Genomic DNA, 228,253 nt, shown 5'->3' with positions numbered 1-228,253 from the left:
CGGAGCGCCTCCGGCATCGACATTCCCTGGGCGATTCCGGCGGCGATCCCGGCGCTCATCGAATCGCCTGCGCCGTGATGGTCGACCATCTGTAGACCCGGGGTGACGATCTCCAGCACGTCTCCGTCGACCAACGCCAGGGCGGGGTCTCCCGCTCGGGAGATCACAACCACCTCGGCACCGTCGTCGTGCATCTTTCGCATCGCATCGATCAGGTGCTTCGGGTCCTCGGACTCGGCTCCGCCGTCGGCAATGAGGTCCTCGTGGCTGACCTTGAGCACCGTGAGGCCGCCGGCGAGGGCGGCCAGCATCGTCGGTCCGGACAGGTCGGCGACCACCGGGACCTCGAGTGCGCGCAGGTCGGCACACAGCCGCTCGTACACCTCCGCAGGCACGATGTTGTCGGCGTGCGGACCGCCGAGAATTGCCACGTCGCTGCGGGCACCGGTGGCCAGTGCCGCGCCGAACAGGTCGTCGAGCGCGTGCCTGGCCAGCGGCGGCGGATCGACCGTGGCCAGTACCTCGCGCTCCCCGCTGCGACGATCGTGCACGTAGGAGCCGCTTTCCTGGCCGATGTCGACGGAGACGACGGAGATGCCCTCGCTCTCGACGATGCCCCGCAATACGGCACCGATCTCGCCGCCGAACACCCCGGCGAGAGTGACGTCGAGACCGAGCACCGACGCCATCCTGGCGATCCAGTGACCCTGACCGCCCGCGTGCACGTGCAGTTCGGTACTGCCGTTGGGGGCAGCGTCGAGGGTCACCGTCAGTAGTGGGGACGGCGCGAAGACGAGCGCGCTCGGTGCGCGAGAGGAGGTGGACATCGTGAGCGAATGCCCGATATGTCAGGTCCGAAACAGCTACAACTCGAAAACGTGGACTCAGAATCGACGACGCAGGCGCATCCCGATGGGGCGTCCGTCGGGGTCGACGAACAACCGGTAGGCGAGTGCGGCAAGTCGCTGCTGCCAGACGGGCGGCACCGTGATCTCGTGCATTCGCAGTCGGCCGACGGGCCGGGGCTTCGCGGACGGGTTGCGGTGCCAGTTGTCCAGGGCCGTCGCGCTCGCCGAGACCACGTCGAAGAACTGCTGCGGGTCGACGAGGTCGGCGTCGTCGCCGTCGGCCCGCCCGAGGTGTTCGCGGATCAGTTCGAGTCTCAGGTTGCGCGCGTGGGTTCTGGCACCGTCGCCGAGGCCTGCTGGGTCGAGCGGTGCCCGATCGTCGCGCTGCTCGTCGACGATGGCCGCGGTCAGCTCCGAATCATGGGTCCAGGAGCGGCGATTGAAGTTGTCCGACCCCACTGCCGCCCACACGTCGTCGATGATGCAGACCTTCGAGTGCACGTATACCGGTATGCCACGGTCGTTTTCGATGTCGAGTACCAGCACGCGGTCACCGCCGGCCGCGCGGATGACCCCGAGCGCCGCCGAGTGTCCCAGCAGCGCAGAAGGAATGGTCAAGTTGCTGTCGTCGTCGAGGTGCTTGGGGACCACCACCACCAGCCGCAGGTTCGGCTTGCGGCGCAGTGCCGCGGCGAACACGCGCGCGACGTCGACGGACCACAGATATTGGTCCTCGATGTAGATCAGCTCGGTGGCACGGTCGAGGGCTTTGGCGTACGCACGGGCCGCGCTGCGCTCGCCTCTCGTCGCGAACGGGTAGGCGGGGCGTCGACGCGGGTAGGTACGCAGCAGCTGAACCGAGCACGTGCCCTGCGGCTCCGGGGCGGCGGCAGCGGGTGGCAACTCCGACGGTTCACGCGTGACTCCGCGCAGGAAATCGGGAATGGCGTGCCACGGTAGACGCGAGAGCGCCGCGGGATCTTCCCACCGTTCGCGGAAGACGTCCTCCACATCCCGGACTGCGGGCCCCTCGATCTGCACCTGCACGTCGTGCCACGCCGGAATCTCGCCGTACTCGGGCGGGAAGGGGCGCGAGACGGGATCGCCGAAGTGATCGGCGTCGTCGCGTCGAGCACGGGCAAGATCGATACCGCCCACGAAAGCGACGTCGGGCAGATCTTTCCTGCCGTACCGCACGACCACGAACTTCTGATGGTGGCTTCCGGTCACCAGCACGCGCTGGTCCAGAATGACCTCGCCGCCCGCCTCCTCCAGCCGCAGCGCGAGCTTGCGGTTCTTCGGACCGGTGAATCCGAGGGTCTCCATGTGGGAGCGCCACACCATGCCCTTGACGACGCCACCGCGGTGCGCGACGGCGGCCAGCGCATCCTCGACGGTCACGCCGTCGTCGGTGAGCAGCTGCTCCGGGTCCCCGCGCCAATCGGTGAAGAGCACCAGATCGTCGCGCTCGGTCTGCTCGAGGGCCCGTGCGAGTGCCGCGAAGTAAGTCTTGCCGTGCACGAGGTTCTCGACGCGATTGCCCTCGGTCCAGGCCGAAATTCGGGTGTCGTCGTTGCCTCGCTCGGGCGCGGTCAGGAACCATGGGTGCCCCGGATCGAAACTGCGCTCGGGAGCTGTCAGAGCAGAGGTGGACCGACCGAATTTCTCGGCAACTCCGTCTACGACGCGCCGGATGCGCTGCACTATCACGATGGCATTGTTCCACCCGGTTTGAAGGCCACAGTGGGCGGGCACCCCGGCGATATGACTCAGGTACCCAACGTCACGCTCAGAAACGGCAAGCAGATTCCCCAGCTCGGTTTCGGCGTCTTTCAGATCGACGCCGACGAGACCGCGAAGGCCGTCGAAACGGCGCTCGAGATCGGCTACCGACACATCGACACCGCGCAGATGTACGGCAACGAGAAGCAGGTCGGCGAGGGCATTCGTAACTCCGGCATCGACCGCGAATCGGTGTTCGTCACCAGCAAGCTCAACAACGGTTTCCACCGGCCCGACGACGCGCGCTCGGCGTTCGACAAGACGCTCAGCGACCTCGGGACCGACTACGTCGATCTCTTCCTCATCCACTGGCCGCTGCCCACCCGGTACGACGGCGACTTCGTCTCCACGTGGAAGACGTTGGAGGAGTTCGCGGCCGACGGCCGGGCCCGCAACATCGGCGTCTCGAACTTCCAGCCCGCTCACCTCGATCGCCTCGCCGAAGAGACCGAGACGGTCCCCGCGGTGAACCAGATCGAGGTGCACCCGTACTTCGTCAACCACGACGTGTGGGCCTACGGCCGCGAACATGCCATCCCCACCGAGGCGTGGTCGCCGATCGCTCAGGGCAACGTTCTCGACGACGCGGAACTGAAGCGAATCGCCGACGCCGCAGGCAAATCCGTCGCACAGGTGGTGCTGCGCTGGCACATTCAGCGTGGCAACATCATTTTCCCGAAGTCGGTGACTCCGGAGCGCGTGAAGGCCAACTTCGACATCTTCGACTTCGAGCTGAGCTCGGCCGACGTCGATGCGATCACTGCACTCGACAAGGGCGAGGAAGGCCGGAACGGTCCGAATCCGGACACGTTCGACATGATTCCAGACTAGAACGTAACACTGTGGGCCCGAACGTCTTCGGACGTTCGGGCCCACAGTGCTGTTCGAACGGCTGTCAGTGCTTCAGGGTTGATCCGGTGGCGGCGATGACCTGTTCGGTGGTCACGCCAGGTGCCAGTTCCACGAGCTCGAGCGTGCCGTCGCCGACGACATCGATGACGGCCAGGTTTGTGATGATGCGGTCGACGACGCCCTGGCCGGTCAGCGGCAGGGTGCACGCGTCGAGGATCTTCGGATTGCCGTCGCGGTCTGTGTGTTCCATGACCACGATGACGCGTCGAGCCCCGTGCACCAGGTCCATCGCGCCGCCCATGCCCTTGACCATCTTGCCGGGGACCATCCAGTTGGCGAGGTCGCCGTTTCGGGAGACCTGCATGCCGCCGAGAACGGCTGTGTCGATGTGGCCGCCTCGGATCATGCCGAAGCTCAGCGACGAATCGAAGTACGACGCACCGGGATTGACGGTGACGGTCTCCTTTCCGGCATTGATGAGGTTGGCGTCGACCTCGTCCTCGGTGGGGTAGGGGCCGGTGCCGAGGATGCCGTTCTCCGAATGCAGAGTGACGTTCACCTCGTCGGTGAGGTAGCCCGGGATCAGCGTCGGCAAGCCGATGCCGAGGTTGACGTATTCGCCGTCGACCATCTCGGCCGCCGCACGCTCGGCCATCCGGTCTCGGGTCCATCCTGCGGTCATGCTCGAACTCCTGAACTGACGGTGCGCTTTTCGATGCGCTTGTCCTGTGGACCGGTATGTACGACACGTTGGACGAACACCCCGGGAAGATGCACCTGGGCCGGGTCGATTTCGCCGGGCTCGACGAGTTTCTCCACCTGAGCGATGGTGATCCTGCCCGCCATCGCTGCCAGCGGATTGAAGTTCATCGCTGTCTTGTCGAAAACGAGATTGCCTGCGGTGTCGCCGATCTCGGCGTGCACGAGAGCGAAGTCGGCGTTGATCGCCTCCTCTAGCACGTAGCGTTTGTTGCCGAACACCCGTGTTTCCTTGGGTGGTGACTCGATCGAGACGGAACCGTCGACGTTGTAGCGCCACGGCATTCCGCCGTCGGCGATGGGGCTGCCGACCCCGGCGGGGGTGAAGAAAGCGGGTATGCCGGTGCCACCGGCGCGGAGACGTTCGGCGAGCGTGCCCTGCGGTGTCAGCTCCACTTCGAGTTCGCCGGCGAGGTACTGCCGGGCGAACTCCTTGTTCTCGCCGACGTACGACGCAGTGACGCGGCGAATACGTCCGGCTGCCAACAGGATTCCCAATCCGTAGCCGTCGATGCCGCAGTTGTTGGAGAACACCTCCAATTCGTCCGCGTCGGTGTCAGCGATGGCCTCGATGAGGGCATCGGGGATGCCGCACAGGCCGAAGCCGCCGACCGCGATGGTCGCTCCTCTACCGATGTCCGCCACCGCGTCGGCTGCGGAGTCGTAGGTCTTTCCTGTCACGTGAACTCCTGATGTGTTCGTTGAGCAAACGATGGGTCCAGTGAACTCGACCAGCGGGCAACGTGGCTGGTTTGAGAAATTTTGCTCGATTGTCGAACATGAAGTGCGTTGGCGTTCACTCAGCGGACGTACAGTGGTGCGGTGACCGTACTCGATGCCAACGCAGGCGTCATCGCCAAAGTGTGTGCTCTGCTGCGTGCCGCCAGTGCGGCGGAGGCGGCCGGTACCTCGACCACCGAGTTGGCGAGGTCTGCTGGCGTTGCGCGCCCGACGGCGCATCGGCTGTTGACGGAACTGGCCGACGAAGGATTCGTCGACCGCGATACGGCGACCGGACGGTGGGCACTGGGACCGGAAATCTATCTCCTCGGTTCCATGGCCGCATTGCGCTACGACGTCACCGATCAGGCCCGAGATATCGTGCAGGACTTGGCAATGCGGAGCGGCGAGAGCGCGTTCCTGTCCGCGCGTCGAGGTGGCGAGACGGTGTGTCTGCTTCGGGTGGAGGGCAGCTTCCCGCTACGGTCGCATGTGCTGTACGAGGGCATCCGACTACCGCTGGGTGTGGCCTCCGCAGGCTTGGCCGTTCTCGCTCATCTCCCGGACCGCGAGGTCGACGACTACCTCGACGGAGTCGATCTGGTGCCCGAGTGGGGAGCCGATCATTCGGAAACGGCCATTCGCCACCGGATCGAGCTGACGCGGTCCTCGGGCTACGCCGTCAACCCGGCGTTGCTCGTGGAAGGCAGCTGGGGACTGGGAGCAGCGGTGTTCGACCGCGGCCGCAGGCCGGCATGGGCGTTGAGTCTGACCGGTGTGGAAACGAGGTTTCGAGAGGACAGACGTCGGGAGTTGGGAAAGATGCTGCTCGACGCCGCGCATCGGCTCACCCTGCAGGTGGGCACCCGTCCCGATCCGATCTAGCCGTCCAGTTCTTCGAGAATGTCTGCGGCATCCTGGCTTCCGGCGGCTGCCAGCCGCTGCAGTTCGTCGCGGTCCTCGCGCTCTCCGGCGCGTTCGACGAGCATGTCGACGGCGTCGCTGTTGCCGGCTGCGGCAAGTGAACGCAGGTCGTCGACGGTGCCCTGCTCCACCAATTCGTCGATCGCGTCCTGGTCACCGCCCGCAGCCCGTGCACGTAGCGCGGTCAGGTCGGATGGCGTGCGTTCGGTCATGTTCGGAGTCTAGGTCGCCGGTGCGAGGCGAGGAACGATCCTGACGTACGCGATCATGCCGATCAGCTCCACCAACGTCTGCGTAACCACGACCACTGCGGCGAGGGAAAGAGCCGGCGGCAGCGCGAGCGCGAGAGGCAGCACCACCAGCGAGTTCCGGGTCGCCCCGGAGAAGATCAAAGCCCGGGTCGCGGGCACGTCCTGGCGGGTGATCCGAGACGTCGCGAGTCCGACGACGGCCATGACGACCAGAAACGCGACGAAGATCGGCACTGCTGCGATCAGCTGAGATGCCTCGCTGCGGACTGCGTCGACCTGAGATGCGACGACGACTGCGAGGGTCGCCATCATGATCGGCACCATCGCCGCTGCCATGGCGTCCATGATGCGAGTGCCGAGGCGTGTGCGTCGTGCCAACCACTGCGTTGCCGCAGCCGATGTCAGTGGCAGCGCGATCAGTAGGACGAACGCCTCGACGAACGGTGCGACGTCGATGATCTTCACCAGGTCGGGTCCGACGAACAACCAGAGATACAGCGGCAAGAACGCGATCTGCAGCAGCATCAGCAACGGAGCAGCGGCGAGAAGTCGTTCCGATGCCGCCCCGGCCAACCCGCTGAAAACGATGACGTAGTCGATGCACGGAGCCAACAGCACCAGAAGTATCCCGACGAGCACCGCTTCGTTACTCGCAACGAACCGGGTCAGTGCGAACACGACGATCGGAACGAGCACGAAATTGAGCACCACGACGCTGAGCAAGAAATTCGTGTCGCGCAGCGATACACCGATGGCGGAGAACGGAACTGCGAGGAACGTCGCGTAGAGCAAGACGATCAGCACCGGATTGATGGCGATTTCGAATGCGGGAGCCGATGCCGGTGCCGCCAACCCGACAACAACTCCGACGGCCAACGCCAATAGGTACAGCGGGATCTGGAACTTCTCCAGCCACGCCACTGCCGAACCGGTCACGTGGTACTCGTCGGTGAAGTGTAGAGGGTGGGCACGTACCGAGGATAGGCGTTGTCGAGTATTCGGGGGATGTGGCTCGGGTGCGCGATCATCGCCGCGTCGGTCCGACGACCTGGGGTTCGACGGGTCCGGCGTTCTTGTCGGTGGGTCGGGATACTCTTCTTGCAGTTCGAACATGCGTTCTTGTTTCGATTCACTGGGGGGTGAAGAGATGGCGATACCGACAGTCTCGTTGGATGCGTTGACCGCCGCTGCGCGAGAAGAGAATCGGCTGGCGGCTCGCAAGATTTCCGCGTGCTACTACGTCCATCGGAGCTGGATCACTCTCGACACCAAGCACAAGCACTACAGCCGGTATGGGCGCACCGAGATGGCGGTGGCGTTGGGGTGTTCGGCGACGGTCGCCGAGGCGTATGTCTCGGTCGGGGTCGCCCTGCACACTCGACTGCCGCTGGTGAAGAAGGCATTCGAGGCTGGGGAGATCGACCTCCCGCGAGTGAGGGTGGTGTGCCGGATCCTCGACAACCTCTCCGACGACATCGTGAAGTCGGTCGAGGACGAGATCGTCGAAGCAGCCCGACGGTCGTCACCGGGGCCGCTGGAGAAGGAGATCTGGGACATTCTGCTGCGGGTGGCACCGGAGGAAGCGGCAGCGTTGCGGGAGTTCGCGAAGAAGTTCCGCAATGTTTCCTACGCACCAGCTGGGGAATTGGCCCGGATCCGAGCAGAATTGACCGCCCCCGAAGCCGCGGCCGCATGGCAGCTCCTGGAGGAAATGGCCGACACGCTCTGCTCGAAAGACCCACGCGGAAAACAGGATCGGCTGTGTGACGCCTTCATGGCGCGGATGCACGGTGAACCCCGGCTGGTATGCCTGTGTCAACGAGCGGACTGCCCGAAGAAAGATGCAGAGCTGCCGGATCGTCGGGTGCCGTTGACGATGGTCGCCGTCGATATCGCGACGCTGATCGGACTGCTGGCGAACCCGGCGTACCTGGCCGGGCACGGATCCATCGATCCTGATCTGGCGCGGGAGTTGGCGCGCAACAGTCACTGGCAGATCCTGCTCACCGAGGCGGTGACCCTCGCCGAGACACTCGGACTGGCAGTGCAGAACCCGGAAACCGGGGAATGGGAACAACGCTCGGCAGAAACAACAGCCGACCCGAGTGCGACAGAGCCTGACGCGACACAACCCAACGCGGAACCGAATGCAGCGAAACCGGATACGCGAGTAACACGGACGGATACTGGCACTGGCACTGGCACTGGCACTGGCACTGGCACTGGCACCGGCACCGGCGCGGGCAGCGCAACGAACACAGCAGCGCCACTACCGTCGATACCGCCACCTTCGGTACCGCCACCGTCGCTACCGGACCCAGGACCGCATCCCGGCGCAGGGCCGGGCCGGGGTTCGGGTTCGGTTGCAGCAGAATCGCATTCGACGCCAGACCCGACACCGCCTGAGCCGACCGAATACGACGAGACCCAGCACCGGCAACGACGTCGGAGTGCCTTGGCGTCCTCTGCAGCCCTGTTCTGTACTCACACACCCGTCGGCAGGGGCACACGGCACAGCTCTGCCCTCGATCTATCCTCGGCGTTCCGCCCCAACAACCCGACGCTGCGCCCCGCAGGCTGTACCGCACAGCGGACTTCCTCCGGCATTTACCTCGGCAATGCATCCCTTGCCGCAGCTCTGGAAGCCGCCATCGCCGCCGACCCCACTCTCGGCAAGTCCGTCGGGCGCGACCCCCTCACCGACCGAGCCCTGATCTACCGACCCGACGCCCTCACCACCGCCGCCGTACGACTACGCGACCGCCACTGCCGCTTCCCCGGCTGCCACAGACCTGCCGAACGCTGCCAACTCGACCACATCATTGCCTTCGATCACGCCAATCCCCTCGGCGGCGGCTGGACGACGGTCAACAACCTCCAATGCCTCTGCGAATACCACCACAGCGTCAAGACCGCCGGCTATTGGAAAGCGGTCATGCTCCCCGGTGGTGCCATCCTATGGACCTCCACCTCGAAGACCACCCGAATCACCCTGCCCGCCAACGGAACAGCCGTACCCATCATCGGGAACGACCTCCGGCCGTACATACCCACCAAACCCAAACGATCCGGCATCGTCGCCTACCCCGACCCACCGGACAACCCGACACCGACACCGCAGCCGGAGCCGAACGACGAGGAAGACGACACAGCACCACCGTTCTAGGCGCGTGCCCAAAACGATGGTGCCGGTGCGAGATGACGTGGTGGAGCTGTAAGCGCTAGACCAGGTTCCGAATGTGGTCGCGCGTGAATTCGATGCGCTCGTCGACGCGGCCGTCGCCGACCTTGTTCACCCACTCCGGATCGGAGAGCAGCGCCCGTCCGACGGCCACCAGATCGAACTCGCCGTCCTGGAACTGACCGGCCAACGCGTCCAATCCCGTCACACCGGAGGCCGCGTCCTCCGACCATGCCGAGGTGAACACCGAATCGAGGCCCACGGAGCCGACAGTGATGGTCGGAACGCCGGTGAGCTTGCGCGTCCAACCGGCCAGACCGAGCTTGCCGTCCACTCCGTCCAGTTCGGGGAATGCCGGATCCCAGTGCCGACGAGTCGAAGCATGCAGTACGTCCACGCCTGCTTCGACCAGCGGCGTGAGGACGCGATCGAGTTCGGCCGGGTTCTCTGCGAGTCGAGCGTCGAAGTGGTTGCTCTTCCACTGCGAGAAGCGGTAGACGATCGCGAAGTCCTCACCCACCGCGGCGCGGATCGCAGCGACAACCTGTGCGGGGAAGCGGGTGCGGGCCTCCAGAGATCCGCCGAATTCGTCGTCACGCACATTGGTTGTTGCCCAGAGGAATTCGTCGAGAAGGTAACCGTGAGCACCGTGCAGTTCCAGGCCGTCGAAGCCGGTGTTCTTCGCGTTGACGGCAGCCTGAACCCAGTGCGAGGTCAGTTCGTCGAGATCGGCGTCGGTGAAGGCGCGACCGACCGAGGAGCCGTCGAGAGCGATGCCGGACGGGCTGACGGTGGTGACGTCGGGGAACAGGCGTGGCTCGGTGCCGCGCTCGACTCCCAGGTGCCACAGCTGCGGGATGATCGCGCTGCCCTCGGCGTGGACTGCATCGACGACGCCCTTCCATCCGTCGAGGCTGGCGTCGCCGTAGATCCTCGGTACGCGGGTGTGCGGTCCTGCGGCGGGGTCGGGGATATACGTGCCCTCGGTGATGATGAGGCCGGTGCCGCCTGCTGCCCGTTTGCGGTAGTACTCCGCCACGTCCGGGCCGGGGATGCCGTCGGGCGAGAACGCCCTCGTCATCGGCGCCATGGCGAAGCGGTTGCGCAGCTTCAGCGACTTGACCTCGAACGGCTCGAAGAGTCCAGCGGTGGACAGGTGCGGTGTTGTCGTTGCAGTTTCGGTCACGCCTGCGCACAACCTGGCCGGAGTCCGAGCTATTCCCCCTCCCTGACTGTTAGCGTCGAAACATTATGAGCCAGTCGCCGCTGATATCAGCTTCCGAATTGCACGGTCTGTTCGAGATGGGTCGCGGCCCAGTGGTCCTGGACATTCGGTGGACCCTTCAAAACGGTAGCGACAGAGCAGGTTACGAGGCGGGGCACATCCCGACCGCGCAATTCGTCGACCTCGGTACGGAACTGGCGGCACCGCCAGACGATCGTGGTCGCCATCCGCTGCCCGACGCGGATACGTTCGTTGCGGCGATGCGAGGAGCCGGAGTCGGCGACGATTCCGCAGTGGTGGTCTACGACGCGGGCCCGGCAACTGCGGCTGCGCGGGCCTGGTGGTTGCTCCGCTACTTCGGCCACCGGGATGTGCGCGTCCTCGACGGCGGGTTCGCGCGATGGGTCGACGAGGGCTATTCCGTCGGCACCGAGCCCTCGATCGTGGCGGCCGGATCGTTCACGGCGCGGCCGCCGCTGGCCCGGGTCCTCGAAGTCGGGGACGTGCTCGACTTCGCACGCGAGAACGTCCTGCTCGACGCCCGCGCACCCGAGCGATTCCGCGGCGAGGTCGAGCCAGTCGATCCTGTGGCCGGCCACATCCCCGGGGCGGTCAACAGGCCGACGACCGACAATGTCGATTCCGACGGGCGCTTCCTGCCCCCGGAGGTACTCGATGGCGCATTCGGTGGACTCGTACCGAAGGGTAAGGACGTCGCCGTCTACTGCGGCTCGGGCGTGACCGCCGCGCATCAGGTTCTCGCACTGGAGTTGGCAGGCATCGACGCGGCGTTGTATCCCGGCTCGTGGTCGGGTTGGATCGCCGATCCGACGCGGCCGAGGGCATGACACACCGGCGCTGAGCTGGCAGTTCATTCAACCAGGGTTGAACTTGAATCTGACTTCAACTATACCTGGGGAATGAAGGTTGCAGGCAAGGTCGCCATCGTCACCGGAGGTGGTGGCGGAATCGGCGGAGCCATCGCCGCCAGACTCACCGAACACGGAGCCCGCGTCGTCGTCTCCGATGTGGACGAGTCCACGGCCCGATCCGTGGTCGACGCCATCGAGCGGGACCGGCCGGGCACAGCCGTCGCTGCCGCGGCCGACGCGTCGGACATAGGGGATATCGAGCGGCTGATCGCGGTCGCCGAAGAGTCGTTCGGTCCGGTCGATCTGTATTTCGCCAACGCCGGCATCAGCGGTGCCCCCGGGCTCGACGCCAGCGAACAGGACTGGGACCTGTCTTTCGACGTCAACGTGCGCGCACACATCCGCGCTGCGCAGCTGTTGGTGCCGGGTTGGCTCGAACGTGGTGAGGGCTACTTCGTCAGTACGGCCTCCGCAGCCGGCTTGCTCACCCAGATCGGTTCCGCCACATACGCGACGACCAAGCATGCTGCGGTGGGGTTCGCCGAGTGGCTCAACGTCACCTACGGCAATCGAGGCATTCGCGTCAGCTGCCTGTGCCCGATGGGCGTCAACACCAAATTGCTCTACGAAGGCCGCGAATCGGGAGATGCCTTGGGAGCGGCCGCAACTGCCGCGGTACTGAGCGCGGGTGCTGTGCTCGAGCCGCTCGACGTCGCCGACGTGGTGCTCGACGCGATGGACCGGGGGCAGTTCCTGATCCTGCCCCACGAGAACGTACTGGACATGTACCGCAACAAAGGTGCCGATTACGACCGGTGGTTGCGCGGCATGCGCCGCTACCAGGACAGCTTGCTCGACAACCAACAGGGGAACTGAACGTGGCATTTTTCGAGACCAGCGACCGCGCAAAGAAGTACGAGTCGGATCTGTTGGAGTTCATGGACTCTCACGTCTATCCGGCGGAGGCGGTGTACGAGCAACAGATGCTCGAAGCCGGTGACCCGCACTTCCATCCCCCGATTCTCGAGGACCTGAAGAAGGAAGCGCGCTCGCGTGGACTGTGGAATCTGTTCCATCCGCACCCCGAGTGGGGCCCCGGCCTGACCAACCTCGAATACGCTCCGCTGGCCGAGATCATGGGCCGCAGCCTGCTCGCCCCCGAGGCATGCAACTGCAACGCACCCGACACGGGCAACATGGAGGTGTTCACCCTCTTCGGTACCGACGAGCACAAAGAGAAGTACCTGAAGCCGTTGCTGGACGGTAAGATTCGTTCGGCCTTCGCGATGACCGAGCCCGACGTCGCCAGTTCCGATGCCACCAACATCGCAATGAAGATGGACCGCGACGGCGACGACTTCATCCTGAACGGGCGCAAATGGTGGACGTCGAACGCGATGCACAAGAACTGCAAGGTTCTGATCGTCATGGGCAAGACCGATCCCGAGGCAGCAACGCACCGGCAGCAGTCGATGCTCGTCGTGCCCATCGATGCGCCCGGCGTCACCGTGCTGCGCAACCTGCCCGTCTTCGGCTACGTCGACCGAGAGGGCCACGCCGAGGTTCTCTTCGAGGACGTGCGGGTGCCGGCGAAGGACGTGCTGAAGGGGCCGGGTGAGGGATTCGCCATCAGTCAGGCTCGGCTGGGGCCCGGCCGTATCCATCACGCGATGCGGACCATCGGTGTTGCGGAACGGGCGCTCGAATTACTTTGTCGCCGTGCGGTTTCACGGGTGACCTTCGGCAAGCCGGTCGCCATGCGTGCGAACATCCAGGACTGGATCGCCGAGGCGCGCATCGAGATCGAGAAGACGCGGCTGCTCACGTTCAAGGCCGCGTACCTGATGGACACCGTCGGAAACAAGGAAGCGCGCACCGAGATCGCAGCGATCAAGGTTGCTGCGCCCGAGATGGCGCTGAAGATCATCGACCGCGCCATTCAGGTGCACGGCGGAGGCGGAGTCAGCAACGACTTCCCGCTGGCGATGATGTACGCACACGTGCGGACGCTGCGGCTCGCCGACGGTCCCGACGAGGTACACAAGATGTCCATCGCGAAGATGGAGCTGCGCAAGTACATGTGAACGTAGCTCACCTCAGGAAGGCAAGGCTGTGCTAATTTCTGCCGATGACAAGGACCTTCCTGGGGTGCGCCTTTGCCGTCGCCACGGCCCTGACGCTGGCATCGTGCAGCAGCAACACCGCTGACGACGCCGGCTCCGACACCCGCAGCGTCACCGTCGACACACTCGCCGGACCCACGCAGATCACGGGAACGCCACAGCGCATCGTCGCATTCGGGCAGCAGTGGGTGGACGCGCTGCTCGAATTCGACGTGCAACCCGTCGGGTATGTCTCCGCCGGATCGAACGGCGACGAACGCGGGCTCTACCCCTGGCAGTCCGCAGTGGATACGGATGCCCAGATGCTCGACTCGGCCGCCGTCGATCAGATGGGGGCTTCGGTGCCGACCGAGCAGATCGCGGCGCTACAGCCCGACCTGATCCTGCTGTCGGGGATACCGTCGATAGAGCCGTACAAGAGCTTGTCCGACGTCGCGCCCACGATATTTCCGAAGGCGGAGAAGGTCGAGACGTGGGAATCGCAGATCGAGACGCTCGGGCGGGTGCTCGATCGCGAGGACGATGCACAGAGCATCATCGGCGAGGGGCATGCCGTCACCGATGGCATCCGTCAGCAGTACCCGGAGCTCGACGGTAAGTCGGCTGTGTTGTCGCAGTTCGTTTTCGACAGTCAGCAGCTTGCGGTCGTCGCCGACCCGGAGGACGGTGCCGCGAAGGTCTTCGACAGCATCGGACTCGACGTCCCGCTGGATTTGGTGAACTCGCCCGACATCTCTCACGGCCGGATCGTGCTGAGCCCCGAACGGCTGGACGTTCTCACCGCAGACCTCGTGGTCATTCTCCCCAACGGCGGCACGCGCGAAGACCTCGAACAACTTCCGGGGTTCACCAGCCTGCCCGCGGCGACCGGCGGCGGAGTTGCCGTCGTCGACTACGCGACGGTGGTGGGATTCAATACACCATCGAAAGCGTCGGTCAAGTTCTCGCTGAACAAGATTCGTCCGCAGCTCGAGGCTGTGGGTACCTAACTCTCGGGTGACCAGGACGGGTCGCGTCCGATGAAGGCCATCAACCTGTCCTGGGCGGATGCGTTGTCGTCGACGTCGACGGCGGGGCCGAACTGCCCGCTCTCGCGGAGCACGCGGTCCATCGGTTTCATGGCGATCAGCGCTGCGGCGCAACGCTCTTCGCCGAGATCGGGTTCGCGTCCCAGGGCTTTGGCCAAGTCCCAGGTGTGCATCCACACATCGGCGGTATAGAACCGGTCGATCGCGTCTTCGACCGGCATGTCGCCGATGTGCGGATTGCTCAGGATGCGGCCTGCGGGGGCGTCGAGGATGGCTTGGATGTCGGCGACGTGTCGCGCCCACGCGGCGGCAGGATCGCGCGCCACGTCGAGTTCGGTGAGCTCGACACCCTCGACACCGCCGAGGAAACCCCGTGACCAACCGACGAGGTGTTCGACGACACCCAGCGCGTTCCACTCCGGTACCGGACTGGGCCGAGACCACGCGTCCCCGGAAACGGATTCGACCAACGCCGTGAACGCGGCGGCGTCCCGTGCATGCTGTGCAGCCGGTCCCGTCAACAGTGCATCGAGTTTCTCGTAGCCCTCCCTGACTCCGACATCCATTCCGCTGGAGAGCATCCCGTCTCGGGTTGCGAAGTCGGACAGCACACTCAGCACCCTCAATCGCGTGCCGCCGTCGTCGCGGGCCTCGAAAGCCATTGTCTCGAGGGCGACCGAATCCGGATAGGCTTCGTAGGTGAAGGTCCACACGATCCGCTCGTTCGCGCGAACCTCGTGGAAGCTGCCGAAGAACGACGCGATCTCTTCGCCGTCGCGGTCGTTCGCGAACGACCATGCACCGCCGGTTCGCGCGTCCCACGCGATGATTCGCGTCGTCACCGACCGTGGGCCCACCCACTGCCGATACAGATCGGGGTCGACGTGTGCGCGGAACACCTGCTCGGGCGACGCGTCGAATTGCCGGATGATCTCGATTGTGGGTACTTTGTCGTCCGCTACTATCTCGGTTTCGTGCTCGGTCATGACACGTCCTTCTGAGAGTCGTCTTGTGTTACAACGTGATCCAGCAGGTCGTCGAGTCGGCGGTAGCGCTGCTCGGCCTCCTGGCGATAACGCTCGATCCACTTCGCCATAAGGCCGAACACCTCCGCATCCAAGTGCACCGGTCTGCGCTGGGCGTCTTTGCTGCGCGTCACCAGCCCGGCGTCCTCGAGCACCTTCACGTGCTTGGAGACTGCCTGCAGACTCATGTCGTACGGCTCGGCCAGTTCGCTGACGTTGGCGTCGGCACCCGCAAGCCGAGCAACCATGTCACGCCGAGTGGGGTCCGCCAACGCTGCAAAGGTTCGATTGAGCTGCTCGATACGGTCGTCCATGGTCACCCACCTCCTCGAATACAGCCAAGATATGCCCCTCGAGCTGTGTAGTCAACCAATTGGTTTATAAAGGATGATTCGGTGCCCTACGCTCGACTCATGAGCTTGGGTGACGATGTGGTGTCCGATCTTGTATCTCTCGACCCGGGTCATCCGGTGCGTGTGGCGGTCGATGGGGTGACGGCATCGGGAAAGTCGACGTGTGCTCGGTGGCTGGCCGAAGCCGTTGTGGCGCAGGGTCGATCTGCCTTGCATGTCACCATGGACGGCTTTCATCACCGGCGAGCCCATCGGTATCGGCAGGGTCGAGCATCTGCTGCGGGCTACTACGAAGACGCATACGACTTCGGGGCGCTGATTTCCCATGTGTTGGATCCTCTTGGGCCGAACGGGAGTGGGTGTATTCGGCGTCGAGTGATCGATCTGGCGTCTGACGAATTGGTCGAGGACGCCCCTGAGTACGTTCCCTCGGATGCAATTCTCGTCGTCGATGGAACGTTCTTGCATCGGCCACCGCTACCGGACTATTGGGATTACTCGATCTTCGTCGACACGCCCTTCGATGTCGCGAGGTTGCGCGGAATTGCGCGTGACGCCGATGCGCTGGGTGGTGCACAAGCGGCCGGCGACGCGTTCGATCAGCGCTATCACGCTGCTTGCCGGATCTACTTGCGCGAGGTGGGACCTCGTGAAAAAGCAACGCGAGTGATCCCCGGGATTGACAGCCTGTTGTCAAAAGCGAATGATTGACAGTATCCTGTCAATCGACGTGAGGACCGTTCCGTGATCACCGTTGCGCTGTATGCCACCGACACCATGGCCGATTGGGAGTACGGCTACCTCATCGCCGGGCTCGCGATGGCCCGCGAGCAGAATCCCGACGCCAACCGGTTGCTCGTCGCATCGGACTCGGGGGAGGCGGTGACGACGATGGGCGGCCTGAGGATTACCCCCGACGTTGCGTTGGCCGATCTTCCGTCCGTCGACGCGCTGATTCTGCCCGGTGCCGGCACGTGGGAATCCGCCAACGATGCAGCTTTGGAGTTGGCCGCCGAACTCGTGGCAGCGGGCACCCCGGTCGCAGCAATCTGCGGGGCAACCTACGGGCTTGCTCGGACCGGCCTGCTCGACGGCCGGCCACATACCTCGAATGCCGCCGAATTCCTCACTCAGGCTGCGAAATACCGCGGAGCGGAGCATTACCGTGAGGAGAAGGCAGTGTCCGACGGCACCGTCATCACCGCGGGAGCGACCGCACCGATCGAGTTCGCCAAGCTGGTGTTCGAGCGCCTGGACGTGTTCCCGCAGCCCATCATCGACGCTTGGTACGGGCTCTACACGACGGGGGAGCGCAGATTCTACGACCAGCTGACGGGCGCATGAGCCGACGAACGCCGGAGGGGGACGCGCTCACCGAGGTGGTCCTGCCGGTCTTCGAGCTCAACGGCGAATTCCTCGCTGCCGCACAGGACATCACCGAACCGACAGGATTGACGCCGGCCTGGTGGCAGGTTCTCGGGGCCACTCTCGACGAGCCGCTCTCGGTGGCCGATATAGCGCGACGCGTCGGTCTGGGTTTGGCGCGGCAAAGTGTGCAACGAACCGCAAACCTGTTGGTGGACAAGGGCTGGGCCGTCTACATCGAGAATCCGAACCACAAGCGAGCGAAGCTCCTCGAGCCCACCCCGAAGGGACGCGAGACCGTAGCCGCTCTGCGAGATGCTCAACACGCGTGGTCGGACGCGGTGGGCGCCGCGGTGGGTGAGGACGAATTGCGTGCTTTTGCACAGACTTTGGAGAAGATTGTTGCGGCATCCCGCGCCTACCGTGGTGGCCGTGCATAATTCGGGGATGTCAGCGCTCGCGATCGTTGTTTCCGGACTCCTGGCCGGTTTGCTCTCGCAATCCGACGGGGTCGATATCTTCGGCGACACCAGCGTCGGGGGTGTGGTGTTCTCCAGCGGCGGAGGGGGAGTCGCCGTAGCAGTGATTCTGGCGTCGGGTCTGGCTATGCTCGTCCGTCGGCGCAGTATTCTGGCCGGCCTGTCCATCGCTGCGGCCATTGGCGCCGGGGTGACGGCACTGATGATGCCCTCCGACCTCGCCGAGGTGGTGGCAGGCGGAGTTCTGTTGGGATGCACTGCAGTACGGGCGAACGGTGTACGAGCTCGGCAAGCACTGTCGATCGGGTCGTTCCTCGTCGGACTACTCAGTGCAGGCGCGGTCGAGGCCTTGCAGCATCCGAGTATCCCGCGTCGCTACGCCGACTACCTCACCGAATCCGATATCGGCCCACCGGTGGTCGTTCCGGTGCTGTGCGTGCTCGTCGTAATTGCAGTGGCCTCGGCAGCTCTTGTCGACCGCAGCGACGACCATGCGCCACCGGAACGGAGCATCCGACCGATCGGGGCGATACTACTGATCTCGATCGGTGGCTTGCTGCTCAATATGTTGTTCGTGCAGATGCTGTTTCGAGCTGAAGACGGCTTCGGTGGAAGCTGGTACTTCGGCCTTGTCGTCGTACCAGTGTTGTTCGGTGCTGCCGCTCTGCTACCGGGTCGCGGAGGCATTCTTGTGCTCGCCGGGACAGCCGTGTTGCTCACCTCGACCACCACCGCTGGGGTGGGCATCGATGTGTCGGACGGTATCTGGGTGCTCGGGCTCGTGGCAATCACGGCAGTTGCGGTGACAGTGGGCGCGGCACTCGGGCTGCGCTGGGGTCGACCGATCTTCGGCTTCGCGACCCTGGCGGTGGTGTGTACGACCGCGCTGTTCGAGCGCCCCCCGTGGGACAACGTGCACTACGCGGCAAGTCTGGTGATCTTCCCGGCCGCTGCGGCCTACCTGTACGTGGCGTGCACGCCGGCTACTCCCACTCCCTCGCCCCCCACGCCCTTGACCATCGGCCTCGCGGTACCGGTGGCGATCACGGTGCCGATGGTCGTCACCTACGGTTGGACTGCGTACACGCCGCTCACATCCGCCCTCCACCACTCGACGTGGCCCAGTGCCGAGCTGTGGCTCTCGACGGGCGCGGCAGTGGCGACGGTGATCCTCGCAGGCGTCGGGACGCGGTTCCTCGGTCGTCGGCCACTTGTGAATTGAACACCGGAGTACCGTTTTCTTACATGGCTTACAGATACCTCGGAAACAGTGGACTGAAGATTTCGGAGATCACCTACGGCAATTGGTTGACCCATGGTTCGCAGGTGGAGAACGACATCGCGACCCAGTGCGTGCGTGCGGCTCTCGATGCAGGCATCACCACATTCGATACCGCCGATGTCTACGCCAACGGGGCTGCGGAAACGGTCCTCGGTGACGCATTGAAGGGCGAGCGCCGCGAATCGCTGGAGATCTTCACCAAGGTCTACTTCCCCGTCGGACCCAAGGGTCCCAACGACACCGGACTCTCACGCAAACACATCTTCGAAGGCATCGATGCCTCGCTGCGTCGCCTCGGTACCGACTACGTCGATCTCTACCAGGCCCACCGCTACGACGTCGAGACCCCGCTCGAAGAGACCATCGCCGCGTTCGGCGACGTCGTCCGTCAGGGCAAGGCCCTCTACATCGGCGTCTCGGAGTGGACGGCCGATCAGCTCCGCGCCGGCCAGGAACTGGCACGGCAGAACGGGTTCTCGATCATCTCGAACCAGCCGCAGTACTCGGCCCTGTGGCGCGTCATCGAGGATCAGGTGATCCCGACGTCCAAGGAACTGGGCATCTCGCAGATCGTCTGGTCACCCATCGCTCAGGGAGTGCTCACCGGCAAGTACCTACCCGGACAACCGCTGCCCGACGGCTCGCGCGCCAAGGACGACAAGGGCGGCGACAAGATGATCGCGCGCTACCTCGACGATCAGACGCTCACCCGGGTGCAGGCACTCAAGCCGATCGCCGACGATCTCGGAATCACCATGGCGCAGTTGGCCGTTGCCTGGGTTCTGGCCAACGACAACATTTCCGCCGCGCTGGTCGGGGCATCGCGTCCCGAGCAGATCGCCGAGAACATCAAGGCGTCCGAGGTCATCCTGGACGCGGATGTACTCGCCAAGATCGACGAAGCCCTCGGCGATTCGGTCGAGCGCGATGCGGGTAAGACCGGCTCCCCGGAAGCCCGGTTGGTCTAGAAATTCGTCGCCCGGTCCATGTTTGACGGGGCGGAGCTGCGGTACTCGGCGTTAATGTGGACCATGCGCTCACCACTCCGTAATCGCAGCACCGCCCCGGCTCCCGCATCCCCAGCCCGGGTGGTGGTGGTCGGCGGCGGGTTCGGCGGCTTCTACGCACTGCGCAAGATGCAGAAGCTGTTGGGCCCGGACCGCGCCTCGTTCACCCTGGTTGCGCCCAATGACTACCTGCTCTACAGTCCGCTGCTGCCCGAGGTAGCAACCGGCGTGCTGGATCCGCGGGACATCGCAGTGTCGACACGACAGACGTTGCGGCGCACCAAGTTGGTGCTGGGACACGTCACGTCCGTCGACTTCGAGAATCGACGCGTTCGTGTCGCCGGCCCCGACGGTGATTCGGAACTGGCCTGGGACAAGCTGATTCTGGCCCCGGGTTCGGTGACGAGGCAGTTCGACATCCCCGGTGTCGCCGAGCACGCGCACGGTCTCAAGACCCTGAGCGAAGCGGTGTTCATTCGCAACCACGTGTTGAAGCAGTTGGATGCAGCCGACGAACTGCCCGACACGCCGGAGGGCCGCGCCGAACGCAAGGAACGGCTCACCGTCGTCGCTGTGGGAGCCGGCTATACGGGCACCGAATTCGTTGCGCAGATGCAGAATTGGATTCGCGGTATCGCTACCCGGTGGGCGACGGTCGACCCGTCGGACATTCGGTGGTTGCTCATCGACCTCGCGCCGGCGGTGCTGCCGGAACTGGGCGAGCGACTCGGCAAGGAAGCAATGGAAGTCCTCGCTGCTCGCGGCGTCGAGGTGCGTCTCGGGGTGTCGGTGGAATCGGCCACGGCGAACGCGGTGACGCTGACGGACGGCGACGTCGTACCGACACGCACCCTGGTGTGGGGAGCGGGCGTGGCTGCGAGCCCCCTCATCGCGCAACTCGATTTGCCGACCGAAAAGGGCCGGCTTGTGGTCAACCCCGACCTCACGGTCCCCGGCGTGGACGACGTCTGGGCCATCGGTGACGCGGCCGCGGTGCCCGATATCGCCGCCGACCCGTCGAAGCCGACGCCGCCCACCGCGCAGCACGCGCAGCGGCAGGGCACAGCGGTCGCCAAGAACGTCGCCGCGTCCCTCGGTGTCGGTACTGCTCGACCGTACCGACACAAGGATCTGGGACTGGTCGCCGACCTGGGCGGATTCGACGGTGTGGCAAAGCCTTTGGGCGTGCCCCTCACCGGAGCCGTCGCGAAGTTCGTCGCCCGCGGTTATCACCTCTATGCCCTGCCCACCGCCTCCGCCCGGGTGCGCGTGGCCACCGATTGGCTGTACTCGACGGTGCTGTCCACCCGCGTGGTCAACCTCGATCAGGTGCGCTCCGAGGATGCGTTGATCGCCAAGGCGCAGGGGACCGGCGTGTACGACTAGACAGCCATGTGCGCGAAAACTCGTAGCCCACTACGAGTTTCCGCGCACGACCGTCACCGAAGGTGATGCACCTCCTGCAGCCCGTAGACCGGGGTGTCGATGCCCTCGTAACGCGCCTTGATCTGCAGCGCCAGGTACAGCGAATAGTGGCGTGACTGATGCAGATTGCCGCCGTGGAACCAGAAGTTCTCCTGCTGCGTCGGCTTCCACATGTTCCGCTGTTCGCCCTCCCACGGACCGGGATCCTTGGTGGTGTCCGAGCCCAGGCCCCAGCACTTGCCCACCTTGTCGGCGGTCTCCTGGTCGATGAGATCGGCGACCCAGCCGTTCATCGAGCCGTAGCCGGTGGCGTAGACGATGAGGTCCGCCGGCAGTTCGATCCCGTCCTCGAGTACGACGCCGGTCTTGCTGATCCGCTCCACCTGCCCGGCAACGAGTTTGATCTTGCCGTCCGCGACGAGCTCGGATGCGCCGACGTCGATGTAGTAACCCGAGCCGCGGCGCAGGTACTTCATGAACAGGCCGGAACCGTCGTCACCGAAATCGTGCTGGAAGCCCGCCTTCTCGAGGCGATCGTAGAAGTCCTTGTCCTGCTCTGCGATCTGCTGATACACCGGGATCTGGAACTCGTGCATGATCCGGTACGGCAGCGACGCGAACGTGAGATCGGCTTTGGCCGTGGTCATTCCGGACTCCACCGCGCGCTCCGAGTAGAGATCGCCGAGAGCGATCTCGCACAACGAGTCCGACTTGACGATGTGCGTGGACGAGCGCTGCAGCATCGTGACGTCGACGCCCGTCTCGTACAGCGCCTTGCAGATGTCGTGCGCCGAGTTGTTGGAACCGACGACCACCACACGCTTGCCGACGTAAGCGTCGGGACCGGGGTGTTCGCTGGAATGGTGCTGCTCGCCCTCGAACTCGTCCATGCCGGGGAAGTTCGGCACGTTCTTCTTGCCCGACATTCCGGTGGCCATCACCAACTGCTTGGGCCGCAGGATCACTTCCTCGCCGTCGCGGTCGACGACGACGGTCCACTCCTTCGCGGTCTCGTCGTAGGTCGCGGACTTCGCGGTCGTCTTGCTCCAGTACGGAACCTCCATGACCTTGGTGTACATCTCGAGCCAGTCGCCGATCTTGTCCTTCGGCGCGAACACCGGCCAGTTCGGCGGGAACGGCAGGTAGGGCAGATGGTCGTACCAGACCGGGTCGTGCAGGCACAGTGACTTGTATCGGCCACGCCACTGATCTCCGGGGCGCTCGGCACGGTCGACGACGATCGCCGGGACGCCGAGTTGACGGAACCGAGCACCGAGGGCGATGCCGCCCTGCCCGCCGCCGACGACGAGGACGTACGGCTGCACGCTGTAGCCGAGCTCCTTCTCCTCCATCTCCTTCTTCTCGGCCCAGTTCTGGGTGTCGGCATTCGAGCCGTGCACGGCACCCTTGATTCGGGACTTGCCCTGCCGCTCCTCGTATCCCTTGAGTTCTTGCATCGTCGTCAGCAGCGTCCACGCCACGTCGTCACCGGTCTCGGCGTCCGTCGTCAAACGCAGATGTCCCTTGCCGCGGCTCGTCGCCGTCTCGAATGCGATCCACGCCGAGACGACGCCGTCTGCTTCGTCGGGGGTCTCGGTGGTGTGAAATCCCGTCGGGTCGGTATCGGCGAGCCTCTCGCCCAGCATGTCGGCGACGCCGTCCCGGCCCTCGACCGTCTTGAGGTTCCAGGTGAACGTGACGAGATCGCGCCAGAAGCTGCTGACGGCGAACATGCCGGCAACACGAGGAATGTCCCGGGCGACCAGGGCGTCCTCGAACGTCGACAGCCAGGTGTCGACCCGTTCCTGAGGACTGCGCGTGCGGTTGATCTCGATCGGCTCGATGGTCTGGGTCATGAAAACTCCTCGTGCGACAGTGCGGTGCGTTGTGTGACCCAGCACACTCTTCGAACGCGGCTGGGTCGAGAGTTGCAGTGGGTTGCAGAGGCTCACGCCGGCGAGAGCTTGTTCAACCCCAACGACTGGAATCCGACGACGTAGATCAACGTCCACAGCACCAGCCAGTCGACGAAGCCGAGAGCGTTGCCGGAGATCCCGGCCGCGACGACGGGTTCGTGGAGCACGTGCTCGGCAAGAACGTAGTAGTACGCCAGGAACGTGCCGATGGCCGGCGCGAAAGTCAGTACTGCGCGTCCCGCCGCCGGGAAGCGATTACCGAAGCCGTTCGCCCAAAAGATCATCCAGAATGCCCAGCAGACTCCGATCTGTGCCGGGAACTGGTTGATCACCGTTCCGAGTTCTGCGGTGGCTTCCGAGCCGACGAGTAGCTTCGCGAGCGGAACCATCAGGAAGTAGATCGCCGTGCCGAGCACCGCGTTGCCGACGGTGGCCGCCAGTGCGGTCCGTCCGCCGCCGCCGGCCAATTTCCAGGGCCAGTTGTCCAGGGTCTGGCCGGTCAGGATCACCGAGACGACGATCGAGTAGAACCAGCCGAGTGCGGTGTCCACGGACATCAGGGGATCGGTGGCCGAGAGCGAGACCGACGGCAGTCCGAACACGAAGTACAACGCGAGGGTCGGGACGGCGACGAATGCGATCTCGCACAGCCCGATCAGCGGTTGCTTCATGCGCAGCACGGTCCACGGCCAGTGCTGCCAGTTGAGGACCACCATGACCCAGGTGCCGAATCCGAACAGCACGAACAGCGCTCCGGCGAAGTAGCCGAGCCCGCCGTCACGAGAACCGGCGAAATCCGGGTACAACGCCCCGAGGCCGCTGCCGAGGATCCAGGTGACGGCAACGGCGAACACCGCCGTCGAAGTCAGGATCGCGAGCCCGCGCATCGGTTGCTTCAGAGAGTCGAATCCGGCGAATTCACAATCGAATCCGATGAACACGATGAAGAGAATGGCCCAGAACAGCGCGGCGTTGAACGGCAGCGGATAGAAGTTCCAGGGACTGGTGGTGGGATCGGCGAGCACATACCAGGTCGCCAGCGACACGGCCGTGACCACGGCGAGGTTGGCCAGTCCGAATACGAGCCAGTTGCCCTGTGCTGACGCCGTTTTCGGCTCGTCGAGGGGTCGGTCTGCGGTTGCGGTCATGGGGGTCTCTTCTCGGTGGGTCGACAGGGTCGCCGTCACTATGAGCTGAATCACAGCCCACCGTCAGGGTTGCGGGAGGTTGCAGTGCGGCCGATTCGATGCAACGCACTGCAACCCTGTCGAAAGTGGTCGTCGTCACATAAACCTGTGTGCATCCAATTCAGTCAGGAGTGAGAACCGATGCGTGCAGCTGTGTATTACGGCCCGAACAAGGTGGAGATCACCGACGTACCCGAGCCGAATCCCGGTGCGGGGCAGGTCAAGGTCAAGGTCGGGTTCAACGGAATCTGCGGAACCGACCTACACGAGTACTACGCCGGCCCCATCTTCATCCCCACCTCGCCGCATCCGCTGACCGGCCAGGAAATGCCCCTGGTGCTCGGACACGAGTTCTCGGGCACGGTCACCGAGCTCGGCACGGGTGTCACCGGCATCTCGGTCGGCGATCGCGTTGCCATCGAACCGCTCTACCGCTGTGGACACTGCGGACCCTGCCGGGCAGGTAACTACAACATCTGCGCGCAGATCGGCTTCCACGGACTGATGTCCGACGGCGGAATGGCCGAATACACCGTGGTCCCCACGGACATGATTCACGCCCTGCCCGACAACGTCTCCCTCGAACTCGGTGCCCTCGTCGAACCGATGTCGGTCGCCTATCATGCTGCGACACTTGGTGATCCGAAGCCCGAGGACACCGCGATGGTGTTCGGAGCCGGCCCCATCGGCATCGGCCTGTGGTTCGCGTTGCGCGGCAAGGGACTCGACAACGTCTACGTCGTCGAACCGTCGCCGACGCGTCGCGCCTCGATCGAAGCGCTCGGTGCCAAGACCCTCGACCCGACGTCAGTGGACGTGCCCGCCTTCATCGCCGATCTGACCGACGGCAACGGGGCCGACGCCATCTACGACGCGGCCGGTGTGCAACCGGCCGTCGAGACCGCGCTGGGCTGCATCGGTGCTCGCAAACCGCTCGTCAGCGTCGCGATCTACGAAAAGCCGCTCACCACACCGCTGCAGAAGCTCGTCATGAACGAATCCCGCATCCAGGGATCGCTCTGCTACACCTCCGCCGACTACGAGGCCGTCATCGATCTGATGAGCCAGGGCCACTACGACACGACGGGCTGGGTGGACAAGATCACGCTCGACGGCGTCATCGACGACGGATTCGAGGCGCTGCACGCAGGCACCAAGATGAAAGTTCTGGTCGACCCCTCGACGGGTGTACCCGCATGAGCGCGGTGCTGGTGACAGGGGCCGGTCAGGGCATCGGACGGGCGATCGCGTTGCGGTTGGCCAACGACGGGCACGACATCGCGTTGGTCGACCTGGCCGAGGACAAGATCGCCGGCGTGGCCGACGAGGTGCGTCGAACAGGCTCGAAGGCAACGACATTCGTCGCCGACGTCAGTGATCGCGATCAAGTGTTCGCGGCCGTCGAACATACCCATAAAGCGCTCGGCGGCTTCGACGTCATCGTCAACAATGCCGGAATCGCACAGGTCGCGCCGCTCGACGACGTCCGCCCGGAAGACACGAAGAAGATCTGGGCCGTCAACGTCGACGGTGTGCTCTGGGGAATTCAAGCTGCGGCAGCCACATTCAAGGCGCTCGGCCAGAAGGGCAAGATCATCAACGCTTCCTCGATCGCAGGCCACGACGGGTTCGCGATGCTCGGGGTCTACAGCGCAACGAAATTCGCGGTCCGGGCATTGACCCAGGCTGCGGCCAAGGAGTACGCCTCGGACGGCATCACCGTCAACGCGTACTGCCCCGGCGTTGTCGGCACCGACATGTGGGTGACCATCGACAAGCGCTTCGCCGAGCTGACCGGTGCCGCCGAGGGGGAGACCTACGACAAGTTCGTCGGCGGTATCGCTCTCGGTCGGGCGCAGACTCCCGAGGACGTCGCCGCGTTCGTCTCGTATCTCGCCGGACCCGACTCGGATTACATGACCGGACAGGCACCGTTGATCGATGGTGGTTTGGTCTACCGGTGACCCCGCATGAATCCGCTTTGTGAGCTGGAGCACAATTGACAGCGATGACGCAGTCGACAGGCCCTGAACCTGCGCTGGCGGCCGGCGAAGACCCGCGCCGCTACGCGCAGATTCTCACTGCCGTGTACGACGCGACCATGACCGGCGGGAAGTCTCCCGCGCGTCCCCGCGAGGTCATCGGTGACTCCTGGCGGCGGTTGCAGACCCTCGGTATCGACCCGGAACTGGGCAATCCTGCCGAGAGACAGATGGACGCGTCCGAGCTCGAGTTCAGTCGACGGGAATCGGGGTTGTTCGACATTCTGGACGACCTCGCCCGTGGCCTGGAATCGGTGGTGCAGGACGGCGACAACATTCTCGTCGTCGCCGATCGGAACGGTCGAGTGCTGTGGCGCAGCGGATCGACGTCGGTGCTCGACCGCGCCGACGGTCTCGGGTTCGTCGAAGGGGCCAACTGGGCCGAGGACTCGGTGGGCACCAATGCCATCGGGACAGCATTGGTCTCACGCCGCGCTGTGCAGATCTTCTCGGCCGAACACTATGTGCGCAGCCATCATTCGTGGACCTGCGCCGGAGCGCCCATTCGTGATCCGCGTACCGGCCAGGTGCTCGGCGCCATCGACGTCAGCGGGCCGGCCAAGACGGTGCACCCCACCACCATCGCCCTGGTCGACGCCGTGGCGAGGTTGGCGGAATCGCAGCTGCGCGAGATTCACCGAACCACCTTGGATCGACTGCGTTCGGTGGCCGCACCGATGCTGGCGCGCCTGCAGTCCCCGGCGCTGGCCGTCGACGCGAACGGGTGGGTCGCGGCCGTCGAATCGGTGGCACTGCGCAATCGCATCCTGCTGCCCGAGGACCTCGCGACGGGACGCTTCTGGCTGCCGAGCCTCGGGGTGTGCGACTTCGAACCCCTGCCCGGTGGATGGCTGGTGCGACCCACTTCTCATGGTCGTTCCGCCGGCTCCACTCCTGGCGACTCGGCGGACTCGTTCGTCGCGGAGTCCGGTAACACGACGACGATTCGCATCGACCTGCGCGATTCGCAGAGGCCTCGTATGGAGGTGCGCAGCGAGGTGGGGGAGTGGACCCACGAGCCGACGCCCCGGCACGCCGAGATTCTGTACCTGCTGGCCATCCACCGGCAGGGACGCACCGCGTCGCAGATGGCTGCCGACCTCTTCGGCGACGACGGCCGCGCGATCACCGTGCGGGCCGAGATGTCCCGCCTGCGCAAGCACCTCGCCGGCATCATCTCCACCCAGCCCTACCGGCTGGACGAGTCGGCGACGGTCGACGTGATCACGCCGGCGGACATGAACAGGCTGCTACCGCATTCGTCGGCCCCCGCTATCCGGGCCGCACGGGGCTGAGCCGTAGCGCAGAATCGGGGAATGAACCGCCTCGCCCGCATCCTCGACGCGTCGGATCCCGGGCAGTTACGGCTGCGCGGTGCCTCGGCGACGACGCTGACGGTGTTGCTCGCAATGGTGGTCCTGCTGCTCGGTACTCGCGCCATCGGCCAGCCGGTGACCGTGGCGATGCTCGGCACCGTGGTGGCGATGCAGGCGTCGGCGTCGGTCAAGGACAAAGACCAGCACAGCAGGCTCGTCACCACCGCCCTGATGGTGCTGCCCGCCTCGGCGGCAGTGACGGTCGCGGCGCTGCTCTCGCGGCTCGGCGCGGTAGCCGACGTCGGATTCATCGCGGTGTTGTTCGCGGCCGTATGGGTGCGCAGATTCGGACCCCGTGGCACCGCGCTCGGCATGGTCGCGTTCATCTCGTACTTCTTCGCGTTGTTCCTTCAGGCGACCCCGGGGCAAGTGCCGATGCTGATCGCGGCGATCGTCGGCGGAGTGCTCATCGCTCTGTTCGTACGGGCGGTGGTCTTTCCGGACCGACCGATCGTGGAGGTGCGGCGGCTGCTGTACGCCATGCGAGCGGTATCGGAATCGGTACTCGCGGCGGCATCGGCGCGTGAGGACCGTGATCTGGAACTGTTGCGGCGCAGGCTCGATCGGCTCGGAAACACCGCCCTGATGATCGACGACTGGCTCGACCGTCACGACGCGGGACAACTGCTCAGCGTGACGAGTACCGATCTGTCGCTTCGTGTGTTCGACGCCCAGATCGCCACCGAACAACTCGTCAGCTCACTGTGGGCTCTCGATCCGGCCAAGCCGTGGCCGACCGCACTGGGGCAAGCGACCACCGCACTGGGATCGTGCCTGCAGAACGCCCCGTCCGCCGAGCAACTCAAGGCCGCCCGACGGTTGGCCGCCACGGCGGCCGAGCGCGCCGACCCGTCGACCCCCGCCGGTATCGCGACGGTGTCCGCGCAACGAGCGGTGCAGGCACACATCGCCATTCATCACATCACCACCAATGCGGTGGCTGTCACGTCGAGCCCTCGACAGGCTGCTGTCGAGCCGGCGGACAAGGACGAGCCTGCCGGCCTGAACCCCAGCACCAAGGCGGCAATCCAGGTTGCTGTCGCGACCAGCGCGGCAACGGTATTGGGGGAGCTGGTCTCACCGGATCGTTGGTACTGGGCCGTGCTGACGGCGTTCCTGGTGTTCACCGGGGCGTCGACGCGCGGCGAGATTTTGACCAGAGCCGGCCAACGCATCCTCGGCACAATGGCGGGAGTGCTTGCGGGAGTGGTGATCGCGGCACTCGTCGGCAACCACCAATCCGTTCAGCTGGTGCTCATCGTCGTCTGTGTCTTCTTCGCGTTCTACCTGGTGACCGTCGCGTATGCGTTGCTGTCGTTCTTCGTGACCATTCTGCTCGCGATGCTCTACGGGCTGCTCGGCACGTTCAGCATCGAGGTTCTCGAGCTACGGATCATCGAGACTGCAGTCGGCGGAGCCGTCGGTATTGCGTCCGCCTACTTCATCTTCTCGACCGGAACACGAAAGACATTGGTGGACAAAGTCGATACGTATCTCGACCAACTGGACGCCCTGATCGACGCCAGCGTCGAATCGGTGATCACCCCAGGAAACGCCACCGACCTCGTGGCGTCGACGCGCACGCTCGACAACGCGCTGAAGGAGGTCGTGACGGCGGGGAAGCCGCTCGTGCTCGGGCCGACGACCCGCAGCCGGCGAGGGGCGAAGCGATTACTGCGGGTGCTGACCGTCAGCGGCCGATCCGCCCACGCACTCGCGCGAGCCGGAGTGCTGGCGTCGCGTGCCGAACCGGAGTCGGCACCCTCGGCCGATACGGCCCACGCCCTTCGCGACGCCGCGGCGCTGGTGCGGGACACCGCTCGGCAGGTCGAGGCAGCGATCGCGGGCAAGCGGGTGGATCAACCCGAGAAAGTCACCGACACAACGGTGTTGGACGTATTGCTCACCAGCGCGAACTCGCCTGGCCCGGTGCGGGTCGCGGTGCGGGCGCTGAACATCATGAATCGGACGCTCGCGGACGTCTTGACCCGGGCTTGACCTTCACACGGTGACAAGGTCTTGGCTGACGGCCATGGTCGACTCACTTAGGCACCAGAACTCTTCTGTGCGGCTTCGGGCCGCGCTCGACATCGGAATATCGAACGAGCCAGAATCCCTCGACGCACTGTTCGAGCGCTGCGCCGTCGAACCGGATTTTCAGGTGCGAGAGATGTTGACGTGGGCGCTGATTCGTCTCCCCGCAGCATCGACGGTGCCCAGGCTGATGCACGAAGTGCGTGCCGGCGGCGCGCAGGCTCGCAGTCAGGCGTTGCACACGTTGTCGAAGGTCAAGGACCGGGCGGCCTGGCCGGTGATCACCGAGACGCTCATCTCCGACTCCGACGACGAGGTGGCCCGAAGCGCGTGGCGGGCGGCGGTCGTCCTGGTCCCCGACGGCAGCGAGCAGTGGTTGGCGACGACGCTGTCCACTCAGCTGGGGCGCGGCGGGCGGGAAATGCAGCGCAGCCTCAGCCGCGCACTGGTGGAACTCGGGTCGGTGATCGAGCCGATGGTGCGCGAGGCCGCGTCGAGCAAGGATGTTGCTGTTCGCGCGCACGCGTTGGCGACGGAGTCGCTGCTCCGAGACCCCGACAGCGGATTTGCACTGTTCGAGGCCCAGCGCGTCGATGCACTTGGCGCAGCCGACCCGACGGGGTGAGATAGGCAGATGTTGATCGGTGAGGTGGCGCGGCGGTCCGGGGTCAGCGCGCGCATGCTTCGGCACTACGACCGGCTCGGGCTCGTGCAGCCGACCTCGCGGACTGGCACCGGATACCGCGAGTATTCCCCGGCCGACGTTCGTCGTCTGTTTCACGTCGAATCCCTGCGATCGCTCGGGTTGTCCCTGCACGACGTCGGACGCGCGCTGGACGATCCGAGTTTCGCGGCGACGGGACTCGTCGACGAGCTGGCTACCCGAGCCGAAGAGCGCATCGCGCGAGATAGCGAGCTACTGACACGTTTGCGCCGCATCGGAAGCGCCCGACCGGAGGACTGGGAGGACGTCCTCGGTGTCATTGGCATGCTCGGAGACCTGGACTCGGTGAGCGCGGGGAAGCGACAGTCGGCAGCGTTGTCCTCCGTCGGGGATCGCCCCATCCCGGCCGAGGCTCTGGCCGAGGCGGTGCTGCGCGAGCCCGCCACCAACGTCGCCGGCGCGCTGCGATGGGCACTCGCGCAGACCGGGAGCGACGCCGTCTCGGCGCTGCGGGAGGGCCTCGACTCACCGGATCCCGAGGTGCGTCGCCGCGCCGTCGATACCGTCGTCGAGATTCCGCATCCCGACGCCACCGAGGTGCTGCGGGAGGCGCTGGGCCACGAGGACGGGCAGATCAGACGCGTCGCGGCGCTGGAACTGGGTGCCCGAGGAATCGTCGACGCGATTGCGGTGCTGATCGAGATGGTCCACGAGGGTACGAACGATGTGGACGCGGCAGACGTGCTCGGTGAGCTCGGCTACGAAGACTCTACGGTCGCGGACCTCATGGGCGGGCCGAAAGAGGTCGCGGCACGACTACGGGTGACCCAGGCGCTGGCCAGCATTCCGGGTCCGGCGGCGGCGCAGGCTCTGCGCGAGCTGACTCAGGATGAGGACCGCTCGATCGCGCTGACGGCGACGTACCTCCTGGACCGGCGAGAACTCGCCGCTTCGGTACCGTCGACGTCATGAAGGCACTCGGATTGCTCGCGGCACTGTCGATCACATTGGCCGCGACTGCCTGCTCCACCTCGACCACCCCGGCCGCACCCGCCGAGCCCGCTGCCGAGAACCAGGTGACCGTCGCCGACCGGATGTTCACGCCGCAGTCTCTGACGATCACCGCGGGCGAGACCGTGACCTGGGTGTTCGCCGACCGCGCGATGGCACACAACGTCGTCGCCGACGACAAGTCGTTCCGCAGCGAACTGATGCAGTCGGGGCAGTTCACCCACACCTTCGACACCGCGGGCACCTACACCTACCACTGCACCCCGCACCCCGACATGACCGCGACGATCATCGTCGAACCGTGATGGACTGCTAGTCATGGCAACCCGGACGCGCTGCATCGCCGCTCCTCTCGGCGTCGGCCTGGCCGCAGTCGGCGGTGCTGTGCTGCTGCACATCCGCGATCCCCGAACCTCGACGTACCTGCCGTGCCCCTTCCACGCCCTCACCGGACTGTGGTGCCCAGGATGCGGAGCGACCAGGGCTTTCGGCGACCTCACTCGCGGAGACATCGCGGCTGCCGCGTCGAGCAACGTCGTGGCGGTGCTGCTCGGTGTCGTCGCGATCGGTGTCTGGGCCGCGTGGCTGCGAGCACGATGGACGCAGACGCCACTGACGCTGCCTCGTCCCAATCGCCCGACCGTCGTCGTCGGGGTTGCCCTATTGGTCTTGTTCACCGTGGTGCGCAACACTGCGTGGGGCACCGCCCTCGCCCCGACCTGACATCCCTAGGAGGCTGCTGTGCTGCTGCAAATCTTCTCGATCATCGTGCTGCTGGGCGTGCTCATCGCGCTCATCCCCACGGCCCGACGCGTGTTCAAGAAGGGTGACGACGAATGAGCGACTCACTGCGAGATCGGGTGCGAGCGAAACTGCTCGCCCAGATCGCCGACGACGGAGGCACGGCAGCCGAGCAGGCCGAGGGGGACGACCCACGCCTGAACGCACTGCGCAACGACCTCGAAGCACTGGACGCAGCCCCCGACGGAGACCCGGTGATCGACGACATCGCCGCCAGACACTGGGTGCCCTGACCGCTGTCTCCCTCGCGACTCCCCTCGGGGAGTCAATGTGACATGTGGTGGCCTTTTCGACGGTCAATGTCACGTTGAGTGGACCGTCGGGATAGGTCGAGTTGGGTGGACTGCTGAGGCGCATCTAGTATCTATGTTGTGTCCGAGACGAGATCCGCCGCCGATACGGCGTATCTGACTGTCAAGGAGCTCGTCATTTCGGGGGAACTTCCTGGTGGTGAGCTCGTCAGTGAAGGGGAGATCGCGACGCGGCTCGAGATCAGCCGCACACCGGTCCGCGAGGCGTTCCTTCGCCTCCAGGTCGAGGGATGGATGCGCCTCTATCCCAAGCGGGGGGCGCTGGTCGTCCCCATCGCGGTGGGTGAGGCGGAGAGCGTCGTCGACGCGAGGCGATTGGTCGAGGCCGGCAGTGTTCGCGCCTTCGTCGGCGATGCGGATGCCCGCGCACGAGTGGTCGAGGCGCTACGCGACAACCTGCGAATCCAGGACAAGCTCGCAGTCGACGGCACCGCAGCGGAGTTCAGTGCCGCCGACGCAGATTTCCATCGCACCGTCGTCCGCGCCGGCAACAACCCGTTGCTCGACGCGTTCTACGACGGACTTCGCGAGCGACAGCGGCGGATGACCGCGGCATCCCTGACCCGTGATCCGGGTCAGATCTCCCGCATCGTCGACGACCATCGCAGACTCGCCGACCTGATCGAAGCCGGGGACGCAGACGAATTCGAGCGAGCCGTCGAACAACACATGCTCAGGGTGCACGGCTTGCGCACAGACAGAGGGGGAACACGATGACCGAGGCCATGATCGACGACGACGTCCGACAGGCGACGGCCAGACGCTGGCTGTTGGTTGCCGTCGGCATGTTCGCCGTCGCCTGGGGCGGCAACGAATTCACACCGCTTTTGGTGATGTATCGACTCGACCACGGCTTCTCTGCCGTGGTGGTCGACACGTTCCTGTTCGCGTACGTTCTGGGCATCATTCCGGCAATGCTGATCTGTGGTCCGTTGTCCGATCGACTCGGCCGACGCCCGATCATGTTGCCCGCGCCCGCAATTGCCGCGGCCGGGTCCATTCTGATCGCCCTCGGACCCGACAACGCCTACATGCTCTTCGGCGGGCGGGTGCTCAGCGGCATCGCGCTCGGAATCGGTATGGCCGTCGGCGGTAGCTGGGTCAAGGAACTTTCCAGTCGCGACGCCACCGCCAAGCCCGGTGCCGGAGCGCGCCGCGCCGCGATGTCGTTGACGGCGGGCTTCGCCCTGGGAGCCGGCGTCGCCGGTGTGCTGGCGCAGTGGGCACCCTGGCCGACGCACCTCGCGTACAGCGTGCACGTGCTGATCTGCATCGCCGCGTTCGTCGGAATGCTGTCGGTCCCCGAGACACGCAGCGCCGCAGCATCATCGGGAAGGAAGAGCCTCGTCGACGATCTCAGAATTCCGTCTGCGTCGCATCGACGCTTCCTGTTCGTCGTGTTGCCCTTGGCCCCATGGGTTTTCGGTGCGGCCAGCGTCGCCTATGCGGTGCTGCCGTCTCTGATGGCCGACGCGTTGGCCGACGAGCCCGGTGGCGGTTACCCCGTCGCCCTGTCCGCTGCGATGGCGGTGATCGCCCTCGGTTCCGGGTTCGCGATCCAGGCTGTCGGGCGTCGGATCGACACACCCGCCAATGCCCGCGGCGCTTTGGTTGCGCTGTCTCTGTTGGTGGTCGGTATGGCTGTCGCGGCGTGGGCAGCGTCGGTGCTCACCATCGCCGCGGCATTGATCGCGGCAGCGGTTCTCGGGTGCGGATACGGCATGGCGCTGGTTTCGGGTCTGCAAGAGGTGCAACGCATTGCGGGCCCCGACGATCTCGCCGGCCTCACCGCTGTGTTCTATTCGCTGACGTATCTCGGCTTTGCGGTGCCCGCTGTGCTGTCGGCGCTGACCGAGACCTGGCCAGGGGTGGTCACGTATCCGATCATCTTCGGATTCGGCGCGGTGATGGCGGCACTGTGTGGCCTGGTGGTGCGATCGAAAACGTCCGCTCACCTGCCCTAGGGTCGTGCGCGTTGTGCGTACCTGGAGGGACGCACAACGCGCACGAGGGAGGGCAGGTGCTCATCCCGTTTGGTCCGACCCAGCTCGGGGTAGCCCTCAGCGCATGAATACGAACGGACGTGCTCCCGCCCGTCGGCGTCGTCGTGTCGGCTCCGATTCGATTATCGCTGCATGTGCGGCTCTTGCTACCGTCGGCGCTCTGGCCGGCTGCTCGAACGACCCGGTCATCGCTCAAGATACCGGCGCAGCAGAGGAGGCCGGCAGTATCGAGTTGCAAAGCGTCACCGTGCAAGCAGAGCTCACCGGTGCCACGCCCGACAGTTCCGCCTCGGCGTACGGCAACGCGAACCTGGAGTTCACAGCGGTGAACACTGCCGGGACAGGGACGGATCGCTTACTTGGAATAACTTCTTCCGCGGCGTCTGCGGTGACTATCGACGCCACCGCCGACCAACTCGTTATCGAACCCGCGACGTCTATCGCGGCCGGCCAACCGGTGGAAAACCTGGATGGTGGAGACGACGGAACCGACCAGCCGTTCACCGTGACTCTCGAGTTGACCGACGGAGAACTCGCGCCGGGAACTTCGATTCCTGTGACCTTCGAGTTCGAGCGCGCCGGTTCTCTGTCTGTGGACGCCCCCTTCGATGTGTACGAGCCAGGAGAGCTGAGCGACACGGCACGGCCGCTACCTCCTGAGGTCACCCCCGCGCCGTGACGCACGCCGGTCGGAACCGAGCGGATCGCTGCGAGTCGGCCGGTTCGGCCCTAGGATCAGCGCCATCATGTTGCAGTCCTCGCGCACGGTCCCGGCGTATCGGGTGCCCCCGACAGCTTTGGTAGCTGCTGCCACGGTCTGGAATCGACGCGAAGCGTACTGGTTTCTCGTCGCGGTGATCGTGCCTGCCGCATGCTGGTCGAGGTATCCCGCGCTGGTGCCGTACATGTTCGCGATCGTTCTGTTCGGGGCTCTGGTGTTTCGCTACCGACGGATCGCCTCGTGGGTGTCGATGCTGCGCTGGGGAGTGATCGCACACGTCGAGACCGTGGACACGGCACTGCGCGGCGATCGCAACCTCCGACTCGCACACGCCACCGGGTGGAACATCCAACGGCGTTGGTACACAGGACCATTGACGGAATCTACGGTGCGCTATCGAGCGGGGGATGCGCGCGGGCACCTGTTCGTTCGGGGACTGCCGTTCACCACCGGTGTGGTGCTCGCGCACTCGAAACAACCGGCTTCAGCGATGGTCATCAGCGACTTCCCCTGCGATCTGCAACTGGACGGCAAGGGGCGCTGGGCGGCAACGTTCCCGCAAGGATTCTGGCGACAGGCATCTGCGACGGTCGCGCTGTACGGCTACGCCGTGGCAGGCCTCGCGGTCTCGCTCGGGTATAGCTGACGGCAATCGGCTCCCCAGACTTGGAAATATGCCTCTGATCGGAGGCGCATTTCCGAAACCGGGGAGCCGATTCGAGCGCCGGATCTACGGCAACGACGGCAATTGCGTATCCACAAGCCATGCGTCCCACAGGGTTCGGGGGCAACCGAAGCGAGAGGCGAGGTCGGTGAAGTCGGCGGTCGCCACGGTGGAGTAGCGGTATTTGGAGGTCCATTCCTGGATCAGGCCGAAGAATCGTTCGTCGCCGATGGTGCGTCGCAGTGCGTGCAAGGCCAGCGCGCCCCGCTTGTAGACGCGGTCGTCGAAGATGCGGGCGGGCCCGGGATCGGTGAGCTGCAGATCCATCGCGAGCCCTCGCTGAATGGTGTGAGCTCGCTTGGCCTTGTCGTGAGCCGTTGCGCCGCCGGAGTTCTCGGCCCAGATCCATTCCGAGTAGCAGGCGAATCCTTCGTGCAGCCAGATGTCTGCCCACTTGCCGAGGGTGAGGGAATTGCCGAACCATTGGTGCGCCAATTCGTGCGCAACCAGGCGCTCGTAGTACCGGGAACCCGAACAGTGGTTGGCACCGAAGATGGACAGGCCCTGCGCCTCGACCGGGATTTCGAGATCGTCGTCGGTCACCACCACGGTGTACGCCGCGAAAGGGTAAGGGCCGTAGAGCCGTACGAAGGTATCCATCATCTGCGGTTGACGGCCGAAGTCGTGATCGAACTGCGCTCGTAGTCGCGGGGGCGTGATCGCGTTCATCGGCACCGGTCCCGGGCTGACGACGCGATGCTCGTACGGCCCGATCTGGATGGTCGCGAGATAGCTGGCCATCGGCTCGGGCTGCTCGTACACCCACGTGGTCCGGCTGGCCCGGGTTTGTTTGCGTACCAACGTGCCGTTGGCCACCGCGTAGTACGGCGAGTCGGTGGTGATGGCGATGCCGTAGCTGGCTTTGGACACCGGATGGTCGTCACACGGGAACCACGACGCGGCACCGTTCGGCTGACTCGCGACGATCGATCCCTCGGTGAGCTCCTCCCAGCCGACCTCACCCCAGAAACCGTTGATGGGCTTGGGTGTTCCGCCGTACGCCACCGTGACCACCAGTGCCGCTCCGGACGCGATGGGCTTGGCGGGAGTGATCTTCAGCTTGCCCCGCTGGTGGCTGAACTTCACCGAACGTGACCCGTTGACCGACACCTTCGACACGTTCATCGCCGGGCCGAGATCCAACGCGAATTTCGACACCGTCGCCGTGGTGACCGCGGTGATCTTCGCCTTGCCCGTCAATCGGTTGCTCTCGACCTTGTACTCGAGGTCGAGTTCGTAGCGCGAGACGCGATAGCCGCGATTGCCGTTCTGCGGAAGATACGTATCGATCGGATTGTCACTGGAGTCGACGTCGAACACCGGTGCCACGAGCCTGTCCGGCATTGAAGATCACCCCTCGTTTCGGTCGTCGCGAATCCGCGGAAAGGGATCACCCTTGGCCCACGGCGCGATCGGATTGCCCTGCCAACGAGTATGCGCGGGAACCGTATCGCCGCGCATCACCAGAGAGGCAGGCCCCACCGTCGCACCATCACCTATACCCGATGCAGGCAAAGCGACACAGTGCGGTCCCAGGGTTGCGCCTCTGCCGAGATCGACGGTGTCCATGGACATGATCCGATCATGGAACAGGTGCGTCTGAACAACGCACCCTCGGTTCACCGTCGCACCGTCGGCCAACGTCACGAGGTCTGCCTCGGGGAGCCAGTACGTCTCGCACCACACACCTCGACCGATGTCCGCCCCGAGCCACCGCAGCCACATGTTGAGCACCGCGGTGCCCTCGGCAGCGCGCGCGAACCACGGTGCGGCGACGGTCTCGACGAACGTGTCGGCCACCTCGTTGCGCCAGACGAACGAACTCCACAGCGGATGATCGGTCTTGCCGATCCGGCCGACCCACAGCCACTTCGCGGCCGCCGACAGAGCTGCAGCCACGAAGCCGGCGACGAGCAACACGACACCGCTGAGCGCGGCAGCGAGCCAGTAGCCGATCGAGTCGGCAATCGCGGTCAGTCCGAACAACACGCCGAGCCCGATACCGAACGTCACGACGACGGGAATCAGCCGGCACGTCTCTACGAGTGAACGGGCGATCTTCAACTTCCGAGGCGGGTCGAACGTGCGCGATGAGTCGGCGCTGCCTGCCGCGCGGCGCAACCGGACCGGTGGACTACCGAGCCATGACGAGCCCGACTTCGCCTTGTCCGGAGTTGCCGACAGCACCGCAACGAGACCGTTCTTCGGGACGGTCCGCCCCGGTCCCGTCATGCCGGAGTTTCCGAGAAACGCCCGCTTGCCCACCTTGGCGTCGCCCAGGTGCATCCAGCCGCCGCCGAGTTCGTAGCTCGCGACCATGGTGTCGTCGGCGAGGAACGCGCCGTCGGCGACCGTGGTGAACTTGGGAATCATCAGCACTGTCGACGCCTCGACGTCCTTGCCGATCTTCGCGCCCAGCAACCGGAGCCAATGCGGTGTCAGCAGCGACGCGTAGAGCGGGAACAGGAAGGTGCGCGCCGAATCCATCAGGCGTTCGGTGGCCCACACCTGCCAGCCGATGCGGCTGCGCACGGGGTGGTAGCCGCCGACTAGACCGATGCCGAGCAACCGCACCGCGACGACGGTGATCAGCGCGAACACCGCCAGCGACACCAGAGTGGCGACGGGCAGCATCACCAAGCCGCGCTCGAAGGCCCCCAGCACGGAGTCCGCGGTGTGAATCCACCAGCCCATCAGCACCAGGCTGACGCCGATGGAGAACAGGGCCATGCCGGAGAGGAACAGCGACGCGACGCCGTAGGCGAACACCCACTTGGTGGCGCGCGGCGGGGTCTCCGCCGGCCACGGATGATCGGCCTTGCCCACTTTCTGTGCGGGCGAGCCGGACCACATCTGGCCGGCCTTGACTCGTCCGACGACGGCGGAGCCGGCCGTCACGACCGCGTTCTTGCCGACCTTGGTGCCGGGCAGCAGCGTGGAGCGGGCACCGACAGTGGCACCCGCACCGATCTCGATGCCGCCGATGTAGACGAGGTCGCCGTCGATCCAATGACCGGACAGGTCGACCTCGGGTTCGATGGAGCAGCCGTCGCCGAGTTCGAGCATGCCGGTCACGGGCGGCAGGGTGTGCAGGTCGACGCCCTTACCGATCTTCGAGCCGAGAGCGCGCGCGTAATAGACCATCCACGGTGCGCCCGACAGGTTGGACGCGCCACTGGCATCGGTCAATCTCGTTGCTGCCCACAGCCTTATGTGCATGCTGCCGCCGCGTCGATATGCGCCGGGTTTCAACCCCGCCAGCAGTAGTCGCGAGCCGATCACCGAGATGGCCATGCGCCCGACCGGGGTGATGAACAGGACGAACGCGAGAAGAATCCACCACCACGACAGCGTCGGAGCCCACGGCACGTCGTCGAACCATGCCATGACGTTGAACAGCAGGCCGAGCCAGGTGACCCACTGCAACCCGGTCAGCGTCGTCAACGGCACGGTCGCCAGAATCTGCGCCCACTGCGCGGTGCGGGACGTCGGTGCCACGTCGCGGGGGATTGCCTCCACGACAGGCTTCAGGTCGTCCAGATACTGTGCCAGAGAACCCAACCGCGGGTGATCGTAGAGCTGCGCGACGGTGATCTCGGGGAACCGCTCGCGCAGTGCCGTCACCAGCTGCGCGGCCGACAGTGATCCGCCACCGTTGGCGAAGAAGTCGGCGTTCTCGTCGTTGACCTGAGCGCCGAGGATGTTGGTCCACAACTCGGCCACCCACCCCGCGGTACCTCCGAGCGCCGACGCGCCCGCCATGCCGGGCAGCGGCCACGGGAGCGCATTGCGGTCGACCTTGCCCGAGGTACGTGTGGGCATCTCGTCGACCAGCGCGAGCCGCGGTACGAGCGCCGACGGCAACTGCTCGGCCAACAAGGCGCGCGCGGCCTCCAGGTCGAAGTCGGGATTGGTACTGGCGAGATATCCCACCAGAACCGAGTTGCCCGCAGCGGTCTTGCGGACTGCCGCGGCCGCGCCGCCGACGCCCGGAAGTGCTTGCAGCGCATTGTCTATCTCGCCCAGCTCGATGCGTCGCCCGCCGAGCTTGACCTGGTCGTCGGCGCGGCCCTGGAACAGCAGTCCTTCGAGCTCGAGCTTCACCAGATCGCCGCTGCGATACGCCCGGTCCCACCCGAGAGACGGCATGGGCGCGTACTTCTCGGCGTCCTTGGCCGGATCGAGATACCGGGCGAGGCCGACGCCGCCGATGACGAGCTCGCCCACTTCGCCGACCGCCACCGGAGTGCCCGAGGCGTCGACGACCGCCAGATCCCAACCGTCCAGCGGTAATCCGATGCGGACCGGACCTTTACCGTCCATGATGGACGCGCACGCGACGACCGTCGCCTCGGTGGGGCCGTAGGTGTTCCAGACTTCCCGGCCTTCGACGGCCAGCCGCTCGGCCAGCTCTGGGGGGCATGCTTCGCCGCCGAAGATCAACAGCCGCACCGCTTCCAGTGCCACGGCGGGCCACAGTGACGCCAGCGTAGGCACCGTCGAGACGACGCTGATGTCTCGGGAGACGAGCCACGGACCGAGGTCGAAGCCGGACCGCACCAGAGAGCGCGGGGCGGGTACCAGGCAGGCACCGTGCCGCCACGCCAGCCACATCTCCTCGCAGGAGGCGTCGAACGCGACCGACAGGCCGGCGAGCACTCGGTCTCCTGGTCCCAGCGGATCTTTCTGCAGGAACATCCGAGCCTCGGCGTCGACGAATGCCGCGGCGTTACGGTGGCTGACTGCAACACCTTTGGGGGTTCCGGTCGAACCCGAGGTGAAGATCACCCACGCGTCGTCCTCGGGTGTGGGCAGCTCGGGCACCGGAGTACCGGCACCCAGTTCGGGCGCATTCTGTTTCGGCGCGGTGCCGGCAGCGATTCCGCCCGCAGTGACGATGGCCGTCACCTGCGCCTCACCGAAGACCAATTCGGCGCGCTCTTCCGGATCGTCGGCGTCGACGGGTACGTACGCAGCCCCGACGTCGAGGATCGACAGAATCGCGACATAGAGCGAGAAGGACCCCGACGGCATCCTGATGCCGACGCGGTCACCGCGCCGGACACCGGCGTCGGCGAGCCACTGGGCACCCTCGGCGATGTCGTCCAGCAGTTCGGCGTAGCTGACCGACACCGTCCCGTCGTCGATCGCGGGTGCATCCGGGAAGCGATCGGCGGTCTCTTGTAGTACGTCGATCAGTGTGCGGGCCGGCGGGGCAAGGGGCGAGCGGAGAAACGCGGCCGGAGCAGGTGCGATATCCGTGCTCGAACCCGGCAGATCGTTCTCTTGGTGCACAGGCAACCGGGTGTCCTTCTCGTTCGTTGGCAGATGACTCTTGTGGTGCTGAGGAAAAGCAGCGCCGTTGGTTATCTCACGTTCTGTTTGCCAGCAGGTGAACGAGCGCGCCTTCCCACCGCGGAAATCCTACTGCTGTGTCGGGACGTTCCCCGGCTTGACAAAACCGTGGCGGGTTTGCCAGTGTCTTGACCACGGTCACGAGTACCAGCATCGAGCCCCGGCTTGCTGGTCGGCAACCCTCCTTCGCGGTGGGGTGCTCCGGGTGACGACCAGGCTGACGCCGAACAATCGGTGCGGCAAGCGCGGACTCGTTCACGACTATCTTCCGTTGCGGGTCCCTCGAACGTGAGGGCTTGATCTGTCATGACGTCTGTACTTTCCCGTCCCTGCACTCCTTTTGCCCCTGTTTCCGGCACGGAGTTGCAGGTTCCGTTGGTTCACGGCGGCACGTGCACCTACGCCAACTTCGATTACGCGGCCAGCGCGCCTGCGCTGTCCGCAGTGACCGATCGGATCGCGGAGTTGCTGCCGTTCTATTCGAGCGTGCACCGCGGGGCCGGCTACGCGTCTCGGGTGTGCACCGCGGCGTACGAGAAGGCGCGTGAGACCGTGGCTGGATTCGTTGGTGCACAGCCGAATTCAGTGGTCGTGTTCACACGCAACACCACCGATTCGCTCAATCTGTTGGCCGCGTGCGTGCCAGGGGATACCGTGGTGCTCGATATCGAACACCACGCCAACCTCCTGCCGTGGCGTAATCGCCGAGTGGTGGTCGCAGCATCGACGCTGGCGGAGACGCTCTCCCGGCTCGACGCCGAACTGGCTGCGAAACCTGCTGCGCTACTGGCCATCACGGGTGCATCGAACGTCACCGGCGAAGTGCTCCCCATCGAGCAACTGGCCGATCTCGCGCATCGCCACGGTGCCCGGATCGTCGTCGACGGCGCACAGCTCGTTCCGCACCGTCGAGTGGACATCGCCGCACTCGGTGTGGACTATCTGGCGTTCTCCGGTCACAAGCTCTACGCTCCGTTCGGCGCGGGTGTGCTTGTGGGAAGCCGTGATTGGCTCGACGCGGGCGAGCCCCACCTGGCCGGCGGCGGTGCCGTGCGCAGTGTGACGATCGAGCACACCGACTGGGCTCCCGCGCCGCAGCGTCACGAGGCGGGAACGCCCAACGTGCTCGGAGTCGCCGCGCTGGCGGCGGCGTGCGAGGCCATCGCGTCGTTCGACGAGGATGCCGCGACGACGCACGAGCGGGAATTGTCCACCCGATTGCGGGACGGGTTGGCCGCACTGAAGGGTGTCGAACTGCTGCAGGTGTGGGCCGACGCGCCCGACGTCGTCGGCACCGTCACCTTCACCGTCGCCGGCCACGACCCCGGTGAAGTGGCGGCGTACCTGTCGGCCGAACACGGCATCGGAGTGCGCGACGGAAAGTTCTGCGCCCACCCGCTGCTGCGCCGGCTGGGTCACGCCGACGGTGCCGTGCGGGCCAGTATCGGTCTCGGCAGTTCCTCGGCCGACGTGGACCGACTCGTCGACGCCGTGGCAGCGTTCGTCGAGTCCGGGCCGACGTGGGATTACGCCGAAGAAGCCGGGTGGTGGAACCCCGTACCGGACCCTCGTCCCTTCCCCGCCCTGGCCGACGGGGCCGCCGGGGTTGGATCCCCGTGCAGCCCCACAGGCAGTTAGCATGGCGTCATGACCGTGAGTGTCGTGTCGCGTGGCAATCGCCACTGGTGCAACAGGTATGTCGATCTGTGCCGCACTGCGTCCGGGTCGTGTTCGAGTTCGGCTCCGCTCCGACCGCATGCGCATCCCGACCGACGAATCAGGACCACCACTCATGTCGCACAATCACACCCGCATAGCCATCGAATCCGCTGACGTCTGGACCGAGCTGACCGTCGGGCCCGAGGTGAACACCGTCAGAATCGTTGCCTCGGACCTGCGGGAAGCTCAGCAGCAACGCGCCCGGTTGCACGCGGAAGCCGTCGACCGCGGTGAATCGGCCGACAATCTCGCGGTCTTCCTCGATCTCGAGATCTACATCGCTGCCGACGCCAGGACGGCCCGTCGGGAATTCGCCGCACTCGACGCGCCGGCAAGCCCGTCGTCCATCCGCTACGTCGGTACCCCGTCGGGACTGGCGAGTTTGATCTCCGACGTCACCGCGGCCGACGTCGCCGACGGCGTGACGCTGCAGGTACACGGCGAGATCGAGCGGCAGTCGACGTTCCTGGCCGCGGGAGTGTTGCCGCTCCTCGAATCGCGCGGCACCCGCCTCGCCACCGACGTCGTCGACGCGATCCTCGGCGCACCCCGAATTGCCCCGACCCTTGCTTCCTAGGTCGATCGAGCTCAGGTGACGTCGATCGCCAGACCTGCGGTGATGCGCAGCAACTCGGTGTACGACGAGCGGAAGATCGTGTCGATGTGCCCGGCCGCGGCCCACAGTTCGGGGTGGGCCGCAAGGTCCTGATCGACGAACGTATCCAAATTCGTCGGATGGCCCACCGGAGCGATTCCCCCGATCGGCTGGCCGGTGGCGTGCTTGGCGGTACGCAGATCGGCCCGGGCGAGCGTGCCGCCGAGACGCTCACCGGTGTGCTCGAGATGAACATTGTGAGCCCCGGACACCAGCAGCAACACCGGCTCGTCGTCGAGCAGAAACACCATCGACTTCACGATCGCACCCACCTCGACGCCCAACGCAGCTGCGGCATCGGCGGCGGTGTGGGTGCCCTCGGGACTGTTCACCACCACCCCGTGATGACCACGAGAAATCAGGGTGTCGGCAACATGGGCTGCATTCGGATGAAGTAGCCGGGACATGCCCCAACCCTATTGCCACACGACCGTTTACGCAGACAGCTTGCCCAACTGGGTCATTCCGCAGGCTCCACTCCCGCGAGGTCACCGAACAATCTCAATCGCGCCATTCCCCCGTCGGGGAAGATGTCCATTCGCACCTCCGACACCGGGGCGTCGTGGTCGAGGACGAAGCGATGCCGAGTGTCGGGCTGCAGTGTCGTTCGCGGCAGCAGTTCGATCCAGTCGCCGTCGCCCAGTCGCCCTTGCAGGGACGCGGCGCCGGGGGCGTTGCCCAGGAAGCAACTGGTGTCCAGCTCGGCCAGCCGGATTCGGCCCGTGCCGGCGAGCTGCACCTGCACCCAGTCGTTGGCGTCGTTGCGTCGACGCGAGGTTTCCCAGCCTTCGCCCATCGAGCGCGGCGGGCCGGGGAACAGCAGATTGTTGGGGGAGCTGTAGAACATGTTGGAGCAGGCCGAGACGTATGCGCCGTTCTCGAGCGCGGCCAGGTCGACGGGCCCGACGGCGAGGAACTTCGGGTCCGGGACGCCGCGTCCCAGTACTCGCAGCCGAGCGACGCCGCCGTCCGGGTAGATGGACAGCTTGACGTGCGTCCACCGGGCGTCGGACGCGACCTCGAATCGGTTCTCGCTGTCGCCGTCGACGGCACTACGGGCGACGATGGTCGTCCATTCCGTCTCGTACAGCTCGGTCGGTGACGGGAATCCGGTCACCTCGGCGGCCTCGATCGAAACTTCCGGCGGATAGTTGCCGGTGAACCAGGACGTATCGACGATGACGGCCGACACGATGCCGGCAGCTCCGAGTCGCACGATCGCCTCGTCGTAGCCGGCCTCGCGTCGGCGCCGCGTCTCCCACCCGTCGTAGATCTGCCCCTTGTGCCCGAACGTCGCGGTCGAGTAGTCGGCTTTGCCCGGTGTGATCAGATTTTCCTTCTCGGCGAACGTCTCGTCGTTCGCCCACACCACTGCGCCACCGAGTGTGCGGACAGCGAGATCGGGCATCGGCAGAGGGAAGGTGGCAGTCATGGGATGCCACTTTACTGGCTCGGCATCGATTCACCGGCGCTGCGACGACGGCGCAGAACCGCTGCCGCAGCCATCAGCAGCACGCCGGTCAGGATGTAGAGGCCCAGTCCGAGTGCCGGCTGCCCGACCCCCGCACCCGAGAAGTACACGATGCTGCGCACTCCTTCGGTGCCGATGCCCGGGGTGATCCACCGGCCGATCGACGCGTACACATGCGGCAGTACGTTGGCCCCGAAAGCGCCTCCAGCGCTGGGGTTTCCGAGGATGACGAACAGCACGATCGCCGCCGGTACCGCAGCCACTCCGATCAGGGCTCGCAGACCCATCGTGAACAGCCCGGTGGCGAAGACGACCCCGGTGCCCAGCACGGTGAGCGGAAACCAGTGTCCGGCAAAGGTTCCGAGTACGTGGGTGGTCAGCAGTGCTCCCAGTGCGCCCGAGGCAATCGAGTACGCGGCGAGAATGCCGACGTGGACACAGGTTTCGCGTCGGGTCTTCGGTGCCCCGATGAGCAGGCCGAAGGCGGCCGCGAGGAGGTAGCCGCCGACGACCCAGCCCACCGACAGGTAGAAGCCGGACAATCCTCGGTTGTCGTGCACACCGACCGGGATCTCGTCGCGCACCACGAATTGGCGCCCCTGAGCGGCATCGACCTCGGTGAAGATCGATTCGAGGGCGGTCGCTACAGAGCTGCCGGCAGCGCTCGCGGTGATCAGTGTGTCGGTGCCGCTCGAGCCGACGACGTAGGCACCGAGGATGTCCCGATCGCGGAGCAGGGTGCGAACCTCGGCGGTGTCCGCTGCCGTACGCGCGTCGAGCGGCGCACCGTCGATGGCGTCGAGGCGGTCGGCGGTCTGCTGGTCCAGGCCGGCGGGAAGCCCGGCCTCGGTCACCACGGCGATCGGAATCGCGTGGGGAGTCGGCTGATGGAACGCCGACACGTAGCTGAGGATGAAGCCGAGTTGCAGCACCAGCACTGCGGCGGCGAATAGTGACATCTTGCGCATGAAAAGTGCTCCTGAACATGTCGAGACTCGAAGACCTTGTCGATACCCGAGGTATTCAATACTCTAGGTATCGTGAATGCCGAGCAGCAAGAAGAGTGGCGATCGACACAGCCACAGCGCAGGCCGCAGCGCACCGATGTGCGAGAACGACTGCTCGCCGCAGCGGCCGACGAGTTCACCGAGCGCGGATACGCGGCGGCCAAGCTCACCGACATTGCCGATCGGGCCGGCTTCACGAAGGGGGCCGTGTACTCCAACTTCGATTCCAAGCAAGGGCTGTTCGCCGAACTGCTGGCACAGCGCTCACTCGACCTCGCCGCCCGAGTACTCGCTCACGTGTCCGACCTGGACCCACAGGCGGCTGCGGGAGCCGGCGGCGGCGAAATCGCGTCCTGGGTGGTCGCCGAGCCGCGGTGGCCACTACTGACCGTCGAATTCGGGATTCTCGCGGGCCGTGACCCGGTGATTGCCGAGCGCTACCGCACCGACCGTCGTGCCCTCCGCTCCGAGCTCGAACGACTCATCGCCGATCGAGCGGTGCAGTGGGGTGTGGGGGAGGCGTTCGATGCTCGACGCCTCGCGATGTCCTTGGCTGCGTTGATCTCCGGATTGGCCGTGGAACATTCGGTGGATCCGGAGGAGATCGACCGGTCCGTCATCGCCGATGCCGTGTCGGAACTGTTCGCCGGAGCGATAGCCAGAGCACAGCTCGATTGAGGGCTGCGCTACCGGGTACTCCGGGTTCATGACTGCTCAGAATCCAGAACCCGATGAGACTGCCGGCCTCGAAGCGGGCGGTAGCGTGGCGCCGGGCGATACTCCTCCAGCCGAGACAGCAGTCGGTGGGCCCAACCACGAACCGCCGCAGCGCAGTCGCGTGATGCCGATCGTCGTCATCGTTCTGGTGGCATTGTTGGCAATCGTGATCGCCGGTGGCCTGATCGGCCGAGTCGTCGGCCTCTTCGGCTGACCTCGCGGTATCAGTACGGCGGCCAGCCGCCTTCGGGACCCAACAGTCGGCCGAGGCGACGGTGATCGATCTCGACCAACTCCCTGCGCATGACCAGCCGTTCGGTCGGTTCGTCGTTGTCGAGTCGATGGCCGAGCTCCATCAGCACGTCCCTGGGTTCGAAACCGTCGGGAGTCATCATCAGGTTCGAGACGTACCGCCAGCCGAATTTCGACTCGTACGCGCGCGCTGCGGTGCCCAGGGCGCTACGTGATTCTGCGTCCATGGTCGTGCACATCTTGTTCGGCTCGGGCAGCGTCGCGGCCAAGGCGTCGATGACGTTGTCGGACAACTCGTTCAGCTCGGCGGCCGCCGCGGTGAACAACTCGTCCCGCGACCGGTACGGGCGGCCGTCGGCGAGACGTGAGGCCCAGGCAACCGAGCAACAGCACTCGTAGAGCGCGTGTACCGCCTTGCGACGCGGCAGATCGTTGAATGTCTCGAGACCCAACCCCTGATGCATCAACATGCATGAATGATGGGGGACCGCAGTCGGCCATTGCCATAGCTGAGCAGGCTCTTAGCGCAGACGTTACTCGGCGTAACACGCCCTGTGGGTACTGCTGCGTCTGCCGCTAGGCTCGCAGCATGACCGAACGGAACTGGACCGCATTCTCTGTGGAGATCGCAGACCACATCGCGCACGTGACACTTCTCGGGCCGAACAAGGGCAACGCCATGGGCCCTGATTTCTGGAGCGAATGCCCAGAACTGTTCGCCCGACTCGATGCCGATCCAGAGGTACGGGCCGTGGTTCTCGCGGGCTCCGGAAGGAACTTCACCTACGGTCTCGACCTGCCGGCCATGGCCGGAACGTTCGGGCCGCTGATGGCCGACCAAGCACTCGCCGGACCCAGGACCACGTTCCACGACACCATCAAGACGATGCAGAAGGCCGTCAACGCCGTGGCGGACTGCCGCAAGCCCGTCGTCGCCGCAGTGCAGGGTTGGTGCATCGGTGGCGGCGTCGACCTCATCACCGCCGCCGACGTGCGGTACGCCAGCGCCGACGCGAAGTTCAGCGTCCGCGAGGTGCGTGTCGCGATCGTCGCCGACATGGGATCTCTCGCTCGACTCCCCGCGATCATCGGCGACGGCCACATGCGTGAGCTCGCGTTGACCGGCAAGGACATCGACGCGGCGCGCGCCGAGAAGATCGGCCTGGTCAACGACGTGTTCGAGGACCACGATGCCGTCCTCGCGGCCGCCCGCGAGTGCGCCGCGGCCATTGCTGCGAACCCGCCCCTGGTGGTGCAGGGCATCAAGACCGTCCTCGACCATTCCCGGTCGGCGAGCGTCGACGACTCGCTGAGATTCGTTGCGGCCTGGAACGCGGCTTTCCTCGCCTCACACGATCTCACCGAGGCCATCACCTCGGTATTCGAGAAGCGTCCGGCCCAATTCACCGGTAGCTGACGTGGTCGAATACGCCGAAGAGCTGGGTACACAGCTGGTTCGGCTGCAGCGGATTCGGGAGCGCAACATCGCGCAGATCTCGTCCTCGGGCGGCGTCGACGGTGCCGCCTACGTATGCCTGTTCCGCCTGCTGCGCGACGGACCGATGCGGTCCAGCGAGCTCGCCGCGATGGTCAACTCGGACCCGTCCACGGTCAGCAGGCAGGTAGGCCAGCTGGTCGAGCGAGGACATGTCGCTCGGGTACCCGACGAACGTGACGGGCGGGCATTCGTTCTGGCCGTCACCCCGTCCGGCGAGGAAGCTGCAGCCGCCATCCAGCAACGCCGCACCGAGAACCTCGGACGAGTCATCGAAGGATGGGCCGAGGAGGATCGCGCGAAGCTGGTCGGACTTCTGGACCGATTCTTGACCGATTACGAGACCATCAGACCGGACCTGCCCACTCAACGCCCGGGTAACGTCTGAGCCTCGGACTCCGAGAACTCGGTGCCGACGGTCGAGTCGTTTCGTACGCTCGAGCCCTGCCTCGACGGCCGGGGCGCGACGCCGTCGTACCCGGATGCTCGGACTGCTCGGAACGGACGGAGGGGATGCGATGCCAACCGATCACGACCTACCCTCCCCGTCGTCCGAGATCGGACCCCGATCGGGCTCGATCCGGCTCGAGCGTCGCGTGGCCAGGGGTATCGCAGTGCTCGTCCCGTCGTTCGGCGTGATCGGCGCGATCATCATGCTGTCGGACGACGGTCCGGTGGGCACGACAGCCGTGCTGATCTGCACGATCGTGCTGCTCTCCACCCTGCCGGTGGGAGCGTGGTGGTGGTTACGGTCGGTGGACGCCTCGCACATGCCCGGATGGTTCGTGATCTATGCGGACGTGGGGGTGTCGGGGCTACTGCTGACCTTTGCGGATCGGGACCTGGCTCTGTACGGGGCTGCCCTGTTCTCGGTGATCGGCACCTACATCGCGTACTTCTCCCGCCGCAACGTACTGAAATTTCACACGGCGTTCGTCAACGCTGTCATTCTGCTGCTCGCGGTTCTGGCCGTCCTCGAACGCCCGGACGACCCGGCCTCGATCGTCGCGCGCGCTCTCGTCACGGTGCTCGTGGTCAACTCGGTGCTCGCCTTTCGCGCCGTCATCCAACGCCAGCTCGACCTCGCCAACACCGACTCTCTGACGGGCCTGCTCAATCGGCGCGGTCTGGAACTGCGGCTCGAGCGGATGCTGGGCAGATTGGCCGACACTGAATCCGTGGCGTTGATGGTGGTCGATCTGGACCAGTTCAAGCGGGTCAACGACACCTTCGGCCACGCGATGGGTGACCGGGTTCTTCGCCGGACAGCGCGGCGGCTGAGCGCTGTCACCGGTAGACGTCCGTGCGTGGCGCGGACCGGAGGTGAAGAGTTCACGATTGCCGTTCCGGTCGACGCCGACTCCGCGAAACACCTGGCCGACGACATTCGCGAGGCGGTGCACGATCCAGGCGACGACGTGCCGGTGACGGTCAGCATCGGGGTCGCGATACTCGATGCCGGCCAGTGGCGGTCGGCCGATTCGTCCTACGAGTCGGCCGAGTTGATGCACAACGGACTGCTCGACGCCGACGCAGCGATGTACGAGTCGAAACACGCGGGTGGAAACAAAGCAACGGTGTACACCGGCACCTGACATGCCGATGTACACCGTTGGTCGTTCCCGGGAAACGTTCTGGGGAGAACGATTCGAACCGTCAGCGCAGAGCGCTCTTCGAAGTGTCAGCGCAGAGCGCTCTTCGGGTCGTTCCACAGCTGGTCGGTGAAATCCTCCAACGCGACGAGCACGATGGTGTCCTCGGTGCGCCTGAGAATCGACTTGCTGGCCCGCACCTGAACGATGTCGCCGGTCTTGTCGGTCATCCGCCATAGGGAGTCCGCACGGGTGGCGACGGTGGTCAGGAACATCTCCGCGACGTTCACGCCCTCCGGAGCTCGATCCGGGAAGATGTCGTGCAGGTGGAAGTCCTCTCGTTCTGTCCGGTCGAGTCCGAACAGATCGTCGAAGGCTTCGTTCGCGAACACGATGGCACCGGTGGGATCGACAGCCAGAATCGGTACCGGGATCCGGTCGAGAACGACGGTCACCGGCAGATCGGGGAACTGGGTCGGGTCCGATATCGGCCGCGACTCCAGATTGCGCCGATCACCGGCGGTGCCGTTGGAAGTGCTGTCGGTCATACGTCTCCCCAAACTGTGGTTCGTCGGCACACGGCCGAAACGAGGTGTTGTGATGCCGAAAGGATCAGTGACCCGGATTGTCCGTCAAACGCTTGAAGGACGCAGCGATTTCGGCCTCGGCTTCTGCGCGACCCACCCAGTCTGCACCGGTGACGTGCTTGTTGGGTTCGAGATCCTTGTAATGGACGAAGAAATGCTTGATCGCGTCGAGCTCGAAGGTCGAGACGTCGCTCAGATCCTGGATGTGATCCCAGCGGGTGTCGCCGGCCGGCACACACAGCACCTTGTCGTCGCCGCCTGCTTCGTCGACCATCTTGAACATGGCCACCGGGCGGGCCTCGACGATGACACCGGGGTACACCGACTCGGGCAGCAGCACCAGCGCGTCGAGCGGATCGCCGTCCTCGCCCAGGGTGTTCTCGATGAAGCCGTAGTCGGCCGGATACGCCATCGCGGTGTAGAGGTAGCGGTCGAGGCGAACACGTCCGGTGACGTGGTCGACCTCGTACTTGTTGCGCTGCCCCTTGGGGATCTCGATGGTGACGTCGAACGACACGTGCAGTCCTCACTGTCTTGGTTCGAGCCCGAGCGGGCTCGAGTGGTTTGCGAATGTCTCTATGGTGGCGGCGCAAGGCTACCGGACCCGAGGATACTGTTGACTCGATGATCATGGGTACGACCACGGCAATGACGGAGGAACGGTGGCGGGGCTGACACGGCGATTCCTCGGTCCCATGGCGGGGCGCAGACGCAGGAAGAAGCGGTTGATCCTCACGCTGTGCGCGGTGTTCGTCGTGGTCCTTGCCGTCACGACCGCCGCTCTGGTGCTGCCCAGGGTCTCCGAGAGTGCCGACGCCGCGATCGCACCCCCACCCGAGACGGTGCTGCCGAACCCGTCGATCACCGCGTTCCCCGACTCCGCCCCGGTGCCGAGCGCAGCCGGTCTCGCGGGCGCGTTGGCACCCGTGGTGGACGACGCCGCGCTCGGCACCTTCACCGGAACCGTGGCCGACGCGCAGACCGGCCAGATCCTGTGGTCGCAGAATCCCGACACACCCATGACTCCCGCATCGACGACCAAGGTGCTCACGGCAGCGGCCGCGATGCTCGCGCTTCCGTCCGACCACCGCGTCGCGACCCGGGTGGTCCAGGGCAGCGGTGAGGGCAACATCGTGCTGATCGCCGGCGGCGACCCCACGCTCACCGCCCTGCCGGTGGGTACGACCGGGTTCTATCCGGGAGCGGCACGCATCGACGACCTGGTGGAGCAGATCCGCCGCAGCGGAACCGCAGTGCGCAGCATCAGCGTCGACACGTCCATCTACTCCGGCGACACGATGGCCCAGGGCTGGTTCCCGGCCGACATCGCCGCCGGATCCATCACCCCGATCGAACCGATCATGCTCGACGGCGGCCGCTCGAACCCCCTCGTCGACGAATCGCCGCGCAGCACCACGCCCGCCCTCGATGCCGGCCGCGCCCTCGCCGCGGGACTCGGCGTCGACCCCGCTGCGGTGACGACGGGCAAGGCGACGGAGGGTGCCGATCAGATCGCATCGGTGCAGTCGGCCCCGTTGCGGGATCGGCTGCAGCAGATGATCTATCGGTCCGACAACGTGCTGGCCGAAGCGGTGGGCCGAGAACTCTCGCTCGAGATGAACACGGCGGCAAGCTTTTCCGGGGCGGTGGCGTCCATCGGCCAGACCCTGTTCTCGGCCGGCTTCGACATGGCGGGTCTGGCGTTGCAGGACGCGAGCGGACTGTCGGTCGACGGCAGGATTCCCGCCCGCCTGCTCGATCAGGTGCTGACGTCGGCAGCCGGGAGCGGCCAACCGGCACTGCGGCCCATGCTCGACTACCTACCGGTCGCCGGTGCCACCGGAACGCTGTCCGATCGGTACGCCTCGGGTGATCGTACCGGTGCCGGCTGGGTTCGTGCGAAGACCGGAACTCTCTCCGCTGCAAGCGCTTTGGCGGGATACGTCGTCGACGTCGACGGCCGGATCCTGACGTTCGCCCTGATGTCCAACGACCGGCCACCCGATGTCAGTCGACCCGCCCTCGATGCCGTCGCATCGACCCTGAGAATGTGTGGTTGCCGATGAGCACCGAAACAGCAACCGCCGACGACAACGACGCCACGTCCGGGTTCGCCGGCGCAGTCGACTGGGCGGTGGCCGCGAAGGCCGGAGCGAGATTGGCCCGCCCGGGGCCGGCCACCTCGCGATACACCGCCGCCGCAGCCGTGGACGAGCTTGCCGCAGCATCCATTCGGGCCGAGGGGCCGGTACGGGAGACGACAGGCCTGGCAGACGGTCTGCCGGTGCCCGACGCCCAGGTGGTCGATCGAGCAGGATGGATCGCAGCGGCGGCTGCGTCGATGAAGCACCTCACCGGGGACGAGAACGAGGCACCTCCGACCGGTCTGCTCGGTGGCAAGCCCGCCGGGTTGCAGGCCGGTGCCATGCTCGCGTTCCTGTCCAGTGCCATTCTGGGACAGTACGATCCGTTCACCGGTGAGAGCGGCACCCTGCTGCTGGTCGCACCCAACGTGATCGCCGTCGAACGTGCACTTCGCGTCTCACCCAGTGATTTTCGGCTCTGGGTATGCCTGCACGAGGTGACCCACCGAGTGCAGTTCTCCTCCGCGCCGTGGCTCGGGCAGTACATGCGGGACAACGTCGGATTGCTCTCCGACGGCACCGACGAGCCGATGTCCGATGTCCTCACTCGGCTGAGCGGCGCTCTGAAGGCCAGGAAGAATCCCGGCGGATCCGCCGAGGACGCCGGCATCATCGGTCTGCTCCGCGCGACCCAGCCCGAGCCGCAGCGGCAGGCGATCGACCGTCTCCTCGTTCTCGGAACACTGCTCGAAGGTCACGCCGACCACGTCATGGACGCCGTCGGACCGGCCGTCGTGCCGTCGGTGGTGCAGATCCGCCGCGCGTTCGATCGGCGACGCCAACGCAAGGTCAACCCCGTCCAACGCGTCGTGCGCACGCTGCTCGGGATGGACGCGAAGATGGCGCAATACGTACGCGGCAAGGCATTCGTCGATCACGTCGTCGGCTCGGTGGGAATGGAACGCTTCAACACGGTGTGGACCGGGCCGGACACTCTGCCGTTGCTGTCGGAGATCGAGGACCCGGATGCGTGGGTCGCGCGAGTCCTTGGCTGAGCCTGCGAAACGACCCATGCTGCCCGAGTCTCCGGCGTTGCTGGAGGTTCGGCGTGCAGTGCGGGGTTGGTTGGCGGCGCATCCCGGCCCGGTAGCGGTGGCGCTGTCCGGTGGCGCGGATTCTTTGGCGCTCACTGCGGCGACGGCAGCCGAGGCTTCGAACGTGACGGCGCTGATCGTCGATCATGGGCTGCAGGCGGGATCGGCCGAGGTGGCTGCCGTTGCCGCCGAGCGTGCCCGGTTGCTGGGCGTCGACGACGCCCGAGTGCTGACAGTGACCGTGGCCGGTTCGGGCGGGATGGAAGCTGCCGCTCGCCGAGCCCGATACGACGCGTTGGACGCCGCGCGCGGTGATGCCTCGGTGCTGGTGGCGCACACTCTCGACGACCAGGCCGAGACGGTGCTGTTAGGCCTCGGTCGGGGCTCGGGGCCTCGGTCCATCGCCGGAATGGCAGCGTTCGACGACCTGTGGGGTCGGCCGCTCCTCGGGGTGCGACGCGCTGTGACGCGGGCCGCGTGCGCAGAGCTGGGGCTCGAACCGTTCGAGGATCCGCACAACACCGATCCCGACTTCACCCGGGTGCGACTACGCCACGAGGTGCTGCCGTTGCTCGAGGACGTGCTCGGTGGGGGCGTCGCTCCGGCTCTGGCCCGCACGGCCGAGCAGCTGCAGGAGGACGGCCGGGCGCTCGACGCCATCGCCGCGGCCGTCGTCGATCCGAACACGCGCGAGCTGGACGTCTCGGCGATCGAATCGTCCGACCCTGCGATCCGCCGCCGAGTGGTGCGCCGCTGGCTCCTCGGCCGGGGTGTGACGTCGTTGTCGGACCGTCAGATCCGCGCTGTCGATGCGCTCGTCGTGCGCTGGACCGGGCAGGGCGGAGTTGCGCTGCCTGGGGGAACGCCGGAGGCGAGGTTGGTGTGCTCGCGTCGGCATGGCAGGCTGAGCGTCGGCCTGGAGAACGAATGAAGGGAAACCCCGTGTACGAGGGCGACATCGAATCGGTTCTCATTTCCGAGGAACAGATCAAAACACGGACCGCGGAACTCGCAGAGGAAATTGCCAAGCGGTATCCCGAGGGTGCTCCCGAAGGCGACTTGCTGCTGGTCGGCGTTCTCAAGGGCGCGATCATGTTCATGACCGACTTCGCGCGGGCCCTGCCCATCCCGGCGCAGCTCGAGTTCATGGCGGTGAGCTCCTACGGCTCGTCGACGTCGTCCTCCGGCGTCGTCCGGATTCTCAAGGACCTCGACCGCGACATCACCGGACGCCACGTGCTGATCGTCGAGGACATCATCGACTCCGGTCTGACGCTGAGCTGGCTCAAGCGCAACCTGGCGACCCGGTCGCCCGCCTCGCTGTCGGTGGTGACGTTGCTGCGTAAGCCCGACGCGATCAAGGTCGACGTCGAGGTCGCGAACGTGGGCTTCGACATCCCCAACGAGTTCGTCGTCGGCTACGGCCTCGATTACAACGAGCGATACCGCGATCTGCCGTACATCGGTCTGCTGGACCCGAAGGTGTACAGCTGATCCGAGTTCTTTCGGTTCCGCCCGTGTCGCTGCGGTGGACCGTCCGTCAATGGACCATTGCCGCGCCGAGACGTATGCAATGGTCCATCGATCCGGATAGTGTGCGGCGATACACGGGGAACTGCCGGGGGAGTGCAGTCGTTGGAGGGGAAGAAGCGTCGACGCCGACAGGCGCGTGGACGCAGAGCGCCAGGTAAGAGCGAGTCCGATGTCCGAGTCTCGCGGTAGCCTGGAGTATCCGGCGGGCAGGGAGCAGCCAGCGCGCGGGAGCGGACTGAAAGGACACGGCCGAGTCGGCTGAAGCTGTATGAATCGGAAGACAGTAATACGAAATCTCGCCATCGTTTTCGGCATTCTGTTGGTGATCTATGCCTTCAGCTACTTCGGTAACGACACGCGGAACTGGACGTCGGTCGACACCTCGGTGGCGATCGCCCAGCTCGACGACCGCAATGTCGAGTCCGCGCAGATCGACGACCGTGAGCAGCAGATTCGGCTGACCCTCAAAGAGGCCTCCGACGCCACGGAGAACGAGAAGCAGATCATCGCGAAGTATCCGGACTCGGCGTCCGAGCAGATCTTCGACAAGGTCGACTCGCAGGGCTTGAACAGCTACAACACCACCGTCACCCAGGAGAGCTGGTTCAGCTCGTTCCTGCTGCTCATCCTCCCGATGGTGTTGATCCTCGGCGTGATCATCTTCGTGATGAGCCGTATGCAGGGTGGCGGCCGCGGCGGTGTCATGGGCTTCGGCAAATCCAAGGCCAAGCAGCTGACCAAGGACATGCCGAAGACCACGTTCGCCGATGTCGCGGGCGCGGACGAGGCCGTCGAAGAGCTCTACGAAATCAAGGACTTCCTGCAGAACCCGGCGCGCTACCAGGCCCTCGGTGCCAAGATTCCGCGCGGCGTCCTGCTGTACGGCCCTCCCGGAACCGGCAAGACGCTGCTGGCGCGCGCCGTCGCAGGCGAGGCGGGCGTCCCGTTCTTCACCATCTCCGGCTCCGACTTCGTCGAGATGTTCGTCGGCGTCGGTGCATCCCGCGTGCGCGACCTGTTCGAGCAGGCCAAGCAGAACAGCCCCTGCATCATCTTCGTCGACGAGATCGACGCCGTCGGCCGCCAGCGCGGCGCAGGCATGGGCGGCGGACACGACGAGCGCGAGCAGACGCTCAACCAGCTGCTCGTCGAAATGGACGGCTTCGGTGAGCGCACCGGCGTCATCCTCATCGCCGCCACCAACCGTCCCGACATCCTCGACCCGGCCCTGCTGCGTCCGGGCCGCTTCGACCGTCAGATCCCGGTCGGCGCCCCCGACCTGGCCGGCCGTCGAGCGATCCTGAAGGTGCACTCGGCCGGCAAGCCCGTCGCGCAGGATGCCGACCTCGAAGGTCTGGCCAAGCGAACCGTCGGAATGTCGGGTGCAGACCTGGCCAACGTCATCAACGAAGCGGCACTGCTCACCGCTCGTGAGAACGGCACCGTCATCACCGAGGCGTCGCTCGAAGAATCCGTCGACCGCGTCGTCGGTGGTCCGCGCCGCAAGAGCCGCATCATCAGCGAGCACGAGCGCAAGATCACCGCGTACCACGAGGGTGGCCACACTCTCGCGGCATGGGCGATGCCCGACATCGAGCCCGTGTACAAGGTGACCATCCTCGCGCGCGGTCGCACCGGCGGTCACGCGATGACGGTCCCGGAGGACGACAAGGGCCTGATGACGAGGTCGGAGATGATCGCGCGCCTGGTGATGGCCATGGGTGGACGCGCCGCGGAAGAGCTCGTGTTCCACGAGCCGACCACCGGAGCGTCCTCGGACATCGACCAGGCCACCAAGATCGCCCGCGCGATGGTCACCGAGTACGGCATGAGCAGCAAGCTCGGTGCCGTCCGCTACGGACAGGAACAGGGCGACCCGTTCCTCGGTCGTTCGATGGGACAGCAGTCCGACTTCTCGCACGAGGTCGCCCGCGAAATCGACGAGGAGGTGCGCAAGCTCATCGAAGCCGCGCACACCGAGGCGTGGGCCATCCTCAACGAGTACCGCGACCTGCTCGACACCCTTGCCTCCGAGCTGCTCGAACGTGAGACGCTGACCCGCAAGGACCTCGAGAAGATCTTCCACAGCGTCACCAAGCGCCCGCGCATCACGCTGTTCAACGACTTCGGTGACCGTAAGCCGTCGGACAAGCCGCCGGTCAAGACACCTCGCGAGCTCGCAGCCGAGCGCGGCGAGCCGTGGCCTCCGGTGCCACCGGCACCGAAACAGCTTCCACCGCAACAGTTTCCGCAGCCCAGCTACGCCGGGTCGCCGCAGCTGACCAAGGGTGGGCAGCAGAACGGCAGCAACGGTTACAACGGCGCACCGGGCACCGGCGAGCTCGGACCGAACACGGGTTCCGGTCGACGTAGCGCGCCTGCCCCCGGCGACTACAACGGCGGTAGCAACAACGGCGGCGGCTACAACGGGGCTACCAACGGTGGCGGCTACAACGGCGCTACCAACGGCGGTCCTGCCAACGGAAGCTACGGCGGGCCGACCACAGGCGGCGGATACTCCGAGGGCTATCGCCGGCCCGAGCCCCGATCGGGTCCCAATGGTTCGGGCCCCGATTACGGCGCTCCCGCCGGCTGGTCGGCACCCGGCTGGCCGCCGCGCGATCAGCCACAGGTGCCGCGCTACCAAGGCCCGTCCACGCCGCCGGCTCAGTACCAGCCTCCGAGTGAGCAGGACTCGGATCAGGGCTACCGTCAGCATCCGACGTATCAGCAGCCGCAGTCCTACCAGCCGCCCCAGCCGCAGCAGTCGTACGACCCGCAGCAGCCGCAGCAGTCGTATCAGCCGCCGCAGTACCAGCCGGATCCGTTCCGGCCGGACGCCGGGGAGCACGGTCGTACGTCCCGGCACGAGCCTCCCTACGGCGAGAATTCCGAGGGCGCGCCGGAGTCGACTCCCACATGGGAGGTTCCGGAAAGCTCGCACAACTACCCGCTTCCCGGAGACGATCGACCCGCTCATGGTTCGTCGGAGGAGTCGCAACAGGGTGAGCACGGCGACCGTCACGGAAACGACGACGGCGACGCCGGCCCACGCACCCAACGGTGGGAAGGACCGGGCGGCTCACACCGCTAGTCCGATCATTAGGCTTACTGGGTCGACCGTCGCGGTCGACCCAGTAAGTCGTTTCGAACCCGTGCTGTTGTTCGTAGGCGAGCCGTTCACACCGAGCAGCACGCCCGCCCAGCTGCCACATTCGCGGAGCCCAACCGGAGGTACGTTCTCGTGTCAGTCAACAGGACCGACGAGTCGACAGGCGACTCGGCAGAAGTCCCAGCAGCCGTGCAATCCGCCGTGCCGCAGCAGGGAATCACGGAGCCGGTGGCCTACGCCACGGGCGCAGTGTTCGACCAGCCCCGCGCGGAGGCTGCGGTACGCGAGTTGCTCATCGCCGTCGGTGAGGATCCCGACCGCCCGGGCCTGCTCGATACCCCGGCTCGTGTCGCCCGGTCCTACCGAGAGATCTTCGCCGGCCTCTACACCGATCCGGACACCGCGCTGAACACGACCTTCGACGAAGGCCATCAAGAACTGGTTCTGGTTCGCGACATCCCCATGTACTCCACGTGCGAGCACCACCTGGTCTCGTTCCACGGCGTCGCCCACGTGGGATACATCCCCGGCAAGAGCGGCAAGGTGACCGGTCTGTCGAAGCTGGCCCGCGTGGTGGACATGTACGCCAAGCGTCCCCAGGTGCAGGAGCGGTTGACCAGCCAGATCGCCGACGCGTTGATGCGCAAGCTCGACCCACGCGGTGCGATCGTCGTGATCGAGGCCGAGCACCTGTGCATGGCGATGCGCGGTATCCGCAAGCCCGGTGCCAGCACCACCACCTCTGCGGTCCGGGGTCTGCTGCAGTCCAGCGCGGCATCGCGTTCGGAAGCCTTGGACCTGATCCTCCGGAAATGACGGTTCCGGTCCGATCACGATGATTCTCGCGCGCTCCGTTCCCGCTGCACCCATCGTCATGGGCGTTCTCAACGTGACGGCCGATTCGTTCTCCGACGGCGGTCGCTACCTCGACGTCGACGCGGCCGTCGAACACGGTCTGGCGATGCATCGGCTGGGAGTCGACATCGTCGACGTCGGCGGGGAGTCCACGCGCCCCGGGGCGGACCGCGTCGACCCGTCGGTCGAGGTGCAGCGCGTCGTACCGGTCATCTCGGCGTTGGCCGCCGAAGGCGTGAGCACCAGCGTCGACACGATGCGCGCACACGTCGCCGCTGCGGCGATCGAGGCCGGGGTGTCGATCGTCAACGACGTCTCGGGCGGTCGAGCCGACCCCGCGATGGCCGGCGTGGTCGCGCAAGGCGGGCTGCCGTGGATCCTGATGCACTGGCGGGCCGCCGACTCGACGTTCCGGCACACCGGTCCGGCCGATCACTACGACGACGTGGTCGCCGACGTTCGCCGTGAACTGCTCGAGCAGGTCGACCACGCAGTGAGCGCCGGGGTCGACGCGTCGCGGATCGTGCTGGACCCGGGCCTCGGATTCGCCAAGAACGCAGAGCACAACTGGCAGCTGCTGCGCGGACTGCCCACCCTGGTGGAATCCGGTTTCCCGGTTCTGGTGGGTGCGTCCCGCAAACGTTTTCTGGGCTCGCTCCTCGCCGAACCCGACGGTTCACCGCGTCCACCGGACGGCCGGGAGATCGCGACGGCCGTCGTCTCTGCTCTCGCCGTCGCCGGCGGCGCGTGGGGAGTGCGGGTGCACGACGTCCGGTCGTCACTCGACGCGGTGGCCGTCGTGCGGGCATGGCAGGGTGGTCGCGCATGAGCGAGATCAACAGTGCCGCTGCAGGGACTCGTCGCGGCGACCGCATCGAATTGCGCGGGCTGACCGTCCGCGGCAATCACGGGGTCTTCGACTTCGAGAAGCGAGACGGCCAGGACTTCGTCGTCGACATCACCGTCTGGATGGATCTCTCGCCCGCGGCCGAGACCGACGATCTGACTCGGACGCTGCATTACGGCGAACTGGCCGAACATGCCGCGGCGGTCGTAGCGGGCCCGTCCCGGGACCTGATCGAGACGGTCTCCGCCGAGATCGCCGAGGTGGTGCTCGGTTACGACTCCCGAGTCGACGCGGTGGAGGTGGTGCTGCACAAGCCGTCGGCTCCCATTCCCCTGACGTTCGGCGACGTTGCCGTGGTGGCCTATCGGGAGCGAAAGTGAGCCGTGCAGTGCTGTCGATCGGCAGCAACATCGGCGACTCGATGACCCACTTGCGTTCTGTCGCAACGGAATTGGGTTCGCGCGTGGTGGCGTGCTCGGCAGTGCATCGATCTGCTCCGTGGGGCGGCGTCGAGCAACAGGACTTCCTCAACGCGATCGTGGTGGCCGAGGACGAGGACTACGGCCCGTGGGACTGGTTGCGTCTGGGGCAGCAACTCGAGGAGGCAGCGGACCGTGTTCGAGTGCAGCGTTGGGGACCGCGCAGCCTCGACGTCGACGTGATCGTGTGCGACGACGTCATCAGTGAGGATCCGCGCCTGATTCTTCCCCATCCCCGTGCGCACGAGCGCGCGTTCGTGCTGCTGCCGTGGCTGGACGTCGAGCCCGACGCCACTCTTCGGGTCGGCGGGGTGTACGTGCCGATCTCCGAGCTGCTCGAGCGACTGAGTGCCGACGAGCGAGCGGGAGTCGTCCGTCTCGACGGCGACGGTGATCGACTGTGGTGACCAATCCCACCAAGATCTGGGATGTCTTGGGTTTGTTTCTGATCGCCGCAGTGGGCACGTGGCTGCTGGTGCGGGTTTTCTACGGTTCGTTTCCGCCGATCCCGGTGTACGCCGGAGCGTCGCTGTATCTGGTCGCGGTGGTGGAAGTGGTGACCGCGGTGATCGTCCGCAATCGCATCGCCGAGCATCGAGTGGGTACCGGTCTGCACGACCTGCATCCGTTGACGGTCTTCCGGGCGCTGGTGTTGGCGAAGGCGTCGCTGCTGGTGGGAACCGCTCTGGTGGGGGTGTGCGTCGGCTTCCTGGTGTACGTATTGCCACGAGCGGCAACGGTGCGAGCGGCGTCCGCGGACCGAGCCGGAGCGATCGTGGCCCTCGTCGCGGGCCTGGCCGTCGTCGCCGCCGCGGTGTGGCTCGAGCAGTGCTGCCGCACCCCGGACGATCGGGACGACGAGCGCTCCCGATAACGTATCCGTCCCTCGATCGTTACCTTCGTTGTGTACGTGATCGGTCGGGGATGACCAGATGCGACCGACAGGCCGGTTACCCTTGAGAACATGACAGATCAGACTCGCGCCAAGAAGGGACGCCGAAAGCGGCGTAGTGCGAGCCAGCTGTTCCTCGCGGCGCTCGTCGTGTTCGGCATCGTCGCCAGTGTGCTGTTGTTGTTCAGCGAAAGCGTTCAGTGGATGCGCGTCGGGGTGCTCTCGGCGCTATGGGCCGCGGTGATCGGTGCGTTCGCGATGACGAAGTACCGCAGGGAAGCGGCCGCGGATCAGACCAAGGCCAAGGACTTACAAACCGTCTACGAACTGCAACTCGCCCGCGAGATCTCGGCCCGACGCGAATACGAGATGAGCGTCGAAGCCCGGGTGCGCAACGAGACGCGGTTGGAATCGGACGAGGTCGCCGCGCTGCGTAACGAACTGGCCGCGCTGCGCCAGAACCTGCAGGTGCTGTTCGAGGGCAACTTGCCGACCGAACGGGTCGCACTGCGCGCCGAGGCGATGCGGATGCAGGAACTCGGTGGCCGCGGATACGACAGTTATCAGCCCGCACCGTCCGGGTTGTACGTACGGGGTGGCGGCAACGGCAACGGACCCGCAGGCCCCGGCTTCAACGGCGTGGGTACGCCCTACGACGAGCCGGTCACCGCCGAGACGTCGGTGGTCTACCCCGAGGATCCCGACGAAATGCCCCGCGCGACGGCGGCACCGGACCCCGATTCCCGGTACGCACAGGACGCGTCTGCCGAGCAGGGTTCTGCACCGGAGGGTTCCGACGACGTCACCGACGCCGGGCAGAACGACCGCACCGAGCCGCCGGCCGCGCAGTCACGCCCCTACGGGGCACCGAGGCCGGCCGGGCGGGTGAGCCCGCCCACCTCGCCGTTCACCGCATACAACTTCGAGCAGACGCGTCGACCCGCGGCCGAATCCGAACCGGCCGAATCAGCAGCAGTCGAGGACGCCGAACCTGTCGAGGAGGCACAGGCTCAGCAGGCCCCCGAGCCCGAATCGGCCGAAGAAGAGGCCACGTACCCGGAGTCTCGCCGCTCGCTGCGAGATTCGGCCGATGCGTTCTTCGCAGCCGACCGCGTCGACGACACGCCTGCCGAGGAGACGGCGGATGCACCGCGACGCGGACGCAGGCGCGCCGAATCCCCCGAGGAGGCGTCCGGCGCGCACTCCAACGGCCGTTCCGTCGCCGAGATCATGGCCGGGCTGGCAGGCGGCGATTCGGCCGACACGACGACCACCGACGCCGGCACGCGTCGCCGTCGCCGTCGCGCAGACTGAGAACCAGATCACACCGGTTTCCCATGGCACGTTCGGTGCCGCTGTCGCTATTGTTCCCTGCAGGACGTCTGGTACCCGCCGAGCGGGACTGGAACGAACGAGAGGAAAATTTCGGTGACCTCATCAGGGTTCACTGGTGGTCTGTCTCCGGCTCGCTTGACCGTGGGTGTCGTCTCCGCCGGTCGGGTCGGTACGGCTTTCGGTGAGGCGCTCGAACGCGTCGGACACGTTGTCGTCGGTGCCGCCGCGGTATCGGACGCATCCATCGCGCGAGTACGTGATCGATTGCCCGAGTCGCAGATTCTGCCTGTCGACGAGGTTGCCCGTCGCGCCGAACTGCTGATTCTGGCGGTGCCGGACTACGAACTGGCCTCGATCGTCGCCGGTCTCGCCGCGACCGGGGCGGTCGCGCCGGGCAAGTTGGTGGCGCACACCTCCGGCGCGAACGGCGTCGCGGTACTGGAGCCGTTGGCTGCCCTTGGCGCGGTTCCGTTGGCAATACATCCGGCCATGACATTCAGCGGCGGACTCGAGGACACCGACCGGATGACGGCCGCGTGCTTCGGCATCACCGCGGGCGACGAGATCGGTTATGCGGTAGCCCAAGCCCTCGTCCTCGAGATCGGCGGCGAGCCGGTGCACGTGCCCGAGAGCAACCGGGCGCTCTACCACGCGGCGCTGGCTCACGGCAGCAATCACCTCGTGACGTTGGTGGTCGACGCGGTCGAGGCACTGCGAGTTGCGTTGGCCGGTCCGGGTTTTCCTGGATCCGATGCCGAACGTGGTGTGCCCGAGCGCGTTCTGGCTCCTCTGCTCGAAGCTGCACTGGACAATGCGCTGCGCAACGGACAATCCGCACTGACCGGCCCGGTGGCCCGAGGCGATACCGCGGCTGTGGGCAAACACCTCGAAGTGCTCGAGGCCGTCGATCCACGGATCGCCGCCGGGTACCGTGCGCTGTCGCTGCGGTCCGCCCAACGTATCGGTGCCGCAGCCGATCTGATCGAGATTCTGGAAGGAAAGCGATGACCCTCGCGGGCAGCTACACGAAGGGGCAGTTGACGGTTCATCACGATCCCGCGGTGATCACGTCGGTGTCCAAGGCCCTACGTGGCGTCGGCAAGCAGGTCGCTCTGGTGCCGACCATGGGCGCATTGCATGCCGGCCACCTGCAGTTGGTGCGCCAGGCGAAGCTCACCGGCGCGGTCGTGATCGTGTCGATCTTCGTCAATCCTCTGCAGTTCGGCGTGGGGGAGGACCTCGACGCCTATCCGCGGACCCTCGACACCGATGTCGAACTGCTCCGCGGTGAGGGAGTGGAATTGGTATTCGCGCCGTCCGCGTCGGACATGTACCCGTCCGGGCCGCGCACCACGGTCCATCCCGGTCCGCTCGGTAGTGAACTCGAAGGTGCCAGCAGACCAACGCATTTCGCGGGAATGCTCACCGTCGTGGCCAAGCTGCTGCAGATAGCCGCTCCGCATCGGGCGTACTTCGGGGAGAAGGACTACCAGCAGCTGACGCTGATCCGGCAGATGGTGCGAGACCTGAACTTCGACGTCGCGGTCATCGGAGTCCCGACGGTTCGCGAGCAGGACGGTCTGGCGTTGTCCTCGCGCAACAGGTATCTCGATGCCGAACAGCGTGACGCTGCAATGGCGTTGTCCGCTGCACTCGTGGCCGGGGCGCACGCTGCGGCCGGCGGAGTCGAGGCCATCATCGCCACCGCGCGTGCCGTCCTCGACGAGGCACCACTGGTGCAGGTCGACTATCTGGAGGTGCGCGACCCGCATCTCGGCCCGGCTCCCGAACGTGGGGACGGAAGACTGCTCGTGGCGGCCAAGGTGGGCACCACGAGATTGATCGACAACGTCGGTGTCGCAGTCGGCACCGGTTTCTTGGAGTACCCGGACGATCCGAAAAGTGGAGAGTGACACGATGTTTCGTACCATGATGAAGTCCAAGATCCATCGCGCCACCGTCACGCACGCAGACCTGCACTACGTGGGCTCGGTGACCGTCGATCAGGAGCTGATGGAAGCAGCCGATCTGCTCGAAGGCGAGCAGGTCACCATCGTCGACATCGACAACGGTGCGCGGCTGGAGACCTACGTGATCACCGGTGAGCGGGGCAGTGGTGTGATCGGAATCAATGGGGCCGCAGCGCATCTGGTGAACCCGGGTGACCTGGTCATCCTGATCGCCTACGGGGTCATGAACGAGCAGGAGGTTGCCGACTACGCACCCCGGGTGGTGTTCGTCGACGACAAGAACCGGCCGGTCGAGCTCGGCAGCGACCCGGCTCATGCGCCCGCCGGTTCGGGTCTGATCACGCCGCGCGATCTGCGGGCCGACTCCGTGCTGGTCTGACTCGATGCTTCTCGCAATCGATGTACGCAACACCAGCACGGTGGTCGGGCTCTTCACCGGCACCGGGGATCACTCGAAACTGCTGCGCGACTGGCGTATTCGCACCGATCCCCATGTGACGGCCGACGAGCTGGCGTTCATGTTGCGGGGGTTGTTGGGCGAACAGGCCGAGCAGATCACCGGGGTGACGGCTCTGTCCACGGTGCCGTCCGTGCTGCGCGAGATGCGGACGATGCTCGTGCGCTACTGGGATCACGTGGTGCACGTGGTGGTCGAACCCGGTGTGCGGACCGGGGTTCCGCTGCTGGTCGACAATCCCAAAGAGGTCGGGGCCGATCGCATCGTCAATACCCTTGCCGCACATGATCTGTACGACTCGGCGTGCATCGTGGTGGATTTCGGCACCACCACGTGTGTCGACGTCGTCTCGGCCAAGGGCGAGTTCCTCGGCGGAGCGATCGCGCCCGGTCTCGAAATTTCGGCGTCGGCCATGTCGACTCGCACCGCGACGCTGCGTGAGGTCGAGATGGTGCGGCCGCGATCGGTGCTGGGCAAGAACACCGTCGAGTGCATCCAAGCGGGCACCATCTTCGGTTTCGCCGGCCTGGTGGACGGGCTCGTCGGACGCATCAGACGTGAGGTGCCGGAGGTCAAAGGTACCGGCGTCGCGGTCATCGGTACCGGAGACATCGCTGCGCTGATCCTGCCCGAGTCGACGACCATCGAGCATCATGAACCCGACCTGACGCTGGAGGGTCTGCGACTGGTCTACGAACGCAACATGGCAAAGCGGCGGCCACGCTGAGTGTTTCGGTGAAGCGGGGTAGCGCGTCGGGCGTTCGTGTGTCAGAATCGTCGGCGTGATGACGTGCATGGCCACCCAGGAGTGTTGTCGAGGCTGACCGCTGCCTCGTTCGTTACACACCCCTGGAGTAGAGCTTCATGCTTTCCACACCTGTATTTTCTGCACCCTCCCGACCCCGATCGACCTCGCGGTCGGTCTCGACATTGCCGACTCGGCTGCGTCCTCCCGACCTGCTTCGGATCACCGATCAAGGCGCGGCGGACGTCCTCGAAGGTCGCTTCGACCACCTGCTTCCCGGCGGTGGATTGTGGCCTACCGACGAGCGATGGGCCACTCGCCTGCACTCCGACGACGATCTCGACGTCTGGTTGATCAGCTGGGTTCCCGAGCGATCCACCGAACTGCACGATCACGCCGGATCGCTCGGTGCATTGACCGTCCTGAGTGGTTCTTTGCTCGAATACCGTTGGGCGGGAACCGAACTGAAGGAACGTCATCTCGACGCGGGAGATCAGGCAGCCTTTCCGCTGGGATGGGTGCACGACGTGATGCACGATCCGGCGTCGAACACGACCGGGCCCACCCTCAGCGTGCACGCCTACTCACCGCCGCTGACGGCGATGTCGTACTACGAAGTGACCGAGCGCGCCACGCTGCGCCGTACCCGCAGTGAGCTCACCGCCGAACCCGAGAAGGCCACGAGATGACCATCGTCGAAATGCTCGAATCCGCTCGCGAGACCATCGATCGCATGACCGTCTTCGAGCTCCGTGACGCTGTCGACCGCGGCGCGGTCGTCGTCGACATTCGCCCGCAGGCGCAGCGCGCAGTCGAGGGCACCCTGCCCGGTGCGTTGGCCATCGAACGCAACGTCCTGGAATGGCGTCTCGATCCCACCAGTGACGCGCGGCTGGCGATCGCCACCGACCACGACGTCGAGTGGATCGTCATCTGCTCCGAGGGCTACACCTCCTCGCTCGCGGCCGCGTCGCTCAAGCTGCTGGGTCTGCACAAGGCCACCGATCTGGTCGGCGGCTATCAGGCACTGAAGTCGGCCGGGCTGCTAGGGGTGTTGACGCAGGCCAAGCACTGCGTTCGCGAGGCCGAGGCCGTCGCAGCGCACTGATCGTCCCGACAGTCTCGGACTGTAAAGTGTGTGCGCGTGAGTGATACAGCTTCTACCCAGCCGGCCGACGACACCCCGGAGCAGCTACGGATTCGTCGCGCCAAGCGCGCTGCGTTGCTCGAGCGCGGGGTCGAGGCGTATCCGGTGTCGGTTCCGCGGACCCATTCGCTGCTCGAGATCCGCACCCAGTTTCCCGAGCTCGACGCCGACACGACGACCGGCCTGATCGTCGGGGTCGTCGGCCGCGTGATCTTCGTCCGTAACACCGGCAAGCTGTGCTTCGCCACCCTGCAGGAGGGCGACGGCACCCAGCTCCAAGCCATGATCAGCCTGGCAGGTGTCGGCGAGGACGCCCTCGCAGCGTGGAAGGCCGACGTCGACCTGGGCGACTTCGTGTTCGTGCACGGCGAGGTCATCAGCTCCCGTCGCGGTGAGCTCTCGGTGATGGCCGACGCATGGCAGATCGCGTCGAAGTCGTTGCGGCCCTTGCCCGTCGCGCACAAGGAACTCAGCGAAGAGACGCGTATTCGGCAGCGCTACCTGGATCTGATCACGCGTCCGGAGGCCCGAGAGACTGCCCGCAAGCGCATCGCCGTCGTTCGTGAACTGCGTAACGCACTCGAGCGTCGCGGCTTCCTCGAGGTCGAGACCCCGATGCTGCAGACGCTGCACGGCGGTGCCGCGGCCCGGCCGTTCGTCACCCATTCCAATGCGATGGACACGGATCTGTACCTGCGCATCGCGCCGGAGCTGTTCCTCAAGCGCTGCGTCGTCGGCGGCATCGAGAAGGTCTTCGAGATCAACCGCAACTTCCGCAACGAAGGTGCCGACTCCTCCCACTCGCCGGAGTTCGCGATGCTCGAGACCTACGAGGCCTACGGCACGTACGACGACTCGGCGAAGATGACGCGGGAACTCGTCCAGGAAGTGGCGGTGGCCGCACTCGGATCCACCGTGGTCACCCTGCCCGACGGCACCTCCTACGATCTCGGCGGCGAATGGACGACGCTCGAGATGTACCCGTCGTTGTCGGAGTCGCTCGGATTCGACGTCACCCCCGACACCACCGTCGACGAACTGCTCGCGATCGCCGACAAGGTCGGGCTGGAAGTCCCCCGCAAGGACGGCGTCCCGATCTACGGCCACGGCAAGCTCGTCGAGGAACTCTGGGAACACCAGGTGGGCGACGCGTTGACCGAACCGACGTTCGTCCGTGATTTCCCCGTCGAGACGTCGCCGTTGACGCGTCAGCACCGCAGCAAGCCGGGCGTCACCGAGAAGTGGGATCTCTACGTTCGTGGATTCGAGCTGGCGACCGGCTACTCGGAGCTGATCGACCCGATCATCCAGCGCGAGCGCTTCGAGGACCAGGCGCGTCAGGCTGCCGCAGGCGACGACGAGGCGATGGTGCTCGACGAGGACTTCCTCGCGGCCATGGAACAGGGAATGCCGCCGACCACCGGAACCGGTATGGGAATCGACCGTCTGCTGATGGCACTGACCGGCCTCGGCATCCGCGAAACGATCCTGTTTCCGATCGTCAAGCCGTCGCAGGCCTGATCGGAGGCCAGAAAGCTGTTCGCCAGCAGCGGACAGCGATCGGGAAACGTTTTGCAAAGTGCCTGCGTTATGAACAGTAAGCACACGAGGCGGTCCGTCTCGTTGCCGGAGACGCAGTATTTCAGGGGTGGAGGGTCGGCGTTCGTCGCGTCGGCCAACTACAGTGAGACACAGTCTTACCTTCGAATGCACAAGCGACCGAGTGTTCAGGACACTGCGGCGCTGGAAGAACTGGTGGGCGAGCTACCACCCACCGAGAAGTGAGGGAGAGCGATGTTCGAGAGGTTCACCGATCGCGCGCGGCGTGTTGTCGTCCTGGCTCAAGAAGAAGCCCGGATGCTCAACCACAACTACATCGGCACGGAGCACATTCTGCTGGGCCTCATCCACGAGGGTGAAGGTGTTGCAGCAAAGTCTCTCGAGTCGCTGGGCATCTCCCTCGAAGGAGTTCGCAGCCAGGTAGAGGAAATCATCGGCCAGGGCCAGCAGGCTCCGTCCGGTCACATTCCGTTCACTCCGCGCGCCAAGAAAGTACTCGAGCTCAGCCTGCGTGAAGCACTGCAGCTCGGCCACAACTACATCGGCACCGAGCACATCCTGCTCGGCCTGATCCGCGAAGGCGAAGGCGTCGCAGCTCAGGTTCTGGTCAAGCTCGGAGCCGACCTCAACCGCGTGCGTCAGCAGGTCATTCAGCTGCTGTCGGGCTACCAGGGCAAGGAGCCGTCCGAGAGCGGCAGCGGCCGCGGCGAGGCGGGCACCCCGTCGACGTCACTGGTTCTCGACCAGTTCGGACGCAACCTCACCCAGGCCGCGCTCGAAGGCAAGCTCGACCCGGTCATCGGTCGCGCGAAGGAAATCGAGCGCGTCATGCAGGTGCTGTCGCGTCGTACCAAGAACAACCCTGTTCTCATCGGCGAGCCCGGTGTCGGTAAGACCGCAGTCGTCGAAGGCCTGGCTCAGGCCATCGTCAACGGCGAGGTTCCCGAGACGCTCAAGGACAAGCAGCTCTACACCCTCGACCTCGGCTCGCTCGTGGCCGGCAGCCGTTACCGCGGTGACTTCGAGGAGCGCCTGAAGAAGGTGCTCAAGGAGATCAACACCCGCGGCGACATCATCCTGTTCATCGACGAGCTGCACACGCTCGTCGGCGCAGGTGCAGCCGAAGGTGCCATCGACGCAGCATCGATCCTCAAGCCGAAGCTGGCTCGTGGCGAACTGCAGACCATCGGTGCCACCACGCTCGACGAGTACCGCAAGTACATCGAGAAGGACGCCGCTCTCGAGCGTCGTTTCCAGCCCGTCCAGGTCGGCGAGCCGACCGTCGAGCACACGATCGAGATCCTCAAGGGTCTGCGCGATCGCTACGAGGCACACCACCGCGTCTCGATCACCGACGGTGCACTCGTCGCTGCCGCCACTCTGGCCGACCGGTACATCAACGATCGGTTCTTGCCCGACAAGGCGATCGACCTCATCGACGAGGCGGGCGCGCGGATGCGCATCCGCCGGATGACCGCGCCGCCAGACCTGCGTGAGTTCGACGACAAGATCGCCGACGCACGCCGGGAGAAGGAATCGGCCATCGACGCACAGGACTTCGAGAAGGCTGCGAACCTGCGCGACAAGGAGAAGACCCTCGTCGGTCAGCGTGCCGAGCGGGAGAAGCAGTGGCGTTCCGGTGACCTCGACGTCATCGCCGAGGTCGACGACGAGCAGATCGCCGAGGTTCTGGGCAACTGGACCGGCATCCCCGTCTTCAAGCTCACCGAGGAGGAGACCACCCGTCTGCTCCGCATGGAAGACGAGCTGCACAAGCGGATCATCGGCCAGGTCGAGGCAGTCAAGGCCGTCTCCAAGGCGATCCGTCGTACCCGTGCAGGTCTGAAGGACCCGAAGCGCCCGTCGGGCTCGTTCATCTTCGCCGGCCCGTCCGGTGTCGGTAAGACCGAGCTGTCGAAAGCTCTCGCGAACTTCCTGTTCGGCGAGGACGACGCGCTGATCCAGATCGACATGGGCGAGTTCCACGACCGCTTCACGGCCTCGCGTCTGTTCGGTGCTCCTCCCGGATACGTCGGCTACGAAGAGGGTGGCCAGCTCACCGAGAAGGTCCGCCGCAAGCCGTTCTCCGTCGTGCTGTTCGACGAGATCGAGAAGGCACACCAGGAGATCTACAACACCCTCCTGCAGGTGCTCGAAGACGGCCGTCTCACCGACGGCCAGGGACGCACGGTCGACTTCAAGAACACCGTGCTGATCTTCACCTCGAACCTCGGTACCTCGGACATCTCGAAGGCAGTCGGCCTCGGCTTCTCCTCGGGCGAAGGCACCGGATCGAACTACGAGCGGATGAAGCTCAAGGTCAACGACGAGCTGAAGAAGCATTTCCGCCCCGAGTTCCTGAACCGCATCGACGACATCGTCGTGTTCCACCAGCTCACCAAGGACGAGATCATCCAGATGGTCGATCTCATGCTCAACCGAGTCGAAGGTGCGCTCAAGAACAAGGACATGGCGATCGAGGTCACTGAGAAGGCGAAGTCTCTGCTCGCCAAGCGCGGATTCGACCCCGTCCTGGGTGCGCGGCCACTGCGTCGCACCATCCAGCGCGAGATCGAGGACCAGTTGTCGGAGAAGATCCTCTTCGGCGAGATCGAAGCCGGCCAGATCATCCTGGTCGACGTCGAGAACTGGGACGGCGAAGGCGCAGGCGAGGACGCGAAGTTCACGTTCCGCGGTGAGAAGAAAGCCATCATCGTCCCCGACGAGGTTCCGGTCGATCTGGCCAAGGCCGCCGGAGACAGCGACAGCGAGTAAGTTCCACCAGTTCCAACACAACGGGCGATCCTCTTCGGAGGGTCGCCCGTTGTCGTATGTCCACAAGCCAACCAACACCCGCCCCCCGCCCCCGTTCGCGTCAATGGACCCCTGCAGCGCTCAGACGCATGCAATGGTTCATTCACGCAGATCACCTCCGTGGGTGAATGGGCCGTTGCACCGTTCAGACGTGTGTGCAGGGGTCCATTGACGGAGGGTGCGAACAGCGAGAGCAACGGCGATGACGGCAAGTTCCGACAGCACGAGCCAGAACAGCACTGTCACGTCGGGAGCCCAACGGCCCAGGGTGGAGATGGGTACACCGGTGAGCGTCGGTGTCGCGAAGTACAGCACTCCTCCGGCAGCAACAGCGATGAGGACGTGCGCAGGTGCCCACCGGCCGGGCGCGGTTTGCCGGCGAAGCAGAATGCGGATCGCGCACACGGCGAGCAGCACGGCGACAGCGGTCGAGCCGATCAACAGCATGGCGTACAGGCCCGGGCCGGTGCTGCGGGGCTCGTCGAATCCGAGTCGAGTGAGAACCAGTGCGCGGGCCGCCGAGGCCAACTGTTCGGCTTCGAGTTCGCCGTATCGGTTGGTCGCGAACACTACGGCCATGTGGCGGTCCGGGATGAGCGCGACGTGGGTGAAGTAGCCGGGAACGGCCCCCGAGTGCCAGCGCATCTCGGTACCGTCGGGCAGGGTTTCGACGTACCAGCCGAATCCATAGGACAGTCCCGACCCCGTGGGCACCGCATCTCGACCGGTCGACGCCACAGTGGTGAGTTGGCTCGATGCGTAGCGTGAGAGTTCGTCGATGGATCCGGCGAGGTAGCCGTAGCCCAACCCGGCGTTGTCGATTCCGGTGTCGATGCGTCGAGGGAAGGTGAAGAACGGGACGTGACCGGGTGGCACTGCTTCGCTGGTGTGCACACCGGTTTCACGGGCGACGACGTCGGCGAACGGTTCGTCGGTGATTCTCTCGACGATTGCTTGCAGCAGTAGATAGTCGAGGCTGGAGTAGCGGAACGAACCCGGGTCGTCGGGTGTGAGCCGCAGGGTGGGCACCACGTCGAGGGCTCGTTCTGTTCTTCCCCACACGTCCAACGCGGTGACGTCGTGGGGTAGCCCGCCGGTGTGGTGGATCAGGTCTGCAACGGTGACGTCGGCCGAGATGATCGAATTCGATTCGGGCAAAACGTCTTCGACGAGATCGGTCAGGTCGAGATGGTGCTGGGCCACGAGCGCCTGCACCGTTGCTGCCGTCACCGATTTCGATACCGAACCCCACACGAAGGGTGTGCCGTCGTCGATCGGGGAACCGTTTCCGTCCATCCCGACCGCCACGTCCTCGGTGACCTCGCCTTCGGAGACGACGCGAAGCGCCACTCCGGGCAGACCCAACACGTCGGCGACGTGCTCGACGTCCGACCGGGCGTCGGTGTCGGGTGGAACAGGAGAGATCGAGGTAAGGATGGCTGCCACGGTCAACAGGGTGTGCACGATGCGCATGAATGGGCGTCCCTCGGTCGGCGAACTGCGTTGCCGCACGAGTGAATCAAGGAACTCCCCGCGATCGCCTCGGTGAAGACCCTGATTTCGGTGCTGAGATCAGGCGTCGCTTTCGTGAACGAGGTCCGCGATCCAGGGCAATATGTCGGCGTATGCGGCCAGGGCTCCGGGTGCATGGTTCGCGCCGGTTATCGGGACGACCGGAAAGTCGTATTCGCGGTAGGTGACGTCGGCACCGAGTTCCCGCCAACGTTCGAGCAGAGTGCGGGACTGCTCGATCGGTACGACGTCGTCGGCGACGCCGTGCGACAGGTAGACCGGCATGCTCGGTGCGATTCGGCCGACGGTGTTCGCGTCGATCACCTGCGAAACACCAGGGTCGTCGAGGTGGGCGGTTAGTGGGCGTCCGTCGCGGGTCAGAGCTCTTGTGTCGATAGCGTCGTTCGCTGCGCGGTCGGTACTGCACCAGTTCTGCGCGGCGTCCAGCAGTGCGGTGCCGTCGGCGTCGAACACGCTTCGGATGTCGTCGGCACGTTCGGGGTAGGCATTGATCATGCCGTCGACCGCGAACAGGACGGCGCTGCCGAGTGTGGTGCCGTCGAGGGGCTCGATGTTGAGCGTCGGATCTGCCGGTGGCGCACCGACATAGGCGCCGACGATGTTGAGCTCGGGGGCATACCCATTGGCGAGTTCGGCCGCCGAGGCCGAGGCGAACCCACCCTCCGAGTACCCGTACAGCACCAACGGCGCGTCATCGTCGGCGGTTCTCGCTACGTCGAGCAACGCATGTGCCGAGGCCAGGCGGTTCAGGTATGTGTGCCCGCCCGGAGTGCCGAGTCCCTGGTAGTCGGTCGCTACGACGCGATAGCCGGCCAGCAGTAGCGGCAGGATGGCGGGGGACGACCCGACGGTACCGAGTACCGCCGATCCGGCGCAGCGATCGGCCATCCCGGATGTGCCGGGCGCGTAGGCGATCACCGGTCGCGGTCCGGGACCGGGCCACGGCGCGGTGGGGGTCATCGTGTACCCGGAGACGGTCATTGGTTCGCCGTGCGTATCGGTGGAGGTGTACAGGATTCGTTCGATGTCGAAGCCGAGTCCGAAACCTTTGGGCGAGTTCATCGGTCGTACTCGCACCACATCGCCGGGCGAATGTCCCGTCGATTCCACCGGCAGGTCGTAGAAGTCCGACAGGGGATCGGCGACGACGGGTGCCGACAGGGTGACACCCCAGACGAGCGCCGCTGCCACGATCATCGCTGTTCGCCGAAAACAACTGGTGGCTCGCTCGTTCGTCATCTCGAGATCTCCGCACTCGATGGCCCGGTCACCCCGCCGACGTTAGCCTGAGTATCGGCCCTATGAAGGGTCGACGACGAAAGGACTCGGTTCGATGCCAACACGTACCTCACGCACCGCATGGAATGGAACTCTCGAACAAGGTTCCGGCCAGGTGGAGCTGTCCAGTTCTGGTGCAGCGACGTTCGACGTGTCGTTTCCCAAGCGTGCCGCCGAGAACGCCGACGGCACCACCAGCCCGGAGGAACTGATCGCAGCGGCTCATTCGAGCTGTTACGCGATGCAATTGTCGGCGCTGATCGCCGAAGCAGGCGGTACTCCGCAGAGTCTCGAAGTCACCGCTGATGTCTCGCTCGGCCCGGATCAGCCCGGTTTCAAGCTCACCGGTATCAAATTGACCGTCCGCGGCGAGGTGGACGGTCTCGACGCCGACGGGTTTGCGAAGGCAGCGCAGGCAGCGAAAGAGACCTGCCCGGTCAGCAAGGCTCTCACCGGTGTCGAGATCACGCTGGACGCCGCGCTCGAAGGCTGATCGAACGGATCACCCGATGTGAGACTGGCGAACAGTCGTCAGGTTTGAAATAGTTCGTGAATCGACCCATCCACGGATGGTTCGGTGCCGAATCGAGGTCAAGCATCGGGTTAGATCGGCTGTTGCATACCTTCGGGGAATGTAACGACCAGCCTAGGAAGGATGTGCCCACCATGTTGTGGACGCGCTTCCTAGGCCTGGGTGCCCTCGCAGTCGCAGCGCATGCGGCAGCCCCGCAGGGATTACCCCGCGACATCGTCTATGCAATCGTGGTCCTGGCCACAATGGCGGCATTCGTCTATCGGTACCTGCGCGAGAACGGTCCGGATCGGCGCACATGGAAGTACATGGCCCTCGGTGTCGGCTGCTGGGGCGTGGGCGACGGCCTGGTGGCCTTGATGCAATACGGGGGCGGTCGGGTCTCGACCTTCTCGGCCGCAGACGTGCTGTTTCTGGCCGGGTACGTGATCATCGCTGTGGGATTTGCGCGTGCGGCCGACGAGAACGGGCTCGTTTTCGGTCTGGAAGAGCTCCTCGAATGTCTGGTGGTCGCGGTGGGCGTCGGTCTGGCCGCGTGGATGTTCGTCGTTCCCGGCGACTGGACGGGGTCGCTGGCCTCGATGCTCTCGTTCCTGCCTGCGACCGTCTACCTGACCATCGACGCGTTCTTGCTCACTCTCATCGGCAGTCTCTATCTGTTGACGCGTTCGACCGGAATCCCGGTCGTGGCTGCCACCATCGGCACAGTGCTTCTCACCGTGTCCGACTTCGCCACCTACTCTCGGCTCGACGATGTCGAGCTCTACCGCTCGCTGATCCCGAACACGCTGTGGCTGGCGGCCTACGTGTGCTTCGGAGTCGTTGCGCTGTTCGTGCCGGAGCGGGCGGTCGCACGCATCGAGCGGCCCAGTCCGTTCAGGTTCGGGCGAGCACGATTCGTCGGTCTGGGTCTCGCGGTTGCCGTCACCCCGGCGGCCATGGCCGTGCAACTGGCTCGCGGAGTGCCCGTCGCGCAGTGGGGTTGGGTGATCGTGCTGTCCTCTGCGTTGGTCATATCCCTGGTCGGCGGCAGGATGGCCTGCTTCCTCGGAACGCTGCGCAGGCAGGCTTCGGTGCTCGAGAACGTGGCACGAACGGATGCCGTCACGGGACTGGGGAACCGCAGGCTGCTTCGGGAGCGGCTCGACACGATGCTCGCCACGCGCGGCGAATCGGACGTCTTCACGCTCGTGGTCGACATCGACCGTTTCGCTCAGATCAACGAGACGTTCGGTTACAGCGTGGGCGACAGCGTGCTCCGCGAGATCGGCCATCGCCTCGTCGCCTCGGTGCGGTCCGACGATCTGGTGGGACGGCTGGGAGGCGATCAGTTCGTCGTGGCGATGCGTCGGCTCCCGGGCCGGACCGATATTTTCGACATGGCTCATCGGCTCCAATTCGCGGTCAGCAGAACGATGTTCGTGCACGACATCAACGTCGCCCTCGACGCGGCGGTAGGGATAGCGGCGTTCGAGGAGTGTTCGGGGGCGTCCGAGACGAACGGCGTCGACGGCGAGGCGATGTTGCAGCGAGCTCATGTGGCGTTGACGTCCGCGAAGGCAGGCCATGCTCGCATCGGTCTGTACGAGCCCGACATGGACCGAAACCGACACGATCAGATGCGACTGTTGGGCGAGCTCGACACGGCGATCCGTGACCATCAGCTCCGGGTGTTCTTCCAGCCGTGTCTCGATCTCGAGTCGGGCAGCGTCGACCGGGTCGAGGCTCTGCTGCGGTGGCTGCACCCTCGCGAGGGACTGATCGGGCCGTCGACGTTTCTCCCCGATGCCGAGCGCACCGGCATGTTGCCCGCCATCACCGCGCTGGTACTGGACGAGGCACTCGCGCAGTGCAGCGCACTACGACGGCGAGGCATCACTCTGTCTGTCTCGGTGAACCTTTCGGTTCGGAATCTTCTCGACGAGACACTCACCGAACAGGTCGCCGCGGCACTGGCGAAACACTCCGTACCGGCGCACGCCCTGGAGTTCGAGGTCACCGAAACGACAGCCATGACCGACCCGGTGCGATCGGTGGCTGCGTTGACCTCGTTGCGCAGCCTGGGGGTGACTCTGGCCATCGACGATTACGGGACCGGCTACAGCTCGCTGGCGTACCTGCAGACCCTGCCGGTGCAGACCCTCAAGATCGACCGCTCGTTCGTCTCGAAGATGAACTCCGACGACACCGACGCGTCCATCGTTCGCTCGACCATCGACCTGGCCCGCAGTCTGGGTGTGCGAATCATGGCCGAGGGCGTCGAGGATGCAGGCACCCTCGACGCCCTTCGTCGGCTGGGTTGCGATGCGGCACAAGGCTTTTACCTCGGTCGCCCGATGCCTGCCGAGCTGTTGTTCGACGCCGTGCACAAACTCGATTCCGATACGCCCACCAGACTGGAGTGGGAGCTCGCCCGTCAGCCCATCTGACGGGCGAACTGCGTCGTCACGAGGTGGCGGGCACGTCCAGCACGACCTCGAACTCCAGCAGTGACGCGCCCGACGCGACCGGCTTGCTCTCGCCGGAACCGGCGTGCGCCTGCCGTGACGGGCCACCGGACCAGGCCTGGAACGACTCCTCGTCCTCCCACTGGGTGACGACGAAATAGCGTGTCTCGCCCTTGACCGGACGGAGCAACTGGAACCCGAGGAAACCGGGCGAACCGTCGACCGTTCCGGCACGCGCGGCGAAGCGCTTCTCGAGCTCGGGGCCTGCGCCCTCGGGTACGTCGATCGCGTTGATCTTCACAATGGCCATTCTCGGGAGACTACCCCGCCGATATGCTCGGCGGTGATGCTCTACGACGAGGGTGGATCCGGCCGTTCGATACTGCTGCTGCACGGGCTGATGGGCAGTGCGGCGACGTGGCGACGCCAGATTCCGTGGCTCCGAGAATTCGGGCGGGTGCACACCTACGACGCCCCGGGCCACCGTCGGCCTCCGCCGCCCGAACTGACGACCGAGGCGTTCGTGGACGACCTGATCGAGCACCTCGAAACGGTGGGTCCCAGTGTGCTGGTCGGTCATTCGATGGGAGCGCTGCACGGCTGGTGTGCGGCTGCGCGGCGACCCGATCTGGTCACCGCGCTCGTCATCGAAGACATCGCGCCGGACTTTCGCGGTCGAACGGCGGACGGCTGGGCGGCGATGATCCGGGCGTGGCCGCAACCGTTCCCGGACGCCGACGCGGTACGCGCCTTCTTCGGAGATGTTGCCGGACAGTACTTTCTGGATTCGTTCGAGCTCAGCGACGACGGCTGGCGACTGCACGGTGACGTCGATACGTTCGAGGCCATTTCGCAGGAGTGGGGGACGCGGCACTTCTGGAACGAATGGGATGCCGTCCGTGCTCCGGTTCTGTTGATCGAAGGTGAGCACACCATCACGCCTGCCGGACAGATGAGCCGAATGCACTCGGCCAAGCCCGGATCGGTGTACGTCCGAGTCGAGGGTGCGGCGCATCTCGTTCACGACGAAGCCCCGGAGCGGTATCGCGACGCCGTCGAGGGGTTCCTGCGCACACTAGGATCATCCGAATGCCGCTCGCACAGCTCAACGGAATCGACCTGAACTACGACGTCACCGGTGACGGACCGCTCGTGGTTCTGGTGATGGGAACGGGAAGCCCGGGCCGCGTCTGGCGAACCCATCAGGTTCCCGCGCTGGTGAAGAGTGGATATCGCGTGGTCACATTCGACAATCGCGGTATCGCACCGTCGTCCGAGTGTGCGCGCGGGATGACGCTCGACGACCTGGTCGAAGACACCGCCGCCTTGATCGAACATCTCGGCGGCGGAAAGGCGCGCGTCGTCGGCACGTCGATGGGCGCACGCGTCACCCAGGAATTGGCGTTGGCGCGGCCGGATCTGGTGTCGCACGCAGTGATGATGGCCACCTACGGCAAAAACACCACAATGCGTCAGCAGTTGACGAAGGGTGAGAAAGACCTGTTCGACGCCGGAGTCGAACTTCCGGCCTCGTACCGGGCGGCGATGACTGCGATGCAGAACTTCTCGCCCAAGACTTTGGCCGACGAGGCAGCGATCGGCGACTGGCTGGCGGTGCTCGAATACTCCGGCGGCAAGAAGACGGCCGGTATGCGGGCGCAGATCGGACTCGAAATGCGTGCCGGCACAGACAGATTGATAGCGTATCGCCGAATTTCGGCCAAGTCGCTCGTCGTCGGATTTGCCGACGACCGGCTCATTCCGGTGCAGCAGTGCCGCGAAGTGGCTGCGGCGATACCCGGTGCGCGCTACGTCGAAATCGCCGATACGGGCCACTTCGGCTACCTCGAACGACCCGACGCGGTCAATGCGACTCTGGTGGAGTTTCTGGCGTCCTAGCTGTCCGAACCCTCACCGGCCAGCGCGAACAAGCCCGATTCGGTCTGCTCGATCAAGCCGTCGGTCAACAGTGAGTCCAACGCGCGGTCACGCTGGGTTGGGTCGGTGGGCCAGACGATGTCGAGCTGAGCCCGCTCCACCGGCCCCGTGCTCTCTCGCAGGACCGACATCAGTTTACCGCGTACCTGTCGATCGGTTCCGGCGAACTTCTGCACCTTCTTCGCCGGGCCGGTGTGCGCAGGCCGCCCGGCCTCGATCCAGGCGCACTCGGGAAGTGGGCAAAGCAGGCACGCCGGATTCTTTGCGGTGCAGATGAGCGCACCGAGCTCCATCAACGCCGCCGAATACCGGGCGGCGCGGGGCACGCTCTTCGGAAGCAGTTGTTCGACGTCGGCCAAATCCCTTGCCGTCGAGGGATTTCCAGGCTCGGCGTTGCCGTGCAACGCACGCGCGACGACGCGTCGAACATTGGTGTCCACCACCGGAACTCGCTGGCCGTACGCGAAAGTCGCCACCGCCCTGGCCGTATAGGCCCCGATGCCGGGCAGGCCGAGCAAGGTATCGACGTCCTGCGGAACCTCGTCGCCGTAGTCCTCGGCGAGCACCCGAGAACACTCGTGCAGACGCAATGCGCGACGCGGGTACCCCAGCTTCCCCCACGCCCGCAGCACCTCGGCCTGCGACGACGCGGCCATCGCCGAGGGGACCGGCCACCGCTGCACCCACTGCTCCCAGATGGGAGCCACCCGCACGACGGGCGTCTGCTGCAGCATGATCTCGCTCATCAGGATCTGCCATGCGGTCACTCCCGGACGACGCCACGGCAGGTCGCGTCCGTCGGTATCGAACCATCCGAGCAGGGCCTCGGGATCGATCGGCAACTGTGCGCCCTTCTTCTCGTGTCTGTGACGGGTACCAACAGTAGTGAACCCGACTCGCCGGTAGCCCGCTGCGCGTGCACCCGACTCGCCGGTAACCCGCTGCGCGTGCACAATGAGAGCTATGCCTGCTTCGAATCCGATCGCTGCCTGGAAGTCACTCAAGGAAGGCAACCAACGGTTCGTCTCCGGAGAGGTCCTGCATCCGTCGCAGGGGATCGAGGACCGCGCCCGGCTCGAGAGCGCTCAGCACCCCGGGGCCATCCTGTTCGGCTGCGCCGACTCGCGCGTCGCCGCCGAGATCATCTTCGATCAGGGCCTCGGCGACATGTTCGTCGTTCGCACCGCCGGCCACGTCGTCGATTCCGCTGTTCTGGGCTCCATCGAGTACGGCGTCGCGGTGCTCAATGCTCCGCTGATCGTCGTGCTCGGACACGACCACTGCGGTGCCGTCCAGGCGACCGTCGACGCACTCGAGAGCGGTGACGTGCCCGGCGGCTACATCCGCGACGTCGTCGAGCGCGTCACCCCGTCGGTGCTCTCGGCCCGACGCGACGGCCACGAAGCCGTCGACGAGTTCGAGGCGCGCCACGTCCAGGAAACCGGCAACCTGCTGATGCAGCGTTCGCGCATCGTCGCCGAGAAGGTCGAAGCCGGCGAGCTGGCGATCGTCGGACTCACGTACCAGCTGTCCAAGGGGCGTGCGCAGCTTCGCGAGGTCATCGGCGACATCGGCGAACAGCCCGCCTGAACGGTCGAGCAGCCCGCCTGAACGGTCGAACAGCCCGCCTGACGGTCCGGCAGCCCCCGAAAGCCCGTTCGCCGGTGCGACACGCCGCGTGGGCTCAGGGATAGCCAGGCTTCGGCCGCATACGGTTGATTCGTGTTGGAACCGACCGGGCCATTGCCTCCCGAAATCTATTGGCGACGCCGCGCACTCGCCATCGGTGCGGCCGTTGTCGTCCTCGGCTTGATCGTGTGGTTCATCGCCTCGCTCAGCGGTCGTTCCGACGACCCCGAGGCCGCTCCGGCCGGGGTCGCAGCTCCGGCGACCACGTCCGCCCTGCCGTCGCCCAGCTCGTCTGCCACGCCCGGTGGTTCGGGTGGCTCCGGTAGTTCGGGTGAGGGATCGGGCGGTTCCGGTGGGTCCGGTGGTTCGGGCGGCGGTACCGACTCCGCGGCCGGCGGTGGCACGACAACAGCAACGACCAGTGGTGCGCCCGCTCCGGCGATCGCCAACCAGTGCCCGGATCAGTCCCTCGCGATCAAGGTGACGCCCGAGAAGGCCACCTATCGCCTCGGCGAAGAGCCCGTGTTCACCGTCGTGATCACCAACATCGGGTCGGCGGAGTGCCAGCGCGACGTCGGTGCCGGGTTGCAGCAGGCGCTCGTCTACACGCTCGACAACCAGCGCATCTGGTCCAACATCGACTGCTTCCCGAACGCTGCGTCGGATCTGCGAACCTTCAAGCCCGGTGAGCAGGCCGGCTTCACGGTGAAGTGGTCGGGCACCAACTCGGTTCCCGGTTGCGGTGAAGAGCGCGTCCCGGTCGGCGTCGGTGCATACCAGGCCATCGCACAGCTGGGCGAACTCAAGAGCGTGCCGGAACCGTTCAACATCACCGGCTGAGTACGGTCGAATCTCATGACCACCCCGACAGCGCTTGCCCGAGCGGCCTACACGACGCTCGAACCCTTCCATGTGACCGCGTACTTCAATCCGGAACTCGGATCTGCGTACGAGGACACCGGACTCGACGGACATGCCTGGTACGTGGGCGCACGGGCCGCGCCGATGGGTCCGTGCGCGCCCAGCGTCGTCGCGGCTGCGTTCTACAACTTCAACCCGGTGTTGATCGAGCAGGCGTGGCCGGCCGCTGTGGCCGTCGGTCTGGATGCGGTGTCCGATCGTCGGTGGGCACTGCTCGACTCCGTCCTCGGCGCAGCATTGGGTTCCTTGGCCTCCGAGCCCGATCTCGCGACCATCGCGGAGCGGTTGCGCAGCATCGGCGACGCGGCGTCCTTCGCCGGCCGTCCTCTCGCAGCAGCATGGCATTCCACCGAACGACCCGACGTGCCTCATCTCGCCCTGTGGCATTCGATCACCGTGCTGCGTGAATGGCGGGGCGACGGCCACCTCGCCGCGTTGATCGACGCGGAACTCGACCCCGCGGAAGCAGCGGTGTTCCACGAAGCCGTCCGCCCGACACCGCAGCCCGGGCGCCGAGCACTCGGCAAGCGCATCACACAGCTGACGCGACAGTGGTCCGAGACCGAATGGGATTCGGCTGCAGAACGACTCGCCGTCCGGGGACTGCTCACCACTTCTGCCGAGGGGGAGACGTTGACCGAGGCCGGTACCGTTCTCGATCGGCACATCGAGGATCGCACCGACGCCATGGCTTCGGCAGTGTGGAAGACCGTTCCGGATGCGGAGCAGCTGATCACGAGCGCACGGCCCTACGTGAAAGCCGTGATCGACGCTGGTTTCCTCCCGGGGACCAAGAAGCGGTAGGGGTTACCGGTTCTCCCAGTGGTCCCGGGTCACGGTCGTAGCGCTTCCTAGTCGTAGGGCCCGGAGATCGAGGCCTCTGCCAAGCGGGACAGTCCCTCACGAATGTGCCTGGCCCACAGGCCGCCGATGCCGTCGACCGACTGCAGATCGGCGGCGGTTGCGGCCAGCAGGCCCTGCAAAGTGCCGAATGCGCCCACGAGTCGGTGAATCTGGCTGAACTGCAACCGCGGCACTCGCGTCAGTACGCGATAACCGCGCGGGCTCATCGGGGTGTCCAACGCTTCGATGGTCGCGGGATAACCGAATGCCCGGGACAGAGTCGTCAGGTCCAACAGGTCGACATCGGTCAGCTTGTCCAGCGCCGCGAGCGCTTTCTCCACGCCGGTGGTGCTCGACGGTTCGTTGCCGGCGAGATAGTCGCGCACGATCAGTTGACGATCGATGTCGTTGTCGCCCAACAACTCTTCGAGTTGGAGAGCGAGCTGACGGCCGTCGGTGCCGAGTTCGAGGACGTTCTGCTCGATTTCCACCGACACCCGTCGCACCATCTCGAGGCGCTGGGCGACGGTCAACGCGTCGCGCAGGGTCACGAAATCTTCGATCTCCACGACCGAGAGTTGACGGGTGTTCTCGTCGAGCCGGGCCTTGTATCGCTCGAGCGTGGCGACGGCCTGATTGGCGCGCGAGAGGATGGTGGCTGAGCCCTCGACGACGTGCCTGATGCCGCTGATGTAGACACTGACGATGCTCATCGACTGGCTCACGGAGACAACGGGATACCCGGTCTGCATCGCGGTTCGCTCGGCCGCGCGGTGTCGGGTGCCGGATTCGACGGTAGGAATCTTGTGGTCGGGGACGAGCTGAACATTGGCCCGAACGATGCGCTGCCCGTCGGTCGAAAGCACTACTGCGCCATCCATTTTCGACAGCTCGCGCAGTCGTGTCGGCGCGAATTCGACATCGAGCTCGAACCCGCCGTCGCAGATGGCCTCGACCTCTTCGTCGTAGCCCAGGACGATCAATCCGCCGGTGCGGCCGCGCAGGATTCGTTCGAGACCGTCCCGGAGGGCGGTGCCCGGTGCCAGTCGAGCGATGGTCTCGCGTAACGCCGGGGACTGCGCGGCGCCTTCCATGGCCAACCCCCTCGTGTCGTAACGGCATGCGGCAGATCTGGAGCTCGTGCCCAACAAAGACTAACGCGCCGCCGAATGCGGGCCACGCCGTTGCACACGGGCAGCGCCGTAAAGGGTACCGCCCGGTGTCATACCGGCCGCATACGCGTGTACGTCAGGGCCTCACCGACGTTGGTGACGGTTTTGACCTTGATGCCGGGCGGGATGGGGCCCGCGTCCTCGGGGACAATGGCGTAGTTGAACCCCAGTCTGGCTGCCTCGGCGAGGCGGCGCCCGAGCCCGGCAACGCGTCGTACCTCGCCGGCGAGCCCCACTTCCCCCAGAATCACCATTCCTGCGGGCAACGGTTGATCACGCACCGCCGACGCCACCGCAGCCGCCAGAGCCAAATCTGCGGATGGCTCACTCGTGCGCATCCCGCCGACCGTCGCGGCATAGACCTCGGCCTTGGACACCTTCACCCCGCACCGGCGTTCCAGGACGGCCAGAATCATCGCGACACGGGCGTGATCGAGTCCGCTGACCGCGCGTCGCGGTGACGGCATCGCGGTGTCGACGATCAGTGCCTGCAACTCGGCCAGCAGCGGCCGCTTGCCGTCCATCGTGACGGTGACGGCGGTTCCGGGGACGGCGTCGTTGCGGTGATGCAGGAACAGCCCGGACGGGTCACTGATGCCGACGATTCCGGTCTCCCGCAGTTCGAAGCAGCCCACCTCGTCCGAGGCGCCGAACCGGTTCTTGACGCCGCGAATCATGCGCAGCGTGGAGTGCTTGTCGCCCTCGAAGTTGAGGACCACGTCGACGAGGTGTTCGAGCGAGCGCGGGCCTGCCACCGCGCCTTCCTTCGTCACGTGCCCCACGAGCAGAACGGCGACTCCGGTGGTCTTGGCCAGCGTGGTCAACGCACTGGTGATGGCGCGGACCTGAGTGACACCGCCGATGACGCCGTCGACGTCGGCGGCCAGCATCGTCTGCACCGAATCGACGATCAACAGGCTGGGCTTGACCTGTTCGACGTGTCCGAACACGGTTGCCAGATCGGACTCGGCGGCGAGAAAGACGCGCTCGTGCACCGCGCCGGTACGGTCCGCTCGCAGCCGAACCTGCCCTGCCGATTCCTCACCGGTGACGTAGAGCGCGCGGCGATCGGGAGCCGAACGCGCCCACCGATGCACCACCTCGAGCAGCAGCGTCGACTTGCCGACGCCCGGCTCACCGGCCAGCAGAACGACCGAACCGGGGACCAGACCGCCGCCGAGGACACGATCGAACTCGTCGATGCCGGTGGTGTTCGCCTGCGAGGTTGCGCTGCTGATGGTCGTCAGTGCAGCTGCAGGCGTCGTCGGGATCATGGCACCGCCGCCCGAGCGGAGCGCCGATGCACCTGCGCGCGACGTGAGCGGTGCCGCGGTGGCCTGGACCTCGTCCATCGAGCCCCAGTCGCCGCATTCGGGACACCGGCCGACCCACTTGGAGACCGAATGATGACACGCGGAGCAGCGGTAGCTCGACTTCAGTTTGACCACGTCGGAAGCCTAACGATGGGCACCGACAGGTCCGGTGACCTCGTACGGCGGGGTCAGTGCCCGCCGCTGTGCTCGGAGACTGCCTCTTCGGAGCGCTCGAGTTCGTGACCGGCGTCGACGGGCACGTTGACGACAATGTCGCCGGCGTTCGCGAACTGGAAGGTGACCGGCAGGGTCAGGCCCGGGCGCACATTCTCGCTGATGTCGGCCATCTCGACCTTGATGAGCTGGATCGGAAGCAGCGGATCGTCCAGCTGAGTGTCGGCGGGCGATCCGGCACCGAGCGCGGTCAGCGGAGCGATCTCGGTGCTGCCCGGTTCTGCCTCGTCGACGATGGTGACCTGAGCCTCGGGAGAAGAGATCCCGGTCAGCTCGTCCGCAACGGCGGGGTTGGCGTTGATGGCCGTGAAGCCGAGCTCGACGGTGCCGCCGGGCTCGATGCTGTACTCCTCGGAGTTGGGGTACACCACGTGAACGTTGCGAAGCTGGATATCCCCGACGTCGGCGGAATTGCCGTTGACCGCCGCGACCTGAGTGGCCGTCTGCGAAATCTGACCTGCGCCGCAGGCCGTGAGTGCGAGGGTGCCACCAGCGAGAAGCGCGAGGGCGGCGGCCGTTCTGCGATGGCGGCCAAGCGGTGTCGCAGCGTCGATTGCAGTCACTTCGGTCGTCCTCCATGTGGTGCCGGGCCGGCTCGGTCCATCTCGTCCACTAGGCAGAGTAGTAGTTCTCGTCCACCGGCCGCTCGTGGGGTCCGCCACTGCTCACGATGCGCCAGGTAGGGCAGCCTTCCGCAAGGAACGGGGGTGTTACGACCGCGGCCGAAATGTGGCCCCGGATACACGTCGAACCGTCTGTGTCAACCCCTGATTCGGCAGCGCTGTGCCCCTGACCTGCGCCGTTGATATTGGGCGTGGTATTCTGGGTAAATCGAAAGGGGCACTTGTCACATGATTTTCAAGGTCGGAGACACCGTCGTTTACCCCCATCACGGAGCGGCGCTGATCGAAGCGATAGAGACACGCACCATCAAGGGTGAACCGAGAGAGTACTTGGTTCTCAAGGTCGCGCAAGGCGACCTCACCGTTCGAGTCCCCGCGGACAATGCCGAGTACGTCGGCGTTCGCGATGTCGTCGGGCAAGAAGGCCTCGACAAAGTCTTTCAGGTGCTGCGCGCACCGCACACCGAAGAGCCCACCAACTGGTCGCGTCGCTACAAGGCCAACTTGGAGAAGCTGGCTTCCGGTGACGTGAACAAGGTGGCAGAGGTCGTTCGCGATCTCTGGCGTCGCGAACAGGATCGTGGATTGTCGGCAGGCGAGAAGCGGATGCTCGCCAAGGCGCGTCAGATCCTCGTCGGCGAGTTGGCACTGGCCGAGGGAACCGACCAGGCCAAGGCCGACACCATGCTCGACGAAGTTCTCGCCACCGCTTCGTAGCGTGTGCAGCTTCGCAGAATGAGCAGCTTCGTAGCGTGAACGGTACCGCCGGCGACGTTGTCGCCCTGGTACCCGCAGCAGGTAAAGGCCTTCGGCTCGGACACGACGAGCCGAAGGCTTTCGTCTGTCTGGGTACCGACTCTCTTCTCACGCGGTCCGTAGACGGACTGCGTGCCTCGGGTGCCGTCGACCGCATCGTCGTCATCGTGCCCGTCGATCTGCTCGACGCGGCCCGCGGGCTCGTCGGCGACGACGTCATCGTCGTGGCAGGCGGCCGCGAACGCACCGATTCGGTGCGCGCCGGTCTCGCCGTCGTCGGAGACGCTTCCGTCGTACTGGTACACGACGCCGCTCGCGCTCTCACCCCGCCCGCGTTGATCGCCCGCGTCGTCGCCGAGGTCCGAGCCGGACGACCAGCGGTCATCCCGGTGCTGCCCGTCGTCGACACCGTCAAGGAAGTCGACCTCATGGGCGCTGTGGTCGGCACGCCCGATCGCGCGAGTCTGCGTGCGGTCCAGACCCCGCAGGGCTTCGACGCCGACGTCCTGCGTCGCGCGTATGCCGCCGCTACCGACATCTCCACCGACGATGCAGGACTGGTCGAGCGCATCGGCGAGACGGTGCACACCATCGTCGGCGACGCCCTCGCATTCAAGATCACCACCCCGCACGACCTACTACTGGCAGAGGCGCTCCTATGAGAGTCGGCATCGGCACCGACGTCCACCCCATAGCTCCCGGCCGGCCCTGCTGGCTGGCTGGACTGCTCTTCGAGGACGCGGACGGACTCGAGGGCCACTCGGATGGTGACGTCGCCGCACACGCGCTGTGTGACGCCCTGCTGTCCGCTGCGGGCCTGGGCGATCTGGGGTCGGTCTTCGGCACCGGGCGTCCGGAGTGGGACGGCGTCAGTGGAGCCGCGATGCTGACCGAGGTACGACGGTTGCTCGATGCGGACGGATTCACGATCGGTAACGCTGCGGTCCAGATCGTCGGCAACAGGCCCAAGATCGGACCGCGCCGCGTCGAGGCGCAGGACGTTCTCTCGGGTGTGCTCGGTGCTCCGGTATCGGTGTCCGCGACCACCACCGATGGGCTCGGGCTGACCGGTCGCGGCGAAGGAATCGCGGCCGTCGCGACCGCACTTGTCATGACGAGGTAAAACCACCGGTAGCATTGCTGGTCGTGACCCTTCACCTACACGACACCGAGACGAGGGCCCTGCGGGAATTCACCCCCTTGGTCCCTGGCCATGTATCGGTGTACCTGTGTGGGGCGACGGTGCAGGGTGAGCCTCACATCGGCCACGTACGCAGCGGGGTGGCGTTCGACGTGCTGCGCCGCTGGCTGTTGGCTCACGACTACGACGTCGCCTTCGTCCGCAACGTGACGGACATCGACGACAAGATCTTGAACAAGGCGCGCGACGCCGGGCGGCCGTGGTGGGAGTGGGCGGCAACGTACGAGCGTTCGTTCACCTGGGCCTACGACCGGCTCGGTGTGCTGCCGCCGTCCGCCGAACCGCGTGCGACGGGCCACATCACTCAGATGGTCCAGATGATCGAGCGGCTGATCGAGCGTGGGCACGCGTATGCCGATTCGTGCGGAGACGTGTACTTCGACGTGCAGAGTTTCCCGAGTTACGGCGCGTTGTCCGGTCACAAGCTCGACGACGTACACCAGGGCGAGAGCGTTGCCGAGGGCAAGCGCGATCCTCGCGACTTCACACTGTGGAAGGGTGCCAAGCCCGGCGAGCCCTCGTGGCCGACGCCGTGGGGCCCAGGCCGTCCCGGCTGGCATCTCGAGTGCTCGGCGATGGCGGAGACCTACCTCGGTCCGGACTTCGACATCCACTGCGGCGGACTCGATCTCGTGTTCCCGCATCACGAGAACGAGCGAGCCCAATCCATGGCGGCCGGCGACGGCTTCTCGCGCTACTGGTTGCACAACGGCTGGGTGACGATGGGCGGCGAGAAGATGTCCAAGTCTCTCGGCAACGTCCTCTCGGTACCCAACGTGCTCAAAAAGGTTCGGCCGCAAGAACTTCGGTTCTACCTCGGCGGCGCGCACTATCGCTCGATGCTGGAATACTCCGACACTGCGCTCGAGACCGCGGCGGTGACGTACCGGGGCATCGAAGGATTCGTCCGGCGAGCTGTCGAACGCGCAGGTGACGTTCCGATGGGCAAGTGGACCGCCGGGTTTGCCGCGGCTCTCGACGACGATCTCGGAGTTCCCAAAGCGTTGGCCGAGATTCACGCCACCGTCACCCTCGGCAACACCGCCCTCGAGTCCGGTGACCTACCGGCAGCCGTGGAGCATGCGGGCAGCGTGCGGGCGATGCTCGACATCCTCGGTGTCGACCCCCTCGATCCGCACTGGTCGAGTGACAGTGGTTCGGACGCAGCAGCTCTCGGTGCACTCGGCGTTCTCGTCGAGGCCGAGCTGGAGCGTCGAGCAACGGCGAAGGCGACCAAGGACTGGGCCGTCGCCGACGAGATACGCGATCGACTGGCGCAGGCCGGAGTCGATGTGACAGATACACCCAATGGGCCCGAATGGTCGCTGGGTACGAGCAAGACCGACGAAGCAGGTTTGTGATGGCAGGCAATTCGAGTAGGCGCGGCGCAATCCGCAAGGACGGCACCAAGAAGGGGCAGGTCGCCGGATCCGGAGGCAAGCGTCGTAAGGGCCTCGAGGGCCGCGGCGCAACGCCCCCCGCCTCCGAGCGCACCAAGCATCCCGCAGCGCGTCGGGCCAAGCTCGCCGAGAAGTCCGCGCAGAACCGCGGCGCTACCACCGGAGGACGCGCGGGTGGACGCCCGGCCGGACGCAAGGCAGAAGACGGTCCCGAGGTGGTACTCGGGCGCAACCCGGTCGTCGAGTGCCTGCGTGCAGGCGTTCCGGCCACCGCCCTGTGGGTTGCCGTCGGTACCGACAGCGACGATCGACTCAAGGAAGCCGTGCAGCGTGCAGGCGATGCGCGGATCTCCATCCTCGAAGTGCCTCGCTCGGATCTGGACAAGCTCAGCGCCAACGGACTGCACCAGGGCCTGGCCCTGCAGGTGCCGCCGTACCGCTACGCGCACCCCGACGATCTGATCTCGAACGCGCGCACGCACCAGGAACCCGCACTGCTCGTGGCGCTCGACAACATCACCGACCCGCGCAACCTCGGCGCTGTCGTGCGTTCGGTGGCCGCGTTCGGTGGCCACGGCGTCGTGATTCCGCAGCGTCGCAGCGCCAGCGTGTCGGCGGTGGCATGGCGCACCAGCGCCGGTGCTGCAGCCCGACTGCCCATCGCGCGGGCGGTCAATCTGACTCGCACACTGAAGGATTGGCAGTCCAAGGGCGTCACTGTCGTCGGCCTCGACGCAGGCGGCGACACCGACCTCGACACCTTCGACGGTAAGGGGCCGGTCGTCATCGTCGTCGGGTCCGAGGGCAAGGGCCTCTCGCGTCTGGTCAGCGAGACCTGCGACCATATCCTGTCGATCCCGATGGCCGGACCGGTGGAATCGCTCAACGCATCCGTCGCGGCCGGCGTCGTGCTGGCCGACATCGCGCGTCAGCGTCGAGGCTGAAGCTCACACCCCTCTGTGTGAACCTCACACCCCTGCTATGACTCGAGTGGGCGTGTGAGGTCGAGAAGAAGGGTGTGAGGTTGCGCGGGGCCTGATCAACCGGCAGCGCGGAACTGGATCCGCGTTCCCGGGGTCAATTGCGCAGCGGTGGACATATCGTTCGTGGTGACGACGGCGATCACCGGATAGCCGCCCGTGACGGGATGGTCGGCGAGAAACAACACCGGCTGTCCCGATGGCGGTACCTGCAGTGCCCCGAGAACCATTCCCTCGCTGGGCAATTCGTCGTCGACCGCGCGGGTCAAGGGCTGCACGCCGTCGAGCCTGATGCCGACGCGATCCGAATCCTGCGTGACCGTCCATGGCTGCTGCACCAGAACCGATCGGGCATGCTCGGTGAACCAGTCCTCGCGCGGGCCGAACGTGATGTGCAGTGTCTGCTCGAGCGGGTTCGGTACTACGAAATCCGTTGCAGGCCACTGGTCTGTGGCGTCGCCGACCGGGAGCACCGTCCCGGGGGAGAGTCGATCGGGCCCGAGGCCCGACATCGTGTCCGTCGATCTGCTGCCGAGAACCGGAGGGACGTCGATGCCTCCCCGGACGGCGAGGTAGCTGCGCAGACCCGATGAGGGCGGCGACAGAGTCAACTCCTGCCCGGCTCGGACCAAGAGTGTCGAATGCAGTCCCTGCACGGTGCCGTCCACGCGGCAGATCACGTGCGCGCCGGTGACGGCCATGACGGCGTCGAACTCGGCTCGGACCTGCAGGCCACCGAAGGTCACTTCCAGGGTGGCGGCACCGGAGTCGTTGCCCACCAGACGGTTTGCCGCATCGTGTGAACGGAGATCCGCTGCACCGGATCGTCCGACGCCCACCGCCGCGTGGCCACGTCGTCCACGATCCTGGACGGTGCACAGCGGACCCGTCTGCAGGACGGTCAGAGCCTTCATGTCGACTCGAATCGGACGGTGGTGCCGGGTGTGAGCAGTGCCGGTGGAGTGCGCTCACTGTCCCACAGCGTCACGTCGCTGCGGCCGATCAATTGCCATCCCCCGGGTGAGGATCGCGGGTAGATGCCGGAGAACTCGCCGGCCAGACCCACTGCGCCTGCCGGGACGCTGGTGCGCGGTGAATCACGCCGCGGCACGTGCAGTCGGGTGTCGGTGCCGACGAGGTAGCCGAAGCCGGGCGCGAAGCCTCCGAACGCGACCGTCCAGGTCTGTTCCGTATGCGCTGCAACCACTTCGGCGACGGACAGGCCCGTCAGGCGGGCGACGTCGTCGAGATCAGCGCCGTCGTAGGTGACGGGAATCGTGACCGCCTCGGATGCGGCACTGGGGTCGTCGACAGCGGGTTCCAGCGCCGCGACCCACTCGAGTATCGGTGCCGGTGCCCCGTCGAAGATCACCAGCACGGTGCGGGCGGCAGGAACCAGATCGACGACCGCGTCCGGCCGTTGGCGGACCATGGACCGGTGGTACGACATGGTCTCGGGCAGGTCGGCGAACTCGATCAGCAGCGCGTTCTCGCCTGCGGGGAGGAGGCGCATCAGACGAAGGAGGCGATATCGACAGCGTTGGCGCGCAACAGGTCCCGCACGGCATTCGCCATCGCCACCGCGCCGGGGGAGTCGCCGTGCAAGCAGATCGATTCGGCGCGGACTTCGACCGTTGTGCCGTCCACCGCCTCGACCGTACCGTCGGTGATCATCGTCAGTACCCGCTCGGCGACCGCCTCCGGGTCGCTGAGCACGGCTCCCGGTTCCGAGCGCGAGACCAGAGTTCCCTGTGGGGTGTAGGCGCGATCGGCGAAAGCCTCTGCGACCGTGCGTAACCCGACGCGTTCGGCTTCGTCGAGGAATGCCGAACCGGGCAGTCCGAGTACCGGCAGGTGCGGGTCGTACGCGGCGACTGCCTCGGCGACGGCTTTCGCTTGCTCGCGGTGATGCACGATCGCGTTGTACAGCGCCCCGTGCGGTTTGACGTAGGTGACGGCCGAACCGGCCACTCGGGCAAGGCCGTCGAGGGCACCGATCTGGTAGATCACGTCGGCGGTGAGGTCTGCGGGGGCGACGTCGAGAAAGCGTCGACCGAATCCGGCGAGGTCCTGATAGCCGACCTGAGCCCCGATCCGCACGCCCGCGTTCGCAGCAGAGCGGCAGGTGCGCAGCAGAGTGGTCGGATCACCGGCGTGAAAGCCGCACGCGACGTTGGCACTGGACACCACTGCGAGCATCGCGTCGTCGTCGCCCAGAGTCCACGCACCGTAGCTTTCGCCGAGATCGGCGTTGAGATCGATGGCGGTCACCTTGGACAGTCTAGGCGGCGACGAGCCGTCCGGAATTGGCCTTGCGGGTTGCCCCGATGCCGCGGCACACGAGGTAGATGACGAACGAGATGGTCGTGACGAAAGTCGAGACCGGGAGGCCCGGGGCGAGCGAGAGCAAGATGCCACCGACAGCGGCGATCTCGGCGAAGAGGATGGACAGCAGCGTCGCCTTCAGCGGGCTGGCCGTGACCCGCGCGGCGGCCGCGGCCGGGGTGATGAGCAGCGAGAGCACCAGCAGCGCGCCGACGATCTGCACGCCGAGTGCACAGGCAACACCGACGAGTACGGCGAACACGACCGAGAGTGCGCGGACGGGGACGCCGCGGGCCAGGGCCACCTCGGGGTCGGTGCTGGCGAACAACAGCGGGCGGTAGACCACGGTGAGCACGATCAGCACGAGAACGGCGCACACCAGCAGCAGCTGGATTCCGCTCTGCCCGACGCCGACGATCTGGCCGATGAGCAACGAGAAGCTGGTGCCGGTTCGGCCCGGGTACAGCCAGATGAACAGCACCGACAGGCCGAGGCCGAACGACATGATGACGCCGATGACCGAGTCGCGGTCGCGGGCCTTGTTGCCGAGGAGGGCGAACATCACCGCGGCGACGACGGAACCGACGATGGCCCCGAGTCCGACGGTGATGCCGACGAGCAGTGCAGCGGACGCACCGGTGAGGGAGAGTTCACTCGATCCGTGTACCGCGAAGGCCCACTGCCTACTGACGATGAGCGGTCCGAGCGCGCCGGCGAGCAATCCGAGAATGGCAGCGGCGATCAACGCCTGCTGAACGAAGTCGTAGCTCAGCAGATTCGCCGTGGTGTCGAAGTCGAGCATTTTCGAGAATGCGTCGAGAACCTTCTCGTTCATGCCTTGTCTTCTCCGTCGTGCGGTACGGGTGGGTGGTGGGCGCCGGCCGAGCCGAGCGCATCGATCGAGTCGCCGGTTCCGACGACGACGAGCCGACCGCGAACCTTCAACACCTCGACCTCGGTGCCGTACAGCTCCGACAACACCTCGGTGGTCATGACGTCCTCGGGAGTCCCGATCCGGAACCGGCCGTCGACGATGTAGACGACGCGGTCGACGAGCGGAAGGATCGGGTTGATCTCGTGCGTCACGAACAGCACGGCTGTGTCGTGCTCCCGCCGTCGGCGATCGATGAGGCCGGAGACCAAAGATTGGTTGGCGAGGTCGAGGCTCAGCAGGGGCTCGTCGCACAGCAATACCGACGGATCGCCGACGAGTGCCTGGGCGATCCGCAGTCGCTGCTGTTCACCACCGGACATCGAGCCGACCGGTGCGCCGGCGAAAGAATTGGCGTCGACCTGATCGATGGCGCGCTGCACCGTTTCCTTGCGCTGCCGCATGCCGCGCAGTCCCATGCCCCATTTGTGGCCGTCCCAGCCGAGACCGACGAGATCGCGTCCGCGCAGCGGCAGATCGTCGTCGATGTTGCGTTGCTGGGGGACGTACCCCACGCCCGACTGGCCGCGGCGAACGGGACTGCCGCCGATCGACGCGGTGCCGGACGTGAGGTGGTTCTGACCGAGCAGCACCTTGAGCAACGACGTCTTGCCCGACCCGTTGGGGCCGAGGACGGCGACGAACTCGCCCGCCGCGACGGACAGATCCAGGTTCTGCCAGAGGGTGCGGTCGCCGAAAGCCAGTCCGGCATCGCGCAGTTCTACAGCAGGCATGCGTTACAGCTTTCCATCAGCTGCCCACCGATCGGGAGGCGGATCGGCTCACGGGTTGGTGCTGAGCGCGGCCTGCAGGTCCGTCGCGGCCTTGGTCTGCCACTCGATGAACGTCATCCCGGCGGGCAGAGTTTCGGTGACCTCGACGACGGGGATGCCCGCAGCCTCGCTGGTGGTGCGGATGTCCTGTGTGACAGCGTCTTCGGTCTGAGTGTTGTAGACCAGCGCGCGGACGGACTTGGACGTGAACAGATCCCGTGTCGAGGCGATCGATGCGGGCGACGGGTCGTTGCCCTCCTCGATGGCGTCCTTGAAGTCCTCGGGAGTGCGGTCGTCGAGATCGGACTCTTCGAGGAGGTAGTGCGCGATCGGTTCGGTCTGGGCCACCGGTGCGTTCGGGAACTCGGCGGCGATCCGGTCCGTCACGTCGGTGATGGCGTGGATCTGCTCGTGGAACGTCTCGGCGTTGGCGGTGTACTGCGCGGCGTTGTCCGGGTCGAGTTGACCGAGCTTGTCGGCGATCTCCTCGGCGGTGTGCGCTGCGACCTCGGCGTTGTACCAGACGTGTTCGTTGACCTCACCGTGCGAGTGGCCGTCTTCGGTCGCGGGCTCGGTTGCGGGCTCGGTTGCTGCCTCGGACGTCGTCTCGGAGTCGTGATCGTGGTCCGCGTCGAGCAACGTGAAGGCATCGACGGACGGCACGTCCTTGCCCTCGGAGCCGAGGATGTCCTCGATGAACTGGTCGTAGCCACCGCCGTTGTAGACCACCAAGGACGCCTCGGCAACCGCGGCGGCGTCACCGGGGCTCGCCTCGTACGAGTGTGGATCTGCCGACGGGTCGGCGATGATCGACTTCACGGTGGCCAGGTCGCCCGCAACGGCCTCGGCAACGCTGCCCCACACGTTCGTGGACGCGACGATCGTGATCGGACCGTCGACGGGGTTGGCCGGTGCGGACTCGGTGCTCGTCGGCTCGTTGGAGCTGCATGCGGTCAGTGCCAGCGCGGCAGCGCAGGTCAGGCCGATGAGGGCCGAGCTCTTGACCCGAGACGGGCGGTGGAAGGACGACATCGATGTACTCCTGAAGGCAGGGCTTGACGCTAATGGAAACCGTTACCGTTGTACTCTAGCTCTCGGGCGGGCTCGGTATCGAATCGGACGAGCCCAACCTCGATTTTCACTGCAGCGGGGTGTGGGACTAACGTCCCGGTTATGGCCAGGTCAAGCGAGCCCCGACGTCAAGCGACGTTGGCGTCGATCGCAGCCGAGCTGAAGGTATCGCGAACCACCGTCTCGAATGCCTACAACCGACCCGATCAACTCTCGCCCGAACTGCGCGAACGCGTTCTCCAGGCAGCCAAGCGACGCGGTTACGCAGGCCCGGACCCGGTCGCGCGATCGTTGCGCACCCGCAAAGCCGGAGCCATCGGACTCCTGCTCACCGAGGCCCTCAGCTACTCGTTCCGCGACCCCGCCGCCATGAGCTTCCTCGCCGGTCTCGCCGAATCCTGTGAGGCCGCAGGACAAGGACTGCTGCTCATCCCCGCCGGAGCCGAACGCGACGACGTCCAAGCCGCAGCCGTCGTCCAACAAGCAGGAGTCGACGGATTCGTCGTCTACTCCGTCGCCGACGACGACCCCTACCTGGCCGCAGTGCGCGAACGACACCTGCCCATCGTCGTATGCGACCAACCCCGCAACATCCCCGAGGCCGCCCTCGTCGCAATCGACGACCGCGTCGCCATGAAAATGCTTGCCGCACATCTGATCTCGCTGGGACATGAGCATCTTGCAGTGCTGTGCATGCGGCTCGGACGCGACCGCCGCGATGGCGTCGTACCCCCGGGGCGGCTGGCCGACAGTCACTTCCACGTCCAACGTGAACGCATCGCCGGAGTCCAGGCCGCGATGATCGACGCCGGACTGGACCCCGACACCCTCACCGTCGTCGAACGATTCGACCACACCGTGCGCTCCGGCCACTCCGCCGCAGCCCAGGCACTACAGGCCAACCGCGAGACCACCGCACTGCTCTGCACCACCGACGTCATCGCCCTCGGTGCACTCAACTTCGCCAGAGTCTCGGGAATCGATGTGCCGAGCCAACTCTCGGTCACCGGATTCGACGGCATCTCCGACGCCATTCGCGAGAACCTGACCACCGTGCGCCAGGACGCCGAGGAAAAAGGCCGCCGCGCAGGCAAACTGGTGCTCTCGTCCTCGCACTCGGGCATCGTCGCCGCCGAAACCCTCCCGACCGAACTCTTCCGCGGCCGCACCGCAGCACCGCCGCCGGCTCAACCGCCCGCAATTGCCTGACCAGCTGCCCTCGCGCGCTCACTCCAGATTTGCGCCCCATTTGGGATCAATGTGGGTTTCAGTCACTCAGAGTGCAACAAAGCCACATTCATTCAGTGTCTGCTGGAACCCCGTTCGGGATGAATGTGGGTTTCAGTCAGTCTGAGTGCAACAAAGGCGCATTGATCCCAACTGGGGAGGAGTGAACCGGGTGCGCGAGGCGGGGCGGGGGGTCATGCAGGCTGAGCGCTGAGCAATCTCGCGCAGCGCAGCAGACCGAGGTGACTGTAGGCCTGGGGGTGGTTGCCGAGCGATCGCTCGGCAATCGGGTCGTATTCCTCACTGAGCAGTCCGGTCGGTCCGGCGGCGCTGACGAGTTGGGCGAACAGAGCCTCGGCCTCGGCGCGTTGGCCCACCAGCAGGTATGCCTCGACGAGCCATGCTGCGCACAGGTGGAATCCGCCCTCGCCGCCGGGCAGACCGTCGTCGTGGCGGTAGCGGTAGACCGTCGATCCGCTGCGCAGTTCGGCTTCGGTTGCGGTGACGGTGGCTGCGAAACGTGGGTCCGACGGCTCGATCAGTCCGGACAGGCCGATGTACAGCGTCGCGGCGTCGAGGTCGGTGCCGTCGTATGCGGCGGTGAAGGACTGCACCTCGTCGTTCCAGCCGTTGGCGAGCACTTCTTCTCGGATGGTGTCACGAAGCTCGGTCCAGCTCGATTCGGCTGTGCGGCCGAAGGTTTCGGCCAGACCGATGGCGCGGTCGACCGTCGTCCAGCCCATCACCTTCGAGTAGACGTGGTGGCGGGGATTGTCTCGGATTTCCCAGATGCCGTGATCGGGTTCGAACCAGCGTCGCTCGACGGCTTCGACCATCGCGCGGACGAGGTCCCAGTCGTCGTCGGAGAGGCCGTTCTCGGACCCCGCGGCTTTGCGGGCGTGTGCGAGAGCGGACACCAATTCGACTATGGGGCCGAAGACATCGAGCTGAACCTGTTGGTTGGCAGCGTTTCCCACGCGGACCGGACGCGATCCGGCGTAGCCGGGCAGCTCGTCGATGACGGCCTCGGGCGGCAGGCCCAGGCCCCAGATGGTGTAGAGCGGGTGCAGGCGTTCGGGTCCCGACACCGATTCGAGTACCCCGTGAATCCACGAGAGGTAGTTCTCGGCCTCGGCTGTCGATCCGACGTCGACCAGTGCGGTCGCGGTCAATGCTGCGTCGCGCAGCCAGCAGTATCGGTAATCCCAGTTGCGCACTCCACCAATGTCTTCGGGCAGTGACGTGGTGGCGGCGGCCATGATCGAACCGGACTCGGCGTGCACGAGGCCGCGCAAGGTCAGAGCCGATCGCTTCATCAGGTCGCGCTTGAGCGGCGGCAGATTCAGGCCGTCTGCCCAGTCCTTCCAGTACGACTCCGATGCTCGACGCCGTTCGACCTCGGGCCACGGGTGCTCGCTCAGATCGTCTGTGCCGAGCCGCAATTCGATAACGATCGGCCCGTTCGACGGGTCGACCTCGGCGTGGGCGGACTGCTGGGATCCGTCGGAGACGATGTTCCAGGTGACACCGGGGCTGCGTAGGACCATCGGGTCTGCGGTGCCTAGGATGCGCAGTCCGTCGACGTCGGGTTCCAATGACGCCCACGCCTTTCCGAACTCCGGACGCGGCGCGAACGTGACGATGGCCGGTGCCTTGCCGGTGATGACGCGGGTCAGCGCGGTCTGGCCCTGGCCGATGTCGTGCGGCAGGTAGTCGGTGACCTGCAGGCTGGCCCACTTGGTCTGCACGGTCATCGTGCCGTCCACGTACTGCTGGCTCAACGGAAGCGATGCGCGGACGGGTCCGATGCTGAAGTGTCCGGCCTGATCGCCGCCGAGGAGGTGCGCGAACACCGCTGCCGAATCGGGCTCGGGGTGACAGAGCCAGGTGACGTCGGCATCGGGAGTGAGCAGCGCGACGGCGTTGGGGCTGGCCAACATTGTCAGTCGTTCGATGCGCGGGGCGTCGGCTCCGGAAAGCCACTGCCGACGCTCCTCGAGCAGGAACGCCAGTGCCAACGCCACGTGCTCGGTGCTGTCGATACGGAATTCGGCGAGGGTATCGCCCGGTCCGATCTTGACCCCGATGTCGGGTCCGTGCAGGTGGCCGAATGCCTTCTCGTCGGTGACGTCGTCGCCGAAAAAGACTGCAGCAGTAGAGGCTTCCTGATGTCTGAGGATATCGAGGGCGACGCCCTTGTCGGTGATGATGACGGCCAGCTCGATGACGGACTTGCCCTCGGTCACCTGGACGCCGTCGCGTGCGGCAGCACCGGAACGCACGGCGGCCAGGGCTTCTTCGCCCGCGGCAGTCTCGGCGTTGCGCACGTGCAGTGCGACGCTGGCCGGCTTGGTTTCGATACTCACGCCCGGATGGGCGTCGGCGATGGCTTGGAGCTCGCCGGTGATGACGGTGAGGAGCTTCTTGGCGTCGTCGTCGATGGCGTTGACGAACCCGGCGTCGAACTCGCTGCCGTGGCTGCCCACGAGCTGCACCTCGGACGGCAATCGCGAGAGGATCGCGAGATCGCGAAGAGCGCGGCCGGAGATGACCGCAGCGTTGGTGCCGGCGAGGGAGGCGAGCCCGCGCATGGCGCTGACGGACTCGGGGTGCGGGAAGGCCTTCTGCGGGTCGGAGACGATCGGAGCCATGGTTCCGTCGTAATCGGACGCGACGAGCAAACGCGGAGTCCGAGCGACTCCGACGAGTGCGCGGCGAAGTTCGAGCGGCAATTCGAGAGCAGTCACGCGTCGAATCTAGGCGATGAACCTCGTCTCGGCGTACCTGGCTTCGTGCGTCCGGTGCATCACTGCTGGTCGGGAACCAGACCGGGCGACGGCGTCACACCGGAAGCAGCCGACATCGACCTCGCGGATTTGGTGACGATGGCCAACATCGCTCGTTGTGCGGCGTCGGCGTCACCGGACTGGATCGAGGACGCGACCACTCCGTGCAACCGGATGGCCTCGGGGTCTGCTTGCCGCGACATCAAGGCATGGCGGGTGCGTCCGGCGAGTACCTCGACGACGATGTCCGACATCGACCGCAACATGGGATTGCCCGACGCCTCCAGTAGCGTGCGGTGAAAGTTGCAGTCGTGTTCGAGGTAGGCCTCCGAGTCCGCGGACCGCGACGTCGAGGACATTCCGATGACGGCAGCGGTGAGCGCCCCGCAGTGCTCGGGGGTGGCTCGGTGGGCAGCGAGTTTGGCTGCCAAAGGTTCGATACCGGACCGCAGTTCGCTGAGCAGCAGCAGCTGCTCGGCGCGGGCAGGCCCGGCCAGTTGCCAGCGGATGACCACCGGGTCGAGGGAGTTCCAGTTCTTCGAACCCAGCACTGTGATGCCGACGCGTCGCCGAACGGTGAGCAGGCCCAGCGACTCGAGAACACGAACGACTTCGCGCACCACGGTTCGCGATACGGCGAACCGCACGGCGACGTCGTCGGCCGAGATTCGGGTGCCACTCGGGATCGCGCCACTCACGATGTCGCGCCCGAGCTCGTCGAGCACCGAATCGTGGAGTTGGCGAAAATCATTGGTCTCGGTCATGTCCGATCGATCGTCCCACGGGTTGCCCGGTTTCTCGCGTCTGTCCGATCCCGATGCACCGGATGGAGCAGTATCGAGTCATGGCAGCAGAGAAGACAGGCAGAGCGCACCATCCGGTTCTCGTGGTGATGGGGGTATCCGGATCGGGCAAATCAACCGTGGCAGGCATCCTCGCCGGAGCCTTGAAATGGGACCTCCAAGAGGGCGACGACCTGCACCCGGACGCCAACGTCGCGAAGATGGCGTCGGGTCAGCCCCTGACCGACGAGGACCGATGGCCGTGGCTCGACATCATCGCCGAGTGGATCACCGACCACACCAGCACGGGACGATCGGGAATCGTGACGTGCTCGGCACTCAAACGGTCGTATCGGGACGTACTTAGCGCAGGAGCCAGGGACGGGGCGCCGGTGATCTTCGTGCACCTGGCCGGAACCAAGGACCGAATCAGCGGGCGTCTGAATGCACGGATGGACCACTTCATGCCGTCCTCGCTGCTGGACACCCAGATCTCGACACTGGAACCCCTCGGCGACGACGAGAACGCCATCGTCGTCGACATCGGCCCGCCGCCCACCAAAATCGCCGAACACGTCCTCGTCGAACTCGAAAAACGCGCAGGAATGTCCGAAAGCCACTGAGTGCTGCCTGCCTCTGCCCTCTCGCTCCCCACCCGGGTTCGGATCAATGCGGGATTCAGTCGGTCAGAGTGCGGCAATGGGACATTGATCCACACCCGGGGGCCGAAACAGGGCAGAGGTCCGGGGCGGAGTGTCCGGTAAGTGCATATTCCAAGCAAGCGCGCTTGATTTTAAGTACTACGAATGACCGAAAGGACTTGTAAAAGTACGACGAATGCGAGAAGGTGAGCTTGTTCACTTTTCAGTGAGGAGACAGCTCATGGTGCGAGGCGCACCCGCCAGGCCGGTCCAACTTCCCGTTCCCAATGCAGATGTCTGGGACTGGCAACTCGACGGTCTGTGTCGTGGTCTCGACTCGTCCGTGTTCTTCCATCCCGAGGGGGAGCGAGGCCGTGCCCGCGCCACTCGGGAAAAGACCGCCAAGCAGGTCTGCGGCCGATGCCCGGTGCTCGAGCAATGCCGTCAGCACGCACTCGAAGCGAACGAGCCGTACGGCGTGTGGGGCGGAATGTCTGCACACGATCGCGCAGACTTCTACCGCGGAGCCGTTCGTACCGCTTGATCGGAACCTGTCGGTGGGCTCGTGTTTCATGACGACCCATGAACAAGGTCCTGCGTGCGACGCTCGTCAGTGCGGTCGTCATCACCACCGTCATCGGAATCGCGTCGTTCGTGTTGAGTTTCGCCGCACTGTGGGATCTCGCCACGATGGCGGGCGTCCCGCGATCACTGTCGTGGCTGTGGCCCGTGATCGTCGACGGCACCATCCTGCAGGCCACGATCTCCGTCATCGCGCTTGCTCAATTCGAGGAACAACGCAGTGGTCGACGCTTTTTCTGGGGCGTGTTGATCACGGCAGCTCTGGTCAGTATCGGCGCAAATGCTATGCACGCCTTCATTTCCGACGCCGGAACACTGCATCCGGCGCTGTCGGCGGCCATTGCGACGGTCGCCCCGGTCAGTCTGTTGGCCGCGACACACGGACTCGGCATCCTCGTCCGAGTACCGGCCGAACTGCCGAACAATCCAGAGATCCCGGACGACGCCCGAAGCCTCACGCAGGCAGACGACGACACCGTGGCCGCCGACGTGGTGCCGCTGCAGACCGGGATCGAACCGAGACCGGAACCGGCTGAGCCCGCGTCTGCTGTGTCATCCACCCCGGTACCGGCCGCACCCGTCGAGGACGTTCGTCGCGATTCGCCGGCGCGCGATATTCCGTTCACGTCCGTGCGCACGGTCGAACCATTGGACGACGTCGATCGCTGGATTCTCGACGAGGAACGGGTGGACGATCTCTATCCCGTCGACGCTCCGTGACATCCGGTGGCACCATCGAGTGATGAGCCAGAATCTGCCGAGATCCGTAGTTCCCGAGAAGCCGAAGCCGGGTCAGGAGTCGGTGTGGGATTACCCCCGTCCACCGAAGCTCGAGTCCTCCAACCGTTCGCTGGTCGTCCGGCTCGGCGGCGAGGTGGTCGCGCGCACCACCGCCGCGTACCGAGTGCTCGAAACCAGCCATCCGCCCACCTGGTACATCTCTCCCGCAGACGTGGTTCCGGGTGCGTTGACGCCGTCCGAGGCCCGTTCGACGCACTGCGAATGGAAGGGCGCGGCGACGTACTGGGACGTGCACGGCGGAGATGCCGTCGCCCCGGCCGCGGGGTGGAGCTACGAGAACCCGACACCGCGGTTCGCCGAGATCGCCGGCTACCTCGCGTTCTCACCCAGCCGACTCGACTGCGAAATCGACGGCGAGGCGGTCCGGCCGCAAGAAGGCGGTTTCTACGAGGGCTGGATCACCGACGACGTGGTCGGCCCGTTCAAGGGCATCCCAGGCTCCTACGGCTGGTGATCACTCACCCCGCGGGTAGCTCGGCGCGGGGGATGATCTGAATCGAACTCGTTGCGCCGGGGTCGCTGCCGGTCACCAGAACGTCCCCGGTGCGCGGGTCCACGGCAACGGAGTTGGCCTGTGTCACGGTCGGGACGTCGCCCAGGATTCGCGGTGCGGAGACGTCCGAAACATCGACCACGCGCAACAGATTCGACGCGGTCAACGTCACGAACAGCAGTGCCCGGTCGCGGTCGACGGCAAGTCCGTACGGATTTCCCGGGGCCTCGATCGACGCGGTCTGGCGAATACTCCCCGCAGCGTCGACCGAGGCGAGAAGAACGGCACCGCCGTCGGTATCGGCGAACCCGGCCGTTGTCTCGTTCACCGTCACGGCGTGGGTCAGCTTGACGCCGATCGGGGCCTGCGCCACCTCCCGCTGGGTCGCGCCGTCGTAGACCCACACACCGTTGCCCTGCACGTCTGCGACGGCGGCGTACGGGCCGAGAGCGGCAGCGCCACCGGGCTGGACCGGGCCCGGCGGTAGCTCCGACAAGACCGATCCCTCGCGCAGGAAGATCACCCCGCCGCCCATCTCGTTGGTGGCCACGATCGTGCCGCCGGAGGTGAGCACCGCGTCGTGCGGTTGGCGTCCGACACCCGTGGCCGTGGACAGGATCGCGCCGTCGTTCAGCGCCACTTCGAGTAGTTCGTCACTGCCTTCGAGCGGGGCCAGGACCGGGCCGTCGGGACCTGCCAGCGAAAGATGCCGGGGTGCGCCCGTCGTCTGGACCATCTGCCGGACGGCGCCCGTCGCCGCGTCGAACAGCACCACGCCGTCAGGCTCGCGTACTCCGGCGGCGGCGATGCCCGACGTCCCCACGACGATGCCCTCGGGAGCCCCCGGGAGCGGAACGACAGTTCCGACGGGATCGGCAGAATCGGGTGCCTGGGCGGGTTCGGCTGCCGGAGTTGTTGCCGGCGTGGTTGCGGGCGAGGGGGATTCGTCAGGGGAAGAAGAGCACCCCACGAGCAGGAGGCACATGACCGTCGCCACGGCGAGAGCGGTTTTCACGATCGGCGGTACTGCTCGAAGTGCAGGGCATCGTCCAGTGGACGCCCCGTGCGCCAGCCGAATCGCTCGAGATCCGGTACCTCCTGGAACGACTCGACCGGGCCCACACACAACCATGCGATCGGACGCACCGGGGCGGGGATGTCGAGCAGTTCGGTGAGGTACGCCTCGTCGTAGAACGACACCCAGCCGACCCCGACGTTCTCGGCTATCGCTGCGAGCCAGAGGTTTTCGATGGCCAGTACTGCCGAGAACAATCCGGTGTCGTCGACGGTGTCGCGGCCGAGGACGTGCGGGCCTCCCCGGTTCGGGTCGTACGTGACCACCACTCCGGTGCCGCTGGTCTCGATCCCTTCGATACGGATGGGATCGAACGTCTGTCGGCGCTCGGGGTCGAGCTTGTCCGCGAAGTCCTGTCGGCAGTCGGCGACGTGTGCGGCGAAGGCGCTCAACGTGTCGGGTTTGCGGACCACCACGAAATCCCAGGGCTGGGTGTTGCCGACGCTCGGTGCCTGATGCGCTGCGCCGAGGATCCGGCGCAAGGTGTCGTCGTCGACGACGGTTCCGTCGAACTCGGCTCGCACGTCGCGGCGAGATCGAATGGCTGCGTATACCGACAGTGTGGCTTCGGTCATGATATCCGTTCTCCGATAACAGTTTTCAGGTTCTCGTTCAGTTCGTCGACGAGGGCGGGCAGGTGCTCGCCGGGGGTGGGGCGGCCCAGATGGAAGCCCTGCGCCCGTCCGCATCGCAGCTCACGCAACACCGATACCGTCCTTTCGTCCTCCACGCCCTCTGCGGTCACCGACAGCCCCAGTGTGCGCGCCAGTTCGATGGTCGAGCGAACGATGGCGGCGTGAGTGGCGTTGTGCGACATTCCGCTGACGAACGTTCGATCTATCTTGAGTTCCTGGACCGGGAGGCGCTCGATGTAGGCCAGAGAACTGTAGCCCGTGCCGTAATCGTCGATGGCGACCTGCACTCCCATGGCGTGCAGACCGGCCAGCACCTCGGTGGCACCGGCGGGGTCGGTCATCGCGGAGCTCTCGGTCACCTCCAAGGTCAACTGCTCAGCAGGACAATCGAACTCGGACAGGACTCGGGACACGTGGAATATCAGGCTGTCGTCGAACAGGTTTCGGGTGGAGATGTTGACGGCCATGCGCAGGTGCAGGCCCGATGCCGCCCATCGCTGTCGTTCCGCCAGGGCTTGCTCGAGGACGTAGCGGGTCAGTGGGCGGATCAGTCCGGTGTGCTCGGCCGTGGGCAGAAATGCGCTGGGAGAGAGAATGTCTCCGCTCGGGTGGTGCCAACGCAGCAGGGCTTCGACCCCCACCACGGTCATCGAGTCCAGGTCGACCTGGGGCTGATAGCGCAGTCTCAGTTGATCCGACGCGAGGGCGGCGGTGAGCTCGCCCAGCATGATCAACTGCTCGCTCTTGTCCCGGTCCATGGACCGGTCGTAGTACGCGACGCGCGATTGCACGGTCTTCGCGGCCTGCACGGCGAGGTCGGCGCGCTGCACCAGACGGTCGGGTGTGGCGTCGTCCTCGGCGACGCGCGCCGGGGCGTTCGTCGCCACCCCCACGCTCGCTTCGATGAGCAACGACATGTTGCCCACCTCGAACGGCGTCGAGAATTGTTCCAGTATGTCGCGGGCGAGGGCTGCGGGATCCATCGAATCCGACTCACCGCACAGCGCGAATTCGTCACCGGCCAAGCGTGCCAACAGGATCGCGTCGTCGCCTACCGTGCGCAGTCGAGTGGCGACGGCGGCCAGCACCTGATCTCCGAGGCCCCGTCCGAACGTGTCGTTGATTTCGGTGAAGCGGTCGATGTCGACCGTCAGCAACGTCGATTCACCGGCGTTGCCGTAGATCCGGTGTTCGAGAGCGCGCAGATTGGCCAGCCCGGTGAGGTGGTCGGTGTCGGCGACGGCACGGAGCTGAACGGTCTGGGTGTGCAGCAGCCGCAGCAGGTCGGTGATGCGCAAGATCACCAGGACCACCAGAATGCCCGCGCACAGCATGACCGCCCATCCCCATTGTGCGATCGGCTTCTCGCGCACGACTTCGACGACCATCACGGCGGGGGCAGTGAGCGTGGCGGCGGTCAGCACGACGACGGACGGTGTGGTGAACGACGCCATCAGGTGGGCGTCGGATTCGATGGTGGGGCTGGTGATTCTCCGCATCGACGGGTGGAGTGCGGCGACGCCGACGAGGACGTAGGACAGAGTCCATCCCGCGTCGAGCAGCGAGCGGTCGGCCGAGGAATCGGACACGATGGAGAAGTTGTTCACGGTGTCGGTGACGACGAGCAGGACCACCGCCGCGGTGAGCAGTCGGTAGGACAGTGCCCGCCACTGACGAGAGCCGACGAAGTGGGCGAGCAATCCGAGCAGAAAGATGTCCATCGCGGGATAGGCGACGTCGACCAGCCCGGCGACGCCGGAGATACCGTCCCCGTCCAGCGATGGTTGGACCGCAAAAACCCAGGTGAGCAGTGCGAATGCGACCATCACGATAGCGCTGTTGGCGATGTGGCCGCGTTCGCTCGCCCTCCACTTGTGCCGGACCAGCAGAAACAGTCCGAAACCGTAGATAGGGTAGCCGACGAGGTAGAGCGCGTCGGCGAGCGACGGATAGGGCACGACGCCCCCGCCGGCGTGAAGCCACTCGTAGACGATGTCGCCGAGCACCCACACCGCGGTGCCCGCGGCGATACTCCACCAGGCGGTTCGGTTGCGCGGACGGTTCAGCCTGGTTCCCACGATCGTGGCGGCGACGGCGGACGCCCCGACCACGACGAAGATCGATTGCGACCAGACGGAGTCGGGCACCGCGAAGTAGGCGATGCAGCCGAGTACGCCGAGTGCTCCGTACCACCGCCACCAGGCCGTCACAGTTGTCTCCAGCCGTTCGCGTGATCCGACGACTCAACAATGGCACATCAGGTGACCTGGGTCACTTTCTCGGGGTGTTTTTCGGGCTCGATGCAGGTAACGGGGATGTCGGTGCCTCGTGGGAGCATGAAAACGTGGAGTCGAGCGCCGGGAAGGCGAAGAGCGGGGAAGCGAGCATCATGCATGCCGATCTCGACTCCTTCTATGCCTCGGTGGAGCAGCGAGACGACCCGCGGCTGCGGGGAAAACCGGTGATCGTCGGCGGGGGAGTGGTACTCGCGGCCAGCTACGAGGCCAAGGCCTTCGGGGTACGCACCGCAATGAGTGGTGGCCAGGCGCGGGCGGTCTGTCCGCAGGCGATCGTGGTGCCTCCGCGGATGGAGGCGTACTCCCAGGCGAGCAAGGACGTGTTCGACGTTTTTCACGACACGACGCCGCTCGTCGAGGGAATCTCCATCGACGAGGCCTTTCTCGACGTCGGAGGCCTGCGCAAGATAGCGGGCAGCGCACTCGACATCGGGCAGCAACTTCGCCGCGACGTCGCCGAACAGGTCGGGCTCCCGATCACCGTCGGGATTGCCACCACCAAGTTCCTGGCGAAGGTGGCCAGTGCGTTCGCCAAGCCCGACGGGCTGCTGTTGGTGCCGCCCGGTGGTGAACTCGAGTTCCTGCACCCGCTGAACATCGAAAGGCTGTGGGGCGTCGGCAAGGTCACCGCCGAGAAGCTGCACGTACTCGACATCAGGACCGTGGGAGACATCGCGGCCTACGGCGAGAGATCGCTGGCCTCGGTGTTGGGAAAGGGCGCAGGAGCGCACCTGTACGCACTGGCCATGGGACGAGATCCGCGCCGCGTGCAGCCCGGAAAGTCGCGCAGTTCCATCGGTGCCCAGCGGGCCCTGGGCCGCGGGCGGCACGACGCGGCCGAGGTGGAGGCGTCGTTGATCGGCCTCGTCGATCGCGTCACGCACCGAATGCGGGGCGCGCAGCGGACCGGCCGAACCGTGATGTTGCGCTTGCGGTTTGCCGATTTCACCCGGGCCACCCGATCGCACACCCTCGATCGCGCCACCGCCGACACCCGGGACATCCTCGATGCCGCACTCGAGCTGCTGCACGAGGCGGCTCCGCTGATCGCGGAGAAGGGCATCACTCTGGTCGGGGTGACGGTCTCGAGCATCGACAGGGGCGGAGCCGAGCAACTGGAACTGCAGTTCGACGCCCCCTCGGTACGCAGACCACCCGAGGCGTCGGCACTCGACCGTGCGTTGGACGGGGTGCACAAGAAGTTCGGGTCGACGTCGCTGACGCGCGGGGTACTGCTCGGACGAGACCCGGGGGTATCGGTACCGCTGCTGCCGGACTGACTACGTGCGCACCGTCGGCTGCACCCGAAAGCCCTCGGGCATCATGGTCAGCCGCTCCGTGACCTTCAGTCGATACGACGGGTCGGCCTGCAGATCGAAGCGTTGCAGCACGGTTCCGAGTACCAGTACGGCCTCATGGATGGCGAATTGCCTTCCGATGCACGCTCTTTCGCCCGTCCCGAAGGGCTTGTACACGTGCGCCGGCCGAGCTTTGATGCGGGCGGGCAGAAAGTTGTCGGGGTCGAATTTCTCCGGCCGATCGCCCCACACCGGATCTCGATGCAGGGCCGTCGCGAGCACGATCGCCCAGTCTCCTGCCGCCATGGGGTAGCCGTCGCCGATGACGGTGTCGGCTCGTGCGCCGCGTCCGAACGCGGGAACCGTCGGCCACAGGCGCAGTGATTCGTCCAGGACTCGGCGAACGTACCGGAGTTTGGGGACCTGGCCGAACTCCGGTTTGTCGGTGCCCCAGATCTCGTCCACCTCGGCCCGGGCACGTTCGAAGACCTCGGGGTGGGTTGCCAGGAAGTACAGCGCGAAAGACAATGCACCAGAGGTGGTCTCGTGCCCGGCGATCAAGAACGTCAGAATCTGGTGGCCGATGTTGGCTTCGCTCAATGCATTCGGGTTGTCGGCCTCGCGCGCCGCGTCCATCATGATCTGCAGTAGGTCGGTGAAGTCCCCGTCGGACTGTCGACGAGTACGTACGACGTCGGTGAGTACCTCGACCAGGTACTTCTTGTTCTGCTCGTATCGGCGGTCCGATCGGGCGAACAGCGGCGCGGCGAACGCCGGGATCGATACCAACGCCCGCCGTTGGTTGTACGTCAGTGCGCCGACCATCGCGGACACGAACGGGTGTGGTTCGGCGCGGGTGAACGAGCCGAAGCTGTAGCTGAATCCGGTGCGTCCGATGGTCTCGAGTGTCAGCTTCGTCATGTCCGAGGACACGTCGGTCGTCGACGCGTCGCGTGAACGCTCGGTCCAGTGCTCGATCAGATCGTCCGCGACGTTCACCATGATGTCGTGGTAGCCCCGCATGGCTCCAGCGGTGAACGCCGGCCGCAGCAGATCGTGGGCCCGTTGCCAATTGGGCTCGTGGTTGTAGGCGGTGAACAGGCCGTCGGCACCGATGTCGCGTAGGCGTTCGACGCCCGGCGGCAGGAACTTCTCGAAGCGGTGTTCGTCGCACAGATCGCCGACTACGTCTGCACCCGAGGCGAAGACGAAGCGTTTGCCGAGAATGTGGCGCTCGAACATCGGTCCGAGCCGGGCGGCCAGAGCGGTCGAATCCTGGATCGGCGAGCGCGGGTCGACGCCGATGACGTCGCCCAGTATCGGCAATCGATACGGCGGATGCGGTAGTACGCCGTCTCGTAGTGCAAATCCCGTCGACATGGCCGCTCCTCAGTCCCCGAACCGACTCGTTGAACCGGTGTCAAATAGTGACCGTACTCACCGTTGAACTCGTGTCAAGTAAGGTTCGAAACCCCATGACCACACCTCGAAAACGCATGACACCGGAGCAGCGGCGTGCGCAGCTGGTCGAGATCGGGTCGACCCTGTTCGCCGAACGTCCCTACGAGGACGTGTGGATCGAGGAAGTGGCAGACCTGGCCGGGGTCTCGCGGGGTCTGATGTACCACTACTTCCCGTCCAAACGGGAGTTCTTCGTCGAGATCGTGCGCACCGAATCCGAGCGCAACCTCGCCGTCACCGCCCCGGACCCCTCGTTGCCGGTCCTCGAGCAGATAGCCGCCGGACTCGACGCCTACATCGCCTACACCGACGAGCATGCGCACGGCGTCCGAGCGGTCAATCGAGGCGCGCTGCTCGGAGACGACCGCATCAACGCAATTCTGACGCGCGAGTTCGACATCCAGCAGCAACGCATTCTCGACGCGCTGCCGGACGAGTTCCACGACGACGAGATGATCCGGGCCGCGCTCCGCGGGTGGGTGGCATTCGTCCGCGCGGTCTGTCACGACTGGGTGGAGCGCAGGACTCTGAAGAGGGAACAGGTTCGCGAGCTGTGTCTGAAGGCGATCGCAGGTCTTCTCGAGGTGTGACCTGCGGGTCTATCGTCGGGGAATGTGCCGAAACATCACCACCCTGCGGGGCTTGGAACCACACGCCACCGACGACGAGATCGAGGCTGCGGCGCGTCAGTACGTCCGCAAGATCAGCGGAGTGCAGAAGACGTCCGACGCCACCCGTGACGCGTTCGAGACGGCAGTCGCCGAGGTGACGGCCACGACGCATCGGCTGCTCGACGCCCTGCCGGACCGGCGGCAGCCACCTCCGACGGTGCCTCCGCTCAGGCGTCCGGAAGTGCAGGCGCGGATTGCCGCCAAGGCGGCTGCCGGGGCCTGACGCGCGCTAGCAGACCACTGCATCGAATGGATGGTTTTCCGCAGAATCGGACGCGCGATCGGGGTCGAGGGTGGCAAACTGGTCGAGTCAGGCGAAGGGGGTGACGATGACCGATCGACGACGACGACGCACGTTCGATTCCCGAGACGGTGACGCCGAGGTCGCCGAGCCGCTGCTGCGAGCGGTGTTGTCCTACGCGCCCCGCGACGAGTCCCCGATGCCCCATCCTTCCGAGGGCATCACCTTGCGGGCCGAGAACGGATCCGGTTCGATCCGCCTGGAATTGGCCATCGCCGACGATCTCGGGGTAGGCGTACCGGGACCGTTCGGATCCAGATTCTACGAATGTGGATCGTTCGAAGTAGTTGTGCCGCAACGAGACCCACGCGAGGGTGCGTTGTTGATGATTCACCTGCTCGAAGCCAAGGCTCCGCATCGATTCGAGTTCACCGCATCCATGCCTGCGTGCTGGGCGTTACGGCTCGAGCGAGACGGTTCCGTATCGGTGCTCGACAGCACCGGCGACGCAGTGATATTCATCGGCCGCCCTTGGGCTTTCGACTCCGACCTGCACCCGGTGCACGTGTACTACACCATCGAGAACGGCCTACTGGTGCAGAATGTCGGAGCTACGTCCGACACCGGATACCCCATTCTCGTCGACCCCGATCCCGAGGCGATCATCACCGGAGACGGCAGGCTCGTCACCGAGAGCTGGACACCGCGGCTGGTCGTCGGAGGCATCGTCGAGGACCTCCCGCCGCGGTCGATCTCCGGCCGAAAGATCGTTCCCGGCTGAAAAGTGTTGTAGCGCAATCAGAACGGATCGTGCTGAATGTGCTCCATCGGCGTACCGACCTTGCGCAGTGCGTACAGCGTGGTGCGCACCATCGACGGCGATCCACAGATCTGAATCTGCCGATCGGCCCACGAGCCGAACCGGGTCACCACCTTGCCCACCGGGCCGTGCAGCCGATGATGCATGCCCCACGGGAGTTCGCGCGTCGGACCCGAATGCCACCACGGATCCTCTAGCTCCTCGGTCACCGGCACCACCGTCAGCCACGGATTCGACAACGACAGCTGCCACAGTGTGTCGAGGTCGTAGAGGTCGCACGGATACGTCCCACTGACGAACAGATGCACCCGCGGATTGGTGCTGCGCTGGGCCATCTCCATCACCTGCGCGCGCAACGGTGCTAAACCGGTGCCCCCGGCGATCATCAACACGTCCTCGCCGATCGTGCGATCGACGTGCATGCCGCCCAGCGGCGGGCTGATCAGCCAACGGTCGCCGACAGTCGTTTCGGTGACCATCGCCGGTGATACCCAGCCCCCGGATACGCGTCGAACATGGAACTCGATCTCGCCGTAGGGGTTGCTGGGAATGGCAGGGGACAGGTAGCGCCACAGTTTGGGCCGCTGCGGAATCTGCACACTGACGTACTGGCCGGGGAAGTAGGGGATCTCCCCGTCGGTCTTCAGTCGCACCACGGCCAGGTCGTCGAGCAAACGGTGATGTTCGACGACCGTCGCGCTCCAATACGGGGGCAGTTCGTCGTTGTCGGCGGCGGCGGCCATTGCGTTGCTCACCACGGTGAGGGCGTCTCGCCAGGCGGTCTCGACCTCGTCGGTCCACATCTCGGTGCCGGCGAAGCTCCGGAAGGCGCTGATCAGCGCCGAACTCCCCGCCCGGAAATGTGCCCCGGAAATTCCGTGCTTGCGGTGGTCCCGGCCCAGCTGTTCGAGGAACGGCTCGACGCGGTCGGCGTCGTCCAGATTGTCGAAGATGTACCCCAGTGCCAGGACGAAATGCTCGCGCAATGCGTCCATCGACGCCGGGAACAGGGAACGGAAGTCGGGATACTCGGCGAAAAGGTGAGCGTAGAACGACCGGGACAGCTGTTCGGGACCGTTCGGTGCAGCCGCTACCGACTTGAATCCGGTGCGGACCAGGGAGACCGTGCGTGCGTCGAGCAACCTCCACCCCCACCGATTGACACCTTCGACCGTCACCAAAGTAGACCGATCGAGACTTTCGCGCATCAGGGCTGCGCCCTCGTGCGCGTCTTGCGTCCCTCCAGGTACGCAAAACGCGCACGAGAAAAATCAAGGTTGAGCGGAACAGACTCAACTTGTCTATGGTTGTACCCAGCGACACGCTCGAACCCCACACTGGAAAGAAGGTGACCGGTGGACAGTTTCACTCCCACCACGAAGTCGCAGGCAGCACTTTCCGCTGCACTGCAGGCCGCATCCGCGGCCGGTAATCCGGATATTCGTCCGGCACATTTGTTGGTGGCGTTGCTCGATCAGACCGACGGCATCGCCACACCATTGCTGAAGGCCGTCGGCGTCGACCCCGCAACGGTGCGTCGAGAAGCGCAGAACCTCGTCGACCGCCTGCCCTCGGCATCCGGTTCGACCACCACTCCGCAACTCGGCCGTGAAACCCTCGCCGCGATCACCGCAGCGCAGCACCTGGCCACCGAACTGGACGACGAGTTCGTCTCCACCGAACACCTCATGGTGGGTCTCGCGACCGGAAACGACGACGTCGCCAAGCTCCTCTCCGGCCATGGTGCCGGAGCCAACGAGCTGCGCGACGCGTTCCAGGCGGTCCGCGGCAGTGCCCGCGTCACCAGCGCGGATCCGGAGAACACCTACCAGGCGCTGGAGAAGTACAGCACCGACCTGACGGCGCTCGCCCGAGAAGGCAAGCTCGATCCCGTCATCGGCCGCGACACCGAAATCAGGCGTGTCGTCCAGGTGCTGTCCCGGCGAACCAAGAACAACCCCGTTCTGATCGGTGAACCCGGTGTCGGCAAGACCGCCATCGTCGAAGGACTCGCACAACGCGTCATCGCCGGCGACGTACCCGAAAGCCTGCGAGGCAAGACCGTTGTATCCCTCGATCTCGGTTCGATGGTCGCCGGCGCGAAGTTCCGCGGTGAGTTCGAGGAGCGGCTCAAGGCCGTGCTCGACGACATCAAGAACTCCGCCGGTCAGGTCATCACGTTCATCGACGAGCTGCACACCATCGTGGGCGCAGGAGCCACCGGCGACTCGGCGATGGACGCGGGCAACATGATCAAGCCGATGCTTGCTCGCGGCGAGCTCCGACTCGTCGGCGCGACCACCCTCGAGGAGTACCGCAAGTACATCGAGAAGGACGCCGCCCTCGAACGCCGCTTCCAGCAGGTCTACGTCGGTGAGCCGTCGGTCGAAGACACCGTCGGCATCCTGCGCGGACTCAAGGAACGCTACGAGGTGCACCACGGCGTCCGAATCACGGACTCCGCCCTGGTGGCCGCCGCGACCCTCAGCGACCGGTACATCACGGCCCGGTTCCTGCCGGACAAGGCGATCGACCTCGTCGACGAGGCTGCATCGCGTCTGCGCATGGAGATCGACTCGCGCCCCGTCGAGATCGACGAGGTGGAGCGAGCCGTCCGTCGCCTCGAGATCGAGGAGATGGCCCTGGCCAAGGAGACCGACGACGCGTCGAAGGCCCGGCTGGACAAGCTGCGTCAGGAACTCGCCGACCTGCGGGAGAAGCTGGCCGAGCTCAGCACGCGGTGGCAGAACGAGAAGAACGCCATCGACTCGGTGCGGGTGCTCAAGGAAGAACTCGAGAACCTGCGCGGAGAATCCGATCGTGCCGAACGCGACGGTGATCTCGGCAAGGCCGCCGAACTGCGGTACGGCCGGATCCCGACCCTGGAGAAGGAACTCGCGGCCAAGACCGAGGACTCACCTGCCCAGGGCGACGTGATGCTCAAGGAGGAGGTAGGCCCGGACGACGTCGCCGACGTGGTGGCGGCGTGGACCGGAATTCCGGCCGGCCGAATGCTGGAAGGCGAGACCGCCAAACTGCTGCGGATGGAAGACGAACTCGGCAAGCGAGTCGTCGGACAGAAAGATGCAGTGCAAGCGGTGTCCGACGCCGTCCGACGGGCCCGTGCCGGGGTGGCCGACCCGAACCGTCCGACGGGCTCGTTCCTGTTCCTCGGACCCACCGGCGTCGGTAAGACCGAGCTCGCGAAAGCGTTGGCGGAGTTCCTCTTCGACGACGAACGCGCGATGGTGCGCATCGACATGAGTGAGTACAGCGAGAAGCACGCCGTCGCCAGGCTCGTCGGTGCCCCTCCGGGCTACGTCGGCTACGAGGCCGGCGGCCAGCTGACCGAGGCGGTACGCAGGCGTCCGTACACGGTGGTGCTCTTCGACGAGGTGGAGAAGGCACACCCGGATGTGTTCGACATCCTGCTGGCCGTGCTCGACGAGGGCAGGCTCACCGACGGTCAGGGCCGCACGGTCGACTTCCGCAACACGATCCTGATCCTCACCTCGAACCTCGGTGCCGGCGGCACCAAAGACGAGGTGATGGACGCGGTGCGGCGCTCGTTCAAGCCCGAGTTCGTCAACCGGCTCGACGACGTCGTCGTGTTCGACGCACTGTCGGAGGACCAGCTCGAGTCGATCGTCGACATCCAGCTCGGCTTCCTCGCGAACCGTCTGGCAGCTCGTCGACTGACTCTCGACGTGTCGTCGCCGGCCAAGATGTGGCTGGCCGTACGCGGTTACGACCCGCTGTACGGTGCTCGACCGCTTCGCCGACTGATTCAGCAGGCGATCGGCGACCAGCTGGCGAAGCTCCTCCTCGCCGGTGACGTGCACGACGGCGACGTGGTGCCCGTCAACGTCAGCCCCGACGGCGAACGGCTCATCCTGGGCTAACGCCCGAGCCGGCAACCAGCCCGAGCAGGCCCGCACGAACGTCTCGTGCGGGCCTGCTGTCGGTTGCCACTGTCGACGTTCTCGGCGTGGGTACCCTCGTGGAATGACAAATCCGGACGACCCGCGAGCACCTCGAGATCGCGATCAGGACGCGGCGCAGCAGCCGGAGTCATCCCAGCCGACCCAGGACTACGGGCACCCAGGCACCCAGCAGTATCCGGACGCACAGCAGTATCCGGATGCCCAGCAGTATCCGGATGCCCAGCAGTATCCGGATGCCCAGCAGTATCCGGGCGCTCAGCCGACGGAGGCGTATCCGACCCAGGCCTACGGCAATCCGGACCCGCAGGCGTACCCACCGGGCTACCAGCCGACGCAGGCGTTCCCGCCCTTCGACCCGGCGCAGCAGGCGGCCGCGAACCAGGCCTACGGACAGGCCCCGGGATACGACACCCAGCAATACGGTCACACCCAGCAGTACGGCCACACCCAGCAGTTCGGGCAACCACAGCAGTTCGGGGGCACCCAGCAGTTCGGGGGTGCGCCGCCGCCGCAGGAGCCGAACAGCGTCGATTCCGGCAGTAAGGGGCCCCGTCCGTGGGTTCTGGCGCTGATCGGGCTCGTTGTGCTCGTCATCGTCGTTTCGTTCGGGATTGCGTTTCTGAGCGGAGGGCGCGACGAACCGGGCACCACCGCCGCGGCACCGTCCACCTCCATCCGGCCCTCGCCGTCCAGCGCGCCCACGACGACGCCGCGGCCCACGGAATCGGGTGCGACAACCACACCCGAGCTCATCCCGGGCGGCATTCCCGAGATCCTCGGCCAGCTCGGCTCGTCGGTGGGAACGATCAACGCCAACGACGGTTCGACTCTGACGCTCGACGGCCTCGACGGCGCTCCGGTCACAGTGCAGACCACACCGCAGACCCAGATAATCTCGTTGTCCGGTCGCGATCTCGCGTCGTTGGCCGTCGGTGCTTTCGTCGTGGTGCAGGGCGAGGCCGTCGAGAACGGAATCATCCGTGCGAACGTCATCATCGAGACCCCCAAGCTCGGAGGGTGACGGCGGGAGTGGAGCCTGCGGAATGACGCTCATATCCGTGCGGCTTCCATGACCGTTCACAGGAGTCGGCGGCCGTGGACGGGCGCGAGGTGGAAGTCGATTAAGGTGGTTCGCGATGACGGCAATGTGGTTCGGCCTGGCGGTAATTGCACTCGTGGGCGCAGCAGCGCTGCTCTACATCGACCGATCCAAGCGAGATCGATCCGGTCGGGTTCGGCAGATGTGGGCCAAGGCCCAGGGGTACGAGTACCGACCCCACGACCGAGAGCTGGTCACCCAGTTCTCGCGCGCCGCGCTGTCCAAGCCCGAGTTCGATGTGGCTCTCGGTGTCGTCACCGGAGTTCGGCGTGGTGAGGAGTTCGTACTCTTCGACGTCGAGGAGACGGGCACCATCGTGGCCGTGCAGCGTTCCGTCGGCTCCGATGTCGATATCGACCTGAGGCCCCGCTCGACGCCACCTCCGCGCGACGAGGACATGCAACTGCTCGGGTCCATCGGACCGCGAGTGGTGTTCGCCACCGACGTCGACATCGCTCGTCGTGTCTGTGACCAGCGGATGGCGGCGTTCACCGAGTCGATTCCCGAGAATCTGCAGCTGTTGTGGAGTGAACAGGACTGGACTCTCGGATCGATGCCCCTGACCAGCTCGGGGCGCGATTGGGATGCCGCGATCGATGCGGTGGCGCGACTGTCGGGGATGCTGCACGTTCTGCCGCCGGTCCGCGGTGCCGCGGTGTACGGCTCGCGTCCGGGCGGCGGCGAGTCCGTTCGTGATCGAAGCGATCCGGGTCGACCGTTGGTGCAGGAACCGCGCGGTGTGGAGACGCGCAGTGTGGAGACGAGGAGTCCTGCTGCCGATTCTCGTCCGCAGGAGGCGACTCGACGGCCGAGTCCACCGAGGCCGGATCAGAGCGGACCGCAGGCCACCCGATCGGTGAATCCGGTGCGACCGGTACCGCGTCCGCCTGTGTCCCGTCCGATTCCGTTCGATGCGGATCGGCGACGCAACCAACCCTGATCATTCTCGGGCGTGCCTACCGGCCTCGGCGGCTGGGCACCGTTAAATTCGTACCTCGTGACGGTTTTCTCGGGCGTTGTGGTCCTCGTGCTGGTACTCGTCGTTCTCGGCTATGTCCTGAGTGTGGTGCGCCGCCTCGCGCGGTACCGCGGTCTGGCCGAGCAGAGCGCACGGCTCGTCGACATCGAGCTCGAGCGTCGATACGAGCAACTGCAACCGTTTCTGACTGCGGCCGAGTCGGCGGACCTGTCGGGCGACCTGCTGCGTCAGCTCGCCGGAGCGCGTTCGTGGTCCAAGGCAGTTCGTGATCGCGGACTGGGCCTGCAGGCGCAGGCTGCCGCCGAGAACGCTCTGTCCGCCGCCTTCCATGCGGTTCTCGACGACGCCGAAGCGCGCCGCAGTGTCGTCGGCAACTGGGCGTTCCAGGGGCCGGCCGGCGAACTGACGGTCACCGAGAAGCGGATTGCCGGCGCGGTGCGGGTGTACAACGACACGGCGTATCAGCTGTCCGAGGCCGTCGGATCGTTCCCCTCGTCGCTGGTCGCGAAGGCTCGATCGGTGACCGCGCCCGAACCGTTCGTCGAAACCAAGGAGTCCCTGGACGAGCACCGCGCCGCCGAGCTCGCCGCGTAGGGGAGCGCTGCGCCCAGTACCCGGGTGCGGGTGGTCGAGAATCTCGGTGGGTAAGTTCGTACCGACCCGACCGCCTCATGGCACGACGAGAGGAACCCGAACATGGCCGACAGCGCTGCGAATTCGGACAGGCAGGAACTGGCCGATCTGGTGAAAGAGCTCGCCGTCGTGCACGGGAAGGTGACGTTGTCCTCGGGCAAGGAAGCCGACTACTACGTGGATCTGCGTCGGGCGACCCTCCATCATCGCGCAGGTGCCTTGATCGGTTCGCTGATGCGCGAACTCGTCGCCGACTGGGATTTCGCGTCGGTCGGCGGTTTGACGATGGGCGCAGATCCGGTCGCGATGGCGATCATGCACGCGCAGGGCCGGCCGATCGACGCATTCGTGGTGCGCAAGGCCGCGAAGGCTCACGGCATGCAGCGCCAGATCGAGGGACCGGACATCGTCGGCAAACGTGTTCTGGTGGTGGAAGATACGACGACGACCGGCAATTCGCCCCTGACCGCAGTTCGAGCCCTGCGCGACGCGGGCGCGACGGTGGTCGGGGTCGCCACAGTCGTGGATCGGGCGACGGGTGCGGACGATGTCATCGCCGCCGAAGGGCTCGAATATCGATCCCTGCTCGGCTTGGCCGACCTCGGTCTGTAGCCACTTCGCGGCCGGACCGGGGGCCCGGCCGCGAAAATGACTGTCTACAAGCCGGATTCAGCGAATGAGCTGTGCGACGACCACGAAGTTGTCGTCGGTGGGTTCGCCGCCTTGGACGTCGCAGTTGGCCAGGATCAATCGTCCTGCTACCGACTTGCGCAGTTCGTTGTCTGCGAGCAGAGATCCCTTCGGTAGGGGGCCCACCGATTCGACGGCGTACTCCAGAGTGCCGCTCGCGGTGCGCAGCACAACGGTGTCGCCAGGGGTCACCACCCGCAACGCCTTGAACGGGGCGTCCCGCTTCGAATAGTTGTGTCCGGCAACAACTACCGTCTGCTCGGTCGAGGTGCCCGGCATGCCACTCTCGGCCCACCAGGCCGGTAGTTCGTCCACCGGGTTCAGCACCTGCCCGCTTTCCCCGCCGCGATAGAGGGGGTCCGGATGAATGGGACTGCTCAGATAGGTCGACCCGTCCGCCGAGCGCAGCTCGATGTACTCCGGTCGAGAGGGGGCGACATCGCCCGTCGGTGCAGCCCCCGAGATCTGTGACTGCACCGGCGAACGATCGGGTGCGGCGATCCCGACTTCGTCACTCGCACAACCTGATACGAGAAGAACGAACGTCAGGATCGCCGTCCACAGCCAGCGGGTGTTACGAGGTGGCATCGGTGGAGCTGCGGCGACGCAGGTAGAACGCGCCACCGGCAGCTGCGACGACGACCACGCCGACACCGGCCAGGATCACCGGGGTGCTCGACGAGCTGTCCGAAGCGCCCGACGCCTCGTTCGAGGAATCGCCGAGTGCCAGATCGACCGGCGGGAGCTCTCCGGCCACACTGACGACGCCGTTGTCGTCGGTGGTGAAGTAGTCCGCGACGGTGAAGGATCCGTCCTCGTTCTTGACGCCGACGAGCGAGACTCCGGTCTTGTCGACGACGACGGTGTTCTCGTCGACCTCGGTGACGGGTACGTCTTCCTTCACGGTGTTGCCGAGGTTGATGGTCCACTCGAACTTCGGTCCGCTGGCTGCCAATTCGGCTGCCTCGGCCTTGAGATCGGCCTCGGCCTTCGCCTTGGCGTCGGCTTCTGTCTTGGCGGCCGTTGCGGCGTCCTGAGCCGTCTTCAGCGTGGCTGCTGCCTCCGTGGCCTTGGTCTTGGCGGTCGCGGCTGCGTCGGTCTTGGCCTGCAGGTCGGCGTTCGCCGTCTCGACGGCCGTATTCGCCGTCACCAGTGCCGCTGCGGCTGCGTCGGCCTTGGCCTGCAACTCGGCGACATCGGCGTCCGACGGCGCGGAATCGAGTGCAGCCTGGGCAGCGGTTGCCGCCTCGGCCTTGGCGTCGGCATCGGCCTTTGCTGCGTCGGCTGCAGTGCGGGCGTCGGCTGCGGCCTTCTCGGATGCAGTGTCTTCACCTGCGGCGGCCTCGGCTGCGGCTTCGAGGTTCTTCGCGTTCTGCTCGGCCACTGCAGCCACTGCGGCAGCGGTCTGAGCCTCGATGTTCAGTGCCAGCGACTTCGCGGCAGTGGCAGCGGCAGCGCGAACTGCAGCGGTCACCTTGGCGAGGTTGAAGTTCTTGAACGAATCCTGAACAGCGGTAACGGAATCCGCGAGCGCCTTGTTCGATGCGTCGGCTTCGACCTTGGCGGTGGCGGCGAGTTCGGCCTTCGCGTCGGCGTCTGCGCGAGCCGCCTCGGCTGCGGCGGTGGCCTCGGGGTCGCCCGAGACGGCTGCGGCTTCGAGCTCTTTCGCCTTCGCCTCTGCCTCGGCTGCGACTGTTGCAGCGCTGTCGGCGGCGGCCTTGGTTTCGTCGGCCTTGGTCTTCAGTTCGGCAGCGGTGTTCTTCGCTGCGGTGACCGCTGCGCTCGCTGCTGCGCTCTCGACCTTGGCGTTCGAGGCGGCCGTGACGGCGGCCTTGGCCTTGACGTCTGCCTCGGCAGCAGCAACTTCTGCCTTGGTGGCGTCGGTGCTCGCGGTGGCCTCGGCTGCCTTGGCCGTCTCGAGTCGTACCTGGGCGGCAGCCGATGCGGCTGCGGCTTCCTTGCTGGCGGCCTCGGCGTCGGCGATCGCCTTCTTCTCGGCGTCGGACAACTGCGGAATGACGTCGAGATTGACTGTGGCCGTGCCGTCTTCGTTGAACACGACGCCGCCGGTGATCTGCGGCAGTGGACGAACGGCGGAGGGGGCTTCGGGTGTCGGGACTGCGGCTGCGGCGGCCGCGGCTGCGTCCTCGGACGTGACGGCCGGGACAGGAGCGTCGATCTGTCCTTCGGCTGTTGCGGTGCCCGATCCTTCTACTGCGGCACCCTGTTGGCCTGTGGGAGCGGCGGGTTCGACGCCTTCGGATTCTTCGCCCGCCGGTGCTTGAACCTCGGAGCTTTCCGGCGTACTGGGATCCTGAGCACTGGCGATTCCCGGTGCGGCGATGGACAGGGACAGTGCCATGGCGGCCCCGGCTGCGGCGAGGCGCGCCTTCTTGGACCTGGCGATCGACTTCTGCGACATGGAGATTGTGGCCCTTCGGTCAGTGGCAGCAGTGAGCTGCGCGCACCCGTCCTCCCACGCGGAACGAGTGTTGTTGGTGAGTCACACGAACAACCGTGATGACGTGACCGTAAACCAACCGGACGGTACATCGAACCGAAAAGTCCTTTACCGAGGTATTGGTTACCAAAGTGTTACTGATGAGGCGGATGTGACGAATGAGGCCATTGATACACGTCGACGGCCGAGAGCGATGCTCTCGGCCGTCGGATTCAGCGGTTGATCGAAAGGCTCAGTCGCCTACTGTCACCGCGCGGGCCTCGTCGATGCTGTGCGCTGCCGGCTCGTGTTCGTCCACGTGGGCGAGGACTTTTCGGCCGCTTGCAAGGACGACGATGGCCAGGGCCGTGCAGGCCGCGCCGACCCAGAACGGGACGTGCATGTTGGATTCACCGAGCTTGCCGGCCAGGTAGGGAGCAGCGGCACCGCCGGTGAAGCGGACGAAGCTGTAGGCCGCCGACGCGGTCGAGCGCTCCACCGGTGCCGAGATCATGACGGTCTCGGTGATCAGGGTGTTGTTGACGCCCAAGAACAAGCCGGCCACGACGGTTCCGACGATCAGGACGGTCTTGTTCTCGGTGAACATCGCCATGACGCCGAGGTCGACGGCGAAGAGCAGGAGCGAGAGCATCATCATGTTCAGCGTTCCGTAGGCCCGCTGCAGTCTCGGTGCGATGAACACCGATGCCACGGCCAGGCAGAGGCCCCAACCGAAGAAGATGAAACCGATCGAGTAGGTGCCCATGTCCAGGGGGAACGGGGTGTACGCCAGCAGGGTGAAGAATCCGTAGTTGTAGAGCAGTGCGGTGATGCCGACGGTCAGCAGTCCGCGGTGTCGCAGTGCCCGGAACGGATCGAGGATCGACGTGGTGTGCGCGGGCTTGGGGGTGTCCGGGAGCATGACGATCAGCAGGATGAATGCGATGGCCATCAGTACCGCGACACCGAAGAACGGTCCGCGCCAGCTGAATCCGCCGAGGAGGCCACCGACCAGCGGTCCGGTTGCGATTCCGATGCCCAGTGCGGCCTCGTAGAGGATGATCGCGCGGGCGACGCCGCCGGATGCTGCACCGACGATGGTCGAGAGCGCCGTGGCGATGAACAGGGCGTTGCCCAGTCCCCAGCCGGCGCGGAATCCGATGATCTCGCCGACGGAACCGGACATGCCGGCGAGGGCGGCGAAGACCACGATGACGGCCAGGCCGGCCAGCAATGTGCGCTTGGGCCCGAATCGGCTGGACACGACGCCGGTGATGAGCATCGCGACGCCGGTGACGAGCATGTAGCTGGTGAACAGCAGCGACACCTGAGACGGCGAGGCGTGCAGTTGTTCGCCGATCGGCTTGAGGATCGGGTCGACCAGACCGATGCCCATGAAGGCGATGACGCTGGCGAACGCGACGGCCCACACGGCGCGCGGTTGCTTCAGCAGGCTGTCGGGGGAGGTGCTGGTGGTCACGAAAGAGTTCCTCTCTTTTCGCGATCGACGGGTTCGAGGATGCTGCGAAGCTCGCTCAGGCCGTCGGTCAATTTCTGGATTTGTTCCGGGTCTCGGTCGGACAGGTACGGGACGAGTCCGTCGACGATGTGACGGCGACTCGCGGCGAGCCACCGATGGCCGGCCTCGGTCATCTCGACGAGCACGGCCCTCGAGTCGTCGGGGTCGGACGTCTTGGTCACCAGCCCGTTCTTGCCCAACTTCGCGAGCAGTGCCGTGGCCGAGGGCTGCGAGCATCGGTCCAACTCGGCGAAGGTGCTGATGCGCAGGGGCTGATACTCCTCGAGCAGCGACAGTGCCCGCATCCACGCTCTGGGCCATTCGTCGCTGCCGAATCGGGCAGCCAAGCGAACGAAGCGTGACGAACTGGTGACCAGCTCCGAGACCAGATCTTTGAGGTCGTCGGGGGAATGGCTCACCGGTTTATTGTTACATACACTAACTATCTATCGCAATGCGAGGCTCACCTGTCCGTTGGATCGGGCGGGGTGAGCTCGGGGGAGGAGAGCGGATCAGTGTCGACTCAGTAGATCGGCGATTTCGCGATCCCACTCGGCGTTTCGGCGGCCGTCATAACGGAAGCGCATGACGTAGTAGAAGCCGATCAGCGCAGTGGCCGCCAGGATCCAACTTCCGACAGCACTGAAGATCGCGGCAGCGACGACATCCGACGAGGTCAGTGGCCGCAGGCTCAGCTCGCCGGCGTCGTTCACCCAGATCTGAGCGGTCGTACCGACCGGCGACCCGGTGTCGACGCTGACGCGGCCGGTGTGCTCGACGCCTCGGTAGACCCACTGCGAGGGAACGGCCGTCACGGCGGCACCGTTGGTGGAGTCGAAGCTGGTCGCGGCAGTCGGTGCCACGGTTGCGACATCGGTCGTGGTGGCCGTCACCTGGTGGATCGACGTGCGCTGCTCGTCGAGTCGTTGCTGCTGCTCGGAGTAGGCACCGGTGCCGATCCACAGCGAGAACGGCACCATGACGATCAACAGGGTGACGACCCAGCGCTTGATCTGTGCCTGGCGAAGGTCGCAGTCGCGGAGAAGCGGATTGGGGTAGCCGGCGACCTCGTCACCTGCGATGCGAGTGTGCCCGGTGAGTTTGCGGCGCATGATGGTCCCCAGTGCTTTCGAAAATGATCCGACCGACCTGTCCACGATGCCCACGCTCACTGCGAGTATCAAGCGATAGGGGTCAGGGTCACATGTGACGGTCGTTATGACGGATTCGCCCCGGAAAGGTCGGAAGTGAACATCGATCGGGTGGGATATGCCCGCGTTGCCGCGTCGGTAGCAGGTGCGGTGACAGTGCTCGGGGCGTGGACGGGCTCGGCACGGCTGCAGAAGATTGCCAAGCCGCTGATCGTTCCTGCATTGGCCACCGCCCTCGATCCGGCACACGACCGGGTGCTGGCGACGGGTCTGGTCGCAGCCACCATCGGCGACGTGCTGTTGATCGACCCGGACGACGACTCGGCGCTCGAACTCGGTGCCACGGCATTCGGAGTCATGCAGAGCTGCTACACGTTTCTGCTGTGGCGTCGTGGTGCGCGACCGGTTCTACTGGACGCCGTTCCGCGATACGCGGGCTGGCTGGCCGCGTCGATCCTGCTGGCTCGACGCCAACCGGCGGTCGCCCCGACCCTGTCGGCCTACGGCGGCGTGCTCGCGACGACGTCGACGTTGTCTGCGCGGTCGGTCTCGCGTGGGGGTGATCGCCGGCTCGTCGTGGGCGGCATCCTGTTCACGGTGTCCGACGCGCTGATCGTCCACCGACGGTTGTTCCTCACCGACGAACGGCAGCGCCGCACGGCGGAGGCGGTGATCCTGTCCACGTACGTGGCCGCTCAGATGTTGCTCGTCGACGCCCTGGCCACTACTCGTCGACGCCGTGACGGGGAAGCAGCAGAACCCGCTCTCGATGGGCCGGGTCCACTCGAACGGCGATGACCGTGCCCGGCTCGAAGTGTGCGGTGTCGGCTCGGGGAATGCCGTAGACGATCTTGCCGAAGTAGCTGCTCGAGCCCGGCACGGTGAACTCCAGGTCCAGCTCGGCGGTGTCGTCGTCGATGCGCCGGATCGCGTCCACCGTCGCCCACCCCTCGACGCCGTGTTCGATCAGATCCTTCTGCTCGCGCGTGGGGCGTCCGGCGATCATCATGGCCAGGCCGAGGGCCGCGCCGAATCCGGCCACCAGGGCTGCCAACTGGTACGGCAACGTGCCGGGCGGGGTCTTGTCCACGAGCCGGCCGATCCAGACTGCCAGCACTATCGAATAGCCGATCGCCACGACGACGACGGCTCGCACGATCCTCGAGTCGTTCACTTCGGTACTCCTGTGCCGTCGGGAGACGGCGTTCGATCGATCGGAGATTGGGGGTTACTCGTAAGTAGGGTTACATGTACGGTGATCGATGTGACTCGACCAACTGTCTTCATCTCAGGTGCCGCGGCCGGCATCGGCCGTGCAACGGCACTCAAGTTCGCTGCCAACGGTTACCTCGTCGGTGCGTACGACATCGACGAGACCGGTTTGGCGTCACTCGGCAAGGAAGCTGCTTCGCTCAGCGGTCGGGTGTTCACCGGTACTTTGGATGTAACCAACTCCGACCAGTGGGAAACCCGGTTGAAGGAGTTCGTTGCCGAGGGTGACGGTCGACTCGACATCTTGATCAACAATGCCGGGATCCTCGCTGCAGGGGCCTTCGAGGACATGCCGCTCTCGGTGCATCGCCGCCAGATCGACATCAACGTCAACGGCGTCGTCTACGGCACCCACGCTGCATTCCCCTACCTCAGGGACACCCCGGGCGCGCAGGTCGTCAACCTGTGCTCGGCCTCGGCCATCTACGGTCAGCCCGAGTTGGTGACGTACGGCGCATCCAAGTTCGCGGTGCGCGGCATCACCGAGGCGTTGGATCTCGAATGGAGCAAGTACGACATCGCGGTCAAGGCCATGTGGCCGCTGTTCGTCCAGACGGCGATGACCGAGAAGATCTCGACGGGCACCACGAGTTCGTTGGGTATCAAGCTCACCGTCAAAGATGTGTCCGACGCGATCTTCGACGCCACCCGTCCGGTGAAGCGTCGGTTGCACAAGGTGCATTTCCCGGTCGGTCTGCCCTCCAAGGCGCTCTCGCTCGGTTCACGGTTCTCGCCTGCGTGGCTCACCCGTGAAGTCAACCGCCGTCTGAGCCACACCTAGAACGCCGCACCGGACGATGCCGGCGCTGCGCCGGTATCGTCTGTCTTTCGAGCAGTAGGTGTCGAAAGGTGGGTCGGGTTTTCTTCATGCTGAGCACGGTGCGGTCGAGCAGGACAAGACAATTCGGGACAGTGCGATTCGGAACGGTGCGGGCGTGGGCGGTCGCTGTCGGGGTCGGGTCTGCGCTCGTCCTCACCGGCTGCAGTAGCGAGTCGGCTGCGCAAGCGCCGCCTCCGTCGTCGACCACCACCCCCGTGCCGACCACCACGACTACCGCACCGACCACGACTCCGCCGCCGGTGACGACCACGTCGGAAGCGCCGCCGCCCCCGCCGGTCGAACCACCCCCACCGGTCGCGGAGCCGCAGACGACGTATGCCGCGATCGGCGGGGCCTATTACTTCACCTCGCCCGACGGGCTGTTCCAGTGCGGCATCGTGCCGCTGTCGAGTCGCACCGAGGCCGGGTGTCAAGGTACGACCACCCCGGTTCCGCCGCGGCCCGACGACTGCATGATCAACTGGGGCAACGGTATTCGCGTGACCAACGACGGTCCCGCGGCATTCATGTGTTCCGGGGGAGTGGTGTACACCTCGGGTGGCGAGTCGATGGATCCGCCGCTGGCTGTCGGTGCGACCATCGCCGAGGGTGGCTACACCTGTACCTCGGCCGAGAACGGTATCTCGTGCGCGAACGACGCCACCGGTCACGGATTCCGGATCGCGCCCGACAGTAACGAAATCTATTGAGCGAGAACGAGATCGACGGCCAACCGGCCGAAGCTGGTCCCACCGAATGGGGTGAGAACCCGAACGGCGTCGGCCCGTGGTCGGACACCCACGACGAGCCGCCGCCCGACGACCCGCGACTGGACCCCGAACTGCTCGCCGCCGGTGATCGACGCAATGTCGTCGACGCATATCGATACTGGCGACGCGAGGCCATAGTCGCCGACATCGACACTCGCCGTCATTCACTGCACGTCGCCATCGAGAACTTCGCGAACGACGCGAACATCGGCACGGTGGTGCGCACGGCCAACGCCTTCGCCGCGCAGGCGGTGCACATCGTCGGGCGGCGTCGATGGAACCGTCGCGGCGCGATGGTCACCGACCGGTACCAACACATTCACCACCACGATTCGGTGGAGGCGCTGATGGCGTTCGCCGAGGACCAGGGCCTCATCGTCGTCGCCGTCGACAACACCCCGGGCTCGGTGCCGATCGAAACGGCAGAGCTGCCGCGCAACTGCCTGCTGCTGTTCGGTCAGGAGGGTCCCGGCGTCTCCGAGAGTGCGCGGGAGTCCGCGTCCATGACGGTCTCGATCGCGCAGTTCGGGTCGACACGCAGCATCAATGCCGGTGTTGCGGCCGGGATTGCGATGCACTCGTGGATTCGTCGCCACGCCGATCTCGATACCGCATGGTGAGGACAGGGCCTTACCAGGACGGGATGTAACGGTTCGGCAACGGTAGTGGCAGGATTGCGGGTATGCAGGAGTTGTGGTCGCAGCGTGCCGACGCTGCGGAGGGGGCCGTCGTCGCACGGCACATGCGTCGGCTCTGGGGACTGCCCGGTACGGCGCTCGGAGTCGTCGCGTGGCCGCCCGTCAAGCATGAGCGTGCCTTCCTGCGCTGGCACTACTGGTGGCAGGCACACCTGCTCGACTGCGCAGTGGATGCCGCCGACCGCGAACTCACCACAAAACGTCGTCGACGCCTGACGAAGATCACCCGCGCGCACCGCACGCGAAACCTCACCGGCTGGACCAACAACTACTACGACGACATGGCCTGGCTCGGGTTGGCCCTCGAACGTGCGCAGCGTCAGCACTTCGTCGGAAATCGCAGCGGCATCCAGCAGATCGAGATGGAACTGTTCGACGCCTGGGCTCCGGCCGAAGGCGGCGGCATCCCGTGGCGCAAGAAATCCGACTTCTACAACGCGCCTGCCAACGGCCCGGCAGCGATCATGCTCGCCCGCACCGGCCGGCTCTGGCGTGCCCAGGAGATGTCGGACTGGATGGACCGCACGCTGCGTGACTCACGCACCGGATTGATCCTCGACGGCATGCACTCCACTCGCGCCCTCGTCGACGCGGGCAAGTCCGGCGAGGTCGAACGCGCGATCTACAGCTACTGCCAGGGCGTCGCACTCGGCCTGGAAACCGAACTCGCACTCCGTCTCGGCGAGCCGAGGCATGCGCAGCGCGTCCACGCGCTGGTCGACGCCGTCGAGAACCACCTCACCCGCAACCTCGTCATCACCGGCGGCGGCGGGGGAGACGGGGGCCTGTTCAATCCGATTCTCGCGCGCTACCTCGCGTTGGTGGCCACCGAACTACCCGGCGACACCGACGCCGACGATCGTGCACGAGAGGTCGCGGCCGCAATCGTCCTCGTCTCGGCCGAGGCCGCATGGGAGAACAGACTCGAAGTGGAGGACAACCCACTGTTCGGTGCCGACTGGACCCGCGAAGCACGATTCCCGGGGCAGGGCCTGCACATCGCCACCTTCGCCGAGGGAACGGTCCGACCGTCCGAGGTGCCCGAACGCGACCTGTCCGTCCAACTCGGTGGCTGGATGCTCATGGAAGCGGCCTACCGCGTCTGCGCTGGTGGATTCTAGGTCGTTCCGCAGGCTGCACTCCCGCGGTTTCTAGGTCGTTCCGCAGGCTGCACTCCCGCTGGTTTTTAAATCGCTCCGGGCTACTACTCGACAACCTCGTCGACGACGATCGTCTCTTCCGGACGCGCCATTTCCTTGCGGTATTGCCAGATACCCAGACCCGTCCCGACGACCAGCAGCACGATCATGCTGATCAGCACCGCGGGCATCAGCCACGGGATGCGCTGGATGAACGAGCCGAAGTAGAAACCGACGAGCAGCAGCACCGGTGCCCAGATGATTGCGCCCAGAGTGCTGGCGATGGTGTAGCGACGGTGATCCATCTTCGCCGCCCCGGCGACCATCGGGCACAGCGTGCGCACCCACGGGATCCAACGCGCGACGAGAACCGCCCAGAATCCGTGCTTTTCCAGCAGCAGATTTACCTTGTGCAGGTTCTTGGTGTTGAGGTACTTGCCGTTCTTGCGGGCCACCAGCGTCGAACCGGTTCGGTGGCCGATCATGTATCCCACCTGGTTGCCCGCGATCGCCGCGACCATCGCACCGACCGAGAGAGCCCAGATGTGGCCGGTGCCCGACGCGTGCGTCGCCATGACGATGCCCGCAGTGATCAGCATCGAGTCGCCGGGTAGGAACAGGCCAATGATCACTGCGCATTCGATGAACACGAATGCCATCACGATCACCCACACGACCAGCGGACCCGCAGACTGCAGCGGTCCGAAACTGCCGACGGCCTCGGTGGACACGGTCTGCAGTGCGGCGGCGGTCAATGCTGTGGCGCTCAGTGACACGGGCTCGATCGCTTTCGGATCAGGACTTGGAGTCCGGGGCGTCGGCTTCGATCGCGTCGGCTGCTTCCCCGAGTGGAGTCTTGCGGGCCTTGATCATGCGCTTGCCGACCTCGATCACGATGGGCAGGACGGACACGGCGACGATCAGCAGGAAGATGATGTCGACGTGGTCGCGGATGAACGCGATCTGTCCGAGCAGGTACCCCAGAACCGTGACACCCGCGCCCCACAGGATGCCGCCGACGACGTTGTACGTCAGGAACAGCGAGTACTTCATGTGCGACGCACCGGCGACGACCGGCGCGAACGTCCGCACGATGGGTACGAATCTCGCCAGGATGATCGTGATCGGGCCGTGCTTCTCGAAGAAGACGTGCGACTCGTCGATGTACTTCTTCTTGAAGAATCGGGCGTCGTTCGTCTTGAAGAGGGCGGCACCGCCCTTGGTGCCGATGAGGAAACCGACCTGGTCGCCGAGGATCGCCGCGATGGGAATCAGGATGACCAGCGTCCAGATGGACGCGAACGGCTCGATCTCGGTGGACTTCGACGCCGCGATCAGGCCGGCTGTGAAAAGCAACGAGTCGCCGGGCAGCAGCGGGAACAGCAGGCCCGACTCGATGAACACCACCAGCAGCAGACCGATCAGGACCCAGTGACCGAAGGAATTGAGCAGGTTCACCGGATCGAGGAAACCGGGCAACAGGGCCAGATTCGTCGTCACCGATTCCGAAGCAGCAAGAAGACTCACCGCGCCCACACTACCGGCCGAAACCGGCAACTCCTGAACAGTCGGTGTCGGCCGACCGTGAACTCGATGGCCTGTTCGGCACCCCTCGACGGACAACCACCCGGGAGGGACGTGAGCGGGTACGCACGACACCGAGCCCGGAGGTTGCCATACTGCACAGGACACAATCGAACTTTCAATGGAGGAATGACGCCGTGCCTATCGCAACTCCCGAGGTCTACGCCGAGATGCTGGGCCGGGCGAAGGAACACAAGTTCGCCTTCCCGGCAATCAACTGTGTGGGTTCCGAGTCCATCAACGCCGCCATCAAAGGCTTCGCCGACGCGGGTAGCGACGGCATCATCCAGTTCTCGACCGGCGGCGCAGAATTCGGCTCCGGCCTGGGTGTGAAGAGCATGGTCACCGGCGCTGTCGCTCTCGCCGAGTTCGCCCACGTCGTGGCCGCCGAATACGACGTCACGATCGCGCTGCACACCGACCACTGCCCCAAGGACAAGCTGGACACCTACGTGCGTCCGCTGCTCGCGATCTCGCAGGAGCGCGTCGACGCCGGCAAGAACCCGCTGTTCCAGTCGCACATGTGGGACGGATCGGCCGTGCCGATCGACGAGAACCTGGAGATCGCGAAGGATCTGCTGGCCCGCGCTGCGGCCGCGAAGATCATCCTGGAGATCGAAATCGGTGTCGTCGGCGGCGAGGAAGACGGCGTCGAGGCAGAAATCAACGACAAGCTGTACACGTCGAACGAGGACTTCCTCAAGACCGTCGAGGCACTCGGTGCCGGAGACGCCGGCTCGCGCTACCTGCTGGCGGCGACGTTCGGCAACGTGCACGGCGTCTACAAGCCGGGCAACGTCAAGCTCAAGCCGTCCGTTCTCGCCGACGGTCAGCGTGTGGCCAGCGAGAAGCTCGGCCTGGCATCGGGCTCGAAGCCGTTCGACTTCGTCTTCCACGGCGGATCGGGCTCGGCGAAGAGCGAAATCGAAGAGGCGCTCGAGTACGGAACGGTGAAGATGAACGTCGACACCGATACCCAGTACGCATTCAGCCGCCCGATCGCCGGACACTTCTTCTCCAACTACGACGGTGTGCTCAAGATCGACGGCGAGGTGGGCAACAAGAAGGCCTACGACCCGCGCAGCTACCTCAAGAAGGCAGAAGCCGGAATGACGGCCCGTGTGATCGAGGCCTGCAACGACCTGAAGTCGGCCGGACGCAGCGTCAGCGCCGGATAAGCGGCTGCGCCGCATGTGAGTGGAACCTCGTAGCCCACTACGAAGTTCCACTCACATGGGTACTCAGCTGCACACCTTCCACTGATCGCCGTCGAGGCTCAGGTCGAAGGTGCGCGGCGAGCGATCGTTCGGGTTGGCGTCCGTGTGGGCGATGACCTGAGCGATCGCCGTGGTGTCGTCGGTGACCTGGATGGCGTCGATGCTGTCGACGGTCGGGATGTTGCCCTGCTCCACGGACACCCGATGCACGTCGGCGAACTCCGCGTCCGGGATGTCGCGGTAGAACGTCGCCAGGTCTCCGCAGGACGTGCTGCGCAGCGTGGCCAGATCTCCGGCGGCCAGCGCCCTGGTGAACGACTCGACCGTCGTGCGAATCTGCGCTTCCGGGGAGTCCTCGACGCTCGTGCGGTCGATCAGCAGGTACGCACCGGCGGCCACTGCCGCGATCACCACCACCGCGGCAATCAGAGCCGCCCACCACTTCTTGTGACTCGGTTTGTTCGGTTCCGCAGCCGGCGGTCCGACGCGGCGTGGTCCGACCTGCTGCGGCCGAGCTTTCTGCGGTTCGATCTTTCTGGGCGCGATCTTCTGGGGCGCAATCTTCTGGGGCTCGGCTTTTCGAGGCGCAGCTACCGGCGAATCGGATTCAGGTGCAGCGATCTTCTCGGTGGGGGCGTCCGCCGATTCGTCGGCCGGCTTCTTCTTGTTCAGGTCGATCTTGGTCGTGTCGGCCTCAGGGGTCGCATTGTTCTTCTCGTCCGACATGCGTTCTCCCTCGTTCACCGAATTCCTCGAAAGCTGTAAGTCCGAAATTTCGTCAGCTGGCAGCCTATCGACCGCGTGTGCAGCGCAGCGTGAGCGCCGCCGGGGGTGTTCGGACACGATTGGGTGACGTAGGGGCACAATGAGCGCCATGACTTCTTTCGGTGATCTGCTCGGACCTCAACCAACGCTGTTGCCCGGCGACGACGAGGCCGAATCCGCACTGCTGAATCACGATGCTCCCGAGACGGTTGCTGCGGCCCATCCGACGGCGTCGATCGCGTGGGCGTATCTCGCCGAGGCCGCTCTCGAATCGGGTGCCACCATCACCGCGTACGCCTATGCGCGTACCGGTTATCACCGAGGTCTGGACCAGTTGCGTCGTAACGGATGGAAGGGATTCGGGCCGGTCCCGTACAGCCATGAGCCCAACCGCGGATTCCTCCGATGCGTCGCAGTCCTCGCCAAAGCCGCCCGCGACATCGGCGAGCACGACGAGTACGCCCGCTGCCTCGACCTCCTCGAAGACTGTGATCCCAAAGCAGCGGAAGCGCTCGGCCTGGGCTGATCGGGCCCGCGCGAGCCGGGCGCGTGGCCGAACCCGGATGAAGGCGGGCACCGAGCGGCTGCGGTTGTCGTTGTTGCCCATCGTGCAGTGCGCGTTGGCGGCCGGGGTCGCGTGGTTCGTCGCTACGGACCTCGTCGGTCACGAACGTCCGTTCTTCGCGCCCATTGCGGCCGTCGTCTCGCTCGGTGTGTCCCTCGGGGCGCGGTTGCGCCGATCGGCCGAGCTGGTGGCCGGCGTGACGGTCGGCATCGGCGTCGGCGATCTGTTGATCTCCCTGATCGGCAGTGGGCCGTGGCAGATCGCGCTGGTGGTCGTGTTGGCGATGTCGGCTGCGGTGTTCCTCGACGGCGGCCCCATCATCGCGATGCAGGCCGGATCGTCCGCGGTGCTGGTGGCGACCCTCATTCCTCCTGGCAACATGGGTGGCCCCAACCGCATGGTCGACGCGTTGGTCGGTGGTCTGGTGGGCATCGCGATCGTGGCGTTGATTCCGACGCATCCGGTGTGGCGGGCGCGTAAGGATGCGGCGAACGTGTTGGCGACCGCGGCGAGTGTGTTGCAGAAGGTGGCCGACGGGTTGGTGGCCAACGACCCGAAGCCTATCGAGGATGCGTTGCGCAAGGCTCGGGCGACGCAGTCCGGAATCGATGCTCTGCGGACCGATCTCAAGGGCGGCCGGGAGATCGCGCGCATTTCTCCGATGTACTGGAATCATCGCACTCGGTTGGCGGCCCTGGCGGCGACAGCCGACCCCATCGACAACGCTGTTCGCAATATTCGGGTGCTGGCACGGCGGTCGTTGACCTTGGTGCGCGACGACGAAATTCTGGACCCGCGGGTGGTCGACGAGGTGGAGAAGCTGGCGCATGCGGTGGAAGTCCTACGTCAAATGATTCTCGCCGATCCGGGGCAGAAACCGGATGCGGCGGAGGCCGCGCGGGTGTTGCGGTCGGTCGCTGCCGGAGCGAAGCCGGAACTGATCTCGAACGCCGGGTTGTCGGCGACGGTGGTGCTCGCTCAGTTGCGGTCGATCATCGTCGATCTGTTGCAGGTCGCCGGGCTCAAGCGCATCTCTGCGTTGGCGACTCTGCCGCCGACGGTCAAGCATCCGCACGTCCCGCCGGAGTTGTGACCCGAGCACACCATTGCATATATGCGTATGTACGCATATGGTGACTGCCTGAAGTCGTTGCAGTCACGAGGGGGAGTCATGGGCGCGGGTCACGGACACAGCCACGGCGTGGGTGGTCATTCGCCCGACGGCGCGGGACCGCCCAGATCTCGGGTTCGCAAGATGATCGTGGCGTTGGCCGTTCTGGTGGTGTTCCTGGTGGTCGAGCTGACCGTCGCGCTGGCCATCGGCTCGCTCGGACTGCTCGCTGATGCCGGCCACATGCTCACCGACGTACTCGGGATGTCGATGGGCTTGATCGCTCTCGTCCTTGCACGAAAGGGAAGTGCCGCAGCGGCAAGGACATTCGGTTGGCACCGTGCCGAGGTGCTCACCGCGATCGCGAATGCTGTTCTGCTGCTGGGCGTTGCGGCGTTCATCATGTACGAGGCGATATCTCGCATCGGCGATGCGCCCGAGATTCCCGGTCTTCCGTTGATTCTCACCGCTGCGGCCGGTCTTGCCGCGAACATCGTCGTCATGATGCTCATCCGCGGCGATGCGAAGGACTCTCTCGCCGTTCGCGGTGCCTACATGGAGGTGCTGGCCGACGCCGTCGGCAGCGTCGGTGTGTTGGTGGGCGGTGTGCTCATGCTGGTGTTCGGGTGGACCTGGGTCGACATCGTCGTCGGCGTGCTCATCTCGCTGTGGGTGGTTCCGCGTGCGATCAAGCTCGCCGGGTCGGCACTGCGCATCCTCACTCAGGCGAGTCCTGCCGATGTCGACGTGGACGCGTTGACCGGAGATCTGAGCGCCCTTCCCGGAGTGACGGGAGTGCACGACCTACATGTGTGGACCCTGACCACCGGAATGGACGTGGCCACCGTGCACCTGGAATGCGAGGGGTCGTCGTCGATGGTGCTCGATCGAGCGCGCTCGCTGTTGTCGACCTACGGACTCGACCATGCCACCGTGCAGGTCGAGCCGACCGCACACGGCCGAACCTGCAAGGAAGAGCTCACCTGGTGACGGTGCGTACCTCGGTTCCCGGACGCCAGACGTCGATCTGCATGTGATCGTCCACCAGTGACGTCAGTACCACTTCGCCGATGTCGAGATCGAACACGTGATACGGCACGAGTTCGCCGGGAGCCGCGTCGAATATCGGTTGCAGCACAGCAGGATCGGTGATCTCTGCGGCGATTCCGCTGATCTTTGCGTCGCCGCCCTCCATCGAGTGGTGGCCGGGATTGCTGTGCAGTGCGAACCGGCCGTCGCGCTGAAGATCTCGCGCTTTGGCGGCACCGAGCATCGATCCGAGTCGCAGCACCCCGGTGTCCACGAACTCCACCTCGGTTCCGCTCACGCGCGGTGAGCCGTCTGCTCGTAGCGTCGCGAGAACATGGTGCTTGTGAGCGGTGAATCGCGCCCGCACCGCCGACGCGAGTGTCGGAGCCGCTGCCGAGAATTCGTTCCACGTCGTCATGCGCACATTATGCGATCCGCCACCGACAGTGTTGGGAAAGAATGCACGGAACCTGCCCGAACAGACGGAATCCCGCCGATCGCGCTCGATATCGTGCACTCTTTCCCGCTGGACCTGTCAGATCCAGAATCGCATCAGGTAGTTGCCGTTGCCGGCGAAGAACTCGGGGACCCCCGACAATCCGAACAGGGTGTAGATCGCTCCGAAGAAGACGGCGTTGACGGCCGGCACGAAGAGCAGAGCAACGAGGACGAGGATTCCGTATCCCTTGAACTGGTTCAGCGACGCTCGGGTGGTGGGTGAGAGCGAGGGTTCGAGGGCTGCGTATCCGTCGAGTCCGGGCACCGGGATCAGGTTGAGGATCGTAGCCATGATCTGCAGAAACGCCAGAAAGCTGAGCCCGTACCAGAAGGCGGCGTTGGTGCCGTCGGTACCGAACAGCTTGATGACCGTCAGAAGAACAACGGCGAGAACGGCATTGGCGAACGGGCCGGCCAGCGCGATGCGCCGCTGGGTCGACGCCGGGAGGTGGCCGGTGCGCAGGTAGACGGCACCGCCCGGCAGGCCGATCCCACCGATCGCGATGAACACCACCGGGAGAACGATGGACAGCAACGGGTGGGTGTACTTCAGCGGGTTCAGGGTCAGGTAGCCGCGGAGCTCGACTTCGCGATCACCGGCTCGAAACGCGGTGTAGGCGTGGCCGAATTCGTGCAGGCACACCGACGCGATCCACCCTGCGAGAACGAGCACGAACACTCCGATGCGCGCGGCGACGGACGTGACGTCGTCCGCCGTCCAGGCAAGGGCACCACCGATTCCGGCGACGGCGAGCACCGCGACGAAGATCGGGCTCGGCAGTACGGGACTGCGCCGCACCGGAACGGTCATCGGACCAGTGGGGCTGTCATCGGACCAGCAACCACTCCTGATGGTGGCGGTAGAAGGTCGACCGCTTCACCGCCTTGCCGCCGGCGATTCCGTCGCGCGTCAGTTCGGCGGCGGGGGAGCCGAGTTGCATGGCGCGGCCGCTGACCCAGCGGCGCGGCAGAAATCGGCGACGGCCGACGACGCGTGCGCGGAGGCCGGGCATGTCCGCGGTGGGAGCCACCTCGACTCCGGGCACGACGCCGGAGAACAACCGGGTGTCGTCGACGTACGCCTCGCCTTCGAGGTCGGTTCCGTCGGCACCGCCGAGCAGTGCCCTCCCGACGACGGCCTTGCCTGCATCGTCGCGGATGAGGGGTGTGCTCGACGCCGTACCCGTCAGGGCGACCTTGGCGGCACGTGACCCGGTGCCCAGCTTGTAGATGTGCGCGGCGTCGGTTGCGTTCTCCGGCACGAACGCGACCTCGACGTGCAGCCGTTCGGTGCGCATCAGGCGCGTCAGCAGCGCGGCGAGGGACGCATCGTCGCCCAGGACGATGATGCGTGGCTCGGGGGCGGATTCGATGTCGGAGAAGATCGCGCTGCAGTCGTCGTCGGTCGGTACTGCGTCGGCGTTGCGCAGTGGGACGTCGGTCAGCGTGATCGGCAGCAGCGGGTTGCCGCACTGCAGAACGAACGGTGTCACGGCGCTCCTAGATCTTCCGATGAATCCTCGTCACGACCATAGTGCCCTCGTTCGGCGTCGACCGTAGCGGCATGCGGGCCAGCTCACCGCCTCGGCTAGACTGTTCCCCCGGCCACTGTCGCGCCTGCGACGAATGGTGACTGCTGCATTCGCTCGAGTACATCTGCAGCACGTCCTTGCACGAAAGCAACGTAGGAGAGCACATGCCGGCGATAGTCCTGATCGGCGCCCAGTGGGGCGACGAAGGCAAAGGCAAAGCCACCGACCTGTTCGGCGAACGACTTCAGTGGGTGGTTCGCTACCAAGGCGGCAACAACGCCGGCCACACCGTCGTTCTTCCCAACGGAGACAAGTTCGCACTGCACCTGATCCCGTCGGGAATTCTCACGCCGGGCGTCAAGAACGTCATCGGTAACGGTGTCGTCGTCGATCCGGGTGTGCTGCTCACCGAGCTCGACGGCCTCGAGAAGCGCGATGTCGATACGTCGAATCTGCTGCTCAGCGCCGATGCGCACCTGATCATGCCGTACCACGTGGCCATCGACAAGGTCACCGAGCGGTTCCTCGGAGCCAAGAAGATCGGCACCACCGGGCGCGGCATCGGCCCGTGCTACCAGGACAAGCTCGCCCGCGTGGGTGTGCGTGCGGCGGATGTGCTCGACGAGAAGATCCTGACCCAAAAGGTCGAGGCCGCACTGGAATTCAAGAACCAGGTGCTCTCGAAGATCTACAACCGCCGGGCGTTGGATCCACAGCAGGTCGTCGACGAGGTGCTCGAGCAGGCCGAAGGATTCAAGCACCGCATCACCGATACGCGCCTGCAGCTCAACCTCGCGCTCGAGCGCGGCGACACGATTCTGCTCGAGGGATCGCAGGGCACGTTGCTCGACGTCGACCACGGCACCTATCCGTACGTGACGTCGTCGAACCCGACGGCAGGCGGCGCGTCCGTCGGCTCGGGCATCGGCCCGAACAAGATCACCACGGTGCTCGGCATCCTCAAGGCGTACACGACGCGTGTGGGATCCGGTCCGTTCCCGACCGAGCTGTTCGACAACCACGGTGAGTACCTGGCCAAGCAGGGCGGCGAGGTGGGCGTCACCACCGGTCGCGCCCGACGTACGGGCTGGTTCGACGCGGTCATCGCTCGGTACGCCACCCGCGTCAACGGCATCACCGACTACTTCCTGACCAAGCTCGACGTGTTGTCCAGCCTGGACACCGTGCCCATCTGCGTCGCCTACGACGTCGACGGCGTCCGCCACGACGAAATGCCGATGACGCAGACCGGTTTCCACCACGCGAAGCCGATCTACGAAGAAATGCCCGGTTGGTGGGAGGACATCTCCGGTGCCCGGACATTCGAGGAACTGCCGATCAACGCGCAGAACTACGTCTTGCGTCTCGAGGAACTGTCGGGTGCGTACATGTCGTGCATCGGTGTGGGACCGGGCCGCGACGAAACCATCGTCCGTCGAGACATCCTGCGGTAGCCGAACCCGTCACCGAAAAGCCCCGAGGCACTCTGCCTCGGGGCTTTTTGCTGTCTCCGTACGGACCTATAGACCCAGGATCGTCTGTGTCGATGAAACAAACTGCGCTCTCGTATACCGGCCGGAAACAATTATTCGGATGGGTAATGGTCCGAAATCGTCCGTCGGCGGGTGTCCGATTCGACCGATTCCGGATGAGGCTCTGCTTTACAGATGATTGCGACATGTAAACGCAGAGTTCGAAACGAGCGGCCGAAAAGACTCCTGGACTTTTACTCTCACTTGGGTAACAGGCCACGTAGACGTGGCGAAACAATGAGCATCGCACCAATTGCGGAGGCCTCTTCGGATGGCCGACGATCCGATCGGATCACCCCCCTCGGCCCCGTGTGGCCACCGAAGAAAGTAGAACGAATGAACAAGGCAACCAAGGGCGCGCTCGCTGCCGCTGCCGCTGGCGTGCTCCTGCTCGGCGGTGCCGGGTCCTACGCGCTCTGGAGTGATAGCGAAACCGTCGACGGTGGCACCGTGACTGCAGGTATTCTCGACATCGCTCCCGGTACCAGTACGGGATGGAGAGACATTTCGGCGGGTGCGCCTGGCACCCCGATCCCATCGATCGCCAGCTTCCGTATGGTACCCGGCGACATCCTGCAGTACGACGCAACATTCGTAGTCACCGCCACCGGTAACAATCTGACCGCGACGTTGACGGCTGATCCGCTGACCGCAGTGAGGTACGACGGCACTTCCGGATTGACTGCTGTCAATGCTCCGGTCGTGGTTACCAACTCGACCGGATCCAACACAATCACCTCCGCTCAGGCCGGACAGACGATCACGGTGTCGGCGAAGGTCACCTTCGATAGGGAAACCGCCAATCAGGTCGGTCAGAACGGCACTATCAATTTGTCGACGTTCAAGCTGAATCTTCAGCAGACACGTCCGTAGTCATTTCGGTTCGTGTCGAAACTCAGACCGAGAGTCAAGACAATGTGGCTCGGTATTGCGGTTGCGTCGGTGGCTGTCCTGGCCTTTGGGTCAGTGCAGACTACCGGCGCACTGTGGCGCGACCAAGAGACGATGAACGCGGGGTCGGTCAAAGCGGGCACGTTGACTCTCTTTGCGGGTGGAGATTCGACTACGACCTCCCAGGTTTTCCAGTTCGACAACCTCGCCAAAACTTTGATTGCACCCGGTGAATTCGGCCAGGGTGCGATGGTGTTGAGGAACGGTGGCAACGTCCCGCTGCGGTTCAGAGTGAGCAGGATTGGGTTGACGCCGGCTACGGTGGCACCGGCCACGCCGGTGCAAGTCGCCGTAGACGTTCGGATCGGCACGACTGTTGCTGCTTGCACGACGACCAGTGCGCCGTCGGGCCCGTCCGTAGTCAGCGTTTCCGCGAGCACGTCGTCGCCTGCAATCGTCCCCGTCGGAACGCCGATCTTGGAGCAGACCATTCAGGCCAATCAGGCAGTGGTGCTGTGTGTGCGGTCGACGTTGGTGTCCGCCTCGACGTCAGTGTCGTCGTCGTACCGACATGAATTCACCATTGTTGGAGAGCAGGTGCAGAAGTAATGACGACCGCTGAGCAGACCAGCGAGAAGACCGGGCTCCGCTGGTGGATCGTCAACGTTATGTCCTTGCTTCTCTTGTTCTGTGTAGTGGCGATCCTCCTTGCAGCCGTGGTTGTGCCGAAGGTCAGCGGATCGCAGGCATATACAGTTCTGACCTCATCGATGGAACCGACGTATCCACCTGGAACCTTGATCGTCGTCAAGCCGGGCGACGTGCAGTCGATGGGCATCGGCGAACCCGTCACATACCAAATTGCCTCCGGACTGCCCGAAGTGATAACGCACAGGATCGTCGCCGTCGGTTTCGACGCAGAAAACAGGCGGGTTTACACAACGCAGGGCGACAATAATCCGCGTCCTGATGAGAGCCCGGTCAAGCCCGAGCAAATCCGCGGAAGTGTTTGGTACAGCATTCCGTACCTCGGGTACGTGAATAATTGGATTACCGGTGAGCGCCGAACGACCGCCGTATACGTGATTGCGGGCGGCTTGGTTGCATTCGCGCTCTATCAGTTTGCGAGCGCAGGGATCGACCGGTCGCGGCGAAAGCTGCAGTCGTGAGCTTTCTCCGTCCGGTGTTCAACGTCCTGTCCAGTACTCGCGTTCGTGCGCTTCTGTCGCTCGGGATGGTTCTGGGCCTCGGCGCCGTGGGCACTCTTGCCGCGTGGTCGTCGACTGTGGTTGCGACGTCAGGTCAGTTCACAACCGGAACTGTCGACATAACCATCAACAACTCGAACGATCCGGTGACGTACGCGTCTGCACCGCTGACCGGGTTGTTTCCCGGTTCGATTACCTCAGGGGCATTCACTGTCCGCAACGTCGGGTCGACAAATTTCTCGTACTCCGTCGCTGTTACCGGGACTGGTCTCGGCGCATTTTTCGATGTAACTGTCAGGAAGGACGGAAGTGTGACTGCGCCGTGCACTGACGGCACTGCAGTCACGCCATCACTCGCTCCTTTGCCCGCGAATCTACAGATTGCTCCTGTGGCAGCACCCCTGGCCGCCACAAGCGGAGTTCAAGTTCTGTGCGTAAGTCTGCGACTGTCGCCGGATGCCCCTGCTAGCGCGCAGAGCTCGACGGGGAACGTCAGCCTTCTCTTTACTGCGACGGGGGCTTGATGGCCAAGTCGAGACAAATGATGAAGGAATCCGCGCTCAATATCGGTGCGCTCTTAGGCGTTATTTGCTTCGTCTTCGCTGTGTGCGCTGTCTTCTTCGGCATCACACCGCTGATATTCCGTTCCGGCTCGATGAGCCCCGCGATTGATACGGGATCTTTGGCCTTGGCGCGTACCGTACCGGCGTCGTCGCTGACGGTCGGCGATATCGTGAGCATCAACCGTACGGATGGATCGCGTATTACGCACCGAGTTAACAAGATTCAGGGTTCTACCGGAAACTCTGTGTCGGTCCTCCTCAAAGGCGACGCAAATGCGGACGTCGATGCCGACAGTTATGCAATTACCGAAGCCGATCGAGTTTTCGCGCATGTGCCTTTTGGCGGCTATGTAGCAACGTGGACCACCACGCCGTTCGCCTGGGTGCTCGGCGCTGGACTTGCAGCATTCTTATTGTATGTCGCATGGCGTCCGGAGCCGAGTGCGCCACGTACGCCGAGCGGCAGGCACTCCTTGTCCACCGGGATTGCACTTGTAGCTGCTGGTGCGACCGCTCTGGGAATGGGGTATGCGCATCCTGACGTGACTGAGGCTGCTCTATCGGACACTGCGACTGTTCGGCCGGGGCCGCTAGCAGCTGGTACCTTACCCAACCCGACAGGACTGGTGTGCTCGGGCGGTGGGGCGTTGGCAGGATCGGTGACTTTGACCATCGGCCGTCCCGTGGCTCCGGTCACCGGGTTTCAGGTGGTAGTTCGGAATGCTGCAGGTACAACTTCCACGGCCCCGATGGCTTTCACGGTGCCGCAGACCGGTAGCGCCACCGCGGTGGTGACTTCCGGACTTCTCGGGGCATTGTTGGGCGGAACTTCGTATGCAGACGTTCGATCGACTGCTGGGCAGTGGGTCTCGCCCGGGAAACAGACCCAGACAATCACCTCTTTTCTAGGTGTGAATTGCAACGGCAGCGCCACCGCGTCGGCTAGCAGGCAAGCTGTGCCGATACCGTCGCCGACGATCGATAGTTCGGTGGCTAACACGACCGCGCCCGAGATCGCGGCATCGACCACGACAGCGACCACGACACCGACCACGACGGTTGCGCCTCCGAAAGCTACGGAAGTGCCACCAATGACGACGACGTCGGCACCGACCGTCCCCACCGAACCGGTCGTTCCCGCACCGATTGTCCCTGAACCAGTCGAGCCCGGACCTGCCGTCCCTGAGACGTCGGCGCTTCCGCCAGCCCCTCCAGCAAGCGCATTTGTCTCACCCGGTTCGCCGAAATCCTCGGGTGAGTACACAGCGAGTGTCGCACAAGGTGTGCTGGCAATAACCGATCCCGCGGAGGTGATCGTGTACGAATACCCAGTGTCGTCGAGTGAGCGTTACGGCACAGGGGCAGTGTGGTCCTCCAACGGCAGCTTGTACATCCTCTCGGAGAAATCTGCTCCGGTGCAGTTGGCTCCGTCAGGTGATGGCACGTTTGTTTCGAGTACGAAATCGACCGCTGACTTACCGTCGGACATCGCCGCGTTGCTTTAGCCCCGATCCACCGACGTCATCCCGCTGGGCTTCGTGTGCCGGCCTCTTACCACGGTTCCGGCGGCGGGTTGCAGGTGGTGCTGATCGCTCCGCTGTACCTACGCCGAGTCCGCGCCTCATGATGCCGAGGGCATGTGCGCGAAAGGTCCGTCGGTCAGACCCGACAGCAAGGTCTCGATGATCGCGTATGACCGGAGGTCCATTGCGGAGGACCTGCTTACCCGCGATTTGGAGCGATCGTAGGAGGCGCGCCTCGTTCGGCGTGTACGTAGACCGGCCGAAGGCGCGAGTCGATGTCGACTGCGCGTGGTCTCGAACGGTGGTCGACCCAGCAGCGACGGATGAGGTCCCCGCCGAGATTCTCGCCCTTCTCCAATAGCGGAGACGTCACATATATCTCCGAATCGAAGTGCGCGTCTACGAATCGGGTGGATAATCGAGGCCAAGTAAAGCGACGGAGGGCCGGTCGATGACTGAAAATTACAATGGCTTGGAAGTTTTCAGCTACCAATTCGATCGGTTTGCTTACGAACACTCGTGGATCGGGGCGCAGACCGGAGAATTCATGCTCGGTCCGCAAGGGGGCGGCATGTTGGAGTTCACCCACGCAATGGTGTTCGCCCTCCCCGAGGGTGGTGCGCACGAAGTACACGGACCCATCCTGGAGTGGTACCTCTCGCACGGCGGACCTTATGGCGCACTTGGCTATCCGATCAGCAACGAGCGCCCGACGCCCACCGGTTCCGGACGCTACAACCTGTTCCAGCGCGGAGCGATCGGCTGGCTACCGGATACGGGCGCATTCACCATCGGCGGTCGAGAAGAGGATTCCGATGTCAGTCCGGGTCCCGACGCCGCGACGGTCTCCGTTGTCGACGCCTCGATGTCTTCGGTCGGCATATCTGGCTGACAAAGCCAACTTCAGTCCTGTTTTGGATCTATATATTCGGTCGAGAAGTATCTTTAGCGATTACCGATGAATTAGAACAGCGTCGGCTCGTCGAATCCGGCGACGCCTTCGATGCCGAGAATTCGTTGTTTCGTATTCGCCCCGCCGGGAGCGGAGAAGCCACCGACCTCTCGGCCCGCGCCGAGCACGCGATGACACGGAACGATGATCGGTACCGGGTTTCGGCCCAGTGCCCCGCCCACCGCCTGGGCCGCGCCCGGCAGCCCGAGGCGACGCGCGATGTCTCCGTACGTCAGCGTCGCGCCCCTGGGGATCGCACTGCACACGGTGTAGACCGAGGCGTCGAACGCCGAAACCTGGAGCACCAGCGGGATCGGGCTCATGTCCACGTCGCGCCCGGCGAGGAGCGCCACGATTCGATCGATCGCGTCCTCGGCGAGAGCGTCGACCGGACCTAGGTCAGCGGCGAAGCCGGCCAGGTAATCGAGCATCGCCTCGTCCGACGGCTCGGGTAGTGCCACGGCAATCACGCCGTCCGCGCTCCAGGCAAGACCGCATCGCCCGATGGCCGTGTCGAAGAGGGTGCTGCTCGGCATGGGACGAGTATCCACCGGACGCCAACAGGCAGTCCAGTCGAACGCCCGATGGACTTGAAAGTTCGATGCCAGTGGGTGAATATGGGCTGTATGGCCTCCAGAGTGCTCAATGCAACGTCACTGGCACGAGATCTCGGAAGCTGGCGCGGCGACGCGTCGGCCGATGGATCCGGCAGGCGCAAGGCCTCCCGTCCCACGTACAGGGCTCTCGCGGACGGAGTTCGACTGCTCATTCACGACGGCCGCATCCCGTTGGGTGTCGGGTTGCCAAGCGAACGCGATCTGTCGGCTGCTCTCGACCTGAGTCGCACCACGATCACCTCGTCGTATTCGGTGCTGCGCGACGAGGGCTATCTCATCAGCAAACAGGGATCGCGCAGCACCGTGGCGTTGCCTGCCGCGCCGACACCGAACGGAATGTTGATTCAGTCGACGTCACCGTCGGGTCCGGTGGTGGACATGAGCCATGCGGCCATGTCGGCGGCCGACGGAACGATGACAGCAGCGTACGAATCTGCGCTGCAAGCACTTCCGACGTATCTGCCCACTCACGGTATGGAGCCCATCGGACTCGCTGTGTTGCGGGAGGCCATCGCGCAGCGTTTCGTCGAACGTGGGTTGCCCACCACCGCCGATCAGATCATGGTCACTTCGGGTGCGCAGCAAGCGGTTCGGTTGCTACTGGGCACGCTGACTGCGCCCGGTGACCGCGTCCTGATCGATCACCCGACGTATCCCAATGCACTCGAGGCCATCAGGCGTGTCGGTGCCCGGCCGGTGCCGGTGCCGGTCCGTCCCGTCGAAGGGGATTGGGATCTCGACGGAATCCGCAGTGCAGCAAGGCAAACCGCCGCCAAGGTGGCGTACTTGATTCCCGACTTCCACAACCCCACCGGGCAGGTGCTCGACGCGGAGGGGCGCGCCGAGCTCGCGCGCATCACCCGAGACACCCGAATGACGCTCATCGTCGACGAAACCATGGTGGACCTGTGGCTCGACGCGCCACCGCCGCCACCGGTCGCATCGTTCGGGCGGGTGTCGGGATCGGACATCGTGACGATCGGGTCGGCGTCGAAGTCGTTCTGGGGCGGTCTGCGCATCGGATGGATCAGAGCGCATCCATCGCTCGTGTCGCAGCTCGCCGGCTCGCGAGCAGCACACGACCTCGGTACGTCGATCGTCGATCAACTGGCGTCGTCGTTCCTGCTGCAGGATGCCGAACCTGCTCTGGAGGTCCGTCGATCCCAGCTGCGCGAGCGTCGAGATGTGCTCGAAGATGCTCTGGCCGAACATGTTCCGGAGTGGAAGTACCGGCGCTCGGAGGGCGGGATGTCGCTGTGGCTTCAGCTCCCCGCTCCGGTGTCGAGTGCGCTCGCCGCTACTGCGCCTGCGTTCGGGGCAGTGTTGGCCGCGGGCCCACGGTTCGGGGTCGAGGGTGCGTTCGAGCGTTACCTTCGGCTGCCGTACACCCGTGAGCCGCAGGAGCTTCGGGCTGCGGTTGCGGCCACTGCCGCGGCGTACCGAGCCTTGGCACCGAGCGTCGAATCCGAACAGCCGGCCCTGGTGTTCTGACCGGCGGTGTTCTGACCGCGAGCTCGAAGTTATGGACGAAAATCAGCCGTAAAGCGTCCATAACTTCGAGTTCGGCGCAAAGAATTACGCCCAGACGGATGCGATGTCGGTCGCCGTGGCGGGCGGTGGCGTCGGGACTCCGTTTTCGGTGCGCGAGAACCGCGGTGCCGGACGGTGCTGCGTCACGCCACCGATGTCGATGAGCGAGTCTCGGTCCTTCATGTGTGGGTGGTTCGGAGCCTCGGCGAAGGTGAGGACGGGGGAGGCGCAGGCGTCGGTGCCGTCGAAGATTGCGGCCCATTCGTCGCGGGTCTTGGTCAGGAATGTCGCGGTGAACGTCTCGCGCAGTTCCGGCCAGCGCGACTTGTCCATCTGTGACGGTAGGTCTGCATCGGCGAGACCGAGGCCGGTCACGAGCTGGGCGTAGAACTGCGGTTCGAGGGACCCGACCGCCATGTACTTGCCGTCCGATGTCTCGTACGTGTCGTAGAACGGCGCGCCCGTGTCGAGCAGGTTGACGCCGCGGTCGTCGCTCCATGCTCCGACGCCTCGCCAGGCCCAGATCATGTGCGACAGTGCCGCGGTGCCGTCGACCATGGCTGCGTCGACGACCTGTCCCTGTCCCGAATTCTGTCGTTCGTAGAGCGCCGCCATGATGCCGAAGACGAGGAACATCGATCCGCCGCCGAAGTCGCCGACCATGTTCATCGGTGGTACCGGTCGTTCGCCGTCGCGGCCGATGGCGTTGAGGACGCCGGTGACGGAGATGTAGTTGATGTCGTGGCCGGCGGTCTGTGCCCAGGGGCCTTCCTGCCCCCAGCCCGTCATGCGGCCGTAGACCAGGCGCGGGTTTCGGGCGAGGGCGTCGTCGGGCCCGAGTCCGAGTCGTTCGGTGACGCCGGGGCGGAAGCCCTCGATGAGGACGTCGGCGCGTTCGATCAGGCCGAGGACCTTCTCGATGTCGGCGGGATCCTTGAGGTTCGCCTCGACAATGGTGCGGCTGCGCAGCTGGTGGTCGTGTGGAGAGACCTGTCCGGCGCGTTGAACGCGGACGACGTCTGCGCCGAGGTCGGCGAGCAGTAGCGCTGCGTGCGGACCGGGCCCGATCCCGGCGAGTTCGACGACGCGGAGCCCTGCTAGCGGTCCACCAGTGTTAGCCACGTTTGTTGCCTCGTTCCGACTCGTCAGCTGCGATAGTGAATGGAGACTAACGTGTACTAGGGCGTCCAAGTGATGTGGGTGTGGATAATAAGGCTGTGACTGCCCCAGATCCCGTCCGCATCGGTACTCCACTCACGCCCGGTGCCACCCGGGTCATGCTCCTCGGAGCAGGTGAGCTGGGCAAAGAGGTCATCATTGCGTTCCAGCGCCTCGGTGTCGAGGTGATTGCCGTCGACCGTTACGACAACGCCCCGGGCCATCAGGTGGCGCATCACGCGTACACGATCGACATGAGCAATCCCGAAAAGCTGCTGGCGCTGATCGACGCTCAGCAGCCGGACTTCGTCGTCCCGGAGATCGAAGCCATTGCCACCGATGCGCTCGCCGAGGTGGAGGCCAAAGGACGCTCGGTGGTCATTCCGACCGCGCGTGCAACACAATTGACGATGAATCGCGAAGGAATCAGGCGGCTCGCGGCCGAGGAGCTCGGCCTGCCGACCTCGCCGTACGCGTTTGCCGATTCGTTGGACGAGGTCCGACAAGCGTTGTCCCACATCGGCTTCCCCGCTGTCATCAAGCCGGTGATGTCCTCGTCCGGCAAGGGGCAGTCGGTGGTACGAACCGAAGCCGACGTCGAGACGGCGTGGGACTACGCGTTGAAGGGCGGTCGTGTCGACCTCGGCCGCGTCATCGTCGAGGGATTCGTCGATTTCGATTACGAGATAACACTTCTCACCGTGCGCGCGACCGACGGAACGTCGTTCTGTGAGCCTATCGGCCATCTGCAGGAGTCGGGCGACTACATCGAATCCTGGCAGCCGCAACCGATGTCCGACGCGGCACTCGCGTCGGCGCGCGAAGTGGCCGAGAGAATCACGACGGCACTCGGTGGTCGGGGACTGTTCGGCGTGGAGCTGTTCGTGCAGGGCGACAACGTCTATTTCTCCGAGGTCAGCCCCCGGCCGCACGACACCGGCCTGGTAACGCTTCGTACGCAACGGTTCTCGGAGTTCGAGCTGCACGCCCGCGCCGTTCTCGGGCTGCCGATCGACACGACACTGCTCTCGCCGGGAGCGTCGGCGGTCATCTACGGCGGTGTCGATGCGGACGGAATCGCGTTCGAAGGCGTCGCCGATGCCCTCGCGGTTCCCGAAACCGATCTCCGGCTGTTCGGCAAGCCCGCCAGCTTCGTCCGGCGGCGAATGGGTGTTGCGGTGTCTACGGCGTCGGACATCGAGACTGCGCGGGCTCGGGCCCGCGAGGCAGCAGGCAAGGTTCGACCGACCGTCTAGATTGAGGCCACCACCGCCGCGGTAGCAAGGGCGTTGTTCATCGTGTGCAGTGCGATGCCCGGAATCAACGATCGGTGCAGTCGAACCAGCAGGGCCGCAGCAGAGCCTATGCAGACCATGATCAGCGCGATGGCGGGCAGCACGTGGACGGCCCCGAAGCACACCGCGGATCCGAGAACCGCGATCTGCCATCGTGTTCGGGTGTCGAACCACCCGAAGATCACCCGACGGAAGAGAATTTCCTCGAGTACCGGTGCGATCAGCACAGTGCAGACGATGGTGAGGGTTCCGGCGACCACACCCACGTCGAGTGCATCGAGAGTCGACGCGCTTCCGCCGGCATCCGAGGCGGGAGCTATGTCGACAGCGCCGGCGAGTGCAATGCCGACGCCCATGGCGGCGATCCACGCGACGGGTACTTCCCACAGCAGGTGCCACAGTGAGCGTGGACCCGACGTGAGCTGCAGATCCTTCCACGTCCAGCCGCGGCGACTCAGCGACTGCCACAAGGCAACTGCGAACACCGCCGTCGCCAGCGGAATGGCGTAGCCGAGTACCCAATTCAGGTTGAGCACACCGACGAGAAGCACGACCGCGGCCACCACAGCGATGGCACCGATGAGGAGGCTGCCGATGGACAGCAGGGCGTCGCCGCCGGAAACGGGACGTTCGAAAGTCGCGGTTCGGGGCACAGGCGTCAACTTACCGGCGATCGGCGTGCACACTTGACCACCATGAGCGCTCTCGGAGAAATACTGGTCGGCCTGGTGATTCTGGTCGGACTCGTCGGCATCGTCGTGCCCGTTCTGCCGGGCACCATCTTGATCTTCGCTGCTGTTGCGGTGTGGGCGTGGGTTACCGGCGGCACGGCCGCGTGGACGGTGTTCGGCATCGCGGCGGTGCTACTGGTTCTGAGCGGCGTCGTGAAGTACACCTGGCCGGGCCGCCGGATGCGCGAGGCCGGCGTGCCGATGCGGTCGCTGATCGTCGGCGGCCTGCTCGGCATCGTCGGCTTCTTCGTCATTCCCGTGGTGGGCCTGTTCATCGGTTTCATCGCCGGCGTCTACGTGGCCGAACTACCCAGGCACCGCAACCATTCCGAGGCCTGGCGATCGACCGTGCACGCCACCAAGGCGGCCGGGCTGTCCATCCTGGTGGAGCTGTTCGGCGCGTTGCTCGCCTCGGCCGTTTGGCTCGGGGGAGCGGTACTGATCTAAGGCACCCGATACCAAGTCCGGGCATTACCGTCGAGCACAGCGGGGAGGTCGCCGCCGACGGCCCCGGAGATGATGTCGATGTCGGTCTCGGAGAACGGCCGTGGGGCTCGTGTGCCGGGCAGGTCGGTGCCGAACAGCAGTGCCTCCGGGTTCACGCGGTGGATCTGCTGCAAGGTGTCGACGATGTCGAGGTCCACGCGGCCGAATCCTGTTGCCTTGACGCGTACTCCGCGGTCGACGAGGTTCAGCAGATAGGGAAGTCCCTGCGTCGACAGTCCCAGATGGTCGATGCTCACCGCCGGTAGTTTCGCAAGGATCGGCTCGAGCGAAAGCAGCAACGACGCGTCGACGTACAGCTCGGCGTGCCACCCCACCAGTTCGTGCACGCGTCGGGCCTGCGTGGTGAGCATCTCGACGTCGGTTTCACCGCGTTTGAGGTTGAATCGCATCGCCCGCACGCCTGCCTCGTCGAGGGCGACGATCTCCTCGTCCGTGCACTCCGGATCGAGCTGGGCCACCCCCACCCAGCCGCGTCCGAGCGTCTCCAGTGCGGCCAGCAGATAGCTCTGATCGGTGCCCTGGAACGATGCGGTGACCACGGCACCGCCGGTGATCCCGAGCCCGTCGACGTCGTAGAGATAGTTCGAGACGGTGTACGGATCCGGCGTGTATCCCTGGTTCTCGATCAGCGGAAATCTGGGGTCGATGATGTGTAGGTGGGCGTCGAACACGGGTCCCAGCATGCCAGCTCGCCGATTCGCCGTCGCGGCGACCTGGCTCGGTGTTTGAATGCGAAACATGAAACCGGAGACCACCGTCGTTCTCGACGGATACACGTATTTCGAATGTCCCCGCTGGCACGACGGGAGAATCTGGGTATCGGACTTCTACAGCCATCGCGTCGTATCCGCCCTCGAGGACGGTTCCGATGTGCGAGTCGAGGCCGAGGTGCCCAATCAGCCGTCGGGCCTGGGCTGGCTACCCGACGGGCGGCTGCTGATCGTCTCGATGCGCGATTACAAACTGCTACTACGCGAGCACGACGGGTCGCTGACCGTCCATGCCGATCTGTCGACGTACGTGAAGGCGAACCTCAACGACATGCTCGTCGATGCGCAGGGACGCGCCTACATCGGCAATTTCGGGTTCGATCTGATGAACTTCGCGCCCGTCGAGACGGCAGATCTGATTCGCGTCGATCCCGACGGGTCCGCGCACGTCGTGGCCTCGGACCTGTACTTCCCCAACGGGATGGCGTTCACCGATTCCGGTGAACTGCTCGTCGACGAGACGGTCGGGAACCGGGTCAGTGCCTTCGATATCGCCGAGGATGGATCGCTGGGGGAGCGGCGTGACTGGGCGACGTTCGGTGAACTGCCGTCGTCGACGGACATGGCAACGGCCATGAGTGAGGTGAAGGTGGCCGCCGACGGCTGCTGCATCGACACCGACGGCACGATGTGGATCGCCGACGCACTCGGTCAGCGCGTGTTGCACGTCGCGCCGGGCGGAGAGGTTCTCGAGCAGCTCGACTTCGATCTCGGAGTGTTCGCATGCGGACTCGGCGGATCCGACGGCCGCACGCTGTTCGTCTGCGCTGCACCCGATTTCAACGAGCATCAACGCAAGATCGAAACCGAGGGAAAGCTGCTGGCGGTTCGGGTGTAGAGCGCTTCGCGCATGTGAGTGGAAACTCGTAGCCTGCTACGCGTTTCCACTCACATGCGGCGCCAGCCGCTCTATGCCTTGTCGGGCTCGGAGGCCTTCAGCATGTCCTCACGCTCGACGACCTTGACGCGCTCGCGGCCTTCTTCTTCACCGAGTGAGCGTTCGTGGGCGTCGAGGCGGTACCAGCCGTCCCAGGTGGTGAACGGAACCTGCTTGCCTTCGAGGAACGAGGTGACGGCATCGAGGTCCGGCTCGGCCGCACCGGCGAAGCTGGGTGCATCCTCGAGCAGGTTCGCGACTGTTTCGTTGGCGTCGCCCTTGGTATGGCCGATGAGGCCGACGGGTCCGCGCTTGATCCAGCCGGTGACGTACGTGGCGGGAACGGGCGTGGTGGAGTGCGGCGATTCGACGACGCGTCCGGCCTCGTTGGGGATGGTGCCTGCCTGCTCGTCGAACGGGAGCTGGCTGATGTTCTGGCTGAGGTAGCCGACGGCGCGGTAGACGGCTTGGACGTCCCAGTCGTTGTACTTTCCGGTGCCGCGGACGTTGCCGGTGCCGTCGAGTTCGGTGCGTTCGGTACGTAGACCGACGACCTTGCCGTCCTCGCCGAGTACCTCGTGCGGGGACTCGAAGAAGTGCAGGAACAGCTTGTGCGGGCGAGCGCCGACGTCGCGGATGGCCCAGTCCTGCAGGGTGTTGGCGACCATGTCGATCTGCTTGGAGCTGCGGCGAGCCTGCTCGGAGCCTTCGTCGTAGTCGATGTCCTCGGGGGCGACGATGACCTCGATGTTGGGCGAGTGGTCGAGCTCGCGCAGTTCGAGCGGGGTGAACTTGGCCTGAGCCGGGCCGCGACGTCCGAAGACGTGCACCTCGAGGGCCTTGTTGGCTTTGAGGCCTTCGTAGACGTTGGCGGGGATTTCGGTGGGGAGCAGTTCGTCGCCGGTCTTGGCGAGGACGCGTGCGACGTCGAGGGCGACGTTGCCGACGCCGAGGACGGCGACCTTCTCGGCTTCGAGGGGCCAGGTGCGCGGCACGTCGGGGTGGCCGTCGTACCAGGAGACGAAGTCGGCGGCACCGTAGCTGCCGTCGAGGTCGATGCCGGGGATGTTCAGTGCGCGGTCCGCGTTGGCTCCGGTGGAGAAAATGACGGCGTCGTAGAAGCGACGCAGGTCGTCGAGGTTGATGTCGGTGCCGTAGTCGATGTTGCCGAGCAGGCGAACCTGAGGCTTGTCGAGCACCTTGTGCAGGGCGGTGATGATGCCCTTGATGCGTGGGTGGTCAGGGGCGACGCCGTAGCGAATGAGCCCGAACGGGGCCGGCATCCGCTCGAAGAGGTCGATGCTCACGCCCGGTCCGCTGACATTGTGGTCGGACTTCATGAGCGCGTCGGCGGCGTAGATGCCTGCCGGTCCGGCACCGACGATGGCGACGCGGAGTGGACGAGTCTGATCAGTCATGTGCAGCGAGCTACCTTCTTCGAGGGAAGTGCGGACACCCCAGCATAAATTAAGGACAACCTGAGCTGGGGCAGTGGGCAACTTGCCGTATTCCCCGGGTTCCGGTAGGAATTGACCCGTGCAGACGACATACCTGGTCCGACGGTTCACCGTCGACTTCTGTCGCACCTGCACCAACATGTGTTGTCGGTGACCTGACCCGACGCCCAATCCCTGTTCCCCGACGTCGTCGGGACGGGATCCCTCCCTCGACGGCCGTGCCGCGACCAGTAGGCGCACCGCTGTCTCTCGGATTCGAGGACACATGACCACTCTGGAACAGACAGTTTCGCTCACTCTCGACAAGTTCGGCCCGAGCTTCGGTGCCGAAGTCATCGGCCTCGATGTCGCGTCCGCCTCCGATGCGCAGATCCACGCCGTCCGCCGAGCACTCGTCGAGCACAAGGTTCTCGTGCTGCGAGGTCAGTCGATCGACGACGCAGGCCACATCGAGTTCGGCCGCCGGCTCGGTGACCTCACCGCCGGTCACCCCGTGCACGACAGCGGCCACGTCGCCCCCGAGGTCTACGCCCTCGACAGCCAGGACAACGGATTCGCCGACGTCTGGCACACCGACGTGACGTTCATGGAGCGCCCACCGATGGGGTCGATCCTGCGGCCCGTCGTACTACCGCCGCACGGCGGCGACACCAACTGGGCCGACAGTCAACTCGCCTACGAGTCCCTGTCCGCGCCGGTTCGCCGAATGATCGACGGACTCAACGCAATTCACGACGGCAACCGGGAGTTCGGCTACTACCTCGCGCAGAAGCGAGGCGGTAAGGGCAACGTGTGGGACGGCAAGGAAGTGACCGCGCTGGTCCCCGTCGAACATCCCGTCGTGCGGGTGCATCCGGAAACCGGCCGCAAGGGGTTGTTCGTCAATCCGGGTTTCACCTCCCACATCGTGGGCGTCTCGGAGGCGGAGAGCCGCGGAATCCTGGATCTGCTGTACGCGCACCTCACCAAGCCCGAGCACATCGTGCGCCACCGTTGGCGTCTGGGAGATCTGGTGCTGTGGGACAACCGCAGCACCTCGCACTATGCCAACCGCGATTACGGCACCGAGCACCGCAAGATGCATCGCATCACGCTGAAGGGCGACATCCCCGTCGGGCCCACTCGCTGAAGGACCCCACTCACTACGAGGACCCACTCACTGCAGGACCCAGCTGAACGCAAACCCGTCGGATCGAGGAAGATTGCCTACATGGCGTCGTGGAGTGAACGTAGGCAGCAGTGGGTCGACAGTCGTGAGGAAGCGCGCAACAACGCATCTCAGGCGGCTGCCGACTCCGGTGAGCAGCGTCCGCCCACCGCGTGGCCGTTCATCATTGCCGCGGGCATCGTCGTCGTGCTGCTCGTCGGCATCTTCGCGGCGTCCAAGTTCGCCCCCGCGGAGGACAACGTGACGCAGGCGCAGTTGCTCACCGACGCCGTCGACGGTTTCCTCGAAGCACAGAACACCGGCGACGCGGATCTGCTGCGTGCGAACACGTGCGCCGATCAGGTCGAGCGCCTGATTCCCGGCGACGACGCCCAGTACCGCACCGACCGCGCAGGCGACGTGGAACGCAACGGCGAGACGTCGATCGACGGAGTGCCCACGGGGTACGAGGTCAACGGCGACCGCGGCGTCGTCACGGTACCGCTGAAGGAAGAGAAATCCGGAGCGCGATCCGACGACGAATGGAAGTTCGTGCGGGTGAACGACACCTGGTTGGTGTGCAATGTCTGATCTCGGTATGTGTGTCGTAACAGCAAGTGACGGAAGGCTGATCCAGTGACCTACGCAGGTGACATAACCCCGCAGGCGGCGTGGGAGTTGTTGCAGAGCAACCCCGATGCCGTTCTCGTCGACGTCCGCACGCATGCCGAGTGGCAGTACGTCGGCGTACCCGACACCTCCGCCATCGATCGCCCGACCCACTTGATCGAGTGGGTGAGCTACCCCGACGGCGCTCGCAACACCGACTTCGTCGACGAGCTGAAAGCCGCAGGCGTGGACGGCGATCGGCCGGTGGTGTTCCTGTGCCGCTCCGGTCAGCGATCCATCGGTGCCGCCGAGGCGGCCACGGCTGCGGGAATCGGCCCGTCCTACAACGTGCTCGACGGTTTCGAAGGTGCCACCGATGCCGACGGCCACCGCGGTGCCGTGGGGTGGCGTGCGGTCGGGTTGCCCTGGAGGCAGTCGTGACGAACATTCCCAGAGGCGGGGGTTTTCAGAAGCCGCTACCCGACGGTGTGGGTCAGGGAACGCTGGGAGTTCGCGGCGGTCTGATGCGATCGGGCTTCGACGAGAACGCCGAAGCGCTGTATCTCACTTCGGGTTTCGTCTACGAGAGTGCCGGTGCCGCCGAGCAGGCGTTCACCGGTGACATCGATCATTTCGTGTACTCGCGCTACGGCAACCCGACGGTCAAGATGTTCGAGGAGCGGTTGCGGCTGATCGAGGGTGCCGAGGCGTGTTTCGGCACGTCGAGTGGAATGTCGGCAGTGTTCACCGCGCTCGGCGCACTGTTGAAGGCCGGCGATCGTTTGGTCGCTGCGCGTAGCCTTTTCGGTTCCTGTTTCGTGGTGTGCAACGAGATTCTGCCGCGCTGGGGCGTCGAGACCGTCTTCGTCGACGGCGAGGACCTCGAGCAGTGGGAGCAGGCGCTGTCGGTGCCGACGACCGCGGTGTTCTTCGAGACCCCGTCCAATCCGATGCAGTCGCTCGTCGATGTCAGGCGGGTGTCCGAGATGGCGCACGCCGCCGGCGCAACGGTGGTGTTGGACAACGTGTTCGCGACGCCTCTGCTGCAGCGCAGTCTCGAACTCGGTGCCGACGTGGTGGTGTATTCCGGCACCAAGCACATCGACGGTCAGGGCCGGGTACTCGGCGGTGCGATCCTGGGATCGAAGGAGTACATCGACGGTCCGGTGCAGACGCTGATGCGGCACACCGGGCCTGCCCTGAGCCCGTTCAACGCGTGGACGTTGCTCAAGGGACTCGAGACCATGCCGGTGCGCGTGCGGCATTCAGTGAACTCCGCGCTGCAGATCGCCGAATTCCTCGAAGGGCATTCGGCGGTGCGGTGGGTCAAATACCCGTTCCTGCCGTCACATCCGCAGTACGAGCTGGCGACGTCGCAGATGTCGGGCGGCGGCACGGTCGTCACGTTCGAGCTCGATGCCCCCGAGGGCGCAGGCAAGCAGCGTGCTTTCGAGTTGCTCGACGGCCTGAAGATCGTGGACATCTCGAACAACCTCGGCGATTCCAAGACGCTCATCACCCACCCGGCCACTACCACGCACCGCGCGATGGGGCCGGAAGGTCGTGCCGCAGTGGGTATCACCGATGGCGTCGTGCGGATCTCCATCGGTCTCGAGGACACCGAGGACCTGATCGGGGATCTGGACCAGGCGCTGAAGTAGCTGGGTCAGTTCTCGAAGACGCTGAGTACCGTTCTGAACTTTGCCGTGGTTTCGTCCAGCTCGGCGTCGGGGTCCGAGTCGGCGACGATGCCCCCGCCGGCTGTGGCGGTACCGGACAGGCCGTCCGCGGTGAGTTCGATGCACCGGATCGCGACCATCCATTCACCGTCCCCGCTGCCGTCGGTCCATCCGAGCGCACCGGCGTAGAAGCCGCGGGATCCCTCGATCTCGGTGATCGCTCTCATGGCGGCGGCGCGGGGAACACCGGCGACGGCAGCGGTGGGATGCAGCGCCAATGCGAGGTCGAGGGCCGACGTCGACGGGTCGGCCAACGTACCGACGATCGGCGTGGACAGGTGCCACAGCTGCGGAGTGCTGCTCAGCTGAGGTGTCGCGGGTACGTCCAGTGTTTCGCAGAACGGCGCCAGTGCTGCCTTGATCTCGTCGACGACGAAGCGATGCTCGGCCTGGTCTTTCGCGCTGGCCGCCAGTGCCGCCGAGATACGCGCGTCCTCGTCGGGGTCGGTGGAGCGTGCGGCCGTCCCGGCGAAGGGATGGCAGCTGACGACGTTGCCGCGTTTGCGCACCAGCAGTTCGGGGCTTGCGCCGACGAGATGTCTGCCGGACTCGTCTGTGGGCGAGAGGTCTGCGAGAAATCCGTTTCCCATCGGATCGCGAGTCACCAACGCGCTCAACACCGCTGACGGATCGATGGGCGACTCTGCGGCCAATTCGATCGCTCGTGCGAGCACGATCTTCTCGGCGACACCGGCTTTCACACGCCGCACGACCTCGCGTACCCGTTCGACGTGCACGTCCGGCTCGGGGATCTGGCGTTCGACGGTGACGGACGGAAGTGGCGGCTGAGCATCCGGTACCGCCCACGCACCGGCGCGTCGGTAGAACTCCGCCGGCTCGATCAGCGCGGTGGCGTCGGACATGTCGAAAGGCAGTACCCCGACGACGTTTCGGCCTTGCTGTACCGCCGCGACTGCGTCGGCGACGTCCGGAAACTGTTGCTGCACTCCCAAGCCGACGACGTGATGATCCTGCCGAGACAGAACGAATCGGAGCTTCATCAGAACGGGCTCTGTGTGCGGCCCACCAGGTCTGCGACGGAATCGAGCACTTTCGTCGGACGGTACGGGTACTGCTCGACGGACTGCACGGTCGAAATGCCGGTCAACACCAGAATGGTCTGCAATCCGGCTTCGAGGCCGGACAGCACGTCGGTGTCCATCCTGTCGCCGATCATCAGAGTGTTCTCGGAGTGCCCGCCGATGGCGCGTAGAGCCGAACGCATCATCAACGCGTTGGGCTTGCCCACGTAGTACGGCTCTTTGCCGGTGGCCTTGGTGATGAGTGCGGCGACCGAACCGGTCGCGGGCAGCGAACCCTCGCGCGACGGACCGGTCGCGTCGGGGTTGGTGGCGATGAAGCGTGAACCCTTCTCGACGAGACGAATGGCGGTGGTGATGGCCTCGAACGAGTACGTTCGGGTCTCCCCGAGCACCACGTAGTCGGGGCTGGAGTCGGTGAGGGTGTAACCGATGTCGTGCAGCGCGGTGGTCAGACCGGACTCGCCGACGACATACGCACTGCCGCCGGGCCGCTGATTGCCGAGGAAGGTGGCGGTGGCGAGAGCAGAGGTCCAGATCGACTTCTCCGGAATGTCCAAGCCGGTGAATGCGAGACGTGCGCGCAGGTCACGTGGGGTGCGGATCGAGTTGTTCGTCAACACGATGAACGGGATCTCGTTGGCCTGCAGCTCGGCGAGGAACGTGTCGGCACCGGGGATCAGGTGATCCTCGTGGACCAGAACTCCGTCCATGTCCATCAGGTACGTCCACGGCAGGGGCTTCTCGATATCGGTCACCCCTCCATTGTGGACCATCCGGCGACCTGCGGACCATCTTCTGGTCGCGGCCTAACTTGCCCGCCGCTCGTGGTCGCGTCGCGAGTTGGCCCGATGCACCAGCCGTTCGCGGGCCGTCATGCCGCCCCACACTCCGAACGGTTCGTTGGCTGCCAACGCGAACCGCTTGCAGGCGTCGAGCACTCCGCAGCCGGCGCACACCTGCTTGGCGAGATCCTCGCGTTGGCGACGTGCCGTTCGCCCCTCACCCGAGGGGGAGAAGAAGATCTCGGAGTCCTGACCCCGGCACAGTGCGTCGAGCTGCCAGTCCCAGGATTCGGCGGTGGACGAGGAAATCCTGCGTTCGATCATGGCAATTGCGGTGTTCTTCGACGGGGCAGATTCGTTCGGCATCGTGGCGACCCAGTCCTTTCGTCGACGCTGTCGCTAGAAACCCTTGCCGCGTCGAAGGCGCGAGGCAATGGTTGAAATCAGGGTGATTCGAGACCGCGGTTCAGGACACGTCGGGGGTGTACCGATAGAGGGCGTTCACTCGGTCGTCCAGCATGAACAGCGGAAGGATCACAGCCTGGATCGCGGCGACCACGGCAGGGAGATAGTCGCCTGCGACGACACACACGAGACTGCCGAGACCGAACAGAACAAGCGTCATACGGGGAAGCAGCAACGTCGGCTTCCGGTCAGTTCGCTTGAGTCCGTAGACAATCGCGGCCGCGACCGCCACGAGAATGGCGCTGTGAGCGGCCAGACGTATCGAATCGGACGTCTCGGCCATTCGGAATGTGCCGATCACGACCAGCGAACCGAGAAAGACAACACTCGCTGCGTTCAGCTGCTGATAGCGCGGCGTTTTTCGAAAGCCATCGTCACCGATCCTGGCTTTCCGCACGTGCATGGGTCGAATTCTCGCACGAGGGTGGTGGAGTTCGTCGACCCTCTACAGATCCAACCCGGGGGCGGTTGCGCCGGTGGCAAGGGTTGAAATCATCGTGATTGTAACCGAATGCGCACGTGCACTTGACTTTTCGATAGATTGTTCTGTACGTTCCTGTCACCATCCAGAGCGACCGAGAGACCTTGGCTCGATGACGTCGCAGCAACCCCGCCCTTACGGCGTGTGGGTGCTACCGCCAGGACCGATGGAGGCACGCCCGATGAACATCTGTATCTGTACGCACGCTTGACCGATCGGCGTACTCACAGCACGAAATCTTCGAAAGGCAACCCAGCGATGATCGCTGCCCATCCGACCCGGCGGTTCCGGTGACTCAACTCGACTCTCGACCCGTTGCGGATACGACGGACGACATTCCCGACGAACAGCTCGTCGTTGCACGCACGTGGCACCCGTGGCGCTTGGTGATCGCGGTCGCAACGCTGATCGTGGTCGGTCAGTTCCTGCACGGCTTCGTCACCAACCCCGGCTGGGATTGGGGCACCTTCGCGCAGTACTTCACTGCAGCATCGGTGATGTCGGCGCTATGGTTGACCATCCAGCTCACCTTCTGGGGAACGCTGATCGGTTTCGCCATCGGTATCGGCCTGGCGGTGGCCCGGCTGTCCGACAATCCTGTGCTGCAGGTTATTTCCTGGTTCTACATCTGGGCCTTCCGTTCCATCCCGTTGATCGTGCAGCTTCTGTTCTGGTTCAATATTGCGTACCTGTACCAGACTCTGTCGTTGGGAATTCCGTTCGGTCCCAGCTTCTTTCAGTTCGACGTCAACAACGTCATCAGTGGATCGACGGCGGCCATCATCGGGCTGGCCCTGCACCAAGCGGCCTACTCCGCCGAGATCGTTCGGGCCGGCATCATCTCGGTGGACCAGGGGCAACTCGAAGCCGCAGCAGCGCTGGGGATTCCGAAGAGGCGGGAGTTCTTCAAGATCGTTCTGCCGCAGGCGATGCGAGGGATTCTCCCCAACGCAGCCAACGAGGTGATCAGTCTGTTCAAAGGCACGTCGATCGTGTCGGTGATGGCCATTGCCGAATTGTTCTACCAGGTGCAAGTCATATACGGACGCAACGGGCGCGTGGTTCCGCTGCTCATGGTCGCGACCGTCTGGTACATCATTCTGACGTCGGTGCTGTCGATCGTGCAGTTCTACGTCGAGCGGCACTACGCCAAGGGCGCGGTACGCAACATTCCGCTGACGCCGATCCAGCAGATACGCCACAAGCTCTCCAACGTCACCTTCGCGCCGAGAGGGGCAACCCGATGACCACTCTTGATGCCTCCACATCCACTGCCGCAACGAGATACGCGGTCGAGGTGCGCGGCGTCCACAAGTCCTACGGCGGGCTCGAGGTGCTCAAAGGCGTCGACCTCCTCGTACGTCCCGGTGAGGTGACCGCGATTATCGGCCCCTCGGGTTCGGGCAAGTCGACCCTGCTGCGCGCTCTGAACCATCTGGAGAAGGTGGATCAGGGCACCGTCCGGATCGACGGTGATCTGGTGGGATATCGGCGCAAAGGCAACAAACTGCACGAACTCAGCAACAAGGAGATTCTGCGGCAGCGTTCCCAGATCGGTTTCGTGTTTCAGAACTTCAATCTGTTTCCTCACCTGACGGTCCTCGAGAATGTCATCGAAGCCCCGATCTCTGCGCAGAAGCGCACGCGTTCCGACGTCGAACCCGAGGCGCTGGCTCTCCTCGAACGAGTCGGGGTGCACGCGAAAGCCCATGATTATCCGCGACGACTCTCCGGCGGACAACAGCAGCGGGTCGCCATCGCGCGTGCACTTGCCCTGCGTCCCACAGTCATTCTGTTCGACGAGCCGACGTCAGCGCTCGACCCCGAATTGGTGGGAGAGGTTCTCGAGGTCATCCGCGGCCTGGCACGCGATGGTGCCACCCTGGTGATCGTCACGCACGAGGTCGGGTTCGCCCGCGAGATCGCCGACACCGTCGTCTTCATGGATGGCGGCGTCATCGTCGAACAAGGCTCTCCTGCAGAGCTTCTCGATTCACCCCAGGAGGAACGCACCAAGTCGTTCCTCGCTCACGTTCTCTAGCTCTCACTCATGCTTCACCTGCACCCACGAACGGGGAAAGTCATGTCCGGATCATCTCGTAGGCTCGCGGTAGTAGCGTCGGCATTCGCTGTCCTGGCACTCACTGCGACAGCATGCAGCGAGCCCACTGCCGAATCTCAGGTCGTCACCGAGGACGGCGGATCGTTCGATCTTTCACCCGAGCAGGCCGACCGCGTTCGCGCCCAGAAGGTCGACGAGATCGCAGCCGAAGTGCCGCAAGCGATTCGTGATCGCGGCACGCTGATCGTCACCGGGTCGGGCGGTACCGCACCGCCGCTGCGTTTCTACGCGACCGACGACACCACCATCGTGGGGTCCGAGGTGGACTTCTCGTACCTGATCGCCGACATTCTCGGTCTCGACGTCGATCTTGAGGTCGCAGATTGGTCGCAGAACTTCGTGAAGATCGACTCCGGCGAGAACGACGTGTTCATCTCCAATGTCACCGTCACCGAGGAGCGCAAGGACAAGTACGACTTCGCGACCTATCGACTGGACAACCTCGCTTTCGAGGCGCAGAAGGACACCGATTGGACAGTCGAGAAGCGTCAGGACATCGCAGGCAAGAAGATCGGGGTCGGCTCCGGTACCAACCAAGAGCAGTTGCTGGTCGACTGGAACGAGCAGAACGTAGCCGAGGGTCTGGCTCCAGCCGAGATCGCTTATTACCAGAACACCTCCGACTACTACCTGGCGCTCGGGTCAGGCCGTATCGACGGGTACCTGGGACCGAATCCGTCCGCGGTTTATCACGCGGCAACCGGTGGTGAAACCAAGATCATCGGCACGTTCTCGGGTGCCGGAGATGCGCTGCAGGGTGAGATAGCAGTACTGACCAAGAAGGACAACGGGCTCATCGACGCCGTGCAGGACGCAGTGAACCACGCCATCGAGGACGGCAGCTATCAGAAGGTGATCGATCGTTGGGGCCTGCAGTCCGAGGCAGTGACCGAGTCCGTCATCAACCCGCCCGGGCTACCCCGCAAGGAAGGTTAGACAACTGAGCAGAGGTGACGTCGGCCGGGAAGCTGGTCGCTGATCTGGTCGACAGTTAATCGAGACAGGAAGCACATGAGCGCGACGTTCGATGTCAACATTCGCAGTGGTGACACGGGTCCAGGACGCGTGGACTTCGTCGAGGTCGATCAGCACGATCGGCTGGCGATGCCCCTGCTGCAAGAACTGGCGATCGAATATTCGTCCCGGTACGGCCGGAGCCCCGGTGTCCAATACGAGGAACTGAAGTCCTATCCTGCCCGGGAGTTCGCACCGCCGGGTGGTGTGTTGGGAATTGCTTTGGCCGATGGCGTTCCTGTTGCCGGAGGTGCGTACCGGAAATTCGACTCGGAAACCGCAGAGCTGAAACGTATTTGGACATCGAAAGTGCACCGCGGCAGGGGATTCGGCAGACTCGTCGTGGCCGAGCTGGAACGCAGCGCACGTGATCGCGGATATCGCAGGGTCTACCTGACGACCGGCTGGAATCAGCCCGAGGCCGTTGCGCTGTACCTGGCAGCTGGATACACCCCGCTCTACGACCGAAGTTTGCCATCCAGAACAGTCGGATCGCACCCCTTCGAGAAGAGTCTCGAATGAGCCCGGTTCAGTGATGCCCGAGTGGGGTGCGGTGTCGCCGAGCAATGTTTGTCAGCCCGACGTGTCGGCGTGGTGTTCCAGAGCTGCACCGACCCAGAACTGCAGTGCCTGTTCGCTCGTCAGCGCTTCTGCATCGACGGTGATCCAGCCTTCACCCATCGACCGCCCCTTGCCCATGACGGCATGGTGGGCCCCATCGAGCTGGAGGTATTCGGGTTCGCGTACCCCGTCCACACGAACAAGCAAGGCACGGTTTTCGGTGCCGACACACACCACCATTCTGTCTCGCACCATGAACGCCAGACCGCCGAACATCTTCTGCTCACGCAGACTCTCCTGGTCCCAGAGAGCGTCGCGGATGCGGTCCGCAAGAAGCTCGTCGTACGCCATGCGCTCGTACTCCTCCTGTGATGGTTGTATCGATGGAACCCCCTGGTCGTGTCGAGCGCAACTGTGGGTCAACGCAATGGGGGATTCGGTATCCGCGTTGCAGTCCTGCCGGAGGCAGGGCTGTGCCGTGGTGGTGGTGTGGGGCGTCATGCGGGTTGTCGTGGTTCTTCGTCTCCGGTGTCGCCTGTGTCGTTGTGGTGGTCGGGTGGGTAGAGGACTTCTTCGGGGTGGTGTGCGTGGTTGATCAGCCCGCGGCGCTTCGAGTCCATCCCTGTTGGTGGGTGCCACAGGGTGCGGCCCGGGTATCTGTGTCGCGCTGTGGTTTTGGTGGTGGCCCACTTTCCGGGACCGGTGCCGACGAGTGCGTGGTGCATGTCGCATCCGAAGGTGAGGGAGTCGATGTCGGTGGGTCCGCCCTCGACCCAGTCGTCGAGGTGATGTGACTGGCACCAGGTCGCGGGGCGGGTGCAGGAGGGGAAGCTGCAACCCCTGTCTCGGGCGATGAGGACGATGCGTTGGTCGGCGGAGGCGACGCGTTTGGATCGGCCGAGGTAGAGGGCTCTGCCGTTGTCGTCGAAGATGGTGAGGTAGTGGTGGGCGTGCGAGGCCATGCGGATGGCGTCGCGGATCGAGACGCGGGATCCGGTGGCGGTCATGGCGTAGCCGCAGCCTGATTCAAGGTCTTTCAAACTCATGGTGACGATGGCGGTGACGGGTAGGCCGCGGTGGGTGCCGAGGGTGCCGGAGGCGAGGGTGTGCCGGAGCGCCATTTTCAGGGCATCGTGGCGGCGTTCGTTCTGGGTGCGTCGATCCCGTGCGGCGGCAGCGTCGCGAGCAGCGGTGTCCGATGCGTCGGCGTCGGCGTGGCCGCAGGGTTCAGCAGCGCTGTCGGAGCCGGCATCGTCGTTGGTGTCGGCCGTGCTGTGTGGCGTTGTGCCGCAACCACAGTCGTCACCGTCGCACTCGCCGCAGTCGCCTTCGCAGCAATCCTCGTCACCGCAGTCGTCGTCACTGTCGTAGTTCGTCTCATCCCACAAGCCCGCATGACTGGACCCGGCATCGCCAGGAAAGGGCTCGGGCGTCGGCGTAGTAGCGCTGCCGTTCCCGCCGTTGTCATCACCGTCGGCCTCGTATTTGTCGTCGTCACGTTCATCCTCGTGGACGATCGATGTCGGGTCGGCAGGGTTGTTGACTCCCGGCTTCGCGGCCTTGGAGAACAAGGCTTCGAGGTAAGCGCGTAGCTCGGAGTCGACGCAGAACTTCCCCTCGGACATCCCGTCGGAACCCTGCTCACCGAGGTAGAAGAACGCATCCCGTTTCCGCGGCCTCGGCTTCGCGTTCTTGTCCTCGTCTTCGTCCTCGTCGAAGTCGCCGTCGGGGTCGAGGATCGAGTCCAGATGCGCCACCAGTGGCGCGAAGTCGTCGGGCCGCCTCGTCGAGGCGAGACCCACCAACTGCTGTTCGGCGCGATCGCGGGTCTGCGGATCGACACTCGACGGCAGATGTCGGAAGAATTCGCGGATCATCTGCACATGCTGGGCATCGAGCAACCCTGCCCGCACCGCTGCAGCGGTGTGCGGCAACAACGGAGGCAGCATTTCGCCGGACAATGCGGTGCGATCCCCCAACTCCGCCGCCAGACGCACCCGCGCACCGGCCGCGCGTGGGGTGATCCGCAGCATCCACGCCACCGAGCACGGCACCGACCCCGGATACACGTCGAGGCCGTGCTGTGCGATCAGCTCGTTGAGCCAGGTGTGCGAATACGCCGTCACAGACCGCGACACAGTTTCCATGCGTTGGATCACCGCACGCCGGTCGGCATTCGACCATGCCACCGACGCCTGCCCCGCCAACTCGGCGACCGCCGACTCCACCGCCTCGACCAACCCAGCCAAGACAGGGTCGGACACAGCAGGGGCAGGCGGCACCGTCTCGATGCCGTCCACCCCTGATCCGCCGTCCCCCGAAAGCATGAACAGAATCTACCGCGACCCACCGACAAGTATTCGAACGTACGTTCCCGCATCATTTGGCTGTCGCTGCGGCCCAGCTGGAGTCGGAGCGCGGCACTATGCGGCCAATTTACATATGGACCAAAAGTGTGACGTTGTCGGTTTTGTACAACCACGAGTCGCGAAGATGCTGGTGGCGGCGTTCAATATCTCCCAAGGCGGACGTAACGACCACAGCAGCGTTGCTTGCATCGGTGACGAAAGCCCCTGCTCGACGGTATCTCCGAACGCGACTGTCGAGCCGGTGTCCAATGTTGTGTGTTGACCCAGTGGGGATGATCGACATGAACGACTCGTGTGGCTCCGCGCTTTCGTGCAGTTCGCCCAAGGACATGATCACCCGTCTCCAGTTCGGCACCGCCGACCTGTGGCCAGAGGACGCGGCGCTTCCTGCCCGCTGGCGCTACATGGCCGATCTGGTCGACTCCGATCGCGGTATTCTCGCTGAGCTCCACGGTTCGGTGTCGACGCAGGTGGCGGATGCTCTCGCTGCGGCTGCGGAACTGTGCAGACAATCGGCCGATGAGCCTGTGACCGCCGGAGACTGGGCGCTACTCGGACGAGCACTGGCGTGGCTCGGCCCCGGCGGTTCCGATATCGATCGCGCGTTGCTTGCTGTGGGAGAAGAATTGACACTGATCGGTCTCGACGGTGCGGAACAGGATTTCTCGGTCGCGACCTGGCTCTGCATGGACGTCCTCGTCCGATTCGCTCATGCCGGCGAAGCGATCGACTACTGGGTGCACCGCGTGAATGCGCCAGAGTTGAACAAAGTTGCGTCGCATGATGATTCGAGATCTTGCGCGAGTGGGAGCGCTGGACTGGCGCTGGCCGTCTGAACGGTAGGCGTCGGTCCGACCGCGCTTCTCGCGTCCATTATCGGCGGGTTTTCCTACCCCGGTTGGCAACCGGGGCGATGCTCTCGTAGTATCGGAAACTGTAGGACCATCCAGAGCGACCGAGAGACCTGGCTCTATGACGTCGCAGCAACCCCCCGCTCGTCGGGTGAGGGTGCTACCGCCGGGACCGATGGAGGATTGCACGTGAACACCCGAGTTGCCGCAGGCTTCGTCAACGGTTGCCGCCGTCTCCATGTCGATCTGTGCCGCCTCAACGGTTCGACCTGTCGCAGCTGACATTTCGTCACAACTCGTACTTCACACCTCACCTCATCATCTGCGCGCACTCCTTCCTGGGCACACCCAGCTCGGATGCGGGATCGTGCGCGCGATCGACCAGATATCGGAGACACCTACGTGTCCACTCGTCCTGCATTCCTGGTGGCCGGCCTGATCGCCACTGCAGCCACAGTCCTCGCCGGATGCGCCGGTGGTGCCGCCACCACGGCCGCCGACGCCGGTCCGGCCCAGCCCGGCGGAACTCTGCGTTACGGCTTGTCCGGGGCCCCGACCTGCTCGGATCCCGCCCAGTCCGGCACCAACCAGACCATCTACGTCACCCGTCAGGTCGTCGATTCACTCACCGATCAGAACCCCGAAACCGGTGAGATCGAACCGTGGCTGGCCGAGCGGTGGGACGTGGGTCCCGATGCGAAATCCTTCACATTCACGCTGAAAGACGGCGTCACCTTCAGTGACGGCACGGTGCTCGACGCGGCGGCGGTGAAGGCGAATTTCGACGCAATCATCGGCCTCGGCGCAGCGAAGGCACCGCTGGCGGCGAGCTATCTGACCGGTTATCAGAGCGCGACGGTGGTCGACCCCTCGACGGTGCGCATCGACTTCGCAGCATCGAATGCGCAGTTCCTGCAGGCGAGTTCGACACCTCAGCTCGGAATTCAATCCATCGCGACCTCCGCGCAGTCGGCCGAGTCGCGGTGCTTGGGTACCAATATCGGATCGGGACCGTTCACCTACGCGGACTACCAGCAGGACCGTTCAGTCACTCTGGGCAAGCGAAGCGGATACAACTGGGGCTCTGCGGTATTCGGTCACACCGGCGAGGCCTATCTCGATCGCATCGAATTCACCATCGTGCCCGAGTCGGGCGTTCGCACAGGAAGCTTGTCCTCCGATCAGCTCGACGCCGTCAGCGACGCGTTGCCGCAGGACGCTCCGCAGATCGAAGCGACCGGCGGCCGAATTCTGACCACCTCGAACCCGGGAGTCCCGTTCGGCATTCAGCCCAACGTTACGCGCGGTGCGTTACAGGATCCCGTCGTGCGGGCGGCACTGGTACCTGCCATCAACCGGCAGGAGCTCGTCGACACCGTACTGGGGCCCGATTTCGAGCCGGCGACCAGCGCGTTGGCCAGTGCGACACCGGGTTACACCGAACTAGCCGGAGTGACCTACGACCCGGACAATGCCAAGGCGTTGCTCGACGCGGCAGGGTGGATTCCCGGATCGGACGGAATCCGTGAAAAGGACGGGCAGAGGCTGAGTTTCGAGGTCATGTACTCCGCAGTGTTCGCTGGCAACCAGGCGATCCTGGAGTTGACGCAGCAGCAGCTCCGTGCGGTGGGCGTCGACCTGCAGCTCGAGTTGGTCTCGACGTCCGAGGCGACAGCACGTCAGGGCACCAAGGACTACGACTCCACGTACTACAACAGCACCCGCGCCGACGGCGACATTCTGCGCACCACGTTCGCCGTGGACGGACGTAACCTGAACGCGCGCGGCCCGATTCCCGATCTGGATGCATCGCTGACCGATCAGCTCTCGACCACCGATCTAACGGCGCGCAACGACAGCCTCGCCACCGCTCAGCAGCAGGTGCTCGACAACGGACTGTGGATCCCCACGATCGAACTGTCGCAGGCCGTCGGCGCGGCGTCGAAAGTGCAGGACCTGAAGTTCGAGGCCTCCGCTCGACTGCAGTTCTTCGATACCTGGCTGAGCGCATGATCCGGTACCTCGGGCAGCGCGTACTGCAGGCAGTGGCAGTGCTGTGGGCCGCGTTCACCATCTCGTTCGGCGTGCTGTTCCTGCTGCCCTCGGACCCGGTCAGTCTCGCTGTCGACTCTGCCGGTTCGGGCACACCGGTCGACGCGGCGGCCGTCACAGAATTGCAGGCCCGCTACGGTTTGGACCAGCCGGTGTGGGTGCAGTACTGGCATTCGCTGTCTGGGGCTGTGCAGGGCGATTTCGGATTGTCCATCGCCACCGGACAGCCGGTGACGACGGCGATCCTCGATGCCGTGCCGAGCACGCTCGGCCTCGCAGGCACCGCACTGGTATTGGCGGTCGTGTTCGGGTCGGCACTGGCGTACGCTGCGACGTACACCCGAACGCCGTGGCTCGAGAATCTGTTGTTCGCACTCCCGCCGCTCGGGGTGGCTGTACCGACCTTCTGGGTGGGACTGCTGTTACTGCAACTGTTCTCGTTCCAGTTGAGGTGGTTCCCGGCCTTCGGTGACGCGGGAGCAGCTGCGCTGGTGTTGCCTGCGGTCACATTGGCACTGCCGACCGGTGCGGTCATCGCTCAGGTGTTGGCCACCAGCATGTCGACTACCTGGAAACAGCCGTTCGTCGATGTCGCTCGCGCCAAGGGCGTCTCGCGACTACGGGTGCAGACGCGGCACATAGCGCGGCTGTCGTCCATCCCGGCTTTCACGATCGCGGGTGTGTTGGTGGGGACGCTGCTCGCCGGATCGGTCGTCGTCGAGACGGTGTTTTCGAGGGCTGGAGTGGGACGGCTGACCCAGACTTCGGTATTGGCCCAGGACATTCCGGTGGTACAGGGCATCGTGGTGCTGACCTCGCTGGTGTTCGTTGTGGTGAACCTGGCCGTGGACCTGCTGTATCCGCTGATAGACCCGCGCATCGTGCGCGAGTACAAGCCTGCGCGCGCAGTCGCGGAACCGGAGAAAGCTCATGTCTGACATTCTGATTCGTGACCGCGAGGTTCGGACAGCGGCGTTGCTCGAGGCAGAGCCGGTGCCGTCGACAGCTCGGCGTCGCCGGGTTCTGACGGACGCCCTGAAGCACCTGTGGCTTGCCTTGTCCGCGCTCGTGCTGCTGCTCGCGCTGGGATTCGCACTCTTCCCCTCCGTGTTCGCGAGCGGAGACCCGTTGGTGGGCGTGCCCGCCGACAAGCTCCAGGCCCCCAGTACGGCACATTGGTTCGGCACCGACAACATCGGCCGTGACGTCTTCACCCGCGTGGTGCACGGCTCCGGCCTGTCGTTGACCGCGACACTGCTCGCCGTCGGGATCGCACTGGTCGTCGGATCGATCGTCGGCCTGATCTCCGGGGCCGTCGGGGGACTCGTCGACGCCGTGCTGATGCGCATCGTCGATGTGCTGCTGTCGATTCCGACACTGCTGCTGTCGCTGGCTCTGGTCACTGCGCTCGGTTTCGGAACCGTCAATGTCGCCATCGCCGTGGGGGTCACCCTCATCGCCAACTTCGCCCGGGTCATGCGGTCGGAGGTGTTGCGTGTGCGTCGATCGCTGTATGTCGAGGCGGCGTACGCCTCGGGTGTGCGATGGTTCGACGTCTTCCGCCGACACATCCTCCGCAACTCGTACGGTCCCGTGATTGCCCTCGCAGCAGTCGAATTCGGTATGGCGGTCCTGGCGGTCTCGGCGTTGAGCTTCCTGGGATTCGGCGCTGTTCCGCCTACACCGGAGTGGGGATCGCTGATCTCCGAGGGTCGGAACTTCCTCGCCACCGCGTGGTGGATGACCACCTTACCGGGCCTGGTGATCGTGGCAGTCGTGCTGTCCGCGCACCGTCTCGGGCACGCACTCGAGAGGCGATCCGAATGAGCCCCATCCTCGAAGTCGACAACCTCTCGGTCGGTTACGGCACGACGACGGCCGTGCGCGGAATTTCGTTCACCGTCGAACGCGGCGAGGTACTGGCCGTCGTAGGCGAATCCGGTTCGGGAAAATCCACCACGGCCCACGCGGTCATCGGCTTGCTGGCCGGCAACGGCCGGATCCGAAGTGGCTCGGTGACCTTCGACGGCCGGCGCCTGGACACCGCGTCGGACAAGACGCTGAATCGCTTGCGCGGTAGGCATATCGGGCTCGTCCCGCAGGATCCGACCACCTCACTTAACCCCGTCGTACGCGTCGGAGACCAGGTGGCCGAGGTGCTGCGTGTGCACGGGTTGGCAGATCGGCGTACCGCGAAGCTCGAGGCGATCCGCATTCTCACCGACGCGGGCCTCGACAACCCCGAGGTGCGGGCACGCCAGTACCCGCAGGACCTGTCCGGTGGGCAGCGGCAGCGGGTACTGATCGGTATCGCTCTCGCGTGCCGCCCCGAACTGGTGATCGCCGACGAACCGACCAGCGCCCTTGACGTCACCGTGCAACGACGCATCCTCGACCATCTGGACGCCCGAATTGCCGAGACGGGTGCCGCAGTTCTGTTGATCACGCACGATCTGGGCGTTGCGGCCGATCGCGCCGACCGGCTGGTCGTCATGAGTGGTGGTGAGATCGTCGAAACCGGTCCGACTGCAGAGGTGTTGGCGAACCCCACCCATCCCTACACACAGAAGCTGCTCGCGGCCGCGCCGTCTCTGAGCTCGACGCTCCGTCCGGCCAGGACGGGTGCGGGCGATCCGATTCTGTCCGTCTCGTCGGTGTCGAAGCGTTTCGCCATCGGACGAGGCGTTCACCTGGATGCGGTGCGAGACGCCACGATCACGGTCGAGCGGGGTCGAACCGTCGCTGTCGTCGGCGAATCCGGTTCGGGGAAGTCCACCCTGGCGCGTATTGCGATCGGCCTGGAAACACCCTCCGCGGGCACGGTCACGTTCGACGGAATCGATGTCACCGGCCTTCGTGGCACGGCGAGGCGGGAGCTGCGGCGTCGAGTCCAGATCGTCTATCAGAACCCGTACGCATCGCTGAACCCGAAGTTGCGCGTCGGCGAGATCGTGCGAGAACCGCTGGACGCGTTCAAGATCGGGACCTCCCGGGACCGCTCGGCGCGTGCCGCGGAACTGCTCGACCAAGTGGCTCTGAGCAGTGACCACCTGGCGCGACGCCCGGCCGAGTTGTCGGGTGGTCAGCGTCAACGCGTCGCAATCGCTCGGGCACTGGCGTTGGCACCGGAGGTGGTGGTGCTCGACGAGCCCGTATCGGCCTTGGACGTCTCGGTGCAGGCGCAAATTCTTTCGCTGCTCGGCGATCTGCAATCCGAGTTCGGTCTGAGCTATCTGTTCATTTCGCACGACCTGGCCGTGGTTCGCCAGATCAGCGACACCGTGGCTGTGATGCAGTCGGGTGTGATCGTCGAATATGGCAGCACCGCTTCGATATTCGACAACCCCCAGCAGGAATACACCCGCGAGTTGCTCGCGGCCATCCCAGGAACAGCGACACAGAGAGTGGGTACCGGTGTCTGACAAGCTTTTCGTCACGGCAATCGAACCGAGGGGAACCGGCGCACATCCACAGGCGTGGCGGCGACAGGATTCTCGCGCCGAGGAAGTGTTCACCGCGGCATTCTGGATCGATCAGCTTCGCGCGGCAGACCGGGCCGGGATCGATCTGGTCTTTCTCGCAGACTCCTTCGCTTCCCGGACCCTCGAGGCGGTTGCCGTGGCAGCCCGGGCTGCTGCGCTCACCGAACGCATCGGTTTGATCCCCACGGTCACCGTCACCCACACCGAGCCGTTCCACATCTCGAAGCAGATCGCGAGTCTGGACTTCGCCTCACACGGTCGCGCAGGTTGGCAGGTCGAGGTGTCCGGCGGCGCGGAGCAGGCAGCACTGTTCGGGCGTAAGGGCGAGCAGGACGAAGAGAGCCTGTGGCAGGAGGCCGACGAGGCCATCGAGGTCGTCACTCGGCTGTGGGACAGCTGGGAGGACGACGCCGAGATTCGAGACGCTGCGACGGGTCGGTTCGTCGACCGAGACAAGTTGCACTACATCGACTTTCAGGGTGAGCACTTCTCGGTCAAAGGGCCGTCCATCACGCCGAGGTCACCTCAAGGACAGCCGCTGGTAGCAGTGCGCGCCCACTCCGCCGAATCCACCGCGGTAGCGGCCGCCAGAGCGGACATCGTGCGGATTGCTGCAGACTCGATCGAGGGCGCAGCTGCCCTCGCGGCGCGTGTTCGACGGGCCGTCGTGGCCGAGGGCCGCGACCCGGTGGACGTGTTCGTGCTACTCGACGTCGAGACCTTGGTGTCGGAGACCGCGGCCGAAGAATTGGCGCAGCTCGACAACTGGGCAGGCCGGGTACGTACGCCGCAATCGCTGCAGTATGTGGGCGACGTTGCCGGGCTGAACTTGCTTCTCGGAGCGGCCGAATCCGCGGGTCTGGACGGGGTCACTCTCGTGCCGCTCGCGCTTCCGTCGGGAGTGAAGACACTCCCGGCCACGGACAGCAGAACGGGAGCGACGGTGCGTGAGCGCCTCGGCCTGGCTCGTCCGACAAATCGTTTTGCAGCACCCGAAAGGAACAGTCGGTGACGATCTCGAAGCGGACCAAGAAGCAGATCCACCTCGGCGCGCATTTCCCTGGCGTCAACAACACCACCGTCTGGACCGACCCGGCGTCCAAGAGCCAGATCGAATTCGATTCGTTCGTCCACCTGGCCGAGTCCGCAGAGCGTGGGCTGTTCGACTTCTTCTTCCTCGCCGAAGGTCTGCGATTACGCGAGCATCGCAACAAGATTCACGATCTCGACGTCGTCGGCCGCCCGGACACGCTCACGGTGTTGAACGCGTTGGCATCGGTGACGACGAAGCTCGGACTCGCCGGGACGATCAACACCACGTTCAACGAGCCCTTCGAGCTCGCCAAGCAGTTCTCTTCGCTGGACCACCTGTCCGACGGGCGCGCGGCGTGGAACATGGTGACCTCGTCCGACGCGTTCACCGGAGAGAACTTCCGACGCGGTGGCTACCTCGACCGGGCCGACCGCTACGTGCGAGCGAACGAGATCATCGACGTCGCCCGAGAGTTCTGGGATTCGTGGCAGTCCGATGCGTTCGTCGTCGATCGGGATCGAGGTGTCTTCGGCCTAGAATCCGAGATCCGCACGGTCTCGCATTCGGGTCCGCAATTCGATGTGACGGGCCGCTTCACGTTGCCGCGCAGTCCGCAGGGACACCCGGTGTTGTTGCAGGCCGGCGATTCCGACGAAGGTCGTGAGTTCGGTGCGGCCAAGGCGGATGCGATCTTCACCATCCACGGGACGCTGGAGGACGGGCAGAAGTTCTACACCGACGTCAAGGGAAGGTTGGCCAAATACGGCCGCGAGCACGCCGACCTGAAGGTGCTACCTGCCGCCACGTTCGTCCTCGGGGACTCGGCCCAGGATGCAGCCGAGAAGGCCGACCACATACGGCACCAACAGGTCAGCGGCAAGACGGCCATCTCGTTTCTGGAGCAGGTGTGGGGACGAGACCTGTCCGACTACGACCCGGACGGACCGTTGCCCGACGTCGAGCCGAGCGGTGACGTGAGCATCACCCGTGGTCGCGCTCGCCACGGTGACCCGAGAACCCTTGCGCAGCAGTACCGTGAGCGTGCCGAGGCCGAGAACCTGAGCATCCGGGAGCTCATCATCGCGGTGACGACCCGGCAGCAGTTCGTCGGAACGCCGGCACAGGTAGCAGAGGACATCGACAGCTACGTCCAGAACGATGCGTGCGACGGGTTCATCCTCGTCCCGCACATCACGCCGGCCGGACTCGACGAGTTCGTCGACAAAGTCGTCCCACAGCTGCAGGATCGCGGTAGTTTCCGTACCGAGTACACCGGGAACACGCTGCGTGATCACCTCGGTCTGCGTCACCCGTACCAACAGCGTGAAGGAGTGCGAGCATCGTGAGTGAATTCGAGCAGGACTGGAAGCAGTGGCACGCGGACCGGGAAGCGTCCTACGGCGATCCATTGGGATGGTTGTCGCTGACCGGATTGTATTGGCTCACCGACGAGTTGGAGATTGTTGCCGATCTGCCCGGTCGATGGCGGGCCGACTCGGACTCGGTGACCGTCGAGGGGGTGGACGGTGTTACGACGCTGAATCCGGTGGAGGGTGCGCCCGGGATCCTCGTCGACGACGGTGAACGCCGTATCGAGGTCATCCGCCGCACCGGCGCGGTGGCGCTACGGGTCCACGATCCGAAAGCCTCGACCCTGCAGTCCTACAACGGAATACCGGCCTACGAACCCAGCGAGGAGTTCGTGGCCCGCGCCACGTTCACGCCCTACGACGCCCCGGTCACCGTGACGACAGGTGCCGTGGTCGAAGGTCTCGAACACCACCACACTGCGGTGGGCACCCTCGATTTCGAGCTGGCCGGTACGGCCCAGCAGTTGGTTGCGTTCGGCGGCAACGACACTGGTCTGAAGGTTCTGTTCACCGATGCCACGAGCGGGGTCACCACGTACCCGGCAGCGCGGATCCTTGCTGTGGCGGAACCCGAGGGTGGCTCCGTGGCACTCGATTTCAACCGAGCGGCGAACCTGCCGTGCGCGTTCACCGACTACGCGACGTGCCCGGTCGCGCCGGCGGAGAACCGGCTGACGGCGGCTGTCGAAGCAGGGGAGAAGACGCCCGGATGACGCGCGTGCCGCTGTCCGTTCTCGACCTGGCACCGATCAGCGCTGGGTCGAGCACTGCTCAGGCGCTCCGAAATTCGCTCGATCTGGCACGACAGGCCGAAGAGTGGGGCTACGAGCGCTACTGGGTTGCCGAGCATCACTTCGTCGCTGCAGCCAGTTCTGCGCCTGCCGTACTGGTGGGTTTGATTGCGGCTGCCACCAACCGCATTCGTGTCGGATCGGCTGCGGTCCAGCTCGGTTTCACGACAGCTGCTGCCGTAGTGGAATCCTTCGGAACGGTGGACGCGCTGTATCCGGGTCGTATCGATCTTGGTGTGGGTCGATCCGGGCAGCGCAGAGCAGCAGCCCTGACCGGTGCACAGCAGGCTGCGCCCGAGCACGCGGTGTCAGCGGAACCCGGTGGACTGTTTCCAGTGGCGCCCGCTGCGGCGACCCCGCGAACGACCCCGCTGCTGGCTGCGTCTCTGGCTGCGCTGCAGCAGCCACACGCTGAGGTCCCGGAATTCGTCGATCAACTCGACGACCTTGTTGCGCTGCTTGCCGGTAGCTACGAGCGCGACGGGGTGCCGTTGACGGCACGCCCGGGTGCCGGGGCCGATGTGGCGCTGTGGCTGTTCGGCAGCAGCGCTGGGCCGACTGCCCGGGAGGCCGGTGCCCGCGGTCTGCCGTTCGCGGCGAGTTATCACTTCAGCCCGGGGACGACTCTCGAGGCGATCGGCGAGTATCGCCGTGCTTTCGTGCCGTCGGCCCGGTTGTCCTCGCCGTACGTGGCGGTGTCGGCCGATGTGGTTGTTGCAGAATCGGATTCGCGCGCCCGAGAGCTTGCAGCGTCCTTCCCGCAGTGGGTGCACAGCATTCGCAGTGGTCGAGGTGCAATCGAGTATCCGGACCCTACGAGGGTGACACCTCTGACCGACGAGGAGTACGAGCTCGTCGCGGATCGAGTGAGCACCCACATTGTCGGATCCGCGGCAACGGTGTCGGACACGTTGGAGGAGCTGCAGAAAGCAACCGGCGCGGACGAACTGGTGCTCACCTCGGCGACGCCCGACCACGCGGACCGGCTGCGCTCGTACGAATTGCTCGGTAGGGAATGGGGACTGCCGCGCCTGCGGATATGAGCGGAACATTTGCGTCGTGGTGACCGTTGTACCGCGCATGACACGAGTTGCAGTTGCAGCGTCCTACGGTGGACCGGACGTCATCGAGATCGTCGAACGAGAGCTGCCTGAACCGTCCGAGGGCCAGGTTCTGGTCGAGGTCAGGGCGATCGGCGTCAACCCCTTCGACTACAAGAGCTACAGCGGCGCCTTCGGTACCGACGGGTCGAAGCTTCCGATTGCGTTGGGCAGCGAGGCGTCGGGCATCGTGGTGGCGGTCGGAGGAACCGTCGAGGGCCCGGTCGGTCCTGTCGCCGTCGGCGACGCGGTGGTTGTCTCCGGCCAGAACGGTACGTACGCCGAGCGAATTCTGGTTCCCGCGCGGTTCGTGTTTCCGAAGCCGGAAGCCCTGGACTGGAACGTTGCTGCGGGTGTACTCGCCGTGGCTGGAACGGCCTACGACGCACTGGAATCCGTCGGTGTCGAGAGCGGAGACACCGTTCTCGTGCACGGGGCGGCGGGCGGCGTCGGGTCCGTGGTGGCTCAGCTCGCTCTGGAGCGCGGGGCCACCGTCATCGGGACTGCGCGCCAACAGAACCACGACGCGCTCCGGTCCTACGGTGTCGAGCCCGTCGAATACGGCGACGGACTGATCGACCGGGTACGAGCAGCCGCACCGAATGGGGTGGATGCGGCAATCGACACGGTGGGCACCGACGAGGCCGTCGACGTCTCTCTCGAATTGCTGACGGACAGAGCGAGATTGGTCAGCACGGCCGCCTTCGGGCGAGCTTCGGCAGACGGGTTCCTCACCGTCGGTGGGCCGGTGAGTATGGAGCGTCGACGCCTCGCATCGCCGGTGCTGCTGGAGCAGGCAGGTGCAGGCGTATTCGAGGTCACGGTCGCCAAGACGTTTCCCCTCGCCGATGCGGCGAGAGCGCACACAGAGCTGCAGTCGTCGCACCCGCGCGGCAAGTTCGTCCTGATTCCTTGACGAGAACCCCGGGGCAGAACGCTTCACGAGCTCGTGCTCGGAGCGATGAACTCCTCGGTCACTCTCTGCGCGATGCCGTCGGGATAGGGGCCGGGGAGGATGAGAACGACATGATCGAATCCGGCGGCCACCGCGTCGCCGATGTCGTTTCTCGTTCTCTCGGGTTCTTCGAACGACACCCCGAGCGCGATCGATCGTGTTATCGCCCCTGGATCGCGCCCGATCTCGGCGCAGTACCGGTCCAGTAGTCTGCCTCTGTCCAGTGCGTCGGCCAGGTCCCCACCGGGAATGTTCCATACGCCGGCGTGTTCGGCGACGAGGCGCAGCACTCCTGCCGCCCGGCCGCCGATCACGATCGGCGGGCCCGGTCGCTGAATCGGTTTCGGATTCTGGAACGCCCCGACGTGGCTGCCGTGAAAGTCGAAGGGTTCGCTCTCGGTCCAGAGCCTACGAATCAACGTGAGCGATTAACCCAGTCGCGCAACAGCATTCGCGGCGTCGCTGTAGGGCAGCCCGCTCCCGTCGTACTCCCGTCTCGCCATCGGCACGCTCGGCCGTGATCCGGCACCGATGCCGAAGTCCAGCCGCCCGTCCGAGACCGTGTCGACCGTGACGGCGATCTTCGCGAGAACCGCGGGTGGACGGATCCGATTGCTGGTGACCATGATTCCCAATCGCAACCGCTCGGTACGAGCGGCCAATGCGGACAGCATGGTCCAGCCTTCGAAGATGGGGCCGTCGAGGTCGCCGCCGATGGGCATGAGGTGATCGAACAGCCACGCGTGCTCGATTTCCGGAATGCCGTCTGCCTCGCGCCACACCCGGAGCAGGTCGGCGTAGGAGACGTTCTGGGGAGGGATCATGATCCCGTAGCTGACCATGTCAGCGTCTCCGCAGGGAGGCGTCGAGCAGTGCCGGCGGGGTGTCGAACTTGTCGTCCGGCGCGAGATCGACTCCCGGAGCTACGATCTCGTCGATCCTGTCGAGGACATCGGCCGGGAGGACGGTGTCGGCGGCAGCGAGCTGCGAGTGTAGGTGCTCGACGGTACGCGGCCCGACTATCGCGCTGGTGACTCCCGGATGAGCCGTCACGAAACCGAGTGCGAGTTGGATCAGTGTCAGTCCGGCTTCGTCGGCAACGCCAACCAGTTTCTCGACGGCGTCGAGTTTGGCCCGTCCCGTGGGAGTGTCCGTGCCGAATCGCTCGGGCATCATCGCCGCGCGGTTGGTGGTGGCCTCTCGCCCGGCCCGGATGGCTCCGGAGAGGAAGCCGCCCGCCAGGGGACTCCACGCGAGAACGCCCATTCCGTACTCCTGCGCGACCGGGAGGACGTGGGATTCGATGCCGCGCTGCAGGATCGAGTACGGCGGCTGCTCGGTGACGAACCGCCCGAGACGGTGCTCCCGTGCGGTCCACTGCGCCTGCACAATTCGGTAAGCCGGATAGGTGGAGGAGCCGAAGTATCGAATCTTCCCGGCACGCTGCAGATCTGTCAGCGCCGAGAGGGTTTCCTCGTCGCTCGTGGTGGGGTCCCAGCGGTGTATCTGGTAGAGGTCGACGTGATCGGTACCGAGTCGGCGCAGACTGTTCTCCAGTTCGGTGACGATCCAGCGGCGGGAGCTGCCCTGATGATTGCGTTCGTCGCCCATGGGGTTGAACACTTTGGTGGCCAGCACGATGTTCTCGCGCCGACCTTCGATCGCCTTGCCGACCATTTCCTCGGATTGTCCCTGGCTGTACATGTCCGCGGTGTCGATGAGGTCGATACCGCCCTCGAGTGCGGCGTCGACGATCGCGGTTGCCTCGTCTTGCGTGGTGCGTCCGATGGCACCGAAGTTCATCGCGCCGAGCGAGAGAGTGCTGACCTGGACGCCGGTGCGTCCCAGTGTGCGGTACTGCATGGGGATCTCCTTGTGGCCTCTGGAGGGGTTACTCTGCGAGTAAGCGGAACAACGTTCCGTAAACAAACATACGGAACGTTGTTCCGTTTGTCGATGGCTGGAGGAACAGTGACCGAGGCCGAAGCCGAGCAGCCCAGAAAGCGGGCGGATGCGAGGCGCAACGAAGCGACCCTGCTCGACGCAGCGGCGGCTGCGTTCGTCGAGTCGGGAGTAGAAGTCCCGGTGCGCGATATCGCCAGGCGGGCCGGCGTCGGCGTGGGAACCATCTACCGGCACTTCCCGACGCGGGGCGACCTCGTCGTCGCCGTCTTCCGACATCAGGTGGAGGCCTGCGCCGTCGCCGGTCAGGAGCTTCTCGCCGGCCGCGAATCACCGCACGCGGCGTTGGTGCTCTGGATCGATCGGTTCGTCGACTTCCTGGTCACCAAACACGGTCTGGCCGAGGCCATGCAGTCGGACAGCGCCGGATTCGAGACCTTGCACAGCTACTTCCTGAACCGGCTGGTTCCGGTGTGCGAGTCATTGCTCGACGCCGCTGCGGACTCGGGGGAGATCGCCCCGGGGCAGACCGCATTGGAGTTGATGCGGGCGGTCGGCAACCTGTGCATCGGTCCCACGGACAGCCGCTACGATCCCCGCAAGATGGCGCGGGTGCTGATCGCCGGACTGCGCATCGCGCCGTGATCCGGTCCGTTGTTCGGCCGACCGACGGTTCAGCGGCTGTGCCGCAATAGTTCTGCCGCGAGCTGGTCGTTGTGTCGGAAGAACCCGGCGTTGGTCCTCGGCCGCGGAAAGGCGCTCGACCACGTGTGTCCGGCGACCCATGGACCCACCGCGTAGCGGTTCTCGGCAACCTCTCCCGACGCGGTGATCAATCGAGAGCGCCCGTCGACTGCTACTTTCGCCGCGCTGTGCTCGGTGGCGCGGATGTCGGTGATGTCGCCGCGCGCATGGAGGGTGCGAAGCAATGCGTCTCCGGCGGCGGCGATCGATGCGACGGGTAAGCGCGCGTCGATCAGAGTGTCGGCGTGCACCACCACATCGTGTGCAGAGCTACGGGCGATGAACGACCCGTTCTCCGGGGAGAAGGTGACATCGGGGCCGAGGAAGTGAACGATGTCCGCCCGGCTGAGGGCCAGGAGTTGTTCGAGCCGTTCCGGTGGCGGACCGCTCGCGACGAAACTGAAGAACGAGTGCAGCCACCCTTCCACATCGCCTGCGACCGACTGCGCCGGAATACGCCCGCGTCGCAACAACTCTCCGATGGTCATGTACACCGAGAGCAGCGCCGTGAAGACGGCGGCATCCGAGCTGTAGTAGGGATCTGCTCGACGACGAAGGTCCGCCTCGATGTAGGTCTGCAGCTCGGTACGTACCTCGTCGAGTCCCTCGAAACGCCGTCCGGCAAAGGGTTTGTCGAGCCGTGCCAGATCGATGCGGTCCTCGTCCTTCGGAACGAATTGCTCCACGAAGGCGGTGAGTTCCTGCGATCCCCAGGTGATCTCGCTCAATCCGATCTCGAACTCCGTCCAGGAGCCGACTGTTCGCTCGGGGTGGGCCGTGAACAACTCGGAGTAATGAGCCCAGGCCAGTTCTTTGGATGCGAGCGGCCAGATTTCGTCGCGGAAGTGCAGAGGGCCGTGGCCGGGGAAGGCGTCGGCGGTGAAAAACTTCGGGAGGGGCGGGCGCGCCGCGGCGATGTCGTAGGAGATCTTCGCGTGGTACGGAACTCCGCGCCGCGAACCCGCATAGAGAAGCGGTTCGCGGCCGGAGGCGGTGTACTCGAGCACGCCGTCCGCGTTGCGGGCGAACGATCCACCGCGAGTTTCCGCGAGCAACACCATCCAGTCGATGAATGCCAATCCGAGCCCGGCAATCAGCACCGGTTCTCCCGCAGGCACTCGGCTGGGATCGAGATCTGCGGTGTATCCGGGGCCGATGTACGTCAGCCCATGGGTTCGGGAGAACTCATCGAGCTGTGATTCACGGTGCGATGCAAGCGCATCCGGATGTCCCTGTGCCAAGAGCACGGCATCGGCGCGGATGGTCGATCCGTCGTCGAGTAGCAGTACCTGGTCGGCGGTCAGGTCCGTCACCCGTGCTCGATGAACGTGAACGTGCGTGTCGGTGTCGGCAACGGCGTGCTCGAACACCCAGCTGAGGTAGCGACTCTGTAGAGTCCGCGACGCGAAGGAATGCGGACCGAAATCGCGCAGTTCGTCGCGCAATTCGGGGTCCTGGCGCAGGGTGTGGGCATGTTCCAGAACCCACTGCGCCAGCGTCGGACCGGGGCGGATCGGACCGTCGACGACGGTGGTGTCGTCGGTGAACATGGTGACGTCAGCGGCCACCGAATTCATCCACAGCAACGGTGGTTGACTGCTACGCCAGATGCGACCGGCCCCCGGAGGGAACGGATCGACGACGTGGATGTGCAGCTCCGCATCGGACCGGCGCGCCAGCAATCGTTCGAGTACACCGGTGCCGCGCGGACCCGCACCCACAATGGCGATAGTGAACGATTTCACCGGCGGCCCTCCATCTGACACTGTCCCGCTACGACAAGTATGCACACGCCGAAAGTCGTTGCTGCAGCGGCAAAAAATCACAATGAGCGAATGTCTTGCGTCCTGGCGGTCGGCTACCCTTGCTCCATGAACTCGTCCGCGGACCACTTGGTCGAGCAGTACCTCGATGCACTTCGACGGGCCGACGTCGATGCGGTCCTGACTCTGTTCGCACCCGGTGCGGTTGTGCACTCGCCGCTGTACGGACCGACGCCCGCATCCGACTTCTATCGCGCGCTTTTCGCGGACACCTCGGGTGCGACGCTGACCTCGAAGGGCGTCGCCGAAGGTCGTACGTCCGAAGGCGCTCGACTCGTCACGTTCTGGTTCCATTTCGACTGGAGACTGCCCTCGGGTGTGGCGGCCCCGTTCGACGTGGTCGACGTCGCCGAACTCGACGAGAACGGACGCATCTCTGCACTGTCCATCGTCTACGACACCGTGAATGTGCGTCCGGTCTTCGAGCGCGAAACCGGGTCCTCATGGAGGTCGACGTAGGTCGCACGACCTGATCGGTGACAGTAGAGAGGTGGTCCGGGCCCGCAAAAGCGGTGACCTCGTGCTGACACTGCGCGTCTACGTACCGGCATCTACGTCGTTCGAATCAGCGTGATCGCAACGGGTGTGCTCTACAGCGGATGAACCTAGGGTCCACGTATGACCTGGCTGAAAGCACTGGCAGCGGCGCTGATCGATCGACTCGGAGCTCACCCTGCCTGCACCGCCGCGGCGCTGGACTTCGGAACTCGTGGTTGAGCCGTCCGGTGAAGATCGTCGGTACAGGAAGCAGGAACACGATGAGCGCAAAGGGCTGAACCGAGGATGACCGAGACGTTGTACTTCGCAGTCGAACTCGACGGGTTCGACGAGACACCCGCGCTCCTGAAGCAGAACGTCGCCGACGCCGAACGCGCCGGCTTCACCCTCGTCACCTTCGGTGATTCGCTGGTCTCCTCCCGCGAGCGCCTCGATGCAGGTACTCGTGCGGCATTCGTCGCCTCCACCACGTCCACCCTCGGCCTGGCACCCACGGTCCACACTCTGACGACCGAACCGTTCTTTCTCGCAACACAACTCGCGAGTGTGGACCACGCCTCGCACGGCCGCGGGGCCTGGGTGGTCGGTGTCGACAACAGCGCGGACACTCACGCGGCTGTCGGATCCGAGGTCCGCTCCGAGACCACCGCCGAAGTGCGGGACGTCATCGACGTGGCGCGGCGGCTGTGGGATTCGTGGGAAGACGACGCCGTCGTTCGAGACGCGGAGTCCGGCCGGTATCTCGATCCCGCTCGCGTGCATCACGTGCGTTTCGAGGGCGAATTCTTCGACGTCGTAGGGCCACTGATCACTCCTCGTCCGCCGCAGGGGCAGGTCGTCGTCATCGGCGACGCCGACCTGGGAGTCACCGATCTGCTCGATGTCGCACTCGTACGCGGGGACGGGATCAGCGAGCAGGCCGACACCGCTCGCCGCGACGGAGCCGCGCTGGTGTTCGCCGATATCGACCACCTGTCGAAGGCCGAGGCCCTCGCCGGTGTCGTCGACGGCGTCCGGCTGCACCTCGGTGGTGCGGCGTTGAAAGAGCTTGCGGTACCGGCACATCTGATTCGTCGACCGACGCCGGGACTGTCGCTGCGGGAGAACCTGGGGTTGCCGCGTCCGGTCAGCCGCTACGCCGCGGCTGCGCACGAGTAGAGAAGAGCTGTCATGGGCATCATCGACCATCACCCGGACACCGGCGCACCGTTCGACCCGAACGCGCAAATTCATCTGGGCGTGTTCTATCCAGGGATCGGCGCGCAGACGGTCTGGGAGGATTCGCACGCCCCCGATCAAGTGGCCACCGACACGTTCGTCGAGGTCGCCGTCACACTCGAACGCGGTTTGTTCGACGCGTTCTTTCTCGGGGACGGTCAACGTATCCGAGAGAACCGTGGCGACATTCTCTCCACCGACATCGCCGGCAGGCCCGACGCCATCACGCAACTGGCGGCTCTGGCGTCGGTGACCGAGCGCATCGGACTTGTCGCGACCCAGAACACCACGTACAGCATCCCGGTGGAGTTGGCTCGTCGGTTGGCCAGCCTGGACGCGCTGTCGGACGGGCGCGCCGGATGGAACATCGTCACCACCGACAACGCCTGGACGGGTGAAAACTTCAGGCGCGGTGGGTGGTTGGAGCACGAACGCCGTTACGAGCGCGCCACCCAGGTGGTCGAACTGGCGAAGCAGTATTGGGCAGGTTCTCCTGTGGAGTTCCACACCGATCTGCTCGAAGCGGTTGCGGCACCCAACGTTCGGTCCAGTGTGCAAGGTGGGCCGGTGCTGTTCCAGGCCGGCGATTCGCCGGGAGGACGGGACCTCGCAGCCCGGCACGCCGACGTCGTCTTCTCGGCCAACAACGCCTACGACGCAGCGGTGGCCTACGCCAAAGATCTACGTGCCCGGACGGTCGCCTACGGCCGACCCGCCGATGCCGTGAAGATCTTGCCCGGGGTGACCGTCGTACTCGGCGATACCGAAGCCGAGGCCGAAGAAAAGGTTCGGTGGCTTCGATCCAACGCGCACAACGGTGTTCGAGCCATCGCCTTTCTCGAGCACTATTGGGGCAAGGACCTCTCGGCGTACGACCCGGAGGGCCCACTACCCGACATCGATCCGGTGGACGCCGAGCTGGATCCGTCACGCGGCACGCTGTCCATCGACGCTCGGACCGGCAAACTGACTCAGATCGCGCAATGGCGAGCCCTCTCGGAAGAGAAAGGGCTGTCCATCCGAGAGTTGGTGCTCGAAGTGTCGCCGGCGTCGCGCTTCCACTCGGGAACCCCTGCGGCAGTGGCAGACCACTGGGCAGCCCTCGTGCGTCACCGTGTGGTCGACGGCTTCAACATCAACCCGTACCACTTGCGCGACGCCATCGGCGATCTGGTCGACAAATTGGTCCCGGCATTGCAGGAGCGAGGGGTGTTCCGTACCGAATACACCTCGACGACGTTGCGGGGACACCTGGGCCTCGACGGTGGCGCTGCTTCCGACCGTGCACGGGCGTCGTAGCGAGCTGGGCACATCCCCATCTAACGATCAGGTCTCGGGTGAGGTCGTACGAGGTGTTCGACGCTCTACCATGGGCCTATGACTGCTGACCCGACCACGCCTGCACCGTCGACCAGCTCGGCGAATTGGAAGCGGCGCGGCATCCTGCTCGGTGCCGGCGTCGTTCTTCTGTTGATCGCTTACTTCGTTCTGGCGGCGTTCCTGCCGCGGTGGTGGAGCCTGCGCGTCGAGAGCCTGGCGGATCGCACGTTCACCAAGGGAATTCTGTGGGGCCTGCTGTTCGGAATCGTCTGCACGTTCGCGCCACTGATGTTCTTCTGGAGTGCGTGGTCGGTCCGAAAGGGTAGGGCGGGAAAGCAGTTGGCGATCGGATCGGTGATTCTCGCAGTCGTCACCGCCATCCCGAACCTGCTGACTCTGACCATCGTTCTGGGTACCAGCAATGCCGCCCACGCCGGCGAACGCACCCTCGATACCAGCGCACCCGGCTTCCGCGGCGCGACGGCACTGGGCGCGATCATCGCGGTGGTTCTGGTCGCGTTGCTCGTGTTCGTGGTGGTACGGCGCAACCGTCGACGTCGAACAGCAGCACTGACGCGGTAGTCGTGTAACTGATCTCAGGCGCTGCGCAGCACCGACGGCTCGGTGATGACGCGAATTCCGGGCTCGGGGTCGAATCGGTAGCCGGTGCCGCGGACCGTCGTGATCAGTCGGCCGTACTGCCCGAGTTTGGTTCGCACCCTGGAGAGATGGACGTCGACACTGCGGCCGCCGTTCGAGTCACTCAGCTCGGATCTGTTCACCACGACACGAGGATGCTGGGCAAGATAGGCGAAGATCTCGAACTCGGTGTGGCTGAACCGAACGCTCTTGCCGGCGAGAACCACATCGCGCGCGGGTAGGTCGATGACAAGGGGAGCGTTGAGTTCGTTCACCCGGACGTCGAAACGCGTCAGGATCTTGGCATGTGGTGCATAGCTTTTGGCGGCGACGCGGAGAGCATCGGCGAGGGCGTGCAACTGCGGTCGAGTCAATCCCTGCAAGGATGACGTCCCGGAATCGGAGATGCGAAGAACGACGGTCGCTTCGGTGCTCATGGCTGTGGCTCCTGTGACAAGTGTCGACTGTGACAAGTGCTGTCGACGGTGGGGAGGTCGGATGGTCAGCGTGGGCAGCGACAGTTCGTGTTCACGCTGTCACAGTGCACGACGACGACTGGCCGCACCAGCGATAAACTCACCGTGATTGCAGCGGTTGACGGCGGCCCGTAACGCGTGGTCCGATCGAGCGTGACCGATGTAGCGCAGTCCCGAACAGACCTCGTCACCCGCGCCGTCGACTGGAACCACCCCGACGCCGAATCGCTCCGTGCCGCAATGGCATCGGAGGTGGGTCCCCGATACGCGGACCGAGCGGCCTTGATGGCGAAGACGCAGGCCAATGCCGTGAACGAAGGCGACGTGCATCGCACGTTCGTCGTCTATCGGTGCGATGCGCAGAACGTCGAGCAGGCCGTCGGGCATGCCGCTCTGCGGTGGAACGGCCCCGACCTCGAACTGAAGAGAATGTTCGTTCATCCTGATCACCGTGGGTCGGGAGTCTCCACCGCGCTGCTGCAGGCGTCCGAGAATGCGGCCCGCGACCAGGGATTGCGGCGTTTGATTCTGCAGACCGGTGATCGTCAGCCCGACGCGGTGCGGCTGTACGAGAAGAGCGGCTACACCCGCATCCCGGTGTTTTCGCCGTACGAACTGCTGCCGTTCTCCAACACTTTCGAGAAGCGTTTGTGACTCCTTACCGACGCAGAATCACGAACGTAGGGTCATGATTTCGGCCCCGCTGTCGGTGATGACGACGGTGTGCTCGCTGTGCGCGGTGCGGCAACCGGTGGTGCTACGCAACGTCCACCCGTCGGGGTCGGTGACCAGCTCATCGGTATCCGCCATCACCCAGGGCTCGAGTGCCAACATCAGGCCGGGGCGAAGGCCGTAGCCGCGACCGGGCCTGCCGGTATTGGATACGTGCGGATCCTGATGCATCGTCGATCCGATTCCGTGACCACCGAACTGAACGTTGATGGGATAGCCGGCTTCACGAAGAACCGTCCCGATGGCGTGGGAGATATCGCCGATCTTGTTGCCCGGACGTGCCGCGGCGATACCCGCGGCCAACGCTCGTTCGGTGGCATCGATCATCGCCAGGCTCTCTGCCGGCTTGTTCTCGCCGACGACGAAACTGATGGCCGAGTCCGATGCCACGCCGCCGAGGATCACGGCAAGATCGAGGGTCAGCAGATCGCCGTCGGCCAGGTTGTAGTCGTGCGGCAAACCGTGCAGCACAGCGTCGTTGACCGACGTGCAGATGTAGTGGCCGAACGGTCCGCGCCCGAAGGACGGCGCGTAATCGACGTAGCACGACGTCGCCCCCGCCCCGAGGATGATGTCCTTGGACCATTCGTCGATCTCGAGCAGGTTGGTGCCGACGGTCGCGCGGTCGCGGACGGTCTCGAGAATTTCGGCGACGAGTGCACCGGTTTCACGGGCAAGGGGAATCTTGCTCGGGGGCAGGATTTCGATCACGGAATGCCTTTCGGTTCGATGCGAATAACTATACCGGTATAAGTATTGGTGACGGAGTGGGTCGTGAGCAACTGACCGAGCCCGACATGGGACGCTGACCGACGTGTCTGTTCACCCTCTCCACGATCCCATTCGTACCTCCCTCGGTGGTCCGCTGTCGCGGTTTGCGATCGCGCGCGGCCGAGTGATTCGCGCTGATCCCCAGGTCTCGCCCTTTCTGGCGCATCCCGACGTTCTGCAGCCACGGGATTGGGACGACATCGCAGTGCTGTTCGGGCCGCGGAGCATCGTGGGATTGCGGGGGCCGGTGCTGGATGTGCCTGAGGGGTGGTCCGTGGTCGACAGCTTTGGGATCGTCCAACTCGTGGGCACCGAACTCGAGACCCGGCCGTTGGCCGAGGCGGTAGAACTGACCGCCGACGATGTGCCCGAGATGCTCGATCTCGTGCGACGCACCGAGCCGGGCCCGTTCCTTCCTCGCACCCGCGAACTCGGCACGTATCTCGGTATCCGACGAGGCGGCGCACTGATCGCGATGGCAGGCGAGCGCATGCGTCCGCCGGGGTGGACCGAGATCAGCGCAGTGTGTACCGACCCGGCTCATCGCGGACAGGGCTTGGCCACCGAGCTGGTCCGCGCGGTCGGTCACGGTATCAGGGCCCGAGGCGACGAGCCTTTCCTGCATGCCGCCGCGACGAACATCCGCGCTATCGAGCTGTACCTCTCCATCGGATTCTCGCTGCGCCAGACCTCGCAGCTGACGCTGGTGAGAACACCGGAACGAGCGGCCGACGTCTGAGGTCAGAAGGGCGGCTCCTCGTCTTCTTCGTTGGTCGATTCTGGTTCGGAGGTCGGGTTGTCCGGTGGGTCGGGGTAGGCGATGATGCCGGATCGTCTGGGTTGGGTGGGGATGTGTGGCCGGAGGTCGTTGCCGATGATGGGTACGGCTGTTTCGTTGGCGGGCAGGGTGATTCGGGTGGTCTTCGAGGTGGAGGTCCACAGGATGGCACCGCCTGGGAGCATGACGGCGGTCCAGTAGCCTGCGGTTTTGACGCTGTGGTGGTATTCGCAGAGGCATTGGAGGTTGTTGACGGTGGTCCAGCCGCCGCCGAGGGGATTGGCGTGGTCGAACGGGATCGCGTGGTCGAGCTGGCAGCGTGCCGCGGGTCGGTGGCAGCCGGGGAAGCGGCAGTGGCGATCGCGTAGTCGGGCCGCTGCGGAGGCAAGGGAATTCCGACGCCGTTGCCGGGTGTCGGGATCGACAGTCGGGTCGGGTGGGACGTCTGTGGTGGTCGAATGAGGTTGTAGTGCAACCGAACCCGTATCCGAACGCAGCTGCGGGCTCGGACCTGCATCCTCCGCGATGCAGGTGAGGTGGAAGTCGTAGCAGGCAGCGATCTTTCGGGCCGCATGCCGATTCTCTTCCCGCGCGGCAGTGATCAACGCATCCAACGACACCACTGGTGCAGCCATTTTTCACCCCCCGGTGACCCCCAGTTCAGAACGCGCGTTCGAACTGAAGAAAGAGTATCTCGACCCGCCGACAGGTTCGAGATGATGGTTGCGAGAGCGTGCAGAGCAGGCCTACCGTTAACTATGCGAACAACATCCACGGTCCACTACGACGACGGTCTCGTGCGCGTGGACGATAGCGGGGTCACGTTGCGGCACTACTACTTTCCGTTCGCGATCGAGAAGTTCGTTCCCTACTGCGACGTTCGCGCCGTCGACACCGCCGTGCTGGGCAACTGGAACGGACGTTGGCGGCTGTGGGGCGCGTCGACAACCGACCAGTGGCTCCCGCTGGACGTCATGCGTCCGAAGAAGGACACTGCAGTGGTGCTCACCATCCGCCGCATCTCGCCGGTCTTCACCCCCGACGATCCCGAACTCGTTGCCCGACTCATCCGCGAACGCATCACCGCTCCAGCGTGACGCGCCCCGACGAGCGGTTCACCCTCGCCAGTGAACGCACCTTTCTTGCCTGGCTGAGAACCTCGCTCGGGTTGCTCGCCGGCGGGATCGCAATCGTTCACCTGGTTCCTGGGTTCAGCACCGGCTGGGTTCGCACTGCACTCGGCCTGATTCTCATCGGCCTCGCGGCCGCCGCACCCGTCATCGGACTGCGGCGATGGATGCGAGTACGCGCCGCCCTCGAGAGCGGAGCGCCCATGCCCGAGTCCCGGGACCTGTGGATCTTCGCGGTTGGCATCGGCGCAGTAGCAGTATTGGCTGCGGTGGTCACTGTTCTGGGGATCCAGTAGCACACCGCCAATCGCCACAGGTGCACAATCGAAGTACTAGACGACCAACGACAGGAGTTCGGCGTGGCGCAGGGTCTCAAGCTCGGGTACAAAGCATCGGCGGAGCAGTTCGGGCCGCGGGAGCTCGTCGAACTCGGTGTTCTCGCCGAGCAACACGGTATGGACTCCGCGACTGTCAGTGACCACTTTCAACCGTGGCGTCACGAGGGCGGTCATGCCCCGTTCTCTCTGGCCTGGATGACTGCCGTCGGCGAGCGCACGAAGACGATCCAGCTCGGGACGTCCGTTCTGACGCCGACGTTCCGCTACAACCCGTCGGTCATCGCGCAGGCGTTCGCCACGATGGGCTGCCTGTATCCCGGGCGCATCATGCTCGGAGTGGGAACCGGTGAGGCGCTCAACGAGATCGCCACCGGGTTCACCGGCGAATGGCCGGAGTTCAAGGAGCGTTTCGCACGACTGCGGGAGTCGGTTCGCTTGATGCGCGAGCTGTGGCTCGGCGATCGCGTCGACTTCGAGGGCGAGTACTACACGACCAAGGGCGCGTCGATCTACGACGTCCCCGAGGGCGGCATCCCCGTCTACATCGCGGCCGGCGGACCCGTCGTCGCGCGATATGCGGGACGCGCGGGCGACGGCTTCATCTGCACGTCGGGCAAGGGCATGGAGCTCTACACCGACAAGCTCCTCCCGGCTGTCGAAGAGGGTGCAGGCAAGGCGGAGCGTGACGCCGGCGAGATCGACAAGATGATCGAGATCAAGATCAGCTACGACACCGATCCCGAACTGGCACTGGAGAATTGCCGTTTCTGGGCTCCGCTGTCTCTGACGCCGGAGCAGAAGCACTCCATCGACGACCCGATGGAGATGGAGAAAGCCGCCGACGAGCTGCCGATCGAGCAGGTCGCCAAGCGTTGGATCGTGGCTTCGGACCCGGACGAGGCCGTCGAGAAGGTCAAGCAGTACACCGACGCCGGCCTGAACCACCTGGTGTTCCACGCGCCCGGACACGACCAGAAGCGCTTCCTCGAGCTGTTCGAGAAGGATCTGGCACCGCGCCTGCGCAAGCTCGGCTAGTTACGTCGAAGTGCGGGGACCGGCCGAGAGTGCGAACAATCGCATGTCTCGGTCGGTCCTTGTTTCGTACTCGCCGTAGACCTCGACCATCGCGTCGAACTGTCGGTAGATGCGCGCCTTCTCGTCGCCGGTGATTCGGGTGGCTGTGACCGGTATCTTCCTACCCCCGATCGTGACGACGGCCTTCGGATCGGCCAGAAGATTCGACGTCCATGCCGGATGGTGTCGTTGGCCGAAATTGGATCCGACGACGAAAATCCGATCACCCTCCCGGTAGTACAACAGCGGACTCGTCCTCGGCTTACCGGATTTGCGTCCGGTGGTGGTCAACAACACCACCGGAGCAGCGATCGGTCCGAGGACGGTGAATCGGCCGTTCGACTTGGTCAACAACCAGCGGTCGACGCCTGCGAGGTTCCTGATCACCCACGAACCGGGCTTGGTCGACGCGAACTTGACGGCGGGCTTGCGGATGAACGATGTCTCGCTGCCCCAACGAACATCCGGAAACGGTGATTCGGCCATGGCTCATGGGACAACCCGACTGTACTCGGTGTCAACACCCCAACCATTAAGCTGGCGGGCATGGCTGAGTCCACCGGCGCCGAGACGGCTGACATGTATCCCTCGAGTATTTATGTCGCGTCACCGGAAGGCGACTCCGGCAAGTCCACGATTGCGTTGGGTGTGCTGCAGATGCTCGCCGCGACGACGGCCCGGGTCGGTGTGTTTCGGCCTATCGCTCGTTCGACGGAGGAGCCGGATTACATTCTCGAATTGCTCGTCGAGCACACGACCGCCGATCTGAGTTACGAGCAGTCTCTCGGGGTCACTTACGAGCAGGTGCATTCCGATCAGGATGCGGCGCTGAGCGAGATCGTCAGTCGCTATCACGAGGTGGCTGCGCAGTGCGACGCCGTGGTGATCGTGGGTAGCGATTACACCGACGTCGGCAGCCCCAGTGAACTGGGGTTCAACGCGCGCATCGCGGTCAATCTCGGTGCCCCCGTGCTCCTCGCGCTGCGTGGCTCCGATCGAACCCCCGACGAGATCGCTCAGTTGGCGGCGCTGTGCCAGGCCGAACTGCGGCAGCACCACGCCCATCTCGCCGCGATCGTGGCGAACCGGTGCGATCCGGATCAGTTGGACGCCGTCACCGACGCATTGGCGTCGGTCGACGTTCCTGCGTGGAGCCTTCCGGAGATCCCGTTGCTCGTCGCTCCGACCATGGCGGAGTTGCTCGACGCGGTGGACGGCACGCTCTACAGCGGCGACTCGTCGTTGCTGCAGCGAGAAGCGATGCGGGTCATGGTCGGTGGCATGACAGCCGAGCACATCCTCGAACGCCTCACCGAAGGCGTCGTCGTCATCGCGCCTGCGGACCGATCGGACGTACTGCTCGCACTGGTCAATGCCCATGAGGCCGAGGGCTTTCCGTCGCTGGCCGGCATCATCATGAACGGCGGCATCGAGCCCCATCCGGCCATCGCACGTCTGGTGGCGGGACTCGGCCCCCGGCTGCCGATCCTCACCACCGATCTCGGCACCTTCGACACCGCCTCTGCCGCGGCGCAGACCCGAGGCCGTGTCGCGGTGGGATCGCAGCGCAAGGTCGACACGGCACTGGGGTTGATGGAACAGCGAGTGGACGCGAAAACCCTTCTGGGACGGCTCGATATCGCCATCCCGACCATCACGACGCCGCAGATGTTCGAATACCAGCTCATTCATCGAGCGCGTGCCGATCGCAAGCACATCGTGCTCCCCGAGGGCGGCGACGACCGAATTCTGCGGGCCGCCGGAAGGCTGCTGCAACGCCAGGTCGCTGACCTCACGATCCTCGGCGAAGAAGGCCCGATTCGACGTCGTGCATCGGAACTGGGAGTCGATCTGGACTCGGCGACTATCCTCGACCCCAAGAACTGCGACTACGCCGAGGAATTCGCGCAGGAGTACACCGAACTGCGCAAGCACAAGGGGATGACGATCGAGCGTGCCCGCGAGATCATGGCCGACATCTCGTACTTCGGAACGATGATGGTGCACAAGGGAATCGCCGACGGCATGGTCTCGGGCGCCGCGCACACCACCGCGCACACCATCAAGCCATCGTTCGAGATCATCAAGACCACCGAGGGAGTGTCGACGGTGTCGTCGATCTTCCTGATGTGCCTGTCCGATCGCGTACTCGCCTACGGTGACTGCGCCGTCGTACCGGACCCGACAGCCGAGCAACTCGCCGACATCGCCGTGTCCTCGGCGCAGACAGCGGCCCAGTTCGGCATCGAACCGCGGGTGGCGATGCTGTCCTACTCCACCGGCGAATCCGGCTCGGGAGCCGACGTCGACAAGGTGCGGCAAGCGACGGCGATCGTGCGCGAACGTAACCCGGAACTGTTGGTGGAGGGCCCCATTCAGTACGACGCGGCCATCGAACCGTCGGTCGCGAAATCGAAGCTGCCGGATTCCGACGTGGCAGGCCGCGCAACGGTGTTCATCTTCCCCGACCTCAACACCGGCAACAACACCTACAAGGCCGTTCAGCGCAGCGCCGGTGCCGTCGCTGTCGGGCCGGTACTGCAGGGCCTGCGCAAGCCCGTCAACGACCTCTCGCGTGGGGCACTGGTCGAGGACATCGTCAACACCGTCGCCATCACCGCCATTCAGGCGCAGGGTATCTCCCAGCAGGAGGCACAGGCGTGAGCATCCTCGTCGTCAACTCGGGTTCGTCCTCGGTCAAATTCCAACTGGTCGATCCCGATTCGGGTGAATCGCTGGCCAGTGGTCTCGTCGAGCGCATCGGTGAATCCGACGGGCGCGTCGAACTGGACTACCGCGGCGAGAGCACCGAGCGAATCCAGCACATCGAGGACCACGGGGACGGGTTGGCTCTCGCGTTCGAGATGCTTGCCGACGCCGGCATCGAACTGGGGTCCGACGTCACCGCCGTCGGGCATCGCGTCGTGCACGGTGGCACGGTGTTCTATCGCCCCACGATCATCGACGACGCTGTCGTTCAGCGGATCTCGGATCTGAGCAGTCTTGCGCCGCTGCACAATCCGCCCAACGTCCTCGGTATCGAGGTGGCGCGGAAGCAACTGCCGAACGTGCCGCACGTTGGCGTGTTCGATACGGCGTTCTTCCATTCTCTGCCCGACGCTGCTGCGACGTACGCGATCGACGCCGCCGTCGCAGCCGAACACGACATCAGGCGCTACGGCTTTCACGGCACCTCGCACCGCTACGTGTCCGAGCAGGTTGCGCAGTTCCTGGAACGCGATCTCGGGGATCTCAAGCAGATCGTGCTGCATCTGGGCAACGGTGCGTCGGCATCGGCGGTCGACGGGGGCCGGGCGGTCGATACGTCGATGGGTCTGACCCCACTCGAAGGACTGGTGATGGGCACCCGCAGTGGGGATATCGACCCTGGCGTGATCATGCATCTGCGTCGTAGCGCTGGGATGAGTGTCGACGACATCGACACTCTCCTCAACCGCCGGTCGGGTCTGATCGGACTGTCCGGGGTCAACGACTTCCGGGAACTGCAGCAACGCATCGACGACGGCGACGCGTCGGCCCGGTTGGCCTACGACGTGTACATCCACCGGCTGCGTAAGTATATCGGCGCGTACATGATCGGGCTCGGGCGGCTCGACGTCATCACGTTCACCGCGGGAGTCGGCGAGAACGCTGCTGCCGTGCGCGCCGACGCGCTGGCGAACCTGGAACACTTCGGCATCCGGATCGACTCCGAACGTAATGCCGTGCGCAGCAAGCAGGCTCGCGTGATCTCCGCCGACTCCTCAGCCGTCACGGTGCTGGTGGTGCCGACGAACGAGGAGCTGGCGATCGCCCGGGCGACGGACGATCTGGTTCGTGACGGCGACTAGAACAGTGAACGGGGCCGGATAGCGTTCGCCAGGTCCACCAGTGAGAAGCGATGCGCGCGATCGGTGGCGTTGCGGGCCAACGCCCGCAGCCCCTTCTCGGTGCCACGCCGCAATCCGTCCTCGGTGAACGGGACGCTGAGAATCGGCTCCCGTTCGGCCGTGGCGGCGTGGCCGGAGACGATCCAGTCCAAGGCCATCGCGAGCACCAGCGTCCGCATCTGCAGTGCTCGGCTCTCCGCCTTGGGGAGCAGCGCCACTCGCCGTGCGGCAGAGCGGAAATCGGCCTCGGACAGCTCGGCGCGCGAGCGATCCATCAGCAAGGTCAGCACACTGGTCATCCGTGCCATCGAGTAGTGCCGCGAGCTGATCGGCACCTGGTCCAGTGCCGCGATGGCACCGGTCTGATCACCGCGGCGCTGCAGCTGCCGGGCCAGACCGAACGCCGAGCTGACGATGCCCCTGTTGGTGCGCCACACAGCGCGGTACAGGCCTTCGGCTCTGGCCCGCCATTTCTCGGCGTCCTCGTCGTTGCCGAGCGCGACATGCCCCAACAATTCCGACGTGGCACCGAGCGCGAGTTTGGGCGCGAGCTCGCCGGGCATCGCTCCGAGCACGTTGTCGAAACTCGTGAAAGCAGAATCGTATTCGTGGTGCAGCAAGGCGATCAATCCGGCGTACCACTGCACCCGCCACGGATCGGCGGCATGATCCTCGGATTGCACCTTCGACAGGATGTCGGTGGCCTCCACGACGTGCCCCAGATCGAGGTGCGCCTTGACCTCGGCGAGGGTGATCTCCAGGCTCGCTCCCGCGGGCGCGGAACCGGTGGCACCTGACGTACCGGCCGACACCCGCTCGATGCCGTTCCGCTTGGCATGCTGGAGCGAGTCCAGAGTCTGCTGAGCTTCGACGTGCACGGCGGCAGCCAGCAGGGGAGCGCTCGGATCGTTGGGATCTACCAGGGGAACCGGCAGTGCGGCAACCACTTCGGCTGCCGTCATGCGCTCGTGGCGTACTTTGCCGTCGACGTAGGTATCGGTACGACCCACCGACTGCTCCGTACCGAACGTCGTACGCGGCGGGCTGAACACCGCGGACAGGCCGGGCCGCTCGACGCCCGTCCGGATCGCCAGGATCTCGCGCAGTACGCCGGTCGCCTGCCCCGCGAACTCGTCCGCGGACCGGAACCGCCGCGTCGGGTCTGCGTTGGTGGCTCGAAGCAGCAGGCGATGCAGCGACGGGAACTGCTGCAGCACTTCCGATTCTGCGACGGAGGGCAGGCCGTCGAGGTACTTGCCGTTCTTCGACGGCATGTCCAGCGTCAGCACCGCGAGGGTGCGGCCGACGGTGTAGATGTCCGACGCCACCGTCGGCCCGGTCTTCACGATCTCCGGTGCCTGGTACCCCACCGTGCCGTACAGGTAGCCGTAATCCTCGATGCCGGCGACCGCGCCGAGGTCGATCAACTTGATCTGGTCCTCGGAGACCATGATGTTCTCGGGCTTGAGATCGTTGTAGACCAGCCCGATCGAATGCAGATAACCCAGTGCCGGAAGCACTTCGAGAACGTAGGCGAGCGCCTGCTCGACCGGCATGCGGGCGTCGTCGCCGCACGCGGTCAGGATGTCGCGCAGCGAACGACCACCCACGTACTCCATGACGATGAAGCCGACGGAAGTGCCGTCGCCGCGGGGTTGTTCGACGAAGTTGTAGATCTTGACGACGCCGGGATGCGCTACCTCGGCGAGGAATTGACGCTCCGCGACCGCGACCGCATGGGCTTCCTCGTCGCCGAAATGCAGTAGGCCTTTGAGTACTACCCAGCGGTCGCTGACGTTACGGTCGATGGCCAGGTAGATCCACCCCAGACCGCCGTGCGCGATGCAGCCCTGAACGTCGTACTGGCCCACCACTCGATCACCCGGCTCGAGCAGCGGAGTGAAATCGAAGGTGGTGCCGCAGTGCGGGCACACGCCCACCGAGATGTCGGGCTCTCCCGGTTCGCTGCGCCCCACTTTGGCGTTGCACTTCCAACAGAACCGTTTGTGCTGCGGCACCGTAGGATCCGACATCACCGCGGTCGCCGGATCGATCGGCTCCACCCGCGGAACCTCCACGAGGCCGCCGCCGAGGCGACGCCGAATGCCGGTACTGCGGGAGCGACCGGACCGAGATCGACCGGTCCTGGCTCGAGTGGACGCGCTCTGCGACATGCCGGATTTGGCCGCTGAGGATTTGGCAACCGCAGATTTCGAGTTGTCCTCACCTACCGGCGAATTCGGCCCCGGAGTCGGTGCGGTTCGATCGTCGATCGGCGACCGGGACACCGCCTGCGTGCGTTCGACGCCGTCGGTCGGCGTGGCTTCCGGTCGCGCTACCGCCTGCGTGCGTTCGACGCCGTCCGTCGATGTGAGCTGATCCCGTGACACCGCCTGCGTGCGTTGCGCGGGAGCGGTGGGTTGCTGTTCGTCCTCGTCCATGACGTGCGCCTCTAATCGCTGTACGACGCGGTGGGTGGACCGGGGGAGGGGCCGAGCACCGTCAGCCATTTGTTGTAGATGCGGTTCCAGGTGCCGTCGGACCTGATGCGTGCCAACGTTCCGTTGACGAAGCGCACGAGATCCTCGTTCTTCTTGTTGATGCCCACGCCGTACGGTTCCGGGCTCAGACTGTCGCCGACGATCTCGAGGTACGGGTCCTGTGCGGCAAGTCCGGCCAGGATGGCGTCGTCGGTGCTGATGGCGTCGACCTGTCGTTGTTGCAGTACCACCAGGCAATCCGACCACATCGGCACCGTCACCACGGTCGCGGCCGGCTGCACCCGCTGCAGGCGACGCAGCGACGTGGTGCCCTCCACCGCGCACACCCGCTTGCCCGCCAGATCCCCGACCCCACGGATACCCGAGCCCTGCACCACCAGAACTCGGTGCTGCGCTTGGAAGTACACGGTGGAGAACTGGACGTCCTTACGCCGGGCGCACGTGATCGTCATGGTTTTCACCACGATGTCCACCGTCGAGTCCTGCAGAGCTTCGAGGCGCTGTGCGGACGTCAGAATTCGGAAGTCCAACCGGTTCGGGTCTCCGAACAGGTCGCGTGAGATCTCCCGAGCGATGTCGACGTCGAACCCGACCAGTTGCCCGGTCATGGGGTCGCGAAAGCTGAAAAGGTTACTGCCCGTGTCGAGGCCGACGACGAGGCGACCCTTGGCGCGGAGTGCATCGATGGTCGGCTGCGGAGGCAGTGGCACGTCGGTGCCGGTCGGTAGCGGCCGCAGACTGGCCGTGGGGCGGGCGCACTCGTCGTCCGCCGGTGTTTCGGTGGGCCGAGCTGCGACGGCGGCACCGTCGGGCAGAGGGGGTTCGGTGAACGTCGTATCGGTCTGTGCCGCAATCCTTTCCGGCGGCGAGCACCCGACGAGCAGGGCAGTCGCGACGAGGCCGGCAGCGAGCAGACGTTTCACAGGTACTCACGCAGCCTCGGGAACAGGCCGACTCCGAACGCCACCGAGGCCACCACCGTGAGCACGTACGCGCCGTTGGACAAGCCCGACAGGACCCAGACCGATCGATCGATATTGGAGCGCAGTTCGCTTCGGGCACTGTCGATCCCGTCGACCAGCACACTGTCGAGAGCATTGAACGCGGCCGCCGAATCCGAATCACCCGATCCGGTCGCTATCGACACCGCACCGTTGAAGTCGCCCACCTCGAGCGCCGAATCGATGCGCGCATGCGAGGCCGACCAGTTGTTCAGGGCCTCGGTCACCTCGGGGTCGCCCTCGAACATGTCCGCGAGCCGAGAGACGTTGCCGGCGAACGACTGTCCGTAATCCTGACTGCCACCGCGGCGGGCCAGGTCGAGTGTCTCGTCCGCCCTGGCCTGCTGGGCCAGAATGAAACCCGTCGTGTAGGACTTCAGCGGCGCCACCCCGCGGTCGATCGCGCGGTCGGTGGCGATCGACGAGATCAACCCCACCACCAACATCCACCCGAGCAAGCCGGCCAGAGCGGCCGTGGCACCGAGAAAACCGACATTCAGTGTGCGACGCGTCGTCCGGGACAGGTACCACTGAGCGAGACCGGTCATCAGCAACAGGAACACCACCGACCCGATCGCGAAGTACGGGGGACTGGTGAACCTCTCCTGATCGGCCGAGACGCGGGAGGCCTGCTCGGTGTACAACTTCTCGGCCAGCGGCAACAGGCTGGACTGCATCATCGTCGACGCCTCGCCGAGATATGCCGCACCCACCGGGTTCCCGCTGCGATTGTTCGCTCGCGCTGTCTCGACCAGCCCGCTGTACACCGGCAACCCGGTAGCGATCTGCGTCAGCACCGCGCTGGTGGCCTCGTCCTTGTCGGTGACCCCGGCAGACGCGGCGATCAATTCCGACGACGCCTCACCCAATGCCTGCGAGTACCGGTCACGTACTTCGGGTTGCTCGAGCCCACCGGCGATGAAGGCCGACGCGGCCGCCGCGTCGGCCACCGACAGGGCACCGTAGAGATTCTGAGCCGAGTTGGCGAACGGCTCGGTGCGCACCAGCAGTGTCCCGAGAGTGTCGACTCGATCGGTCACCGCCGTGGACGCGAGATTTCCGACGGTCAGCGCCAAGACGACCAGCGCGGTACCCATCGCGACCAACCGCGCAGGCGTCGAACGCATCGTGTATCGAACCGGTGGCTTGCCTGCAGCGGCACCGACGTGGGGTGCCGTTGTCGGGGGGACGGCAGCAGAGGGAGTAATGCCGGCCGCGATCACGCATCGAGCATATAAGCAGGCGGACCGCACTGCAGCCACTACAGCACAGTCACTACGACGAGGCGGTTCACCTAGGGTGGGGAGCATGCGCGGTGACGGGGACGGTTGGGTGATCGGTGAGAACGGTTCTCGGCACTGGGGCAAGCACGGTGCCGCCGGTCTGCTGCTCCGTGCGCCCTCCGATGCGGGCGAACCGATGGTGTTGCTGCAGCACCGCGCGTTGTGGAGTCATCAGGGCGGAACGTGGGCCCTGCCGGGCGGGGCTCGCGATTCGCACGAGAGCACCGAGCACGCGGCGGTCCGCGAGGCGCACGAGGAAGCCGGTATCTCGGCCGAACAGTTGAGCGTGCGCAGCGAGCGTGTCACCGCCGCAGTCCCGAGCGGTTGGTCGTACACCACGGTCATCGCCGACACCGATCACCCGCTGGCCACCGTCCCGAACGGCGAGAGCACGGAACTGCGGTGGGTGCCGGAGTCCATCGTCGGCGAGCTGCCACTGCATCCGGGTTTCGCGTCGAGCTGGCCGTCGCTGCGTACCGAGCCGCTGCGCGTGCTGCTCGACACCGCCAACGTCCTCGGCTCCCGGCCCGACGGCTGGTGGAAGGACCGCGCCGGCTCGACCGGCGCACTGTTGACGTCGCTGGCCGCGACACTGCCGCGCACGGTGGAACTACCCAGCGGCCAGTACGGCTGGCTCACCCGCATCGAGGCCGTGCTCGAGGGGCAAGCGCGCGACGCCGTTGTCGACGATCCGCGCATCCCGGTGATCCTCGCGGACGGCACCGGCGACGACACCCTCACCGATCAGGCCCACCGATCGACAGACCTGACCGCACTGGTCACCGCCGACCGCGGACTCCAGAATCGACTGCCCGGCGCGGTGCACGTGCTCTCGCCGTCTGCCGTGCTCGCCTGGCTGTGACGTCAGTTCTGTAGAGCTTGTACCAGCGCGCGTGCGGCTGCCTGCGGATCGCGTGCTTCGGTGATCGCCCGAACGACCACGATGCGCTCGGCTCCCGCCGCTCGAACCTGATCCACATTGGTCGCGTCGACGCCGCCGATGGCGAACCACGGCCGCTCCGGCAACGCATCCGCGGTAGCCCGCAGAGTTTCCAGGCCGGCGGCCGAGCGGTTGGGCTTGGTGGGCGTCGGCCACACCGGCCCGACGGCGAAGTAGTCGACGCCGTCCTCGATCGCGGCGAGCGAGGACTGCGCGCGGTTCTGCGTCGAGCGTCCGATCACCACATCCGGCCCGAGGATCTGGCGCGCGTAGTGCACGGGCAGGTCGCCCTGGCCCAGATGCAGGACATCGGCACCGGACGCCAGCGCCAGATCCGCGCGGTCGTTGACGGCCAGCAAGGCGCCGTGGCGCTTGGTGGCCGCGAGCAGAATCGCCAGCGCAGCGAGCTCGTCCTTGGCCTCGAGCGGCCCGAACTGGCGCTCACCGGCGGAGTTCTTGTCGCGCAGCTGGATGATGTCGACGCCACCGGACAACGCGGCCTCGGCGAACTGCGCGAGATCGCCCTTGTCGCGTCGGGCATCGGTACACAGGTAGAGGCGAGCGGACGCAAGACGCTCGCGAGGAGTCTGGTTGCGGACGGTCTGAGTTGGGTGCACGAAACGAACTGTATTCTCATGGCAGCCGCGACCGACGACGGAGTGGCCGACATATCGCGGGAGTCCCGGGGATCGTGGGGCTGAGAGTGGGTTCGCCGCCCTTACCGTCAATACCTGAACCCGATCATGCGGGCGCAGGGAGTGAGGACGTGAATCGCGTGCATATCGTCGTTATCGGCGGAGGCGTCATCGGGCTGTCGACGGCACTACGACTGGCGGAGGACGGCCATCGGGTGGTGGTGCACGATCCTGCGCTGGGTCGAGGCGCGTCGTGGGTCGCCGGGGGCATGCTGGCCCCGCTGTCCGAGGGGTGGCCCGGTGAACACGAACTCCTACGGCTCGGTGCCGCGTCGCTCGGGCGGTGGCCGGACTTCGCCGGACGCCTCCCCGGCCCGTCGGTGTTCTCGGCCACCGGATCGATGACCGTCGCCCTCGACTCCGCCGACGCCACCGACCTGCGCACGATCGCCGAATGGGTGGGCGAGCAGGGACACGAGCTCGAGATTCTCGGCCGCGCGCAGGTGCGTGAACTCGAACCTGCATTGGCGCAGAACATTCGGCTCGCGTTGTTGGCACCGACCGAGCTGTCCGTCGACAATCGGGCCCTGGTTACCGCGCTCGAGCAGGGATGTCTCGACGCCGGAGTGGAGTTCGTGGCAACCTCGGTCGACGCAATTCCCGACGCCGATCAGGTGGTCCTGGCCGCCGGTTCTCGCTGCGCCGCACTGTGGCCGACACTGCCCGTCCGGCCGGTGAAAGGCGAGATCCTGCGGCTGCGTCGCCGACCCAGCGCCGCACCGCCACCGCACCGCACCATCCGCGGAACCGTGCACGGCCGACCCGTGTACCTGGTGCCACGCGGTGACGGATTGGTCGTCGGCGCAACACAATACGAATCCGGTGAGGACACCCAGGTCACCGTGGCGGGGGTACGAGACCTGATCGCCGACGCCGAACGGCTCATGCCGAGCATCGGCGAGTACGAACTGTACGAAACCGCTGCAGGATTACGACCGATGAGCCCCGACGGACTGCCGTTGATCGGCAGACTCGCCGACGACGTGATCGTCGCTACCGGGCACGGCCGCAACGGCATTCTGCTCGCGCCGATCACCGCCGACGCCGTCGCCGCTCTGGTATCGGGCGATACGCTGCCCGAGGCCAAAGCCGCCACACCCGAACGCTTCTCACAGATCGAAAGGACACTATGACCCAGGTTGCCATCGGGATCACCGTCAACGGCGAGGATCACCTGCTCACCGAGGACATGACCATGCGTCGGCTGCTCGAATTCCTCGGCCTGCCCGAAAAAGGGATTGCCGTCGCCGTCGACGGTGCCGTGCTGCCCAAGAGTCGATGGGACACCACCGACGTCCAAAAGGGTTGGACCATCGACGTTCTCACGGCGGTTCAGGGTGGCTAGCGCACTCACCATCGCCGATCGCACCTTCACGTCCCGGCTCATCACCGGCACCGGGGGAGCGGCCAACCTCGCCGTCCTCGAGGAAGCCCTCGTCGCGTCGGGAACCGAACTGACCACCGTCGCGATGCGCCGCGTCGACGCCGCGGGTGGAACGGGAGTGCTCGATCTGCTGCGGCGGTTGAACATCGCCCCGCTGCCGAACACCGCGGGTTGTCGAGGATCGGCCGAGGCCGTGCTCACCGCGCAGCTGGGCCGCGAGGCGCTCGAGACCGACTGGGTGAAACTCGAAGTGATCGCCGACGAGCGAACCCTGCTGCCCGACGCCATCGAATTGGTCAAGGCTGCAGAGCAACTCGTCGACGACGGCTTCCAGGTGCTGCCGTACACCACCGACGACCCGGTGCTGGCCAAGCGTCTCGAAGACATCGGCTGCGTTGCCGTCATGCCGCTCGGCTCACCCATCGGCACCGGCCTCGGCATCGCCAACCCGCACAACATCGAGATGATCGTCGAGGCCGCAGGGGTGCCGGTGATCCTCGACGCGGGCATCGGCACCGCCAGTGACGCCACCCTCGCGATGGAACTCGGCTGCGACGCAGTGCTGCTCGCCACCGCGGTGACCCGCGCGAAGGACCCGGCGCTGATGGCGTCGGCGATGCGCCATGCAGTGGCCGCGGGTTACCAGGCCCGACATGCAGGCCGCATCCCGAAACGATTCTGGGCGCAGGCAAGCTCACCGATGTAGCGGCTGCGTCGGCGGCGCAGCCCTTTGTTCGGTGCTGCGTATTTCGCAAACGCGCGCGCGTTTGCGAAACGCGCGCAGAATAGTGGCGAAAATGAGGGCGAATCCCCGCGCATCTGGCAAACGCGCGCGCATTTGCGGCCGCGCTCAGGCGACCGCGTGCCCCAGCCAGGCCTCGGCTGTCTCAGGGTCTGTGTCATCCAAAAGGATGATGCAAGTCGCGACTGTGGGGCGATGTGGACACGCCGTCGATCGGGGACAGTTGTCCCATGATCGAAGTGACAGGACTGACCAAGCAGTACGGAGCGGTGACGGCGGTCGACAACCTCACCTTCACCATCAAACCCGGCATCGTGACCGGCTTTCTCGGACCGAACGGTGCGGGCAAGTCCACCACGATGCGAATGATTCTCGGGCTCGACCGCCCCACCTCGGGGACGGCGACCATCGAGGGCAAGAGCTACAGCCACCTGAAGCAGCCACTGCGTACCGTCGGCGCTCTGCTCGACGCCAAGTGGGTGCACCCCAACCGGTCTGCGCGTGCGCACCTGGAATGGATGGCCGCCTCCAACGGCATCCCCAAGTCCCGCGTCGACGAGGTGCTGCGGCTGGTGGGCCTGTCCGAGGTCGCGAAGAAGAATGCGGGCGGATTCTCGCTCGGCATGTCGCAGCGGCTCGGTCTCGCCGGCGCTCTTCTCGGTGACCCCAAGGTGTTGCTGTTCGACGAGCCGGTCAACGGACTCGATCCCGAGGGCATCGTCTGGATCCGAAAGTTCATGCAGCGCTTGGCAGCCGAGGGCCGCACGGTCCTGGTGTCGAGCCACCTGCTCTCGGAGATGGCGCAGACGGCCGAACACCTCATCGTCATCGGACGCGGCAAGCTGATCTCCGATTCCTCGGTGCAGGAATTCATCGACCATGCCTCCGAGGCCTCGGTACGCGTGCGCAGCCCACAGCTCGACGGCCTGCGTCAGGTGCTGACCACCGCCGGCCTCACGGTGCGTGAGCCGGACAAGTCCGACGAATTGCAGCCCTCGCTGGTGGTGCTGAACTCCACCACCGACGCGATCGGCGACCTCGCCGGCCGGGCCGGAATCACATTGCACGAGTTGGCCTCTCAGCGCGGCTCGCTCGAGGAAGCATTCATGAAACTCACCGGAGACACAGTGCAATATCACGGCTCGGGAGCCGAAGACCAGAACACTCAGCAAGCAATGGGCGGTGCACTCTGATGGGCGTCTTGGCAGCAGAGAGAATCAAGTTCACCTCGACCAAGTCGCCGTGGTGGTGCAGCGCGATCGTGGTGGTCTTCGGCCTCGGGTTCGGAGCCATCCTGGGTTGGGCCGCAAAGACCGCCGTCGGCCCGGATGCGCCGGAAGGTCTGCCACCGACCACCGCATACGACGTCGTCGGCAGCGGCGTCGGCGGACTCGGCATCATGGTGCTGATGATCCTCGGTGCACTCACCGTCACCAGCGAATACCGCTTCGGCCTGATCCGGACCACGTTCCAGGCGATCACCAACCGGGCCTCGGTACTCGGTGCGAAGGCACTGATCGTCGGCGTGTACGGGGCCGTGCTGTCGTTGGTTCTCGCCTTCGGCGCGTTGTTCCTGGCCAAATCCATCGCCGGTGAGGAAGCCGGCGCTTTGCTGAGCTTCGACGTCGACGGCACCTGGCGCGTCGTCTACGGCACCGCAGTTCTGGCGTTCGTGCAGATCGTTCTGGCCGTCGCCGTGGGTGCGCTGATTCGTCAGTCCGCCGGAGCCATCGCCGTGTTGTTGTTGTGGCCGTTGCTCATCGAGAGCCTCGTCGGGATCATCCCGAAGGTCGGTGAGAAGATCCAGCCCTTCCTGCCGTTCAAGAACGCCGACCATTTCCTCGGCGGAAGTGCGGGAACGGACTTCCACTGGGGACCGATCGGCAGCCTGATCTACTTCGTCGTCTTCACCGCGGTGATCTTCGGAGTGGCAGTGTTCGTCGTCAATCGCCGGGACGCCTGACACCTGCCTGGGTAGGGTGTCCGCTATGCGGATTTCCTTGCTTGCAGGTAGCGCCGTCACTGTCCTGATTCTGGCCGGTTGCTCGTCCTCCTCCGGTACGGGGGACGAGGAACCGGCCAGAGTTTTCGCGACACCCGACGGGGCCGGCCTGTCGGAAGCGGTCACCGAGGATGCCCTCGTCGGGCACCTGCAGGAACTGGAGAACATCGCCGCCGCGCACGACGGTAACCGCGCGGCCGGGACTGCCGGGTACGACGCGAGTGTCGATTACGTTGTCTCCCAACTCGAATCGGCCGGATTCGACGTCACCACTCCCGAATTCGATTTCGACACCTTCGAGGCGCAGACGCAAACCCTGTCGCTTGCGGGCACCGACATTCCGGTGTTCGCGCTCAGCTACTCGCCCACCACATCCGCCGAGGGAATCACCGCACGCGTCGTCGGCGCTCCCGACGGGGCAGACGGGTGCGAGGCAACCGATTACGCCGGTCTCGACCTGACGGGAGCGGTGGCAGTCGTGCCGCGAGGGGTGTGCCCGTTCGGTGCGAAGCAGACCGTCGCCGCCGAATTGGGTGCGGCAGCAGCGATCATCGTCAACAACGAACCCGGACCACTGGATTCGGGAACGCTCGGTGATTCCGAGACCGCGAAGATTCCGACCGGCGGTGTCAGCCAGGAGGACGGGGCAGCGGTCCTCGCGGCCCCCGATGTCACGTTGACGCTCGTCACGACGACCGAGTCGACCACGAGCCGCAACATCATCGCGCAGACCACCACCGGCTCGACCGAGAACGTGGTGGTCGCGGGTGCCCACCTCGACAGCGTCCCCGAGGGCCCGGGCATCAACGACAACGGCACCGGCACCTCCGCCGTGCTCGAGACTGCTCTGCAGATGGGCAGTGCACCCGAGGTGACCAACGCGGTCCGGTTCGCATTCTGGGGTGCCGAGGAGAACGGGCTCGTCGGTTCGACCAAGTACGTCGAGGGCCTGTCCGACGAGGACAAGCGAAACATCGCGCTGTACTTGAACTTCGACATGATCGGCTCGCACAACCCCGGCTACCTCGCCTACGACGGCGACGACTCCGACCAGGTCGGTGAGCCCGCGGGACCGGCGGGATCCGACGCCATCGAGCGCACGTTCGTCGAGCATTTGGCTGCCGACGGTATCGCCGTCGACGGCACGGATTTCGACGGTCGATCCGACTACGGGCCGTTCATCGAGGTCGGCATCCCCGCAGGCGGCGTCTTCAGCGGCGCGGACGAGAACAAGACCGCCGAGCAGGCCGCGAAGTGGGGTGGCACGGCCGATCAGACGTTCGACGAGAATTACCACACCGATCAGGACACCCTGGCGAACGTCGACCGCGCGGCGCTGGCGAAGAACGGTGCCGCCGTGGCGTACGGCATCGGTGTCTACTCGCAGTCGGTGGAAGGCCCCAACGGAGTACCGGTCGGGGCTGCGCGCGAGGCCGCACGCGCCGAAGGGTAAGGGAAGTATGTGTAACCGTGAGTTACGCTCGATGCTGTGAACGCAGTCGTCTCCTCGGTGGTGGAGTGGGTCCGCACCACCAACCGAGCGCCCACCGTCGTCGGGGCGGTTCGGCGTGTGCGTCGCGCATTACCCGGTGACCCCACGTTCGGTGATCCGCTGTCGATCGACGGCCCGGGACGCGCACTGGCCGTCGCGCGGGTGGCGGATCGGTTCCTGGCAGCGAACGGACTCGACGACGAACCGGGTGCCTCCCGCGAACTCGGCCTCGGTGCCCTCCAGGTGTGGCAGGCCATCCTCGAGCGAGCCGGTCGGGGCCGCGGCGACGAGGACGTCACGATCGTCTTCACCGATCTCGTCGGATTCTCGTCGTGGTCACTGCGCGCCGGCGATACCGCCACATTGACGTTGCTCCGTAAAGTCTCCAAAGCCGTCGAACCCGAGGTCGTGTTCCGCGGCGGTCACGTCGTGAAACGGCTGGGCGACGGCATCATGGCCGTGTTCGCCGATGCGGGCAAAGCCGTGGACGCCGTGTTCGCGGCGCGCGAGGCCCTCACCAGCGTGGACGTCGACGGCTACACCCCGACGATGCGCGTCGGAATCCACACCGGAAGCCCGCGTCAGGTCGGTTCCGACTGGCTCGGTGTCGACGTCACCGTCGCAGCGCGGGTCATGCAGACCGGCGGAAACGGCAACATCATGATCTCGGCCGCCGCACTCGACGCCGTGTCAGCGGAGGTGCTCGACGCGTTGCACGTGGTCGCCAAGCCTTATCGGCGCAGCTTCTTCGCTCCGAAGATCAAGGGCGCACCCGACGACCTACGCATTCTCCGACTCGTGCAGTCGCCACAGCGGTGACACCGGGCCGTGGCCCGCACCGAGGTCGTAGGACGCGGCCAGGCAACGGGTGACCCATTCCTTACCGAACGCTACCGCGTCGGGCATCGAGTATCCGTGGGCCAGCGCCGACGCGATCGAGGCCGCGAGGGTGTCGCCGCCGCCGTGATCGTTGCCGGTGTCAATGCGTTCGCTGGTGAATTCGAGGAAGGTGTCGCCGTCGAACAGTAGATCGGTGCTGTGGGTCGAGGTGCGGAGGTGACCGCCCTTGACCAGGGCCCATTGCGCGCCCAATCCGTGCAGCGCCTCGGCGGCGCGACGCGCGCCGGCGTCGTCGACGACATCGATGCCGGTGATCAACCGAACCTCGTCGAGGTTGGGAGTCACCAGCGAGGCGATGGGAAACAGCGTGTGCCGGATGGCGTCGAGCGCCTCGGCGTGCAGTAGGGGGTCACCGTGCATGGACGCGCACACCGGGTCGACGACGAGCGGAACCGGTTGGTCGCGGCCGATACCCACCTCGGTGCACACGGCCGTGACCGCCTCGATGATCGCGGTGGACGCCAGCATCCCGGTCTTCGCTGCGCCGACGCCGATGTCCGATACCACCGAGCGAACCTGAGCCGCGACGATCTCCGGCGGGATCTCGTGGAAGCCCGTCACGCCGACGGTGTTCTGGACCGTCACCGCCGCGACGGCAACACATGCGTGCACGCCCAACATGGCCATCGTGCGACTGTCCGCCTGAATTCCGGCACCGCCGCCGGAGTCGGTTCCGGCGATCGTCAGCGCGCGGACGGGAGTCTCGCCGTTGGGCGTGAGCGGTAGGAACTTCACGAGACACGACAGTACCGGCGGGCCGCGATCGGCAGGGTCTCGGCAGGCGAGACGCCGGAGGTGAATGTTGGTGAAAACATGGTGACACTTTGAATGTTGTTGTATCACAACGCCGCACGGGGACACTTATGAGCTGTACCAGCATCCGGTTCGGGATCGATGGACAAACCTACGCATCCGAAGGTTTGTTGGTAGAAAAGGTGACAGACCCACCTCGCGCATGTTTAATAGTGGTGCACGTCACATACCGTCTCGGTTCCGAAGTTCCTCCACCACTCCACACCCAGCAAAGGAGGCGTCCATGCTTGCGAGTTCTCCCAGTGCTGATGTCTCGATCAACAAAGACCAGAATCGCTTCGAGCTTCGACTGAACGGCGACCTCGTCGGCATCGTCGGATTCTTCGAAGTCGAAGGAAACGGTGCCCGTGCGACTCGGACACATGTCGTCTCCTTCATGCACACCGTCGTCACCGAGGACTTCGGTCATCAAGGCCTGGCCGGCATTCTGGTTCGCCGCGCCCTCGACAGCGCGCGGTCCTATGGCTGGAAGGTCAAGCCGGTCTGCACCTACGTCCAGCGCTTCGCTGCAGCCAACCCCGAGTACAACGACATGCTCGTCGCTCTCTGAGTACTTGCAATGCCCGGCCGGTCACGCCACGGCTGGTTACGTAAAGGACTCGACTCGGCGTCGATCGGTGCACTTTCCCCGCGACACTCGAGCAACTCTGGTCTCATAAGTGACATGAGTCACATCATTCACCGCCGCTCCGACGCGGCGATTCCGGTCGAGCGCCCCTCGGTCCGCATCGAGGACAACGCCGATCACAACAGATTCGATCTGTTCGTCGACGACGATCTCGTCGGCATCCTCGGCTATCGGTTCGGCGATGGCGACGACGCAGCCGGCAACGAATCAGTCGTCGCGCTGATGCACACGGTCGTCAAAGAGGAATACGGCGACCGCGGCTGGGCAGGAGTGCTGGTGCGCGCATCGCTGAACACCGCGCGCGACCGTGACTGGCGCATCGTTCCGATCTGCACCTACGTCCGTCGCTACCTGGCGCAGCACCCGGAGTTCTTGGACCTGGTCGTCGAATAGCAGAGACGGCCGCGGCTCAGCCGATCTCCACGATCACCGGAGCATGATCGCTGGCACCCTTGCCCTTACGCTCCTCGCGATCGATCGATGCGCCGGTCACGCGAGCCGTCAGGGCAGGTGAGGTCAACGCCATGTCGATACGCAGACCTTGTTTCTTCGGAAATCTGAGCTGGGTGTAGTCCCAGTACGTGAACGTCCTGGGCTCGGGAGTGAACTGCCGCGTCACCTCGGTGAAACCGGCATCGGAGAATGCCGCGAAGGCATCACGCTCCGGCTGCGAGGTGTGAGTCTTGCCCTCGAACAGGGCGGGATCCCACACGTCGTCGTCGGTGGGAGCGATGTTCCAGTCGCCGACGAGCGCGATCTGCGCCTGTGGGTCCGCCGCCACCCACGCCTGCGCGTCGGCCTTCAGTGCCGCGAGCCACTCGAGCTTGTAGGTGTAGTGCGGGTCGGCAAGCTCGCGGCCGTTCGGCACGTACAGGCTCCAGATACGCACCCCGTTGCAGGTCGCTCCGATGGCGCGGGCCTCGTCTGCGGCCTCGACCTCGGGATCCTTGCTGAACCCGGGCTGGTCCTCGAAGCCGACCTGCACGTCGTCCAAGCCGACGCGCGACGCGATCGCCACGCCGTTCCACTGACTGAGCCCGACGTGGGCAACCTCGTAGCCGATCTCGGTGAACCGCTCGTACGGAAACTGTGCGTCCTTGCACTTGGTTTCCTGCATCGCCAGCACATCGACGTCGGATCGCTGCAACCAATCGACGATTCGATCCTGCCGAGAGCGGACGGAGTTCACATTCCAGGTAGCAAAGCGCACGGGAAGGAACCCTATAGAACGCGTCCGACAGGCTCGCGGCCGATCGCGTCGTCCGGGCGCGCGTAGCGATAGCGGTGATGCTCGCCGAATCCCAGATCGCGGTAGAGCGACTGGGCATCGGTGTTGTCGACGGCCACCTGAAGGTATGCGTGCGTGGCGCCGTTCTCGCGTCCCCACCGCACCAACTCACCGCACATCAGCGTGCCGAGACCGTTGCGGCGATGCTCGGGGGACACCCAGAGCGAGGTCAAGCCCACCCACGACCGACCGTCCGGGGCCGCGGTGACGGCCGCTCGGCCGACTGCGATCGATCCGACTCCTGCGTTCCCGATCGCGCCGAAACCGAGAGTTCCGTTGCGCACCGCCGAGACCACCTCGGCAGCACCCGTCGTCGCCTCTCGGCCTTGGTAGCGCAGAGAACTCAACCAGTCGGCGGTCGGTTCGGGAGTGACGGTGACAGGCGAGTCGCCTTCGCGTAGAACCAGATTCGAGATGTCCGCCGCCATGACGACGGTCTCGTTGAACGTCGACCAGCCGGCCGGTGCGGTCGCGAGACGGTCGGGGAGGGCGAGGATCGGCGTCAGTCCTCGTGCGTCGTAGCGGGCGGAGATCGCGGCCACCGTCTCGGAATCTGCTGCTGCGCCGGGCTCGAGAGGCACGGCCGAATTGGCGCGCCCGGTGAAGCCGTGCCCGAATCGCAACTGCCAGCCGGTGATCCACTCCTGTTCGACACCCGGCCACCCATCGGCCGCGGCCGCCTCGAGAGCCCGAATCTCCGAGGTGCGAACAGGTTTGGGGCCCAACGGCTTCAAGGCCACTATGCGATCGGCGGCCACCTGGACCAGAGCGCCGTCCTTGGCGCGGACCGACACCGCGACCGCGTCGGCCGACACCAATTCCCCGATGACGTCCGTCATCGGATGGGTGTGGCCGGGTGGCAGTCGGTACCGCAGCATCACCCGCGTCCCCGGCGGAACGGTCACGGCAGTGATCAGTCCTCGTCCTCGTCGTCGTGGCCGAAGGGGTCGTCGACGGTGCCCGGCACCCAGCTGAGGCCGGGGACGCCCCACCCGGAGCGCTTGATCACCTTCTTCGCCGCTCGCGCGTGGCGACCGATGAGCACATCGGTGTAGAGAAAGCCGTCGAGGTGACCCACCTCGTGCTGCAACATCCGGGCGAAGAACCCGCGGCCCTCGATGTCCACCGGATCGCCGTTGGCGTCGGTACCGGTCACTCGCGCCCAGTCGGCCCGACCGGTGGGGTACTGCTCACCGGGGACCGAGAGGCACCCCTCGTCGTCATCGTCGGGGTCGGGCATCGTCTCGGGAATCTCGGACGTCTCGAGCACCGGGTTGACGACCTCTCCGCGGCGGCGGAAAACCTTGCCGTCCGCGCCCTGGTCGGGGCAGTCGTAGATGAACAGACGCTTACCGACGCCCACCTGGTTCGCGGCCAGTCCGACGCCGTTGGCAGCCGCCAACGTCTCGTACATGTCGGCGATCAGCTCGGCGAGCTCGGCCGGCGACTCGGTGACGGGATCGGTCGCAGTGTGGAGCACCGGATCGCCGACGATCCGGATGGGAAGAATTGCCATGGTCGACAAGGATAGTGGGTGACGCCCGGCCCACCCACCGGCCCGTCGGGAGCGGAGCCGGTGGACGAGTGTCGCACCGACGGTTCGGTCGTCGACGAACACGCCACGCGCGAGTACCTCGCGGGAGCCGGGTCCGGGCGGTCGAACGTGGTTGAATGATCCCCGAAGTACAACTGTGTAATTCGCTCGAAGTTCGGTCGGTACTCGTACGGGTGCCGGCAGCACTGGGGGAAGCAGATTTCCTCGGGGTCGGTTGTCGCACGGGCCCAGGGGAGTCGAGAAGTCGAGGAGTGGGATGGACGGCGCAGCAGCGCGTGACTCGAACCAGTCTCAGCAACCGGGATCGGACGGCTCTCACGATCCGAACGAAGTCGGTGCGGACGGCTTGAGCCGACGAGAGCACGACATCCTGTCCTTCGAGCGCCAGTGGTGGAAGTACGCCGGGGCCAAGGAAGAGGCGATCAAGGAACTCTTCTCCATGTCGGCAACCCGCTACTACCAGATCCTCAACGCGTTGGTGGATCGTCCCGAAGCCCTTGCTGCAGACCCGATGCTGGTCAAGCGACTGCGCCGTTTGCGTGCGAGCAGGCAGAAGGCCCGCGCCGCACGTCGGCTCGGTTTCGACGTCTGATCCTCCGCGTCGGGTTTCGACTCTGCCGAGAGATGTTGCTCCGTGGGGAAGGCGCAAGCTCCGTTGAAAAGGTCTCGATCGACGGTCGGCTAGGGTCGAGTACGTGAGCAGCCCCAACCCGGAACAGACCGGGCCACCCCTCCGTGCCCTGGCCATGGTGCTGATCTCGCTCGCGATCCTGTTCGCAGCGATCGGTGCACTGTCTCTGACCGGCTCCGATTCCGAGGATGCCGCCGCAGAGGCGCCCGCTGCCGCGACGACGACGGCTGCCGCTCCGGTGGCGCAAGCTCCCGGTACCCAAGCTCCCGCCGCGCAGGCTCCTGCCGCGTCGTCGACCACGTCCTCCGCGGCAACCACCTCTCGCGCCGCCGCCGATGTCGAGGTGCGCGTGCTCAACAACTCCAACGTCTCCGGGCTCGCCGCCGGCACTGCGAGCACACTCACCGCCGAGGGCTGGACGGTCGCCGAGACCGGCAACTTCAGCGAAGCTCAGTTCGCCCAGACCGCGGTGTACTACGGCACCGACACCGGTGAGCAGCAGGCAGCGCAGACGATCGCCACCCAACTCGGCATTCCGGCCGAGCCCAAACCGAGTTCACTCGAATCCACCGCGGGTGTCGTCGTCATCGTGACGCAGTAACTCGCCGGCATGACAACCTGTCCGGTTCGGCCGAATCGGTCGGCACGTTATGATTTTGCAAGCCCTTCACCCTGCCCGAAAGAGGAGCACTCTTCGATGGACCTGTTCAAGCGACGCACTGCTGCGACCCGCTCTTTGCGTTACGTGGCCCCGGTCCTCGCGATCGCCGCTCTCGGGCTCTCTGCCTGCAGCAACGGCGAGGTCGCGTCCGACACACCCGGCACGGTGCCGCCGGTGTGGACCGGTGAAGCAGACCCGTCCGCGGCCGCAGTCGCCGGTGACGGTCGGGCAGAGAGTGGCTCGGAAGGCAGCTCCGAGAACATGATCGAGGGCGTGCTCCGCAACGCGTCCGGTGCCGAGGTGGGCACCGTGTCGTTCGCGTCGGAGGGCGAGAAGCTCACCGTCACGGCCGAGGTCGAGAACATGACGCCGGGCTTCCACGGCTTCCACGTCCACACCGTCGGGGCCTGCGAGCCGAACTCGGTGGCACCTACCGGCGGTGAGCCGGGCAACTTCCTCTCTGCGGGTGGTCACCTGCAGGTCGACGGACGCACCGAACACCCCTCCAGCGGCGACCTGTCGTCGATCCAGGTGGGCGAGGACGGCACGGGCCGCCTGGTCACCACCACCGATGCGATCACGCTGGACGACCTGCGCGCCGGTGGTGCCGGAACGTCGGTCATCGTGCACGAGGGTGCCGACAACTTCGCCAACATCCCGCCGCGGTACACGTTGCCCGACGGTGCTGCGGTACCCGACATGGCGACCCTGATGACCGGTGATGCCGGTGCTCGGGCGGCGTGCGCGGTACTGAAGTAGTTTGAACGCTCCCCGGATCGACTTCGCGAGTTCTCCGCGACCCACGCTCGGCGTGGAGTGGGAAATTGCGCTGGTCGACAAGAGCACGCGGGATCTCGTCAACTCCGCCGAGGCAGTCATGGACGGCGTTCGTGACCTCGCCGGAGACACGCCTCGGGTGACGAAGGAACTGCTGCGCAACACCGTCGAACTCGTCACCGGAGTGTGCGAGAACGTCGGGGAGGCCATGGAGGACCTCGGCGGCTCGTTGGACCTGGTGCGCCGAGCCGCGGATCCTCTGGGGATCGATCTGTTCTCGGCCGGGACGCACCCGTTCGCGGAATGGTCGACGCAGCAGCTGACCAGCTCCCCGAGCTACGACGAGCTCATCGCGCGTACCCAGTGGTGGGGCCGACAGATGCTCATCTGGGGCGTGCACGTCCACGTCGGGGTGTCCTCTCCCGACAAGGTCTTTCCCATCCTCAACTCGTTGCTGCTGCAATACCCGCATCTGTTGGCACTGTCGGCGTCGTCGCCGATCTGGGCGGGCAACGACACCGGATACGCCAGCAACCGAGCACTGATGTTTCAACAGTTGCCGACGGCCGGTCTGCCGTTTCAGTTCGACGACTGGTCGCAGTTCGAGGGATTCGTTCGTGATCAGCTCAAGACCGGCGTCATCGAGCAGCTCGGGGGCATGCACTGGGACATCCGCCCGGCTCCGAAGTGGGGAACCATCGAGGTTCGGGTGTGCGACGGCGCATCGACCAAGCGTGAACTCGCGGCCCTCGTCGCGTTGACGCACTGCCTGATCGTGCATCTCGACGAACGACTCGAAGCAGGCGAGACCCTGCCGACGATCCCGCCGTGGCACGTCCAGGAGAACAAGTGGCGAGCTGCCCGGTACGGCCTCGACGCCGAGATCATTCTCGACGCCGACAGCAACGAGCGGCTGGTCACCGATGATCTGCACGACTTACTGGAGAAGTTGACTCCGACGGCGGTCCGGTTGAATTGCGTCGACGAGCTTGCCGCGGTGGCCGACATTCCCCGCCTCGGTGCCTCGTATCAACGCCAGCGTGCAGTGGCCGCGAAATCCGGCGGCGATCTACGTGCCGTCGTGGAGTCGTTGGTCACCGATCTCCAATCGTGACCCTCTGTATTTAATTTTGTGTTCACTCAGCGTTTACGATCAACGGCGTGCTGCAGGGGGACGTCGAGAGCGTCGAGGTCGATGCGACACGTGAGGACTCTGTTCGTCCTCTGATCGTCGGTGCGGTCCTCGTCGCTGCGTTTCTGCTGACGCTGCAGGTCGTCGCGTGGAAATGGAACTTCCCCGGCCCGTTGCCGAGCATGTGGAACGACATGTTCGGAACACCGAAGTCGATGTCGCTGCCGTGGGCGGCGCTCGTCCTGGCCACGGTAGGTCTGAACAGCTCGTCCCGCCTGCGCGTACTGGCCGTCGCTGCCGCGCTCGATGCCGTCGTACTGGGCGGCCGGTATCTGTTCGATGTGCCACCGACCGTCGGGAACGGGCCGTCGCTGGTGCTGGTCGCGCTCGCGTTCCATGTCGTCCGGCGCCATGACGCTCGGGCGATGCGCGGCGTCGCCCTCGGCGCACTGTTGCTGCTCGCGACCAAGGCCGGCGATGCCTGGTTGCACATCACGACCTTGGTCCGGCCCTACGTTCTCGACGAATACGCATACGCCGCCGATCATGCGCTGGGAAATCCGTCCTGGGTGCTCGGCAGCATTCTGGACCGACTCGGCCCGGTCGCCGAGGGAACGCTGCACTGGATCTACATTCAGCTCCCCGTCGCGGCGATCATTGTTGCGCTGTACCAACTGCGTGGGGTCGCCGCGGGCTCAGCGTGGCCGAGACACTTCCTGTTCCGCACGTTCCTGCTCATCGGACTCGTCGGACCGGTGTTCTACCTGCTGTTCCCGGTGGTGGGCCCGATGTTCGCGTTCGAGTCGTGGCCGACGCAGTCGGTTCCGCTCTCGGGCAGCCTCGGCGAGATCCCGTTCGACTCGCAGACGCCGCGCAACTGCATGCCGAGCCTGCACACCGCGTGGGCTCTGAGCATCTTCATCCATTCCCGACGCGGCCCCTGGTGGCTGCGCACCGGCGGCACACTGTGGCTGTTGGGAACACTGGCTGCGACGCTCGGATTCGGTTACCACTACGGCGTCGACCTGGTGGCGGGCGCGGTCCTGTGCCTCACCATCGAATCGTTGCTGCGCGACCCGGAACGGGGATGGGACCGCGACCGGATCACGCTGGTGACCTACGGTTGCGTCGCGATGGTCGCCCTACTGCTGAGCTACCGCTACCTCGCCGAGGAATTCGCCGCGAACCCACTGGTGTTCGGTCCGCTCGTGCTCGGAATCCTGATCGGTATGGCGTTCGGATTCCATACCGCGTTCTTCGCCGATCGCTCGCGCTTCACTGATCGGGTTCGTTCGGTTCCATCTCGTTGACGATGAGCAGGCCGTCGCGCCCGCGCTGTTCCCGGTAGGCGACGCGTCCCACGGTGTGCGCAATCACCGGAGCAGTGACGAGAGTGAATATGCCGACCAGCACCAGCATCCAGATGTCGACATTGCCGCGCAGGCTGATGATCGCGCCGACCAACACCATGATCAACCCGACCACCTGCGGCTTGGTGGCCGCGTGCATGCGCGAGAGCGTGTCGGGGAAACGCACGATGCCCACGGCGGCCGTGAAGGCGAACAGCGCTCCCAACAGGATGAAGACAGAAGCTATCCACTGGGCTGCGGTCATCGTTCGCCCCTCACTGTGTCGTTCATTCGTCCCTCACTCTGAACCGTGCGATGCTGACCGACCCGACGAAGCTGACCAGGGACAGCGCAACGATGGCAGGCACCAGCGTGGTGTCGCGGCTGTAGACCGCCCACACACCGAGCCCACACATCGACACGGCAAGGATGGTGTCCATCGCGACCAAGCGGTCCAACGTGCTCGGGCCGTCGAGCAACCGGAATGCGGTGAGGATCGCGGCGGCGATCAGCAGCGCGCCTGCGATCGCCAGTACTACGGTCACGACCAGTCCCCCTTCCTCTTGTCGTCGGTCCTCTTGTCGTCGCGCGGGGTATCGAGATCGCCCGATTCGGGATCGTCGCCCAGAACCCCGTGGTACTGCTCGTACTCCTGGTAGTGCAGGGGGCTCGGCTTCCAGTCGGAGTCGCGCTCGAATCCTGCGATGAACAGCTTCTCGAGGTTCCGAACGTACGTGTAGAACCCGTCGACTGCCTTCTGCGTGCCCATGTCCAGCACATGCACGTACAGCAGGCGTCGGGTGCGATCGATCTCGAGGACCATCGTTCCCGGAACGAGATTCATCGCGTCGACGAAGAGGGTGAGCACCAGATCGGACTTGATGGCGATGCGGCAGCGCAGCACACCGGTGACCGGCGGTGCCTTCGGGCGGATCGCCAACCACGCCACACTGACACTGGATTCGGCTGCGTAATAGAGAAATACGACTGCGAGCTTGACGAGCGAGAACACGTGGATGCGTCCCTCGACCGGCACCCGCGGCAACGGCAACAGCACCATGATGAGCAGGCCGACCGCGAGTCCGCCGAGGATGTTGGCCGCAGAGACGTTGCCCCACAGCAGAACCCAGATAGCCGTCAACCATCCCAGTGTCCAGATTCGCAGCAGGAAGGAACGGTTCATCTTCATCGGGTGCCCTCCTCGTCTGCGCGTGCCTGTTCGTAGGCCTGATCGCCGACGAACTCGGCTCCCCGCACCGCGTCGATGTACACCGAGCGATCCCGCAGATCCGCCGCCGCCCGATCGCTGATGTCGATGATGCGCCCGGCGAACACCGTCATCGCCAAACCGACGACGACGAGGCCGATCGTCGGGATCAACATGAAGGCGGGCATCCGGCCCACATCCTCGCGGTCACCGAACTGGATGTCCGAGGAATCGTCGAGCAGAGCAGAGGGGCTGTTGTCCGCGAGGTCGCCTTCCGGTGCGTCGGCGCGGGCTCGCCAGAACGCCTTGGTCCAGACACGAGCAACCACGTAGAGCGTCAGCAGGCTGGTGACGGTGCCGCCGGCCACGAGCAACCAGGCCAGTACGCTGCCCTGGTCGCTGCCGGCCTGCAGCAGGGCGACCTTGCCGATGAACCCCGAGAACGGTGGAATACCACCGAGATTGAGGGCCGGCACCAGGAAGACGATGGCCAGCACCGGGCTGGCCGCGGCCAATCCGCCGAGCCGTCGCAGTGACGACGAACCGGCCTGACGTTCGATCAGGCCGACGACGAGGAACAGGGTCGTCTGCACCAGAATGTGGTGGGCCACATAGTAGATCGAGCCGGACAGTCCCGATTGAGTCGACAGCGCGACGCCGAAGATCATGTAGCCGATGTGGCTGACCAGAGTGAACGAGAGCAGTCGTTTGATGTCGCTCTGTGCGATGGAGCCGAGGATGCCGACGAGCATCGTCAGCAGGCCGCAGACCATCAGCACGTTGTCGAGTGAGCCGTCCGGGAACAGCAGCGTGTGCGCGCGAATGATGGCGTAGACACCGACTTTCGTCAGCAAGCCGGCGAACACCGCGGTGACCGGAGCCGGGGCTGTGGGGTATGAGTCGGGCAGCCACGTGGACAGCGGGAACACCGCGGCCTTGATGCCGAACGCAACCAGCAACACCGCGAAGATGGCCGTACGAGTGCCGGACGGGATGTCGTCCATCCGCACTGCGATGTGGGCCAAGTTCAGTGTTCCGGTGGCGCCGTAGACCAATGCGATGCCGATCAGGAAGATCAGCGAGGAGACCATCGAGACCATCACGTAGGACACGCCGGCGCGGACCCGGTCGGCACTCGCGCCGAGCGTCAGCAACACGAACGAGGCGGCGAGCAGTACCTCGAAGCCGACGAACAGATTGAACAGGTCGCCGGCGAGAAACGCGTTGCAGACGCCTGCGGTCAAGGCCAGATAGGTGGGCAGGAAGATCGAGACCGGCTGATTCTCACTGCCGTCGCGGATGCCCTGGCCGATCGAGTACACCATGACGGCCAGCAGCACGATGGACGAGACGACAAGCATCATCGCCGAGAGCCGGTCCACCACCAGCGAAATGCCCAGTGGTGAATCCCAGCCACCGACCTGCAGCGCGCTGGTCCCATCGCGATCGGCGAGGTAGAGCATCATCGACGAAATCGCGACCACCGCGGTCAGCGCGGCGAGAGTGATGAAACGCTGCGCGCGGGGGCGACGTCCCAGCACCAGCGTCAAGGCCGCGGCGAGCATCGGGATGAGCACGGGCAGCGGCGTCAGGGCATCGATCACGCCCGGGGAGATCGTCACTTGTCGTCTCCCTTCGTGTCGTCGGAGCTGGAGTCGTCGGTGCTGGAGTCGTCGGTGCTGGAGTCGTCAGCGCTGGGGTGCTCCGGTCGGCTGTCGTCTTTCTCGGCCGTGTCGAGTCCGTCGAGACCGCGGAGCTGGGGGTTGTCGTCGTCGTTGTCGAAGTCGCCGTCGTGCAGATCCTCGTAGCACTCCAGGTCTTCGAGGTTCCTGATCTGCTCGAGCGGAATCGGATTGCCCTTCGAGTCGAAAGCGTCGCCGCCGAAGCTCGGCTCACCGGTGACCGGGTCGTCGGAACGGTCGCGGTCGGGTGCTTCGGCCATCGAACGGCGCTGGGAGACCTTGGTGTCCTCGGGGTCGTTCTCGAGGTCGTCCTTGGTGTTGAGCGTGAACGATCGATACGCCAGCGCGAGCACGAAGGCGGCGATACCCATGGTGATGACGATCGCCGTCAGGATCATGGCCTGAGCCAGCGGATCGGCCATGTTCTGGTGCAGCGAGTTGTCTCGACCGACGATAGGCGGGGTACCGGCCGGGCCACCGACGGTGAGCAGCAACAGATTGACTCCGTTGCCGAACAGCAGCAGACCGAGCAGCATCTTGGTGATGCTGCGTTCGAGCAGCAGGTACACACCCGATGCGACGAGAACGCCGACGATGACGAGCATTCCGACATCTGCGGTCATCGGGCACTCACTCGGCCTTGGCTCTGCATTTCCACCTGTGCGTCGAGACGCGCGCCGAGACTGCGGAGCACGTCGAGTACCAACCCGACCACGATGAGATAGACACCGAGGTCGAAGAACAATGCGGTGACCAGCTTGATGTCACCGAGAATCGGCAGTGTCACTTCCAACGTCGCCGACGACAGTGCCGGAGCGCCGAGGAACATCGACGCCACCGCCGTGCCGGCCGCGAAGATCAACCCGAGACCCAGGATCTTGCCTGCGTCGATCGGGACCGCTTCGCCGAGCTCGTACCGGCCGCCGGCGAGATACCGCAGCACCAGCGCGAGGCCCGCCGTCAGACCACCGGCGAAACCGCCGCCGGGGGCATTGTGTCCGGAGAAGAAGAAGTAGATCGACAGCACCATGATCGTCGGGAAGATCAACCGCGTCGTGACTTCGAGAATCAACGAACGATGCCGCGGATCGATCAGATCGCCGCCGAGCAGCCACGTCGTCTCCGCCGCGTCGTTCGTGTCCGACGACGATGCGGGGGCGTCGGACACCCGCGGAGCGCTGCCGAACCGCCGGTTGCGGAACACCAGGCTGGCCACGCCCGTCGCGGCGACGAGGAGTACGCAGATTTCGCCGAGCGTGTCCCAGGCGCGGATGTCGACGAGGATCACGTTGACGATGTTCTTGCCGTCGCCGAGTTCGTACGCGGCCTCGGGGAACTGCAGTGAGACCGGCGCGGCACTGCGGGCGTTCATCGCGAACGCGCCGAGCACGCTGACGGTCGCTCCGACGGCAACGGCGAGTGCGGCGCGGGGGCCACGCGAACCGGCCGAGCCCCGGTCGTCGACCTCGGCGGGCAGTTTGCGCAGTACCAGGACGAACACCACGAGAGTCAGCGTCTCGACGAGGAACTGAGTCAGGGCGAGGTCGGGAGCGCCATGGATGGCGAAGATGACGCCGCAGCCGTAGCCGGTGAGTCCGACGAGGATGACGCTGGCCAGACGGTTTCGCATGACAGTTGCGCCGAGGCCACCCGCGATCATGATCACTCCGATGACCAACTGCAGCGGGGTGTTCCACAGGGTGTAGTCCAGGCCGGGTTCTTGGCCGACGATCAACACGATGATCGGCAGCAGCACCAGCGTCAGCAGGATCGTGCCCTGAGTGAGGGGGAGTGAACCACGCTGCGTGGTGCCGGTCAGGCGGATGGACAGGGTGTCCATGGACTTGAGCACGTTGTCGTAGATGCGGTCTGCGTTGCCGAGCGGTGGGTGCTCGAACTTGAGTCGGTTGACCACCCGATGTGCGATGAACAGCCCGACGCCGCCGGTGACGACGACGACGGTCAACGCCAGCGGCAGGTTGAACCCGTGCCACAACGCCAGGTGGTAAGGCTTCTGCCCGTACGACGGCAGGGTTCGGGCGTAGGGACTGACGATGTGGTCGACGACCGAGGACGTGAATCCGGCGATCAGACCCAGAACGGCGAGAAACGCGGGCGCGGCCAGGAACAATGCGGAGGGTGCGTGCATTGCTCTGACGGACGGGCTCGGACGCTTGAGCTGCTTGCGGGCGAACGCGCCCCAGACGAACCGAATGCTGTAGGTGACCGTCAGAATCGAGCCGATCACCAGGCCTGCGACGACGACAGCCGCGACCGTGGGGTCGAGCGTCGGAGTGCTGATCACGGCCGACAGGGCGGTTTCCTTGCCGACGAAGCCGATCATCGGTGGTAGTCCGGCCATGCTGGCCGCGGCCAGCGCTGCAATGGCGGCGAGCCACGGTGCCTTCTTACCCAGGTGGGCGAGCTTACGAATGTCTCGGGTGCCGGTGGTGTGGTCGATGATGCCGACCACCATGAAGAGCGTGGCCTTGAACATCGCGTGCGCGATCACCATCGTCAGACCGGCCAACATGGCCTTCTCGGATCCGATGCCGACCAGGACCATCAGGAAGCCCAGCTGGCTGACCGTGCCGAACGCAAGAATGAGCTTGAGGTCGAAGGCACGGAGTGCTCTCCAGCCGGCCAGAATCATCGACAGCAAGCCGAGGCTGATGACCGTGGCGCGCCACGGACCGGAGTCCGCGAAACCCGGAGCGAGGCGCGCGACCAGGTAGATACCGGCCTTGACCATCGCGGCGGCGTGCAGGTATCCACTGACCGGTGTCGGCGCGGCCATGGCACCGGGCAGCCAGAAGTGCATCGGCACGATGGCCGATTTGCTCAGAGCACCGATGAGGATCAACACGATCGCCACTCCGGGCAGCCAGCCGCCCGGGGCGTTCGCGACGACGTCGGACAGGTTGTACGACCCAGCGGCCTGGCCGAGGACGATGATGCCCACCAGCATCGCCAGACCACCTGCGGTGGTGACGAGCAGAGCCTGCGTCGCGGCGCGCCTGCTCGATGCGCGTTCTGCATAGTGGCCGACCAGCAGGAACGACAACACCGTCGTGATTTCCCAGAAGATGTAGAGCACGAGCATGTTGTCGCTGGTGATCAGGCCGAACATGGCTCCGGAGAACGCGACCATCTCGGCGGCGAACAGGCCCAGCCTGGGCTCGTCGTCCTCGAAGTAGCGCGCGCAGTACAGCAGGATCAGCGAACCGATGCCCAGAACGAGCAACGACATGATGGCGGCGAGCGAATCGAAGCGCATGTCGATGTCCATCGACAGGCCGGGAACCCATTCGATGTGCAGCTTCTGGTCGGTGTTCCAGTTGCCGAACACCCAGATCAGGCTGAGCAGTGGCACCAGGGCCAAAGGGAAGAATGCAGTACGTCCCCACCACCGGACGAGAAGCGGCGCGAGCAGCGCGGCGGCGGCGTGCGCAAGAAGAATAGCGAGCAAAAATCACTCCGTCGTCTCGGTCGCCTCGGCTTTCGGGCCGGAGCGGTGGTCGTAGGGCGGCGATGAGTAGGGTCGTGAAATTGTGTGTGAAATAGACCTGGGTCTCCGAAGACTCGGTCTTTGAGAAATAGCGGACCGACCACCGAACGGTGGCGGGCACGTTTGTCGGTTTCCATCCTACTTTGCGTGGTCGACGGCGTGCCATGCGGTACAAACCGGACGTTTCCGATAGAGAGAGTCGATCGTCGATGAGTGATTCGAGACCCATTCGCACCGCCGGTCTTGCCTACGTTCGCCACCGCCGCATGCTTCAGACGCGGTCGACGGGCAAATCTGCCTTCTACATGGCCGGCGGCAAGATCGATCCCGGCGAGTCGCCCGAGCAGGCGCTGCACCGCGAGATCAGGGAAGAACTCGACGCCGCGGTCATCGACGTTCGGCTGCTCGGAGTGTTCGAGTGCCAGGCCTGGGGCCATCCGATGGGCACCCCGCTCGAGATCACGTGTTTTCTCGCCGATCTTGCCGACGAGCCGACGCCGACCAGCGAGATCGCCGAGATTCGGTACTTCACTCGCGACGAGTACGCCGCCATGCCCGATGTCGCCCCGGGGTCGTTGATGGTGTTCGACCGAATGAAGGCCCTCGATTTGATCGACTGAAGCGCGTATGTTGGATGTGGGAGAACGTACGTTCTCCACAACCGCCGCGAAGGAGTCTCCATGACCGACCTGTCCCAGAAGGCCACCACCCTGCTCGAGCTGCACCAGCCGGGCAACCCGGTCGTCCTGCCGACCGTATGGGACGCCTGGTCCGCCAACCTCGCCGTGTCCGCCGGCTTCACTGCACTGACTGTCGGCAGCCACCCCGTCTCCGACTCGATCGGCAAGCCGGACAACGAGGGCATCACCTTCGACGAACTGCTCACCCGCATCTCCCAGATCTCCGCCGCCGTGGACGCACCGCTCTCGGTCGACATCGAATCCGGCTACGGAGAAGACCCCAAGCGCCTGATCGACGGACTGATCTCCGCCGGAGCCGTCGGCCTCAACATCGAGGACACCGTCCACAGCGAGGGCGGCCGACTCCGCGAAGCGCAGGAACACGCCGACTTCGTCGGAGCCCTCCGCACGGCATCCGACGCCACCGACGTCCACGTCGTCATCAACGCCCGCACCGACCTGTTCGTCAAGCAGATCGGTGACGAGAACGATCGCGTCGACCGCGCCATCGCACGCCTGAAACTGGCCGCCGCTGCCGGTGCCGACTCGCTCTACCCCGTCGGCTTCCACAACGACGCCGACTACAAGCGTCTCGCCGAAGAACTCCCGCTGCCCATCAACGCCATCGCCAACCCCGCCGAGGGCGACCTCTCGCACTTCGCATCCCTCGGCGTCGGTCGCATCAGCTTCGGCCCGATCTTCCAGATGGTGCTCGCCAAGCGCGCCGAAGAAGTTCTGGCCCGCTGGAAGTGAGAGCGGCTGCGCCGCATGTGACTGAAACTTCGTAGCCTGCTACGAGTTTCCGCTCACGACCCGTAAGCCCGCAGATGCGCCACCTGCTCGGGATCGAGTGACGGCTTGACCGTCGCCCGAGCGGTGGCGACATCCTCGGCGGTGACGTCCGCTGCGTCCATCGACCGACGCATCGCCGTCAGTGCGGCCTCGCGCAGCAGGGCCGCGCAGTCCGCGGCGGAGTAGCCGTCCAGATCGCGTGCGAGGGATTCGAGATCCACATCCTCGGCGAGCGGGATCGACTTGCCCGACGCCTTCAGGATGTCCACTCGCGCATCGGCATCCGGCGGCGGGACGAAGACCAGGCGCTCGAGCCTGCCGGGCCGCAGTAGAGCCGGGTCGATCAGATCGGGCCGGTTCGTTGCGCCGAGAACGACGACGTCGCGCAGTGGTTCGACGCCGTCGAGCTCGGTCAGCAGAGCCGCGACCACTCGGTCGCCGACACCGGAATCCGAACTCTGCCCGCGACGCGGTACCAGGGCGTCTACCTCGTCGAGAAATATGAGCGAGGGGGCAGAGTCTCGGGCGCGCTGAAACAGTTCGCGCACAGCCTTTTCCGAGGACCCGACCCACTTGTCCATGAGTTCCGCGCCCTTGACCGAGTGCACGCTGAGCTGGCCCGAACTGGCCAGGGCGCGCACCAGAAACGTCTTGCCGCATCCGGGTGGGCCGTACAGCAGAACTCCGCGCGGCGGCTCGATGCCCAAGCGCGCGAACGAATCCGGATGACGCAGCGGCCACAGTACGGCCTCGGTCAGGGCCTGCTTGGTCTCGACCATGTCTCCCACGTCCTCGAGGGAGAGGCTGCCGATCGCCAATTCCTCGGCACCCGAGCGCGACAACGGCCGAATCACCTGCAACGCGCCGATCAGGTCGTCGTGCATCAGTGAGGCGGCCGTGGCATCGTTCGATGCCCGCGCAGCCGCTCGTAGCGCCGCTTCGCGCACCAGGGCAGCGAGATCGGCGACAACGAAACCTGGTGTCCGTGAGGCTATTTCGACAAGGTCGACATCACCCTGAGGGACCTTCTTCAGTAGATGCTCCAGTAACGCTCTGCGACCGGCGGCATCGGGGAGAGTGAGGGTCAGTTCGCGATCGCACAGATCCTGCCCACGCACTCTGGCGTCGGTGGCCTCGGGATGTGCAGTCGTGACGATCAGAGCGAAGCCCGGAGTGTCCACGGCACGGCGCAGCACATCGAGGACGAACGTCGACGCAGGCTCCGGATCGGACGGCAGCAACGCGTCGACATCGGTGATCAGCAGCACCCCCGCGCCGGTCAGTTCGTCCACCGCAGCAGTGACGCGTTCGACGCGAGCCGATGCCTCCAATGCGCCGATCGACGGCCCGTCCAGCACGACGCATCGCCGATCGCCGATGACGGCGCGTGCCAACGTCGTCTTGCCCACTCCGCCGGGGCCGGTGATCAGCACACCCAGATGCGGAGACGCGCCGAGGGTGGCGAGCAGTTCCGACTCGTCGAGCGCCAGTCGTAGCCACTCGGTGAGTTTGGCCTGTGCAGTGCTCACGCCCACCAGGTCGGCCGCGCTGACGCGTGGCGGGGCCGCAGCTCCGGGCGTCGGAACCGATGCGGCCGAGGCCGATTCGGGTGATCCCGAGGCGACCGTGCCGCGTCCCCAGCTCACCGCAGAATTGGGTTGCACGCTCACGGGACCGCCGGAGGGTTCGACGGCCGAGACCGTCAACAGTTCGGTCGTCCACGCCACCCCGAACGTTCGCGACAGTGCCTGCGTGGCCGTCGACGTCGATGTGCCGGGCCCCAGATCTCGGGGGAGGAGCGACACGGTGTCGCCCACGGTGAGGACCTTACCGAGTAGCGCTTGGCGCAGGGTGGCGTCGGAAATGGATCCGGTGGCCAGGGCCGACCCGGTGACCGTGACGGTTCTCGCCCCGTAGACCGTCACGGGAGCGACTGCCACAGAAGCATTTTCGCGTAGTCCGGCATTGGAGAGCGTGACGTCGTCGAGCAGCGCGGTACCCTGCGGGATTCCGCTGGGAGCCTCGGCAACCACCGCAGCCGTACGCCGAGAACCGATGAGCGAGACGGCATCCCATTCCCGCAGACCGAGCGCCGCCAAGACCTCGGGATGGAGCCGGACGACGCCTCGCCTGGCGTCGGCGGCCGAGGTGTTCAATCGGGTGGTGAGAACGAGCTCGGGGGTTCGGGATTCGGTCACACGTCCAACCTAATGGGGTCGTCAGCTGCGCGGTCGGCGAAGTCCCAGACGCGCCTGCGACCGGCGCGCGTTGCCGGGCGACCGTCGAATGGCGCGGCGTTCCGCGCGACGCTCGGCCGGCTTCGCATCCCACGTGTACGGGCGTGCAGCCGTCCAGCGCTGCGAGCGCACCGCGAACGGAATGTGCACGAGGTAGGCGAACACCAATCCCATCAGCAGGACCAGCGGGAAGGTGATGAGCGCGGCAGCGAGCAGCGCGACCAACACCAACAAACCGGCGGCCAAGCGCGGTGGCACCGAGACCGTCTTGAGCGCGAGAGTGGGGATGGTGCTCACGATCAGACCAGCGGTGAGGATCGACCAGCCGGCGACGACGTAGAACGAGGCCCACCAGCCGTCGCCGAATTCCTCGAACGCAGCGATCGGGGCGAGCGCGATGAGTGCACCTGCGGGTGCGGGGACCCCGGTGAAGAACTCGCGGGCGTACGCCGGGGTGTCGTCCTCGTCGAGCAGGGTGTTGAACCGGGCGAGTCGGAGCACGATGCTCACGGCGTACACCAGTGCGACGATCCAACCGCCACTACTGCCTTCGAGCAGAGTCACGTAGAGCACCAGGGCGGGCGCGACGCCGAACGAGATTGCATCGGACAGCGAATCCAGCTCGGCACCGATCTTGCTGGTGGCGTCGAGCAGTCGGGCGATGCGGCCGTCCAGTGCGTCGAGGATCGCAGCGGCACCGATCATCGCGAGCGCGGTTCCGAGTTGACCGTCGAGAGCGAACTTGACTGCCGACAGCCCGGAGCACAACGCGAGAATGGTGACGACCGACGGAAGCAGACGGATAGCAGCAGGCGGCTTGGCGCGTCTGGTGATCATGTCGTTTCTACTGGGGGAGCTCGGCGAGTACCGTCTCGGCACCGACCGCTCGTTGGCCGCGTTCGACGAGCAACGTCGTCCCGGCCGGGAAGTAGGTGTCGACGCGGGAGCCGAATCGGATCAGGCCGTACGTGTCGCCGATGGAGAGCACGTCTCCGACCTTCGCGTTGTTGACGATGCGTCGAGCGATGAGACCGGCGATCTGCACCACGCCGACGTGGTGACCGGAATCGGTCTCGATGTGCATGCTGTTGCGCTCGTTGACCTCACTGGCCTCGGCCAAGTCGGCGGACTTGAACTGGCCGCGGCGATGCACGACCTCGACCACGCGTCCGCCGACGGGGACACGCTGCACGTGCACGTCCAGAACGGACAGGAAGATGCTCACTCGCGGCACGGGCTGTGCACCGAGATCGAGCTCGGCGGGCGGGATCGCGGTGTCGACGAGGGTGACCAGGCCATCGGCGGGAGCGACGACGACGCCGGGCCGGTTCGGCGGCACCCGCGACGGGTGGCGAAAGAAGGTGGCGCAGGCTCCGGCGGCGACGAGCCCGGCATTGCGGACCCACTTCGACCGACGGCCGAGCACTGCGACGGCCAGGGGACCACCGACGAAGGGCAGTCCGGCGGGGTGCAGCGGTGGAACCGTTTCGCGAACCAGGTCGACGATGTGAGCCACTCCCGTGCGGGGTGGTTGATCAATCGGGGCGGGACGGCGTGCCACGGTCTCCTCTTACTGTCGGGTGAGCTCGGATGCGGGCAGGGATTGGACGCCGGGGGCTGATCGGACGGCGAACAAAACGACTGCCGGGGCCCTCACAGAGTACGTGAGCGGCCCCGGCAGTCGGGAAGTGCGAGTGAAATCAGACGCGGCTGCGACCGGTCACGAGCTTGACCAGGAACAGCAGGATGCATGCACCGAGGATGCAGGTGATGAAGCTGAAGATCAGGCCGCCACCTTCGACGTCGACGCCGAAGACCTTGAGCAGGTAACCGCCGATGAGGCCGCCGATGATGCCGACGACGATGTTCAGGATGATGCCCATCTGAGCATCGGTCTTCATGATCTTGCTGCCGATCCAGCCGGCGAGACCGCCGATGATGATCCAGCCGATGATTCCGAGACCCAACATGTGTTGCCCCCACTTTCCGTGTGTATCGATTGCTTGTCGAAACCACGGATGCCCAGGGGTAACAAACCTGAAACCTTCCTGAGAAAAGTTATTCTCGGCTCGACTTTTCGCTTTCGGTCTTGATGCGTCGGAGCGTGCTGTTCATGCCTTCGACCAACTCGACATCGAACTCCTCGATCCCGCCGAGGATCCGCTTGACCAGCAACGACGACACGGCCGAGGTGCCGCTGGGGGCTTCCCGCTTCTCGACGACGGTGGTTCCG

General features: G+C 65.3%; 231 protein-coding genes, 1 pseudogene and 3 riboswitches (2 of these 235 running past the window's edge). Of the genes and pseudogenes, 143 read left to right on the top strand and 89 right to left on the bottom strand.

What is annotated here, in order from left to right; genetic code table 11:
* Both CH266_RS10040 and CH266_RS10035 read right to left on the bottom strand, forming a co-directional pair.
* A protein-coding gene (locus CH266_RS10040; RefSeq protein ID WP_094715195.1) for a 1-phosphofructokinase family hexose kinase crosses the window boundary here: on the bottom strand, nt 1-827 show its 5' portion. Its footprint begins 127 nt before the window's first position; only the first 827 of its 954 coding nucleotides appear in the window; it begins with the start codon at nt 825-827; its stop codon lies beyond the left edge, outside the window.
* Nucleotides 828-884: 57 nt separating this feature from the next.
* A complete protein-coding gene (locus tag CH266_RS10035; RefSeq protein WP_094715252.1) occupies nt 885-2,558 on the bottom strand; it encodes a phospholipase D family protein in 1,674 nt (557 codons plus the stop codon).
* Between the two features lie 54 nt (nt 2,559-2,612).
* On the opposite strand from CH266_RS10035, the gene CH266_RS10030 reads away from it, so the two are divergent.
* Nucleotides 2,613-3,461 (top strand): aldo/keto reductase, encoded by an 849-nt coding sequence (locus tag CH266_RS10030; protein ID WP_032364727.1) that lies wholly within the window; start codon nt 2,613-2,615, stop codon nt 3,459-3,461.
* Between the two features lie 64 nt (nt 3,462-3,525).
* Here CH266_RS10030 and CH266_RS10025 read toward each other — a convergent pair whose 3' ends face one another.
* The gene (locus CH266_RS10025) at nt 3,526-4,164 is read right to left on the bottom strand and encodes a 3-oxoacid CoA-transferase subunit B (protein WP_094715194.1); all 639 of its coding nucleotides are present in this window, start codon (nt 4,162-4,164) and stop codon (nt 3,526-3,528) included.
* Entirely contained in the window at nt 4,161-4,922 is a 762-nt protein-coding gene (locus CH266_RS10020; RefSeq protein ID WP_032391321.1) for a CoA transferase subunit A, read from the bottom strand. The genes CH266_RS10025 and CH266_RS10020 overlap by 4 nt, the downstream gene beginning before the upstream one ends.
* A gap of 141 nt (nt 4,923-5,063) precedes the next feature.
* On the opposite strand from CH266_RS10020, the gene CH266_RS10015 reads away from it, so the two are divergent.
* Nucleotides 5,064-5,846, top strand: coding sequence for an IclR family transcriptional regulator (locus tag CH266_RS10015; protein WP_032373878.1), 783 nt, complete (start codon nt 5,064-5,066; stop codon nt 5,844-5,846).
* Here CH266_RS10015 and CH266_RS10010 read toward each other — a convergent pair.
* A complete protein-coding gene (locus CH266_RS10010; RefSeq protein WP_094715193.1) occupies nt 5,843-6,097 on the bottom strand; it encodes a hypothetical protein in 255 nt (84 codons plus the stop codon). The genes CH266_RS10015 and CH266_RS10010 overlap by 4 nt on opposite strands.
* Before the next feature lie 9 nt (nt 6,098-6,106).
* On the bottom strand, nt 6,107-7,072 hold the full coding sequence (locus CH266_RS10005) for an arsenic resistance protein (protein WP_176457050.1): 966 nt from the start codon (nt 7,070-7,072) through the stop codon (nt 6,107-6,109).
* A 211-nt stretch (nt 7,073-7,283) separates the two neighbouring features.
* Between CH266_RS10005 and CH266_RS10000 the strand changes: the two genes are divergently transcribed.
* On the top strand, nt 7,284-9,302 hold the full coding sequence (locus CH266_RS10000; RefSeq protein WP_176457049.1) for an HNH endonuclease signature motif containing protein: 2,019 nt from the start codon (nt 7,284-7,286) through the stop codon (nt 9,300-9,302).
* A 55-nt stretch (nt 9,303-9,357) separates the two neighbouring features.
* On the opposite strand, the gene CH266_RS09995 is transcribed toward CH266_RS10000, so the two are convergent.
* A complete protein-coding gene (locus CH266_RS09995; RefSeq protein WP_176457048.1) occupies nt 9,358-10,503 on the bottom strand; it encodes an NADH:flavin oxidoreductase in 1,146 nt (381 codons plus the stop codon).
* 65 nt (nt 10,504-10,568) lie between these two features.
* Between CH266_RS09995 and CH266_RS09990 the strand changes: the two genes are divergently transcribed.
* The 4 genes from CH266_RS09990 to CH266_RS09975 all read left to right on the top strand — a co-directional run bounded on the left by CH266_RS09990 (nt 10,569) and on the right by CH266_RS09975 (nt 14,526).
* Nucleotides 10,569-11,390 carry a sulfurtransferase gene (locus CH266_RS09990; RefSeq protein WP_094715191.1) on the top strand — a complete coding sequence of 274 codons (822 nt, stop codon included), beginning with the start codon at nt 10,569-10,571 and terminating at the stop codon, nt 11,388-11,390.
* Between the two features lie 72 nt (nt 11,391-11,462).
* Entirely contained in the window at nt 11,463-12,290 is an 828-nt protein-coding gene (locus CH266_RS09985; protein ID WP_094715190.1) for an SDR family oxidoreductase, read from the top strand.
* Between the two features lie 62 nt (nt 12,291-12,352).
* Nucleotides 12,353-13,498 carry an acyl-CoA dehydrogenase family protein gene (locus CH266_RS09980; RefSeq protein ID WP_239536539.1) on the top strand — a complete coding sequence of 382 codons (1,146 nt, stop codon included), beginning with the start codon at nt 12,353-12,355 and terminating at the stop codon, nt 13,496-13,498.
* A gap of 44 nt (nt 13,499-13,542) precedes the next feature.
* Nucleotides 13,543-14,526: an ABC transporter substrate-binding protein gene (locus tag CH266_RS09975; protein ID WP_094715189.1), complete on the top strand. Its 984-nt coding sequence runs from the start codon at nt 13,543-13,545 to the stop codon at nt 14,524-14,526.
* Here CH266_RS09975 and CH266_RS26040 read toward each other — a convergent pair.
* Together CH266_RS26040 and CH266_RS09965 are read right to left on the bottom strand one after the other, a co-directional pair.
* Entirely contained in the window at nt 14,523-15,551 is a 1,029-nt protein-coding gene (locus CH266_RS26040) for a TIGR03086 family metal-binding protein (protein WP_094715188.1), read from the bottom strand. The genes CH266_RS09975 and CH266_RS26040 overlap by 4 nt on opposite strands.
* Complete coding sequence (locus tag CH266_RS09965; protein ID WP_032364507.1) at nt 15,548-15,904, bottom strand: ArsR/SmtB family transcription factor; 357 nt, start codon at nt 15,902-15,904, stop codon at nt 15,548-15,550. Before CH266_RS09965 ends, CH266_RS26040 begins: the two co-directional genes overlap by 4 nt.
* Nucleotides 15,905-16,003: 99 nt before the next feature.
* Here CH266_RS09965 and CH266_RS09960 point away from each other — a divergent pair, with 99 nt between their 5' ends.
* From CH266_RS09960 to CH266_RS09935, 6 genes are all read left to right on the top strand, one after another.
* Nucleotides 16,004-16,654 (top strand): hypothetical protein, encoded by a 651-nt coding sequence (locus tag CH266_RS09960; protein ID WP_032364506.1) that lies wholly within the window; start codon nt 16,004-16,006, stop codon nt 16,652-16,654.
* A 33-nt stretch (nt 16,655-16,687) separates the two neighbouring features.
* Complete coding sequence (locus CH266_RS09955) at nt 16,688-17,287, top strand: DJ-1/PfpI family protein (RefSeq protein ID WP_094715187.1); 600 nt, start codon at nt 16,688-16,690, stop codon at nt 17,285-17,287.
* Nucleotides 17,284-17,748: a MarR family winged helix-turn-helix transcriptional regulator gene (locus tag CH266_RS09950; RefSeq protein WP_032369360.1), complete on the top strand. Its 465-nt coding sequence runs from the start codon at nt 17,284-17,286 to the stop codon at nt 17,746-17,748. Before CH266_RS09955 ends, CH266_RS09950 begins: the two co-directional genes overlap by 4 nt.
* 7 nt (nt 17,749-17,755) lie before the next feature.
* Nucleotides 17,756-19,009, top strand: coding sequence for a hypothetical protein (locus CH266_RS09945; RefSeq protein ID WP_094715186.1), 1,254 nt, complete (start codon nt 17,756-17,758; stop codon nt 19,007-19,009).
* 23 nt (nt 19,010-19,032) lie between these two features.
* Nucleotides 19,033-20,037, top strand: coding sequence for an aldo/keto reductase family protein (locus tag CH266_RS09940; protein WP_027494405.1), 1,005 nt, complete (start codon nt 19,033-19,035; stop codon nt 20,035-20,037).
* Between the two features lie 63 nt (nt 20,038-20,100).
* A complete protein-coding gene (locus CH266_RS09935) occupies nt 20,101-21,462 on the top strand; it encodes an NAD(P)/FAD-dependent oxidoreductase (RefSeq protein ID WP_048317293.1) in 1,362 nt (453 codons plus the stop codon).
* Between the two features lie 53 nt (nt 21,463-21,515).
* On the opposite strand, the gene CH266_RS09930 is transcribed toward CH266_RS09935, so the two are convergent.
* Both CH266_RS09930 and CH266_RS09925 read right to left on the bottom strand, forming a co-directional pair.
* The gene (locus tag CH266_RS09930) at nt 21,516-23,357 is read right to left on the bottom strand and encodes a flavin-containing monooxygenase (protein WP_094715251.1); all 1,842 of its coding nucleotides are present in this window, start codon (nt 23,355-23,357) and stop codon (nt 21,516-21,518) included.
* A gap of 92 nt (nt 23,358-23,449) precedes the next feature.
* Nucleotides 23,450-24,565: a hypothetical protein gene (locus CH266_RS09925; RefSeq protein WP_094715185.1), complete on the bottom strand. Its 1,116-nt coding sequence runs from the start codon at nt 24,563-24,565 to the stop codon at nt 23,450-23,452.
* A 180-nt stretch (nt 24,566-24,745) separates the two neighbouring features.
* Between CH266_RS09925 and CH266_RS09920 the strand changes: the two genes are divergently transcribed.
* The 13 genes from CH266_RS09920 (at nt 24,746) to CH266_RS09860 (ending at nt 36,213) form a co-directional block, all read left to right on the top strand.
* Entirely contained in the window at nt 24,746-25,804 is a 1,059-nt protein-coding gene (locus CH266_RS09920; RefSeq protein WP_032373843.1) for a 2,3-butanediol dehydrogenase, read from the top strand.
* Entirely contained in the window at nt 25,801-26,568 is a 768-nt protein-coding gene (locus CH266_RS09915; protein ID WP_027494400.1) for an acetoin reductase, read from the top strand. The genes CH266_RS09920 and CH266_RS09915 overlap by 4 nt, the downstream gene beginning before the upstream one ends.
* Before the next feature lie 44 nt (nt 26,569-26,612).
* Entirely contained in the window at nt 26,613-27,941 is a 1,329-nt protein-coding gene (locus tag CH266_RS09910; protein ID WP_094715184.1) for a GAF domain-containing protein, read from the top strand.
* Between the two features lie 21 nt (nt 27,942-27,962).
* Nucleotides 27,963-30,020 (top strand): FUSC family protein, encoded by a 2,058-nt coding sequence (locus CH266_RS09905; protein ID WP_094715183.1) that lies wholly within the window; start codon nt 27,963-27,965, stop codon nt 30,018-30,020.
* Between the two features lie 34 nt (nt 30,021-30,054).
* On the top strand, nt 30,055-30,681 hold the full coding sequence (locus CH266_RS09900) for a HEAT repeat domain-containing protein (protein WP_094715182.1): 627 nt from the start codon (nt 30,055-30,057) through the stop codon (nt 30,679-30,681).
* A gap of 9 nt (nt 30,682-30,690) precedes the next feature.
* On the top strand, nt 30,691-31,692 hold the full coding sequence (locus tag CH266_RS09895; protein WP_094715181.1) for a HEAT repeat domain-containing protein: 1,002 nt from the start codon (nt 30,691-30,693) through the stop codon (nt 31,690-31,692).
* Nucleotides 31,689-32,036 carry a cupredoxin domain-containing protein gene (locus CH266_RS09890; protein ID WP_032369371.1) on the top strand — a complete coding sequence of 116 codons (348 nt, stop codon included), beginning with the start codon at nt 31,689-31,691 and terminating at the stop codon, nt 32,034-32,036. Before CH266_RS09895 ends, CH266_RS09890 begins: the two co-directional genes overlap by 4 nt.
* A 13-nt stretch (nt 32,037-32,049) precedes the next feature.
* Complete coding sequence (locus CH266_RS09885) at nt 32,050-32,454, top strand: DUF2752 domain-containing protein (protein WP_094715180.1); 405 nt, start codon at nt 32,050-32,052, stop codon at nt 32,452-32,454.
* Nucleotides 32,455-32,567: 113 nt separating this feature from the next.
* The gene (locus CH266_RS09880) at nt 32,568-32,765 is read left to right on the top strand and encodes a hypothetical protein (protein WP_094715179.1); all 198 of its coding nucleotides are present in this window, start codon (nt 32,568-32,570) and stop codon (nt 32,763-32,765) included.
* Between the two features lie 138 nt (nt 32,766-32,903).
* Nucleotides 32,904-33,560 carry a GntR family transcriptional regulator gene (locus CH266_RS09875; protein ID WP_032369373.1) on the top strand — a complete coding sequence of 219 codons (657 nt, stop codon included), beginning with the start codon at nt 32,904-32,906 and terminating at the stop codon, nt 33,558-33,560.
* A complete protein-coding gene (locus tag CH266_RS09870; RefSeq protein WP_094715178.1) occupies nt 33,557-34,807 on the top strand; it encodes an MFS transporter in 1,251 nt (416 codons plus the stop codon). Before CH266_RS09875 ends, CH266_RS09870 begins: the two co-directional genes overlap by 4 nt.
* A gap of 103 nt (nt 34,808-34,910) precedes the next feature.
* The gene (locus tag CH266_RS09865) at nt 34,911-35,525 is read left to right on the top strand and encodes a hypothetical protein (RefSeq protein WP_032382177.1); all 615 of its coding nucleotides are present in this window, start codon (nt 34,911-34,913) and stop codon (nt 35,523-35,525) included.
* Between the two features lie 67 nt (nt 35,526-35,592).
* Complete coding sequence (locus CH266_RS09860; RefSeq protein ID WP_094715177.1) at nt 35,593-36,213, top strand: hypothetical protein; 621 nt, start codon at nt 35,593-35,595, stop codon at nt 36,211-36,213.
* A gap of 84 nt (nt 36,214-36,297) precedes the next feature.
* On the opposite strand, the gene CH266_RS09855 is transcribed toward CH266_RS09860, so the two are convergent.
* Together CH266_RS09855 and CH266_RS09850 are read right to left on the bottom strand one after the other, a co-directional pair.
* Nucleotides 36,298-37,635, bottom strand: coding sequence for a M1 family metallopeptidase (locus CH266_RS09855; RefSeq protein ID WP_094715176.1), 1,338 nt, complete (start codon nt 37,633-37,635; stop codon nt 36,298-36,300).
* 6 nt (nt 37,636-37,641) lie between these two features.
* A complete protein-coding gene (locus tag CH266_RS09850) occupies nt 37,642-41,586 on the bottom strand; it encodes a Pls/PosA family non-ribosomal peptide synthetase (protein WP_255175881.1) in 3,945 nt (1,314 codons plus the stop codon).
* A 196-nt stretch (nt 41,587-41,782) separates the two neighbouring features.
* A riboswitch (SAM riboswitch) is annotated at nt 41,783-41,898 on the top strand.
* A gap of 54 nt (nt 41,899-41,952) precedes the next feature.
* Between CH266_RS09850 and CH266_RS09845 the strand changes: the two genes are divergently transcribed.
* Nucleotides 41,953-43,284: an aminotransferase class V-fold PLP-dependent enzyme gene (locus CH266_RS09845; RefSeq protein WP_094715175.1), complete on the top strand. Its 1,332-nt coding sequence runs from the start codon at nt 41,953-41,955 to the stop codon at nt 43,282-43,284.
* Nucleotides 43,285-43,438: 154 nt separating this feature from the next.
* Nucleotides 43,439-43,942, top strand: a complete 504-nt coding sequence (locus tag CH266_RS09840; protein ID WP_094715249.1) for a hypothetical protein — start codon at nt 43,439-43,441, stop codon at nt 43,940-43,942.
* Nucleotides 43,943-43,953: 11 nt separating this feature from the next.
* Here the strand turns inward: CH266_RS09840 and CH266_RS09835 are convergent, their stop codons facing one another.
* From CH266_RS09835 to CH266_RS09825, 3 genes are read right to left on the bottom strand one after another with little or no spacing between them, the layout of a single operon-like run.
* On the bottom strand, nt 43,954-44,427 hold the full coding sequence (locus CH266_RS09835; protein ID WP_032369378.1) for a YbaK/EbsC family protein: 474 nt from the start codon (nt 44,425-44,427) through the stop codon (nt 43,954-43,956).
* 53 nt (nt 44,428-44,480) lie between these two features.
* A complete protein-coding gene (alc, locus tag CH266_RS09830; protein WP_032369379.1) occupies nt 44,481-45,452 on the bottom strand; it encodes an allantoicase in 972 nt (323 codons plus the stop codon).
* 11 nt (nt 45,453-45,463) lie between these two features.
* A complete protein-coding gene (locus CH266_RS09825) occupies nt 45,464-46,459 on the bottom strand; it encodes a hypothetical protein (protein WP_094715174.1) in 996 nt (331 codons plus the stop codon).
* Between the two features lie 138 nt (nt 46,460-46,597).
* Here CH266_RS09825 and CH266_RS09820 point away from each other — a divergent pair, with 138 nt between their 5' ends.
* Together CH266_RS09820 and CH266_RS09815 are read left to right on the top strand one after the other, a co-directional pair.
* On the top strand, nt 46,598-47,176 hold the full coding sequence (locus CH266_RS09820; protein ID WP_032373887.1) for a TetR/AcrR family transcriptional regulator: 579 nt from the start codon (nt 46,598-46,600) through the stop codon (nt 47,174-47,176).
* Between the two features lie 28 nt (nt 47,177-47,204).
* The gene (locus CH266_RS09815; protein ID WP_094715173.1) at nt 47,205-47,429 is read left to right on the top strand and encodes a DUF6480 family protein; all 225 of its coding nucleotides are present in this window, start codon (nt 47,205-47,207) and stop codon (nt 47,427-47,429) included.
* 10 nt (nt 47,430-47,439) lie between these two features.
* On the opposite strand, the gene CH266_RS09810 is transcribed toward CH266_RS09815, so the two are convergent.
* Nucleotides 47,440-47,937: a 2-oxo-4-hydroxy-4-carboxy-5-ureidoimidazoline decarboxylase gene (locus tag CH266_RS09810; protein ID WP_032388284.1), complete on the bottom strand. Its 498-nt coding sequence runs from the start codon at nt 47,935-47,937 to the stop codon at nt 47,440-47,442.
* 119 nt (nt 47,938-48,056) lie between these two features.
* On the opposite strand from CH266_RS09810, the gene CH266_RS09805 reads away from it, so the two are divergent.
* The 3 genes from CH266_RS09805 (at nt 48,057) to CH266_RS09795 (ending at nt 50,557) form a co-directional block, all read left to right on the top strand.
* On the top strand, nt 48,057-48,884 hold the full coding sequence (locus tag CH266_RS09805; protein WP_032369381.1) for a crotonase/enoyl-CoA hydratase family protein: 828 nt from the start codon (nt 48,057-48,059) through the stop codon (nt 48,882-48,884).
* 1 nt (nt 48,885) lies between these two features.
* Complete coding sequence (locus CH266_RS09800; RefSeq protein ID WP_094715172.1) at nt 48,886-49,350, top strand: MarR family winged helix-turn-helix transcriptional regulator; 465 nt, start codon at nt 48,886-48,888, stop codon at nt 49,348-49,350.
* Between the two features lie 130 nt (nt 49,351-49,480).
* Nucleotides 49,481-50,557: a GGDEF domain-containing protein gene (locus CH266_RS09795; RefSeq protein ID WP_032388321.1), complete on the top strand. Its 1,077-nt coding sequence runs from the start codon at nt 49,481-49,483 to the stop codon at nt 50,555-50,557.
* An 86-nt stretch (nt 50,558-50,643) separates the two neighbouring features.
* On the opposite strand, the gene CH266_RS09790 is transcribed toward CH266_RS09795, so the two are convergent.
* The gene (locus CH266_RS09790) at nt 50,644-51,102 is read right to left on the bottom strand and encodes a PAS domain-containing protein (protein WP_027494379.1); all 459 of its coding nucleotides are present in this window, start codon (nt 51,100-51,102) and stop codon (nt 50,644-50,646) included.
* 64 nt (nt 51,103-51,166) lie between these two features.
* Nucleotides 51,167-51,658 carry an inorganic diphosphatase gene (locus CH266_RS09785; RefSeq protein WP_027494378.1) on the bottom strand — a complete coding sequence of 164 codons (492 nt, stop codon included), beginning with the start codon at nt 51,656-51,658 and terminating at the stop codon, nt 51,167-51,169.
* A 178-nt stretch (nt 51,659-51,836) separates the two neighbouring features.
* On the opposite strand from CH266_RS09785, the gene dacB reads away from it, so the two are divergent.
* The 19 genes from dacB (at nt 51,837) to CH266_RS09685 (ending at nt 72,026) form a co-directional block, all read left to right on the top strand.
* The gene (dacB, locus tag CH266_RS09780) at nt 51,837-53,207 is read left to right on the top strand and encodes a D-alanyl-D-alanine carboxypeptidase/D-alanyl-D-alanine endopeptidase (protein ID WP_052066217.1); all 1,371 of its coding nucleotides are present in this window, start codon (nt 51,837-51,839) and stop codon (nt 53,205-53,207) included.
* Nucleotides 53,204-54,280, top strand: coding sequence for a zinc-dependent metalloprotease (locus CH266_RS09775; RefSeq protein ID WP_052066201.1), 1,077 nt, complete (start codon nt 53,204-53,206; stop codon nt 54,278-54,280). The genes dacB and CH266_RS09775 overlap by 4 nt, the downstream gene beginning before the upstream one ends.
* Before the next feature lie 16 nt (nt 54,281-54,296).
* Nucleotides 54,297-55,250, top strand: coding sequence for a tRNA lysidine(34) synthetase TilS (tilS, locus tag CH266_RS09770; protein WP_176457047.1), 954 nt, complete (start codon nt 54,297-54,299; stop codon nt 55,248-55,250).
* A gap of 11 nt (nt 55,251-55,261) precedes the next feature.
* Nucleotides 55,262-55,813, top strand: a complete 552-nt coding sequence (hpt, locus tag CH266_RS09765) for a hypoxanthine phosphoribosyltransferase (protein WP_027494374.1) — start codon at nt 55,262-55,264, stop codon at nt 55,811-55,813.
* Nucleotides 55,814-56,120: 307 nt separating this feature from the next.
* On the top strand, nt 56,121-58,946 hold the full coding sequence (gene ftsH / locus CH266_RS09760) for an ATP-dependent zinc metalloprotease FtsH (protein WP_094715170.1): 2,826 nt from the start codon (nt 56,121-56,123) through the stop codon (nt 58,944-58,946).
* 207 nt (nt 58,947-59,153) lie between these two features.
* Complete coding sequence (gene folE / locus CH266_RS09755; protein ID WP_441347046.1) at nt 59,154-59,780, top strand: GTP cyclohydrolase I FolE; 627 nt, start codon at nt 59,154-59,156, stop codon at nt 59,778-59,780.
* A gap of 19 nt (nt 59,781-59,799) precedes the next feature.
* Nucleotides 59,800-60,648: a dihydropteroate synthase gene (folP, locus tag CH266_RS09750; protein ID WP_230072956.1), complete on the top strand. Its 849-nt coding sequence runs from the start codon at nt 59,800-59,802 to the stop codon at nt 60,646-60,648.
* Nucleotides 60,645-61,046 carry a dihydroneopterin aldolase gene (gene folB / locus CH266_RS09745; protein ID WP_045841635.1) on the top strand — a complete coding sequence of 134 codons (402 nt, stop codon included), beginning with the start codon at nt 60,645-60,647 and terminating at the stop codon, nt 61,044-61,046. The genes folP and folB overlap by 4 nt, the downstream gene beginning before the upstream one ends.
* On the top strand, nt 61,043-61,552 hold the full coding sequence (folK, locus tag CH266_RS09740) for a 2-amino-4-hydroxy-6-hydroxymethyldihydropteridine diphosphokinase (protein WP_094715169.1): 510 nt from the start codon (nt 61,043-61,045) through the stop codon (nt 61,550-61,552). The genes folB and folK overlap by 4 nt, the downstream gene beginning before the upstream one ends.
* A complete protein-coding gene (locus CH266_RS09735; RefSeq protein WP_032364711.1) occupies nt 61,549-62,019 on the top strand; it encodes a DUF3180 domain-containing protein in 471 nt (156 codons plus the stop codon). The genes folK and CH266_RS09735 overlap by 4 nt, the downstream gene beginning before the upstream one ends.
* Before the next feature lie 90 nt (nt 62,020-62,109).
* On the top strand, nt 62,110-63,351 hold the full coding sequence (locus CH266_RS09730) for a DUF6779 domain-containing protein (protein ID WP_176457046.1): 1,242 nt from the start codon (nt 62,110-62,112) through the stop codon (nt 63,349-63,351).
* 114 nt (nt 63,352-63,465) lie between these two features.
* Complete coding sequence (locus CH266_RS09725; RefSeq protein ID WP_027494366.1) at nt 63,466-64,380, top strand: Rossmann-like and DUF2520 domain-containing protein; 915 nt, start codon at nt 63,466-63,468, stop codon at nt 64,378-64,380.
* Complete coding sequence (gene panC, locus CH266_RS09720; RefSeq protein WP_032399599.1) at nt 64,377-65,285, top strand: pantoate--beta-alanine ligase; 909 nt, start codon at nt 64,377-64,379, stop codon at nt 65,283-65,285. The genes CH266_RS09725 and panC overlap by 4 nt, the downstream gene beginning before the upstream one ends.
* 4 nt (nt 65,286-65,289) lie before the next feature.
* Complete coding sequence (gene panD / locus CH266_RS09715) at nt 65,290-65,721, top strand: aspartate 1-decarboxylase (protein ID WP_027494364.1); 432 nt, start codon at nt 65,290-65,292, stop codon at nt 65,719-65,721.
* Between the two features lie 4 nt (nt 65,722-65,725).
* On the top strand, nt 65,726-66,526 hold the full coding sequence (locus CH266_RS09710; protein WP_032382184.1) for a type III pantothenate kinase: 801 nt from the start codon (nt 65,726-65,728) through the stop codon (nt 66,524-66,526).
* A 137-nt stretch (nt 66,527-66,663) separates the two neighbouring features.
* On the top strand, nt 66,664-67,233 hold the full coding sequence (locus CH266_RS09705) for a cysteine dioxygenase (protein WP_080729990.1): 570 nt from the start codon (nt 66,664-66,666) through the stop codon (nt 67,231-67,233).
* Entirely contained in the window at nt 67,230-67,652 is a 423-nt protein-coding gene (locus CH266_RS09700; RefSeq protein ID WP_032364474.1) for a rhodanese-like domain-containing protein, read from the top strand. The genes CH266_RS09705 and CH266_RS09700 overlap by 4 nt, the downstream gene beginning before the upstream one ends.
* A gap of 36 nt (nt 67,653-67,688) precedes the next feature.
* Nucleotides 67,689-69,212 (top strand): lysine--tRNA ligase, encoded by a 1,524-nt coding sequence (gene lysS, locus CH266_RS09695; RefSeq protein WP_032373866.1) that lies wholly within the window; start codon nt 67,689-67,691, stop codon nt 69,210-69,212.
* Between the two features lie 273 nt (nt 69,213-69,485).
* Nucleotides 69,486-72,026 carry an ATP-dependent Clp protease ATP-binding subunit gene (locus CH266_RS09685; protein WP_027494358.1) on the top strand — a complete coding sequence of 847 codons (2,541 nt, stop codon included), beginning with the start codon at nt 69,486-69,488 and terminating at the stop codon, nt 72,024-72,026.
* 138 nt (nt 72,027-72,164) lie between these two features.
* On the opposite strand, the gene CH266_RS09680 is transcribed toward CH266_RS09685, so the two are convergent.
* Complete coding sequence (locus CH266_RS09680) at nt 72,165-73,538, bottom strand: serine hydrolase domain-containing protein (protein WP_094715168.1); 1,374 nt, start codon at nt 73,536-73,538, stop codon at nt 72,165-72,167.
* 99 nt (nt 73,539-73,637) lie between these two features.
* Complete coding sequence (locus tag CH266_RS09675; protein WP_176457045.1) at nt 73,638-74,837, bottom strand: lipase family protein; 1,200 nt, start codon at nt 74,835-74,837, stop codon at nt 73,638-73,640.
* 94 nt (nt 74,838-74,931) lie between these two features.
* Here CH266_RS09675 and CH266_RS09670 point away from each other — a divergent pair, with 94 nt between their 5' ends.
* Entirely contained in the window at nt 74,932-75,369 is a 438-nt protein-coding gene (locus CH266_RS09670; RefSeq protein ID WP_027494355.1) for an OsmC family protein, read from the top strand.
* A 173-nt stretch (nt 75,370-75,542) separates the two neighbouring features.
* Complete coding sequence (locus CH266_RS09665; protein WP_048316578.1) at nt 75,543-77,837, top strand: putative bifunctional diguanylate cyclase/phosphodiesterase; 2,295 nt, start codon at nt 75,543-75,545, stop codon at nt 77,835-77,837.
* Between the two features lie 16 nt (nt 77,838-77,853).
* On the opposite strand, the gene CH266_RS09660 is transcribed toward CH266_RS09665, so the two are convergent.
* Nucleotides 77,854-78,165 (bottom strand): antibiotic biosynthesis monooxygenase family protein, encoded by a 312-nt coding sequence (locus tag CH266_RS09660; RefSeq protein WP_027494354.1) that lies wholly within the window; start codon nt 78,163-78,165, stop codon nt 77,854-77,856.
* 36 nt (nt 78,166-78,201) lie between these two features.
* Between CH266_RS09660 and CH266_RS09655 the strand changes: the two genes are divergently transcribed.
* Both CH266_RS09655 and CH266_RS09650 read left to right on the top strand, forming a co-directional pair.
* Complete coding sequence (locus CH266_RS09655; protein WP_052073632.1) at nt 78,202-78,978, top strand: alpha/beta fold hydrolase; 777 nt, start codon at nt 78,202-78,204, stop codon at nt 78,976-78,978.
* Complete coding sequence (locus CH266_RS09650; protein WP_094715167.1) at nt 78,945-79,754, top strand: alpha/beta fold hydrolase; 810 nt, start codon at nt 78,945-78,947, stop codon at nt 79,752-79,754. The genes CH266_RS09655 and CH266_RS09650 overlap by 34 nt, the downstream gene beginning before the upstream one ends.
* Here CH266_RS09650 and CH266_RS09645 read toward each other — a convergent pair.
* Complete coding sequence (locus CH266_RS09645; protein ID WP_032382188.1) at nt 79,751-80,635, bottom strand: A/G-specific adenine glycosylase; 885 nt, start codon at nt 80,633-80,635, stop codon at nt 79,751-79,753. The genes CH266_RS09650 and CH266_RS09645 overlap by 4 nt on opposite strands.
* Nucleotides 80,636-80,756: 121 nt before the next feature.
* On the opposite strand from CH266_RS09645, the gene CH266_RS09640 reads away from it, so the two are divergent.
* From CH266_RS09640 to CH266_RS09630, 3 genes are all read left to right on the top strand, one after another.
* Nucleotides 80,757-81,383, top strand: coding sequence for a carbonic anhydrase (locus CH266_RS09640; protein WP_027494350.1), 627 nt, complete (start codon nt 80,757-80,759; stop codon nt 81,381-81,383).
* Between the two features lie 132 nt (nt 81,384-81,515).
* The gene (locus tag CH266_RS09635; protein WP_094715166.1) at nt 81,516-82,262 is read left to right on the top strand and encodes a hypothetical protein; all 747 of its coding nucleotides are present in this window, start codon (nt 81,516-81,518) and stop codon (nt 82,260-82,262) included.
* A gap of 15 nt (nt 82,263-82,277) precedes the next feature.
* Nucleotides 82,278-83,147, top strand: coding sequence for an SCO6745 family protein (locus tag CH266_RS09630; RefSeq protein ID WP_094715165.1), 870 nt, complete (start codon nt 82,278-82,280; stop codon nt 83,145-83,147).
* A 47-nt stretch (nt 83,148-83,194) separates the two neighbouring features.
* On the opposite strand, the gene disA is transcribed toward CH266_RS09630, so the two are convergent.
* The 3 genes from disA to CH266_RS09615 all read right to left on the bottom strand — a co-directional run bounded on the left by disA (nt 83,195) and on the right by CH266_RS09615 (nt 86,468).
* Complete coding sequence (gene disA / locus CH266_RS09625; RefSeq protein WP_027494347.1) at nt 83,195-84,280, bottom strand: DNA integrity scanning diadenylate cyclase DisA; 1,086 nt, start codon at nt 84,278-84,280, stop codon at nt 83,195-83,197.
* A gap of 128 nt (nt 84,281-84,408) precedes the next feature.
* On the bottom strand, nt 84,409-85,806 hold the full coding sequence (gene radA / locus CH266_RS09620; RefSeq protein ID WP_027494346.1) for a DNA repair protein RadA: 1,398 nt from the start codon (nt 85,804-85,806) through the stop codon (nt 84,409-84,411).
* Between the two features lie 53 nt (nt 85,807-85,859).
* Nucleotides 85,860-86,468, bottom strand: coding sequence for a hypothetical protein (locus CH266_RS09615; RefSeq protein ID WP_094715164.1), 609 nt, complete (start codon nt 86,466-86,468; stop codon nt 85,860-85,862).
* 288 nt (nt 86,469-86,756) lie between these two features.
* Between CH266_RS09615 and CH266_RS09610 the strand changes: the two genes are divergently transcribed.
* From CH266_RS09610 to rlmB, 5 genes are read left to right on the top strand one after another with little or no spacing between them, the layout of a single operon-like run.
* Nucleotides 86,757-87,245 carry a CarD family transcriptional regulator gene (locus tag CH266_RS09610; protein ID WP_027494344.1) on the top strand — a complete coding sequence of 163 codons (489 nt, stop codon included), beginning with the start codon at nt 86,757-86,759 and terminating at the stop codon, nt 87,243-87,245.
* Between the two features lie 35 nt (nt 87,246-87,280).
* Entirely contained in the window at nt 87,281-87,946 is a 666-nt protein-coding gene (ispD, locus tag CH266_RS09605) for a 2-C-methyl-D-erythritol 4-phosphate cytidylyltransferase (protein ID WP_032388290.1), read from the top strand.
* Nucleotides 87,943-88,407 (top strand): 2-C-methyl-D-erythritol 2,4-cyclodiphosphate synthase, encoded by a 465-nt coding sequence (ispF, locus tag CH266_RS09600; RefSeq protein ID WP_094715163.1) that lies wholly within the window; start codon nt 87,943-87,945, stop codon nt 88,405-88,407. Before ispD ends, ispF begins: the two co-directional genes overlap by 4 nt.
* Nucleotides 88,408-88,430: 23 nt before the next feature.
* Entirely contained in the window at nt 88,431-89,846 is a 1,416-nt protein-coding gene (cysS, locus tag CH266_RS09595; RefSeq protein ID WP_094665718.1) for a cysteine--tRNA ligase, read from the top strand.
* Nucleotides 89,846-90,829, top strand: a complete 984-nt coding sequence (gene rlmB / locus CH266_RS09590; protein ID WP_027494340.1) for a 23S rRNA (guanosine(2251)-2'-O)-methyltransferase RlmB — start codon at nt 89,846-89,848, stop codon at nt 90,827-90,829. Before cysS ends, rlmB begins: the two co-directional genes overlap by 1 nt.
* A 95-nt stretch (nt 90,830-90,924) precedes the next feature.
* Here rlmB and CH266_RS09585 read toward each other — a convergent pair whose 3' ends face one another.
* From CH266_RS09585 to CH266_RS09560, 6 genes are read right to left on the bottom strand one after another with little or no spacing between them, the layout of a single operon-like run.
* Nucleotides 90,925-91,779, bottom strand: a complete 855-nt coding sequence (locus tag CH266_RS09585) for a biotin-dependent carboxyltransferase family protein (protein ID WP_094715162.1) — start codon at nt 91,777-91,779, stop codon at nt 90,925-90,927.
* Nucleotides 91,776-92,378: a 5-oxoprolinase subunit B family protein gene (locus CH266_RS09580; RefSeq protein ID WP_094715161.1), complete on the bottom strand. Its 603-nt coding sequence runs from the start codon at nt 92,376-92,378 to the stop codon at nt 91,776-91,778. Before CH266_RS09580 ends, CH266_RS09585 begins: the two co-directional genes overlap by 4 nt.
* On the bottom strand, nt 92,378-93,136 hold the full coding sequence (locus tag CH266_RS09575) for a LamB/YcsF family protein (RefSeq protein ID WP_094715160.1): 759 nt from the start codon (nt 93,134-93,136) through the stop codon (nt 92,378-92,380). Before CH266_RS09575 ends, CH266_RS09580 begins: the two co-directional genes overlap by 1 nt.
* A 10-nt stretch (nt 93,137-93,146) precedes the next feature.
* Nucleotides 93,147-94,025, bottom strand: coding sequence for a metal ABC transporter permease (locus CH266_RS09570; protein WP_032364918.1), 879 nt, complete (start codon nt 94,023-94,025; stop codon nt 93,147-93,149).
* On the bottom strand, nt 94,022-94,855 hold the full coding sequence (locus CH266_RS09565; RefSeq protein ID WP_027494335.1) for a metal ABC transporter ATP-binding protein: 834 nt from the start codon (nt 94,853-94,855) through the stop codon (nt 94,022-94,024). Before CH266_RS09565 ends, CH266_RS09570 begins: the two co-directional genes overlap by 4 nt.
* Nucleotides 94,856-94,903: 48 nt before the next feature.
* Nucleotides 94,904-95,926 carry a metal ABC transporter solute-binding protein, Zn/Mn family gene (locus CH266_RS09560; protein ID WP_094622818.1) on the bottom strand — a complete coding sequence of 341 codons (1,023 nt, stop codon included), beginning with the start codon at nt 95,924-95,926 and terminating at the stop codon, nt 94,904-94,906.
* Nucleotides 95,927-96,067: 141 nt separating this feature from the next.
* Between CH266_RS09560 and CH266_RS09555 the strand changes: the two genes are divergently transcribed.
* A complete protein-coding gene (locus tag CH266_RS09555) occupies nt 96,068-97,174 on the top strand; it encodes a LacI family DNA-binding transcriptional regulator (protein ID WP_032364921.1) in 1,107 nt (368 codons plus the stop codon).
* A 212-nt stretch (nt 97,175-97,386) separates the two neighbouring features.
* Here CH266_RS09555 and otsB read toward each other — a convergent pair whose 3' ends face one another.
* Nucleotides 97,387-99,939 carry a trehalose-phosphatase gene (gene otsB, locus CH266_RS09550; protein ID WP_094715159.1) on the bottom strand — a complete coding sequence of 851 codons (2,553 nt, stop codon included), beginning with the start codon at nt 99,937-99,939 and terminating at the stop codon, nt 97,387-97,389.
* Between the two features lie 59 nt (nt 99,940-99,998).
* A complete protein-coding gene (locus CH266_RS09545; protein ID WP_048316564.1) occupies nt 99,999-100,742 on the bottom strand; it encodes a FadR/GntR family transcriptional regulator in 744 nt (247 codons plus the stop codon).
* 80 nt (nt 100,743-100,822) lie between these two features.
* On the opposite strand from CH266_RS09545, the gene CH266_RS09540 reads away from it, so the two are divergent.
* The 4 genes from CH266_RS09540 to CH266_RS09525 all read left to right on the top strand — a co-directional run bounded on the left by CH266_RS09540 (nt 100,823) and on the right by CH266_RS09525 (nt 103,238).
* A complete protein-coding gene (locus CH266_RS09540; RefSeq protein WP_032364969.1) occupies nt 100,823-101,383 on the top strand; it encodes a gluconokinase in 561 nt (186 codons plus the stop codon).
* A gap of 259 nt (nt 101,384-101,642) precedes the next feature.
* Nucleotides 101,643-101,945: a WhiB family transcriptional regulator gene (locus CH266_RS09535; RefSeq protein WP_032364923.1), complete on the top strand. Its 303-nt coding sequence runs from the start codon at nt 101,643-101,645 to the stop codon at nt 101,943-101,945.
* A 38-nt stretch (nt 101,946-101,983) separates the two neighbouring features.
* Nucleotides 101,984-102,703, top strand: coding sequence for a DUF2637 domain-containing protein (locus CH266_RS09530; RefSeq protein WP_094715158.1), 720 nt, complete (start codon nt 101,984-101,986; stop codon nt 102,701-102,703).
* Between the two features lie 22 nt (nt 102,704-102,725).
* Nucleotides 102,726-103,238, top strand: a complete 513-nt coding sequence (locus CH266_RS09525) for a DUF427 domain-containing protein (RefSeq protein WP_032364925.1) — start codon at nt 102,726-102,728, stop codon at nt 103,236-103,238.
* Nucleotides 103,239-103,242: 4 nt separating this feature from the next.
* Here CH266_RS09525 and CH266_RS09520 read toward each other — a convergent pair whose 3' ends face one another.
* The 3 genes from CH266_RS09520 to CH266_RS09510 are packed head-to-tail and all read right to left on the bottom strand — an operon-like array spanning nt 103,243 to nt 107,197.
* A complete protein-coding gene (locus CH266_RS09520; RefSeq protein ID WP_255175875.1) occupies nt 103,243-104,292 on the bottom strand; it encodes a hypothetical protein in 1,050 nt (349 codons plus the stop codon).
* Nucleotides 104,289-104,912, bottom strand: a complete 624-nt coding sequence (gene bluB / locus CH266_RS09515) for a 5,6-dimethylbenzimidazole synthase (protein ID WP_176456706.1) — start codon at nt 104,910-104,912, stop codon at nt 104,289-104,291. The genes CH266_RS09520 and bluB overlap by 4 nt, the downstream gene beginning before the upstream one ends.
* Nucleotides 104,913-104,923: 11 nt before the next feature.
* On the bottom strand, nt 104,924-107,197 hold the full coding sequence (locus tag CH266_RS09510; protein ID WP_094715157.1) for a putative bifunctional diguanylate cyclase/phosphodiesterase: 2,274 nt from the start codon (nt 107,195-107,197) through the stop codon (nt 104,924-104,926).
* Between the two features lie 134 nt (nt 107,198-107,331).
* Here CH266_RS09510 and dinB point away from each other — a divergent pair, with 134 nt between their 5' ends.
* Complete coding sequence (gene dinB, locus CH266_RS09505; RefSeq protein WP_255175874.1) at nt 107,332-108,564, top strand: DNA polymerase IV; 1,233 nt, start codon at nt 107,332-107,334, stop codon at nt 108,562-108,564.
* Here dinB and CH266_RS09500 read toward each other — a convergent pair whose 3' ends face one another.
* Nucleotides 108,565-109,962: a cytochrome P450 gene (locus CH266_RS09500; RefSeq protein WP_094715156.1), complete on the bottom strand. Its 1,398-nt coding sequence runs from the start codon at nt 109,960-109,962 to the stop codon at nt 108,565-108,567.
* Nucleotides 109,963-110,057: 95 nt separating this feature from the next.
* Between CH266_RS09500 and CH266_RS09495 the strand changes: the two genes are divergently transcribed.
* The 3 genes from CH266_RS09495 to CH266_RS09485 all read left to right on the top strand — a co-directional run bounded on the left by CH266_RS09495 (nt 110,058) and on the right by CH266_RS09485 (nt 111,736).
* Nucleotides 110,058-110,633 carry a TetR/AcrR family transcriptional regulator gene (locus CH266_RS09495; RefSeq protein WP_094715155.1) on the top strand — a complete coding sequence of 192 codons (576 nt, stop codon included), beginning with the start codon at nt 110,058-110,060 and terminating at the stop codon, nt 110,631-110,633.
* 22 nt (nt 110,634-110,655) lie between these two features.
* On the top strand, nt 110,656-110,937 hold the full coding sequence (locus tag CH266_RS09490) for a DUF2277 domain-containing protein (RefSeq protein WP_032373673.1): 282 nt from the start codon (nt 110,656-110,658) through the stop codon (nt 110,935-110,937).
* A gap of 106 nt (nt 110,938-111,043) precedes the next feature.
* The gene (locus tag CH266_RS09485; protein ID WP_094715154.1) at nt 111,044-111,736 is read left to right on the top strand and encodes a hypothetical protein; all 693 of its coding nucleotides are present in this window, start codon (nt 111,044-111,046) and stop codon (nt 111,734-111,736) included.
* A 17-nt stretch (nt 111,737-111,753) separates the two neighbouring features.
* On the opposite strand, the gene CH266_RS09480 is transcribed toward CH266_RS09485, so the two are convergent.
* Complete coding sequence (locus CH266_RS09480) at nt 111,754-112,917, bottom strand: globin domain-containing protein (protein ID WP_032386634.1); 1,164 nt, start codon at nt 112,915-112,917, stop codon at nt 111,754-111,756.
* Between the two features lie 213 nt (nt 112,918-113,130).
* Here CH266_RS09480 and clpB point away from each other — a divergent pair, with 213 nt between their 5' ends.
* The 5 genes from clpB (at nt 113,131) to pyrE (ending at nt 119,042) form a co-directional block, all read left to right on the top strand.
* The gene (gene clpB / locus CH266_RS09475; RefSeq protein WP_032400289.1) at nt 113,131-115,677 is read left to right on the top strand and encodes an ATP-dependent chaperone ClpB; all 2,547 of its coding nucleotides are present in this window, start codon (nt 113,131-113,133) and stop codon (nt 115,675-115,677) included.
* Between the two features lie 103 nt (nt 115,678-115,780).
* The gene (locus CH266_RS09470; protein ID WP_094715153.1) at nt 115,781-116,740 is read left to right on the top strand and encodes a DUF5666 domain-containing protein; all 960 of its coding nucleotides are present in this window, start codon (nt 115,781-115,783) and stop codon (nt 116,738-116,740) included.
* A gap of 124 nt (nt 116,741-116,864) precedes the next feature.
* On the top strand, nt 116,865-117,758 hold the full coding sequence (locus tag CH266_RS09465) for a hypothetical protein (RefSeq protein ID WP_441347045.1): 894 nt from the start codon (nt 116,865-116,867) through the stop codon (nt 117,756-117,758).
* A gap of 57 nt (nt 117,759-117,815) precedes the next feature.
* On the top strand, nt 117,816-118,391 hold the full coding sequence (locus tag CH266_RS09460) for a LemA family protein (protein ID WP_027494315.1): 576 nt from the start codon (nt 117,816-117,818) through the stop codon (nt 118,389-118,391).
* Between the two features lie 102 nt (nt 118,392-118,493).
* Nucleotides 118,494-119,042, top strand: a complete 549-nt coding sequence (pyrE, locus tag CH266_RS09455) for an orotate phosphoribosyltransferase (RefSeq protein ID WP_027494314.1) — start codon at nt 118,494-118,496, stop codon at nt 119,040-119,042.
* A 57-nt stretch (nt 119,043-119,099) separates the two neighbouring features.
* On the opposite strand, the gene CH266_RS09450 is transcribed toward pyrE, so the two are convergent.
* From CH266_RS09450 to CH266_RS09430, 5 genes are all read right to left on the bottom strand, one after another.
* Nucleotides 119,100-119,597 carry a class F sortase gene (locus tag CH266_RS09450; protein WP_230072970.1) on the bottom strand — a complete coding sequence of 166 codons (498 nt, stop codon included), beginning with the start codon at nt 119,595-119,597 and terminating at the stop codon, nt 119,100-119,102.
* Nucleotides 119,598-119,694: 97 nt separating this feature from the next.
* Nucleotides 119,695-121,542, bottom strand: coding sequence for a hypothetical protein (locus tag CH266_RS09445; RefSeq protein ID WP_032382201.1), 1,848 nt, complete (start codon nt 121,540-121,542; stop codon nt 119,695-119,697).
* Between the two features lie 271 nt (nt 121,543-121,813).
* Complete coding sequence (locus CH266_RS09440; RefSeq protein WP_032382202.1) at nt 121,814-123,040, bottom strand: MFS transporter; 1,227 nt, start codon at nt 123,038-123,040, stop codon at nt 121,814-121,816.
* Nucleotides 123,037-123,498 (bottom strand): MarR family winged helix-turn-helix transcriptional regulator, encoded by a 462-nt coding sequence (locus CH266_RS09435; protein ID WP_032371497.1) that lies wholly within the window; start codon nt 123,496-123,498, stop codon nt 123,037-123,039. Before CH266_RS09435 ends, CH266_RS09440 begins: the two co-directional genes overlap by 4 nt.
* Before the next feature lie 93 nt (nt 123,499-123,591).
* Nucleotides 123,592-124,191, bottom strand: a complete 600-nt coding sequence (locus tag CH266_RS09430; RefSeq protein WP_048316526.1) for an Rv1733c family protein — start codon at nt 124,189-124,191, stop codon at nt 123,592-123,594.
* Nucleotides 124,192-124,332: 141 nt separating this feature from the next.
* Here CH266_RS09430 and CH266_RS09425 point away from each other — a divergent pair, with 141 nt between their 5' ends.
* The gene (locus CH266_RS09425; protein WP_052054760.1) at nt 124,333-125,028 is read left to right on the top strand and encodes a lysoplasmalogenase; all 696 of its coding nucleotides are present in this window, start codon (nt 124,333-124,335) and stop codon (nt 125,026-125,028) included.
* On the opposite strand, the gene CH266_RS09420 is transcribed toward CH266_RS09425, so the two are convergent.
* Nucleotides 124,955-125,404 carry a hypothetical protein gene (locus CH266_RS09420; protein ID WP_094715150.1) on the bottom strand — a complete coding sequence of 150 codons (450 nt, stop codon included), beginning with the start codon at nt 125,402-125,404 and terminating at the stop codon, nt 124,955-124,957. The two genes, CH266_RS09425 and CH266_RS09420, sit on opposite strands and share 74 nt — an antisense overlap.
* A gap of 90 nt (nt 125,405-125,494) precedes the next feature.
* Here CH266_RS09420 and CH266_RS09415 point away from each other — a divergent pair, with 90 nt between their 5' ends.
* The 4 genes from CH266_RS09415 (at nt 125,495) to CH266_RS09400 (ending at nt 128,911) form a co-directional block, all read left to right on the top strand.
* Nucleotides 125,495-126,283, top strand: a complete 789-nt coding sequence (locus CH266_RS09415) for an SDR family oxidoreductase (RefSeq protein WP_027494308.1) — start codon at nt 125,495-125,497, stop codon at nt 126,281-126,283.
* 86 nt (nt 126,284-126,369) lie between these two features.
* Nucleotides 126,370-127,032 carry a DUF6636 domain-containing protein gene (locus CH266_RS09410; protein WP_371828105.1) on the top strand — a complete coding sequence of 221 codons (663 nt, stop codon included), beginning with the start codon at nt 126,370-126,372 and terminating at the stop codon, nt 127,030-127,032.
* Nucleotides 127,029-127,712, top strand: coding sequence for a TrmH family RNA methyltransferase (locus CH266_RS09405; RefSeq protein ID WP_094715149.1), 684 nt, complete (start codon nt 127,029-127,031; stop codon nt 127,710-127,712). The genes CH266_RS09410 and CH266_RS09405 overlap by 4 nt, the downstream gene beginning before the upstream one ends.
* 62 nt (nt 127,713-127,774) lie before the next feature.
* Nucleotides 127,775-128,911: a glycoside hydrolase family 76 protein gene (locus tag CH266_RS09400; protein WP_094715148.1), complete on the top strand. Its 1,137-nt coding sequence runs from the start codon at nt 127,775-127,777 to the stop codon at nt 128,909-128,911.
* Between the two features lie 83 nt (nt 128,912-128,994).
* Here the strand turns inward: CH266_RS09400 and CH266_RS09395 are convergent, their stop codons facing one another.
* Both CH266_RS09395 and CH266_RS09390 read right to left on the bottom strand, forming a co-directional pair.
* Entirely contained in the window at nt 128,995-129,660 is a 666-nt protein-coding gene (locus tag CH266_RS09395) for a DedA family protein (RefSeq protein ID WP_027494304.1), read from the bottom strand.
* Between the two features lie 64 nt (nt 129,661-129,724).
* Nucleotides 129,725-130,465, bottom strand: coding sequence for a VTT domain-containing protein (locus CH266_RS09390; protein ID WP_370878752.1), 741 nt, complete (start codon nt 130,463-130,465; stop codon nt 129,725-129,727).
* Between the two features lie 185 nt (nt 130,466-130,650).
* On the opposite strand from CH266_RS09390, the gene fbaA reads away from it, so the two are divergent.
* Entirely contained in the window at nt 130,651-131,691 is a 1,041-nt protein-coding gene (gene fbaA, locus CH266_RS09385) for a class II fructose-bisphosphate aldolase (RefSeq protein WP_027494302.1), read from the top strand.
* Nucleotides 131,692-131,754: 63 nt separating this feature from the next.
* Here the strand turns inward: fbaA and CH266_RS09380 are convergent, their stop codons facing one another.
* Nucleotides 131,755-132,456 carry an Rv0361 family membrane protein gene (locus CH266_RS09380; RefSeq protein ID WP_094715147.1) on the bottom strand — a complete coding sequence of 234 codons (702 nt, stop codon included), beginning with the start codon at nt 132,454-132,456 and terminating at the stop codon, nt 131,755-131,757.
* A 148-nt stretch (nt 132,457-132,604) separates the two neighbouring features.
* Here CH266_RS09380 and CH266_RS09375 point away from each other — a divergent pair, with 148 nt between their 5' ends.
* From CH266_RS09375 to CH266_RS09365, 3 genes are all read left to right on the top strand, one after another.
* On the top strand, nt 132,605-133,021 hold the full coding sequence (locus CH266_RS09375; RefSeq protein WP_032391235.1) for a DUF3151 domain-containing protein: 417 nt from the start codon (nt 132,605-132,607) through the stop codon (nt 133,019-133,021).
* 37 nt (nt 133,022-133,058) lie between these two features.
* Complete coding sequence (locus CH266_RS09370) at nt 133,059-134,153, top strand: FUSC family protein (protein ID WP_032371495.1); 1,095 nt, start codon at nt 133,059-133,061, stop codon at nt 134,151-134,153.
* A gap of 78 nt (nt 134,154-134,231) precedes the next feature.
* Nucleotides 134,232-135,161, top strand: coding sequence for a cation diffusion facilitator family transporter (locus CH266_RS09365; protein ID WP_027494299.1), 930 nt, complete (start codon nt 134,232-134,234; stop codon nt 135,159-135,161).
* On the opposite strand, the gene CH266_RS09360 is transcribed toward CH266_RS09365, so the two are convergent.
* The 3 genes from CH266_RS09360 to CH266_RS09350 all read right to left on the bottom strand — a co-directional run bounded on the left by CH266_RS09360 (nt 135,151) and on the right by CH266_RS09350 (nt 137,191).
* A complete protein-coding gene (locus tag CH266_RS09360) occupies nt 135,151-135,618 on the bottom strand; it encodes a pyridoxamine 5'-phosphate oxidase family protein (RefSeq protein ID WP_032391292.1) in 468 nt (155 codons plus the stop codon). The two genes, CH266_RS09365 and CH266_RS09360, sit on opposite strands and share 11 nt — an antisense overlap.
* 117 nt (nt 135,619-135,735) lie before the next feature.
* Nucleotides 135,736-136,509 (bottom strand): site-2 protease family protein, encoded by a 774-nt coding sequence (locus CH266_RS09355; protein ID WP_094715146.1) that lies wholly within the window; start codon nt 136,507-136,509, stop codon nt 135,736-135,738.
* 16 nt (nt 136,510-136,525) lie between these two features.
* The gene (locus CH266_RS09350) at nt 136,526-137,191 is read right to left on the bottom strand and encodes a hypothetical protein (protein WP_027494296.1); all 666 of its coding nucleotides are present in this window, start codon (nt 137,189-137,191) and stop codon (nt 136,526-136,528) included.
* Nucleotides 137,192-137,394: 203 nt separating this feature from the next.
* Between CH266_RS09350 and CH266_RS09345 the strand changes: the two genes are divergently transcribed.
* From CH266_RS09345 to CH266_RS09330, 3 genes are all read left to right on the top strand, one after another.
* Nucleotides 137,395-138,684 (top strand): adenylosuccinate synthase, encoded by a 1,290-nt coding sequence (locus CH266_RS09345; RefSeq protein ID WP_027494295.1) that lies wholly within the window; start codon nt 137,395-137,397, stop codon nt 138,682-138,684.
* A gap of 414 nt (nt 138,685-139,098) precedes the next feature.
* Nucleotides 139,099-139,635 (top strand): alternate-type signal peptide domain-containing protein, encoded by a 537-nt coding sequence (locus CH266_RS09340; RefSeq protein WP_032371491.1) that lies wholly within the window; start codon nt 139,099-139,101, stop codon nt 139,633-139,635.
* 626 nt (nt 139,636-140,261) lie between these two features.
* Nucleotides 140,262-140,822 carry a signal peptidase I gene (locus CH266_RS09330; RefSeq protein WP_032371489.1) on the top strand — a complete coding sequence of 187 codons (561 nt, stop codon included), beginning with the start codon at nt 140,262-140,264 and terminating at the stop codon, nt 140,820-140,822.
* Nucleotides 140,823-140,955: 133 nt separating this feature from the next.
* Here CH266_RS09330 and CH266_RS25840 read toward each other — a convergent pair whose 3' ends face one another.
* Entirely contained in the window at nt 140,956-141,207 is a 252-nt protein-coding gene (locus CH266_RS25840) for a hypothetical protein (RefSeq protein ID WP_230593050.1), read from the bottom strand.
* A gap of 177 nt (nt 141,208-141,384) precedes the next feature.
* Between CH266_RS25840 and CH266_RS25835 the strand changes: the two genes are divergently transcribed.
* Nucleotides 141,385-142,929 (top strand): signal peptidase I, encoded by a 1,545-nt coding sequence (locus CH266_RS25835; RefSeq protein WP_230593049.1) that lies wholly within the window; start codon nt 141,385-141,387, stop codon nt 142,927-142,929.
* Between the two features lie 469 nt (nt 142,930-143,398).
* On the top strand, nt 143,399-143,839 hold the full coding sequence (locus tag CH266_RS09315) for an LGFP repeat-containing protein (RefSeq protein ID WP_027494289.1): 441 nt from the start codon (nt 143,399-143,401) through the stop codon (nt 143,837-143,839).
* Nucleotides 143,840-143,910: 71 nt separating this feature from the next.
* Here the strand turns inward: CH266_RS09315 and CH266_RS09310 are convergent, their stop codons facing one another.
* On the bottom strand, nt 143,911-144,435 hold the full coding sequence (locus tag CH266_RS09310; RefSeq protein WP_094715246.1) for a methylated-DNA--[protein]-cysteine S-methyltransferase: 525 nt from the start codon (nt 144,433-144,435) through the stop codon (nt 143,911-143,913).
* A gap of 90 nt (nt 144,436-144,525) precedes the next feature.
* On the opposite strand from CH266_RS09310, the gene yczR reads away from it, so the two are divergent.
* Nucleotides 144,526-146,007, top strand: coding sequence for a MocR-like transcription factor YczR (gene yczR, locus CH266_RS09305; protein WP_027494287.1), 1,482 nt, complete (start codon nt 144,526-144,528; stop codon nt 146,005-146,007).
* Nucleotides 146,008-146,091: 84 nt separating this feature from the next.
* Here the strand turns inward: yczR and CH266_RS09300 are convergent, their stop codons facing one another.
* Nucleotides 146,092-147,168, bottom strand: coding sequence for a CaiB/BaiF CoA transferase family protein (locus CH266_RS09300; RefSeq protein ID WP_094715144.1), 1,077 nt, complete (start codon nt 147,166-147,168; stop codon nt 146,092-146,094).
* A gap of 95 nt (nt 147,169-147,263) precedes the next feature.
* On the opposite strand from CH266_RS09300, the gene purT reads away from it, so the two are divergent.
* Nucleotides 147,264-148,460: a formate-dependent phosphoribosylglycinamide formyltransferase gene (gene purT / locus CH266_RS09295; RefSeq protein WP_094715143.1), complete on the top strand. Its 1,197-nt coding sequence runs from the start codon at nt 147,264-147,266 to the stop codon at nt 148,458-148,460.
* Here purT and CH266_RS09290 read toward each other — a convergent pair.
* Nucleotides 148,457-149,152, bottom strand: coding sequence for a CPBP family intramembrane glutamic endopeptidase (locus tag CH266_RS09290; RefSeq protein ID WP_094735995.1), 696 nt, complete (start codon nt 149,150-149,152; stop codon nt 148,457-148,459). The two genes, purT and CH266_RS09290, sit on opposite strands and share 4 nt — an antisense overlap.
* Before the next feature lie 42 nt (nt 149,153-149,194).
* Between CH266_RS09290 and CH266_RS09285 the strand changes: the two genes are divergently transcribed.
* Nucleotides 149,195-149,677, top strand: coding sequence for a DUF456 domain-containing protein (locus CH266_RS09285; RefSeq protein ID WP_032406543.1), 483 nt, complete (start codon nt 149,195-149,197; stop codon nt 149,675-149,677).
* Here CH266_RS09285 and CH266_RS09280 read toward each other — a convergent pair.
* Nucleotides 149,674-150,420: an amidohydrolase family protein gene (locus tag CH266_RS09280; RefSeq protein ID WP_032406542.1), complete on the bottom strand. Its 747-nt coding sequence runs from the start codon at nt 150,418-150,420 to the stop codon at nt 149,674-149,676. The two genes, CH266_RS09285 and CH266_RS09280, sit on opposite strands and share 4 nt — an antisense overlap.
* Nucleotides 150,421-150,475: 55 nt before the next feature.
* Here CH266_RS09280 and CH266_RS09275 point away from each other — a divergent pair, with 55 nt between their 5' ends.
* Nucleotides 150,476-151,345 (top strand): SMP-30/gluconolactonase/LRE family protein, encoded by an 870-nt coding sequence (locus CH266_RS09275; RefSeq protein WP_027494282.1) that lies wholly within the window; start codon nt 150,476-150,478, stop codon nt 151,343-151,345.
* 71 nt (nt 151,346-151,416) lie between these two features.
* Here the strand turns inward: CH266_RS09275 and CH266_RS09270 are convergent, their stop codons facing one another.
* On the bottom strand, nt 151,417-152,802 hold the full coding sequence (locus tag CH266_RS09270) for an FAD-dependent oxidoreductase (protein ID WP_032364954.1): 1,386 nt from the start codon (nt 152,800-152,802) through the stop codon (nt 151,417-151,419).
* Between the two features lie 304 nt (nt 152,803-153,106).
* On the opposite strand from CH266_RS09270, the gene CH266_RS09265 reads away from it, so the two are divergent.
* The 4 genes from CH266_RS09265 (at nt 153,107) to CH266_RS09250 (ending at nt 156,258) form a co-directional block, all read left to right on the top strand.
* Nucleotides 153,107-153,970: a TauD/TfdA dioxygenase family protein gene (locus CH266_RS09265; RefSeq protein WP_027494280.1), complete on the top strand. Its 864-nt coding sequence runs from the start codon at nt 153,107-153,109 to the stop codon at nt 153,968-153,970.
* Between the two features lie 81 nt (nt 153,971-154,051).
* Nucleotides 154,052-154,579 (top strand): Rv0361 family membrane protein, encoded by a 528-nt coding sequence (locus tag CH266_RS09260; RefSeq protein ID WP_032364956.1) that lies wholly within the window; start codon nt 154,052-154,054, stop codon nt 154,577-154,579.
* Nucleotides 154,580-154,624: 45 nt separating this feature from the next.
* Nucleotides 154,625-155,038, top strand: coding sequence for a rhodanese-like domain-containing protein (locus CH266_RS09255; protein ID WP_094651939.1), 414 nt, complete (start codon nt 154,625-154,627; stop codon nt 155,036-155,038).
* Nucleotides 155,035-156,258 carry an O-succinylhomoserine sulfhydrylase gene (locus CH266_RS09250; RefSeq protein WP_094715245.1) on the top strand — a complete coding sequence of 408 codons (1,224 nt, stop codon included), beginning with the start codon at nt 155,035-155,037 and terminating at the stop codon, nt 156,256-156,258. The genes CH266_RS09255 and CH266_RS09250 overlap by 4 nt, the downstream gene beginning before the upstream one ends.
* 5 nt (nt 156,259-156,263) lie before the next feature.
* Here the strand turns inward: CH266_RS09250 and CH266_RS09245 are convergent, their stop codons facing one another.
* The 4 genes from CH266_RS09245 to CH266_RS09230 form a co-directional block, all read right to left on the bottom strand.
* Nucleotides 156,264-157,337, bottom strand: coding sequence for an isochorismate synthase (locus CH266_RS09245; RefSeq protein ID WP_094715141.1), 1,074 nt, complete (start codon nt 157,335-157,337; stop codon nt 156,264-156,266).
* Complete coding sequence (locus CH266_RS09240) at nt 157,337-158,152, bottom strand: HAD-IIA family hydrolase (protein ID WP_094715140.1); 816 nt, start codon at nt 158,150-158,152, stop codon at nt 157,337-157,339. The genes CH266_RS09245 and CH266_RS09240 overlap by 1 nt, the downstream gene beginning before the upstream one ends.
* Before the next feature lie 33 nt (nt 158,153-158,185).
* A complete protein-coding gene (locus tag CH266_RS09235; RefSeq protein ID WP_441347043.1) occupies nt 158,186-158,527 on the bottom strand; it encodes a WhiB family transcriptional regulator in 342 nt (113 codons plus the stop codon).
* 100 nt (nt 158,528-158,627) lie between these two features.
* The gene (locus CH266_RS09230; RefSeq protein WP_094715139.1) at nt 158,628-159,029 is read right to left on the bottom strand and encodes a hypothetical protein; all 402 of its coding nucleotides are present in this window, start codon (nt 159,027-159,029) and stop codon (nt 158,628-158,630) included.
* A gap of 156 nt (nt 159,030-159,185) precedes the next feature.
* A riboswitch (SAM riboswitch) is annotated at nt 159,186-159,280 on the top strand.
* Nucleotides 159,281-159,490: 210 nt separating this feature from the next.
* On the opposite strand from CH266_RS09230, the gene CH266_RS09225 reads away from it, so the two are divergent.
* The 4 genes from CH266_RS09225 to CH266_RS09210 all read left to right on the top strand — a co-directional run bounded on the left by CH266_RS09225 (nt 159,491) and on the right by CH266_RS09210 (nt 162,765).
* The gene (locus CH266_RS09225; protein ID WP_441347044.1) at nt 159,491-160,354 is read left to right on the top strand and encodes an amino acid ABC transporter permease; all 864 of its coding nucleotides are present in this window, start codon (nt 159,491-159,493) and stop codon (nt 160,352-160,354) included.
* Nucleotides 160,351-161,148, top strand: a complete 798-nt coding sequence (locus CH266_RS09220) for an amino acid ABC transporter ATP-binding protein (RefSeq protein WP_032371471.1) — start codon at nt 160,351-160,353, stop codon at nt 161,146-161,148. The genes CH266_RS09225 and CH266_RS09220 overlap by 4 nt, the downstream gene beginning before the upstream one ends.
* Before the next feature lie 42 nt (nt 161,149-161,190).
* On the top strand, nt 161,191-162,165 hold the full coding sequence (locus tag CH266_RS09215; protein ID WP_094715137.1) for an ABC transporter substrate-binding protein: 975 nt from the start codon (nt 161,191-161,193) through the stop codon (nt 162,163-162,165).
* 75 nt (nt 162,166-162,240) lie between these two features.
* Complete coding sequence (locus tag CH266_RS09210) at nt 162,241-162,765, top strand: GNAT family N-acetyltransferase (RefSeq protein WP_094715136.1); 525 nt, start codon at nt 162,241-162,243, stop codon at nt 162,763-162,765.
* A gap of 51 nt (nt 162,766-162,816) precedes the next feature.
* On the opposite strand, the gene CH266_RS09205 is transcribed toward CH266_RS09210, so the two are convergent.
* Together CH266_RS09205 and CH266_RS09200 are read right to left on the bottom strand one after the other, a co-directional pair.
* Complete coding sequence (locus CH266_RS09205; RefSeq protein ID WP_032364963.1) at nt 162,817-163,155, bottom strand: TfoX/Sxy family protein; 339 nt, start codon at nt 163,153-163,155, stop codon at nt 162,817-162,819.
* 146 nt (nt 163,156-163,301) lie between these two features.
* Nucleotides 163,302-165,131: an HNH endonuclease signature motif containing protein gene (locus CH266_RS09200; RefSeq protein ID WP_094715135.1), complete on the bottom strand. Its 1,830-nt coding sequence runs from the start codon at nt 165,129-165,131 to the stop codon at nt 163,302-163,304.
* Between the two features lie 371 nt (nt 165,132-165,502).
* Between CH266_RS09200 and CH266_RS09195 the strand changes: the two genes are divergently transcribed.
* The 10 genes from CH266_RS09195 to CH266_RS09150 all read left to right on the top strand — a co-directional run bounded on the left by CH266_RS09195 (nt 165,503) and on the right by CH266_RS09150 (nt 176,768).
* Nucleotides 165,503-166,009, top strand: coding sequence for a hypothetical protein (locus CH266_RS09195; RefSeq protein WP_141214515.1), 507 nt, complete (start codon nt 165,503-165,505; stop codon nt 166,007-166,009).
* Between the two features lie 103 nt (nt 166,010-166,112).
* Nucleotides 166,113-166,206, top strand: a riboswitch (SAM riboswitch).
* 220 nt (nt 166,207-166,426) lie between these two features.
* The gene (locus tag CH266_RS09190) at nt 166,427-168,037 is read left to right on the top strand and encodes an ABC transporter substrate-binding protein (RefSeq protein ID WP_441347042.1); all 1,611 of its coding nucleotides are present in this window, start codon (nt 166,427-166,429) and stop codon (nt 168,035-168,037) included.
* A complete protein-coding gene (locus CH266_RS09185; RefSeq protein ID WP_094715133.1) occupies nt 168,034-169,014 on the top strand; it encodes an ABC transporter permease in 981 nt (326 codons plus the stop codon). Before CH266_RS09190 ends, CH266_RS09185 begins: the two co-directional genes overlap by 4 nt.
* On the top strand, nt 169,007-169,903 hold the full coding sequence (locus tag CH266_RS09180; RefSeq protein WP_094715132.1) for an ABC transporter permease: 897 nt from the start codon (nt 169,007-169,009) through the stop codon (nt 169,901-169,903). The genes CH266_RS09185 and CH266_RS09180 overlap by 8 nt, the downstream gene beginning before the upstream one ends.
* Nucleotides 169,900-171,498, top strand: a complete 1,599-nt coding sequence (locus CH266_RS09175) for a dipeptide ABC transporter ATP-binding protein (protein ID WP_094715131.1) — start codon at nt 169,900-169,902, stop codon at nt 171,496-171,498. The genes CH266_RS09180 and CH266_RS09175 overlap by 4 nt, the downstream gene beginning before the upstream one ends.
* Nucleotides 171,491-172,570, top strand: a complete 1,080-nt coding sequence (locus CH266_RS09170; RefSeq protein ID WP_032388988.1) for an LLM class flavin-dependent oxidoreductase — start codon at nt 171,491-171,493, stop codon at nt 172,568-172,570. Before CH266_RS09175 ends, CH266_RS09170 begins: the two co-directional genes overlap by 8 nt.
* A 2-nt stretch (nt 172,571-172,572) precedes the next feature.
* Nucleotides 172,573-173,937 carry an NtaA/DmoA family FMN-dependent monooxygenase gene (locus CH266_RS09165; RefSeq protein WP_094715242.1) on the top strand — a complete coding sequence of 455 codons (1,365 nt, stop codon included), beginning with the start codon at nt 172,573-172,575 and terminating at the stop codon, nt 173,935-173,937.
* On the top strand, nt 173,934-174,674 hold the full coding sequence (locus tag CH266_RS09160) for a DUF1684 domain-containing protein (protein WP_255175873.1): 741 nt from the start codon (nt 173,934-173,936) through the stop codon (nt 174,672-174,674). Before CH266_RS09165 ends, CH266_RS09160 begins: the two co-directional genes overlap by 4 nt.
* On the top strand, nt 174,671-175,795 hold the full coding sequence (locus tag CH266_RS09155) for an LLM class flavin-dependent oxidoreductase (protein ID WP_094715130.1): 1,125 nt from the start codon (nt 174,671-174,673) through the stop codon (nt 175,793-175,795). The genes CH266_RS09160 and CH266_RS09155 overlap by 4 nt, the downstream gene beginning before the upstream one ends.
* 37 nt (nt 175,796-175,832) lie before the next feature.
* Entirely contained in the window at nt 175,833-176,768 is a 936-nt protein-coding gene (locus CH266_RS09150) for an NADP-dependent oxidoreductase (protein WP_094715129.1), read from the top strand.
* A gap of 23 nt (nt 176,769-176,791) precedes the next feature.
* On the opposite strand, the pseudogene CH266_RS09145 reads toward CH266_RS09150, so the two are convergent.
* Nucleotides 176,792-177,631: pseudogene (locus CH266_RS09145) on the bottom strand (LLM class flavin-dependent oxidoreductase).
* Nucleotides 177,632-177,650: 19 nt separating this feature from the next.
* Complete coding sequence (locus CH266_RS09140) at nt 177,651-178,670, bottom strand: aldo/keto reductase (RefSeq protein WP_094715128.1); 1,020 nt, start codon at nt 178,668-178,670, stop codon at nt 177,651-177,653.
* 93 nt (nt 178,671-178,763) lie between these two features.
* On the opposite strand from CH266_RS09140, the gene CH266_RS09135 reads away from it, so the two are divergent.
* Nucleotides 178,764-179,354, top strand: a complete 591-nt coding sequence (locus CH266_RS09135; RefSeq protein ID WP_032366694.1) for a TetR/AcrR family transcriptional regulator — start codon at nt 178,764-178,766, stop codon at nt 179,352-179,354.
* Between the two features lie 29 nt (nt 179,355-179,383).
* Here the strand turns inward: CH266_RS09135 and CH266_RS09130 are convergent, their stop codons facing one another.
* Nucleotides 179,384-181,198, bottom strand: a complete 1,815-nt coding sequence (locus CH266_RS09130; RefSeq protein WP_094715127.1) for an FAD/NAD(P)-binding protein — start codon at nt 181,196-181,198, stop codon at nt 179,384-179,386.
* 126 nt (nt 181,199-181,324) lie between these two features.
* Between CH266_RS09130 and CH266_RS09125 the strand changes: the two genes are divergently transcribed.
* From CH266_RS09125 to CH266_RS09110, 4 genes are all read left to right on the top strand, one after another.
* A complete protein-coding gene (locus CH266_RS09125; protein WP_094715126.1) occupies nt 181,325-181,735 on the top strand; it encodes a nuclear transport factor 2 family protein in 411 nt (136 codons plus the stop codon).
* 324 nt (nt 181,736-182,059) lie between these two features.
* Complete coding sequence (locus tag CH266_RS09120; RefSeq protein ID WP_094715125.1) at nt 182,060-182,932, top strand: LLM class flavin-dependent oxidoreductase; 873 nt, start codon at nt 182,060-182,062, stop codon at nt 182,930-182,932.
* Between the two features lie 12 nt (nt 182,933-182,944).
* On the top strand, nt 182,945-184,291 hold the full coding sequence (locus CH266_RS09115; RefSeq protein WP_094715124.1) for an LLM class flavin-dependent oxidoreductase: 1,347 nt from the start codon (nt 182,945-182,947) through the stop codon (nt 184,289-184,291).
* 78 nt (nt 184,292-184,369) lie between these two features.
* The gene (locus CH266_RS09110; protein WP_027494251.1) at nt 184,370-184,894 is read left to right on the top strand and encodes a hypothetical protein; all 525 of its coding nucleotides are present in this window, start codon (nt 184,370-184,372) and stop codon (nt 184,892-184,894) included.
* A gap of 14 nt (nt 184,895-184,908) precedes the next feature.
* Here the strand turns inward: CH266_RS09110 and CH266_RS09105 are convergent, their stop codons facing one another.
* On the bottom strand, nt 184,909-185,388 hold the full coding sequence (locus CH266_RS09105; RefSeq protein WP_032366689.1) for a winged helix-turn-helix domain-containing protein: 480 nt from the start codon (nt 185,386-185,388) through the stop codon (nt 184,909-184,911).
* A gap of 279 nt (nt 185,389-185,667) precedes the next feature.
* Between CH266_RS09105 and CH266_RS09100 the strand changes: the two genes are divergently transcribed.
* Nucleotides 185,668-186,081 (top strand): GNAT family N-acetyltransferase, encoded by a 414-nt coding sequence (locus tag CH266_RS09100; RefSeq protein ID WP_080736226.1) that lies wholly within the window; start codon nt 185,668-185,670, stop codon nt 186,079-186,081.
* Between the two features lie 18 nt (nt 186,082-186,099).
* Here CH266_RS09100 and map read toward each other — a convergent pair whose 3' ends face one another.
* Nucleotides 186,100-186,870, bottom strand: a complete 771-nt coding sequence (gene map / locus CH266_RS09095) for a type I methionyl aminopeptidase (protein ID WP_048316417.1) — start codon at nt 186,868-186,870, stop codon at nt 186,100-186,102.
* A gap of 103 nt (nt 186,871-186,973) precedes the next feature.
* Here map and CH266_RS09090 point away from each other — a divergent pair, with 103 nt between their 5' ends.
* Nucleotides 186,974-187,669: a GNAT family N-acetyltransferase gene (locus CH266_RS09090; protein WP_094715123.1), complete on the top strand. Its 696-nt coding sequence runs from the start codon at nt 186,974-186,976 to the stop codon at nt 187,667-187,669.
* A gap of 2 nt (nt 187,670-187,671) precedes the next feature.
* On the opposite strand, the gene CH266_RS09085 is transcribed toward CH266_RS09090, so the two are convergent.
* On the bottom strand, nt 187,672-188,343 hold the full coding sequence (locus CH266_RS09085; protein ID WP_141214514.1) for an HNH endonuclease signature motif containing protein: 672 nt from the start codon (nt 188,341-188,343) through the stop codon (nt 187,672-187,674).
* A 162-nt stretch (nt 188,344-188,505) separates the two neighbouring features.
* Between CH266_RS09085 and CH266_RS09080 the strand changes: the two genes are divergently transcribed.
* The 3 genes from CH266_RS09080 (at nt 188,506) to fgd (ending at nt 190,211) form a co-directional block, all read left to right on the top strand.
* Entirely contained in the window at nt 188,506-188,805 is a 300-nt protein-coding gene (locus tag CH266_RS09080; RefSeq protein WP_141214513.1) for a hypothetical protein, read from the top strand.
* Nucleotides 188,802-189,134, top strand: a complete 333-nt coding sequence (locus CH266_RS09075; RefSeq protein ID WP_027498497.1) for a YidH family protein — start codon at nt 188,802-188,804, stop codon at nt 189,132-189,134. The genes CH266_RS09080 and CH266_RS09075 overlap by 4 nt, the downstream gene beginning before the upstream one ends.
* Nucleotides 189,135-189,197: 63 nt before the next feature.
* Complete coding sequence (gene fgd / locus CH266_RS09070; protein ID WP_027498496.1) at nt 189,198-190,211, top strand: glucose-6-phosphate dehydrogenase (coenzyme-F420); 1,014 nt, start codon at nt 189,198-189,200, stop codon at nt 190,209-190,211.
* Here fgd and CH266_RS09065 read toward each other — a convergent pair whose 3' ends face one another.
* Nucleotides 190,212-190,736 (bottom strand): nitroreductase/quinone reductase family protein, encoded by a 525-nt coding sequence (locus CH266_RS09065; protein WP_094715120.1) that lies wholly within the window; start codon nt 190,734-190,736, stop codon nt 190,212-190,214.
* 60 nt (nt 190,737-190,796) lie between these two features.
* Here CH266_RS09065 and pta point away from each other — a divergent pair, with 60 nt between their 5' ends.
* The gene (gene pta, locus CH266_RS09060) at nt 190,797-192,914 is read left to right on the top strand and encodes a phosphate acetyltransferase (RefSeq protein WP_176457043.1); all 2,118 of its coding nucleotides are present in this window, start codon (nt 190,797-190,799) and stop codon (nt 192,912-192,914) included.
* Nucleotides 192,911-194,101, top strand: coding sequence for an acetate kinase (locus CH266_RS09055; RefSeq protein ID WP_094715119.1), 1,191 nt, complete (start codon nt 192,911-192,913; stop codon nt 194,099-194,101). Before pta ends, CH266_RS09055 begins: the two co-directional genes overlap by 4 nt.
* On the opposite strand, the gene CH266_RS09050 is transcribed toward CH266_RS09055, so the two are convergent.
* From CH266_RS09050 to CH266_RS09040, 3 genes are read right to left on the bottom strand one after another with little or no spacing between them, the layout of a single operon-like run.
* Nucleotides 194,098-196,581, bottom strand: a complete 2,484-nt coding sequence (locus tag CH266_RS09050; protein WP_094715118.1) for a serine/threonine-protein kinase — start codon at nt 196,579-196,581, stop codon at nt 194,098-194,100. The two genes, CH266_RS09055 and CH266_RS09050, sit on opposite strands and share 4 nt — an antisense overlap.
* An 11-nt stretch (nt 196,582-196,592) precedes the next feature.
* A complete protein-coding gene (locus CH266_RS09045) occupies nt 196,593-197,564 on the bottom strand; it encodes a glutamate ABC transporter substrate-binding protein (protein WP_032391270.1) in 972 nt (323 codons plus the stop codon).
* The gene (locus CH266_RS09040; protein ID WP_032365121.1) at nt 197,561-198,865 is read right to left on the bottom strand and encodes a hypothetical protein; all 1,305 of its coding nucleotides are present in this window, start codon (nt 198,863-198,865) and stop codon (nt 197,561-197,563) included. The genes CH266_RS09045 and CH266_RS09040 overlap by 4 nt, the downstream gene beginning before the upstream one ends.
* A gap of 85 nt (nt 198,866-198,950) precedes the next feature.
* Between CH266_RS09040 and CH266_RS09035 the strand changes: the two genes are divergently transcribed.
* Nucleotides 198,951-199,787 carry an NUDIX hydrolase gene (locus tag CH266_RS09035; protein ID WP_027498489.1) on the top strand — a complete coding sequence of 279 codons (837 nt, stop codon included), beginning with the start codon at nt 198,951-198,953 and terminating at the stop codon, nt 199,785-199,787.
* Between the two features lie 2 nt (nt 199,788-199,789).
* Here the strand turns inward: CH266_RS09035 and thiE are convergent, their stop codons facing one another.
* On the bottom strand, nt 199,790-200,482 hold the full coding sequence (thiE, locus tag CH266_RS09030; protein WP_027498488.1) for a thiamine phosphate synthase: 693 nt from the start codon (nt 200,480-200,482) through the stop codon (nt 199,790-199,792).
* Between the two features lie 158 nt (nt 200,483-200,640).
* On the opposite strand from thiE, the gene thiO reads away from it, so the two are divergent.
* The 7 genes from thiO (at nt 200,641) to CH266_RS08995 (ending at nt 206,999) form a co-directional block, all read left to right on the top strand.
* Nucleotides 200,641-201,693 (top strand): glycine oxidase ThiO, encoded by a 1,053-nt coding sequence (gene thiO / locus CH266_RS09025; RefSeq protein ID WP_094715240.1) that lies wholly within the window; start codon nt 200,641-200,643, stop codon nt 201,691-201,693.
* The gene (gene thiS, locus CH266_RS09020; protein ID WP_027498486.1) at nt 201,690-201,905 is read left to right on the top strand and encodes a sulfur carrier protein ThiS; all 216 of its coding nucleotides are present in this window, start codon (nt 201,690-201,692) and stop codon (nt 201,903-201,905) included. The genes thiO and thiS overlap by 4 nt, the downstream gene beginning before the upstream one ends.
* Nucleotides 201,898-202,650 (top strand): thiazole synthase, encoded by a 753-nt coding sequence (locus tag CH266_RS09015; RefSeq protein WP_032374723.1) that lies wholly within the window; start codon nt 201,898-201,900, stop codon nt 202,648-202,650. Before thiS ends, CH266_RS09015 begins: the two co-directional genes overlap by 8 nt.
* A gap of 266 nt (nt 202,651-202,916) precedes the next feature.
* Nucleotides 202,917-203,879: an ABC transporter ATP-binding protein gene (locus CH266_RS09010; RefSeq protein WP_027498484.1), complete on the top strand. Its 963-nt coding sequence runs from the start codon at nt 202,917-202,919 to the stop codon at nt 203,877-203,879.
* Entirely contained in the window at nt 203,879-204,649 is a 771-nt protein-coding gene (locus tag CH266_RS09005) for an ABC transporter permease (RefSeq protein WP_032386137.1), read from the top strand. Before CH266_RS09010 ends, CH266_RS09005 begins: the two co-directional genes overlap by 1 nt.
* A 25-nt stretch (nt 204,650-204,674) precedes the next feature.
* Nucleotides 204,675-206,141, top strand: a complete 1,467-nt coding sequence (locus tag CH266_RS09000; RefSeq protein WP_094715117.1) for a M28 family peptidase — start codon at nt 204,675-204,677, stop codon at nt 206,139-206,141.
* A gap of 36 nt (nt 206,142-206,177) precedes the next feature.
* Nucleotides 206,178-206,999 carry an adenylate/guanylate cyclase domain-containing protein gene (locus tag CH266_RS08995; RefSeq protein ID WP_094715116.1) on the top strand — a complete coding sequence of 274 codons (822 nt, stop codon included), beginning with the start codon at nt 206,178-206,180 and terminating at the stop codon, nt 206,997-206,999.
* Here the strand turns inward: CH266_RS08995 and thiD are convergent.
* Entirely contained in the window at nt 206,961-207,815 is an 855-nt protein-coding gene (gene thiD / locus CH266_RS08990; protein ID WP_027498480.1) for a bifunctional hydroxymethylpyrimidine kinase/phosphomethylpyrimidine kinase, read from the bottom strand. The genes CH266_RS08995 and thiD overlap by 39 nt on opposite strands.
* Before the next feature lie 301 nt (nt 207,816-208,116).
* Between thiD and CH266_RS08985 the strand changes: the two genes are divergently transcribed.
* Both CH266_RS08985 and CH266_RS08980 read left to right on the top strand, forming a co-directional pair.
* Nucleotides 208,117-208,443, top strand: a complete 327-nt coding sequence (locus tag CH266_RS08985) for a GNAT family N-acetyltransferase (RefSeq protein ID WP_027498479.1) — start codon at nt 208,117-208,119, stop codon at nt 208,441-208,443.
* Between the two features lie 114 nt (nt 208,444-208,557).
* Entirely contained in the window at nt 208,558-208,914 is a 357-nt protein-coding gene (locus CH266_RS08980) for a GNAT family N-acetyltransferase (RefSeq protein ID WP_094651967.1), read from the top strand.
* Between the two features lie 16 nt (nt 208,915-208,930).
* Here the strand turns inward: CH266_RS08980 and CH266_RS08975 are convergent, their stop codons facing one another.
* From CH266_RS08975 to CH266_RS08965, 3 genes are read right to left on the bottom strand one after another with little or no spacing between them, the layout of a single operon-like run.
* Entirely contained in the window at nt 208,931-209,731 is an 801-nt protein-coding gene (locus tag CH266_RS08975; RefSeq protein ID WP_052066474.1) for an exodeoxyribonuclease III, read from the bottom strand.
* An 11-nt stretch (nt 209,732-209,742) separates the two neighbouring features.
* Nucleotides 209,743-210,714: an N-acetylglutamate synthase, CG3035 family gene (locus tag CH266_RS08970; protein WP_441347041.1), complete on the bottom strand. Its 972-nt coding sequence runs from the start codon at nt 210,712-210,714 to the stop codon at nt 209,743-209,745.
* Nucleotides 210,715-210,722: 8 nt separating this feature from the next.
* Nucleotides 210,723-211,325 carry a peptide deformylase gene (locus CH266_RS08965; RefSeq protein WP_094715239.1) on the bottom strand — a complete coding sequence of 201 codons (603 nt, stop codon included), beginning with the start codon at nt 211,323-211,325 and terminating at the stop codon, nt 210,723-210,725.
* A gap of 295 nt (nt 211,326-211,620) precedes the next feature.
* Between CH266_RS08965 and CH266_RS08960 the strand changes: the two genes are divergently transcribed.
* From CH266_RS08960 to CH266_RS08940, 5 genes are all read left to right on the top strand, one after another.
* Nucleotides 211,621-211,956, top strand: a complete 336-nt coding sequence (locus tag CH266_RS08960) for a DUF3263 domain-containing protein (protein ID WP_032365130.1) — start codon at nt 211,621-211,623, stop codon at nt 211,954-211,956.
* 103 nt (nt 211,957-212,059) lie between these two features.
* Nucleotides 212,060-212,596: a LytR C-terminal domain-containing protein gene (locus tag CH266_RS08955; protein WP_228139287.1), complete on the top strand. Its 537-nt coding sequence runs from the start codon at nt 212,060-212,062 to the stop codon at nt 212,594-212,596.
* A gap of 96 nt (nt 212,597-212,692) precedes the next feature.
* Complete coding sequence (gene sodC / locus CH266_RS08950) at nt 212,693-213,415, top strand: superoxide dismutase[Cu-Zn] (RefSeq protein WP_032365131.1); 723 nt, start codon at nt 212,693-212,695, stop codon at nt 213,413-213,415.
* A gap of 1 nt (nt 213,416) precedes the next feature.
* Nucleotides 213,417-214,547 (top strand): glutamate--cysteine ligase, encoded by a 1,131-nt coding sequence (locus CH266_RS08945; protein ID WP_027498472.1) that lies wholly within the window; start codon nt 213,417-213,419, stop codon nt 214,545-214,547.
* A 38-nt stretch (nt 214,548-214,585) separates the two neighbouring features.
* Complete coding sequence (locus CH266_RS08940) at nt 214,586-215,875, top strand: phosphatase PAP2 family protein (RefSeq protein WP_094715115.1); 1,290 nt, start codon at nt 214,586-214,588, stop codon at nt 215,873-215,875.
* Here the strand turns inward: CH266_RS08940 and mnhG are convergent.
* From mnhG to CH266_RS08910, 6 genes are read right to left on the bottom strand one after another with little or no spacing between them, the layout of a single operon-like run.
* Nucleotides 215,841-216,179 (bottom strand): monovalent cation/H(+) antiporter subunit G, encoded by a 339-nt coding sequence (gene mnhG, locus CH266_RS08935; RefSeq protein WP_027498469.1) that lies wholly within the window; start codon nt 216,177-216,179, stop codon nt 215,841-215,843. The two genes, CH266_RS08940 and mnhG, sit on opposite strands and share 35 nt — an antisense overlap.
* Before the next feature lie 22 nt (nt 216,180-216,201).
* On the bottom strand, nt 216,202-216,459 hold the full coding sequence (locus CH266_RS08930; protein ID WP_027498468.1) for a monovalent cation/H+ antiporter complex subunit F: 258 nt from the start codon (nt 216,457-216,459) through the stop codon (nt 216,202-216,204).
* Entirely contained in the window at nt 216,456-217,097 is a 642-nt protein-coding gene (locus CH266_RS08925) for a Na+/H+ antiporter subunit E (RefSeq protein WP_230073398.1), read from the bottom strand. The genes CH266_RS08930 and CH266_RS08925 overlap by 4 nt, the downstream gene beginning before the upstream one ends.
* Before the next feature lie 2 nt (nt 217,098-217,099).
* Nucleotides 217,100-218,743 (bottom strand): Na+/H+ antiporter subunit D, encoded by a 1,644-nt coding sequence (locus CH266_RS08920; protein WP_027498466.1) that lies wholly within the window; start codon nt 218,741-218,743, stop codon nt 217,100-217,102.
* Nucleotides 218,740-219,426, bottom strand: coding sequence for a Na(+)/H(+) antiporter subunit C (locus CH266_RS08915; RefSeq protein WP_094715114.1), 687 nt, complete (start codon nt 219,424-219,426; stop codon nt 218,740-218,742). Before CH266_RS08915 ends, CH266_RS08920 begins: the two co-directional genes overlap by 4 nt.
* Nucleotides 219,423-222,272 carry a Na+/H+ antiporter subunit A gene (locus tag CH266_RS08910; protein ID WP_094715113.1) on the bottom strand — a complete coding sequence of 950 codons (2,850 nt, stop codon included), beginning with the start codon at nt 222,270-222,272 and terminating at the stop codon, nt 219,423-219,425. The genes CH266_RS08915 and CH266_RS08910 overlap by 4 nt, the downstream gene beginning before the upstream one ends.
* A 248-nt stretch (nt 222,273-222,520) precedes the next feature.
* On the opposite strand from CH266_RS08910, the gene CH266_RS08905 reads away from it, so the two are divergent.
* Both CH266_RS08905 and CH266_RS08900 read left to right on the top strand, forming a co-directional pair.
* Entirely contained in the window at nt 222,521-222,931 is a 411-nt protein-coding gene (locus CH266_RS08905) for an NUDIX hydrolase (protein WP_052057132.1), read from the top strand.
* A gap of 60 nt (nt 222,932-222,991) precedes the next feature.
* A complete protein-coding gene (locus tag CH266_RS08900) occupies nt 222,992-223,744 on the top strand; it encodes an isocitrate lyase/PEP mutase family protein (RefSeq protein ID WP_032386144.1) in 753 nt (250 codons plus the stop codon).
* A gap of 53 nt (nt 223,745-223,797) precedes the next feature.
* Here CH266_RS08900 and CH266_RS08895 read toward each other — a convergent pair whose 3' ends face one another.
* The 5 genes from CH266_RS08895 to CH266_RS08875 all read right to left on the bottom strand — a co-directional run.
* Complete coding sequence (locus CH266_RS08895; RefSeq protein WP_094715112.1) at nt 223,798-225,981, bottom strand: AAA family ATPase; 2,184 nt, start codon at nt 225,979-225,981, stop codon at nt 223,798-223,800.
* Nucleotides 225,982-226,002: 21 nt separating this feature from the next.
* Nucleotides 226,003-226,857 (bottom strand): CDP-alcohol phosphatidyltransferase family protein, encoded by an 855-nt coding sequence (locus CH266_RS08890; RefSeq protein ID WP_027498461.1) that lies wholly within the window; start codon nt 226,855-226,857, stop codon nt 226,003-226,005.
* Nucleotides 226,858-226,864: 7 nt separating this feature from the next.
* Nucleotides 226,865-227,581 (bottom strand): phosphatidylserine decarboxylase, encoded by a 717-nt coding sequence (locus CH266_RS08885; RefSeq protein WP_032369829.1) that lies wholly within the window; start codon nt 227,579-227,581, stop codon nt 226,865-226,867.
* A gap of 139 nt (nt 227,582-227,720) precedes the next feature.
* Nucleotides 227,721-227,990 carry a GlsB/YeaQ/YmgE family stress response membrane protein gene (locus CH266_RS08880; RefSeq protein WP_027498459.1) on the bottom strand — a complete coding sequence of 90 codons (270 nt, stop codon included), beginning with the start codon at nt 227,988-227,990 and terminating at the stop codon, nt 227,721-227,723.
* A gap of 88 nt (nt 227,991-228,078) precedes the next feature.
* Nucleotides 228,079-228,253, bottom strand: partial view of an SRPBCC family protein gene (locus CH266_RS08875; protein ID WP_032369828.1) — the 3' portion only. It continues 290 nt past the right edge of the window; the window shows 175 of its 465 coding nt (coding positions 291-465); its start codon lies beyond the right edge, outside the window — the gene reads right to left on this strand; its stop codon occupies nt 228,079-228,081.

Source organism: Rhodococcus sp. 06-1474-1B (assembly GCF_002258885.1).
In the GTDB taxonomy this organism is placed as follows: Bacteria; Actinomycetota; Actinomycetes; order Mycobacteriales; family Mycobacteriaceae; genus Rhodococcoides; species Rhodococcoides fascians.
Note: the sequence above shows the minus strand (reverse complement) of the source record. Positions and strands in the feature narration are given on the sequence as shown.

Bases quoted from the DNA above. Each gene is read 5' to 3' on its own strand.
- CH266_RS10030 (WP_032364727.1), top strand. From the start codon at position 2,613: ATGACTCAGGTACCCAACGTCACGCTCAGAAACGGCAAGCAGATTCCC.
- CH266_RS10025 (WP_094715194.1), bottom strand. From the start codon at position 4,164: ATGACCGCAGGATGGACCCGAGACCGGATGGCCGAGCGTGCGGCGGCC.
- CH266_RS10010 (WP_094715193.1), bottom strand. From the start codon at position 6,097: ATGACCGAACGCACGCCATCCGACCTGACCGCGCTACGTGCACGGGCT.
- CH266_RS10000 (WP_176457049.1), top strand. From the start codon at position 7,284: ATGGCGATACCGACAGTCTCGTTGGATGCGTTGACCGCCGCTGCGCGA.
- CH266_RS09990 (WP_094715191.1), top strand. From the start codon at position 10,569: ATGAGCCAGTCGCCGCTGATATCAGCTTCCGAATTGCACGGTCTGTTC.
- CH266_RS09985 (WP_094715190.1), top strand. From the start codon at position 11,463: ATGAAGGTTGCAGGCAAGGTCGCCATCGTCACCGGAGGTGGTGGCGGA.
- CH266_RS09980 (WP_239536539.1), top strand. From the start codon at position 12,353: ATGGACTCTCACGTCTATCCGGCGGAGGCGGTGTACGAGCAACAGATG.
- CH266_RS09975 (WP_094715189.1), top strand. From the start codon at position 13,543: ATGACAAGGACCTTCCTGGGGTGCGCCTTTGCCGTCGCCACGGCCCTG.
- CH266_RS26040 (WP_094715188.1), bottom strand. From the start codon at position 15,551: ATGACCGAGCACGAAACCGAGATAGTAGCGGACGACAAAGTACCCACA.
- CH266_RS09965 (WP_032364507.1), bottom strand. From the start codon at position 15,904: ATGGACGACCGTATCGAGCAGCTCAATCGAACCTTTGCAGCGTTGGCG.
- CH266_RS09960 (WP_032364506.1), top strand. From the start codon at position 16,004: ATGAGCTTGGGTGACGATGTGGTGTCCGATCTTGTATCTCTCGACCCG.
- CH266_RS09950 (WP_032369360.1), top strand. From the start codon at position 17,284: ATGAGCCGACGAACGCCGGAGGGGGACGCGCTCACCGAGGTGGTCCTG.
- CH266_RS09945 (WP_094715186.1), top strand. From the start codon at position 17,756: ATGTCAGCGCTCGCGATCGTTGTTTCCGGACTCCTGGCCGGTTTGCTC.
- CH266_RS09940 (WP_027494405.1), top strand. From the start codon at position 19,033: ATGGCTTACAGATACCTCGGAAACAGTGGACTGAAGATTTCGGAGATC.
- CH266_RS09935 (WP_048317293.1), top strand. From the start codon at position 20,101: ATGCGCTCACCACTCCGTAATCGCAGCACCGCCCCGGCTCCCGCATCC.
- CH266_RS09930 (WP_094715251.1), bottom strand. From the start codon at position 23,357: ATGACCCAGACCATCGAGCCGATCGAGATCAACCGCACGCGCAGTCCT.
- CH266_RS09925 (WP_094715185.1), bottom strand. From the start codon at position 24,565: ATGACCGCAACCGCAGACCGACCCCTCGACGAGCCGAAAACGGCGTCA.
- CH266_RS09920 (WP_032373843.1), top strand. From the start codon at position 24,746: ATGCGTGCAGCTGTGTATTACGGCCCGAACAAGGTGGAGATCACCGAC.
- CH266_RS09915 (WP_027494400.1), top strand. From the start codon at position 25,801: ATGAGCGCGGTGCTGGTGACAGGGGCCGGTCAGGGCATCGGACGGGCG.
- CH266_RS09910 (WP_094715184.1), top strand. From the start codon at position 26,613: ATGACGCAGTCGACAGGCCCTGAACCTGCGCTGGCGGCCGGCGAAGAC.
- CH266_RS09905 (WP_094715183.1), top strand. From the start codon at position 27,963: ATGAACCGCCTCGCCCGCATCCTCGACGCGTCGGATCCCGGGCAGTTA.
- CH266_RS09900 (WP_094715182.1), top strand. From the start codon at position 30,055: ATGGTCGACTCACTTAGGCACCAGAACTCTTCTGTGCGGCTTCGGGCC.
- CH266_RS09895 (WP_094715181.1), top strand. From the start codon at position 30,691: ATGTTGATCGGTGAGGTGGCGCGGCGGTCCGGGGTCAGCGCGCGCATG.
- CH266_RS09890 (WP_032369371.1), top strand. From the start codon at position 31,689: ATGAAGGCACTCGGATTGCTCGCGGCACTGTCGATCACATTGGCCGCG.
- CH266_RS09885 (WP_094715180.1), top strand. From the start codon at position 32,050: ATGGCAACCCGGACGCGCTGCATCGCCGCTCCTCTCGGCGTCGGCCTG.
- CH266_RS09880 (WP_094715179.1), top strand. From the start codon at position 32,568: ATGAGCGACTCACTGCGAGATCGGGTGCGAGCGAAACTGCTCGCCCAG.
- CH266_RS09870 (WP_094715178.1), top strand. From the start codon at position 33,557: ATGACCGAGGCCATGATCGACGACGACGTCCGACAGGCGACGGCCAGA.
- CH266_RS09865 (WP_032382177.1), top strand. From the start codon at position 34,911: ATGAATACGAACGGACGTGCTCCCGCCCGTCGGCGTCGTCGTGTCGGC.
- CH266_RS09860 (WP_094715177.1), top strand. From the start codon at position 35,593: ATGTTGCAGTCCTCGCGCACGGTCCCGGCGTATCGGGTGCCCCCGACA.
- CH266_RS09855 (WP_094715176.1), bottom strand. From the start codon at position 37,635: ATGCCGGACAGGCTCGTGGCACCGGTGTTCGACGTCGACTCCAGTGAC.
- CH266_RS09845 (WP_094715175.1), top strand. From the start codon at position 41,953: ATGACGTCTGTACTTTCCCGTCCCTGCACTCCTTTTGCCCCTGTTTCC.
- CH266_RS09840 (WP_094715249.1), top strand. From the start codon at position 43,439: ATGTCGCACAATCACACCCGCATAGCCATCGAATCCGCTGACGTCTGG.
- CH266_RS09835 (WP_032369378.1), bottom strand. From the start codon at position 44,427: ATGTCCCGGCTACTTCATCCGAATGCAGCCCATGTTGCCGACACCCTG.
- alc (WP_032369379.1), bottom strand. From the start codon at position 45,452: ATGACTGCCACCTTCCCTCTGCCGATGCCCGATCTCGCTGTCCGCACA.
- CH266_RS09825 (WP_094715174.1), bottom strand. From the start codon at position 46,459: ATGCGCAAGATGTCACTATTCGCCGCCGCAGTGCTGGTGCTGCAACTC.
- CH266_RS09815 (WP_094715173.1), top strand. From the start codon at position 47,205: ATGACTGCTCAGAATCCAGAACCCGATGAGACTGCCGGCCTCGAAGCG.
- CH266_RS09810 (WP_032388284.1), bottom strand. From the start codon at position 47,937: ATGTTGATGCATCAGGGGTTGGGTCTCGAGACATTCAACGATCTGCCG.
- CH266_RS09805 (WP_032369381.1), top strand. From the start codon at position 48,057: ATGACCGAACGGAACTGGACCGCATTCTCTGTGGAGATCGCAGACCAC.
- CH266_RS09795 (WP_032388321.1), top strand. From the start codon at position 49,481: ATGCCAACCGATCACGACCTACCCTCCCCGTCGTCCGAGATCGGACCC.
- CH266_RS09790 (WP_027494379.1), bottom strand. From the start codon at position 51,102: ATGACCGACAGCACTTCCAACGGCACCGCCGGTGATCGGCGCAATCTG.
- dacB (WP_052066217.1), top strand. From the start codon at position 51,837: ATGGCGGGGCGCAGACGCAGGAAGAAGCGGTTGATCCTCACGCTGTGC.
- CH266_RS09775 (WP_052066201.1), top strand. From the start codon at position 53,204: ATGAGCACCGAAACAGCAACCGCCGACGACAACGACGCCACGTCCGGG.
- tilS (WP_176457047.1), top strand. From the start codon at position 54,297: ATGCTGCCCGAGTCTCCGGCGTTGCTGGAGGTTCGGCGTGCAGTGCGG.
- ftsH (WP_094715170.1), top strand. From the start codon at position 56,121: ATGAATCGGAAGACAGTAATACGAAATCTCGCCATCGTTTTCGGCATT.
- folP (WP_230072956.1), top strand. From the start codon at position 59,800: ATGATTCTCGCGCGCTCCGTTCCCGCTGCACCCATCGTCATGGGCGTT.
- folB (WP_045841635.1), top strand. From the start codon at position 60,645: ATGAGCGAGATCAACAGTGCCGCTGCAGGGACTCGTCGCGGCGACCGC.
- CH266_RS09730 (WP_176457046.1), top strand. From the start codon at position 62,110: ATGACAGATCAGACTCGCGCCAAGAAGGGACGCCGAAAGCGGCGTAGT.
- panC (WP_032399599.1), top strand. From the start codon at position 64,377: ATGACCCTCGCGGGCAGCTACACGAAGGGGCAGTTGACGGTTCATCAC.
- panD (WP_027494364.1), top strand. From the start codon at position 65,290: ATGTTTCGTACCATGATGAAGTCCAAGATCCATCGCGCCACCGTCACG.
- CH266_RS09710 (WP_032382184.1), top strand. From the start codon at position 65,726: ATGCTTCTCGCAATCGATGTACGCAACACCAGCACGGTGGTCGGGCTC.
- CH266_RS09705 (WP_080729990.1), top strand. From the start codon at position 66,664: ATGCTTTCCACACCTGTATTTTCTGCACCCTCCCGACCCCGATCGACC.
- CH266_RS09700 (WP_032364474.1), top strand. From the start codon at position 67,230: ATGACCATCGTCGAAATGCTCGAATCCGCTCGCGAGACCATCGATCGC.
- CH266_RS09685 (WP_027494358.1), top strand. From the start codon at position 69,486: ATGTTCGAGAGGTTCACCGATCGCGCGCGGCGTGTTGTCGTCCTGGCT.
- CH266_RS09680 (WP_094715168.1), bottom strand. From the start codon at position 73,538: ATGCGCATCGTGCACACCCTGTTGACCGTGGCAGCCATCCTTACCTCG.
- CH266_RS09675 (WP_176457045.1), bottom strand. From the start codon at position 74,837: ATGACGAACGAGCGAGCCACCAGTTGTTTTCGGCGAACAGCGATGATC.
- CH266_RS09670 (WP_027494355.1), top strand. From the start codon at position 74,932: ATGCCAACACGTACCTCACGCACCGCATGGAATGGAACTCTCGAACAA.
- CH266_RS09665 (WP_048316578.1), top strand. From the start codon at position 75,543: ATGTTGTGGACGCGCTTCCTAGGCCTGGGTGCCCTCGCAGTCGCAGCG.
- CH266_RS09660 (WP_027494354.1), bottom strand. From the start codon at position 78,165: ATGGCCATTGTGAAGATCAACGCGATCGACGTACCCGAGGGCGCAGGC.
- CH266_RS09655 (WP_052073632.1), top strand. From the start codon at position 78,202: ATGCTCTACGACGAGGGTGGATCCGGCCGTTCGATACTGCTGCTGCAC.
- CH266_RS09650 (WP_094715167.1), top strand. From the start codon at position 78,945: ATGCCGCTCGCACAGCTCAACGGAATCGACCTGAACTACGACGTCACC.
- CH266_RS09640 (WP_027494350.1), top strand. From the start codon at position 80,757: ATGCCTGCTTCGAATCCGATCGCTGCCTGGAAGTCACTCAAGGAAGGC.
- CH266_RS09630 (WP_094715165.1), top strand. From the start codon at position 82,278: ATGACCACCCCGACAGCGCTTGCCCGAGCGGCCTACACGACGCTCGAA.
- disA (WP_027494347.1), bottom strand. From the start codon at position 84,280: ATGGAAGGCGCCGCGCAGTCCCCGGCGTTACGCGAGACCATCGCTCGA.
- CH266_RS09610 (WP_027494344.1), top strand. From the start codon at position 86,757: ATGATTTTCAAGGTCGGAGACACCGTCGTTTACCCCCATCACGGAGCG.
- ispF (WP_094715163.1), top strand. From the start codon at position 87,943: ATGAGAGTCGGCATCGGCACCGACGTCCACCCCATAGCTCCCGGCCGG.
- rlmB (WP_027494340.1), top strand. From the start codon at position 89,846: ATGGCAGGCAATTCGAGTAGGCGCGGCGCAATCCGCAAGGACGGCACC.
- CH266_RS09585 (WP_094715162.1), bottom strand. From the start codon at position 91,779: ATGAAGGCTCTGACCGTCCTGCAGACGGGTCCGCTGTGCACCGTCCAG.
- CH266_RS09580 (WP_094715161.1), bottom strand. From the start codon at position 92,378: ATGCGCCTCCTCCCCGCAGGCGAGAACGCGCTGCTGATCGAGTTCGCC.
- CH266_RS09570 (WP_032364918.1), bottom strand. From the start codon at position 94,025: ATGAACGAGAAGGTTCTCGACGCATTCTCGAAAATGCTCGACTTCGAC.
- CH266_RS09565 (WP_027494335.1), bottom strand. From the start codon at position 94,855: ATGCCTGCTGTAGAACTGCGCGATGCCGGACTGGCTTTCGGCGACCGC.
- CH266_RS09560 (WP_094622818.1), bottom strand. From the start codon at position 95,926: ATGTCGTCCTTCCACCGCCCGTCTCGGGTCAAGAGCTCGGCCCTCATC.
- CH266_RS09555 (WP_032364921.1), top strand. From the start codon at position 96,068: ATGGCCAGGTCAAGCGAGCCCCGACGTCAAGCGACGTTGGCGTCGATC.
- CH266_RS09545 (WP_048316564.1), bottom strand. From the start codon at position 100,742: ATGACCGAGACCAATGATTTTCGCCAACTCCACGATTCGGTGCTCGAC.
- CH266_RS09540 (WP_032364969.1), top strand. From the start codon at position 100,823: ATGGCAGCAGAGAAGACAGGCAGAGCGCACCATCCGGTTCTCGTGGTG.
- CH266_RS09535 (WP_032364923.1), top strand. From the start codon at position 101,643: ATGGTGCGAGGCGCACCCGCCAGGCCGGTCCAACTTCCCGTTCCCAAT.
- CH266_RS09530 (WP_094715158.1), top strand. From the start codon at position 101,984: ATGAACAAGGTCCTGCGTGCGACGCTCGTCAGTGCGGTCGTCATCACC.
- CH266_RS09525 (WP_032364925.1), top strand. From the start codon at position 102,726: ATGAGCCAGAATCTGCCGAGATCCGTAGTTCCCGAGAAGCCGAAGCCG.
- CH266_RS09500 (WP_094715156.1), bottom strand. From the start codon at position 109,962: ATGTCGACGGGATTTGCACTACGAGACGGCGTACTACCGCATCCGCCG.
- CH266_RS09495 (WP_094715155.1), top strand. From the start codon at position 110,058: ATGACCACACCTCGAAAACGCATGACACCGGAGCAGCGGCGTGCGCAG.
- CH266_RS09490 (WP_032373673.1), top strand. From the start codon at position 110,656: ATGTGCCGAAACATCACCACCCTGCGGGGCTTGGAACCACACGCCACC.
- CH266_RS09485 (WP_094715154.1), top strand. From the start codon at position 111,044: ATGACCGATCGACGACGACGACGCACGTTCGATTCCCGAGACGGTGAC.
- CH266_RS09470 (WP_094715153.1), top strand. From the start codon at position 115,781: ATGACAAATCCGGACGACCCGCGAGCACCTCGAGATCGCGATCAGGAC.
- CH266_RS09465 (WP_441347045.1), top strand. From the start codon at position 116,865: ATGTGGTTCGGCCTGGCGGTAATTGCACTCGTGGGCGCAGCAGCGCTG.
- pyrE (WP_027494314.1), top strand. From the start codon at position 118,494: ATGGCCGACAGCGCTGCGAATTCGGACAGGCAGGAACTGGCCGATCTG.
- CH266_RS09445 (WP_032382201.1), bottom strand. From the start codon at position 121,542: ATGTCGCAGAAGTCGATCGCCAGGTCCAAGAAGGCGCGCCTCGCCGCA.
- CH266_RS09430 (WP_048316526.1), bottom strand. From the start codon at position 124,191: ATGCGCCGCAAACTCACCGGGCACACTCGCATCGCAGGTGACGAGGTC.
- CH266_RS09410 (WP_371828105.1), top strand. From the start codon at position 126,370: ATGCTGAGCACGGTGCGGTCGAGCAGGACAAGACAATTCGGGACAGTG.
- CH266_RS09400 (WP_094715148.1), top strand. From the start codon at position 127,775: ATGCAGGAGTTGTGGTCGCAGCGTGCCGACGCTGCGGAGGGGGCCGTC.
- CH266_RS09380 (WP_094715147.1), bottom strand. From the start codon at position 132,456: ATGTCGGACGAGAAGAACAATGCGACCCCTGAGGCCGACACGACCAAG.
- CH266_RS09375 (WP_032391235.1), top strand. From the start codon at position 132,605: ATGACTTCTTTCGGTGATCTGCTCGGACCTCAACCAACGCTGTTGCCC.
- CH266_RS09370 (WP_032371495.1), top strand. From the start codon at position 133,059: ATGAAGGCGGGCACCGAGCGGCTGCGGTTGTCGTTGTTGCCCATCGTG.
- CH266_RS09365 (WP_027494299.1), top strand. From the start codon at position 134,232: ATGGGCGCGGGTCACGGACACAGCCACGGCGTGGGTGGTCATTCGCCC.
- CH266_RS09360 (WP_032391292.1), bottom strand. From the start codon at position 135,618: ATGACGACGTGGAACGAATTCTCGGCAGCGGCTCCGACACTCGCGTCG.
- CH266_RS09355 (WP_094715146.1), bottom strand. From the start codon at position 136,509: ATGACCGTTCCGGTGCGGCGCAGTCCCGTACTGCCGAGCCCGATCTTC.
- CH266_RS09345 (WP_027494295.1), top strand. From the start codon at position 137,395: ATGCCGGCGATAGTCCTGATCGGCGCCCAGTGGGGCGACGAAGGCAAA.
- CH266_RS09340 (WP_032371491.1), top strand. From the start codon at position 139,099: ATGAACAAGGCAACCAAGGGCGCGCTCGCTGCCGCTGCCGCTGGCGTG.
- CH266_RS09330 (WP_032371489.1), top strand. From the start codon at position 140,262: ATGACGACCGCTGAGCAGACCAGCGAGAAGACCGGGCTCCGCTGGTGG.
- CH266_RS25835 (WP_230593049.1), top strand. From the start codon at position 141,385: ATGGCCAAGTCGAGACAAATGATGAAGGAATCCGCGCTCAATATCGGT.
- CH266_RS09315 (WP_027494289.1), top strand. From the start codon at position 143,399: ATGACTGAAAATTACAATGGCTTGGAAGTTTTCAGCTACCAATTCGAT.
- CH266_RS09310 (WP_094715246.1), bottom strand. From the start codon at position 144,435: ATGCCGAGCAGCACCCTCTTCGACACGGCCATCGGGCGATGCGGTCTT.
- yczR (WP_027494287.1), top strand. From the start codon at position 144,526: ATGGCCTCCAGAGTGCTCAATGCAACGTCACTGGCACGAGATCTCGGA.
- CH266_RS09285 (WP_032406543.1), top strand. From the start codon at position 149,195: ATGAGCGCTCTCGGAGAAATACTGGTCGGCCTGGTGATTCTGGTCGGA.
- CH266_RS09280 (WP_032406542.1), bottom strand. From the start codon at position 150,420: ATGCTGGGACCCGTGTTCGACGCCCACCTACACATCATCGACCCCAGA.
- CH266_RS09275 (WP_027494282.1), top strand. From the start codon at position 150,476: ATGAAACCGGAGACCACCGTCGTTCTCGACGGATACACGTATTTCGAA.
- CH266_RS09270 (WP_032364954.1), bottom strand. From the start codon at position 152,802: ATGACTGATCAGACTCGTCCACTCCGCGTCGCCATCGTCGGTGCCGGA.
- CH266_RS09265 (WP_027494280.1), top strand. From the start codon at position 153,107: ATGACCACTCTGGAACAGACAGTTTCGCTCACTCTCGACAAGTTCGGC.
- CH266_RS09260 (WP_032364956.1), top strand. From the start codon at position 154,052: ATGGCGTCGTGGAGTGAACGTAGGCAGCAGTGGGTCGACAGTCGTGAG.
- CH266_RS09245 (WP_094715141.1), bottom strand. From the start codon at position 157,337: ATGAAGCTCCGATTCGTTCTGTCTCGGCAGGATCATCACGTCGTCGGC.
- CH266_RS09240 (WP_094715140.1), bottom strand. From the start codon at position 158,152: ATGGTCCACAATGGAGGGGTGACCGATATCGAGAAGCCCCTGCCGTGG.
- CH266_RS09235 (WP_441347043.1), bottom strand. From the start codon at position 158,527: ATGCCGAACGAATCTGCCCCGTCGAAGAACACCGCAATTGCCATGATC.
- CH266_RS09230 (WP_094715139.1), bottom strand. From the start codon at position 159,029: ATGCACGTGCGGAAAGCCAGGATCGGTGACGATGGCTTTCGAAAAACG.
- CH266_RS09220 (WP_032371471.1), top strand. From the start codon at position 160,351: ATGACCACTCTTGATGCCTCCACATCCACTGCCGCAACGAGATACGCG.
- CH266_RS09215 (WP_094715137.1), top strand. From the start codon at position 161,191: ATGTCCGGATCATCTCGTAGGCTCGCGGTAGTAGCGTCGGCATTCGCT.
- CH266_RS09210 (WP_094715136.1), top strand. From the start codon at position 162,241: ATGAGCGCGACGTTCGATGTCAACATTCGCAGTGGTGACACGGGTCCA.
- CH266_RS09205 (WP_032364963.1), bottom strand. From the start codon at position 163,155: ATGGCGTACGACGAGCTTCTTGCGGACCGCATCCGCGACGCTCTCTGG.
- CH266_RS09200 (WP_094715135.1), bottom strand. From the start codon at position 165,131: ATGCTTTCGGGGGACGGCGGATCAGGGGTGGACGGCATCGAGACGGTG.
- CH266_RS09195 (WP_141214515.1), top strand. From the start codon at position 165,503: ATGATCACCCGTCTCCAGTTCGGCACCGCCGACCTGTGGCCAGAGGAC.
- CH266_RS09185 (WP_094715133.1), top strand. From the start codon at position 168,034: ATGATCCGGTACCTCGGGCAGCGCGTACTGCAGGCAGTGGCAGTGCTG.
- CH266_RS09180 (WP_094715132.1), top strand. From the start codon at position 169,007: ATGTCTGACATTCTGATTCGTGACCGCGAGGTTCGGACAGCGGCGTTG.
- CH266_RS09175 (WP_094715131.1), top strand. From the start codon at position 169,900: ATGAGCCCCATCCTCGAAGTCGACAACCTCTCGGTCGGTTACGGCACG.
- CH266_RS09155 (WP_094715130.1), top strand. From the start codon at position 174,671: ATGACGCGCGTGCCGCTGTCCGTTCTCGACCTGGCACCGATCAGCGCT.
- CH266_RS09150 (WP_094715129.1), top strand. From the start codon at position 175,833: ATGACACGAGTTGCAGTTGCAGCGTCCTACGGTGGACCGGACGTCATC.
- CH266_RS09140 (WP_094715128.1), bottom strand. From the start codon at position 178,670: ATGCAGTACCGCACACTGGGACGCACCGGCGTCCAGGTCAGCACTCTC.
- CH266_RS09135 (WP_032366694.1), top strand. From the start codon at position 178,764: ATGGCTGGAGGAACAGTGACCGAGGCCGAAGCCGAGCAGCCCAGAAAG.
- CH266_RS09125 (WP_094715126.1), top strand. From the start codon at position 181,325: ATGAACTCGTCCGCGGACCACTTGGTCGAGCAGTACCTCGATGCACTT.
- CH266_RS09120 (WP_094715125.1), top strand. From the start codon at position 182,060: ATGACCGAGACGTTGTACTTCGCAGTCGAACTCGACGGGTTCGACGAG.
- CH266_RS09115 (WP_094715124.1), top strand. From the start codon at position 182,945: ATGGGCATCATCGACCATCACCCGGACACCGGCGCACCGTTCGACCCG.
- CH266_RS09110 (WP_027494251.1), top strand. From the start codon at position 184,370: ATGACTGCTGACCCGACCACGCCTGCACCGTCGACCAGCTCGGCGAAT.
- CH266_RS09105 (WP_032366689.1), bottom strand. From the start codon at position 185,388: ATGAGCACCGAAGCGACCGTCGTTCTTCGCATCTCCGATTCCGGGACG.
- CH266_RS09100 (WP_080736226.1), top strand. From the start codon at position 185,668: ATGGCATCGGAGGTGGGTCCCCGATACGCGGACCGAGCGGCCTTGATG.
- CH266_RS09085 (WP_141214514.1), bottom strand. From the start codon at position 188,343: ATGGCTGCACCAGTGGTGTCGTTGGATGCGTTGATCACTGCCGCGCGG.
- CH266_RS09065 (WP_094715120.1), bottom strand. From the start codon at position 190,736: ATGGCCGAATCACCGTTTCCGGATGTTCGTTGGGGCAGCGAGACATCG.
- pta (WP_176457043.1), top strand. From the start codon at position 190,797: ATGGCTGAGTCCACCGGCGCCGAGACGGCTGACATGTATCCCTCGAGT.
- CH266_RS09050 (WP_094715118.1), bottom strand. From the start codon at position 196,581: ATGGACGAGGACGAACAGCAACCCACCGCTCCCGCGCAACGCACGCAG.
- CH266_RS09035 (WP_027498489.1), top strand. From the start codon at position 198,951: ATGCGCGGTGACGGGGACGGTTGGGTGATCGGTGAGAACGGTTCTCGG.
- thiS (WP_027498486.1), top strand. From the start codon at position 201,690: ATGACCCAGGTTGCCATCGGGATCACCGTCAACGGCGAGGATCACCTG.
- CH266_RS09010 (WP_027498484.1), top strand. From the start codon at position 202,917: ATGATCGAAGTGACAGGACTGACCAAGCAGTACGGAGCGGTGACGGCG.
- CH266_RS09005 (WP_032386137.1), top strand. From the start codon at position 203,879: ATGGGCGTCTTGGCAGCAGAGAGAATCAAGTTCACCTCGACCAAGTCG.
- CH266_RS09000 (WP_094715117.1), top strand. From the start codon at position 204,675: ATGCGGATTTCCTTGCTTGCAGGTAGCGCCGTCACTGTCCTGATTCTG.
- CH266_RS08985 (WP_027498479.1), top strand. From the start codon at position 208,117: ATGCTTGCGAGTTCTCCCAGTGCTGATGTCTCGATCAACAAAGACCAG.
- CH266_RS08980 (WP_094651967.1), top strand. From the start codon at position 208,558: ATGAGTCACATCATTCACCGCCGCTCCGACGCGGCGATTCCGGTCGAG.
- CH266_RS08965 (WP_094715239.1), bottom strand. From the start codon at position 211,325: ATGGCAATTCTTCCCATCCGGATCGTCGGCGATCCGGTGCTCCACACT.
- CH266_RS08960 (WP_032365130.1), top strand. From the start codon at position 211,621: ATGGACGGCGCAGCAGCGCGTGACTCGAACCAGTCTCAGCAACCGGGA.
- sodC (WP_032365131.1), top strand. From the start codon at position 212,693: ATGGACCTGTTCAAGCGACGCACTGCTGCGACCCGCTCTTTGCGTTAC.
- mnhG (WP_027498469.1), bottom strand. From the start codon at position 216,179: ATGACCGCAGCCCAGTGGATAGCTTCTGTCTTCATCCTGTTGGGAGCG.
- CH266_RS08925 (WP_230073398.1), bottom strand. From the start codon at position 217,097: ATGAACCGTTCCTTCCTGCTGCGAATCTGGACACTGGGATGGTTGACG.
- CH266_RS08915 (WP_094715114.1), bottom strand. From the start codon at position 219,426: ATGACCGCAGATGTCGGAATGCTCGTCATCGTCGGCGTTCTCGTCGCA.
- CH266_RS08905 (WP_052057132.1), top strand. From the start codon at position 222,521: ATGAGTGATTCGAGACCCATTCGCACCGCCGGTCTTGCCTACGTTCGC.
- CH266_RS08900 (WP_032386144.1), top strand. From the start codon at position 222,992: ATGACCGACCTGTCCCAGAAGGCCACCACCCTGCTCGAGCTGCACCAG.
- CH266_RS08890 (WP_027498461.1), bottom strand. From the start codon at position 226,857: ATGATCACCAGACGCGCCAAGCCGCCTGCTGCTATCCGTCTGCTTCCG.
- CH266_RS08880 (WP_027498459.1), bottom strand. From the start codon at position 227,990: ATGTTGGGTCTCGGAATCATCGGCTGGATCATCATCGGCGGTCTCGCC.